This is a genomic window from Echinimonas agarilytica, from assembly GCF_023703465.1.
Classification (GTDB): domain Bacteria; phylum Pseudomonadota; class Gammaproteobacteria; order Enterobacterales; family Neiellaceae; genus Echinimonas; species Echinimonas agarilytica.
This window is the reverse complement of the sequence record NZ_JAMQGP010000008.1, coordinates 56,075-249,856: the sequence shown is the minus strand read 5'-3', so window position 1 is coordinate 249,856 and position 193,782 is coordinate 56,075. Positions and strand designations below refer to the sequence as shown.

At 46.0% G+C, this 193,782-nt stretch carries 176 protein-coding genes, 1 rRNA gene, 1 pseudogene and 1 riboswitch (1 of these 179 running past the window's edge); of the genes and pseudogenes, 84 read left to right on the top strand and 94 right to left on the bottom strand.

Going from position 1 to position 193,782, the window contains the following annotated elements:
• Together rrf and NAF29_RS15750 are read left to right on the top strand one after the other, a co-directional pair.
• Nucleotides 1-91 (top strand): 5S ribosomal RNA (rrf, locus tag NAF29_RS15755); the annotation flags it as partial.
• Nucleotides 92-416: 325 nt separating this feature from the next.
• Nucleotides 417-893, top strand: coding sequence for a chorismate--pyruvate lyase family protein (locus NAF29_RS15750; protein WP_251262578.1), 477 nt, complete (start codon nt 417-419; stop codon nt 891-893).
• Between the two features lie 2 nt (nt 894-895).
• On the opposite strand, the gene NAF29_RS15745 is transcribed toward NAF29_RS15750, so the two are convergent.
• The 4 genes from NAF29_RS15745 to NAF29_RS15730 all read right to left on the bottom strand — a co-directional run bounded on the left by NAF29_RS15745 (nt 896) and on the right by NAF29_RS15730 (nt 4,441).
• Complete coding sequence (locus NAF29_RS15745; protein WP_251262577.1) at nt 896-2,671, bottom strand: alkaline phosphatase D family protein; 1,776 nt, start codon at nt 2,669-2,671, stop codon at nt 896-898.
• 155 nt (nt 2,672-2,826) lie between these two features.
• Nucleotides 2,827-3,021 (bottom strand): (2Fe-2S)-binding protein, encoded by a 195-nt coding sequence (locus tag NAF29_RS15740; RefSeq protein WP_251262576.1) that lies wholly within the window; start codon nt 3,019-3,021, stop codon nt 2,827-2,829.
• Nucleotides 3,022-3,125: 104 nt separating this feature from the next.
• Nucleotides 3,126-3,572 (bottom strand): GNAT family N-acetyltransferase, encoded by a 447-nt coding sequence (locus NAF29_RS15735; RefSeq protein ID WP_251262575.1) that lies wholly within the window; start codon nt 3,570-3,572, stop codon nt 3,126-3,128.
• A complete protein-coding gene (locus tag NAF29_RS15730; RefSeq protein ID WP_251262574.1) occupies nt 3,569-4,441 on the bottom strand; it encodes an MBL fold metallo-hydrolase in 873 nt (290 codons plus the stop codon). Before NAF29_RS15730 ends, NAF29_RS15735 begins: the two co-directional genes overlap by 4 nt.
• A gap of 181 nt (nt 4,442-4,622) precedes the next feature.
• Between NAF29_RS15730 and putP the strand changes: the two genes are divergently transcribed.
• Together putP and NAF29_RS15720 are read left to right on the top strand one after the other, a co-directional pair.
• Nucleotides 4,623-6,104, top strand: a complete 1,482-nt coding sequence (gene putP, locus NAF29_RS15725) for a sodium/proline symporter PutP (protein WP_251262573.1) — start codon at nt 4,623-4,625, stop codon at nt 6,102-6,104.
• Between the two features lie 145 nt (nt 6,105-6,249).
• Entirely contained in the window at nt 6,250-6,981 is a 732-nt protein-coding gene (locus tag NAF29_RS15720; RefSeq protein WP_349665591.1) for a sulfite exporter TauE/SafE family protein, read from the top strand.
• On the opposite strand, the gene NAF29_RS15715 is transcribed toward NAF29_RS15720, so the two are convergent.
• From NAF29_RS15715 to NAF29_RS15690, 6 genes are read right to left on the bottom strand one after another with little or no spacing between them, the layout of a single operon-like run.
• The gene (locus NAF29_RS15715) at nt 6,969-8,405 is read right to left on the bottom strand and encodes an AMP-binding protein (RefSeq protein ID WP_251262572.1); all 1,437 of its coding nucleotides are present in this window, start codon (nt 8,403-8,405) and stop codon (nt 6,969-6,971) included. The two genes, NAF29_RS15720 and NAF29_RS15715, sit on opposite strands and share 13 nt — an antisense overlap.
• Entirely contained in the window at nt 8,393-9,358 is a 966-nt protein-coding gene (gene menC, locus NAF29_RS15710) for an o-succinylbenzoate synthase (protein ID WP_251262571.1), read from the bottom strand. Before menC ends, NAF29_RS15715 begins: the two co-directional genes overlap by 13 nt.
• Before the next feature lie 10 nt (nt 9,359-9,368).
• A complete protein-coding gene (menB, locus tag NAF29_RS15705) occupies nt 9,369-10,220 on the bottom strand; it encodes a 1,4-dihydroxy-2-naphthoyl-CoA synthase (RefSeq protein ID WP_251262570.1) in 852 nt (283 codons plus the stop codon).
• On the bottom strand, nt 10,213-11,022 hold the full coding sequence (gene menH / locus NAF29_RS15700) for a 2-succinyl-6-hydroxy-2,4-cyclohexadiene-1-carboxylate synthase (protein ID WP_251262569.1): 810 nt from the start codon (nt 11,020-11,022) through the stop codon (nt 10,213-10,215). The genes menB and menH overlap by 8 nt, the downstream gene beginning before the upstream one ends.
• Nucleotides 11,000-12,697, bottom strand: coding sequence for a 2-succinyl-5-enolpyruvyl-6-hydroxy-3-cyclohexene-1-carboxylic-acid synthase (gene menD, locus NAF29_RS15695; RefSeq protein WP_251262568.1), 1,698 nt, complete (start codon nt 12,695-12,697; stop codon nt 11,000-11,002). Before menD ends, menH begins: the two co-directional genes overlap by 23 nt.
• A complete protein-coding gene (locus NAF29_RS15690) occupies nt 12,694-14,055 on the bottom strand; it encodes an isochorismate synthase (RefSeq protein ID WP_251262567.1) in 1,362 nt (453 codons plus the stop codon). The genes menD and NAF29_RS15690 overlap by 4 nt, the downstream gene beginning before the upstream one ends.
• 226 nt (nt 14,056-14,281) lie before the next feature.
• On the opposite strand from NAF29_RS15690, the gene NAF29_RS15685 reads away from it, so the two are divergent.
• Nucleotides 14,282-14,896 (top strand): hypothetical protein, encoded by a 615-nt coding sequence (locus NAF29_RS15685; RefSeq protein WP_251262566.1) that lies wholly within the window; start codon nt 14,282-14,284, stop codon nt 14,894-14,896.
• Nucleotides 14,897-15,121: 225 nt separating this feature from the next.
• Here NAF29_RS15685 and NAF29_RS15680 read toward each other — a convergent pair whose 3' ends face one another.
• Nucleotides 15,122-16,027, bottom strand: coding sequence for a LamG domain-containing protein (locus NAF29_RS15680; protein WP_251262565.1), 906 nt, complete (start codon nt 16,025-16,027; stop codon nt 15,122-15,124).
• Nucleotides 16,028-16,286: 259 nt separating this feature from the next.
• Between NAF29_RS15680 and imuA the strand changes: the two genes are divergently transcribed.
• The 4 genes from imuA to NAF29_RS15660 all read left to right on the top strand — a co-directional run bounded on the left by imuA (nt 16,287) and on the right by NAF29_RS15660 (nt 22,265).
• Entirely contained in the window at nt 16,287-17,027 is a 741-nt protein-coding gene (imuA, locus tag NAF29_RS15675; protein ID WP_251262564.1) for a translesion DNA synthesis-associated protein ImuA, read from the top strand.
• Nucleotides 17,015-18,448, top strand: a complete 1,434-nt coding sequence (locus NAF29_RS15670; protein WP_251262563.1) for a Y-family DNA polymerase — start codon at nt 17,015-17,017, stop codon at nt 18,446-18,448. Before imuA ends, NAF29_RS15670 begins: the two co-directional genes overlap by 13 nt.
• Before the next feature lie 6 nt (nt 18,449-18,454).
• Nucleotides 18,455-21,556, top strand: coding sequence for an error-prone DNA polymerase (locus NAF29_RS15665; protein ID WP_251262562.1), 3,102 nt, complete (start codon nt 18,455-18,457; stop codon nt 21,554-21,556).
• A 130-nt stretch (nt 21,557-21,686) separates the two neighbouring features.
• Nucleotides 21,687-22,265, top strand: coding sequence for a DUF4202 domain-containing protein (locus NAF29_RS15660; RefSeq protein ID WP_251262561.1), 579 nt, complete (start codon nt 21,687-21,689; stop codon nt 22,263-22,265).
• A 39-nt stretch (nt 22,266-22,304) separates the two neighbouring features.
• On the opposite strand, the gene NAF29_RS15655 is transcribed toward NAF29_RS15660, so the two are convergent.
• From NAF29_RS15655 to NAF29_RS15640, 4 genes are all read right to left on the bottom strand, one after another.
• Entirely contained in the window at nt 22,305-22,853 is a 549-nt protein-coding gene (locus tag NAF29_RS15655) for a hypothetical protein (protein WP_251262560.1), read from the bottom strand.
• Between the two features lie 65 nt (nt 22,854-22,918).
• Complete coding sequence (locus NAF29_RS15650) at nt 22,919-23,452, bottom strand: methylated-DNA--[protein]-cysteine S-methyltransferase (protein ID WP_251262559.1); 534 nt, start codon at nt 23,450-23,452, stop codon at nt 22,919-22,921.
• Nucleotides 23,449-24,864, bottom strand: a complete 1,416-nt coding sequence (locus NAF29_RS15645) for a DNA-3-methyladenine glycosylase 2 family protein (RefSeq protein ID WP_251262558.1) — start codon at nt 24,862-24,864, stop codon at nt 23,449-23,451. The genes NAF29_RS15650 and NAF29_RS15645 overlap by 4 nt, the downstream gene beginning before the upstream one ends.
• A gap of 133 nt (nt 24,865-24,997) precedes the next feature.
• On the bottom strand, nt 24,998-26,269 hold the full coding sequence (locus NAF29_RS15640; RefSeq protein WP_251262557.1) for a hypothetical protein: 1,272 nt from the start codon (nt 26,267-26,269) through the stop codon (nt 24,998-25,000).
• Between the two features lie 438 nt (nt 26,270-26,707).
• Between NAF29_RS15640 and NAF29_RS15635 the strand changes: the two genes are divergently transcribed.
• The 9 genes from NAF29_RS15635 to NAF29_RS15595 all read left to right on the top strand — a co-directional run bounded on the left by NAF29_RS15635 (nt 26,708) and on the right by NAF29_RS15595 (nt 36,978).
• Nucleotides 26,708-27,340, top strand: coding sequence for a hypothetical protein (locus NAF29_RS15635; protein ID WP_251262556.1), 633 nt, complete (start codon nt 26,708-26,710; stop codon nt 27,338-27,340).
• Nucleotides 27,341-27,372: 32 nt separating this feature from the next.
• Nucleotides 27,373-28,650 carry a tyrosinase family protein gene (locus NAF29_RS15630; protein ID WP_251262555.1) on the top strand — a complete coding sequence of 426 codons (1,278 nt, stop codon included), beginning with the start codon at nt 27,373-27,375 and terminating at the stop codon, nt 28,648-28,650.
• Nucleotides 28,651-28,943: 293 nt separating this feature from the next.
• A riboswitch (TPP riboswitch) is annotated at nt 28,944-29,043 on the top strand.
• 143 nt (nt 29,044-29,186) lie between these two features.
• Nucleotides 29,187-31,151: a phosphomethylpyrimidine synthase ThiC gene (gene thiC / locus NAF29_RS15625; protein ID WP_251262554.1), complete on the top strand. Its 1,965-nt coding sequence runs from the start codon at nt 29,187-29,189 to the stop codon at nt 31,149-31,151.
• Nucleotides 31,152-31,212: 61 nt separating this feature from the next.
• Nucleotides 31,213-32,811 (top strand): thiamine phosphate synthase, encoded by a 1,599-nt coding sequence (gene thiE / locus NAF29_RS15620; protein ID WP_251262553.1) that lies wholly within the window; start codon nt 31,213-31,215, stop codon nt 32,809-32,811.
• A gap of 10 nt (nt 32,812-32,821) precedes the next feature.
• Nucleotides 32,822-33,022 (top strand): sulfur carrier protein ThiS, encoded by a 201-nt coding sequence (gene thiS, locus NAF29_RS15615; protein ID WP_251262552.1) that lies wholly within the window; start codon nt 32,822-32,824, stop codon nt 33,020-33,022.
• Nucleotides 33,022-33,810 (top strand): thiazole synthase, encoded by a 789-nt coding sequence (locus NAF29_RS15610; protein ID WP_285817807.1) that lies wholly within the window; start codon nt 33,022-33,024, stop codon nt 33,808-33,810. Before thiS ends, NAF29_RS15610 begins: the two co-directional genes overlap by 1 nt.
• 14 nt (nt 33,811-33,824) lie before the next feature.
• Nucleotides 33,825-34,976: a 2-iminoacetate synthase ThiH gene (thiH, locus tag NAF29_RS15605; protein WP_251262551.1), complete on the top strand. Its 1,152-nt coding sequence runs from the start codon at nt 33,825-33,827 to the stop codon at nt 34,974-34,976.
• A 29-nt stretch (nt 34,977-35,005) separates the two neighbouring features.
• Nucleotides 35,006-35,752: a HesA/MoeB/ThiF family protein gene (locus tag NAF29_RS15600; RefSeq protein ID WP_251262550.1), complete on the top strand. Its 747-nt coding sequence runs from the start codon at nt 35,006-35,008 to the stop codon at nt 35,750-35,752.
• Between the two features lie 137 nt (nt 35,753-35,889).
• The gene (locus NAF29_RS15595; RefSeq protein ID WP_251262549.1) at nt 35,890-36,978 is read left to right on the top strand and encodes a GGDEF domain-containing protein; all 1,089 of its coding nucleotides are present in this window, start codon (nt 35,890-35,892) and stop codon (nt 36,976-36,978) included.
• 13 nt (nt 36,979-36,991) lie between these two features.
• Here NAF29_RS15595 and NAF29_RS15590 read toward each other — a convergent pair whose 3' ends face one another.
• Nucleotides 36,992-37,615 (bottom strand): LysE family translocator, encoded by a 624-nt coding sequence (locus NAF29_RS15590; RefSeq protein ID WP_251262548.1) that lies wholly within the window; start codon nt 37,613-37,615, stop codon nt 36,992-36,994.
• A gap of 196 nt (nt 37,616-37,811) precedes the next feature.
• Between NAF29_RS15590 and NAF29_RS15585 the strand changes: the two genes are divergently transcribed.
• The 3 genes from NAF29_RS15585 (at nt 37,812) to NAF29_RS15575 (ending at nt 41,498) form a co-directional block, all read left to right on the top strand.
• Nucleotides 37,812-39,560: an ABC transporter transmembrane domain-containing protein gene (locus NAF29_RS15585; RefSeq protein WP_251262547.1), complete on the top strand. Its 1,749-nt coding sequence runs from the start codon at nt 37,812-37,814 to the stop codon at nt 39,558-39,560.
• Nucleotides 39,561-39,626: 66 nt separating this feature from the next.
• Nucleotides 39,627-40,109 carry a glutathione peroxidase gene (locus tag NAF29_RS15580; RefSeq protein WP_432763242.1) on the top strand — a complete coding sequence of 161 codons (483 nt, stop codon included), beginning with the start codon at nt 39,627-39,629 and terminating at the stop codon, nt 40,107-40,109.
• A 75-nt stretch (nt 40,110-40,184) separates the two neighbouring features.
• Nucleotides 40,185-41,498 (top strand): MipA/OmpV family protein, encoded by a 1,314-nt coding sequence (locus tag NAF29_RS15575; RefSeq protein WP_251262546.1) that lies wholly within the window; start codon nt 40,185-40,187, stop codon nt 41,496-41,498.
• A 60-nt stretch (nt 41,499-41,558) separates the two neighbouring features.
• Here the strand turns inward: NAF29_RS15575 and msrA are convergent, their stop codons facing one another.
• Entirely contained in the window at nt 41,559-42,101 is a 543-nt protein-coding gene (msrA, locus tag NAF29_RS15570; RefSeq protein WP_251262545.1) for a peptide-methionine (S)-S-oxide reductase MsrA, read from the bottom strand.
• A 69-nt stretch (nt 42,102-42,170) separates the two neighbouring features.
• Complete coding sequence (locus tag NAF29_RS15565) at nt 42,171-42,335, bottom strand: hypothetical protein (protein WP_251262544.1); 165 nt, start codon at nt 42,333-42,335, stop codon at nt 42,171-42,173.
• A gap of 138 nt (nt 42,336-42,473) precedes the next feature.
• On the opposite strand from NAF29_RS15565, the gene NAF29_RS15560 reads away from it, so the two are divergent.
• Nucleotides 42,474-43,217 carry a potassium channel family protein gene (locus NAF29_RS15560; RefSeq protein ID WP_285817804.1) on the top strand — a complete coding sequence of 248 codons (744 nt, stop codon included), beginning with the start codon at nt 42,474-42,476 and terminating at the stop codon, nt 43,215-43,217.
• On the opposite strand, the gene NAF29_RS15555 is transcribed toward NAF29_RS15560, so the two are convergent.
• Entirely contained in the window at nt 43,214-43,408 is a 195-nt protein-coding gene (locus NAF29_RS15555; RefSeq protein ID WP_251262543.1) for a DUF4250 domain-containing protein, read from the bottom strand. The genes NAF29_RS15560 and NAF29_RS15555 overlap by 4 nt on opposite strands.
• Before the next feature lie 136 nt (nt 43,409-43,544).
• Between NAF29_RS15555 and NAF29_RS15550 the strand changes: the two genes are divergently transcribed.
• The gene (locus NAF29_RS15550; protein WP_251262542.1) at nt 43,545-44,441 is read left to right on the top strand and encodes a hypothetical protein; all 897 of its coding nucleotides are present in this window, start codon (nt 43,545-43,547) and stop codon (nt 44,439-44,441) included.
• Nucleotides 44,442-44,480: 39 nt separating this feature from the next.
• Here NAF29_RS15550 and NAF29_RS15545 read toward each other — a convergent pair whose 3' ends face one another.
• The 3 genes from NAF29_RS15545 to gorA all read right to left on the bottom strand — a co-directional run bounded on the left by NAF29_RS15545 (nt 44,481) and on the right by gorA (nt 48,326).
• Nucleotides 44,481-46,328 carry a hypothetical protein gene (locus NAF29_RS15545; RefSeq protein WP_251262541.1) on the bottom strand — a complete coding sequence of 616 codons (1,848 nt, stop codon included), beginning with the start codon at nt 46,326-46,328 and terminating at the stop codon, nt 44,481-44,483.
• Nucleotides 46,329-46,537: 209 nt separating this feature from the next.
• Complete coding sequence (locus NAF29_RS15540) at nt 46,538-46,906, bottom strand: putative quinol monooxygenase (protein WP_251262540.1); 369 nt, start codon at nt 46,904-46,906, stop codon at nt 46,538-46,540.
• A gap of 70 nt (nt 46,907-46,976) precedes the next feature.
• Nucleotides 46,977-48,326 carry a glutathione-disulfide reductase gene (gene gorA / locus NAF29_RS15535; RefSeq protein ID WP_251262539.1) on the bottom strand — a complete coding sequence of 450 codons (1,350 nt, stop codon included), beginning with the start codon at nt 48,324-48,326 and terminating at the stop codon, nt 46,977-46,979.
• Between the two features lie 156 nt (nt 48,327-48,482).
• On the opposite strand from gorA, the gene prlC reads away from it, so the two are divergent.
• The gene (gene prlC / locus NAF29_RS15530) at nt 48,483-50,516 is read left to right on the top strand and encodes an oligopeptidase A (protein ID WP_251262538.1); all 2,034 of its coding nucleotides are present in this window, start codon (nt 48,483-48,485) and stop codon (nt 50,514-50,516) included.
• 12 nt (nt 50,517-50,528) lie between these two features.
• Here prlC and NAF29_RS15525 read toward each other — a convergent pair whose 3' ends face one another.
• Nucleotides 50,529-54,032 (bottom strand): ATP-binding protein, encoded by a 3,504-nt coding sequence (locus NAF29_RS15525; RefSeq protein ID WP_251262537.1) that lies wholly within the window; start codon nt 54,030-54,032, stop codon nt 50,529-50,531.
• A gap of 170 nt (nt 54,033-54,202) precedes the next feature.
• On the opposite strand from NAF29_RS15525, the gene NAF29_RS15520 reads away from it, so the two are divergent.
• The 7 genes from NAF29_RS15520 (at nt 54,203) to NAF29_RS15490 (ending at nt 62,956) form a co-directional block, all read left to right on the top strand.
• Nucleotides 54,203-54,964, top strand: coding sequence for a class I SAM-dependent methyltransferase (locus NAF29_RS15520; protein ID WP_251262536.1), 762 nt, complete (start codon nt 54,203-54,205; stop codon nt 54,962-54,964).
• 298 nt (nt 54,965-55,262) lie between these two features.
• Entirely contained in the window at nt 55,263-57,239 is a 1,977-nt protein-coding gene (locus tag NAF29_RS15515; protein WP_251262535.1) for a methyl-accepting chemotaxis protein, read from the top strand.
• A gap of 62 nt (nt 57,240-57,301) precedes the next feature.
• The gene (locus NAF29_RS15510) at nt 57,302-58,477 is read left to right on the top strand and encodes a multidrug effflux MFS transporter (protein WP_285817803.1); all 1,176 of its coding nucleotides are present in this window, start codon (nt 57,302-57,304) and stop codon (nt 58,475-58,477) included.
• Nucleotides 58,478-58,569: 92 nt separating this feature from the next.
• Nucleotides 58,570-59,757, top strand: a complete 1,188-nt coding sequence (fabV, locus tag NAF29_RS15505) for an enoyl-ACP reductase FabV (protein ID WP_251262533.1) — start codon at nt 58,570-58,572, stop codon at nt 59,755-59,757.
• Nucleotides 59,758-60,048: 291 nt separating this feature from the next.
• A complete protein-coding gene (locus NAF29_RS15500; protein ID WP_251262532.1) occupies nt 60,049-61,737 on the top strand; it encodes a dipeptidyl-peptidase 3 family protein in 1,689 nt (562 codons plus the stop codon).
• 62 nt (nt 61,738-61,799) lie between these two features.
• Nucleotides 61,800-62,057: a hypothetical protein gene (locus tag NAF29_RS15495; RefSeq protein ID WP_251262531.1), complete on the top strand. Its 258-nt coding sequence runs from the start codon at nt 61,800-61,802 to the stop codon at nt 62,055-62,057.
• An 86-nt stretch (nt 62,058-62,143) separates the two neighbouring features.
• Nucleotides 62,144-62,956 (top strand): alpha/beta fold hydrolase, encoded by an 813-nt coding sequence (locus tag NAF29_RS15490; RefSeq protein ID WP_251262530.1) that lies wholly within the window; start codon nt 62,144-62,146, stop codon nt 62,954-62,956.
• Between the two features lie 21 nt (nt 62,957-62,977).
• On the opposite strand, the gene NAF29_RS15485 is transcribed toward NAF29_RS15490, so the two are convergent.
• From NAF29_RS15485 to NAF29_RS15465, 5 genes are all read right to left on the bottom strand, one after another.
• Complete coding sequence (locus NAF29_RS15485) at nt 62,978-63,970, bottom strand: alpha/beta fold hydrolase (protein WP_251262529.1); 993 nt, start codon at nt 63,968-63,970, stop codon at nt 62,978-62,980.
• Nucleotides 63,967-64,398, bottom strand: a complete 432-nt coding sequence (locus NAF29_RS15480; RefSeq protein WP_251262528.1) for a hypothetical protein — start codon at nt 64,396-64,398, stop codon at nt 63,967-63,969. Before NAF29_RS15480 ends, NAF29_RS15485 begins: the two co-directional genes overlap by 4 nt.
• 172 nt (nt 64,399-64,570) lie before the next feature.
• Complete coding sequence (gene luxS, locus NAF29_RS15475; RefSeq protein ID WP_251262527.1) at nt 64,571-65,080, bottom strand: S-ribosylhomocysteine lyase; 510 nt, start codon at nt 65,078-65,080, stop codon at nt 64,571-64,573.
• 48 nt (nt 65,081-65,128) lie between these two features.
• On the bottom strand, nt 65,129-66,037 hold the full coding sequence (locus tag NAF29_RS15470; protein ID WP_251262526.1) for a cation diffusion facilitator family transporter: 909 nt from the start codon (nt 66,035-66,037) through the stop codon (nt 65,129-65,131).
• Nucleotides 66,038-66,101: 64 nt separating this feature from the next.
• The gene (locus NAF29_RS15465; protein ID WP_251262525.1) at nt 66,102-66,560 is read right to left on the bottom strand and encodes a Spy/CpxP family protein refolding chaperone; all 459 of its coding nucleotides are present in this window, start codon (nt 66,558-66,560) and stop codon (nt 66,102-66,104) included.
• Between the two features lie 217 nt (nt 66,561-66,777).
• On the opposite strand from NAF29_RS15465, the gene NAF29_RS15460 reads away from it, so the two are divergent.
• The 4 genes from NAF29_RS15460 (at nt 66,778) to NAF29_RS15445 (ending at nt 72,740) form a co-directional block, all read left to right on the top strand.
• Complete coding sequence (locus tag NAF29_RS15460) at nt 66,778-67,470, top strand: response regulator (RefSeq protein ID WP_251262524.1); 693 nt, start codon at nt 66,778-66,780, stop codon at nt 67,468-67,470.
• Complete coding sequence (locus NAF29_RS15455; protein WP_251262523.1) at nt 67,471-68,835, top strand: ATP-binding protein; 1,365 nt, start codon at nt 67,471-67,473, stop codon at nt 68,833-68,835.
• 81 nt (nt 68,836-68,916) lie between these two features.
• Entirely contained in the window at nt 68,917-69,378 is a 462-nt protein-coding gene (locus NAF29_RS15450) for a tRNA (cytidine(34)-2'-O)-methyltransferase (RefSeq protein WP_251262522.1), read from the top strand.
• Between the two features lie 167 nt (nt 69,379-69,545).
• Complete coding sequence (locus NAF29_RS15445) at nt 69,546-72,740, top strand: tetratricopeptide repeat-containing diguanylate cyclase (protein WP_251262521.1); 3,195 nt, start codon at nt 69,546-69,548, stop codon at nt 72,738-72,740.
• A 20-nt stretch (nt 72,741-72,760) separates the two neighbouring features.
• Here the strand turns inward: NAF29_RS15445 and gpsA are convergent, their stop codons facing one another.
• The 3 genes from gpsA to NAF29_RS15430 all read right to left on the bottom strand — a co-directional run bounded on the left by gpsA (nt 72,761) and on the right by NAF29_RS15430 (nt 74,785).
• Nucleotides 72,761-73,774, bottom strand: coding sequence for an NAD(P)H-dependent glycerol-3-phosphate dehydrogenase (gpsA, locus tag NAF29_RS15440; RefSeq protein WP_251262520.1), 1,014 nt, complete (start codon nt 73,772-73,774; stop codon nt 72,761-72,763).
• Between the two features lie 4 nt (nt 73,775-73,778).
• On the bottom strand, nt 73,779-74,288 hold the full coding sequence (secB, locus tag NAF29_RS15435) for a protein-export chaperone SecB (RefSeq protein WP_251262589.1): 510 nt from the start codon (nt 74,286-74,288) through the stop codon (nt 73,779-73,781).
• A 68-nt stretch (nt 74,289-74,356) separates the two neighbouring features.
• Nucleotides 74,357-74,785: a rhodanese-like domain-containing protein gene (locus NAF29_RS15430; RefSeq protein ID WP_251262519.1), complete on the bottom strand. Its 429-nt coding sequence runs from the start codon at nt 74,783-74,785 to the stop codon at nt 74,357-74,359.
• Nucleotides 74,786-75,002: 217 nt separating this feature from the next.
• On the opposite strand from NAF29_RS15430, the gene gpmM reads away from it, so the two are divergent.
• The 3 genes from gpmM (at nt 75,003) to NAF29_RS15415 (ending at nt 78,013) form a co-directional block, all read left to right on the top strand.
• Complete coding sequence (gene gpmM, locus NAF29_RS15425) at nt 75,003-76,547, top strand: 2,3-bisphosphoglycerate-independent phosphoglycerate mutase (protein ID WP_251262518.1); 1,545 nt, start codon at nt 75,003-75,005, stop codon at nt 76,545-76,547.
• A 1-nt stretch (nt 76,548) separates the two neighbouring features.
• On the top strand, nt 76,549-77,691 hold the full coding sequence (locus NAF29_RS18445) for a murein hydrolase activator EnvC family protein (RefSeq protein WP_251262517.1): 1,143 nt from the start codon (nt 76,549-76,551) through the stop codon (nt 77,689-77,691).
• Nucleotides 77,692-77,860: 169 nt separating this feature from the next.
• Nucleotides 77,861-78,013 (top strand): hypothetical protein, encoded by a 153-nt coding sequence (locus NAF29_RS15415; RefSeq protein ID WP_251262516.1) that lies wholly within the window; start codon nt 77,861-77,863, stop codon nt 78,011-78,013.
• Between the two features lie 61 nt (nt 78,014-78,074).
• On the opposite strand, the gene NAF29_RS15410 is transcribed toward NAF29_RS15415, so the two are convergent.
• Nucleotides 78,075-78,464 carry a hypothetical protein gene (locus NAF29_RS15410; RefSeq protein ID WP_251262515.1) on the bottom strand — a complete coding sequence of 130 codons (390 nt, stop codon included), beginning with the start codon at nt 78,462-78,464 and terminating at the stop codon, nt 78,075-78,077.
• Between the two features lie 95 nt (nt 78,465-78,559).
• Entirely contained in the window at nt 78,560-78,832 is a 273-nt protein-coding gene (locus NAF29_RS15405; protein ID WP_251262514.1) for a YkgJ family cysteine cluster protein, read from the bottom strand.
• 18 nt (nt 78,833-78,850) lie between these two features.
• On the opposite strand from NAF29_RS15405, the gene NAF29_RS15400 reads away from it, so the two are divergent.
• On the top strand, nt 78,851-79,255 hold the full coding sequence (locus NAF29_RS15400) for an acetyl-CoA sensor PanZ family protein (protein WP_251262513.1): 405 nt from the start codon (nt 78,851-78,853) through the stop codon (nt 79,253-79,255).
• Between the two features lie 54 nt (nt 79,256-79,309).
• Here NAF29_RS15400 and rpoH read toward each other — a convergent pair whose 3' ends face one another.
• The 4 genes from rpoH to ftsY form a co-directional block, all read right to left on the bottom strand.
• Complete coding sequence (gene rpoH / locus NAF29_RS15395; RefSeq protein ID WP_285817802.1) at nt 79,310-80,170, bottom strand: RNA polymerase sigma factor RpoH; 861 nt, start codon at nt 80,168-80,170, stop codon at nt 79,310-79,312.
• A gap of 198 nt (nt 80,171-80,368) precedes the next feature.
• The gene (ftsX, locus tag NAF29_RS15390) at nt 80,369-81,349 is read right to left on the bottom strand and encodes a permease-like cell division protein FtsX (RefSeq protein ID WP_251262512.1); all 981 of its coding nucleotides are present in this window, start codon (nt 81,347-81,349) and stop codon (nt 80,369-80,371) included.
• Nucleotides 81,346-82,026, bottom strand: a complete 681-nt coding sequence (gene ftsE, locus NAF29_RS15385) for a cell division ATP-binding protein FtsE (RefSeq protein ID WP_251262511.1) — start codon at nt 82,024-82,026, stop codon at nt 81,346-81,348. Before ftsE ends, ftsX begins: the two co-directional genes overlap by 4 nt.
• Nucleotides 82,023-83,303: a signal recognition particle-docking protein FtsY gene (gene ftsY / locus NAF29_RS15380; RefSeq protein ID WP_251262510.1), complete on the bottom strand. Its 1,281-nt coding sequence runs from the start codon at nt 83,301-83,303 to the stop codon at nt 82,023-82,025. The genes ftsE and ftsY overlap by 4 nt, the downstream gene beginning before the upstream one ends.
• Before the next feature lie 123 nt (nt 83,304-83,426).
• Here ftsY and rsmD point away from each other — a divergent pair, with 123 nt between their 5' ends.
• Entirely contained in the window at nt 83,427-83,993 is a 567-nt protein-coding gene (rsmD, locus tag NAF29_RS15375; RefSeq protein ID WP_251262509.1) for a 16S rRNA (guanine(966)-N(2))-methyltransferase RsmD, read from the top strand.
• Here the strand turns inward: rsmD and NAF29_RS15370 are convergent.
• From NAF29_RS15370 to NAF29_RS15335, 8 genes are all read right to left on the bottom strand, one after another.
• The gene (locus NAF29_RS15370) at nt 83,990-87,118 is read right to left on the bottom strand and encodes an efflux RND transporter permease subunit (protein WP_251262508.1); all 3,129 of its coding nucleotides are present in this window, start codon (nt 87,116-87,118) and stop codon (nt 83,990-83,992) included. The genes rsmD and NAF29_RS15370 overlap by 4 nt on opposite strands.
• The gene (locus NAF29_RS15365) at nt 87,115-88,173 is read right to left on the bottom strand and encodes an efflux RND transporter periplasmic adaptor subunit (protein WP_251262507.1); all 1,059 of its coding nucleotides are present in this window, start codon (nt 88,171-88,173) and stop codon (nt 87,115-87,117) included. Before NAF29_RS15365 ends, NAF29_RS15370 begins: the two co-directional genes overlap by 4 nt.
• 59 nt (nt 88,174-88,232) lie before the next feature.
• Complete coding sequence (locus NAF29_RS15360) at nt 88,233-88,799, bottom strand: YjaG family protein (protein WP_251262506.1); 567 nt, start codon at nt 88,797-88,799, stop codon at nt 88,233-88,235.
• Between the two features lie 2 nt (nt 88,800-88,801).
• Nucleotides 88,802-89,119 (bottom strand): putative signal transducing protein, encoded by a 318-nt coding sequence (locus NAF29_RS15355; protein WP_251262505.1) that lies wholly within the window; start codon nt 89,117-89,119, stop codon nt 88,802-88,804.
• Complete coding sequence (locus tag NAF29_RS15350) at nt 89,119-89,715, bottom strand: YhgN family NAAT transporter (RefSeq protein WP_251262504.1); 597 nt, start codon at nt 89,713-89,715, stop codon at nt 89,119-89,121. Before NAF29_RS15350 ends, NAF29_RS15355 begins: the two co-directional genes overlap by 1 nt.
• Before the next feature lie 194 nt (nt 89,716-89,909).
• Nucleotides 89,910-90,812 carry a pseudouridine synthase gene (locus tag NAF29_RS15345; RefSeq protein ID WP_251262503.1) on the bottom strand — a complete coding sequence of 301 codons (903 nt, stop codon included), beginning with the start codon at nt 90,810-90,812 and terminating at the stop codon, nt 89,910-89,912.
• Nucleotides 90,813-90,901: 89 nt separating this feature from the next.
• Nucleotides 90,902-92,038, bottom strand: coding sequence for a methyl-accepting chemotaxis protein (locus tag NAF29_RS15340; RefSeq protein WP_251262502.1), 1,137 nt, complete (start codon nt 92,036-92,038; stop codon nt 90,902-90,904).
• 159 nt (nt 92,039-92,197) lie between these two features.
• The gene (locus NAF29_RS15335) at nt 92,198-93,688 is read right to left on the bottom strand and encodes a phospholipase D-like domain-containing protein (RefSeq protein WP_251262501.1); all 1,491 of its coding nucleotides are present in this window, start codon (nt 93,686-93,688) and stop codon (nt 92,198-92,200) included.
• A gap of 58 nt (nt 93,689-93,746) precedes the next feature.
• Here NAF29_RS15335 and NAF29_RS15330 point away from each other — a divergent pair, with 58 nt between their 5' ends.
• The 3 genes from NAF29_RS15330 (at nt 93,747) to glgX (ending at nt 98,242) form a co-directional block, all read left to right on the top strand.
• Complete coding sequence (locus tag NAF29_RS15330) at nt 93,747-94,580, top strand: endonuclease/exonuclease/phosphatase family protein (protein ID WP_251262500.1); 834 nt, start codon at nt 93,747-93,749, stop codon at nt 94,578-94,580.
• A 291-nt stretch (nt 94,581-94,871) separates the two neighbouring features.
• A complete protein-coding gene (gene glgC, locus NAF29_RS15325) occupies nt 94,872-96,107 on the top strand; it encodes a glucose-1-phosphate adenylyltransferase (RefSeq protein WP_251262499.1) in 1,236 nt (411 codons plus the stop codon).
• A 62-nt stretch (nt 96,108-96,169) separates the two neighbouring features.
• The gene (gene glgX / locus NAF29_RS15320; RefSeq protein ID WP_251262498.1) at nt 96,170-98,242 is read left to right on the top strand and encodes a glycogen debranching protein GlgX; all 2,073 of its coding nucleotides are present in this window, start codon (nt 96,170-96,172) and stop codon (nt 98,240-98,242) included.
• Nucleotides 98,243-98,296: 54 nt separating this feature from the next.
• On the opposite strand, the gene glnG is transcribed toward glgX, so the two are convergent.
• The 4 genes from glnG to glnA all read right to left on the bottom strand — a co-directional run bounded on the left by glnG (nt 98,297) and on the right by glnA (nt 103,079).
• Nucleotides 98,297-99,748 (bottom strand): nitrogen regulation protein NR(I), encoded by a 1,452-nt coding sequence (gene glnG, locus NAF29_RS15315; RefSeq protein WP_251262497.1) that lies wholly within the window; start codon nt 99,746-99,748, stop codon nt 98,297-98,299.
• A gap of 7 nt (nt 99,749-99,755) precedes the next feature.
• Entirely contained in the window at nt 99,756-100,832 is a 1,077-nt protein-coding gene (gene glnL, locus NAF29_RS15310) for a nitrogen regulation protein NR(II) (RefSeq protein ID WP_251262496.1), read from the bottom strand.
• Between the two features lie 190 nt (nt 100,833-101,022).
• Entirely contained in the window at nt 101,023-101,571 is a 549-nt protein-coding gene (locus NAF29_RS15305) for a DUF4124 domain-containing protein (RefSeq protein WP_251262495.1), read from the bottom strand.
• Between the two features lie 95 nt (nt 101,572-101,666).
• On the bottom strand, nt 101,667-103,079 hold the full coding sequence (gene glnA / locus NAF29_RS15300; protein ID WP_251262494.1) for a glutamate--ammonia ligase: 1,413 nt from the start codon (nt 103,077-103,079) through the stop codon (nt 101,667-101,669).
• A gap of 365 nt (nt 103,080-103,444) precedes the next feature.
• On the opposite strand from glnA, the gene typA reads away from it, so the two are divergent.
• The 3 genes from typA (at nt 103,445) to NAF29_RS15285 (ending at nt 106,555) form a co-directional block, all read left to right on the top strand.
• Nucleotides 103,445-105,265, top strand: a complete 1,821-nt coding sequence (gene typA, locus NAF29_RS15295) for a translational GTPase TypA (RefSeq protein ID WP_251262493.1) — start codon at nt 103,445-103,447, stop codon at nt 105,263-105,265.
• Nucleotides 105,266-105,431: 166 nt separating this feature from the next.
• Nucleotides 105,432-105,974, top strand: coding sequence for a YfaZ family outer membrane protein (locus tag NAF29_RS15290; RefSeq protein ID WP_251262492.1), 543 nt, complete (start codon nt 105,432-105,434; stop codon nt 105,972-105,974).
• A gap of 38 nt (nt 105,975-106,012) precedes the next feature.
• Nucleotides 106,013-106,555, top strand: a complete 543-nt coding sequence (locus NAF29_RS15285) for a 2Fe-2S iron-sulfur cluster-binding protein (protein WP_251262491.1) — start codon at nt 106,013-106,015, stop codon at nt 106,553-106,555.
• A 69-nt stretch (nt 106,556-106,624) separates the two neighbouring features.
• Here the strand turns inward: NAF29_RS15285 and NAF29_RS15280 are convergent, their stop codons facing one another.
• Together NAF29_RS15280 and NAF29_RS15275 are read right to left on the bottom strand one after the other, a co-directional pair.
• The gene (locus NAF29_RS15280; RefSeq protein WP_251262490.1) at nt 106,625-107,269 is read right to left on the bottom strand and encodes a DUF2959 domain-containing protein; all 645 of its coding nucleotides are present in this window, start codon (nt 107,267-107,269) and stop codon (nt 106,625-106,627) included.
• A complete protein-coding gene (locus NAF29_RS15275; RefSeq protein ID WP_251262489.1) occupies nt 107,269-107,499 on the bottom strand; it encodes a hypothetical protein in 231 nt (76 codons plus the stop codon). The genes NAF29_RS15280 and NAF29_RS15275 overlap by 1 nt, the downstream gene beginning before the upstream one ends.
• Nucleotides 107,500-107,628: 129 nt before the next feature.
• Here NAF29_RS15275 and NAF29_RS15270 point away from each other — a divergent pair, with 129 nt between their 5' ends.
• Entirely contained in the window at nt 107,629-108,498 is an 870-nt protein-coding gene (locus NAF29_RS15270) for a virulence factor BrkB family protein (RefSeq protein ID WP_251262488.1), read from the top strand.
• Nucleotides 108,495-108,929 carry a D-aminoacyl-tRNA deacylase gene (gene dtd, locus NAF29_RS15265; RefSeq protein WP_251262487.1) on the top strand — a complete coding sequence of 145 codons (435 nt, stop codon included), beginning with the start codon at nt 108,495-108,497 and terminating at the stop codon, nt 108,927-108,929. Before NAF29_RS15270 ends, dtd begins: the two co-directional genes overlap by 4 nt.
• A 67-nt stretch (nt 108,930-108,996) precedes the next feature.
• Here the strand turns inward: dtd and NAF29_RS15260 are convergent, their stop codons facing one another.
• Nucleotides 108,997-110,886, bottom strand: coding sequence for a hypothetical protein (locus tag NAF29_RS15260; protein ID WP_251262486.1), 1,890 nt, complete (start codon nt 110,884-110,886; stop codon nt 108,997-108,999).
• A 101-nt stretch (nt 110,887-110,987) separates the two neighbouring features.
• Nucleotides 110,988-111,665: a class I SAM-dependent methyltransferase gene (locus NAF29_RS15255; protein WP_251262485.1), complete on the bottom strand. Its 678-nt coding sequence runs from the start codon at nt 111,663-111,665 to the stop codon at nt 110,988-110,990.
• 50 nt (nt 111,666-111,715) lie between these two features.
• Here NAF29_RS15255 and NAF29_RS15250 point away from each other — a divergent pair, with 50 nt between their 5' ends.
• Together NAF29_RS15250 and NAF29_RS15245 are read left to right on the top strand one after the other, a co-directional pair.
• Complete coding sequence (locus NAF29_RS15250) at nt 111,716-112,672, top strand: bifunctional GNAT family N-acetyltransferase/hotdog fold thioesterase (RefSeq protein WP_251262484.1); 957 nt, start codon at nt 111,716-111,718, stop codon at nt 112,670-112,672.
• A gap of 204 nt (nt 112,673-112,876) precedes the next feature.
• Nucleotides 112,877-113,479 carry a hypothetical protein gene (locus NAF29_RS15245; protein ID WP_251262483.1) on the top strand — a complete coding sequence of 201 codons (603 nt, stop codon included), beginning with the start codon at nt 112,877-112,879 and terminating at the stop codon, nt 113,477-113,479.
• Nucleotides 113,480-114,587: 1,108 nt separating this feature from the next.
• Here NAF29_RS15245 and recG read toward each other — a convergent pair.
• From recG to gmk, 6 genes are all read right to left on the bottom strand, one after another.
• Complete coding sequence (gene recG, locus NAF29_RS15240; protein WP_251262482.1) at nt 114,588-116,672, bottom strand: ATP-dependent DNA helicase RecG; 2,085 nt, start codon at nt 116,670-116,672, stop codon at nt 114,588-114,590.
• Between the two features lie 86 nt (nt 116,673-116,758).
• Nucleotides 116,759-117,439, bottom strand: a complete 681-nt coding sequence (gene trmH, locus NAF29_RS15235; protein WP_251262481.1) for a tRNA (guanosine(18)-2'-O)-methyltransferase TrmH — start codon at nt 117,437-117,439, stop codon at nt 116,759-116,761.
• A gap of 94 nt (nt 117,440-117,533) precedes the next feature.
• On the bottom strand, nt 117,534-117,914 hold the full coding sequence (locus tag NAF29_RS15230) for a RidA family protein (protein ID WP_251262480.1): 381 nt from the start codon (nt 117,912-117,914) through the stop codon (nt 117,534-117,536).
• 20 nt (nt 117,915-117,934) lie between these two features.
• On the bottom strand, nt 117,935-120,043 hold the full coding sequence (spoT, locus tag NAF29_RS15225; protein WP_251262479.1) for a bifunctional GTP diphosphokinase/guanosine-3',5'-bis pyrophosphate 3'-pyrophosphohydrolase: 2,109 nt from the start codon (nt 120,041-120,043) through the stop codon (nt 117,935-117,937).
• 26 nt (nt 120,044-120,069) lie between these two features.
• Nucleotides 120,070-120,345, bottom strand: coding sequence for a DNA-directed RNA polymerase subunit omega (gene rpoZ, locus NAF29_RS15220; RefSeq protein ID WP_251262478.1), 276 nt, complete (start codon nt 120,343-120,345; stop codon nt 120,070-120,072).
• A gap of 44 nt (nt 120,346-120,389) precedes the next feature.
• Nucleotides 120,390-121,025, bottom strand: coding sequence for a guanylate kinase (gene gmk / locus NAF29_RS15215; protein WP_251262477.1), 636 nt, complete (start codon nt 121,023-121,025; stop codon nt 120,390-120,392).
• A 191-nt stretch (nt 121,026-121,216) separates the two neighbouring features.
• Here gmk and NAF29_RS15210 point away from each other — a divergent pair, with 191 nt between their 5' ends.
• Nucleotides 121,217-121,426, top strand: a complete 210-nt coding sequence (locus NAF29_RS15210) for a hypothetical protein (protein ID WP_251262476.1) — start codon at nt 121,217-121,219, stop codon at nt 121,424-121,426.
• A gap of 93 nt (nt 121,427-121,519) precedes the next feature.
• Here the strand turns inward: NAF29_RS15210 and nagE are convergent, their stop codons facing one another.
• Nucleotides 121,520-123,205, bottom strand: a complete 1,686-nt coding sequence (nagE, locus tag NAF29_RS15200; protein ID WP_349665589.1) for an N-acetylglucosamine-specific PTS transporter subunit IIBC — start codon at nt 123,203-123,205, stop codon at nt 121,520-121,522.
• Between the two features lie 257 nt (nt 123,206-123,462).
• Here nagE and nagB point away from each other — a divergent pair, with 257 nt between their 5' ends.
• Together nagB and nagA are read left to right on the top strand one after the other, a co-directional pair.
• Complete coding sequence (nagB, locus tag NAF29_RS15195) at nt 123,463-124,281, top strand: glucosamine-6-phosphate deaminase (RefSeq protein ID WP_251262475.1); 819 nt, start codon at nt 123,463-123,465, stop codon at nt 124,279-124,281.
• A gap of 4 nt (nt 124,282-124,285) precedes the next feature.
• Nucleotides 124,286-125,440, top strand: coding sequence for an N-acetylglucosamine-6-phosphate deacetylase (nagA, locus tag NAF29_RS15190; protein ID WP_251262474.1), 1,155 nt, complete (start codon nt 124,286-124,288; stop codon nt 125,438-125,440).
• Nucleotides 125,441-125,502: 62 nt separating this feature from the next.
• On the opposite strand, the gene NAF29_RS15185 is transcribed toward nagA, so the two are convergent.
• The 8 genes from NAF29_RS15185 to NAF29_RS15150 all read right to left on the bottom strand — a co-directional run bounded on the left by NAF29_RS15185 (nt 125,503) and on the right by NAF29_RS15150 (nt 132,132).
• Nucleotides 125,503-127,038: a tetratricopeptide repeat-containing diguanylate cyclase gene (locus tag NAF29_RS15185; protein ID WP_251262473.1), complete on the bottom strand. Its 1,536-nt coding sequence runs from the start codon at nt 127,036-127,038 to the stop codon at nt 125,503-125,505.
• A gap of 88 nt (nt 127,039-127,126) precedes the next feature.
• On the bottom strand, nt 127,127-127,336 hold the full coding sequence (locus NAF29_RS15180) for a hypothetical protein (RefSeq protein ID WP_251262472.1): 210 nt from the start codon (nt 127,334-127,336) through the stop codon (nt 127,127-127,129).
• On the bottom strand, nt 127,329-127,577 hold the full coding sequence (locus NAF29_RS15175; protein ID WP_251262471.1) for a hypothetical protein: 249 nt from the start codon (nt 127,575-127,577) through the stop codon (nt 127,329-127,331). Before NAF29_RS15175 ends, NAF29_RS15180 begins: the two co-directional genes overlap by 8 nt.
• 79 nt (nt 127,578-127,656) lie before the next feature.
• Nucleotides 127,657-128,448: an SAM-dependent methyltransferase gene (locus NAF29_RS15170; protein ID WP_251262470.1), complete on the bottom strand. Its 792-nt coding sequence runs from the start codon at nt 128,446-128,448 to the stop codon at nt 127,657-127,659.
• Nucleotides 128,449-128,591: 143 nt separating this feature from the next.
• The gene (locus NAF29_RS15165) at nt 128,592-129,101 is read right to left on the bottom strand and encodes a GNAT family N-acetyltransferase (RefSeq protein ID WP_251262469.1); all 510 of its coding nucleotides are present in this window, start codon (nt 129,099-129,101) and stop codon (nt 128,592-128,594) included.
• A gap of 93 nt (nt 129,102-129,194) precedes the next feature.
• The gene (locus tag NAF29_RS15160; protein WP_251262468.1) at nt 129,195-130,193 is read right to left on the bottom strand and encodes a cytochrome d ubiquinol oxidase subunit II; all 999 of its coding nucleotides are present in this window, start codon (nt 130,191-130,193) and stop codon (nt 129,195-129,197) included.
• Nucleotides 130,190-131,557 carry a cytochrome ubiquinol oxidase subunit I gene (locus NAF29_RS15155; protein ID WP_251262467.1) on the bottom strand — a complete coding sequence of 456 codons (1,368 nt, stop codon included), beginning with the start codon at nt 131,555-131,557 and terminating at the stop codon, nt 130,190-130,192. Before NAF29_RS15155 ends, NAF29_RS15160 begins: the two co-directional genes overlap by 4 nt.
• 23 nt (nt 131,558-131,580) lie before the next feature.
• Nucleotides 131,581-132,132, bottom strand: coding sequence for a GbsR/MarR family transcriptional regulator (locus tag NAF29_RS15150; RefSeq protein ID WP_251262466.1), 552 nt, complete (start codon nt 132,130-132,132; stop codon nt 131,581-131,583).
• A 499-nt stretch (nt 132,133-132,631) separates the two neighbouring features.
• Between NAF29_RS15150 and NAF29_RS15145 the strand changes: the two genes are divergently transcribed.
• Together NAF29_RS15145 and NAF29_RS15140 are read left to right on the top strand one after the other, a co-directional pair.
• On the top strand, nt 132,632-133,069 hold the full coding sequence (locus tag NAF29_RS15145) for a GNAT family N-acetyltransferase (protein ID WP_251262465.1): 438 nt from the start codon (nt 132,632-132,634) through the stop codon (nt 133,067-133,069).
• A 182-nt stretch (nt 133,070-133,251) separates the two neighbouring features.
• Entirely contained in the window at nt 133,252-134,469 is a 1,218-nt protein-coding gene (locus tag NAF29_RS15140) for a glycosyltransferase family 4 protein (RefSeq protein ID WP_251262464.1), read from the top strand.
• Nucleotides 134,470-134,507: 38 nt separating this feature from the next.
• Here NAF29_RS15140 and NAF29_RS15135 read toward each other — a convergent pair whose 3' ends face one another.
• The 6 genes from NAF29_RS15135 to NAF29_RS15110 all read right to left on the bottom strand — a co-directional run bounded on the left by NAF29_RS15135 (nt 134,508) and on the right by NAF29_RS15110 (nt 141,167).
• Nucleotides 134,508-136,061 (bottom strand): cryptochrome/photolyase family protein, encoded by a 1,554-nt coding sequence (locus NAF29_RS15135; RefSeq protein WP_251262463.1) that lies wholly within the window; start codon nt 136,059-136,061, stop codon nt 134,508-134,510.
• An 18-nt stretch (nt 136,062-136,079) separates the two neighbouring features.
• The gene (locus NAF29_RS15130; protein ID WP_251262462.1) at nt 136,080-136,244 is read right to left on the bottom strand and encodes a DUF2256 domain-containing protein; all 165 of its coding nucleotides are present in this window, start codon (nt 136,242-136,244) and stop codon (nt 136,080-136,082) included.
• Nucleotides 136,241-137,716 carry an FAD-binding domain-containing protein gene (locus NAF29_RS15125; protein ID WP_251262461.1) on the bottom strand — a complete coding sequence of 492 codons (1,476 nt, stop codon included), beginning with the start codon at nt 137,714-137,716 and terminating at the stop codon, nt 136,241-136,243. Before NAF29_RS15125 ends, NAF29_RS15130 begins: the two co-directional genes overlap by 4 nt.
• A 1-nt stretch (nt 137,717) precedes the next feature.
• A complete protein-coding gene (locus NAF29_RS15120) occupies nt 137,718-139,034 on the bottom strand; it encodes a DASH family cryptochrome (RefSeq protein ID WP_285817801.1) in 1,317 nt (438 codons plus the stop codon).
• Nucleotides 139,035-139,230: 196 nt separating this feature from the next.
• Entirely contained in the window at nt 139,231-139,791 is a 561-nt protein-coding gene (locus NAF29_RS15115) for an LbetaH domain-containing protein (RefSeq protein ID WP_251262459.1), read from the bottom strand.
• Nucleotides 139,792-139,838: 47 nt separating this feature from the next.
• Nucleotides 139,839-141,167, bottom strand: a complete 1,329-nt coding sequence (locus tag NAF29_RS15110) for a dihydroorotase (protein WP_251262458.1) — start codon at nt 141,165-141,167, stop codon at nt 139,839-139,841.
• Between the two features lie 945 nt (nt 141,168-142,112).
• Between NAF29_RS15110 and NAF29_RS15105 the strand changes: the two genes are divergently transcribed.
• From NAF29_RS15105 to NAF29_RS15070, 8 genes and pseudogenes are all read left to right on the top strand, one after another.
• Nucleotides 142,113-142,403: a helix-turn-helix domain-containing protein gene (locus tag NAF29_RS15105; RefSeq protein ID WP_251262457.1), complete on the top strand. Its 291-nt coding sequence runs from the start codon at nt 142,113-142,115 to the stop codon at nt 142,401-142,403.
• On the top strand, nt 142,393-143,718 hold the full coding sequence (locus NAF29_RS15100) for a type II toxin-antitoxin system HipA family toxin (protein ID WP_251262456.1): 1,326 nt from the start codon (nt 142,393-142,395) through the stop codon (nt 143,716-143,718). The genes NAF29_RS15105 and NAF29_RS15100 overlap by 11 nt, the downstream gene beginning before the upstream one ends.
• 65 nt (nt 143,719-143,783) lie before the next feature.
• Complete coding sequence (locus NAF29_RS15095; RefSeq protein ID WP_251262455.1) at nt 143,784-143,975, top strand: helix-turn-helix transcriptional regulator; 192 nt, start codon at nt 143,784-143,786, stop codon at nt 143,973-143,975.
• A gap of 119 nt (nt 143,976-144,094) precedes the next feature.
• On the top strand, nt 144,095-144,430 hold the full coding sequence (locus tag NAF29_RS18440; RefSeq protein ID WP_251262454.1) for an HVO_A0114 family putative DNA-binding protein: 336 nt from the start codon (nt 144,095-144,097) through the stop codon (nt 144,428-144,430).
• Entirely contained in the window at nt 144,420-145,637 is a 1,218-nt protein-coding gene (dcm, locus tag NAF29_RS15085; RefSeq protein WP_251262453.1) for a DNA (cytosine-5-)-methyltransferase, read from the top strand. The genes NAF29_RS18440 and dcm overlap by 11 nt, the downstream gene beginning before the upstream one ends.
• Nucleotides 145,634-147,667, top strand: a complete 2,034-nt coding sequence (locus tag NAF29_RS15080) for an McrB family protein (protein WP_251262452.1) — start codon at nt 145,634-145,636, stop codon at nt 147,665-147,667. Before dcm ends, NAF29_RS15080 begins: the two co-directional genes overlap by 4 nt.
• 84 nt (nt 147,668-147,751) lie before the next feature.
• Nucleotides 147,752-148,884 (top strand): annotated as a pseudogene (locus tag NAF29_RS18500) (DUF2357 domain-containing protein); the annotation flags it as partial.
• Between the two features lie 111 nt (nt 148,885-148,995).
• Entirely contained in the window at nt 148,996-150,402 is a 1,407-nt protein-coding gene (locus NAF29_RS15070) for a nuclease domain-containing protein (RefSeq protein ID WP_432763241.1), read from the top strand.
• A gap of 135 nt (nt 150,403-150,537) precedes the next feature.
• Here the strand turns inward: NAF29_RS15070 and NAF29_RS15065 are convergent, their stop codons facing one another.
• The 7 genes from NAF29_RS15065 to NAF29_RS15045 all read right to left on the bottom strand — a co-directional run bounded on the left by NAF29_RS15065 (nt 150,538) and on the right by NAF29_RS15045 (nt 154,654).
• Nucleotides 150,538-151,605 carry a HipA domain-containing protein gene (locus NAF29_RS15065; RefSeq protein ID WP_251262449.1) on the bottom strand — a complete coding sequence of 356 codons (1,068 nt, stop codon included), beginning with the start codon at nt 151,603-151,605 and terminating at the stop codon, nt 150,538-150,540.
• Entirely contained in the window at nt 151,589-151,894 is a 306-nt protein-coding gene (locus tag NAF29_RS15060) for a helix-turn-helix domain-containing protein (RefSeq protein ID WP_251262448.1), read from the bottom strand. The genes NAF29_RS15065 and NAF29_RS15060 overlap by 17 nt, the downstream gene beginning before the upstream one ends.
• Before the next feature lie 335 nt (nt 151,895-152,229).
• Complete coding sequence (locus tag NAF29_RS18330) at nt 152,230-152,361, bottom strand: hypothetical protein (RefSeq protein WP_285817800.1); 132 nt, start codon at nt 152,359-152,361, stop codon at nt 152,230-152,232.
• 503 nt (nt 152,362-152,864) lie between these two features.
• The gene (gene hepT / locus NAF29_RS18325; protein WP_349665588.1) at nt 152,865-153,137 is read right to left on the bottom strand and encodes a type VII toxin-antitoxin system HepT family RNase toxin; all 273 of its coding nucleotides are present in this window, start codon (nt 153,135-153,137) and stop codon (nt 152,865-152,867) included.
• Nucleotides 153,121-153,273, bottom strand: a complete 153-nt coding sequence (locus tag NAF29_RS18320; RefSeq protein ID WP_285817799.1) for a ribonuclease HepT family protein — start codon at nt 153,271-153,273, stop codon at nt 153,121-153,123. The genes hepT and NAF29_RS18320 overlap by 17 nt, the downstream gene beginning before the upstream one ends.
• On the bottom strand, nt 153,270-153,647 hold the full coding sequence (mntA, locus tag NAF29_RS15050; protein WP_251262447.1) for a type VII toxin-antitoxin system MntA family adenylyltransferase antitoxin: 378 nt from the start codon (nt 153,645-153,647) through the stop codon (nt 153,270-153,272). Before mntA ends, NAF29_RS18320 begins: the two co-directional genes overlap by 4 nt.
• 65 nt (nt 153,648-153,712) lie before the next feature.
• The gene (locus NAF29_RS15045) at nt 153,713-154,654 is read right to left on the bottom strand and encodes a hypothetical protein (protein WP_251262446.1); all 942 of its coding nucleotides are present in this window, start codon (nt 154,652-154,654) and stop codon (nt 153,713-153,715) included.
• A 678-nt stretch (nt 154,655-155,332) separates the two neighbouring features.
• Between NAF29_RS15045 and NAF29_RS15040 the strand changes: the two genes are divergently transcribed.
• Nucleotides 155,333-155,995, top strand: a complete 663-nt coding sequence (locus NAF29_RS15040; protein WP_251262445.1) for an inovirus Gp2 family protein — start codon at nt 155,333-155,335, stop codon at nt 155,993-155,995.
• A 150-nt stretch (nt 155,996-156,145) separates the two neighbouring features.
• On the opposite strand, the gene NAF29_RS15035 is transcribed toward NAF29_RS15040, so the two are convergent.
• From NAF29_RS15035 to radC (NAF29_RS15025), 3 genes are all read right to left on the bottom strand, one after another.
• Entirely contained in the window at nt 156,146-156,706 is a 561-nt protein-coding gene (locus NAF29_RS15035; protein WP_251262444.1) for a tyrosine-type recombinase/integrase, read from the bottom strand.
• Nucleotides 156,707-156,827: 121 nt separating this feature from the next.
• A complete protein-coding gene (locus NAF29_RS15030) occupies nt 156,828-157,238 on the bottom strand; it encodes a DUF2787 family protein (RefSeq protein ID WP_285817798.1) in 411 nt (136 codons plus the stop codon).
• Complete coding sequence (gene radC / locus NAF29_RS15025; RefSeq protein ID WP_251262442.1) at nt 157,235-157,711, bottom strand: RadC family protein; 477 nt, start codon at nt 157,709-157,711, stop codon at nt 157,235-157,237. The genes NAF29_RS15030 and radC (NAF29_RS15025) overlap by 4 nt, the downstream gene beginning before the upstream one ends.
• A gap of 438 nt (nt 157,712-158,149) precedes the next feature.
• On the opposite strand from radC (NAF29_RS15025), the gene NAF29_RS15020 reads away from it, so the two are divergent.
• The 13 genes from NAF29_RS15020 (at nt 158,150) to NAF29_RS14960 (ending at nt 175,176) form a co-directional block, all read left to right on the top strand.
• Entirely contained in the window at nt 158,150-158,332 is a 183-nt protein-coding gene (locus NAF29_RS15020; protein ID WP_251262441.1) for an AlpA family phage regulatory protein, read from the top strand.
• 178 nt (nt 158,333-158,510) lie between these two features.
• Complete coding sequence (locus NAF29_RS15015; RefSeq protein WP_251262440.1) at nt 158,511-158,750, top strand: HTH-like domain-containing protein; 240 nt, start codon at nt 158,511-158,513, stop codon at nt 158,748-158,750.
• Between the two features lie 179 nt (nt 158,751-158,929).
• Nucleotides 158,930-160,354 (top strand): DUF262 domain-containing protein, encoded by a 1,425-nt coding sequence (locus NAF29_RS15010; RefSeq protein ID WP_251262439.1) that lies wholly within the window; start codon nt 158,930-158,932, stop codon nt 160,352-160,354.
• The gene (locus NAF29_RS15005) at nt 160,344-162,329 is read left to right on the top strand and encodes a DUF262 domain-containing protein (protein WP_251262438.1); all 1,986 of its coding nucleotides are present in this window, start codon (nt 160,344-160,346) and stop codon (nt 162,327-162,329) included. The genes NAF29_RS15010 and NAF29_RS15005 overlap by 11 nt, the downstream gene beginning before the upstream one ends.
• Before the next feature lie 39 nt (nt 162,330-162,368).
• Nucleotides 162,369-163,838 (top strand): ATP-binding protein, encoded by a 1,470-nt coding sequence (locus NAF29_RS15000; protein ID WP_251262437.1) that lies wholly within the window; start codon nt 162,369-162,371, stop codon nt 163,836-163,838.
• Between the two features lie 302 nt (nt 163,839-164,140).
• Nucleotides 164,141-164,317 (top strand): methylation-associated defense system helix-turn-helix domain-containing protein MAD1, encoded by a 177-nt coding sequence (mads1, locus tag NAF29_RS14995; RefSeq protein ID WP_016788473.1) that lies wholly within the window; start codon nt 164,141-164,143, stop codon nt 164,315-164,317.
• Nucleotides 164,314-165,243, top strand: a complete 930-nt coding sequence (locus NAF29_RS14990) for a restriction endonuclease (RefSeq protein ID WP_251262436.1) — start codon at nt 164,314-164,316, stop codon at nt 165,241-165,243. Before mads1 ends, NAF29_RS14990 begins: the two co-directional genes overlap by 4 nt.
• 43 nt (nt 165,244-165,286) lie before the next feature.
• Nucleotides 165,287-167,401: an N-6 DNA methylase gene (locus NAF29_RS14985; RefSeq protein ID WP_251262435.1), complete on the top strand. Its 2,115-nt coding sequence runs from the start codon at nt 165,287-165,289 to the stop codon at nt 167,399-167,401.
• Nucleotides 167,398-168,705, top strand: a complete 1,308-nt coding sequence (locus tag NAF29_RS14980; protein ID WP_251262434.1) for a restriction endonuclease subunit S — start codon at nt 167,398-167,400, stop codon at nt 168,703-168,705. The genes NAF29_RS14985 and NAF29_RS14980 overlap by 4 nt, the downstream gene beginning before the upstream one ends.
• 18 nt (nt 168,706-168,723) lie before the next feature.
• A complete protein-coding gene (locus tag NAF29_RS14975) occupies nt 168,724-171,954 on the top strand; it encodes a type I restriction endonuclease subunit R (protein ID WP_251262433.1) in 3,231 nt (1,076 codons plus the stop codon).
• 53 nt (nt 171,955-172,007) lie between these two features.
• A complete protein-coding gene (locus tag NAF29_RS14970) occupies nt 172,008-173,087 on the top strand; it encodes a DUF262 domain-containing protein (protein WP_251262432.1) in 1,080 nt (359 codons plus the stop codon).
• Complete coding sequence (locus tag NAF29_RS14965) at nt 173,084-174,223, top strand: AAA family ATPase (RefSeq protein ID WP_251262431.1); 1,140 nt, start codon at nt 173,084-173,086, stop codon at nt 174,221-174,223. The genes NAF29_RS14970 and NAF29_RS14965 overlap by 4 nt, the downstream gene beginning before the upstream one ends.
• Complete coding sequence (locus tag NAF29_RS14960) at nt 174,223-175,176, top strand: hypothetical protein (RefSeq protein WP_251262430.1); 954 nt, start codon at nt 174,223-174,225, stop codon at nt 175,174-175,176. Before NAF29_RS14965 ends, NAF29_RS14960 begins: the two co-directional genes overlap by 1 nt.
• 61 nt (nt 175,177-175,237) lie before the next feature.
• Here the strand turns inward: NAF29_RS14960 and NAF29_RS14955 are convergent, their stop codons facing one another.
• From NAF29_RS14955 to NAF29_RS14945, 3 genes are all read right to left on the bottom strand, one after another.
• The gene (locus tag NAF29_RS14955; RefSeq protein ID WP_251262429.1) at nt 175,238-176,458 is read right to left on the bottom strand and encodes a tyrosine-type recombinase/integrase; all 1,221 of its coding nucleotides are present in this window, start codon (nt 176,456-176,458) and stop codon (nt 175,238-175,240) included.
• A 201-nt stretch (nt 176,459-176,659) separates the two neighbouring features.
• Complete coding sequence (locus NAF29_RS14950) at nt 176,660-177,529, bottom strand: YicC/YloC family endoribonuclease (RefSeq protein WP_251262428.1); 870 nt, start codon at nt 177,527-177,529, stop codon at nt 176,660-176,662.
• 95 nt (nt 177,530-177,624) lie between these two features.
• Nucleotides 177,625-179,235, bottom strand: coding sequence for a mechanosensitive ion channel family protein (locus NAF29_RS14945; RefSeq protein ID WP_251262427.1), 1,611 nt, complete (start codon nt 179,233-179,235; stop codon nt 177,625-177,627).
• A 127-nt stretch (nt 179,236-179,362) separates the two neighbouring features.
• Here NAF29_RS14945 and rph point away from each other — a divergent pair, with 127 nt between their 5' ends.
• Together rph and pyrE are read left to right on the top strand one after the other, a co-directional pair.
• Nucleotides 179,363-180,079: a ribonuclease PH gene (gene rph / locus NAF29_RS14940; protein WP_251262426.1), complete on the top strand. Its 717-nt coding sequence runs from the start codon at nt 179,363-179,365 to the stop codon at nt 180,077-180,079.
• A 2-nt stretch (nt 180,080-180,081) separates the two neighbouring features.
• On the top strand, nt 180,082-180,723 hold the full coding sequence (gene pyrE, locus NAF29_RS14935; RefSeq protein ID WP_251262425.1) for an orotate phosphoribosyltransferase: 642 nt from the start codon (nt 180,082-180,084) through the stop codon (nt 180,721-180,723).
• A 58-nt stretch (nt 180,724-180,781) separates the two neighbouring features.
• On the opposite strand, the gene glgC (NAF29_RS14930) is transcribed toward pyrE, so the two are convergent.
• The 3 genes from glgC (NAF29_RS14930) to NAF29_RS14920 all read right to left on the bottom strand — a co-directional run bounded on the left by glgC (NAF29_RS14930) (nt 180,782) and on the right by NAF29_RS14920 (nt 185,706).
• Nucleotides 180,782-182,035, bottom strand: coding sequence for a glucose-1-phosphate adenylyltransferase (gene glgC / locus NAF29_RS14930; protein ID WP_251262424.1), 1,254 nt, complete (start codon nt 182,033-182,035; stop codon nt 180,782-180,784).
• Between the two features lie 171 nt (nt 182,036-182,206).
• The gene (locus tag NAF29_RS14925; protein ID WP_432763240.1) at nt 182,207-183,613 is read right to left on the bottom strand and encodes a sulfatase-like hydrolase/transferase; all 1,407 of its coding nucleotides are present in this window, start codon (nt 183,611-183,613) and stop codon (nt 182,207-182,209) included.
• A 149-nt stretch (nt 183,614-183,762) separates the two neighbouring features.
• Nucleotides 183,763-185,706, bottom strand: a complete 1,944-nt coding sequence (locus NAF29_RS14920) for a winged helix-turn-helix domain-containing protein (protein WP_251262422.1) — start codon at nt 185,704-185,706, stop codon at nt 183,763-183,765.
• Between the two features lie 472 nt (nt 185,707-186,178).
• Between NAF29_RS14920 and NAF29_RS14915 the strand changes: the two genes are divergently transcribed.
• Both NAF29_RS14915 and NAF29_RS18435 read left to right on the top strand, forming a co-directional pair.
• Nucleotides 186,179-187,654, top strand: coding sequence for a methyl-accepting chemotaxis protein (locus NAF29_RS14915; RefSeq protein ID WP_251262421.1), 1,476 nt, complete (start codon nt 186,179-186,181; stop codon nt 187,652-187,654).
• Nucleotides 187,655-187,819: 165 nt separating this feature from the next.
• A complete protein-coding gene (locus NAF29_RS18435; protein WP_251262420.1) occupies nt 187,820-189,742 on the top strand; it encodes an alpha/beta hydrolase family protein in 1,923 nt (640 codons plus the stop codon).
• An 81-nt stretch (nt 189,743-189,823) separates the two neighbouring features.
• Here the strand turns inward: NAF29_RS18435 and slmA are convergent, their stop codons facing one another.
• The 4 genes from slmA to NAF29_RS14890 are packed head-to-tail and all read right to left on the bottom strand — an operon-like array spanning nt 189,824 to nt 192,474.
• On the bottom strand, nt 189,824-190,414 hold the full coding sequence (gene slmA / locus NAF29_RS14905; RefSeq protein ID WP_251262419.1) for a nucleoid occlusion factor SlmA: 591 nt from the start codon (nt 190,412-190,414) through the stop codon (nt 189,824-189,826).
• A 25-nt stretch (nt 190,415-190,439) separates the two neighbouring features.
• Nucleotides 190,440-190,895, bottom strand: a complete 456-nt coding sequence (gene dut, locus NAF29_RS14900; RefSeq protein ID WP_285817797.1) for a dUTP diphosphatase — start codon at nt 190,893-190,895, stop codon at nt 190,440-190,442.
• On the bottom strand, nt 190,892-192,097 hold the full coding sequence (coaBC, locus tag NAF29_RS14895; protein ID WP_251262585.1) for a bifunctional phosphopantothenoylcysteine decarboxylase/phosphopantothenate--cysteine ligase CoaBC: 1,206 nt from the start codon (nt 192,095-192,097) through the stop codon (nt 190,892-190,894). The genes dut and coaBC overlap by 4 nt, the downstream gene beginning before the upstream one ends.
• Nucleotides 192,098-192,144: 47 nt before the next feature.
• On the bottom strand, nt 192,145-192,474 hold the full coding sequence (locus tag NAF29_RS14890) for a hypothetical protein (RefSeq protein ID WP_251262418.1): 330 nt from the start codon (nt 192,472-192,474) through the stop codon (nt 192,145-192,147).
• A gap of 100 nt (nt 192,475-192,574) precedes the next feature.
• Between NAF29_RS14890 and radC (NAF29_RS14885) the strand changes: the two genes are divergently transcribed.
• The 3 genes from radC (NAF29_RS14885) to rpmG form a co-directional block, all read left to right on the top strand.
• Complete coding sequence (gene radC, locus NAF29_RS14885) at nt 192,575-193,249, top strand: RadC family protein (RefSeq protein WP_251262417.1); 675 nt, start codon at nt 192,575-192,577, stop codon at nt 193,247-193,249.
• A gap of 159 nt (nt 193,250-193,408) precedes the next feature.
• The gene (gene rpmB / locus NAF29_RS14880; protein ID WP_251262416.1) at nt 193,409-193,645 is read left to right on the top strand and encodes a 50S ribosomal protein L28; all 237 of its coding nucleotides are present in this window, start codon (nt 193,409-193,411) and stop codon (nt 193,643-193,645) included.
• Between the two features lie 11 nt (nt 193,646-193,656).
• On the top strand, nt 193,657-193,782 hold the 5' portion of the coding sequence (gene rpmG / locus NAF29_RS14875) for a 50S ribosomal protein L33 (protein WP_087507669.1). It continues 45 nt past the right edge of the window; the window shows 126 of its 171 coding nt (coding positions 1-126); it begins with the start codon at nt 193,657-193,659; its stop codon lies off the right edge, out of view.

Sequence of the window (193,782 nt, the reverse complement as noted above, 5' to 3'; positions counted from 1 at the left end):
CACCTGATCCCATTCCGAACTCAGTAGTGAAACGCAATCGCGCCGATGGTAGTGTGGGGTTTCCCCATGCGAGAGTAGGTCACCGCCAGGCACCTTTTCAGAGAAAGCCCGATTCGTAAGAGTCGGGATTTTTTGCGTTTACGGATTTCGTTATATGCACAGACGTCCTTGTCTTGGCGGCATACACGTTATCTGTGGCGCTAACCGTCAGGCACCTTTTCAGACTAGAAAGCCCCTCACTGATGTGAGGTTCTTTTAGCTCAATGACCATCACAACAATCATAGCGCTAGGCGTTAGCGTGGGTTATTCATTCCGTTTTCCTCAAACCTCGTACGTATCAACCCGTTGCATTGAAAGCAGGTTAAGCGGTTGGTAAACTGCTACAGCACACTTTTTATGAACTGGACACCTTATTTTGACTTGCTACGCTCACCTGCCCTCGTTCTTAAAGGTACTCATCACATCAGACGGCACGGTGACCAATATGCTTGAAGCTTGGTTCGCTGAGGCAATTCATGTTGAAGTTGAGCAGGAGTCAACCACAGTACCAGAGCATGATCTTGTTTTGTTGAATGCGGCACCCGGTGATCATGCCTTGTGTCGTACAACACAAGTGAAGGGTAAAACATCTGGAGTGTGTTACCTCAATGCCACAGCGGTCGTGTTGCCCAATAGAGTTCCTCAGGCGACATTAGATTGTATTGGTTCGCACGAAGCTGGGATCGGCAAAGCTTTGCGCCAAACAAGAAGCGAGACGTTACGCGAGGTGCTGGACTGGGGGGTTGATGACGATGAACAGATTGCTTGGCGATGTTATCGCATTGTCATGTCGGGGCAACCCGTCATGCTCATTACTGAGCGTTTCCCGATTGCCCCATATCTGACTCGCTAAACTTAGCCGAGTTGGTTATTACCCACCGATACCGAAAGTGAATGTTCTCGTCCAGTGATGCGACTATAGCTTGCTGACTGAATATCACTGACATAACGCCATTCAGAGATAGCGCTTTGGGGCGTGAATGAAACCACCATATAACCACGGTTGTTAATATTCATATACTGCAGATCATCGACTAAGCCCACAATACCAGCTTCGGTGGCCGTGACTTCAGATTCAGGAATTGCGAGATAATTTTCGAGTCCCGGTGAGCTTACAGATGAGGTGGCGAACTCAACGCCAACAGCATACCCATCTGCATCGATTAAATTACTGGCCCATGCGTTGTGAGTGTCTCCCGCCAGAACCACCAAATTAGACTGACTGGTTCGCGCTGCCCCGAAGACACGCTCGCGCTCATAAGCATATCCATCCCAAGCATCCAAGTTGTAGGGAATAGACGGCAATTGAAGTAATGCTACCACTTGGGGAGTAAGGCGCTGGGCGTTGGCCTGCAAGTAAGCAAGTTCGTCAGCGGTAAGGGTTGCGTCGCCTGCTTGTGCGCGTTGCGCAAGGACGGCAAGCGCACCTAATTCAGCATACTGAGGAATACTCATTTGAGAAGTAGCGATGGCAGCTGGCAAGTTCATGCGCCCCATGAGAACTTGTTGGCCTAACACTTGCCATGTTTTAGTCGATTGGGTGAGCTGACCTTCAAGCCAACTGAGCTGGGTAGCTCCGAGTAAGGTACGGTTAGCATCTGATATGTCAGCAGCAAAGCTATTCGCGTCAAATGCGCCAGTGCCAGGATCAGTGTATGTGGCGAAACTCAACTGTTCGTCACGGCCAATCACGCGCGTATCCATCATGTGCAGATCGACTAATTCACCAAATTCAAAACTACGATAAATCGTGTCTTCGAAATCGTCATTACCGGCAGGACGAATCGGTAACCATTCAAAAAATGCTTGGAGCGCTGCTAATTTTCGCGCGTCGAAGTCACCTTCTGATTCGTCATGATTTTCAGCGCCATTACGCCATGTGTCGTTCGTAATCTCGTGATCATCCCAAACATTGATGAAGGTATGGGCTGCGTGGGCGGCTTGGAGATCTTGGTCGCCTCGATACTGGCTGTAACGAGTACGATAGTCCGCTAAAGACACCATTTCGTGTTCCGGTAATACTTCACGCCCCAACTCTGCGGCTGTGTCAGATCCGTATCCTCCGCGGCCATACTCGTAGAGATAGTCGCCTAAATGAATCACTGCGTCTAGATCGCTTTGTTGTGCAATATCTTGATACACATGGAAGTAGCCGGCTGGGAAATTTGCGCAACTCACTACGGCAAGTTTGACATCGTTCACTGCGCCCATGGGCAATGTTTTACATTTGCCCACAGCAGAAGTGGTGTCAGCACTTTTAAAACGATAAAAATATTGTTGTCCCGAGACTAGACCTGCAGCGTCAACTTTAACGGTGAAGTCGCGATCAACACTGGTTTTCATGCTGCCGTCAGTCACCATTTGGTTGAAGTCTTGGTCTTCCGCAACCTGCCAACTGACTTCAACTTCTTTGCTAAGATCGGTCGCGAGTTCAGGTGAAACTCGGGTCCATATAATCACGCTGCTATGAGTGGGGTCGCCGCTTGCTACGCCGTGGTGAAAGGCGACGCGAATACTCTCTTTATTCGAATTGCTGTCGCTACAACCGGTGAGTCCCATTGAGAGTACAGCGCTGCCTGCACCAATCGCAGACATGGCCAAGAATTGACGTCTAGTCCATTGTTTTGTCATTATTTTGCCTAATTATATTGTCGGTAAGACGAAACAATTTGCCAGATGGGTATTGCAGGAGTTTTGCAAACTGGTCTGCCAGAAACGGTCGCTGGCTACGCGAAGTGGAACCGTACTGAGGCTTTAAGTGAGAACGAAGTGTTGACGTTTATTGCTTATGCGGCGTTGTAGAAAGGGGTATCTGTTTTAACGAGCTCTTCACGAACAATGGCGGCGACTTGCATGGCGCAGCTACCACACTGAGTAGAGGCTAACGTGTCACGTTTGATATCAGCCATGGTTGAAGCTCCGTCAGCAACAGCTTGGCGGATGGCTTTATCAGTGATTCCATGACAGTGGCAAACATACATAGTGCTAAGTGCTCAACAATAGTAATAAACGTGACTAATTGATGCATATGTTAATGGTAATGCGAATAATTATCAAGAATATTAGTTGTAGTAATTGTAAGCACTTAGGATAACGACCGAATCATTTGCACGTGTTGACCTACATCAACAATGTCAAACGGTTCACTGGATTGTGTAAATCCTATTTTTAGATAAAACGAAATAGCGTTTATGCGAGAATTACACCAGACCAATTCTGCGTCGAATTCTCGTAGATAAGTGGGCATGTATTGTAGTAACGCGGTGCCTGCACCGCGCCTTTGCCATTCAGTTGCGGTTGCCATTCCTCGTAGTTGGTAATGTGCGCCTAGCGTTGGAAAGCCCGGACATTGAGCTTTCATGAAACTAGCAACACAGGCGAGTTCATCACCGCTGTATGCGCCTAAATGTAAACTGTCAGTTGAGTCGTCTCCATCAAAGTACGCCGTTGAAACATGGCGATGAGGCCGAAGTATTTGGTGCCGTAGCAGAATTGTTTGTGCTGCGGTGATGGGTTTAACCTTAAAGTTCATTCGATTCCTTCATAGAGGGTTGTGACCCAGCGCTCAGTCGGTATGAAATTCCAGCTCCATTGCGCGAACCAGTCTGGCTTGTCTCCCGATTGAATCTGCTCAAGACTCAATTTCTTCGACTTTTGATGCTCCATCCAGCTAATACTTTGGTCGATCATGTTGGCAAATTTTTCAAGATCTTTACGTGTGGCTTGAGGGCCATGCCCTGGGATGATCTTAGTATCAATATCTACGCGTTCAATTAAACTATGAACATTGGCACTGTAACCTCGCACATCACCTCCGCTAGATAGATCGATGTAAGGAAACATACCGTTGAAAAACAAGTCACCCGTATGGAGTATGTCTGTGCGTTCGAAGTAGACGATGCTGTCACCATCGGTATGGCCCGCGCTGAGGTGACGAACGTGAATAATTTCATTGTTAAGGTGCAACGACACGCCATCTTTGTATGTCACGACAGGCAGCGCTTCAGGTGAGGTTTTGTCGTCATTTTGAAGCCGAATCATCACATTATTATGGGCAAATACTGTGGCGTTTCGAGTGGTCGAAAAATGCGCATTCCCACCGGTGTGATCGGCGTGATAATGGGTGTTCACCACGTAGAAACGTTTGCCATTGGATAATGGTTTCAGTGCCGCTTCAATCGGGGCGGCCATGTCGGCAAACTGGTCATCAATTAGAATAAAGCCGTCTTCACCTGCAGAAATACCGATATTTCCGCCTTTACCCTCTAACATATGGACGGAACCCGCAAGGTGCGTCACTGTGACTGGTTGGTCGGCATTTGCAAATGTAGATGCCATAATGGATAGCGAAATAATTAACGCTAAATGCTGAATGGTTCTGAAAAGACGGGGCTTTACCATGTGTTCGATCCTTGTTTATTGCGGTTTATCAGGCTTAAGCCTTTGTATTGTGGCCTCATTACACTATTTCAGGTAGCCTCTGATTGCACAGGTTATTTACAGTTGTGCTGTTTAATTTAGTTGAGTGAGGGAAACTTGCGAATTAAACATCAAAACAAAACCACCACCCCTAGGAGATTTTATGTTTGAGGTGAACGCCTCTGTGATCACAACATTTGCCGCATATTTAGTCATTATGTTTGCGATTGGTTTGTGGGCTTTTCGCCAGACTCACGGTGTTTCTGACTATTTTCTTGGTGGCCGAAACCTTGGCCCGTTACCTGCAGCACTGAGTGCTGGTGCATCTGATATGAGTGGTTGGTTGTTACTAGGCTTGCCCGGTTATGCTTATCTTGCGGGTTTTGAGGCTATTTGGTTAGCTATTGGTTTAATGCTGGGCTTTTGGTTGAATTGGCTGCTGATGGCGAATCGATTGCGTCGCTATACCATTCAATGTGATGACGCGCTAACGGTGCCTGAATATCTATCGCGTCGCTTTGATGACAAAAGCGGTGCGCTACAAATGATTGCGGCCGTTGTAATTCTCGTATTCTTCCTATTTTACACCGGCTCAGGTTTAGTGGCGGGCGGAAAGCTATTCGCCACTGTATTTGGGCTGGACTATCACCTTGCGGTTACAATTGGCGCGGTTTGCGTGGTGTCGTACACCTTATTTGGTGGCTTTTTAGCGGTGACTTGGACGGACGTGGTGCAAGGTTTATTGATGATGGCTGCGTTGCTGGTTGTTCCGGTGGTTATATTGTCGGAAGTAAATGGCGATTTGGTGCCGTCATTGAATGCGATTAACCCGCACCTCACAGACGTGATGCGCGATGTCAGCGGCACACCATTGTCATGGATTGCCATTGTGTCGCTAGTGGCTTGGGGGTTAGGTTACTTCGGTCAGCCGCATATATTGGCGCGCTTTGCAGCAACTCGTAGCGATGATGCGATCAATACTGCCCGTAAAATCTCTGTGACTTGGAATTTCTTATGTCAAATTGGCGCATTGCTCGTGGGCATGACGGGTTTAGTGTATTTGGCTCAGCATGGTTTAGGGCCGCTTGATGATTCCGAAACCGTCTTCATCCATATGGTCAACATGTTGTTTCATCCGTGGATTGCAGGCGTGCTGCTAGCGGCTATTCTTGCTGCGGTCATGAGTACTGCAGACTCCCAACTATTGGTGTCGTCATCTGCCTTTACTGAAGATTTATATCGTCGCTGGCTTAGGCCTGATGCGAGCCAAGAAGAGTTAGTATGGGCTGGGCGAATCGCAGTGATGGCGGTGTGCTTGATGGCAACAGTCTTAGCATGGAATCCAGATGCATCGGTATTGGAGCTAGTCGGATATGCGTGGGCTGGGTTTGGAGCTGCATTTGGGCCGGTATTATTACTGTCGCTCTATTGGCGTGGAATGAACCGAGCTGGTGCGTTGTCGGGTATGTTGGTCGGGGGGGCGACTGTGGTGATTTGGCGTCAGCTCTCCGGCGGAATCTTCGACCTTTACGAAATATTACCGGGCGTTGTGTTTGCGCTGATCGCCATTTTCATTGGCTCTAAACTTGGCGCACCTGCTACGCAAAAGTCACTTGATGATTTTGATGCGATAAAAAACACTTAGTCGCTTTTTAAAAGCTTAGTGTTCAGACGCGAGGCGCAATGCCTCGTGTCTGATTTGATAGTGACATACCGATTGATTTCACGCCGCTCAAACTCCATACAAATCAGGCTATACTGCGCTTTTCCTGATAAAAGCATTGGCACTTGTGATCGAATTTACTAGTCCAGCTATGTTGTGGCTCGCTGCATTGTTCATGATCATGCTGGGTTCTTTTGTGCAGTCGGCGATTGGGTTTGGCTTGGCGATTGTTGCTGCGCCCGTGTTGTATCTCATCGACGTGAACTATGTTCCTGCCCCCATCACTATTGTGGCGTTAGTGTTGTCGCTCTTTAATGCCTACCAGCATCGTCAAAGTTTAAGTTTGGGGCCTCTAACGTATGCCATTGTTGGCCGAGTGCCGGGTAGTTTAGCGGGTGGTGCTTTGCTGATGGTTGTGGATGCTCGGCAGCTGGCATTAGTGATTGGTTGCTCGGTGCTGATTGCCGTGGTTATCAGTCTTATGCCGATACGCCTCGCCCCCACAAGAAGCCGAATGGCGATTGCTGGATTTTTCTCAGGACTTTTTGGCACCAGCACCAGCATAGGGGGCCCACCAATGGCAATCATCTTACAACATTCGGCAGCAGGCGTGATTCGAGCCAACTTGTCGGCATTTTTTGTGGTGAGTTCGTTGTTGTCGTTAGTCGTACAAGCAAGTACCGGTTATTTGCGCTGGAGCCACTTGTGGCTCACACTGCCTTTAATTCCGGCCAGCTTAATGGGGTATTGGCTGGCTCGCCGCTATGCTGGGGAGCTGAGTCATCAACACATGCGCTGGGCGTCATTAACTCTATGTTCAATCGCTGGCGGTGCGGCCTTGTGGAGCTACCTTGCATAAGACGAACGATTTAGCGCAACTAGTTGCTGCTCGGCCAATTCGGCCCAAAGCTTGCGTGGCGGTTTTTGGTCTTGTGCCAGTGCAGGCCATTCGAACCAATGGCTTGGAAACATAAAACGAGGAAGTGTTTTTGACAGGGCTGCTTTGAGTTGCTCAATGGCAACAGGGGATTCCTTCCAAAGGATATATGCAGCGGGGCGAGCGCCAAACTCCGAGTCGGCAACGGGCACAACTACGGCATTCTGAATGCTAGGATGAAGCAGTAAAGCGCGCTCGATTAACTCTGGTTGAATATTTTCCCCACCTGAGATGAACTGATTGTCTTTTCGCCCCACAATAAACAAGTGATCATCAATGACCTCTCCGGTGTCGCCTGTGGCAAACCAACCTTGAGCATCGGTGAGGGTAATATGCTCAGACCAAGTGAGGTAGCTTTGTGCGATCTGAGAGCCACGGAGCCATATCTCATCATCGTGAAGTTTTAAATTCCGATTGTTGCTGACGTCAATACCGGCATGAGTCTTTACTTCAGACAAAGCGATGGCGGCAGCTGTTTCTGTCATGCCGTAACTTAAATAGACCTTGAACCCGCGTTCTGTTGCGGTCAGAACCAGCTCGTCCGATACCGGACCTCCTCCGACCATAATATGCCTGAGGGTTAAGTGAGCGCTATTGAAGTGGCGCAGTTCTAACAGCCTTTTGAGCTGCGTTGTGACTAAAGAAGCATGGGTGACCGAATGAAGCTCAAAATCCTCAATGGTTAAACTGCGCTGTTGTTGCAAAGCAATGGTTGCACCAGCAGCTAAGCAACGCATAAAGATGGAATAGCCTGCGGCATGATAAATGGGCAATGACATTAACCAACAGCTGCGCTTTGAAAGATTCAAAATAGGATTGCAAAATTGGGCGGCTGCAAGGTGTTGTTCAAACGAGTGCTCAACGGCTTTTGGTGTTCCCGTGCTACCTGAAGTAAGCAAGGTGGTACAGGACACATGCTGTGCTTGTGGCGCTATAGTGTGCGATTGCGCGACTAACTCTTCGATATTGATATCAACGTGCAATATGTGGTCTGACGGCATGAATGCCTTTGACGGCCAGCAAGCAGTGCTTTGCATGGAGCGCATTAGGCTGCCACGCTGATCGATAGGCCAGCGCGGGCTAATGGGTTGAAAGGTCATACCGGCTTTTAGGCAAGCGGTAGCCATCAGTATTAACTGATAAGGATTATCGCTACACACCGCAATACGGCCATTAAACCGCCGATGCTGGGTATCCATAGTAAGTAAAGTTTGGGCTATGGATGTTGCAGCAGCAGACCATTGTCTACCGCTGATAGCCGGGCCACCTAAAGGCGCTTCCACGCCCAATAACCGAGGCTTTGAGTCGTGTTCCAATTCACTCAGAATACGGCTTAGAGCTGCCATACAAGTGCCATGTGACTGGTGGGTACTACAGGGAGGTTCGAGGTACTTGAGCGCGGGAAAACGGCATCGCTTGCCAATGCTTTGAGAGTGTCTAGTCCGTGGCGGGTATTCGGTTGCCAAAGCTGAGCCAGTTGCTGCAAATATTGATGCCCTATATTACTCTCAAATGAACTGCTCACAACAAAATCTAGATCATGATGTTGCGTAAATGCATGGAGTTTTTTACAAGTCTGCAAGGTGCCAATTAATGTCGGTTTGCAGACCAGTGCGACTAACCCCTCAAATAATTCAGGCTCATAATCTGGCTGCTGAAGATGCTCATCTAGTGCAATAGGCACTGGTAGTGACCGAGCAAAGGCTTGAGTCATGGCCAACTGTTTACAGGGCTCTTCAAACCATTCAACTCTTGATAAATTGATACCTTGAGCAAATTGTTGAGCCTGTTCCAGTTGCCATGCTTGGTTCACGTCGAGTCTAAATCGAGCGTTGGGATACTGCTCAGCGAATTGTCGAAACTGTTGAATATCACCTGCAATTGTCTGATGGCCTAGTTTCAGCTTAATGGTGTATTCATTCGGATTGAGAGCAGTCTTTGTCATGCCAGCGGTGACCAGTTGTGCGCTCTGTATTACACCGGTCTGCGTTGTTGTCGGTGCACTGAGCATACTCAGTGCAAATTGAAGGCTTGCCGACGAAAGCCCGATAGAGTCCCTGTTGCAGCTATTAATCCACTGTAAGAATTCAGCTTCCACATCAGCTAAAGTTTCACGGCTAAAGCCGGGTAATGGAGCGGCTTCGCCCCAAATAATCGTTTGGCGAAGTTGGCATTGTGCCGCAATGAGTAGCCCTTGCCGATGTGTGTGCACGCCATGCGCTAAAGTTAAAGGTTTCACAAATGGCAGGCGGTAACGATAAGCCGCAATGATGTGCGGCTGCTCTGTACTCGACGCCAATGAATGAGCCTTATGGATTACGCGGGAACTTATCAAAATCTGGGGCGCGTTTTTCGTTAAATGCATTGCGTCCTTCTTGACCTTCTTCGGTCATATAGAACAGCATGGTGGCATTGCCAGCTAACTCCTGTAAGCCTGCTTGGCCATCGCAATCTGCGTTTAATGCCGCTTTTAGGCAGCGCAATGCCATTGGTGAATTCTGAAGCATTTCACGACACCAACGAACCGTTTCTTTTTCGAGTGAGCCTACCGGTACAACGGTATTCACCAAACCCATGTCGAGCGCTTGTTCGGCGTTGTATTGGCGGCATAAAAACCAGATTTCACGTGCCTTCTTTTGACCCACGATACGCGCCATGTAGCTCGCACCAAAGCCGCCATCAAAGGAGCCTACTTTAGGACCCGTTTGCCCAAAGCGAGCATTGTCCGCGGCAATGGTTAAATCACACATCAGATGCAGTACGTGCCCACCGCCAATGGCGTAACCCGCTACTGCTGCAACAACGGGTTTTGGGCATGTTCGTATTTGACGTTGAAAATCCAACACATTCAGATGATGAGTGCCTTCATCATCTTTGTATCCGCCATAATCGCCGCGTACTTTTTGATCGCCTCCGGAGCAAAATGCGAGATCGCCTTGACCGGTCAAAATAATCACACCAATAGCTGAGTCATAGCGCGCATCGGCCAGTGCATCAATCATTTCGTTAACGGTTTGAGGGCGAAATGCATTCCGCACTTGTGGGCGATTAATGGTGATTTTAGCGATGCCTTCTGCTTTCTGATAAAGGATGTCACTGTATGTTTTACTGTCGACCGGTTGCCAATCGATGCCAGCATAAAGAGTTTGCTCGTCAAGCATGGGTAAATCCTAATTTTAGCCATTGTTCAAAATGATGCTGCCACGCGTGGGGGGCAGTAAAATGAATGTTGTGACCCGCATTTCTCACGATTGTAATCTTTGCGGTTGGGCTGCTGCGAAGCATCTTGCGCGCCAACGTCGCATATCTTGGATCATTTGCACCTACAATATAGTGCACCCTAAGGTCTGTCTGTTGGCCAATTTGCCATAGATTAGGCTGTTTACGCAAAGATAGTGAGCCGAGCGCTCTTGCCCATTGCGTTTTATTTGGATTCAGCAGCTTACGTTGTATTTGTTGTTGGCGTTGAACTCGCGTTAAGCTGGCAAATACGGCCTGCTGATACCATTTATTCAGTGTCACTTCGGTTGATTGCTGTAATAAACGTTGCTGCCATTGTTTTTCCCAAGCATCTCGCTTGAGTTTAATGCGTACGGAGGCAACGCCAGGGTGACACGACTCCAACAATAAGGACTCAAGTCCGCAGGGTTGTTGCAAGGCATGGTACATTGCCAGCCGCCCTCCTAGCGAGTAGCCAAGAAGTTGGTATCGGCCAACGTTTAGCTGTTGTAATGTATTCACTAACGACTGATGTGCGTGCTCAAAACCATTGTCTGTGTTGTACTCTACGCGGCTTAAACCGTGGCCGGGAAGATCAACCAAGATAAAGCGATATTGGTGCTGCCAAGGCTGAATAACCTGCAACCAGTCTCGATGCTGACCTAAAAAACCATGCAGCATCACGATGTCGGGACGGTGTGGCTGGTATTGGCCAACAACTTTACAGTGTAATGTGTTGGGCATTGGCAATGCTTTGTTTGAGTTGCGTCATCGCTTCACCGGCAGGCGTCACAATTTCAATTAAATGCGCGCCACCTTTGATCAATGCGTGTTGTAAAGATGTTTCTAGGTCTTCTAAACAGGTCGGGGCAAAATAATTTAAGCCGAACTGAGCTGCAGAATCCTTGAATTGATAACCGTGTCGTAGCCTATAATAGTCATCCAATGTCTCCACGTCGGGCACAGGTAATGCGTCGAAGATATTGCCACCATCGTTATTCAATACAATCACACAAATAGGCGCACTGACTTTGCTCAGTAGCGCCAAAGAATTCAAATCATGCAATAAAGATAGATCGCCTAGCACTAATGTGGTGAGTCGCGATTTTTCTTGGGTATATGCCAACCCCGCAGCGGTCGCAACAAGGCCATCGATTCCGCTCGCTCCTCGGCTACTCACAATTTGTTGCGGCCCTTGATGGGCATGCTCAAACAGACGAATTGAAAGGCTGTTGCCGAGCATTAACATACTATCTTGCGGTACCAATTTCTTTAAGTGATAGGCTACACCGAGCTCAGACAGTGGTGCCGTCTGAGATGTTTGGAGCTGGTGACTTATGGCTTTGTTAACAGTTGTCGCAAATTCAGGTTGCGAAGTAGCGGGGTCTGAATGATGCAACACAGCTTGGTTAACTCGGCACTTCACACGTCGCATAATCACTAGACCTGCATCGAACGGCCCAGGATGCGCGCTAATTTGGCAACTGTGTTGCCAATGTTTATTGGCAAGCCACTGCATGAGCGGCTTAGATGTTAGCCGTCCGCCCAACATTAAAAATTGCTGACAGTGTTGTAAGTGTTCGGCGAGATCAGGCACGGCTAACGCCAATTCAGGAAAGCACAATACATGATCATGCTGCCTTAAGTTCGATTGCACATCTGCGAGCAACAGCCAACCGAGTTGCTGTTGCAGCTTGAGTGCTGCATCTTGCTCGTCAGGAAATAGAGCACCGGCAATGATCACGCCCGGTAAGTTGGGTAGATCAAAATCAACTAAGGTCGATTGTTCAGAACTCTGATGATAGCTTTGATGGCTGTTGAGCCAAGGTTTTATCGGGGCGAGGAGTTCGGCGTAGCTCTGTTTAGGTTGTGACGGGTAGAGTGGCTCTGCATAGGGACAATTGACATGAATTGGCCCTTGGATGGGTTGATGCACGGCAATATTGAGGTGCGCCAACATATCACTCAAACTCGGATGAGTGTCCGGTGCGTCTAAATTCAGCGATGCTCTCACAAAATGGCTAAAAATCCCGGGTTGTTCAATGGCTTGGTTTGCGCCGCAATCAACTAACTCCTCGGGGCGGTCTGCGGTGAGCAAAATGATTGGGTGCTGTGTTTGATAGGCTTCCACAACAGCCGGATATAGGTTTGCAACAGCGCTGCCAGAGGTCACGATCACCGCTACGGGCGCTTGTGTTGACTTGCAAATTCCCAGTGCGAAAAAGCCCAATCCCCGTTCATCAAAATGAGTTGGGGTTTGAATGTGAGGATGCGCAATTGCGGCCAGCGTTAATGGCGTACTTCGCGAGCCCGGAGCGATACAAATATGCTGAACCCCCAGACGCGAGAGTTCCTCGATTAAGACGTGAGCGTAAAGTTCGTTACAATGGCTGAATTGGGTAGGAAAGAAATTTGTCATTCGTGATACGCAGGCTGTACAACGGCCATAGCGCTGGCAAGTTTGCTATTCAATTCATGCCACTCCGAACATGGCTCAGAGCCTTCTACAATGCCTGCTCCAGTATATAAACTGAGTTCTCTATTGTGTTGTTGAATGCTTCTAATGGTCACACAATACTCACTACTCTCATCGCCGACCATGCCAAAAACGCCGGCATACCAACCCCGCTTCACCGGCTCATGTTTGATTAAATACTGTTGTGCGGACTGGCGTGGTAGCCCACCAACGGCTGCGGTGGGGTGCAATGCTTGAAGTAGGTCTTGGTCACTCACATTGGCTTTTAATTGCGCATGAATATCGCGACATAAATGACTTACTTGAGTGAGTTCTACTAAATGTGCAGGAGACTCAATCGACAAGTGTTCGGTCAGCGGTGTGAGCTGTTGCTGAATGTCGTCGGCCACAAGTCTATTTTCTAGGATATTTTTTTGATCTTGCATTAACTGATCTGCCATGCGAGCGGTTTGAGCGGCATCTTGGTGGCGAGAGCAGGTGCCTGCAAGTGCTTCGGTTTGCAAATGCTGTTGTTGGCGGTGAAACAAGCGTTCCGGTGAACAACCAAAGAATGAACTGTGCTCATTGGTTTGAATACCAAAGTGATAGCAGTGGGGCTGTTGGCGTTGCCACGTTTGTAATAGCTGCCAGCAATTCGGTGAATGCTCAGTGGTCAATTTGGTTTCGCGGCAGAGCACAACTTTAGGTATTTCAAGCTGTTGTTGCGCCTGAGTGAGATTTTCAACCAATTGTTCCCAGCCCGAGTAGTCTGGTTGATGTTCTTGTTGCGACACCGACAGCGTTGGGGCTCTAAGCGGCGCAGGAGCTTTGAGGTTGTTGAGCTCCGCTTGTGCTTTACGTATTTGAGCGCGCCATTGACTTGGCTCTATTGCTACGTAAAACAGTAACCAGTGTTGGTCACCCTGTCGCCTAAATTCATGCTTGGGCAAATAGAGGCGATTTCCGCCCATTTCTGTCACCCGAGGATCGCCCAGCGTAAAACCGTGCCCGCCGTAATAACGCCAGTCTAATTGTTCGGAATGAGTTTGGTGACGACGCCATGTCGCTTTGTTTGCGCATGCTTGATCCAGCCACCAAGTGTCAACGCTGCCTGAAATTGCCGCTTCTGTTTGATGATCGCGCGATTGCCAATAAAGCTTGGGGAATTCAACTTGCTCGTTAAGCCAAGGCAAAGCCTGCGTCGTTGAAAGTTTAACCTGAAGCTGCACCAAGGTTGGATGCTCCGGAATGCTAAGGCATTCCAGCTGCTGAGATAGCCTTTTGATGGCGTCTTCGAGCGGCGTTAAAGCAACTGTTTGCACGTATGGGTACCAGGTCCTTGTCTTGTTAAAACATCATACTATGTAAATTGTTTTGAATGATGATCTAACACATGAGTTATTTGAGTGTCTTACACCACAGAATGTAAGACATTTAATACGGATAGTCATGTTCCATGATCGCCAAGGATGGTTTTTATTTGCGTTCACCTCGTTATTGCTGCATTTACTTTTAGTAGTATTAATACAGTCACTTGGTAGTAAGCGCGTGCAGTTAATAACGCATAAAAAACCAATTCAAGCGCAGCTCATCACTCACCAACGTGTGGTGCAATCCCCGCCAGAGCCGGTGATTGTTGAGCCTTTGCGCTCAGAGTTAGATGAAGCCGGTTCAAATGAGCCAACAGCTGTGGCGATCGAACGAGAGTTTTCAAGCGAAAACATGCAGGAACCAGAGGCTCGAAAACGTTTGATGGAACAACCCCTACAAACTAACCCTCAGGAAAACAAGCCAACACCTCTGCCCGCGTGGCGCCGTTGGCGTACTGAAGGGATTCACACCTCAAATGCCTCGGCGAATGTTTTATTGCAGTCTGACCCCTCCGATAAAAAACCATCACCCGCTAATTTACAATCTCGACTTCAACCTTGGTTGCAACACTTTCCGGTTGAGTCGGCTTACGACACGGGCGGTGGCGCACAAGTGATTGAAGTGAACGGCCGTTGTTATTTCGTACAAGATAAATCGGTGCTCGATGCTCAACAGTCTGGGCACATTTGGTCGCCCGCCACCGGTTGTGGAAAACGGCCTGATAGCTTGGCATGGCAAGCGTTTCAGCAACGCCTTAAAAAGCGTCATCAAGCTGCATTGGAAGATCAGTAAAAATCCCACTGCCCGTAGGCCACCAACGTATGCACAAGATTGATGTCGTAATCACCATCAATTCCATCTCGCAAAGGTGAATGTGAGGTAATTGACGTTGATGTTAGTCGTATTGTGGGCCAATTGAGGCCTCGCCATTGGAATGCTTTGATTTGAATGAAATTCGGTAGCGTTAAAGTGGGGGACAGCCGACAGCAGACCGTCGGCTCTTATGACTTAGCTGATTTATTGTGCTGTTAGCTTCCAGGTTCTCACCCAGTCGACTTTCATGGTGTTCCTGGAGTCATCTAATAGGTCTGACTTGGCCGGTAGTCCGCCCACCCATGATGAATCTTGAGTCCACAAGTCCCAAATCAGGTGCTGTTCTAAGGTAAAAGGCAATTCAGTAGTGATTTGGCCTGCGGGTTCACCATTGAGATAAAATTGCACATGATGTTCGTCTTTCCACCACGCACCGACCACATGATAAGCCTCGTTCCATTTGACGCCTTTTAGTGTGTTGCCGTCAGACAGTTTACGGTTGTCATAATTGCCTTTAGCACGCTCAGTGGTGCCATCTTTGACCACAAAATACTGCGAACTCATTTGCCAAGGGTAATCTGGGTTATCGTAGTCGCTTGATGGGTTTGAATTATTTTCAATGATATCAATTTCATCGCGGTTATTGATGTCACCGTTGTTGAGCCAAAAGGTGTTATAGGCAGAAATATGAGCCGTTTTAATTCGGCTTTCGGTGTACATGGGAAATTTGATCTTAGCCTTGGAACGTACACGAGATGTTTCAAACCACTGCTCGTCACTTTCTGCGTTTAAAGTGGCTTTAATCCACAAATTTCCATCGGCAACGCCAGAGTTCTTATTCAACATATTGACCGGTGTATCGCCGTAGTTCCAGTTGGTTTTGAGCCATTTGTTGGCATCCCATTGGTCAAATTCGTCAGATAGAGCTTCAACTTTTTGCCAAACCATGCCCTTAGGCGTGGTGTCATGAAATGAAACGAAGCTGGGCTGATTAGGGTTCGCTTTGTTGACGTCAATCAGCGCTGATTGTTCATTCGCTGCATAGCTACCAGGTATGGCCATGAACAAACATGCAAGTAGAAGTAAGGAACTTTCTTTTTTGTTAAACATAATCAGTTAACCGTTAATTATAAGTGTTTCTTACCATACGTGCTCAAGGTTTATTTTCAACTGAAAAATACCGGTTTCAAAGCCAAATATGAATGTTCATTCCGTTTTATAAAAACGCAGAGCTGACGATTTATTCTTGAAGATCAACACCAAGCGGCTCTTTCATCGCTTGCGGAAAAGCGCTTAGAACAATCGCATATTTACAGCGCCCTGAACCTTTTTTATACTGTATAAGTGTACAGTTATTTGCGAGTGTTTTATGGCATTGCTTCAGCCTCTATTTCATAGCGGAAAAATATGGCGTGGTAAGGCTGTTCAGCCGCGAACGCATGGGGTTATGTCTTCAGGCATAGAAGCCATGGATCAACTTCTATTAGGGGGGTGGCCTCGTGGGCATGTGTCTGAATTGCTTCACCAAGGGCAAGGTATTGGTGAGCTACGATTATTATTGCCAATACTTGCACGCCTTTCTGAACAAGCTACGGCTAATGCTCAGTGGTTGGTATTCGTAGCGCCTCCCTTTATTCCATATGCACCAGCGCTGCAGTCTGCGGGCATTGATATTTCGCGTATTCTCTGGCTCCAACCGGAGCAACCTAAACAAGGTTTATGGGCCACAGAGCAATGCTTAAAAAGTGGCAGTTGTGTTGGTGTCTTAAGTTGGCTTGAATCGTCTATTTATCCAAAATTTAAGCTCAAAGGGCCCGACATTCGACGCTTGCAATTAGCCGCCGATCAAGGCCAAAGTTTTTCATGGTTGATACGGCCAGAGCGCTATAGAACTGAAGCATCGCCAGCGACTTGTAGGTTGGTGTTATCGGCCACTTCAGCGCAGCAGATGTTGTCTGTTGAATGCCTAAAGCGCAGAGGGGCGTGGCCGCTGAGCGCCGTTCGTATCACCTTACCTGGTGAGCCGCTGCATGATTATGTGGATGAGACCGAAATAGCGCCACAACTGGTTCGTGGGCCTTGGCAGCAGAGCGGTTTATGTCTCGAATAGTCGCGTGGTTGTTTGTCGACTTTGCTCACCTTCAAGCCGATGCGCTTGCCGCTCAGCATGAAGCAATGAGTGTCATTGTACTTGATGCGCGAAAGCGGGTCATGCAATGCTCTGAATTCGCGTCTGCAGCGGGAATTCACTGTGGGATGAGCGTTGCAAAGGCGCTAGCGCTAGCGCCAGATACAGCTGTGCGAATGGACGACAATGCTTATCAACAGCAATTGCTCTCTCAAATCTCCGAATCTTGTTATGACGTATGTGCGCAATTAGCCATCCAATTTAACCGTGGCATTTTATTTGAAACTCGCAGCATGTGGCGTTTATTTGGAGGGCGTCAGAGTTATTGGCAAGTGCTAGAACAGCGGCTGCATCAAGCGGGTTTTCGCTATTACGCGGCGGCAGGAGTCACTCCTATGGCCGCTTACACGCTGGCACAGGCAAAGCAACATTTACCGATGGGAAGTGAGCGGGAACTGGATCTTGCTGTGGCGGATTTAACGGTGACTCAACTGCCATTAGAACCCCCAGGCCAATCTGCTTTAACTGGGGTTGGGATGAAAACTTTACGCGACTTGCTGCACATCCCTATGGCCGATTGGAAGATACGCTTTGGCGGAGAGATTGCTGCATGGCTTGCGGCTTTCAAAGGTGAAAAGGAGCCTCATCAAAAATATACAGAACCCGCGTGGTTTAAACCTTTGCCACATTTTGAGTATCGTTGGAATTGCCTCCATGAAATTAGCTATGCCGATGGGTTGTTGTTCCCGTTACAGCGTATTTTGAAATTATTAGGGCGTTATCTACAGCGTCGGCAATTCGCTGCTCAAAGTGTGTGCATGACATTAGAGCATCGTGAACAACCGGATACCGAGCTTATATTTCGAATGGCTGAACCTGAGCATCGAGCCGATGAATTTATGCAAATTGCGCAACTTAGAATTCACCAAATGCCATTGTCCGAGCCAGTGCAAAGTCTGGTGATTAAAGTTGAAAACCTAGTGCTGCAACAAGCGCCTGCTTCAGATCTGTTTATTCAAAATACAGGGCTGGGGCTATCCGACCATCAGCTGTTAAGTCGTTTGCAAAGTCGCTTAACTTCGAGCGCGGTAATGAGAATTAAAAGTGCCCCTGATCCTCGCCCGGAACGCTCATGGGCTTGTGTGAAGCCTGCTGCAAAAGCTGCCTTTGAACCTGAATTTACGGTGCGACAGCGACGACCCAATTGGTTACTGCCGCAACCTCAGCCTTTGATACGGAAGTCATTTGAACTTCAAACAGCACCAGAGCGAATCGTAAGCGGCTGGTGGGACAACCAACCTGTGCAGCGCGATTATTTCATTGCCCGAGATGCAGATGATCAGCTGTGTTGGATTTTTAGAGATGCGCAAGGCCAATGGTTTACCCATGGTTGGTTTGGATGAGTGGCGATGAACTCACTTCCGTATGCCGAGTTATTTTGTCGATCCAATTTTTCCTTCTTGCGTGCAGCTTCTCACCCAGAAGAACTTGTTGAACAGGCGCTAGAACTGGGATACAGCGCTTTGGCGATTACTGATGAATGCACCTTAGCCGGCATTGTTAGGGCTCATGTTGCGGCGAAAGCAGCGAACATTCCGCTGGTGGTTGGTTCCTATTTTCGACTTGAATGTGGGACCTGTTTAGTTATTTGGGCGCCCACGCGTCAAGCCTATGCAGAGCTTAGTGCTTTGATCACGCAAGCGCGAATGCGCAGCCCTAAGGGGCATTATCAGATGACACGGAGTGATATTAAGCACCATATTCAGCATTGTTTTGTGGGGTGGCTACCCTCAGATTCTAAATCAACCTGGGATGACACCACGCAGTGGCTCATAGAATGCAGCGGAAAACGCGGGCGAATACTGGTTGAGCGCCCGTTGTCGGGGCTAGATAAGCGGCACTACTTGAGCGTTACCCGTTGGGCAGAGCAGCATGACATAGAGGCTATTGCTTGTGGCGGTGTGCTTATGCACTGCAAACAGCGACAACCATTGCAAGATGCCTTAACAGCTATTCGCCTGAATCAAACAATTCACTCAGTCACTCAACACATAGAGCCCAATGGAGAGCGTCATTTACGCCCTTTAACGAGCTTAGCGAAGCTATTTCAGCGGCGTCATTTAGAAGCAGCGGCCGAACTTGCCAGCCAATGCCAGTTTAGCCTTGATGAATTGAAGTATGAATATCCAGCAGAACTTGTGCCTGAAGGGCACTCTGCCATGAGTTATTTACGGCAACTAGTGGACCAAGGACAACGCATTCGCTTTCCTCGTGGAGTGCCATTAGATATTCAAGCCATTATTGCCAAAGAGCTGTCATTAATCGGTGAGATGCAATATGCCTATTTCTTTTTAACTATTTACGACATTGTTCGCTTTGCTCGCCGCCAACACATTCTGCACCAAGGCCGAGGCTCTGCGGCCAATTCTGTGGTGTGTTATTGCTTACAAATTACCGAGGTCGACCCACGTAAAATCAACGTACTATTCGAGCGTTTCATTTCTAAAGAAAGAGGTGAGCCGCCTGATATTGATGTCGACTTTGAGCACGAACGCCGTGAAGAAGTCATTCAATACATTTATCAAAAATACGGTCGACATCGCGCAGCGCTTGCCGCCACCGTGATTTCCTATCGGTTCAAAAGTGCCGTGAAAGATGTGGGTAAAGCATTAGGCTTTGATGAATCGCTGCTGGAGCAATTCATGGCAGGCATTGACCGCAGAGACAGGCAAGATAACTGGCGTCAACAACTTGTCCAGTTAGGCCCGTTAGATCACCCCAAGGTGCGTTGGTTTGAGACCTTGGTAAACCAAATTATGGGTTTTCCACGGCACTTATCGCAGCATGTTGGAGGGTTTGTGATTTCTGCGGGGCCACTGTCTGAGTTAGTGCCGACGGAAAATGCAGCCATGGCCGAACGCTCTGTGATTCAGTGGGACAAGGATGATTTAGAAGCACTTGGCTTGTTAAAGGTCGATGTGCTGGCGCTTGGCATGTTAACCGCCATTCGCCGATGTTTTGATCTGATCAGAGACGTTCGTCAGGAGCACGCCACAAGCGCAGACGCACCCATGACTATGGCTAATGTGCAATGGGAGCAGCCAGAGGTGTACGACATGCTGTGTAATGCCGACAGCATTGGCGTGTTTCAAATTGAATCGCGAGCACAAACCAATATGTTGCCGCGTTTACGTCCGCGTTGTTACTACGATTTGGTGGTGCAAATTGCCATTGTTCGTCCCGGCCCCATTCAAGGTGATATGGTTCATCCCTACTTGAAACGTCGCCATGGATTGGAACCTATAAGTTATCCCAATCAGGCTGTGCGGCAGGTGCTAGAGCGAACCATGGGGGTACCTATTTTCCAAGAGCAGGTGATTAAGTTAGCCATGGTGGCGGCCGGTTTTAGTGCCGGAGAAGCAGACCAGTTACGTCGTGCAATGGCGGCTTGGAAGCGCAATGGAAAGCTGGCTCAGTTTGAACATAAACTGCGTCATGGGATGGCCCAAAATGGCTATTCGGATGACTTCGCAGATCGAATTTTTCGTCAAATTCTAGGGTTTGGCGAGTATGGTTTTCCAGAATCTCATTCGGCAAGTTTCGCTCTATTGGCGTATGTTTCTGCATGGTTGAAATTACATTACCCTGCGGCTTTTTGTTGCGCCTTACTGAATAGTCAGCCAATGGGCTTTTACTCACCGTCGCAATTGATTCAGGATGCTCAGCGTCATGGCGTCAACGTAGTGCCAGTCGATGTGAATGAGAGCTGTTGGGAGCACCGCTTAGTGGTCTGCCAAAACCGTGAACCGGTGTTGCAACTCGGCCTGAGAATCATCAAAGGTTTGTCGAAAAAAGCGGGCATGGCGATTGAGACTAAACGTCCGGTCAATGGGTATGAAAATGTCGCCACGTTACTTCAGCTTACCCAATTGGCATCAGACCAACGCCAAGCCTTGGCCGCAGCCGGTGCCTTGAATGGTCTTTCCGGAGATCGTTTCCAAGCCCGCTGGCAGTTAGCAACCCCAACGAATAACTTACCCTTACTTGAAGTTAGCGAAGCGCCTCAAGTCTCTAATTATTTGAAAGAGCCCACAGAAATGGACAACATGCTCGAAGATTATCGCCATTTAGGTTTGAGCTTAGAGCGCCATCCGTTGGCTATACTTAGAGAAATGGGACTTTTTAAAAAATCGATATCAGCCCAGGCGTTATCAAGCAAACAGTCTGGCGAGCTTGTGACTGTGGTTGGTCTTGTAGTGGGGCGCCAACGTCCAAGCACAGCCAGCGGTGTTACTTTTGTAACGCTTGAAGATGAAACCGGAAATATCAATGTTGTGGTGTGGTTGAATACCGCTAGAGCACAGCGTCAAGCATTTTTGCAATCCAAGTTGCTCGAAGTACATGGTATTTTGGAACGTGAAGGGCTGGTCATTCATATTGTGGCGGGGCGTCTTGAGAATTGTAATCACCAATTAGAGCAACTGACCCTACATTCTCGCGATTTTCATTAATTTGCACATAAATGCAGGCATTGAAGGATTGAAGAAAAAGTATTCTTGACCGACAATAGATCCACTTTTATTAAGGGCTTACCATGAATATAAGTCTCTTAACATTCCAAAATATAAGGTAGATGCCCAAATGGAACGATTAGCCCAAGTCTTTGATGCCATCGACGCAGTCAATAAAGCTGATCCCAATTTGGAGCTGGTGGAAGATATTCAAGTACCCGCCTCGCTTCTCTACGGTACCCGAATGAGCAGTATGCTCGAGCAATTTGCACCTGAAACTGACGAGATTGTTCAGATCGCATGTCGTGCTCAACACATTAAACGCTGGGCCATTCCGCGAGCCGATTTTCCAATGGGTAAAAAAGGCTACTACGACTGGCGGCAAACGTTAGGGCGTAAACACGGTGAGTGGACCGGTGAGATTTTGGCCGCGCATGGATATGACCAAGCGATCATCGACCGAGTAAGCGCTGTGCTGCGTAAAGAACGTATTAAAGCAGACCCACAGTGTCAGCAATTTGAAGACGTGATCTGCTTGGTGTTTTTAGCGCACTACGCTGAAGACTTTGCGAGCAAGCATGAAGAAGCCAAGGTGATCGATATCTTGCAGAAAACATGGCGTAAAATGTCGGAAAAAGGTCATGATTTTGCGCTTAAACAACAGTATCCGGCAGGCGTTCAAGCACTGATTGAAAAAGCCTTGGCGTAAAAACTGATCGATTGCATTCGCGGCTTTGGTCGCCGCGTTTTAAGACTTTTCTTGCAACTCGATAATCTTCTTTTCAATATCCATCAACAAATCCAATAAATCTGCCACACCCATAAAATGACCAAAGCACTGTTGACCGAATAACGGATTGTGTTGGCCTTTCTGGCGATGATCGATTGTGGCGCCGCGCCATTTTGCAGGGTGAGCGGGTTCTCGCTGGTTAAATTGGAAGGTATTCAAATGTGATGATGCATTGCGAATATGCCGAAAGAATTCAAACAATTCAGAGCCATCGTTGTAATCCTTGACCGACTCATACGCAGTGTTTGCCAGCATAATGCAGCACGACGCAATATGGCTGGATTTGCTGGTAGCGTTAGATTCAGCAACAGCTCGTAAACGGTGAGGTGACATGTGTTTGGGTGAAGTAAACTTACCAGGAAAACTAATGCTCTGATTAGGCTCCAAAAATAGCGGAATGCGAGCGTCAAATATGATGGGACAACCGCACAGAGACACCGAAAAACACGACACCAAATCAAAAAAATACAGATCTCGTCGAAATTCGTAATATTCAATCTTGTCCATTATGGGTTCCAAACATACGTTAATGTTTGATTATGCGCAGCATTGGGCGCAGGTTCAACTTGAGTTTAAGTGCGCTGGACCGCCGTTTTGATGCCGTTAAACTCGTGATGCAGCAACCATGATTTACGGTCGATGCCGCCAGCATAACCGGATAGCTTTCGACTTTTACTTATGACGCGATGGCAAGGAACAACAATCGACAGCGGATTTTTGGCATTGGCTGTGCCAACTGCACGAACAGCAGTAGGGCAATCCATTTGTGAGGCTTGCTGAGTATAGCTATAAATTGCGCCATAGCGAATACGCTGTAGAGCCCTCCAAGTCTGTTGTTGGAATTCGGTTCCAATGAACTGCAAAGGCAGCGAAAATGAAGTGCGTTGACCGCCAAAGTATTCGTGCAGTTGGTGTTGGCAACGAATAAGTAGCGGGTGTCTTTTGGTTGGCGTCGCGGTTTGACTCCATGCATAGCCACCGGTTTGCGAGTTGTGATCGGTGAACGCTAAGCGGAGCAAAGCGGAATCAGTGCACCACAGCCCCATGTGACCAATCGGGCTGAGGTACTCACCATAGTAAAGCGAAAATGTGGGCTGTTGATTCATGATTGATTCCAAATTTGGAAAGTGGCGTAGCTCCCCCACGGTGACAATTGTGCTCGGCAAAGCGCTATTTGTAACTTGGTGAGCGTGTTTCTCACGCCGAGATCGGAGTCTAAATAAATGTCTGAATTTTCTGTACCGCGCAGCTTTACATAATTAACCGTCCATGGACCAATGCCAGAGATCTGTAACCAGTCGTCGATTGAGTGGTTGGGGTGATCAAGGTAGTAAGTTGCGAGCGCTCGCAGAGTGTGACGTCTTTTGTGGGGCATTTTCAGAAATAGAAGTTCTGAGTTAGCGATGTTTGTAGGAGTCGGAAACAAACGCATGGACCCGTTGGGTGTATCAATAGTCTGCCCGAGTTCATCCACCACTTGTTCAACCAATTGACGTGCTGCGCTCACGGAAATCTGTTGACCTAAAATAGCCCTCACTCCGCCTTCAAATGAATCCCACAGCCCGGGAATACGAATGCCAGAGCAGATGAATGGAGCAAGTGGTGTGTGGGATAAATGAGATTCGATGACCGTTAAGTCGGAGTCGAGATCAAATACCCGCCTAATATGACGCACCACAGATGGCAGTATCTCAATCGTGCTGAGGTCGAGTTGTACTTCGAGTTGTGTGTTATTGGGATTGGGTCTGATCGACAACCAGCCTGTGGCATCTTGCCATCTAAATACGCGTTGATAAGTGTGCTCTGTCACCTGCTCTAAGCCTTGTATGGCGCGTGATTGATAAAACTTAAGCATGTGTTGCCAATCAAATGGAGGCCGATATGCGAGCGTCAATGTTAGCTTAGATTGACTTGGTTTTTGTCGGCGTATTTGAGTTGGCGTGAGCCGGAGCGTTTTTTTAAAAGCGTCATTAAAGCGCCTGACGCTGCCAAAACCGCACGCAAGCGCGATGTCCTGAATAGGCAACTGAGAATCATGCAAAAGTTTCTTGGCGAACATTAATTGTTTCATCAGAGCATAGCGTTTGGGCGGGAGCCCTACATAGCGTTGAAACAATCGTCGTAAGTACCGTTCAGATATCCCTAAACGCTGCGCCAAATGAACCAATGAATGTTGCTGCAATACGCCTCCGTCGATTAAATGAATGGCACGCGCTAATGTGGTTTCAGTACCTTTCCATGCCCATGAATGAGGCGCACTGTCGGGCCTACACCTTAAACAAGGCCGATAGCCTGCGGCCAGCGCAGCGGGTGCGTGATGGTAGTATTCAACATTGCATTCTTTGGGCGCAACCGCAGGACAAATAGGGCGGCAAAAGATGCCAGTGGTCTTCACTGCGACGAAGAATTTTCCGTCGTAACGGTGATCTCGAGCTAAACGTGCGATGCGACACTGTTCGGGTGAAAGCGATGGTATCGCATGCTGTTGTTCAAGATGATGCATATCACGGTCAGTCATGTTTCAGTGCATAAGATGGCACCATGATAGCTAACATGAATACAGAAGTTAGCCATATTCGGAACTGGATGATGGTTAAAAAGCCCACTTGCAAGCAAGTGAGCACAAGAATCGCACATCAACGCGGTATGACTTATTGACCGTGAATTTTGCTAAAAATATGGCTCACTTTGGCATTGGTAGAAGGGCCGTCGTAACCGTGGCAATCAAAACAATGAGCGGCAGGCTTAAGATTATCCGGAGATACATAAATTTCAGCACCGAAGCCTTCTTGCACATTGGTTTCCATCGTGACATTGGCTAATTGTATGGAGCCTCTGAGATTACTCTCATCGCTTGAAGGTTGACTCACATCGTTTTCCCAAATCGCCCCAACAACTTGATAATTCTGGAGCACAGATAAGGTATTTTTAGCCGGCAGTTTTGCAAACATAGCGCCGAGTTGTTGATTGATAGAGCTAATGTTTCCTAGGTTTTTAGCGGCTTGGTTGTCACCGGGTTTTGTGCCGTATTGGTACACTTGACAGATTTCTGTAGGAGGGCCTGTCAACGGGCTATCATCAGGTTTTGCAGGTTGTTCAGCATCGTTAAATTGGCAGCCAGATCCCTCATTCACACGGGGTAGTTCTGCGGCACACGTGGCGCTGGTGAATGACCAGCGGTTGGTATCTTCAGGGATTGGTATGTCTTGGCAGTTGGGGGCGTTATTCCTGTGCTCAAACGTAGCCCAAATAAACTCAGGGTGTGTGGGAGTGCTTTTCACCAAATGAAACCCCACCATACCAAATAACTCATTGTTATCGAACTTGCCATTGTCATTGGTATCTGACTGAATCCAAATGTAATCCGCCTTTTCCGATTCTGTAATCGTGCGCCAAGATGCTTTTATTTCAGTGGTGCCTGCGGGCAATGTTTTAGAGTCTTTAGGTAGATCACACATGGCCTTACTGAATAGCGCTTCATACAGCACGATATTATGGTTTTGGTCATAAATCACTGAGTTTCCGAATGCCTGATTCATTTCGTTCGGGCGCGTAAAATCTGCGGCGGTTGTCATTGGATCTTTTAGTGCGCGCACGAATAACAGTGGTTGAGTGGCGTCAGATGCACAGGAGTTTTTTCCTGTTCCCTGAAACGATGAAAACATATTCGAGTTTCGATATTCGCGAACGCCAGAATCATTGGTATTCATTAACGCAATAAACGACTGCCACGAATATTGATAAAACTGGCATAAATTCTTACCACCACCGGGTATTTCAGCGGGAAGGGTAGGGTTGTAAATCCAGTCGGCATTAGCCGCACAGTCGAATTCAGTTGGGGCAGCTTGCGCTGTTGATGCCATCATTGTGGCCATCAATGATGAGGCGGCAATGAATGTTGATGTTGAGTTCAAATATTTCATGTTATCTCCTTGAGCTGACGGATAAGCGGAAATAACTGCTATCGATAAATATCCCGTTCATCGCTTTTAGAGATTTAAATATATAAACACAGTCGATTGGGGAACATTACACAGCCTTACACGAATTGGGCATAAGTTATAACTATGTAAATATTGATGTTTTTATTTTATATAATTAAGTGGTTGTTTAAAAAGGTCTTTAAGTTGTTTTCGAGTTTCTGTAAAAAAACACAAAAATATAGAGTTAATATTTTAATTATTACGGATTATTACATTGGAAGGGGTGTGAGAAACGCCTTTGCTTGGTAAGTTGTTGTTTAATATTGCTTTTGTTTTTTGGGCTTCTCTTTTATGATATTTTTGGATATATCTCAAGTTTTTGCTAGTTTAATAAGCTATATCGAACAAGTTATAGCGAGAATGTTATTAGGAGGCACCATGGATAAGGGCCTGGTTTGTCATAGAGATAAAGAAATGATTACGTTTTATATTTTGGTGGCGTTCGTGATTATTCAGTTTTTATGTCTATTTAAAATGGATTTTCCAACAGGCGATGAAATGCTCATCTTTCTGGTGTCATTAGTGGCGGCGGCCTTTAGTTTATTCATGCTTAAAAAACAGTGGTATAGCCAACCTCTCATGCATGTATGGGCGAATTGGGGAGCCGGCGGATTGGGTATGATGTTGGGCACAATTTTAAGCACCGAAATCGCCACAGATGTAATGGCGCATAGTCAGCATATGCATCATCACCAACACCATCATTCAATGTCTTATTCAACCATGCTGTTGTCGTTATTGCCCATGTTAGCTTTGTGTCTTCCAGCGTGCATATATGTGTGCAGGACTGAGGCTGCGCAACGCAGGTCACGAGACATGGTTTGTATCCACTTCTTATCCTCCGTCGCTATGGTTGCAGGGATGTTTATTGCCATGGCGTGTGTCACCGACTGGTTGCCGGGTGCATCAATGTTTCAACATCATCAATTTATGGTGTTGGGCATGGTGGTTATGGGAACCGGAAGTTACGTTTTTATCAATAAAGTTTGGAAGCGTGAACAAGCGGTATAACGCGCCAGATCTCAACAAAAGGAATGAATATCATGGCAGAAGTTACATCGACAAATACCCGAGTCGCGTCCTCCGGCGTGCGAGTAAGAAAGAACATACGACACCTTTCCGAGCGAGAGCTTAATGACCTACGAAATGCCTATGAAGGCCTATACAAGGTTTCAGCCGACGGTGGCAACGATGATGAGCGAGGCTATCAGTGGATTGCAGGTGTTCATGGCTTACCGACTCCTTTTTATTGTCAGCACGGAAATCTCAACTTTCCGACATGGCACAGAGCCTACATTTACGAATTTGAATTGCGGCTGCAAGAGCAAGTCGCCGGTGTGATGTTGCCTTATTGGGACTGGACTTCAGAGCAGTCTTTGAATATTGGAATGCCGGCTGCGGTAACAGATCTAACCTATCAAGATTTAAATACCGGTGAAACCAAGCCCAATCCATTATTAACAGCCTTTTCGCAGGCGACGGGAACCGATACCACGCGATCGCCAAGCCCTATATCAGGCTTGCAACGACTTAAAACTCAGGTTGATTTAGCGCAACGCCAAACGACTTATGACCGGTATTCTCCGGCCTTAGAAAACCCTCATGGTGGCTTGCATGTATGGGTAGGCGGCGATATGGGCTCGGTCCCTAGAGCTGCATTTGATCCGATCTTTTGGTTGCATCACTGTAATGTGGACCGGTTGTGGTTTGAATGGCAACGAGCGCATGGTGATAGTACTGTGCCACAAGCGCAACTGGACTTCGTGTGTGCGCCGTTTACCTACACGGGTGGCCAAACACTCGATACCAAGTTTTTTGATTACACCTATGTCGACGGTGAAGGCTTTACCGAAGTTGACAACGATGCGGCACAAAACCAAGGGGGCGATAATGAAATCCAAATTGATGTTCCTATCGACAACACCGAATACAAGCATGCATTTTTAGAGATATTAGGTCTGTCGAAAACCATTGGCTCATATAAGCTCAATATTTACCTAGGTGAAGGTGATGATCGCGATGACGCCAACAATGAAAATATTGAATCTGGCTTTGCAGAAAGTATATTCCTGCTGGGGCATGGCGAATGTGCCGGTGGCGTTGGGCACTGCACTCTGAAACCCAAACCAGCGTTCGATAAGCGTCCGCCACATCATTTGCAGCCGTTCAACACCTATGTTGATATCACTCAATCACTGCGACGTTACAATCCACAAAATGGCATTGTGCCGGTCACGATTAAGGTCTTTGATGACAATGATAACCCGGCATCTAATCATGAAATAAAAATGAAAGGGATTTCTTTGGTCACTCACCAGTAACCAAACCGACCTCTGTATCCCCCTTGGATACTCGTGCATTTCATGGGGGATACGCCTTATTCTAAAGCGACTTTTCCTGCTTCATCTGCACCTGTCACAGCAGCCCTTATCAAGGCAATCTCTTATGAGGTTGCGTTACTTTACGGTCTCGAAAGACCAGATCTCTGCGCGCAGAGTGGAGCTTATTGTTTAAACTCTCACACTGAACAAAAGTATCTTGCGGTTATGTATGAGTTTGATGGCCAGAGGCAAGTTGGAGCTTGAATTGGCTGATGAAAAGCTTTACCGTAATACTTGCTTTGTCGGAGTGCCTTTGGGCTGAGACCGCGTTGATGCGGAATCCGAGAACCTGATCAGGGTAACACCTGCGGAGGAAACAAGGCCGGTTTCGCCCTAAGATCAGTGATCTGCAAGCGTTGTAACCACCCTGACTCTACCTTTCGGTTCTCCAGCCTTTTTGCGCTTTGATGTTGCCATTACGAATCCAATAAAGATTTGCTTAATCGCTCAAACATCGGCCATACATGGAGAGCCACATGTCTACCAGACGCGAACAACGCCAGCAGGCGCAAGACTTCCTTAATAATCTCAGCGGTCAGCCGTTCCCTAATTCCACTCGCGTTTATGTGCAAGGTCAGAACGAAAACGTTCGCGTTGCAATGCGTGAGATTGCGCTTAGCCAAACACTTGTTGGCGGCTCTGAAGATAATCCAGCATTTGAAGACAACGCCCCGGTTCGCGTCTATGACACCTCGGGTCATTACGGGGAGCCAGATGCAAATATTGACGTTCGTGTAGGTTTACCGCGTTTGCGTCAACAGTGGATCGCTGAGCGCTCTGACACAGAGCAATTGAATTCTGTGACGTCTCAATATGCGCAACAACGTTTGGCCGACGATGGTTTAGACCATATTCGTTTTGAGCATTTGCCCAAGCCGCTGGTGGCACAAAAAGGCAAATGTGTGACACAAATGCACTACGCACGCAAAGGCATCATCACGCCTGAAATGGAATACATTGCGATTCGTGAAAACATGGCGCGGGCTGAACATAACGACAACATTCAGCATCCGGGAGAATCATTCGGAGCGAACGTGATGGCTGAAATTACGCCTGAATTTGTACGCAAAGAGGTGGCTGAAGGTCGGGCGATTATCCCAGCGAACATCAACCACCCCGAAACTGAGCCAATGATCATTGGGCGTAACTTCTTAGTGAAAGTGAACGCCAACATCGGTAACTCTGCGGTTAGCTCTTCCATTGAAGAAGAAGTTGAAAAACTGGTGTGGTCAACACGTTGGGGGGCTGACACCGTGATGGATTTATCCACGGGGCGCTATATTCACGAAACACGCGAATGGATTGTGCGTAATTCGCCAGTTCCAATCGGTACCGTACCTATTTACCAGGCTCTGGAAAAAGTGAATGGTGTGGCTGAAAACCTCACGTGGGAAGTGTTCCGAGATACATTGATTGAACAATGCGAGCAAGGTGTGGATTACTTCACCATCCATGCGGGCGTATTGCTGGCCTATGTACCAATGACGGCGAAGCGCGTCACCGGCATTGTATCGCGTGGCGGTTCTATCATGGCGAAGTGGTGTTTATCGCACCATGAAGAAAGCTTTCTTTACACAAACTTCCGTGAAATTTGTGAAATTTGTGCTGCATACGATATTTCATTGAGCTTAGGCGATGGTCTGCGCCCGGGGTCTATCGCAGATGCCAATGACGAAGCGCAATTCAGCGAACTCTATACCCTAGGTGAATTGACCAAAATTGCATGGGAATACGATGTTCAAGTCATGATCGAAGGCCCAGGCCACGTGCCAATGCAGCTGATCAAAGAGAATATGGAGAAGCAGTTAGAAGCCTGCCACGAAGCGCCGTTCTACACCTTAGGCCCACTGACAACAGACATTGCACCGGGTTATGACCACATCACATCTGGCATCGGAGCTGCCCAAATCGGCTGGTATGGTTGTGCTATGTTGTGTTACGTCACGCCCAAAGAGCATTTAGGCTTACCCAATAAAGACGATGTGAAAGAAGGCTTAATTACCTACAAAATCGCGGCCCATGCAGCCGATTTGGCGAAAGGCCATCCGGGTGCGCAAGTGCGCGACAACGCTTTGTCGAAAGCTCGTTTTGAATTCCGTTGGGAGGACCAATTTAACTTGGCGCTTGACCCGATTACGGCGCGTGCATATCACGACGAAACGATTCCTCAGCAGTCGGGTAAAGTGGCTCACTTTTGCTCAATGTGTGGACCTAAGTTCTGCTCCATGAAAATCACTCAAGAAGTGCGTGATTTTGCTGCGAAATTAGAGCGTGGCGAAGAAACCATTGAAGTGAAACTCGTAGATATGGATGGCAACCCTGAAGCGGCCTATGTCAACGCTGAGCAGGGCATGAAAGAAATGGCCGAGACTTTTAATGAACAAGGGCGTCAGCTGTATTCTTTGGATCATTCAAAGAAAGAATCTGAGCCAACAACCTAAGTGCTTTTGTATGTCGCATGTCGTATATGAAAGTACCGTTGGATTAAGGTAGCCCCAAAACATGAGTTGGATTCCACATACGGTGATACAGCCGTATCAAGTGTTGTCGCAGCGTACATCAATTGTCTGGACCATTGGCGGTTCAGACAGTGGTGCAGGTGCAGGTATTCAAGCCGATATACAAGCCATTAATGGTTTGCGAGCAAGAGATGCAGCGCCCGGCTCAACGTTGGCGGTAGCGCAAGCGTGCAGCATTATCACTACGGTCACCGCACAAAATTCAGAGTCGACTTCTGATGTACTCGCGGTGCCGCTTGATATGCTTGAACAGCAATGGATGCAGTTGTTGGCAGACATGCCGCCAGCAGTGATTAAAATATCTTTGTTGGCGAGTCCTTCACAAGTGGAATGGTTGGCCGATCAGCTTGATAGTTGGCCTGCTGGGTTGCCGCGTCCGTTGGTGATTTACGATCCGGTTGCCATTGCTAGTTCAGGTGATGTGCTCACTGCTGAGCCTATTTTAGAGTCGGTGAAGCAAGAGTTGTTGCGGCACATAGATGTGCTCACACCGAACAGCCATGAAGTGTTGGCGATGACAGGTATTGCGCTATTGTTTAGCGGTGATATGCAACGAGCGTACGATAAATTCAGAGAATATGGGGTGAAGTCTGTTCTGTTCAAAGGCGGCCATATCGGTCAGTTGATGGACGTTGAATTAACCGAGACTCACGTCATGGATGCATGGAGCAATGGTGATTGCTGGCGTTATTGCTTAAGTGCAAAGGTAGAGACTAAACACGGTCATGGCACTGGATGTAGTTTTGCTGCGGCCTTGGCCAGCGGTTTAGCGCAAGGTTATGCATTGGAAGATGCTTTTGCAATTGCCCATGCCTATGTGCAGCAAGGGCTTAAAGCAGCAGTCGCTCAAGGTAAAGGACCGGGGCCTGTGCTGCATTTGGGTTGGCCAACCCATTGGCAAGATTTTCCAAGAACGGCAAATGACCTTTGCGAATTAGATTTACCCACACAAGGTTTTGCGCCATGTCCGTCGGACTTGGGCCTGTATCCAGTGGTGAATTCGCCAGAATGGTTGGAGCGTTTACTGCAATTGGGAGTGAAAACAATTCAACTTCGTGCAAAAGACCTGTCGGATGGCGCAGCTGAGCCACTGGTCATTCGCGCCATTGAGTTAGGCCGAAAGTATCAAGCCCGAGTGTTCATCAATGATTACTGGAGGTTGGCGATTAAACACCAAGCTTACGGTGTGCATTTAGGGCAAGAAGATCTCGATGATGCAAACATCGAAGAAATAGCTTCAGCAGGCATTCGTATTGGGCTGTCTACTCATGGTTATTTTGAAATGTTGCGCGCAGCAGCTCTCAAACCAAGCTATTTAGCGGTGGGGCATATCTACCCGACCACGACCAAAAATATGCCGTCTACCCCTCAAGGTTTAACCAAGCTTCAACAGCAAGTGAGCTTACTCAAATCGGTGTTGCCCACCGTAGCGATTGGTGGAATCGATTGGCCTAGAGCCAAGCAGGTGCGCGCAACGGGTGTCGCAAGCATTGCTGTGGTTCGCGCATTAACGCAAGCCGAAGATGTGGAAGTCGCCACCGCTCAATGGCTTGGGCTCGTTGGCGCAGGAGCCCTCCAATAAGAGAAGATGCATGAATATTTTTGTGAATAGTGAAGCGGTGACCGTGCCCGATGGCGCCAGTGCAACCGATGTATTGACGCAACTTGAGTCCCTCCAAACAGGGGTTGCCATTGCGATTAATCAAACGATTATTCCTCAAAATGAATGGCCAACAAAGTCACTCAGCGAGGGTGATCATGTGGCGCTATTTCGTGCCATAGCAGGAGGTTAATGGTGTTTACCATTGCAGACAAAACATTTTCCAGCCGCTTGTTTAGCGGCACCGGCAAGTTTGCCGATCCGTCCTTAATGACGGACGCTATTTTGGCCAGCGGCACAGAGCTTGTGACCATGGCGATGAAACGTGTTGATCTGAATAAGTCGGACGACGATATTTTAAGCCCGCTGGTTAAAGCGGGTGTTCATTTGCTACCGAATACATCGGGGGCTTGTACCGCCGAAGAAGCCGTATTTGCTGCGCGTTTGGCACGAGAAGCACTGGGTACGCACTGGGTGAAACTTGAGATTCATCCTGATCCTAAGTATCTAATGCCTGACCCAATAGAAACTCTCAAAGCCGCCGAGCAATTGGTGAAAGAGGGTTTTGTGGTACTGCCGTATGTGCATGCTGACCCTGTTTTGTGCAAACGTTTAGAGTTGGTCGGGTGTCAGGCGGTTATGCCTCTAGGTGCGCCAATTGGCTCCAATAAAGGGCTTAAAACACGCGACTTCCTTGAAATAATCATAGAGCAGGCGAACGTGCCTGTGATAGTAGATGCAGGGATCGGAGCCCCTTCCCATGCGGCAGAAGCCATGGAGCTTGGCGCTGATGCTGTGCTGGTGAACACCGCTATTGCAGTGTCTGCGCAACCAGTGGTGATGGCCAAAGCATTCAAGCAAGCGGTTGAAGCGGGACGCATGGCCTATGAAGCGGGCCTTGCGGCAACCAGTGTGCATGCCAATGCATCGAGTCCACTCACGGCATTTTTAGACGAAATTGAATCGGTTTCTGTCGATTAATTGGGAGAATGATCATGACAGGCTCTGAAGCTTCATTTGCACAGCACTTGAGTGGCTATCATTGGGATGACATAAAGTTATCATTTGGCGCTAAAACGGCGGCAGATGTCGAACGTGCATTGAGTCGCTCGGCCAATCAGACACGGCTCGATTTGAATGATTTTATGGCGCTGATTTCTCCTGCAGCTGAACCATATTTGGAGCAAATGGCGCAGCGTTCATTGCAACTCACGCAACAGCGTTTTGGCAAAACCATTCAGCTTTATGTGCCTCTGTATTTGTCGAATTTATGCTCCAATATCTGCACTTATTGCGGCTTTTCCATGCACAATGCCATTCGTCGAAAAACACTCGATATGGTGGAGTTAGACGCAGAAATTGCCGCCATCAAACAACTTGGATTCGATCATATATTATTGGTGACCGGAGAATCTGAGCGCAAAGTTGGTATGGAGTATTTTCGTCAGGCCGTGCCGAAAATTCGGGAAAATTTTTCGCATGTCAGCATGGAAGTACAACCGCTCAGCACGCAAGAATATCAAGAGCTCAAAGACATGGGCGTTGATTCCATTTTGGTGTACCAAGAAACTTACTCTCGTCAAACCTACGCAGAGCACCACCTCAAAGGTAAAAAAAATGACTTTGACTGGCGTTTAGCAACACCCGAACGTTTAGGGCAGGTGGGTATGAATAAAGTCGGGATCGGCGCACTCATTGGTTTAGACGACTGGCGTGTAGACTGCTTTATGGTGGCAGCGCATTTACAGTATTTGGAAAAACGATTCTGGCAAACTCGGTATTCAATTTCGTTTCCGCGTTTACGTCCGTGTACCGGTGGTTTGGAACCCAAATCAGTGATGACCGATCGTCAGTTAGTGCAATTAATTTGCGCCTACCGGATGTTTAATCCAGAGTTAGAACTGTCATTATCGACTCGTGAATCAGCGGCATTTCGCGATCATGCCTTGCCACTTGGAATTACCAGTATGAGTGCGTATTCTCGAACGCAGCCCGGTGGTTATGCTGAAGCCGAACCTGCGTTAGAGCAGTTTTCGATTAGCGATGAGCGCCACCCGAAGTATGTTGCGCAAGCCATTGTCGAACGCGGCTACCAACCGGTTTGGACGGATTGGCAACCGGCATACGGACGAAGTGCAATCGAGTAACCATTGAATCAAAAAGTTGGAGTGTGTTTGTGTTAAATGATCGCCAAATGATGCGTTACAGTCGCCACTTACTATTAGAGAAAGTGGGTGAAAAAGGCCAGCTGGCCTTACAGAGCGCAAAGGTTTTGGTGATCGGTGTTGGCGGACTCGGTAGCCCCGTGGCTTTGTATTTGGCAGCAGCAGGGGTGGGAGAACTGCACCTTGCAGATGGAGATTCGGTTGAGCTCAGCAACCTGCAACGACAAATCATATTTAGCGAACATGATGTAGACGAATTGAAAGTTGACGCTGCAGAGCGCCGTTTGCAAGAGCTCAATGATGACATTGAAATACGTGTGCATCCGCAACACATTGACGTTCAAAATTGCGTAGATTTAATTGCCGATATGGATGTCGTGCTGGACTGTACCGACAATTTTAAAACGCGACATATGATCAACGCTGCTTGCCGTGAACAGGAGGTGCCTTTAGTGTCGGGGGCAGCTATTCGCTTGGAAGGGCAGCTCGCAGTGTTTGATTTTCGCCAGCCCGAATCGCCATGTTATGGCTGTCTTTATCCCGCGGGGAGTAAAGAGCCACAGCTCAATTGCGCCAACTCGGGCGTGTTAGGGCCGGTGTTGGGCGTCATTGCCAGTCTTCAGGCGTTGTCAGCATTGAAACTATTAATGGGATTGCCGGTTGAGACAGCCAAAATAAAGCTGTTTGATGGGCTATCTGGTGACTGGCAAACATTCGGCATAGCCAAATCTTCTGCTTGCGATTGTGCTTCCGGCTAGCTTTTCTCTGTATATTTAGTGTATTTTCTATCCAACTATGTTGTGGCACGTCACTTGAAGCAAAAAGAAGCCCAAGCGGTTCTGGTTGCTTTATCTGCGGTGGTTCCCATCAAACTTTGTTAGGTAGTCTAAGCACCATGTTTTTTGAACGCATTCTTTCTCTGGGAACCGTGAATCAAGAGTTCTCATCGGCCACCAAAACTCGATTAATGAATACCATCGCGCTCATTACAACGGGAGTGTCGATGCTGTACACCTTGATGTATGTGTTCGTGTTGGATCAAAGTACTGTCGCACTGATTAATCTGAGTTTTACACTGGCCTATTGTTGTACGCTTGGGCTCAATGCACTGCACTCCACTAAGGCGAGCAAAGTTTGGTTTTTTAGTGTGTTGATGGTGCATTTAATGGTGTGCACCAATGTGTATGTCACCAATGCAACCGGCTTTCATCTGTATTTTTTCTTAGTCCCAACGGGCGCTTTCTTACTCTTTGAACTGAAAGATAAACTCGAAAAAATTAGTTTAAGCCTCGTGTCTGTTGTGTTGTTTTTGTATTGTGAAAACACCATGAATGAAGCGCCGCTCATTGAGCTGACTGAATCCATCGAGGCTATGATTTATCAGTCAGTTTTTTTAGTGAATATGATAGAAGTGATTGTAGTACTTACTATTTTTGCCAATCAATTAGAACGTAACCAGACCAAACTGACACGGCAGGCTACGAAAGATTCGCTGACTCAAACATCGAATCGGCATGAATTTTTTGAAAAAGGCGAGAGCCTGTTACTGCAATCTCAGCAACGCCAAGAAGCATTTAGCTTGGTGCTATTAGATTTTGATTACTTCAAATCGATTAATGACCAATATGGTCACGCTGCCGGTGATACGTGCTTGATTATGGTGAGTAAAATCATCCAGGCTGAGCTGAATTCTAAGCAAATTTTGGCGCGCATTGGCGGTGAAGAGTTCGCTATTATATTACCAAGCATGGCGCAGGCATCTGCAGTAAATTTGGCTGAACGTATACGCTGTAAAATTGAACAGCACGCCATACCTATCATTGGCGAATCTCATTTTAACTGCACCGTCAGTCTAGGAGTGACGTGTAAAAGCAACGCTCAAGATACGCTTAAAACCCTGTTGGTGCATGCCGATAACGCGCTCTATTTAGCAAAAAATAACGGTCGAAACCGAGTTGAAACCTTTGCTCAAATAAATGCATGATTTGGCTTCAAACCTAACCCACAAACAGCCAGCCCCCCACTCCAATCATAAGCGTGCCCGCGACTCGATTCATTGTTCGCACATTGGACGGCTTTAAAAGCAAATGACGTAATGTTTTTCCTCCGCTGGCATACAGCAACATACACACTGTTTCAAACAACAACATCAATCCCACCAAAATTGCCAGTTGTGGTGCGAGAGGTATTGACTCGTTGATGAATGGCGGCAGTAACGCAATATCGAACGCCCAACCTTTGGGGTTGGCAATGGCTGTGATAAAGCCTTGAGTGATGAGCGTTTTTGCACTGATCGATTGCTTCATTTCAAGGGATTCAGGAATGGCCAATTTACCGCGAGATCGCCACATTTGAATACCAACCCAAGCAAGATATAGTGCGCCTAACGTTTTCATCACGATAAATGCTTGTGGGTATTTAAGTACAATTGCAGCAATACCAATTACGGCACTAACGGCTACAACGGTTACGCCTACCAATTCACCTAACATCATCCAAAGTGTGCGCTTAACGCCAATTGTCATACCCAGTGTGAGCGCAAGCGTCATGCACATCCCAGGTGTGAGAGACACGAAAAAGAAGGTTGGAATAAAAATGAACAGTGCGCTGGTATCAAGCATTTTTTAACCGTTTGACACATTTTCAAACAAATATTTATTGGAGCTTACCACCGCTAGGTCTCATGCTTAAGGTCGATGCCACGCAAGATTGAAGATCGCGACTCGCTTGCCTGTAAACTAATCGCGTTCGTTATAGGTTTTAAATGAGAATGTTTATCATTATAATCTGTGCCGTTACTCACCAGATAGGCCTTCCATGAAACCTACAAAAATATCCGCAGTGTTACCTTGGCTTTGGGGAATGCTCAAGCCGTATCGCAAGCAAGTTGTGCTGGCCATGTTTGCCTTGCTCGTAGGGTCCATGACATGGCTCGCTTTAGGGCAGGGTGTAAAACTCATTGTAGACGAAGGCTTTGTGGATAAAAGCGCCGAGCGGATTAACCACATCATGATAGGAGTTCTGCTGATCACCTTGCTGGGTGGTTTTGCATCCTTTTTCCGGTTTTATTGGATGACTTGGCTCGGTGAACGAGTGACGGCAGACATTCGGCGTAAAGTATATCGGCACCTATTGACCCTTTCTCCTGAGTTTTATGAAACAACGCGAACGGGCGAAGTCATTTCTCGTTTTACCAGCGATACCACGGTATTGCAAAGTGTGGTGGGTTCAAGCCTTTCAATGGCACTTCGCTCTGGAGTGAGTTTTTTAGGCGGGTTGGTGATGATGCTCGTCACAAGCCCTGCGTTAACTTTATATGTGCTGGTTGCCGTTCCTGTCGTGTTGGTTCCTATTCGCGTGTTAGGGGCTAAAGTTCGTCGATTTTCAAGGGTCAGCCAAGATCGAGTTGCTGATATTAGTACCTATGTAGACGAGTCACTTCATGAAATTCATACCGTGCAGTCTTACACTCACGAAGCTGTGGATGAACAACGATTCAATGGTCATGTTGAAGCGGTGATAGCAGCAGCTTCGCAACGTATAAAATACCGTGCTTTTTTGCTCGCCTCTGTCATGTTTTTGAGCATTGGTGCCATTACAGTGGTGGCATGGCTTGGCGCAAGAGGTGTACTCACCGGAGATATCTCTGCCGGTGAACTGACCGCGTTTATGTTTTATGCCGTGCTGGTGGGCGGTTCGGTTGCTACTATTAGTGAAGTTATTGGTGAAATCAATAAAGCCGCCGGTGCCAGCGAGCGCATTATTGAATTGCTGAATACGCAATCTAGCCTAGAAGTCGCGGCAAAACCTTTGCCGCTTGTGTCGCCTGTTGAAGGTGAAATCAAATTAGTCGATGTAGACTTCTCCTACCCAAGCGCAATGGATGTTGCTACGCTTCATGCATTGAATTTGAGCATTCATCCGGGCGAACGCATTGCTCTGGTGGGACCCTCTGGTGCCGGTAAATCAACTATATTTCAGCTGCTTCAGCAGTTTTACAGGCCCACATCAGGTGTCATGACATTGGATGGAGTAAACCTTTCGCAAGTCGAACCTAAAGCCCTTCGTCAGCAATTCGCCTTGGTGCCTCAAGACTCCGTGATTTTTGCTTCTAGCGCACTTGAAAACATTCGTTATGGTCGTCCTGAAGCCAGTTCAGAGGAAGTGATTGCCGCCGCTAAAGCAGCTCGCGCTGACGAATTTATTGCGGCATTACCTGAAGGATATGAGACGGATTTAGGTGAGCGCGGGGTTCGACTTTCCGGTGGTCAAAAGCAGCGCATTGCGATCGCCAGAGCGCTGCTCGCAGATCGTCCCATTTTGTTGTTGGATGAGGCGACCAGTGCGCTAGATGCGACCAGCGAGCATCATGTGAAACTGGCATTGGAAGAGCTCATGAAAGGCAAAACTACATTAATCATTGCTCACCGGTTGGCCACGGTTATGAATGCTGACCGTATTGTAGTGATGGAACAGGGGCATGTGATGGCCATTGGAACTCATAATGAATTGGTTAAAACCAATGATTTGTATCGAGAATTAGCTGAGCTCCAATTTGTAAATTAGCTGACGTTATCATCTATTTCACGAATGTTGGCGTACAATGAATACATTATTCTAAAAAGGAAGCCGATTGTGTCGAAGCTATATTCTTATCAAGTAACCCGTAATTCCGGTGAAACTATGTTAATGGATGCCTACCAAGGCAAAGTGCTGTTGATTGTGAATACCGCAAGCGCGTGTGGTTTTACGCCTCAATATGAAGGCTTGCAGAAGCTTTACGACGCATACAAAGAGCAAGGCTTGGTTGTGATGGCGTTTCCATGCAATCAATTTGGCAAGCAAGAAAAAGGCAGTGATGACGATATTCGCCAATTCTGCGACTTAACCTTCAACGTCGATTTTCCTCTGTTTGCCAAAATTGATGTCAATGGCAGTCAAGCTCACCCTTTGTTTAAGCACCTCACAGAACATGCAAAAGGCCTGTTAGGGAGTAAAGCTATTAAATGGAACTTCACAAAGTTCTTGGTCAGTAAAAATGGTGACGTAGTCAAACGGTATGCGCCTACGACGAAACCTGAAGATCTTAAAGCTGATATTGAAGCACTGCTATAATCTGAAATGAGATTGTTACGAGTGGATTAATGACTGTGTTAGCCTACTCCCAGAGACTGTTGAATTTTTACTTCCATGAAACGCCATCCATTACTGATCATTGTTAGCTTATTCATGAGCTGTTTGAAGCTTTCGTTCGCCGCCGACGTCGTGCCAAATGTCGCATCTACCGAACAGGGAGACAATTGGGGGATCGCCATTGGTATGCGCTATACCAGCATTCCCTTTGCCACCGAAAAAGACACGGTGACAGACGTGATTCCTTTATTCTTCTATCGCGGAGAGCACTTTTACCTTGATGGTCTAGAAGGAGGTGCTACATACAACTTCAATGATGATTGGAAAGGCGCACTGTTCACTCGTTATCGTTTTTTTGATGCCCCCAGAGAGTATCAAAATGAAATTAGCGGCGGTAAATGGGACTTAGGTGTTCGGCTAAGCCACGAAGTGATGCCGAACTGGATGATGGATTTAGAGGCGTTATCAGACAACGATGGGCGCGAGCATGCGATTGCCCGCCTGAAAAGCCGTTGGCAGTGGGATCGTCTCTATTTTGAACCCATGTTTGAAGCAAGATTCAAAACTTCGGGTTTCAACAATCGTTACTACGGCCTTGATATTGACGATATTGGAGCCGGAGTAGATTGGTATGGAGGTGTGCAAGGGCGCGTACATGTGTGGCGCGAACTGAACATCATAGGAAAGATTGGAACTCGATATTTAGACGGTGATGTGCGAGGTTCGCACCTTATCGATACCAACTGGGACTGGGAAACCTATCTTGGCATTGCGTTTATTCCAGACCCAGAAAAAGGAAAAGAACTGACGTTGCCTGAAAAGAGCTACGTTCGTCTCGCTCATGGCTGGGCAACTCCTTCAAATATTGGCGATATCCTTGCCGGCGATACTGAAAAAGATGAATATAACAATCAGCTCACTTCCTTGTTTTATGGCCACCCCTTAGCTTCTGAGTTATTTGGGCTACCGCTCGATATTTATTTAACGCCCGGTTTTGTCTACCACCATAGTTCAGACGTACAAGACGTCACTAGCGAATACGTTGTGGCATTCAAGGCATATTACACTGTGAATTGGCCAACGAAATGGCGTTTTGGTGTGGCAGAGGGTTTGTCGTATCAAAGCCGAGTAACGTGGATTGAGCAAGATGAAATGGATGAGAAGGGGTATCGAGCCAGTAAGTTGCTGAACTTCCTTGATTTTACCCTTGATGTGAATTTGGGAGACTTGTTTAATTCAGAGAAGTTTCGTCCATGGTGGTTGGGATACAGTCTGCATCATCGCTCAGGTATATTTGAAACTGGGTCTCAGTTTGGTCGCATTAAAGGCGGTAGTAACTACAACTCTGTTTATCTACAATACGACTTCTAAATACATTAAACGTGCATGTAAAAGCCAGCCTCGTGCTGGCTTTTTAATGAGCGTTATTAGCTAAGCGTCTTTCAACAAGTGCAGCCATTTTTGGCGCAGCTTGGCCAGTTTAGGTGGGATTACTGCATTGCAATACCCTTGCTGAGGATTGCGAGCATAGTAATCTTGGTGATAATTTTCGGCACTGTGGTAGTTGTTGATGGGCGTTATCGCCGTCACGATAGGTGCATCAAAATCGGGTTCATGAGCTTTGATATAAGCCTCACTGGCGAGTTTTTGAGCGTCATTATGGTAAAACACTTCCGAACGGTATTGCGTGCCGACATCGTTGCCTTGACGGTTTAATGTGGTGGGATCATGGCTTGTGAAAAATACATTGAGTAAGTCTTCGAATTGAATTTCACTGGCGTTGAATTCAATGTGAATGACTTCGGCATGGCCTGTTTGTCCGCTGCATACTTGTTCGTATGTGGGATTCTCGACCGTGCCACCGGCATAGCCAGATTCCACTTTAATCACGCCCTTTAAGCGAGTAAATACAGCTTCAACACACCAGAAGCAGCCGCCAGCAAATGTGGCCACTTGAACAGAGGGAGATGACATAAAATAATTCCGTTAAACAAACCAATATCAGTTTAACGGAACGAGAGAGCAAACCAAAGGGATCTGCAGCTAGACTTTATGAATGTCGCCGGTTAAATCTTGCAGCATGCGTAAATGGTCAACAAGTTGTTGATGAACAGGGTCGGATGTATCTGTTTCTGCGAGCATTTGCTCTGCTTGTTGACACAGCCCGTGTAACTTTTGGCTCATCGCTTTTAATTCTGTGATGCTCACCGGAATGCTCCACTCTCGTTGGATTTCGGCTAACATATAAACAATAATTTCACATATGCGTCAATACTGTAATCAATTTTATCCATACTTTAATCACAACTAAGATTAGAGTAGATCAACGTTTGAAAAGATAGACCGATGGAAAAAAAAGAAGCTGTATCCTTGTATGATTACTCTCTGATCGCACTTTCATGTGTTTCAATTGCATTAGCTTTTGCTTTGCTTTTATTAGAGTTAGAGCCCGGTGTTAAACGTTTACTGCAATTGTTTGATATAAGTGTTTGCGGCGTGTTCTTTCTGAGTTTTTTCGCTGGTTTTTTTAGAGCTGACCACAAATTCCAATATTTTAAAGGTCATTGGTATGATTTAGCAGCATCGATTCCATTCGTAGAATGGGCGCGATTTTTTAGAATTTTTCAGCTTATTCGCGTTTACAAAGTATTCCAAAAATCGAATCGCGTGATTGATACCAACCTCGTTTCGCGTTTGAGTAACACGCTTGCTGGAGTCTTGGTATTAGAGTTGCTGTTGATTTTCATCGCAGCATTTACCGTGTATTACGCGGAATCACCATTACAGAACGCACCTATATCAGAACCTGAAGAGGCGCTTTGGTGGGCTTTGGTGACGGTTTCTACGGTAGGTTACGGTGACTTTTATCCGGTGACAGACTTAGGCCGAATACTGGGGGCTTTGCTGATTATTACTGGGGTCGGGTTGTACGCCGCCACGTCAGGCTATTGCGCACAGCAATTCCTCGGCAGCAAAGATGACAAAGCTGCCAAGGAAGATATGCGGATCGCACTGCATGAAATACGCCAGTTACGCGCAGAAATGCAACGGCTGCGAATCGAAATGGGCATCAAAAAAGCAGATGATTAGACTGCAGTAAATTGATTGTGAATTGCATCGTAGTGATAACCGATTTGCGACAGTTTACTTTGTAGCTGACCGGAGTCGAGCTCATAACATACGGCAAGGTCATCCACACTTGAGCATTCATGGCGTAGCTTCATGTTAATAATGCCAAGAAGCATACTGGGATCCATCGAATGGTAGTTTGATAGGTCCATATGCACCTCCTATGGTTAGGGCACCTATTAAGCGTAGACTAAGCTGATTTAGTTTAGAACGATTATTATTTAGTCAGAGCGACTTAAGATGTGAATTGGCATCAGCTCTGTTTTGAAAGGCGTGATAATTCCGGTTATGAGTTACCTAAACACCAAAGCAAACCGTCGAAAGTTAGCAGTGAATCGATACCGCAATGCGCGTTATGTGTTGTTTGAACGTTGTGGTGGTGAAGTGGCGCGATTTGCCCGTGCTATCCAAAAAAGTCACAGCTTTACATCGGCTTACATTGGCGAGTCGCCCACAAAACGTATCGGTGATAAAGTCGCGCAAACCATTGCCTTGAGTTTTTCTTTAGGGGCTGCTTGGCTCGATGACGATCATAGCCAAAGCTGGGATAGGCGATTGCGAGAGGCAATTGGTGGCAGTGTGCACCCGCTGGATGAGCATGATACTGACATTGAGCCCAGTCACGATCTAGAACGATGGCTCGCTTCGCTTACTGTGATGCCGGGAACTGGGCCCGATTTACTTCGATTAGGACGCCAAAGCCAGCAATATTTGTCAGAAGTTCAGGTTCAGCTCAAAGTGCTCGAAGAGCAGCGCCGAGATTTGTTGACTCGCTCAGCTCGCATGTATGAACAAGATCTTGAAAGCCGCTTGCTCAGTCAAGGGTATGTGGTGCAATCGCCATCGTACAATCAAGGCCCATTGTTTCGGGTGTGGCACAGCGACTCCGCCATCAAAACCTGCCTATTGATTCGAGTGCAACTCAACTTTGAACCTGTGCTGCAACTGACTCCTATTCCGCCAGCAGGACGGGAAGTTGTCGCGGTGCCATTTATCAGTGATGGTAAAGATCATATCCAATACCTATTTTTGGCCATCGACGAGCGTAGTGCTGCATTTGATGCCACTCGCTTAACATGGGTCGATGGCGCACTTTGGCTGGTGGGAGACGATGGCGCAAAGCAACGCGATCTCACTGCTCGATTAAGTTTAGAGCCACTGTTTAGTAGCCTGTTAACTCGTTAGTTTGCGGCAGCCCTCCAAGGGGCGAGCTGCCGTCTTTCTTTATTTAAAGATAAAATCGGTTGCGACTTGGCCGTTAGGTGTTTTCATATCCGAGCGGTACAAAATATCGGGTCGCTCGGTTTCATCATCAGCCAGCGCCAACCCGTCTTGCATGATATTCGCCTGACTTAGGTCCACAGGGTAAAACCCTTCTTTGGACGACTGGTTACCAATCTCGGTGGCTGAAAGTTGTGATAAAGCCAATACCGGAGCGGTTGGAAAGATCAGATACCAACGTTCTCCCGATACGTTGTGCTCTAAGTCGTTTCTCGAAATAGTGGTTAAGCTTTTTTGGGTTTGGGCTGCTAGGTGTTCGCGATTTGATTGACTCAAGAAGTAAGTGGCAAGATTTCCGACTTCTGCAACAGGTCTATCGAAGATGGTTTGGCGCAAAACAATATCGCCTTTGATTTCTAAATTATTAATGCGGCCCCGTGTTAAGTCTCTACATTTTAAATGACAGGCGAAAGAGCCCTTTCCGATCAATAGTGCTGTGCCGCTATCAATAGCTTCGATGTTTTCTACGCTAATATCTTTCATGATTTTGCTGTGCGGTTTGAGCCAAACGCCAGTAAAACCTTGTGTCACCGTCACATTCGAAATCTTGATTTTATTCATAGACGAATAATAAGGGCCGGAACGATTGAAGTTGTCAGTATCGGTGCCGTTACCTGCTTCAACGCGAACACCAATGCCGTTAAATGCGTCGATATTATCAATTTCGATCCAATCTCCGCCATACACTTGTACAGCGCCGTAACCGGTGTGGGCGTTGATGGCACGAATGTTCTTAATCGAACCTTTAACGGGTGTGCGTCCGTAAGTGGGGTTTCTTCTTATGGCAAAAATATCAGAAATCACATTGCCACTTTCATCTATGAATTCGTTGTTGGCGTTAGTCGTTAAGGGGATATTGGCCTCGTTCATGGGGATATTAAGGTTGGCTGAGCCGCTTGGGTTCTTTACATATCTATGATTTAAAAAAACAGGAGTCGAGCCAAAGCGATAAGCATATGCGCCATCTTGATAGTCGGCGTCGGCAAACATTTGTACTGACACTGACTCTGTATGATTGTCTTCAATGGTGACGTTTGAAGTCGCGAAATTTTCAACGTAAAAGAACCCAAAAGGAATGGCGCGGGTTAAATTCACTTGGCCACCGCCATTGCCTCCAGACATCAAACCATAAGAAATAGGCATGTTTGTGCGGGCATCTACGGTAAAATTCCGTGTCGGATCGGTGGATGTAATTTCAACATTCACCACTCGTTGTTCCAGTAAATTTTTTGGGCCGTTGCTGCGCCCGAAAGAGAATAAAAATTGTCGATTAGGCCTGTTGGTCGCCGAGCCGGTGGGGAATTCAAGTTCCTTGATGCCGCGCATTTCTAAGACAACATCAGGATCAACCTCGAGCCTGATATTGGAAGGAACAGCCACATGGGCCAAGCTAAACCGTGTATTGGCTCCGTTTGCAGCAGGTTTCAGTCTCACCACGCCACCATCATCTTCCTCGCTGGCGCGGTTGAGTGCTTGCTTGAGACGCGAAGTATCGTTCGTCGTGCGAGTAAAGTTCTCAACCGCATATAAAATCTCAGGCTCGTCATCCAACACGCGATTTTCAAAGAAACCAATGTCGGGACCCGAATAGCCATTTAAGTCGGTATCGGTAAGCGTGACGGGAGAATCTTCAGGTGAGGGCTCTATAGGCGCTGGGAGGTGGGGTGGAATGACGTCAGTGGCAACGTTCGAACTTGTCGCATTTGAACTTCCGCCAGAGCAGGCCGTGAGGCTTAACAAGGGGATTAGTAACGCCAAGGTGACGAGACGAGGGGGCGCTGTTTTTTTCATGGACTATAACCGACTCATAAAATGGATTTTATTGATGATTCGGGAAGTTACCACAAATGGGCGAACAAATGTCCAATGTTTATTTTTATGTGATCAAGTTAAACATATTATGTTTAACTTGATGCAGGCGGATGTACTTACCAACTGAATCAGCAACTTTTTCTGTTCGGTTGTTGGGAGAGCGCAGCGTGATTTGCGCTATTAGCGCATTAAACTTCGGAACTCATTGGCAGTTTAGGCGCTTCGTATCCATTAGGTTCGTCGCTGTAAATTGATACATGCCACTGTTCCGCAGCGCCGGTTTCTGCTACACATTGTTGTTCAAAAAATGCCTGTACCGGAGAACGCTGACAATGTGCTTCAAATGCGTCTATGTCGGCCCATATTTCATTGAACACGATGGGGAAATCGGATTCGTCGGTGGCAAAGTCACTCTTGATTTGTTGCGTGACGATGTATTGTAGGCAACCATCTTCTCGGAGTACGTCGGATTCAAGGTTTTGAAGAATTTGAAAGAGTTCGTCGTGTCGCCCTTGTTTAGCTCTGAATTGGGCAAGGCAGTAGACTTTCTTCGACATGATATTTCCTAAATGTAGAATTCAAAAAGGCGGCTCAAATTAGCCGCCATTGTTCAGATGAATAATGCAACTAACGCAACGTAACAAACTCTTCTGCTGACGTAGGGTGAATGGCCACACAGGCGTCAAAATCAGCTTTGGTTGCGCCCATCTTCATGGCCACGCCAAACCCTTGAAGAATTTCATCCATGCCCAAGCCTATGCCGTGAAGGCCTACCACTTTTTGGTCGGGGCCGGCACAAATTAACTTCATGCGCGTAATTTGACGATGCTGCGTTACTGCCGTGTACATTGCGCCAAAAGTGGAGTTGTAGACTTTAACGCTGTCTTTTCCAAACTCTTCCATAGCTTGTGGTTCTGTTAAACCAATGGTGCCGATGGTGGGATGGCTGAACACAACTGTCGGGATTAAGGTGTAATCCATTTTAGCGTCGTGCTGACCGTTAAATAATCGCTCTGATAAGAAGCGACCTGCTTTCACTGCCACAGGCGTTAATTCAACATAACCAATGTTATCACCAACGGCATACACACCTTCTGCCGTGGTGTTTTGGTATTCATCAACAATGATGTAACCGCGTTCGTTTAATTGAACGTCTGTTTTGTCGAGGTTGATTTTATCGGTTGCCGGTGCGCGACCAATCGCCCAAATGAGGCATTCAACGGTCAGTGAAGTGCCATTTTCAAAAGTAATTTTGATTGTATCATCGGCATTTTTAGTGACCTGAGAAGGAACGCTGTGAGTATGCAGCGTAGGGCCATCTTCAGCCATGAGTTCCATGAGGGTTTCACTCAGCATGGGATCGAATTCGCGCAAAGGTGCGTGCTTACGAACGGCTAAGTGAGTTTCACTTCCCAGTGAATGCAATACGCCTGCAAGCTCAACCGCAATATAACCTGCGCCGATCACGGCTACGCTTTTGGGTTGTTCTGTGAGCGCGAAGAAACCATCTGAATCGATACCGTGCTCTGCCCCAGGTACGTTAGGAAGCGTTGGCGCACCGCCGGTGGCAATGGTGATGTGAGGCGCGGTGTAGAGTTCGCCATTTACTTCGATGGTGTGGTTGTCTACAAACTTGGCAAAACCGTTGATGACTTCAACGCCATTGTTTTTAAACACTCGCTCGTATGAGCCATGAATTCGCTCAATGTAAGCTTCGCGACTGTCGACCAATGTCTTCCAGTCGAAGTTATTTAAAGTGACATCAAAACCGTAATCTGGCGCATATTTATGAATGGCTTCAGCAACCTGAGCGCCAAACCACATTGCTTTTTTAGGAACACAACCTACGTTAACGCAAGTTCCGCCAATATGGCGCGCTTCTATCAATGCCACTTTTTGGCCGTGCATGGCTGCGCGGTTTGCTGATGCAATGCCACCGCTGCCGCCACCAATACAGATATAATCGAATGCTTTCATTGTGTTTCTCTTTTTCTGGACTGAATGCAGTTTGCCAGATGGATTGCTTGCTGGCAAAGCACAGTATAGGGGGGTGGTTGAAAATCAACATGAATGCCCCCATTGTAGCTTTAATCAGGTTCTTTAGAGCCACTTACGGACAGAATGAGAGATTCCATGACGCAACCTAATCCTCTGCTTGAATCCCAAGTATTGCCGCCTTTTTCAGCCATTCAGCCTGAACACATTCAGCCGGCAGTTGAACAAGCCATTGCGCACTGTAAAAGCGTGATAGAACAAACCTTGGCGAGCACGTCCGAGCACACATGGGAATCACTCGTTGAACCCCTCGAAAATGCCGATGATGCGCTAAGTCAATTGTGGTCTCCAGTGAGCCACATGAATAGTGTGGTGAACTCTCCTGAATTGCGAGAGGCGCACGATGCGTGTTTACCCTTGCGGTCTGAATACGGAACATTTGTAGGCCAGCATCAAGGTCTATTTAGCGCTTATGATGCATTTTCAAAAAGCGACACATACGGCACTTTAAGTCAGGCGCAAAAACAGGTGATCGACAATAGTTTGAGAGACTTCCGCTTGTCGGGCATTGATTTAGAGCCCAAGCAGCAAGCCCGCTATGCAGAAGTGAAAGCTCGCCTTTCCGAATTATCATCAACTTTTAGCAATAACTTGCTCGATGCCACCAATGCATGGCAAAAGCATGTGACTGATGTCAATGAACTGGCGGGATTACCTGAGTCTGCCATTGCTGCTGCTGAACAAGCCGCCCAATTAAAAGAGTTGGATGGTTACCTACTGACGCTTGAATTCCCAAGTTATATTGCTGTGATGACATATGCTGACAGTGCTGAATTGCGCCGCGAAATTTACACCGCATTTTGTACTCGCGCTTCGGATCAGGGGCCGAATGCTGAACAGTGGAACAACTCCGCCATCATGAAAGAGCAAGTCGCACTGCGTCAGGAGTTGGCTGCCTTACTTGGTTTTGACAACTACGCTGAGTTATCTCTGAGTACCAAGATGGCTGAATCGCCGGAGCAAGTATTGCGGTTTCTAAATGATTTAGCCCGTCGCAGCAAGCCTCAAGCTGAGCAAGAAATTGCCGAGCTTACCGCGTTTGCCACGCAAACCCATGGCGTTACTGAGTTGAACGTGTGGGACCTCACTTATTACGCAGAAAAGCTCAAACAAGCTCGATATGCTATCAATGACGAGCAATTGCGCCCGTACTTTCCTGAGCAACGTGTACTGAGCGGCATGTTTGAAGTGGTGAGTCGTTTATTTGGCATTCGCATTGAAGAGCAGCAAGACTTTGACCGTTGGCATAATGATGTGCGTTTCTTCACCATTTATGATGCCGATAACCAACAACGCGGCAGCTTCTATCTCGATTTATATGCGCGCGAGCATAAGCGCGGTGGGGCCTGGATGGATGAATGCCGAGTACGTCGTACAACCCCTGCGGGCCTGCAATTACCGGTGGCTTATTTAACCTGTAACTTTAATAAGCCTGTAGGAGATAAGCCTGCACTGTTCACCCACGATGAAGTTGTGACGATGTTTCATGAGTTTGGCCATGGTTTGCACCACATGTTGACGCAAATCGACGTGGCTGGGGTTTCAGGGATTAACGGAGTGGCATGGGACGCGGTTGAATTGCCCAGTCAATTCTTGGAAAACTGGTGCTGGCAACCTGAAGCGTTGGCGTTCATTTCCGGTCACTACGACACCAATGAGCCCTTGCCGCAAGATATGTTGCAACGCCTTCTAGACGGGCGTAACTTCCAGTCTGCATTAGGCATGATGCGCCAACTAGAATTTAGCTTGTTTGATTTTGAGTTACACCAATCTGGCGGTGATATTGCCGAAGTGTTGGCGTCGGTACGTGAGCGTGTTGCCGTGATTGAACCTGCGCCGTTTAACCGTTTTCAGAACTCGTTTGGTCATATTTTTGCGGGTGGATATTCCGCCGGTTACTACAGCTACAAGTGGGCCGAAGTGTTGTCTGCAGATGCCTTCGACAAGTTTGAGTCCGATGGTATTTTCAATGCTCAAACCGGACGGGCGTTTTTAACCTGCGTGTTAGAAAAAGGTGGCTCTGAAGCGCCAATGGATTTGTTCAAAGCCTTCCGAGGTCGCGAACCTGACATTCAGCCGTTATTGCGCCACAGTGGCATTCAAGCCGCATAAATTCGACGCTATTTATGCTTGCTCTGCTAGAAGCTTATCGAGTTCAGATAGGTTTTTAGCAGAACATTGGTCATCACTCAGCTCATGTCGAATAGAGACTAATAACGCCCTCACAGCTTGTAGTTCTTGAGCATGGCAGGCCGCTAATGCTTTTCCGACTAAATCCTTTGCATCTTGCCACGCGCCCACTTCTGCCAACGTGCCTAAGTGCCCACTAAGGTGACTGTATTTTTGATAAAATACTGCAATGTCGCCAGCATTAGGTTGTGGGTCAGGCTGAGAGCTAACATCTGCCGATTCGACCGGCGCTGTGATCAAAGCCTCCGAGTCGGTTTCAGTGGTTTCGTAATCGAGGTAGCGCGCTAGAATGCGCGTAAGCTCATTCATATTGATTGGCTTGCCAATATGGTCTTGCATGCCAGCTTGTAGGCAGCGCTTTTTATCCGCGAGGGTTGCATGTGCGGTCAGTGCAATCACGGGTAAATCATTGAAGCGATTGATGGTACGAATGACTTCTGTGGTTTGAATGCCGTCCATGTCGGGCATTTGTAAATCCATTAGCACTAAGTCGAAGCCTTGTTCGCCTTTGAGGGTCGCCAATGCTTGTTCGCCACTGCTGGCGCAGGAAGCTTTCAAGCCCAGTCGGCCAAGCATGAGTTGAACAATTTGAGAGTTCACCTCGTTGTCTTCCACTACTAAGATATGTTGCTGCTTAAACAAAATATTGGGCGGTGCAGTGTCGGACGAAGGGCCCTGCAATAGGCTTTGATCAGGCGCGGCAACGGGCATTTGAATATCAAACCAAAATTTACTGCCTCGGTCTGTAATGCTGCTGACTTGCAGTTGACCTTCCATTAATTTCACCAAGCGTTGACAGATAGCGAGGCCCAAACCTGTGCCTCCGTATTGTCGCGTGGTAGCAGAATCGGCTTGAGTGAAAGGATTGAATAAACTCGATAATTTATCTTGTGGAATACCAATACCTGTGTCCGACACTTCAAAGCGTAAGTGGGCTTTGTCTTCGTCACAGTCGGGCAGCGCCGTAATGCTTACTTTAATGCTACCGCGTTGAGTAAACTTAATGGCATTAGACACCAAGTTCATCATGATTTGGCTCAGTCGTAATGGATCCCCAATGACACCAATAGGCACTTCGTCCATAACATGGCATTCAAGTTCTAAATCTTTTTGCTCTGCACGGGATGACATCAACAATCGTAAGTTATCGAGTAATGCGCTGATATCAAACGCTTGTTGGTCTAACTCCAAATGACCGGCTTCAATTTTAGAATAATCCAGAATGTCATTCACAATGGCTTGCAGTAAATCTGCGCCATGAGCCATGCGACGAAGGTACTGGCGTTGAGGTTGAGAGAGGTTGTCGTAGCCAAACAGTTGAATCAGCCCAATAATGGCATTCAACGGTGTTCGAATTTCATGGCTCATATTCGCCACAAAATCTGATTTCGCGCGAGCGGCTTGCTCTGCACTGCGACGGGCTTGATCTACGTTCCGTTGTATTTCTTTGCGACTAGTGACGTTACGCAACATGACTACGGCACCCACATTTCCGTCTTCTAGCAGTGTGGGGGCGGCATTAAACTCCAGCTCTAGCAGCGACTCACCTAGCTTTAACAAACCCTCTCCTTGGGCGATTCGTCGGGTAAATCGTGCTTCATGAACACATTGCTCTAGAGTCATTGAGCCGCTGACTGGACGCAGCAAATTGTCGATGGATTGCCCCACAAGGTGACGTGCACTTTGCCCGAGCCAGCCCGCGAGAGTTTGGTTGGCAAAGTTAACTTGCCCACCTGAGCCTACTTCCAAAATGCCGTCCGAGGAGGCTTGTAACACTCGGCTAAGGCGGTCGTTGAGTACCTGTAATTCATGAGTTCGAGCATTAACCTGTTGTTCCAGCGAGTTGTAGTACGTTGCCAGCGCTTTTGATTTTCGAGCCAGCGTGGAAAAAAGCTGTTGTTGTTCCACGTAATGAAAATGCGGGGCCACAGGGCTAGTGTTCGCTTGTTGCGGGTTTTCATAATTGGACAGTGATAATAACTCTTCAAGCGGGCGAGTAAATAAGTTCGCAATGAGCTGACCTAAGGCCACTGATACCAATGATGCGAGTACAATAAACAGAGCCCAATTGAGGTAATGCCGTTGCAATGTACTTAAGGTTTCAGAGGTTCTCGACAGAACAATAAGCTTCCAGCCGGAATCTAACGTTGTTTCATGATAAAAATAGTCGCGTTCCCCGTCGGGTAAGTTGAGTGTAATTGCCTCAACAGGCAAAGGCAGTGTGGCCATTTCTTGCGGGCTATAAACCACCTTTTTCAATGGTGGAAAGGCAATGTCTCTGCTGGAAAACAACGCGGCACCGGAAGAGTCCAATACTAAGTAATCGACCTCATCATCAATAAATAGCTGCTGATGTCGGGTCTCAATGGTTTTAAGGTCGATTAGGCCCTGCAAAACGCCTTGCGCATGGAATTGATCAGTTTCATATAGCGGGGCGCTGACGGAGATAAGTGGATAGAGACTCACTGAAGGTTTGAGCATCACTTTTGATAACGTTACTTCATGTTTTTTCACCGCTTCGAGAGCTGACTCATTCGAGAAAGCAATCATGTTGCTTGAGCTCATTAGCGGCCGATTAAATGAGGTTCGGCGTGCTGAATAAATGGGTTCTGCGGACTTATCAAGAAGCTGTATTGCGGCTAATTCAGGGTTGGCCTTGAGCATGGCTTCGAGTGTAGGCTGAGGGTTTGTAAGAGGAGATACTTCGAGCAAAGTTGCGTACGTAGCGAAGCTGTGCTTGAGCTCATCTAAACTATTGTCAAGGTTATCGGAAAGTTGTTGAGATGAATAACTCAAGCTACGCTTCACATCTTCTTCTACGCTGATGGTGTAATTGCGCTCGGTCATTAATCCATAGGCAAGCAAACAGACGGTACTGATCATTCCAAATGCTTGGGTTAAATAGACTTTAAGTGATGGTAGAGAGAGCTCGTCGGCATTCAATTGACGCCGGACAAACGGCAACATGGCAAAAAACGAAGCTATCAGAGTATACAAATAACCATTCAACACTTGTTTGGTTAAAATTGTCGCTAGCATGGGTGGTGAGAGGTTGTTAATACTCACCAGTACGAAATAAACAATAGGAATGCCAATCAGCAGCCAGTAAATCAGATCAGCCACTAAGGCGTGAACTCTGTGCCTGACCATCCAATTGACAAAAATGGCTTCCAACGGAAACCAAATAAAGCCCCAACCATGCTGCCAATTGATAAGTAGACCCATTACCCCAATTAGGGTGGCAAGCAAGGCATATTGCGGACGCATTAAAATAGCCGCCAGCATAGTAAACACCCCGCCCAGCACCAGGCTGGTATTCGCGAGCATTGGAATCGTAAATAGATTGGTAAAAGCAGCGAGCAAGCCAAGGATCACTGCAACCACGAGTGGCCGTTGCGGGCTGACTGAAGATAATTGAAGTAGCCTAGCTTGGTTCATATGACGATTCGGTGCCTTTCCATAGGACTTTGAGGTTAGCAATTTCTTTCTGAAATGCGATGTTTATAACCGATAAACTACCACGATTTTTAACGCAAACCCATCAAGTGTTGGGGGAATGACCCGTGAAGTATTACACTGTTAACCCAAGTTAGAGAAAACTCAGATATATGCCTGAATCGATTAACATCTTATGTGAACTCACCAGTCAGTTAGCCCATGCAAAAGCGGTGGCCGAACAATGCGATCTTGAGGTGTTTGAATTCACTAAACAGGCCGAAGCCATGTGGTTGGTGATGACCGAACGAGGGTTGGTTTTACGTGATGGACGCCAACCTAAATTGGGTGATGTCACCGTGGATTGGGTTGAGGGGGCCGTTGCTCATCGTCGCAATTTTGGCGGTGGCCGAGGGCAGGCGATCGCCAAAGCATGTGGTTTAAAGTCTGGGCAGACGCCTTCAATCATAGATGCTACCGCAGGCCTTGGCCGAGATGCGATGGTATTAGCTTCTTTAGGTTGCCGTGTCTCGCTTATTGAACGCAGCCCTGTGGTTGCGGCCTTGCTGTTTGATGGCTACCGCAGAGCATTAGAAAATGAAGATATTGGCGATTGGGTGAGCGCGCGCGTAGCGCTGTATCACGGTCATGCATTGGACGTGCTAAAGCGTTTGGAATGTCATGATGTCGTGTATTTAGACCCCATGTATCCGCATCGTCAGAAATCGGCTCAGGTCAAAAAAGAAATGCGAGTTTTTCAAGGCGTAGTAGGCTCTGATGCTGATGCCGATGCGCTGCTTGATGTTGCTTTATCCAAAGCGACCAAGCGTGTGGTGGTCAAGCGCCCAGATTATGCAGAGCCGCTTGCGGGGAAACCACCGCACCATCAAATCAAAACCAAAAAAAATCGTTTTGATGTGTATATGCTGACTTAGCGAGCTTTGAAACGGTGGAGATTGCCATTGCTGGCTTGGCGTTTGCAACAAAGACGTCATATGAGGTGTTGGGTTAATTCTGCTGTAATTGTGTAATAAATTGCTGATTTTATTTCATATTAAATACATTTAATGTGTGTGAGTGACGCTCAGTGAAAACGCAAGCTTGAGTCACTTTGAGTGATATTTGTCCGGCATATGTCAGCTTTTTAAACACTTACTTATAAAATGTAATAAAAGTGTCATTTATTGGCTGTATGTTTCGGCTCACTAATTGCCTGTGCTGTACAGTTTCCTTATGCGTGTTTCCCATTATGCTCGATTTTCAGCCGTGGCGTTGTTCTCCGTTAGTGTTGCGTTTGTTGGCTTGCTGTTCTGGGTGCAACAACAACTCGACCTTTCTGATAAACAACGTGGCCAATACGAACTGATCAAAGAAACAGCCAGCATGGGCGTCGTTGCTGCTTTACAAAAATATCTTGCTCAAGGGGACGCCGTTGTTTTGATTGAGGTGGAAGAGCGACTGCATCAGTTAGACGAAGAGCTTGTGAACCTGCCTGGCGCTGCCGCGGCTCCTATCCGCGAGCAAGTGCAGCTCCTACTTGACAAAACCAAGTCAGATTACCGTGCTATTGGCAAGCTAAGTGGTGATCCCATGGCGTTGCTTAAAATCTCCGAGCGAGAAATGCTATCTAGCGCTAAATCACTCATACGATATGCCTCAGAAGGGCATGCCAACAACCCATTTGTCGCACGCAATTATGCCGACTTAAGTACTGACAGCATTCTGCTTGTACATGAGCTCAGCCAGGCGCGTATCGATCTATTGTCGGGACATGCATCAGGCGACGATCATTTAACCTCTTTATTAAATGATCTAGCGTCAACAGCCAGTGAAGTGGTTGGCTTACCTTTATTGGAGGTTTACCACGAAGCAGAAGTGGACGAGTTTGCCTTGGGTGATGATGATTCAGAGCTTGAAGAAAAAGGAGAGCTTGCGCGAGATGAGTTGATGAGCTTGGCGCGACGCTATCCAAGCGAACTTGAGCGAACGCGTAAAATTGCCACTCAGCGTCAACATAGTTTTCGTCAGCTCGAACAGGATCTTAACGGGTTTAAAACCGCCATTGCTTATGGTGAAACCATGGTCAGTGCTGAACGCCAGCGGATTGTCGATGGCATTAAATTGGCGGCAGGGATCATGGTGGCAGTATTACTGTTCATTACGGTCTCAAACTACATGCTGCAATTTACCTACGTGCTTAAACCGCTCCGTCAGTTACGACAAGCATTCCACCATTTGGTGGAGAGCAACGAACTGACGACGATTGATGTGCGAAACAAAAAATCAGAACTGGGCGAAATTGCACAGTATTTCAATCAGCTTATTCAGCATGAACAGAACGAGCTTGCTCGCCGTCAGCAGCAGCTAAAAGTGGTATCTGAAGCCTTGCAGACTATTAGTGAGCAAGTGAATCATATTTGTCATTCTAATAGTCAAACTGAGCAGCATTTACTTGATTCACGCCAAACCACCGCGGTGTTGTCGGATATCACGCAGGAACTTTCAAAAATTTCAGATGCAGTAGAAAGCAATGCCCGAGAGACCGAATCGTCAATGGAACTGAGCTTGACGGGCGTGGCAGAAGTATTGGCCGCGAGTGAACAAACGTCTGAAGCGGCAACTTTGGGTTTCAATGAATTATCGAGCTTGTCTGCATCAGTTGAAGATGTAAGTGCAATTCTGGATGTAATCCGCAACATTGCTGATCAAACCAATTTATTGGCGCTCAATGCTGCCATTGAGTCTGCGCGAGCGGGTGTACACGGTCGCGGGTTCTCTGTGGTGGCTGATGAAGTGCGCCAGCTGGCCTTTAAAACACAGAATTCACTGACTGAAATTACCGACATTTTAAGTACTTTAACCGAGTCGTCACAGCGACTTGGTGGCAGCATCACGCAAGTGAAAGAAGCGTCCGGCCATCAGCGCACCATTGCTGAGCAATTGATGCAAACTTCCGAGAAGGTCAAGGAACAATCACATCAAGCCGTGAATGCAGCTCACCAAGCATCGGAGTTTGTGCGCGATCAGGCCGAACACGTTGAGTTGTTTAATCAAGCCATGGACTCGGTTCAGCAACAAGTTGAAGGTGCTCGCGGGTTGGCAGGCAATATCCGCGACGATGTGACCGGTCAAGCATCGCACATCACGAGTACATTACTGCAAACTGACCGTAACACCGAATTACCTAAACAAACGGTTAATTTTCGCTAACAGTGCACACCTATCCGTTATACTGAACACCTTCTTCACGCGTTTTCCGAGCGGGGTGCCAGTTGGGCGCAACCTTAATTCTTCTCACAATGGTTGTGGCTATGACGCCACTTGCCATTGATATGTACCTTCCTGCCATGCCAGCAATTGCTGGTGATTTAAGTGTGCCATTGGCCACTATTCAGCGCTCACTCAGTACATTCTTGTTGGGATTTGCCATAGGGCAACTGATTCATGGCCCGTTGTCAGACGGCCTTGGCCGCAGACCCGTAATGCTGACGGGTTTAATTCTGTTCTCTATTTCTAGCTTTGGTGCCGCGTTGGCTAACGACGCGGAACACTTCTTGGGATGGCGCATCGTGCAAGCCTTTGGGGGCGCTGCCGGTTCAGTGGTCATTAACGCAATTATTACCGACAAGTTCCAAGGCGCTAAGGCAATTAAAATCCGCTCAACCATCTTAACGGTGATGCTCATCGCACCACTGATTGCACCAACATTGGGTGGTTTTTTACTCATGCATGGTGGCTGGCGAAGTATTTATCATGCGCTGGGGGTTTATGCCGTCATAACATTGGTGTGGATTTGGTATTCGCTTGATGTGGTAGAACAACCTAAAAGCTCGGTCCGAGTTGGCGCAATCTTGAAGCGTTATCGAGCCGTGCTGGGAGACTCCAAAGGTTGGGCTTGGATTGTTGGATTATCGTTTAATTCGGCCACTATGTTCGCATTTTTAGGCGGCTCTCCATACTTATATATCGAGCACTTTCAAGTCACGCCTCAAGTGTATGGTTTCTTATTTGCTGCCAATGTTGTAGTCATGGCCACCGGTGCCATGCTAAATGGCCGTTTGGCCGGAAAAATACCGCCGTTGGTTCTATTGCGCCGTGCTCAATGGGCGCAATTAACATGCTTAATGAGTATGGTGGGCGCGTTGCTCACGGGCATGGCAACATTGCCTGTGCTGGTGGTGCTAATCGCTGGTGCGATTGGTTTGAATAGCTTTGTGTTTCCCAATGCAACGCAGTCGGTGATGGAGCTATTTCGAACCAATGCAGGAACGGCGTCTGCGGTACTGGGCGCCAGTCAATTCGGTATGGGCGCAATCGCCAGTAGTATTGTAGCTATGGGCAACGGCCACGGCGCTGCCGCGCTGGTAGTCGTGATGGCAACGACGGGTTCAATTGCATTTATTTTGGTGGGCATTGCGTGCCGCCATTATGTGCCCGTCAAACGATAAATAAGTGGTCGAGTTTGTCCAAACCTTGAGACATGGATAATAGTCGGCCACAATGACTCGGAAAATTCCGGTGCAAAGAGGACAACACCGTCATGATTATCAAACCGCGTGTACGTGGATTTATTTGTATCAATGCTCATCCAGCAGGATGCGCCGAGAGCGTGAAACAGCAAATTGAGTACGTTCGTCAGCAACCTGCAATTGAGGATGGTCCAAAACGTGTGTTGGTGATTGGTTCATCAACCGGTTATGGCTTGGCATCTCGCATTACCTCAACATTTGGTGGCAACGCTAAAACTGTTGGCGTATTTTTTGAAAAGCCTGCAAGTGAGAAGAAAACCGGTTCAGCAGGCTGGTACAATACAGCTGCATTTCATGCAGAAGCTGAAGCGGCTGGTCATTATGCCAAAAGCGTTAATGGCGATGCGTTTTCTGATGAAATTAAACAGAAAACCATCGACCTGATTAAACAAGATTTGGGTCAAGTGGACTTAGTCGTGTATTCGCTCGCATCACCGCGCCGCACAGATCCAGTCGACGGCCTAGTCTACGGCTCTGTATTAAAGCCTATCAACAATAGCTACACCGCGCGTACACTCGACACGTCAAAAGAAGTGGTACATGAAATGTCACTTGAGCCCGCGTCTGAGCAAGAGATTGCAGACACGGTTAAAGTGATGGGTGGTGAAGATTGGGAACGTTGGATCGACCAAATGGCGGAAGCAGGTGTATTGGCGCAAGGTGCACGCACTGTGGCATATAGCTATATCGGTAAAGAATTAACGTGGCCAATATACGGCAAAGCGACCATCGGCCGTGCGAAAGAAGATTTAGACCGCGCAGTACGCGACATGACGGCAAAACATGCTGATCTGAACCTCACCTCAAACGTAGGTGTGCTCAAAGCATTGGTCACTCAAGCATCGTCGGCGATTCCAATTATGCCGTTGTACATTTCGTTGTTGTACAAAGTGATGAAAGAGCTAGGTACCCACGAAGGCTGTATCGAGCAAATTCGTGGTTTGTTCGACCAAATGTATATCAGTGGACCGATTCTAGATGAAGACAACCGCTTGCGTGTTGACGGTAAAGAGTTGACCGACGAGGTTCAGAACACTGTAGCGGAACTTTGGGACAAGGTCGAAACAAACAACATCTATGAACTCACCGATTATGCAGGCTACAAGCATGAATTCTTGAAACTGTTTGGTTTTGAGTTTGATGGTGTGGATTATGAAGCGGACATTAGCCCGCTGGTGGATTTACCCCTCGAAGATTAATTTCAGCGGTAAAGACCATAAAAAAGCGAGCCAAGGGCTCGCTTTTTTATGGGGAACAGTTTGTATGTCCGGCCCTGCGCCTATACGTGTGACTCATGATCACGCCATGCAGCTTAAACTCCTTGCGTGGCGTGCTTTTAGGCTGCATATTCGTATCTTTTGCGCTACCGCAAAGCATTCGTGACGGGCTTGGCTAAGCTATCATGTTCAACTCCACCTACATCGCTTGGCAAAGAGTGAATCCGCCAATTACACTCAGGCCAACCGTATTGATTGCTAGGACCCATTTTAATGAAAGCCTTCGCTCTATCCACGTTACTCGCCAGTATGGCTTTAGTCGCTTGTCAGCCACAAAACGCTGAAGCGCCCACTGAAGTCGCGCAAAAAAATACCACGACTGAAGTGGCACAGTACGCCATTGCAGAGGGTTTTGACCGCTCGCGTTTTGATATTTATACCAGTGTTCCACTGACGGCCGATTTAAGCCATTTAAGTGCCAATCAAAAGCAGATGATTGCGTTGCTGATTGAAGCGTCTGAAATTATGGATGACCTGTTCTGGCAGCAAGCATTTAATCAGAATAAAGACGATTTCTTAGCGGCTATTGCCGATGCAGATGTACGCCGATTTGCCGAAATCAATTATGGCCCATGGGATCGCCTCAACGCAGATATGCCCTTTATTGAAGGCTTTGGGAAAAAGCCTTTAGGTGCGTCTTTCTATCCAGCAGACATGGAAAAAGCTGAATTTGAAGCATTCAACGCACCTCATAAAGATGGCTTGTATAGCATTGTTGAACGCGATGCTAACCAGCTACTTCAGCTAAAAGCTTATTCAGACTATTACCCTGCTGAGCTGACTGAAGCGGCGGAGTTACTCATCAAAGCTTCTGAGTTGGCTGATGATCCTGAATTTTCCAACTACTTAAAGCTTCGTGCTGACGCACTGCTCAGCAATGACTATTACCCGTCTGATGTGGCGTGGATGAAAATGAAGAACAACCCCATCGACGTCGTGATCGGGCCGATCGAAAACTATGAAGATTTGTTGTTTGGGTATCGAGCAGCATTTGAATCTTACGTATTAGTGAAAGACTTGGCGTGGAGCGAACGCCTCAGTAAATACGCAGCGTTTTTACCATGGCTACAACAAGAGTTGCCGGTTGGTGAAGCCTACAAAGCTGAAACACCGGGCTCCGATGCCGATCTTAATGCATATGATGTGATCTATTATGCGGGCCACAGCAATGCGGGCAGCAAGACTATTGCCATTAACTTGCCGAACGACGAACGAGTACAGCTCGCTCAAGGCACGCGTCGCTTGCAGCTAAAAAATGCTATGCGCGCCAAGTTCGACAAGATTTTAATGCCAATTTCCGAGCAGTTGATTGTGCCTGAACAACGAAAATACATTACCTTCGATGCGTTTTTTGCCAACACTATGTTCCACGAAGTGGCGCATGGCTTAGGGATTAAGAACACGCTTGATGGTCAGGGCACGGTTCGACAGGCGCTAAAAGAGCATGCTTCTGCGCTTGAAGAAGGTAAGGCCGATGTTCTTGGCTTATACATGGTGCGTAAGCTGTATGAAAAAGGTGAAATTGCTGAAGGGCAATTAGAAGACTACTACACCACGTTCTTGGCGGGTATTTTCCGTTCAGTACGTTTTGGCGCTTCTAGCGCTCATGGCGTGGCGAATATGCTGCGTTTCAATTACTTTGCCGAACAAGGTGCATTTACTAAAACTGACGATGGTTTGTATCGCGTCAACTTCGAGCAATTTGAACGTGCGATGGATAAATTATCAGCCAAAATTATTACCTATCAAGGCAATGGTGATTATGATGGAGTGGCGTTATGGGTTGAAAACGCGGGTGAAATTGGTCCAGAGCTGGCGCAAGATCTCGCTAAATTAGATGAAGCTAACATTCCTGTTGACATTGTGTTTGAACAAGGCAAGGATATGCTTGCGCTTGACTAATAATTGACGGGTGCCATTTTTATGGCGCCCGCTCAACATAATAAACACAGAGAATATTAAAGATGTTATTCGGTGACAGGGCTTCAGGCTTTAGTCTCAGTGAACGTCGAAAGGGCAATACCCCTCTCGAACAGCACTATAAAACGCTAAAGCAATTCCAAATCGATCGCGTTTCAGATCTTATTGAGATGGGTGCGAACCTCATGTTCGTGCGCAACTCTGGGCGTCATCCGCTGGCTATTCTAAAGCACGGGCAGCAATTGTTAACTGTGGATCAGCATGGTTTGATTCAAAGCGATCCGGATTTACAAGTACGCTAGTCTGTGGGTGTTTTTATCCGTACATCCTTGCCTTATTTTCACTGCCACGCTACTTTGAGGTCTGACCAGATACAGGGTGGCGTATTATGATCCCTCTCATTCAATATTCTCAACATGGCAATCCCTTGGTTTTGTCTCCGGCAAATGGGTTTCCTCCGCGAGTTTATGAGCCGCTGCTTCGTCAACTTGCACCTCACCATCAGGTTTGGCTCGCCGAACATCGCCCCTTATGGCCTGGTCAACATCCTCCTAAAAACTGGCTAGATTGGAACCATTTAGCGAACGACTTGGTTCAGCAGATTGAACAGCAATCGCTGCCTCCAGTGACATTGGTTGGGCACTCGCTTGGAGCAGTGCTGGGGGTGCTGGCTGCCAATAAAGCGCCTCATTTGTTTCGTCAATTGATATTGATGGAGCCTGTGGCCTTTCCTTCGTTTCAGAGTCATATGCTGCGATTTATGCCTTGGTTCGTGAAACGTAAATTGACCATGGTTCAAAAGACACTCATGCGACCTGTGTTATTTAAAGATCATGACATTGCGTTCAAGTTTCATCGTCGCGCACGTTCACTGCGTAACCTATCGGATGAGGCTTTGAATTTGTATATAGAGCACGGCTTTGAGCAGTCGCCAGAAGGCTTGAAGTTGCGTTTTGATAAACACTGGGAAGCAATTATTTACGGTAGTTTGCCAAACGTTTGGCCTATTTTAAGAACCCTAAAAGTACCTTTGGTGGGGCTGAAAGCTGAGTTTGCCAGTACTGTGCAAGATAAAGAATGGCGGCGCTGGCAAAAACTGCGACCCGATCATCGGTTTGAAGAGTTAAAAGGGAGCGAGCATTTGCTGGCGCTGACAGAACCTGACCGGGTGGCTAAGTTGCTGCTCGATTGCATCGACTGAGTGATTGAGTGCTCTAGTAGTTTAGCGGTCAGAGTAGCGCGAAAAGTGCTCTAGAATGGCTGCAATGAGTGGCGTGCGAATATCATCGTTTTCTTGCAGCATTTCATGCTTAGAAAATGTACTTTGATACCAATTTACTGCCATACCGCGTTCTGAAAGCGTGCGACGCAAACGTTCCGTTCCACTATGTGTAACCACTGTGTCGTTTCCTGCGGTGGCAATCAGTAGTGGGGTTTCGATCCGATCTGAATTTTCTTGTATCCGTTGCATCATCACAATCGCCTGTTCGATCCAGCCATGGGTTGGCCCGCCGAGCTGCAGGTTGTGTTGGCGTTCGTAAAGCTCTCTGAACCATTGGTAGCGTAGTTGGCTATGCGTCAATGGGTTATCGATAAATGGGCTGGCTACGTAGTGTTGACGTGATGTAGTGGCATATCGTGGTGTGCGTTTGTGCTGACGCCACTGCGATAAATCTCGCCAGCTTTTCCAACCGAGCCAGAACTTTAATATGCTGCTGGGCAGCGGTAAATTTAACGACAGCATCGGAGCGGTCATGGCTGCTGCGGCAAAGCAGTCGGGTTGTATTTGAAGCGCCCGCAAGACAATGCTTGCGCCCATCGAATGAGCCAAAACAAACACGGGAAGCCCTGTTGGATTGCAGCGTTTGGTGAGCGTTAATAGGTCGATGGCAGCGTTGTCAAAGTCATCCATATGGCCTAATTGTGGGTGGTCGAAGAAACGTTGTGAGAGCCCTTGACCACGGTGATCGATGGCCACCACATGATAACCCTGATGCCAAAAATCCATGGCCTGTTCACGATGCTTGAACGCTGCCTCTAAACGGCCAGGAGAAATAATGAGGAGGGGACGCCCTGGCTGCTCGTATTCTACGTAGTGGATTCGTCGCCCTGCGACACCTGTCATCACGTAACAACGTTCATGGAGCTGGCAAAATGCGGTCAGCTGTTGTTCGCGCGCCTGATTGGATTCAGGCAGACAAGGAGAAAATATCACGGAAGCACTGCCACCGGTTTTTTCTTATTCATTTGTTGCTGATGAATAATGCCTAAGCACACTTGAGCCAGGGCGGTGGGATCGCTGCTCTGCCAAATGCGTTGTATATTACTGTTGTGCTTTTTAATGACCGCGGTGATGTCTTCGGCGGCTGGATCCTCTGCTGTGAGGATTTGTTTGAGCACGTCTCGGTGATTCTGACCCGATTCAGATTGAGAAATAATAACTGCAGGAACTTTTTCGAGTAATGTTCGGATGACTTGGTCCACACGCTTTTCTGATGTGGGCTCACCTTTATTGTACAAATGAGTTAGCTGGCGCTGAATTTGTTGAGCTTGAGAGGTGATTGAGGTACGAAAGGTTTGCATTTGTGCGGTGAGTTGGCGCACCTTTTTATCTGCAATGGTATTGGATTTCATTAATGCCATTCGCTCGACGAACAAAAAGATATTCAGTAAAACGCTAGCAACGAGGACTACAACAACGTACATCATAATAATTTAGAACGCGAAATATTAATAAAGATGAGCCTATATTCGCTATTGGCGATCAAGATGTAAAGCGACGGTTGAGCTAAATGCCTAACCATCGCTACGTTTTTTAAAGTTGCTCTAGCAAACTTTTTGGTAATGCCAGCGATTCGTTGCTATTGACGCTGACGCCTCGCTCAATAATATCTTTTGCGATGGCTTGTGCTTCTTCCAAGGAATGCATGGAATAGGTACCGCACTGATATTCGTTCAGCTCTGGAATGTCGCTTTGTTGTGTTACACCAAGCACGTCTTTCATTGCGGCTAACCAACATTCTCCAACTTCCGTTTCAGAAGGTGTGCCAATTAAGCTCATGTAAAAACCGGTGCGACAACCCATGGGCGAAAGGTCAATAATTTCCACCGAATCTGAATTTAAATGGTCACGCATAAAGCCAGCAAATAAGTGTTCAAGCGTATGAATTCCGCGCTCGGACAAGATCTCGGCATTCGGCACGCAAAAGCGTAAATCGAATACAGTAATTGTATCTTTGTGCGGTGTTTGCATGGTTTTAGCAACACGGACGGCAGGGGCCGCCATTTTCGTGTGATCAACGGTAAAGCTATCCAATAAAGGCATGTTACAAATCTCTGATTAGCACTAATGTTTGGCATAAGTTTAGCAAGTTCATCGTCGGATTTCTTGCGCGTTAGCGTTACGTGCAACAACCGAGCGTGGGTCTTGGTGAATGATAACATCTACGGTATCGAACAGGGCTTGGATCTGAGCTTCAATGTCGTCACTGATGGCATGAGATTCTGCCAGAGTTAGATCGTCATCTAACTCGAGATGAAGTTGAATAAATCGGGTGCCTGCGGATTTACGTGTACGGAGTTGATGTAAGCCGAATGTTTGAGGGTGATTATTCACGATATTGATGACGTGCTGGCGTTCGTCATCCGACAGTTCTTTGTCCATTAAGTTGTCAAGTGCGTGGCGAATAATCGACACCACGCTAAACATCATGTAAGCCGCAATCGCTAAAGCAAATATGCCGTCAGCGGCATGCCATCCGTACCAAGTCAGTGCGAGTGAACATAGGATGGCAAGATTCATCATTACGTCGGATTGATAATGTAAACGGTCGGCTCGAATCGCGGTCGAATCGGTTTGTTTGATCACCCAACTTTGGTAAATCACCAAGCCAATGGTCACCAAAGTTGCGATCGCCATGCTTCCCATACCGAGAGCCAGGTGTTGAACAATGGTGGGGTGAAGTAGCCGATCAATGCCATGCATGGCAAGCAGCAAAGCGGAACCAGCAATAAAACCACCTTGTAATAATGCGGCTAATGCTTCGGCTTTGCCATGACCAAAACGATGATCGTCGTCGGCAGGTTTCGTTGCCCAGCGTAACGCAAAGAAGTTGACGGCTGAAGCCGCTGCATCCACAAAAGAATCAATTAACGAAGCCAATAAAGAAGCGGATCCTGTCATTAACCATGCTACGGTTTTAATAGCGATGAGGATAACGGCAACAATGATGGCAGTGAGGCTAGCCGACTTTACGAGTCGAGCGTAATCAGGTTTAGACATGGGCCAGCATGACGAAAGGTTGGGGTAACGTCATGCTGCCGCATTGAGAAGGTTTGCTCAAGCTTTAAGCTTGATTTTTGTTTTTATTTTTGCCGCCTTTGCGTGTTTTATCTTTGCGTTTTTCCATTTCAGCAATGAATTGCTCTTGCTGTTCAGGCGTTAATACTTGCATCATCGCGTGATGCATTTTCATGCGAGTTAACGCTTTTTGTTGATGCTTTTCTGCTCTCTGTTCAATGATCTGTTGCGCTTGTACTTCGTCAAACGATGATTGTTGCATCAGCTGCTTCATTTCAGCTTTGTGCGTTTCGCGTTGAGATTGACGTTCTTCTTGACCTTTTTCAGGTCGCTCTGCTTTAAACGTTTCTTTGACCTTTTGTAGCTCGGTCTTCTGAGCATCTGTTAGGTCAAGCGATTTAAAAACTTGACGCATTTGACGTTGGTCATTGGGTTTAGCGATCGCATAGTTCGCTAGTAAACTTAACGTGCATGCTAAAGTTACGAATAACATTTTAGTGTTCATGATGATGTCCTTCATGTTCAGTCATTTAAATGCGTGCTAACTTCCAATCAACGCAGCGCATAATTGAGGTTTGTTCCAAATCTGTATGTCGACGAAATCTAGCTTAGTATTTGCAACGAAAAGCAACGTCAGAGCTGTGTAAAGAATGGTAAATCAATGAATTTGGTGGCGGGCATGTATGGCATGCTTGGACCAAGTTAAACCACAGGAGATCATCATGATTGATGTACTGCTAATTGATGATGATGCCGAATTAGCGCAACTACTCACCGAGTTATTAAACTATGAAGGGTTTCGCGTTACGGCTGTAAACGACGGCGCTGAAGGCCTTGCGATGGCGCAACGCGAACAACATGCATTGGTGCTGCTTGATGTCATGCTACCGAGCCTAAATGGCTTTCAGGTACTTAAACAGTTGCGCCAAAAATCTGCAGTTCCTGTGATTATGTTGACTGCTCGAGGAGAGCCGGCTGATCGTGTTTTGGGGCTAGAACATGGTGCAGATGACTACCTTCCCAAACCGTTTACCGAAGCTGAGTTAATTGCGCGTATGAAGGCCGTCATGCGACGCTTCCAAGTTCAAAGCTCGTCAACGTCTGAAACCCTCAATTCAGAAGGGGTGCAGTTATCGGTTAGCAAGCAAACGGCTAAATTTAATGGTCATGATTTGGAGCTGACAGCGGCAGAATTGGCTATTTTGGCAGAACTACTGCAAGACGCGGGTCAGGTCGTAGACAAAGAGCACTTGAGCTTACAAGCCTTGGGTCGCAAGCTCATGCCGTTTGATCGCAGCGTGGATATGCATGTGAGCCATTTGCGTAAAAAGCTCTCTAAACACGATGAATCGGTGCCCATCAAAACGATACGCGGTAAGGGTTATATTTGGACCGCTGAAGTGCAGCGGAGTTAAATGATGTCGTTACAACTGCGAATATTTATTTGGTTGTGGATCACATTATTATCGGTCGCTGCTACCATGCTGATTTGGCCGTTCTTTGTAAATCAAGGGCCGCAGAAGCTCGATCAGCAACAGAAAAAATATGTATCCGAACAAGTCGAACGCATGCATAAGTTTTGGAATAAGCGCCCCAATATTAATATTTTATATAAACGGCAAATGCGTCCAGATGGCGGTGCATTGTGGTTTTATAGCCCCGAAGAAGGGCGCTTTATGTCGAACAAAGTCCCACCTGAGCTGAAGGCCGTTGCGTTGGAGTTAAGCTCCAGCGATACGCCGGTGATCACGCGAGCATTTCCACATTGGATTGCAGGGCCGGTGAATATGGACTTTGATGGTATATCGTTGCAAATGTATGTGAATTTCCCGCCACATTTAGGCCGCGGGCGCATGTTCAGCCAAATGCTCAAAACCACGCCTTTTGTGCTTGCTGGCTTAATTGCATTATTAGCACTCATGGCATACTTGGTGGCACGGCAGATTGCGCGACCCCTTGAGAGTTTACGACATACTTCTCAGCGCCTAGCTGACGGTGATTTCAAAGCTCGAGTTGATTCAGCGTTGCTGGAGCGGACCGATGAAATTGGTAGTTTGGCGCGTACAACCTGCCAAATGGGTCAGGCTGCGGATGAGTCATTGGCTGCGCATAAGCGCTTGCTCAGTGATGTATCGCATGAACTTCGATCCCCTCTGACTCGACTGGCTTTAGCCAATTCCATATTGAAAAAACGTTTAGGTGTTCACCCAGAGACCGATCGTATCGAGCATGAAGTCGAAGTGTTGAACGGTATGATCGAACAGTTATTAAGTTTGTCTCGAATGCAATTGGTGCAAAACACTGAGCTTAAACCTGTGGCGTTTCTCGGTGTGTTGGAAAAGTGCGTGTCGGATGCCCTGTACAGCTACCCCAAGCTGAACATTCATGTGGTCGACTCGCCTGAAATAAAGCTAAACATCATGATACAAGGTGACGAAGACCTACTCGTTCGAGCGATCCAAAATGTGCTGAATAATGCGTCTCGCTATGCCTCTTCCGAGATTGCGTTAAACGTTATGAGTGTGACCGACAATGGCACTGCATTTTGGTGTTTACGCATTGAAGACGACGGAGTTGGTGTGCCAGAGACTGAGTTGAATAAATTGTTCACGCCATTCTATCGTCCAGAGTTTTCACGCCAGCGTGACAAAGGAGGGTCGGGTTTGGGATTGGCGATTGTGGAGCAGGCCGTGAAGTATCATAAGGGTCACGTTGAAGCTCAGCTCTCTGACAAAGGTGGCCTGGCGATTCAAATGCTGTTTCCCCAACAGCCGCAATGATTTGATAGCAAAGTCCATAGCGTTTCAGCCGCATAGCTTTTAAACTATGCGGCCAGTTAGAATCGTCATATAGAGTCAGCCATGTTTCACATCGCATTGTTCGAGCCGCAGATTGCGCCCAACACCGGTAATATTATCCGCCTTGCCGCGAATAACGGCTGCCAACTTCACTTGATTGAGCCTTTGGGGTTCGACTTTGAGGAAAAGAAATTGCGCCGCGCCGGTCTTGATTACCATGACTTGGCAAATGTGACTCGCCACGCAGACTACGAGAGTTTTGTGTCGCACATGGGCGATTGCCGAATTTTTGCGTTAACCACTAAAGGTAGCCGTCCGCACGACGAACCGAGCTATCAAGCCGGTGACGTGTTGTTGTTTGGCTCTGAAACCAGCGGTTTGCCTGATGATATCCGCAACAACATTGATGCCGATTTTAGAATTAGAATTCCGATGAAGGCCGATGCGCGCAGCCTTAATTTGTCGAACGCGGTTGCTATTGTGTCTTACGAAGCGTGGCGCCAAGTTGGATTTGAAGGCATTTAGTGCAGCCCTAAGCCGAAAAGTGACGCAAATATTCCGAAAATAAACACGATATAACGACCTATATCAGATCTTTGGGTATTGTAAGATTTACACCTTTGCGGCAATCAGCACATAATAGCCTTTCACTTAATCATGGATGACGGGTTCATTTTCGAGATGTTGAATCAATGTCAGCGCTAACGCCAAGCGTCTCTTTAGGCCATCAGAAATTAGAGCAAGCATGGAAGCATTGCCAGCAAGGTAATGCCGTTGGCTGCTTTGTGGTGGCTGATGCGGCAGAGAATGGCCGGCAGTTTGTCGATTATTTTATGAGCCATCAGGGCGTCACCGGTTTCCGATGGAAGCTGAATGAGCGAGATTCAAACCTTCCATTTAGCACGTTAGTTCCGGTTCTTACGCAAATACTGCAACAACGCAAACTTGCCATTGACGATGTGTTACACACATTGAATGTGCAGGGACAATATCGCGATATCTTGAGTGCTGCGTTTAGCGGTAAACCGATGCGCAGGCGAGAGCTACCACTTCCCGATGACTTACTGTATGAACAAAATCATGTGGTTGATTTGTTCATCGACATCATCCAATGGTTGGCCACAAAACAGCCTTTGTGTATCAGTTTAGGTGATTTGCATCATGCCGGCCCCAGCGCGCTGGTGCTGATTCGACGTTTACTTGATAGCGACGATCCATTCTTTCCCTTGATGCTAATTTGCACCTTAGAACCTGACTACATGCATTCAGAAGAGCGCATGCAAGACAGTTGGCATCAATTCATCGACTGGATGGACAATACGCAAGGGCGTATCCAAGTGCAGCCGTCAGATAACTTAGCGGCATCACACAAATGGTCGGAAACGCCTAGCGTCGTGAATTCCGACCCTCGTGCCATGATTCGTGAATGTGAAGACTTACTATCACTCATGAATCTTCCCGAATGCGCTTATGTCAGTGAGCGGGTGGAACGTTCATTTGTGCAGAAAGGCCTAGGCCATGACTCAAATTCTCGACTACACCTCAAAGCACTCCGAGGACACTGCCTACTTTATTTGGGTGAGATGGATGATGCATTTGAAGCGTTAGAAGGTATTTTAGAGCAGGCTCAATTGGGTTCTGACAAACGAGCGCTTGCGCGTGCTTATCGTCATTTATGCTGGGCTTATATTTATAAATCCGACTTAACTCAAGCGATGAACTGCGGCCGACAGGCAATCAATTACAGTAGTGAGTTAAGCGATGAAAAAGAACGGGCACAATGCTTGTTCTACTACTTTGTCGCATGCGCCAAAGCCAACGTTGGTTTTGGCGTAGAACGCTTTGCTGAAATGCTTCACTTGCTGCAAGACCAGCAATGTGAAAATGCGGTTATTTATGCGTGCCGCAATGTCTATGGTCAATTGGAGCACAGTGAAACACTCACACCCAAGCAGGTGTTAGCAGCCTGTATGGAAGCCATTCGATTAGCGCGTCAAACCAATCAACACGCAGGCTTAGCCGCTTCGTTTCATTCCCGAGCCGTGATTTTGCATCGCATGGGAAAACCACATCAGGCGAAACGTTGTTATAAGGTGGCTGAACGTTTGCTGAAATGCATGAATGATCCCCTCGACATGGCGCGATTACGCAACGGATTCGGTTTCTTTTACTGCCATCAGGAGCAGTTTTTGAGTGCCTACGATTACTTCAATGGTGCGCTCAAGCAGGTCATGAAAGTTGGTCATGTGAATGAAACCGTGGCTACCCTATATAACTTAGCGTGGCTGTACTTAGTGGTGCGTCATTACCGCCATAGTGCATCAGTACTGGAACAATTACGCCGGCTTATGGTGGGACAACACGCAAATTACTTTGCCTATCGTAACTTGCACGATGTGCATTTGTTGCAAGGTTTAGTGCATGCATTTAATCAAGAGTGGTTGCGGGCTGTGCAATGCTTAGAGCGCAGCAAACGTTTGTCGATTCCGTTGTCAAAATCGGCGCGTGTTATTCGCCCCATGCTTGAATACTTGTTAACAGCCACAGAGCATTTAGCCGATGCAGAAGATGACTACGTTGCTTTAGTAGAACAGCGGCTGTTGACTTCGGGGCGCTTGCATAGTCAATTTAAGCTGCTGTGGCTTGAAACGCGAGTGCGGTATCACCTGCTATTAGGCAACTCCGATGCAGCGCGCGACATGGTGATTGATGCAACCAGCGAGCAAGAGCAACAGCCGTTAGGTTGGAATGCTATTCGACAGTTATTGTTAGGTAAACACAAGCCGCTGGTTAATTTACCTTTGCCCAGCATGGCGCTGGATCATTTATTTGTTTTAGCTCAGCAAGAAGCTCGCTTGAATCAGCTTTGGAAACGAATGCGAGAAGTGCGGTTAATTAGTGCATTGCAAGCCATAGGAAGTGATGCGACAAGCGAGGTTAAGATTGCGCGAGAGACAGTCCGGCTGTTGTGCGGCCATTATGATTTTCAATTGGCAATGGTGGTAAATTGCCAGAGCGAAAAAACCGAAGTGATGGCAGTGCATGTTGACGGCCAAGTCAAAGCTTTCCCAATTGAAGAATTAGCCGATGATGTGAAGGATTTCCGTAACCAGCAGCTTTTACTGAATCGCAGCTGGTTGCTGAGTTCAGGCTCAAGAAGGCTCAGTGCGGTGTGCGTGCTGCCACTTCGAGATGGGAACTTACGTTGTTGTCAGTTAGTGCTGGTGAATCTTGATTTACCCTATGTTCCGGGCAAGCATGATCAAGAAGTACTGACGCTTATTTCCAACCAAATGGCGTCGCAAATGGCGGCGGTTCGACAACAGAATAAATTAATTGAATTGAGCTCTGTGGATACTTTAACCGGCTTGTCGAACCGGCAGTCGTTGCAAACCACCATGCAAGACGAGATCAACCGGGTACGTCGCTATGCGGGGGCGACTGGATTTATGTCTCTGGCTTTTATCGATCTCGACAACTTCAAGTATTATAACGACACATTCGGACATGATGCTGGCGACCTGTTGCTCCAATGGTTTTCAGATCTACTGCTAGAACAGCTCCGAGACGTGGATGTGGCGGGCCGTTGGGGAGGAGATGAGTTTATTGTGTTTTTGCCTGAAACATCCGGTATGAAAGCCGAGATGGTGGGCGAACGAATTCTTCAAGCTTTGGTCACGAAGCGCGGCTTTGCTGAACAATTGAGTCATGCCTTAAAGCGTGCGGTGAATATTCCGGAGCATAAGTGGTTGAGCTGCTCGGTCGGGGTGAGTGAAACCAACTATCAGAAAACGGTGCCAGAGGCAGCAACAATGTTGTCAGAGGCAGATAAAGCGCTTTATCAAGCGAAAGAGACGGGGAAAGGGAAAGTTATCCGGTTTCGATAACCGGACAACTTTAAGCTAAATTAACCGGCTGATTCGCTGGTTTGTTCTCGGCTGAGCAGGTTTATGGCGGCTTCTTTCGAAGACTGCCCCTGATACAGCACCTGATACAGCTGATCTGTAATCGGCATTTCGATGCCAAGGCGCTGAGACAAATGATACACCTCAGCAGTATTACGATACCCTTCGACCACTTGCCCAATGTTCGCTTCAGCGTCTTTGACGCTTTCTCCACGGCCTAAAGCAAGACCAAAACGACGATTACGAGATTGGTCATCGGTACATGTAAGGACTAAGTCTCCTAAGCCCGACATCCCCATAAAGGTGGCTGGATCAGCATTGAGCGCAACACCCAAGCGAGTTAATTCGGCCAAGCCTCGTGTAATTAACGCGGTTCGCGCGTTCGCACCAAAACCCATGCCGTCGGACAAGCCTGCGGCAATTGCCACCACGTTCTTCACGGCGCCACCCAGTTGCAATCCGATAAAATCTGGGTTGCGGTACACTCTGAAACGCTTTGGGCAATGGAGCAAGGTTGCAAGGTCGGCATCGAATTGATCGTCTTCTCCTGCAACGGCAATCGCGGTAGGCAAGCCTAAAGCAATTTCGCGGGCAAACGTTGGCCCAGACAATACGGCCAATGCTGTATTTGGGTTGAGTTGCTCTTTGGCGACGTCACCCAGTAATCGACCCGTTTCAGGTTCAAGACCTTTAGTGGCCCAAGCCACCCGAGCATCAGTTTGCAAGTGCGACGCAATTTTTGCCAATACTTCGCCAAAGGCAAAGCTCGGAACCACCACCAGAATATCTCGACACGCACTGGCGGCGAGTGTGAGGTCATCTGTTATTTGTAGTGTGTCTGGAAACTTTGCGTCGGGGAGGAATTGGCAATTTTCGCGATCATTGTTGAGGCGTTTCACATGCTCAGGATCATGGCCCCAAAGCAGTGTTTGATGGCCATTTCGAGCAAGTTGCAGAGCAAGAGCGGTGCCGTAAGAGCCCGCTCCCAAAACGCTAATCACCGGAGAGGTGGTCATTTAATTAAGAATCGCTTGCGGCTTCAGAAGCTGCTGCTTGAGCATCTTGCTGACGTTTTTGAACGTAAGAAGCAAACAAAGCGTCAAAGTTAACTGGCGCAAGATTCAATTGTGGGAATGTACCACGAGTGACCATGTTCGTTACGGCTTCACGCGCGTATGGGAACAAGATGTTTGGACAGAAAGAACCGAGCATGTGTGCAAGGTGCGCTTCGTTTTCAGTTCCAATACCGAAAATACCGGCTTGTTGAACTTCACATAAGAATGCAGTTTCGTCTTCGACAGTTGTTGTCACTGTTAACGACAGAATCACTTCAAATGTGTCATCGGCTAACTTACGGCTTTTGGTGTCTAAATCGAGCTTAACTTCAGGCTTCCATTCTTTTTGAAAGATGTCAGGTGTATTTGGCGATTCAAAAGAAATATCTTTGATATACAAACGTTGAATCGCAAATTGAGGAGCTTGTGCTTCAGATGCCGCTGCTGCGCCATTTGCATTTATTTCTTCTGCCATGATGTAGGTACCTTCAGTCCAGAGCGGCATCTTGCCGCTTCAATAATAGTTAAAATTTGTGCAAGTCGTTACTTGCTCGCCGTTGGCAAATTTGCCTGGCGCCATTCGGCCATGCCACCGCGCAGGCTGAAAATGGATTCAAAACCCATGGCCTTCAAAGCTGCGCATGATTTGCCAGCAGTCATTCCTGTCTCGCATACAACTATAATGGGGTGGCCTGAGAGCTTTTCAAGCTCTGGCTTGTTGTTTTCTGTGATCTTGGACTCAACGATGTTTTTTGCTCCAGCAATATGACCCTTACGAAAGGTATCTGTTGGGCGAATATCAACCACTGTTGCGTCTTCTCGATTCACCATCATAGTCAATTCTTGAGACGTAATTGACGTGTATCCACGCATTTTTGCGCCAATGAAGCTGTAGATCAGCATAATGAATAAACCGACCCACGCAGCGCTAAGCAGTGGGTTGGCTGAGACAAACTCGATGAACTGGTCCATTCAAAGGGTTCCATAGTTATAAACATAAGGCGTGGATTATACATACAAAGGCCAACTCATCGCATCAGTTTATCGAGCGGATATTTGTTCTCGTTGCCTCTGATCAAATTGTGTCATAATGAAAGGGTACATAATCAGCCTAATTTTTAGTCGTTGCTGTAGACTTGTTTTAGCAGCGATTCAGCTTTAATCAATTGAAGGTACGAGAGAAATAGTCATGACTGAGCAAAAAAAGCCACTGGCTTTAATCATCCTAGATGGTTGGGGTTATCGTGAAGATGACAGTAGCAATGCCATTAACCATGCCAACACCCCAAATTTAGATAAATTGAGCGCGCATTATGCGAGTGGTTTGATTTCAGGCTCTGGGTTAGACGTAGGTTTACCCGATGGTCAAATGGGGAACTCAGAGGTAGGCCATATCAATATTGGTTCTGGTCGCGTGGTGTATCAAGAGCTAACGCGCATTGCCAAAGCAATTGAAGAGCGTACTTTTTTCGAAAATGAAGCCTTGTGTGCCGCTGTTGATAAAGCTGTAACTGCAAACAAAGCTGTTCATATTATGGGGCTATTGTCGCCAGGAGGTGTACATAGCCATGAAAATCATATGTTGGCCATGGTTGAATTAGCTGCTGAGCGCGGTGCTGAAAAAATCTACTTGCACGCATTTCTTGACGGTCGCGATACGCCACCGCGAAGCGCGCAAGCATCTATTGAGCGCTTTGATGCTAAATTTGCAGAGCTGGGTAAAGGCCGTGTTGCTTCATTGTGTGGTCGTTACTTTGCAATGGACCGCGATAAGCGTTGGGATCGCGTTGAATCGTGCTACGACCTGTTGACTCAAAGCAAAACTGAATACGTGTATGACTCTGCCGTAGAAGGCCTGTTGGCCGCATACGCGCGTGATGAAAACGATGAGTTTGTTGCACCAAGCGTGATTAAAGCGGCGGGTCAAGACGATGCGACCATGGCTGATGGCGATGCCTTGATCTTTATGAACTTCCGTGCGGACCGCGCGCGCGAAATTACGCGTGCCTTTGTTGACCAAGATTTTGATGGTTTTGAGCGTAAGGTTAAACCAGCATTGTCTGACTTTGTCATGTTGACCGAGTATGCGGCTGATATTAAAACATCAATTGCCTATCCTGCAGAAAAGCTGACAAATGTTTTAGGCCAGTGGTTGGCCGACAATGGTCGTACTCAACTTCGTATTTCTGAAACTGAAAAATACGCCCACGTGACTTTCTTCTTCAATGGCGGCAAAGAAGAGCCGTTTGAAGGTGAAGAGCGCATTTTGATTCCTTCTCCTAAGGTAGCAACGTACGACTTACAGCCAGAAATGAATTCTGAAATGCTAACTGACCAGCTTGTTGGCGCTATTAAAGGCGGCAAGTTTGATGTGATCATATGTAACTATCCAAATGGCGACATGGTCGGGCATACGGGTAATTTCGATGCCGCCGTGAAAGCTTGTGAAGCGGTTGACCATTGTATTGGTCGCGTGGTGGATGCACTGGATGAAGTGGGTGGCGAATGTTTGATTACCGCTGACCATGGGAATGCAGAAAAAATGGCCGACGAAGCAACTGGCCAAGCGCATACCGCGCATACCAGTGAACCTGTGCCACTCATTTATTTTGGTCGCGAAGGTAGCATTGCTGCTGATGGTAAGCTAAGTGATTTAGCGCCTACTATGCTGAACTTGATGGGCATGGAAGTACCGCCAGAAATGACGGGCAAGGTTTTAGTAGACCTTAAATAAAGTGCCAACGCAGTTTAACTGTCATGCCATTGTGAAGGCCAGCAGCATTGCTGGCCTTTCGTTGTGGATGTGTTTCGCGGTCAGTGCTGCGAATCCCGACAATGACGCCACCAAACGGCTGCAAGAAGTACAACAAGAAATAAAAAAACGACAGGCCAATTTAAAAGAACGACAAGCCCAGCAGAAAAGGGCGCAGGCAGAGCTTCGTTCCACGGAGTTAAACCTTGCTAAGCAGGCAAAAGAACTTCACACCACTCGCCTCAGTATTGAAAAGAATCAGCAAGAGCAGCTAGGCCTAAAAGCACGCAGAGATGATTTAGAATCCACTCGTAAGGCACAGCAAGCGGTGCTAGCTGCGCAATTGGAGAGCCATTTCCTTGCGGGTAGCTCTGACTACCTCGCTATGATCTTCAATCAACAAGATCCCGCTTCAATTGAACGTACCTTGGTCTATTTTCAATATTTGAGTGAGGCCAGAATCGAAGCATTAGATGTGTTGAAAGTGACGGAGGCTCAGCTTCAGCAAGTCGAGGGTGAGCTGCTGGCCAAGCACCATCAACTCGAAGAATTACTCGGACAGCAGTCAGCAGAGCGGCAGATGCTCAAGACTGAACAAATGAATCATCAGCAGCTCATTTCCTCAATCAATCGACACCTAAAAACTGAACAAGAAAGCATCGGGCTACTGGAAGACAGCGAAAATCAATTAAAGAGTTTGCTGGATAAGGTCGCGGTTGTGCACTCATCTGTGCAATTAAAGGGCATTAAAAAAGGAAGTTTGAAGTGGCCGACTCAAGGCAAGCTCCGCCACAAGTATAATTCCGTTCGACAGGGCCAAATTCGTTGGAAAGGCGTGTTGATGGCGGGGAGTTCTGGTGACGATGTGCGATCAATTGCCGATGGCAAAGTACTTTTTGCCGATTGGGTTAAAGGAATGGGTTTAGTTATGGTGCTAGATCATGGTAAAGGCTATATGAGCCTGTATGGTCATGCACAAACCTTATTGCGTCAGCCGGGTGACGAAGTTCGTCGCGGAGACACAATTGCTTTGGTTGGGCAAAGTGGTGGTCAGGTCAGACCAGGTTTATATTTTGAGATGCGCCACGAAGGAGTGCCAGTCAATCCAAGTCATTGGTGCAAGTAATTGATATATATTTAGTATTTTGTTTTTGTAAGTGGTTTCGTTAATTTTCAGAATCACTTACCAATGATTATTTTTAGCTCGTAATGTATTTAAAAACGTGAGTTAATTCACACCCTGCTAAACAACAGGTGTTTAGCAGTTAGCTGTACGTGATCCTTAAGGGGGAAGCATGTTGGAACAGCGGGACGTGGTTGAGGAACAACCTCAAGCGACCACATTAGGTAATATGCTTAATATGATTGCTGAACACGACCAAGGCGCGATGCCTTCAAAAAGTGACTTAGCAACTACCGATGAAAATCAGCAAGTAGCAGTCGCTTAACAAACGCAAAAAAGCCGCTATAGAGCGGCTTTTTTGCGTTTGTTAACTGCCTAAATTAGATCTATTCATTCGCAGCAGGAGCAATCGCTTCAAACTCACAGACAATACCTGCGTCTTCTAACTTGTTTTGCCAATCAGTTAATAGCTCAGCCATGTGTTCGTTGATAATGCCAATCTCTTCTTTACTGAGATCGTTATTCTTCCACTGCCCAAGCTTGCAGCAACTACCACTGAGCAACTCATTTTGAACTAAGTTCTCGTCTTCTTCTGGCATTGAATATACAGCGTGCCATCCGAAGTAAACTCGATCGATCGGTTCTTCTTCGGGGTTGCGACATCCTAACATCGCCTCAAGTGTAATTGTGCGTTTGATTTCATCAGTTGCCATCAGAAAACAAGCAAATTCCTTTGCAGCCAGTTTGACCACTTTGCGCCAGTGGATTCTCGACATAATTCGCCTTTCCGTAACTCTTTTTGTGCTATTCGAGTGTTAACCATGTTAACAATGCGTTGCCGCTCATACAATGAGCAATATCTTATATTTGCTCATTGGGTATCGCTTTCCAGCCGGTCAAGAATAGCAAAAGCATGCTCGTGTTGCGTACCGCATGTGTCTATATCGGCATAAAAACGTAAGCATACTGCAGGCCGTTCAGGTAAACCAAAAAGTTTGCACATATTTTGTTCGTTCAGTTGTATGCAGCGGGTGCCTGCGGGTTTGCCCTCAGGCATTCCTGGGATCGCAGAGCTAATAGAAGGTACAATGCAGCAAGCACCGCAGCCAGCTCGGCATTGAAATGGTTGTTCTTTAGTTTTCATGATGATTTGGACTTACTTATGCGTTTGACGATTTCGCCACTCACACAGCTTACACCAGAGGTGTTTTCAGATCTGAATAAGTTGTCGTTTGCCACAGATGAAGCTACGTCGCTCACTTGGTTGGAGCAAGCATTAGCGCAAGATTCGGCACAGTTATGGATCGCGACCTTTAATGATAAATGCATCGGTTTAGTCTTACTTGAGCAAGATGGTCAAGAATACTGGCTCAATTACATTGAAGTGCGCGAAGCTACGCGCCAGCGAGGCGTAGGAACCTTTCTATTGCAGCAGGCGCTTTTGCAGTTACCGAAAGGCAGCGTAGTGAAGGCGGAATGCCCTGAAACATCGTCCATCGCGAAATTTTTAAAGCACATGGTGTGGACGCAATATAATCCGGGCTCTTGGTCATTTCAGCTGGACTAATTTTCAGGCAATAAAAAAGGCGCTTCAAGCGCCTTTTTTAACAACCACAGGTGTTTATCCTGCCATCGCTATTTTGAGCTTTTTCATTGCGTTCTTTTCTAGCTGACGCACTCGCTCTGCAGAAACGCCGTATTTACCGGCAAGCTCTTGCAACGTGGTTTTATTGTCTTCGTCTAACCAACGAGAGCGAACGATATCTTGGCTACGTTCGTCTAACTCACTCAGTGCGTTTGAAAGCTTACCGTAGGCATGCTTTTCCCAGTTGCTGTTTTCAACAATATCCGCCACATCAGAGGATTTATCTTCTAGATAAAGCACCGGAGCAAAGTTTGTTGAGCCGTTGTCGTCGTCATCACTGCCGAGATCGAATGCTTGATCTTGAGAGCTCATGCGTGATTCCATTTCAACCACTTCGCGGGTTGAAACACCGAGCGCTTCGGCGACGGTTTGAATCTCATCTTGGCTAAACCAACCCAAACGTTTTTTATTCTTGCGAAGGTTGAAGAACAATTTACGTTGTGCCTTGGTAGTTGCGACCTTCACGATACGCCAGTTGCGCAATACAAACTCGTGAATTTCAGCTTTGATCCAATGCACGGCAAAACTAACCAAGCGGACTCCAACAGTCGGATCAAATCGTTTTACAGCCTTCATGAGGCCAACAGTACCTTCTTGAATAAGGTCTGCTTGCGGTAAGCCATAGCCTGAGTATCCACGTGCAACATGGACTACAAAACGAAGATGAGACATTACTAGCTGACGTGCAGCTTCTAATGAACCCGTCTCTTGTAACTCTTCAGCCAAGCCGCGTTCCTCTTCAACGGTCAGCATAGGCATCCCGTTCACTGCTGAGACATAACCGTCAAGGCCGCCCTGTGGAATCGTCGTTAATGACATGTTTGAAGAAATACTCATTGTAAATTTACCTCTAAACTCGGTCTTACTAAAAGTTTAGCACTCATATGCGAAGAGTGCTAAAACGATCTATACCGTAACTCTGACCCTAATTGCAATGCCGAGTTCAAATAATGCCGAGTGCGCTGCGTGGCGTTCAGCTTCCGTTTAGTCTTGTTAAAGCGGATTCATGTATGAGCTGCGGGTGTGAGCTATCGCTTAAACGGGCTCAATTGCGCGGATATGCTGCCGCACAGAGAGCCAAGAACCCATTAAGCCCATGCTTGCTGCGATCACAATAAGTAACAAGCTTTCTGAGAGTGTTAGACCGGATAGTTGGATGGGATAGTCGTACAGGCGGGTAAGTTCATTCACCGCACTTTCGAGCCACCATAACAGTAATGCGATGACGATCCACGACAAAAACGCACCGAATACACCATACCAAACACCAGCGTATAGGAACGGACGTTGAATGAATGGGTCTGTAGCGCCTACCAGTTTCATTACTTCAATTTCGGTTCTGCGACTTAAGATCGACAATCGAATGGTGTTCCCAATGATTAAAATAACCGACAAACACAACAGTGTTGCTAAGCCCGAAAAGGTGTTTTCTAGTAAACCGACCATTGCGTTGAGTCGTTCTAACCACTGAATATCGAGCTTAGCCATCGCCACCGCGGGTAAGCTTGTCAATTCATTGAGTAATGCCTCTGCATGCTCCGTGCCTTGCTCTGATGAAATGGGTGAAATCACCAATACATCCGGCAGCGGGTTTTCATCTAAATAGTTGAGTGCGTTACCAAAGCCTGAGGTTTCTTTAAATTCCATCAGTGCATCATCTTTGCTGAGCCACTCGACTTTTTTAACTTCGGTCCATGTGGCCAAATCATTCACGAGTCGCTGAATGTCGTCGGTGCTTTGATTTTTCTTAAGGAAAACGGATATCTGAGCTGGATTTTCCCACTGAGCAGCCACACGTTGACCATTCTTATTCACAATATAAAGCGAAGCAGGCAGTGAAAGACTGAATCCCAACACCAGAATTGTCATCAATGAAGGGGCTGGGGTGCGCCATAAGTCACCGAGGCTGGAGGTGGCTTGTCGTAGGTGACTTATCCACCAAGAGATGAGCTTTTGAACCCTCGAGATTTTACGCTCGGTTGCACCTTCGCCGCGTCGTTCAAATAGCAAACTCATAATGCCGACTCCGACGATAGCCCGTCATTGGTTAAATACCCGCCTTTAATCGTCAGGGTGCGATAGCGCATACGCGCAATTAACCCAAGGTCGTGGGTGGCAACCAATACAGCCACATCCACGCGATTAAATTCCTCAAACAATTTGAGAATTTCTACCGATAGGTGCGGGTCGAGATTACCTGTTGGCTCATCCGCTAAAATAATAGGGGGTTTATTCACCACAGCACGGGCAATACCCACACGTTGTTGTTCGCCGCCCGATAACATGGTTGGAAACAAACGCTCTTTGCCCAGCAAGCCGACCTTATCGAGTGCAGCTGCTACGCGACGGCGCGTTTCCAAGTGAGGGTAGCCTTCAATCACAAGCGGTAGCGCAACGTTGTCAAAAACGGTGCGCTCCATGAGCAAACGATGATCCTGAAAGATAATGCCAATGTCGCGCCTTACAAAGGGCACCTGCTTACGGTTGACCGTATTTAGGCTGTGGCCATTAATAAACACATTGCCGCGTGTTGGGCGTTCCAACAGTGCAATCAATTTAAGCAATGTGCTTTTACCGGCGCCCGAGTGTCCGGTTAAAAACGCCATTTCACCTTTCTTTAAGTGAAAGCTAACATTGTTTAGTGCTTGATGGCCCGAAGCATAGACCTTGTCGACATTATCGAAGCGAATCATTCCGTGGTTTCGTTATCGTCTTTGTTAAACAGTGCAGAAACAAAATCATTTGCGTCGAACTGACGCAAATCATCAATGCCCTCGCCAACACCAATGTAGCGAATGGGGATCTTAAACTTGTCGGCGATGGCAAAGATAACGCCACCTTTTGCTGTGCCGTCGAGTTTACTTAATGTTAAACCTGTCAGGCCAATGGCGTCGTTAAATAGCTGAGTTTGCGATAGTGCATTTTGCCCTGTACCTGCATCTAGCGTGAGCATGACTTCATGCGGGGCATTGGCATCAATTTTTTTCATCACACGTACAATCTTAATGAGCTCTTCCATTAAGTGAGCTTTGTTTTGCAAGCGACCTGCAGTGTCGGCAATCAGCACATCTGCGCCACGAGATTTAGCGGCTTGATAGGCATCAAAGATAACCGAGGCACTGTCGGCACCGGTATGTTGGGCAATGACAGGTACGTTGTTGCGTTGCCCCCAAACTTGCAACTGTTCAACAGCTGCGGCGCGGAAGGTGTCACCCGCGGCCAACATCACTTGTTTGCCTTGATTTTGAAATTGCTTGGCCAGCTTACCAATGGTGGTGGTTTTACCCACGCCATTGACGCCCACCATTAAAATCACAAATGGGCCGTCGGTTTGGTTCATATCAATCGGTTGATTCACTTCTTGCAGCAATTCACTGAGCTGACTTTTGAGGACCTCGTACAAGGCTTCACCGTCAGTCATTTCTTTGCGCTTGGCTTGTTGAGTGAGGTTGTCGATCAATTTAGTGGTGGTATCGACGCCTACATCTGCCATAAGCAATTGTGTTTCTAATTCTTCATAAAGATCGTCGTCGATCTTCTTGCCCGCAAATAGGCTAAAGAAACCGCTACCAATATTGGAACGAGTTTTACTTAGCCCTTGACGTAGGCGAGCGAAAAAACCAGGCTTTTTGCTTGGCTCTGGCTCTGGCTCTGGCTCTGGCTCTGGCTCTGGCTCTGGCTCTGGCTCTGGCTCTGGCTCTGGCTCTGGCTCTGGCTCTGGCTCTGGCTCTGGCTCTGGCTCTGGCTCTGGCTCTGGCTCTGAGAGCTGAGTCGGTTCAGGCTGTTTCTCTAAAGTTTCAGTATGTGTTTCCACAACAGGTTCAGAGGTTGAAGATGACTCTGTTTCAACAGTCTCAATGGTGTCCGTTGACTCAATTGTTTCTTCCACTTCTGGAGTGTTTTGTACTTGCTCTGTTTGTTTGCTTTTGCCAAACCAGGAGAACAATCCTTTTTTGCGCGATTTTGCCATCTCGTTCAAACCCGAATGCGATGTGGTGTGGGGCCATTAAAAAAGGCTGTTAGAATAGTCGCAGATGTTACCCGCTTCGCGGGAAATTTTCACCAATCACAGCTTCAGTAGTGGATTTAATTAATGGCGAAGAGTAGCGGACAAATTCGAATTATTGCAGGTCAATGGCGCGGACGGCGTTTACCGGTGCGCGATGTAGCCGGATTGCGCCCAACCACGGACCGCCAAAAAGAAACACTTTTTAATTGGCTGCAGGGATCCCTTGATGGTGCTCATATACTTGATTTGTATGCGGGGGCAGGTGGTTTAGGCTTTGAAGCCATGTCACGTTATGGTGCTTCACTTGTTGCTGTTGAGCGAGACAAGCAGGTGGTGCAGCAACTTAAAGCGAACGCGGGATTGCTGAAGTCGGATGCAATTGAAGTTGTTTGCGCAGACGTATTGGACTTTTTAAAGGGCGCATCGCGACGTTTTGATGTGGTGTTTATCGATCCGCCGTTTCGCAAAGCGTTAGTTGCGCCTACTTTGGCATTGCTAAAGCCTTGGTTAGCTGATGATGCGTGGATATACATGGAAGCGGAGGCGGAGTTGCCGATGCCTCTATTACCTGCCGATTTTGAGCTGTATCGAGATAAAGTAGCCGGCCAATCGCACGGCTACTTGTATCAATTTGAGCGAACTGCCAATTAAGGCGCTCGATCTGATGGTGTGTTGGCCATTTTGTTTTGGTTTAACTGATGTTCCAATTCATTGCTGACGTCATCTGGCGAACCTGTATGGCGTGCAAGTAAGGCATAAATCGATGGCACAATGAGCAAGGTGAAGAGGGTGGCCACGATAATGCCGGTTAATACTACAACACCAATCACAATTCGTGTTTCACTGCCCGCACCTGAGCTTAGTACTAATGGCAACGCGCCAAGTGCAGTGGTGACACCGGTCATCAAAATAGGCCGAAGTCGCTGGCCCGCCGCTTCGACAATAGCCCGCTCGAAGGGACGACCCTGATCTCTTAATTGGTTGGTAAACTCAACAATTAAAATACCATTCTTGGCGGCCAACCCGATGAGCATGATGATGCCGATTTGGCTGTAAATATTAAGGGACTGCCCAAATAAATACAGACCCAAAAGAGCACCAAATATCGCTAACGGTACGGTGAGCATGATCACAAGTGGGTGCACATAGCTTTCAAATTGAGCGGCTAACACCAGGAACACCACCACCAGAGCGAGAGCGAATACAAAGTAAATAGACCCCCCAGACTCTTCGTAGTCCTGTGATTGCCCTTTGTAACTAATCACCGCATCGGCAGGTAAGTAGCGTTCAGCTAGTTCATTCAAAGAATCAATGGCTTCACCTAAGGTATAACCGTCGGCTAAGTTGGCTTCAAGCGTGACGGCCCTCATGCGATTGTAGCGATTGAGTGACGATGCGTCGGCAAACTCTTCAATTGTGACCAAGTTTGAGAGCGGTACTAGGGCTTTGGTGCGATCACTTCGGACATAAATATTGCTGATATCAGACGGACTGCTCTGAACGGCGCGATCGCCTTCTAGAATAACATCGTACTCCTCACCACGTTGCTGGAATGTGGTGACAACGCGCGAACCCTGCATGGTTTCCAGAGTGCGGCCTATGTCTGCAATGGTCACACCTAAATCGCCTGCACGTTGAGTGTCGACCACCACACGGAGCTGAGGTTTGGTTTCTTTGTAATCGTGGTCAAGCCCGATTAATCCGGGGTTCTTGCGTGCTTCAGCCAGCATGATATCGCGCCAGCGTGCTAGCTCATCATAGTCACCGCCGCCAATCACGAATTGAACCGGCTTGCCGACTCCTCCGCCTAATGCTTGTCGCATAATGGGGAATGCACGCACGCCTGCCAGATCGCCAATGCGTTGTTGGACTTCACCCATAAGTTTCCATGCGCTTGGGCGGTTGTCCCAGTCGTTCAACACTAAAATGGCGAAACCGCCTGAAAAATCAGAGGACGAGCCGAATGAGCGCGGCGCGCGAATGAGTAATCTTCGAATGTCACCTCGCTCAACCATTGGCATGAGTCGAGTTTCGATTTCATCCATATAGGCTTTGCTGTAGGTGAAGGTTGCGCCTTCGTGGGAATTTACTACCAGAAAGAATGCGCCCCGATCTTCTTTGGGCGTGAACTCTCCGGGTATCAAATTAAACAAACTTGCCACGGCAACTAAGGCGATGACGATGGTGACGACTGTGATGATAGGCTGTCGAATACGGCGCTCAAGTGTGGCTTGATAGCTCAAGCGCAGCTTCTCCATGAAGCCATCCATTTTACGTGTAAGCCAACTGGGTTTATCGTTGGCTTTGAGCAATTTCGAACACATCATGGGCGACAACGTCAGCGCAACAATGCTTGAAAACGCAACCGCTGCGGACATTGCCACGGCAAATTCGGTGAATAGCTTGCCCAAATCGCCATCTAAAAATGTAATGGGCAAGAATACTGCAATCAGTACTAAGGTGGTTGCAACCACCGCAAACGACACTTGTCGGGCGCCTAAGAACGCAGCCACTAGAGGCGTTTCGCCTTCCTCAATGCGTCGATGAATATTCTCAAGCATGACGATCGCGTCATCAACGACCATCCCAATGGCTAAAATCATTGCCAGCAGGGTAAGCAAGTTAATGGTGAAGCCCAGCATATATAAAATGATGAAGGTACCCATCAACGACACTGGAACAGTTAATGCGGGGATGAGTGTAGCTCGGACATTCCCCAAAAACAGAAGAATGACGAGGATCACCAGCCCCATTGCGATAAATAAGGTTTGATACACCTCATCGATGGAGCGCTCAATAAAGACGCTTGAATCGTAACTAGCGATGAGCTCCATGCCTTCGGGCAACGTTTTATTGATATCAGCAGTGAGTTCGCGTGTGGCAATGGCAACTTCTAGTGTATTCGCGGTGGATTGCTTAGTAATGCCAAGGCCAATCATGGGCGAACCATTGCCCCGAAACGATATTCGATTTTCTTCCGGTCCAATTTCTACTTTGGCAACATCGCGTAAACGCACGAGGTAATCATTGTCACCCTGATCGACCACTAGGTTCGAGAACTGCTCAGCGGTTTCATAAGCGCGCTTGATACGCACGGTAAACATCATATTTTGAGATTCGATATTCCCAGCAGGCAATTCAACGTTTTCGCGGCGCAGTGCGTCTTCAATATCGTTAACGGTCAGATCTCGAGCAGCAAGTGCGGTGCGATCTAGCCATATTCGTAATGAATAGTTCAGACCGCCGCCCACTCGAACACGCCCAACACCGTTGATCACACTGAACCTGTCTACCAAATACCGCTCGGCGTAATCGGTCAGCTCAAGAGTGTCCATTCGGTCACTGGTCAGGTTGAGCCACATGATGGTGTCATCATCGGCTCCGGCCTTAGACACTTCAGGTGGATCGGCTTCATCGGGTAAGTTATTTAAAATACGAGATACGCGTTCTCGGATGTCGTTGGCTGCGGCATCAATGTCGCGTTCAATATCAAACTCAATGGTGATTTGAGAACGACCGTCTTGAGAGCTTGAAATAATGTTTTTAATGCCCTCCACACCGCTAATTCGATCTTCGATGCGCTTGGTGATTCGTGATTCCACAACTGAAGCAGATGCGCCGCGATAATTGGTGGAGACTGACACGACCGGCGCATCAATATCGGGGTATTCGCGCAATGGTAATTTGTCGAAAGAAACCAAGCCAAAGGCCAATAGCAATAAGCTCAGCACCGAGGCAAAAACAGGTCGTTTTACCGATATATCTGTTAGGATCATGGGGTGACTCCGCGCCAAGTTTCCTCTTGCAGGGTCACTTTACCGCCGTTGCGAACTTTGAGTCGTCCTTCAGTGATCACTGAGTCAGACGCCTCTAACCCTTGAATAACTTCAACCAGCCCATTTTGTCGCATGCCGGTGCTCACGTCTTTTTGAAGAGCATTTCCATCGGCATCAACCACAAATACAAATTGCTTGTTTTGCAGCATCACAATGGCCTGCTCCGGTATTGCGAGAACAGATTTTCGGGCACGAATCACTTCGACTTTCATGAGCATTCCGGGGCGCAATAAGCCGTCGGTGTTTTCAAGTCGAGCACGCACGCTTAATGAGCGCGTCACGGGATCAATTCGTGATGACAGGGTGGTGACGGTGCCTTTGAATTCTCGGCCTAAGTACGCATCAGATATGGCCGATATCTCGGTGCCTGCTTGAATGGTGGATAAGAAATGTTCTGGGATTTGGAAGTCTAGCTTCAACACGCTGATGTCATCGAGCGTGGTGATCACCGTACCTGGAGTGATCAAGGCTCCATTACTGATTTGGCGAAAGCCTAACTGACCGCTAAATGGTGCCCGGATGATGCGGTCATTTAGGTTCGCTTGAGCCTCGTCGATGCGTGCCTTTGCAGTATCAATAGAGCTCTGCAAACGGTCGAGCTCGGAACTGGCAACAGTCCGTTTGCGGACTAAGTCTTCAATTCGTCGATATTCACGCTCTTGCTCTGCAAGGTTAACCCGAGCAGCTTGCAATTGAGCAAATTGCTCTGCGCTTTGTAATTCCACTAATACATCGCCTTTTTGCACAGACTGCCCATCAACAAAAGACACGGCGACGACTTTCTCTGTGGTATTGGCTGTCACTTCGATATTATTGTTGGCCAACAACGTGCCAAGCGCCTCAAATTTGTCGGCCATTTCAATGCTGACAGGCAGTTGAGCAACCACAGAGGGAATGCCGCGAGCGCGTTCTTGAGTTGCTTTATTTTGGTCGTAGCGCCAATACACAGCGGCGGCTACGGCAAGAATCAGTAATGCGATAATAAGCCGCTTCATTGCGTCTCCTTTAAAACTTTTTTACGATAGATATTGATTGATAAGGGCGTCAGTGGCCACTATCGTTCAATACCAATGCTGCTCACTTCTTGTTCTTTTATCATTTGACGCAAGGCCTTCATGTCGTTGGGTGACGACTCGTGTGCTTGAACAAAGGCAAGAATTTCGTTTTGGCATTCGTGCTCGTATTGCATGAGCGGTTGCTCTGATAAACGTCCTTCGGCTGTTTCTGGTTCAGTGACTTCTAAAAATCGCGCGACACTTGCCCGTGACAAACGACTAATACTGACAACTTGTTCATCGTCGGCTTGCAGTAGCAACTGCAGGCAATGATCAACTGCAAGTGACGTATCGAGCGCCAGATAACTGCCAAGACTTTCATCGCCAACAGTGTCGGGGACTAGCTCCTGCAGTTTTTCGGCCTGCTTGGCAAAGTCTATGCGGCTGCCTCGAATCGTTAGGTGTTCCCAAACGGTGTCTAAAATAGCGCGTACTTTGAGGTGAGCATCATCATCCGTGCGTGAAGAAAACAGTTGGTAGTTGGGTAGCATCCGCTCTGCGATTGCTGCAGCGAAAGCAAGTTGTTGTTTAGGCGATAAATCGCGCAAATTATGATTGAACGACATAATTAAGTGTTCCTTTGAGATTCGGTACCGCAGCTCCAGCAAGTATCAAAACTTGTTGGATTTTCTTCGCTGCAATGGCGACAAAACCATAGTGAAGAAGAAGGTTCAGATTGCCATGACTTCAATAAGATTTGTGCTTTGTCTAAGTGTTCGATGTCAGTCCACAACTGGGGTTGAAGTACTTCGGTGGGTAGTTCTCCTACCGCGCCACCCAGCACTTCACCGCGGATCTGCACCGCAATTCCTTGTTGTTCAAACCAACCTTTGAGCAAGTAAGCTTGCAAGGTGTTGTCGGCATGACTGAGAAATTCCAATGCCACTAGTGCAAACTCGCTGAAAGGTAGTCGGCAATACCATCTAGAAACATTTGCACACTGAGCATCACGAGGATCATGCCCATTAAACGCTCCATGGCGACTAAGCCTCGCTCACCGAGCCAACGGTGGAAGCTTTGTGAAAATAGTAAAATGACCGTTGTGGGTAACCAAGCAGTGAATAGAGCAATGGTCCAATCAACCATGCGTGTCGGTTCTTGATTTGCTAATAGCAGTAGTGCCGCCAAAATAGATGGCCCAGCCACGAGCGGGATGGCCATTGGAACAATGAGTGGCTCTTCGCCGGGCTCTAAGCCAATGACGCCTCCTGGCTGCGGAAAAATCATACGAATCGCAATTAAGAATAAAATAATGCCACCAGCGATGCTTACGGCTTCTTGTTTGAGGTGCAGAAACGATAAAATGCTTGAGCCGGTATAGAGAAATACCAACATAATGCCCAACGCAATGAGTAATTCTCGAATCAAAACCTTGCGTCGACGTTTAGGATCGACTTGTTTCATGATTGACATGAATACAGGCAAATTCCCGAGCGGATCCATAATCAAAAACAGCATGACCGCTGCTGATAATGTTTCCATGAAAAACCTCTAAAATCATATGGGTTGGCGAGTCGAACTCATCGAGTCTATCACAGCACTTTGCAAGTCCAGCTACGGTGTGAAGACATTCTTCTTAAAGATCTGTAAACAAATGTAATCATAGCTAAGGTTCGGCAGAACGGTATTGTTGAATAGGGCGAAGAGCTTTGAACGATTGCCTCGGCTTGACCTGTTTATGACGATATCTTCGCGAGTGAAATGGAGTGTGCTGCAGGCAATTTAATATGGCGAGGAATGCCGGTTATAGGGCATATGAAGGCAAGCTCAACAGCGCACAATTGTAGGTTGTTTTGATATTGTAATTGGCGATGAAGGGGCGAGATGGCTTGATGTTCTGAAGTCTGCGCTTCAATACCGTGTAGTCGATCGCCAATAACTGGAAAACCAGCAAACGCGGCATGTTTTCTAATTTGATGCTTGCGGCCAGTATCAATATCTACGCACACCAATGACGAATCGAGCTGGGCATCATACTCGACAAAGCTAAGTGTACTTTTGGCAGGTTTATTATCAATTTCTTGTGTGACGATGAGAGAGTCTAGTGCGCGGGCATTGCCAAATACTGCGATACTATAGCGTTTTAATAAGTCGTGCTGCTCGAATAGCTTACCAAAGGCTCGCGTGGCGTTTTTGCTATGCGCAATAATAATGAGGCCGGATGCAGCTCGGTCTAATCGGTGCACAATAAAGCAACTACGCTGGTGGTCAAAATACTGCTCTACAAAACGATGAATAGTGCAATGATCGCTCCATTTACTGCCTTGTGAGAGCACGCCGTAGGGTTTGTACCAAAGGCTGTACTCTTTAAAGTCTTCAATGAGTACTGCTGGCGTAACAGTTTGGGCGAGTACGTCGCTATTGTAATAAAAGTGCAGAGTGTCTTGAGCCCGCAAGACCGGCTTCATGCGCCTTAGCCGTTTAACACGACCTGTACGTTCTAACCAAAGTGCGCCTTTACTCACGGCTTGTTTGATGTCAGCGTTGGAGAGTTCGCAATGGTGTGCGAGAAGCTGAACCACGGAAGATTGCTGATTATTTGGGCTTTCAATAGGAAGGTGGAGTTCAACAATTGCCATGGGTCATGATCACAGTCAGCGAGAGAGGCGCGAGTGTACCGTATTTGTTAGGCCACTGACGAAACTTAGTCAGTGGCACTGAGATGGAATTAAGGCTGTAAATCGTTGACGTGAGCTTTGAGAGCTGCACTTTCGGTTGCCAATTGCTGGCTGTTTTCGCTCACAACTTCAACGTTTCGGGCCACTGTTTCCGACAATCCTTGCATTGAATTCACAAGGCCTGTGGCTTCGGCGGCTATGTTTTGTTGCGATGATGATTGTTCTGCAACTTGATGGTTCATCTCGCTAATGGTGGTGATGTTAGCGCGAATATGCTCCAAAGCATCACTGACTTTCGCGGATGTCTCAATGGTTTGCTGCGCGGCTGATTGGCTTTCATGCATCGCTGAGTTGGCTTCACCTGCGGCACGCTGCAGTTCGGCAATGATGGATTCAATTTCTTCGGTGGACTGTTGCGTTTTCTGTGCCAAAGAACGAACTTCGTCGGCAACCACGGCAAATCCTCGGCCTTGTTCACCGGCGCGCGCGGCTTCAATTGCAGCATTCAACGCGAGTAAGTTTGTTTGTTCTGCAATGGAGCGAATCACAGTGAGTACTGAACTAATGTTTTCGCTGTTGTCGCGCAGGACTTGAACTTTTTCAGCTGTGGTATCAATTTGTTCGGTTAGACGATTCACCGTGTCCATTGAGCTAATAACGATGGTCGCGCCTTGATCGGCAAACTCGCGGGTATGTTGTGTTCGTTCACTCGTGTCTGATGCTGTTTCGGCTACTTTTTCTGCCGTTGAGTTCAGTTGCTCAATGGTGTCAGATAATTGGAGCAATTCACGTTGTTGTTGATTACTCACGGTAATGGTGTTGTCGTTTGCAGCAGCCATCGACTCTGCATTCATCTCAACGGTATTGCTCAATGACTGCAATTGCTGGCTGAATTGAGTCATTTTTTCTTCATTGCTCTGAGATATTTGGCTGAGTTGTTGAATCGGGTCGCCTTGATACGTTTTTTTGCTTAAGCGCTTCAGAGCTTGGCTCAGAGGTTCGGTCACAAATTGACTCACACTCCAGCTGACCGCCGCCCACAACAATAAGCTTAGAATGACAATAGACGTGACCGTTGCCATTAAGCCATCAAAAGCAAAGGCTTGTGTAATAAATGAACTGATCACAGATGCAATAATTGCAGCTGCTAGCACAGAAAGAAACAAGCGTGACCCGATTGAAGTCATTTGGTTTTTATCCTTAATACTTGAGTATGATCACGCCACCATTACGACAGGTTGGCGTCGTTAACATTTTATCGGCAACTTTTTATTAACCTGAAGCTTTTGATTGTCCAACTTACTCTATTTGTGAAATAAGTCATTCAAATTCATTATTAAAGTGATCTAAAGTTGTTTATGAATGGGAAGCCACCCGCACATTTTGGCTAACCAGCGTCGTCTCCAGTGAGTTTCTGGTTCGTGTCGTTTTAGTTGCGTGCGCCCTTTGTGCTGCCTGCGCCAAAATATTGCACCAAATCGAATAAATACACGCCAACTGTTGCCTTGAGTCGTGTGTTCATCAAATACCTGTAGCACCTGAACTGACAAAGCGATGCTATCGACCAGTATGCCCATTTCAGTGTTCAAGTGAATTGAGCGAGGATCGGCGTTGTGCGTGCCAATAAATACTGCCTTGCCATCTAGCACCAAGGTTTTTGCATGCAAACTGTATGGCGCAATGCTGGGCGGATTGAACCGAGCTGATGGCGACAATTCATATAGCTTAACACCACATTGAAGCAGCTGCTTTCGATAATGTGCATAACCGCCATGAGCCATGACCACATCATTACTGGCCAACGAATTAGTGAGAATGCTGACCTTCACGCCTTTTAATTTATAGGTCGCGAGCAAAGCGAGCATACCTGGCGTGGGGATCAGGTAGGGAGTAATGACGTGAATGCTTTGATTCACCTGCTCAAGCGCATCGAGCAATAGATTGAATTGGTGCACGCGCGACGGCTTCTTACCCTGGCTATTGCGAACCTTACTGGGCTTGTCATAAATGATATGAGCCGGAGCCCAGATTAAATTTTCGGTGAAGTTAGAGATTTGGTGATTGGCCAGCTCTTGTAACTTGGCGCCTTTGCCATACTGCCTTGAGCGCTTAAAGCGACGCAGCATGGCTTGGAATCGTTGACGTTGGCGCTCGGGTAGACTGACCTTTACCAATAGCGATACAGGGACGGCCCAGCGGCTATTCCAAAAACTGTCGAATGCGTCCGACATTTCTTGAATGACTTCGCCAATGACGACTAAATCTAAATCTCTAAAAGTAATGCGCTCTGATAATCCAAAATAAGAATCAGAAATATTGCGGCCGCCACATAGCGCCACTAAGTTGTCAGCGACAATGAGCTTATTGTGCATACGATGATTGACGCGATCATTCCTGAGCCATTCCAAAGGCCGAGTTAGGGGCGTCATGCGGCGAGATTCAAAGGGGTTAAAAAGACGAATCTCAATGTTAGGATGAGCATCCAAGGCTTGAGCGTTCACGTCTGAATCGAAATGAATATCGTCGATCAGTAAACGAACTCGCACCCCGCGATCGGCAGCGGCAATTACATGCGACAAAATCAGTGAGCCACCGTTGTCGTCCAGCCATTTGTAATATTGCATGTCTAAGCTTCGGTCGGCTTGGTCGATTAATTGCAAACGAATGGCAATGGCATCATCTTCGCGCGAAACTAGGCGCATGCCAGCCCCTGGCTTTTCGTGAAGATTACAACAAGTGATTTGTTGGCCGATTCGGGTATTCTGATCCGCAGACAGCGCATCAGAGTGCTGACTTTTCCATTGACGAGGAATGCGGATAATACTCGATGACTTCATGCGCTAAACCTTTTGTTCATAACTTTGTCGTAATTAGACTTAAACGAGTATAAGCGATATGACGATTGCATTGTCTTTGTTCGCCATTGGAACTTTGAGTTTACCTTGGCAAATACCTGAACATAAACAAGTTGTAGATCGCCAAGAGCAATTTGTGGCGGGCGAATGCCTAGACGGTGTGGAGGTGGTTGCTGCAAGCGCACATAATGTACTTGAGTCTGAATTCTCAGTGTTGAGCTGGAATGTGTACAAGCAACAGCGAAATAATGTGATTGCTGAGTTGAACCAATATGCGACCACCACCGATTTGTTATTGCTGCAAGAGGTTGTGAGTCAGTCAACACTTTTTTCTACCCTCCCGGTCGACCAATGGCACTGGGTTCAAGCACGCGCCTTTACGGTGTCTCAATCTGTGATTGGAGTCGCCAGTTTAAGCCGATATGAAGCTATCGGAACGTGCGGTTTTTGGCGCACAGAGCCTTGGATTCTATTCCCTAAGACAGCGCTATTAACAATATATGCATTACCCGAAGGTGAATCTCTATGGGTGATTAATATTCATGCGATTAACTTCGCTTTAGGCTTGGAAGATTACAATGCACAACTGAATGATATTGTGCGCGTAGCATCTACCCATCATGGACCGATGATTTGGGCGGGTGATTTTAATACTTGGCGAGAAGGACGCCAACAGGCACTTGATGAAGCTCTGAGCCAATTAAACCTGCAACCAATAGCGTTCAGACCCGATGTTCGTAGTGAAATTTTTGGCTATGCATTGGATCATGTTTTCTATCGAAAGCTGAATATTGTTGAAGCCAAAAGCACCGCATCAGATGCGTCTGATCACAATCCAATATGGGTTAATTTTACAAGCCAAAAGAACCCTTGAGAAATGTGATCGATGTCTGGTAATACCAGAAATTCAAGTTCACTGACTACTATTAATTGTGATAGTTTGAAGACATCCTGTTTAAAAGAAAGTCCCGATTTTTAAGGACTCTACGACTGTATACGGCACATTGATGTGTCTCGTCCGCATGACCTTCCGCAAACCTATACATTTTGTAAGGTTAAATCGCGTGAAGTTAATCCGAATGTCATTTTACAGGTATAAGATTTATTATTTTGTGGGACCGGTTTCATGGTGCCGCGTGCGTTTTAGTAATTGAAAGGAGAAGTCATGTCCGGAATCTTATCAATGATTTTGGCCGGTGGAGAGGGGACGCGCTTATCGCCTCTAACGGGTATCCGAGCAAAACCAGCAGTGCCGTTTGGGGGAAACTACCGAATTATTGATTTCGTTCTCAATAATTTCGTCAACTCAGATTTACTACAAATATTTGTACTGACTCAGTTCAAATCACATTCGCTGATGAAGCATCTATCGCGTGCATGGCAAGTTTCGGGATTAACTAATCGCTTTATCGATCCTATCCCGGCGCAAATGCAAACGGGTAAGCATTGGTATATCGGCACTGCTGATGCCGTCTATCAAAACATTCACCTGATTCGCGGTGTAGACCCAGAAACAGTGTGTATCTTCGGCGGTGACCACATCTACAAAATGGATGTGCGCCAAATGATTAATTTTCATGATGACAAAGAAGCCGTATTAACGGTTGCAGCTATTCCTGTGCATATCAGCGAAGCGGACCAATTTGGCATTATTGAAGTGGACGAAGAAGGACGCATGATTGGTTTTGCAGAAAAACCAAATCGTGAAGACGCCAAAACTATTCCTGGTCAGCCAGAGATGTGCTTAGCATCAATGGGGAACTATGTGTTTGAAGCCACAACACTGATGAATAGTCTTGAAGAAGATGCAGCGATTGAAGATTCAAAACACGATTTCGGTCATGACATCATTCCAAAACTTTACCCTGAAGGAAAAGTTTTCGTTTACGACTTTTCGACTAACATTATACGTGGTGAACCTGAATATAGCCGTGGTTACTGGCGTGATGTGGGTACGATAGACTCGTATTTTGAAGCGAACATGGATTTGATCAAAATCCAACCGCCTATCAATTTATACAATCGCCATTGGCCGCTGCGTAGTTACCATCCAGCTGTACCTCCTGCAAAGTTTGTTCATGATGAAACGAACCGCACAGGGCAAGCGATTTCATCAATGGTTGCAGCGGGCTCGATTATTAGTGGTGCGATTATTTACAACAGCGTCATTGGCCATAATGTTCATATTCATAGTCATTCTTATATTGAGAATTGCGTGATTATGGGGAACAACGATATTGGTGAAGGTTGTCGTATTCGCAGAGCGATTATTGATAAAGATGTCAAAATTGCTCCCGGTACAGTGATTGGAGAAAGTCCTGAGGCCGACCGTAAGCGATTCCATGTGTCACCCGGAGGAATTACTGTGATTCCGAAAGGGTCCGAAATCGGATTCGACTAATAAGAACCCGGGCATTGCCCGGGTTTTTTTATCCCTAAATTTATTAACGCTGGAAGTTACGCATGACGCAACGTTTAAATGTTGGACAAAGTTACCCCATTGGCGCCCATCAGCTCGATGGAGGCGTAAATTTCAGTCTATATAGCCAGCATGCAACGGCAGTTGAATTACTACTGTTTGAACATGTGGATGACAGTAATCCACATATCGTCATGCTCGACCCGGGCCGAAATCGAAGTGGCAATTATTGGCATGTATGGCTCAGAGATATTCAGCCCGGCCAGCTCTATGGTTATCGAGTCTATGGTTATCACCAGCCTGAAAATGGACGCTGGTTTGACCCCAGCAAAGTGTTGCTCGATCCGTATGCTCAGTGTGTGGCTAGGAGTACTCATTATGACCGAGCGTTGGCCTGTGAATACGGGGCCGACAATGTGGGTAAAAGCTTTTTAGGTGTTGTTGTTGATCACCGCGGGTTTGATTGGGGGGAAACCCAGCGTATTGGGAGACCTTTAGCTGAAACCATTATTTATGAAATGCATGTCAAAGGGTTTACCGCACACCCTAATTCAGGGGTGAGTGAGGAGCGCCGAGGCACTTACCTCGGCGTTATCGATAAAATTCCATACCTCAAAGATCTAGGGGTCACAGCGGTCGAACTGATGCCGGTGCAGCAATTTGATCCGCAAGATGTACCGCCTAATTCACCCAATAATTACTGGGGCTATAGTCCGATTAATTTCTTTGCCCCCCATTCTGATTATGCCGTCGATAAATCGCCGCTGGGAGCTATCAATGAATTTCGCCAAATGGTAAAGGCGCTGCATGAAGCTGATATTGAAGTGTATTTGGATGTGGTGTTTAACCACACGGCTGAAGGGGGCGATGGGGGTCCTAACTTAAGCTTTAAGGGCATAGATACTGACACCTATTACATTTTAAGTGAGCACAACGAGTTCACTAATTACAGCGGATGCGGTAATACCTTTAATGCCAACCACTCAATTGCACGACGCGTGATCCGGCATGCATTGCGGTATTGGGTGCAACAGATGCATGTAGACGGATTCCGGTTTGATTTGGCATCTGTGTTGGCCAGAGATGAGAATGGCCAACCGATGGCAAGCCCTCCTATCTTATGGTCGATTGATACTGACCCTGTACTCGCCAAAACTAAAATTATTGCGGAAGCTTGGGATGCGGCGGGCTTGTATCAAGTGGGCAGTTTCATTGGCGATCGCTGGCAAGAGTGGAATGGTAAATATCGAGATGATGTACGCGCTTTTTGGAAAGGTGACCGAGAGCGTGTGAGCGATTTTGCTAACCGCATGATTGGCAGCCCAGATATTTACATGAAGCGCAATTCAGTGCCGCATCGAAGCATTAACTTTATCACTGCTCATGATGGTTTCACGCTCAATGATTTAGTGAGTTATAACGACAAACATAATGAAGCCAATGGCGAATCGAATCGCGATGGTGACAACCACAACTTGAGTTGGAATTGCGGTGCAGAAGGGCCGACTGATGACCTATACATCAATCGACTTCGTATGCGGCAAATGAAGAACTTTATGGCCACTTTGATGTGTTCATTGGGCACTCCAATGTTGAGCATGGGCGATGAAGTGGGTCGTACGCAGGGTGGCAACAATAATGCCTATTGCCAAGATAATGAGATCAGTTGGTTTGACTGGTCGAAGGTGGAAGAAAATGCGGATTTACTGCGCTTTACGCAGCATTTAATTTTGATGCGACGCACCAATGCAGGCCTCAGCCGGCAGCTCAACCAATCGTTGGCTGACATGTTAGATCAATCTAATATTGAATGGCATGGTACGCGGTGCAATCAGCCAGATTGGTCGGGTTCATCGCATACCATTGCCTGCAAAATTAAGGCTCCACATTCACAAGAAACGTTGTATTTTGCGGTGAATGCTTATCATGAACCGCTTGACTTTGAGCTCCCAGAATTAGAAGAAGCTCATTGGTATCGAATGGTGGACACAGGACTCGAATCGCCCGATGATTTTTCTGATTTGGGGTTAGCTCCAGCGTTAACGGTGAACCGTTATCAACTGGCAGAGCGGAGTATGATTCTACTGTGGGCGCGCCATGGTTCTGAGAGGCGTTAACACAGGAGAAAACACATGCTCTGGCGTAGGACACGACGTCAGAGCATGAAGGGCTTACATGTCTAATTCTTTCAATTTACGTGTGAGCGTATTTCGCCCCCAACCGAGTCGACGCGCAGCTTCTTGCTTATGGCCACCGGTATGATTCAGAGCACAGCGAAGCATGACGCGTTCAAATTCAGCAGTGGCTTCTTCCAGAATATTGCTGTGTCCTGCGGAAAGTTGAGAATCTGCCCAATTTTGTAGTAATTGTTTCCAACTTTGTTGTGCGTGCTCCCCAGTGGGCCCAGAAATGATCTGGCCGTCTTCATCGGTTGAGGATGAAAGGGGCTCATTCAACAATTCAGGTGGTAAATCGGATACTAATACTTCCTGTGAGCTTGCCATCACAGTGAGCCAACGACATGTGTTTTCCAATTGGCGAACATTGCCAGGCCAAGGGAGTTGCGACATATAACGTTCTGTGTCGGCATGCAATGTTTTCGCTTCTACCCCCAAATCAATAGCGGCACGTTGCAAAAAGTGTTGCGCCAATCGAGCAATATCAATGCGGCGCTCTGCTAATGAAGGCAAGTGAACACGAATCACATTGAGGCGATGGAATAGATCCTCACGGAACTGGTTCTTTTGCACTAAATGTTCAAGATTTTGGTGGGTAGCCGCGATAATTCGAACATCCACTGAAATGGGAGAATGTCCGCCTACTCTATAAAATTGGCCGTCCGATAAGACACGCAGCAATCGAGTCTGAACTTCCATTGGCATGTCGCCAATTTCGTCTAAGAAAAGAGTTCCGCCGTCGGCTTGTTCAAAGCGTCCTTGGCGAGGTCCGCCAGCACCGGTGAACGCGCCTTTTTCGTGGCCGAACAATTCTGATTCGATGAGATCTTTTGGAATCGCTGCCATGTTCAAGGCAATAAATGACTTACTCGCGCGTGGGCTGTGTTTATGCAGTGCATTTGCAACCAATTCTTTACCTGTGCCCGACCCCCCATTAATTAACACGCTAATGGAAGAGCGCGACAGGCGGCCAATGGCGCGAAACACCTCTTGCATTGCAGGCGCTTCACCAATAATTTCGGGTGTTTCGATGTTCTGGTCTAGCGCATTAGAGCCCGTTTTGAGTCGGCGTTGCTCATTGGAATGAGTCAGTGCACGGTTGACCAAAGTTACGGCGTCGTCAATATCAAATGGTTTAGGCAGATACTCGAATGCACCACTTTGAAAAGCAGTGACGGCACTGTCTAAGTCTGAATGCGCAGTCATGATGATGACTGGAATATCATCATATCGATCTTTCACTTGCTTGAGCATTGCAAGGCCGTCCATGCCGCCCATGCGTACGTCTGAAATCATTACTTGCGGTTGCGACTGATTCAGTGCCGTAAGCACATCTTCAGCACTACCAAAACTTTGACAACTAATATTAGCGGCACCTAAGGCTCGCTCCAGTACCCAACGTATCGAGCTATCGTCATCTATTATCCAAACTGAAGCGTTCTTCATACTGCGATCAATCCTTGCGTATTGGGAGTGTCATTTTGAACTCGGTATGTCCAGGCCAACTGCTGCAATCAATCCGGCCACTGTGTTGCGCCGCTAATGTTTGTGCAATGGATAGCCCTAGTCCGGTACCGTGTGGTTTGCCTGACACCATGGGATAAAAAAGTGTGTCTTGTAATTCAATTGGAATACCGGGGCCGTTATCAATAATAGATAACTCTACGGCGAGTCGATATTGCACACCTTTTAACGTCACTCTGTTTGCTATTCGGGTGCGAAAGGTAATTCTTCCTTTCCCGCTTAACGCTTCTGATGCATTCTTAACAATGTTCAGAATCGCTTGTTGCATTTGTTCAGGATCCATAGGGAATTCAGGAATACTGGGGTCATAATCTGGCACAATGGCTAAGTCTTCAGACTTTTCCATACTGACCAGCTGGCGGACGGTTTCCAGCACCTTATGGATGTTGTGTTCAGCTCGTTGGCCGGGTTGTTGTGGACCCAGCAAGCGATCAACTAGATTTCTGAGTCGGTCGGCTTGTTCGATAATTATTTGGGTGAATTCACCTAAGTTCGGATCCACTAACTCTTTTTGCAGTAATTGCGCGGCTCCTCGAAGCCCCCCAAGTGGGTTCTTGATCTCGTGAGCCAAGCTGCGAACTAAATCACGAGCAGCGGTTTGTTGGGCGCTTTGAATGATTTCTTGGCTAATCCGGCGTTGTTGATCGATGCGGCGAAGTTCAAGCAATGCATAGCTTTGCCCACCTACACTCATAGGCGCCGCAGCAATGTCGGCCAAAAGAGGCTCGGCTTCTGTGGGGACTAAAGAAACTTCACCATCACTAAAGCCTTGTCCTTCAGAAAACAACCGTAATAGTAAATCTGGTTCTAGTGAACAGTGCTCAAAAAGAGTGGTGAATTTCTCACCCAGCAAGCGTTGTGCACTTTGGGAAAGTATTTGCTCTCCGGCTGCGTTGATATAACGAATTTGCAGGCGTTGATCGATGAGAATCACTGCCGTAGAAAGGTTTTCTAATAGCGGTTGTGATATGCCGGTTATCGGTAAATGTGCAGAAGCACTGCTCATCGTTTCATTCTCATTCTTGTTGCACCAAATAATAACATTCAATCAAACACTCATTTCAGCTTATCATAGCTCCGCACTGATTTGGTGCGATAAATGACGTAATAAAGTCGAGAACTCTCTAAATTCCCACAGTTAATAAGGACTATGCAAAAAGTCTGCCTATTTATGTCTGAATTGACTCTATCAGTGCTTAGTTTGTGGGCGTTGGTGTAGCGATTGGTTTACGTTGTGCTGAAGGACGGTGCATGTAAAAAGTGACAGTGCTGGATTCAGATAATAATGACCCCTGATTGTTCACTAATTTAAGCTGAAGCTGGTGTTCGCCTCGTTCAATGCCGGTGAGCTTAAAGTTTGTACCAGATTGGGGCTCTGAAACAGAAACGCCGTCTAAAAACAGTTCTAATCGTTGTGTTACGCCTACTGGTAAAGTGGTTGAAGCGGTAACGATCAATTCTCCAGTTGCATTTCTGATAGTAGCTTTGTGATTGGGTGACTCAATTTTGAGCATTGCTATTTCTTTTTGAACTTCTTTTTGCGCACTTATAGCATTGGTCGAAGGCTTGGTGGACTCGACTATATTGATTGCTTTAGTGCTTAAATCAACCGATGTTGCACCTGTAATGGGTTGATCTGAAAAGACTTCAACGCCATCTTCATTGACCCACCGATATACATCTGATTGGGCGTAAGTAACCGAGCTGATTAAGAGAAGAACCGAGAAACAACTAAAGCGAACCATTCCATAGCCTGCGGGAATTCTAAATACTTTTCTGAGTATGAAAAAAAAGCCCGTGCATTGCACGGGCTTTCATCACAGAAGTTTTCTAACGTTGATTAAACGCTGTAGTACATTTCAAACTCAACAGGGTGAGTTGTCATGTTCAAACGTTCAACTTCAGCTGATTTCAGTTCGATGTAAGCATCGATCATGTCATCAGAGAATACGCCGCCGGCTTTCAAGAACTCACGGTCGTTGCTCAGTGCAGACAATGCTTCTTCCAAAGAAGATGCAACTTGTGGAATTGCAGCAGCTTCTTCAGCTGGCAAGTCGTACAAGTCTTTGTCCATTGCTTCACCTGGGTGAATCTTGTTTTTGATACCGTCAAGGCCAGCCATCAACATAGACGCGAATGCCAAGTATGGGTTACCTGTTGGATCAGGGAAGCGAACTTCAATGCGAACCGCTTTCGGAGATGGTACGAAAGGAATACGGATAGAAGCTGAACGGTTACGTGCAGAGTAAGCAAGCATTACTGGTGCTTCAAAACCTGGAACTAAACGCTTGTACGAGTTAGTTGCAGCATTTGCGAATGCGTTGATTGCTTTAGCATGCTTGATGATACCGCCGATGTAGTAAAGCGCAGTTTCAGACAACCCGCCATACTTGTCGCCAGAGAATGTGTTGTCGCCATCTTTAAAGATAGACTGGTGACAATGCATACCAGAACCGTTGTCGCCAACTAATGGCTTAGGCATGAAGGTTGCAGTTTTGCCATACGCGTGAGCAACGTTGTGAACAACGTATTTCAATACTTGTACTTCATCAGCTTTCTTAACCAAGCTGTTGAACATAGTCGCGATTTCGTTTTGACCTGCAGTTGCAACTTCGTGGTGATGTGCTTCAACAGTTTGGCCCATTTCTTCCAAAAGCATGCACATTGCATGACGGATGTTGTAGCCTGAATCAACGGGTGGTACTGGGAAGTAACCGCCTTTAACACCTGGACGGTGACCCAAATTTCCTTCCGGGTATTCTTTGTCGCTGTTCCAACCAGCTTCTTCTGAGTCAACGCTGTAGCTTGCGCCAGACATGCCGGTTGTGAAGCGAACGTCGTCAAACATGAAGAATTCAGGTTCTGGACCGAAGTATGAAGTGTCACCGATACCGGTAGACTTCAAATACTCTTCAGCGCGCTTGGCAACAGAACGTGGATCGCGGTCGTAGCCTTGCATTGTTGAAGGCTCGAGAATGTCACAGCGGACGATTAATGTAGTTTCGTCTGAGAACGGGTCTAACAACGCTGTAGTTGCGTCAGGCATCAGAACCATGTCTGATTCGTTAATACCTTTCCAACCTGCGATAGAAGAACCATCGAACATTTTACCATCTTCGAAGAAATCTTCGTCGATTTGATGAGCAGGGATAGTTACGTGCTGCTCTTTACCTTTAGTATCGGTAAAACGCAGGTCAACAAATTTTACTTCTTCAGTTTTTAACTGATTCAGAACACTTTCGATTGGTGACATTCTTTAAATTCCTCCGAATCGCAAAAATTAATTTCTGCGGAATTCATTTCGTTTGTTTTTGAGCTGCTCAATTCTAGCTATTTTTGTGCCAAAACTGACATGTTTAATTAAAACAATTACTTGGGGCGAAAAATGCCCTAATAGTGTGATTTTCGCTGAGTTTTAATGGATCTTGTTGGTGCAATGTGCACCGAAATGATCCGTGATTAGTCTCCGTTCCATAGAGGTGCAACGGAGTTTACTTTGTACAGGAATCAAAATATTTGGTCGTGATCAGGTTCGCACTATTGTAATGACACAGATCAATGTAGAATGTCGGCCAATTTTGCAGCAATGCTCTTTTTTATGTAACTGGATAAACCCAAATGAGTGCTCAGGCCAAACAAATTAGAAATATCGCGATCATCGCGCACGTCGACCACGGTAAAACAACCTTGGTTGATAAGCTTTTACAACAGTCTGGGACTCTAGATGTGCGAGCCGACTCAGGCGAACGTGTCATGGATTCTAACGATCTTGAAAAAGAGCGTGGCATTACGATTCTTGCTAAGAACACGGCAATTGAATGGAACGGCTACCACATTAATATCGTAGACACCCCTGGTCACGCCGATTTTGGCGGTGAAGTAGAGCGTGTTATGTCGATGGTGGATTGTGTTTTGCTCTTGGTTGATGCGGTTGATGGTCCAATGCCACAAACTCGCTTCGTCACGCAAAAAGCCTTTGCACAAGGTTTAAAGCCAATTTTGGTGGTGAACAAGATTGATAAGCCTGGAGCTCGCCCTGACTGGGTCATGGACCAAGTTTTCGATTTGTTCGACAACTTAGATGCAACTGACGAGCAATTAGATTTCACAACGATCTATGCTTCAGCGATTAACGGCTGGGCAACACTAGACGTTGATGAGCCTTCCGATTCAATGGAGCCATTGTTCGAAGCGATTGTTGAAAACGTTGAAGCGCCATCTGCAGATACTGAGGGTGGCTTGCAAATGCAAATTTCTCAGCTTGATTACAACTCCTATGTTGGTGTTATCGGTATTGGCCGAATCACTCGTGGTAGTGCGCGAGTGAATCAACAAGTCACTATTGTGGGGGCGGACGGTAAAACTCGTAACGGTAAAGTTGGCCAAGTATTAGGTTACCTCGGCCTCGATCGTCATCAAGTACCTGAAGCCCATGCAGGCGATATTATTGCGATTACGGGCTTGGGCGAACTCAAAATTTCAGACACTATTTGTGATGTGACCAATGTCGAAGCATTGCCACCGTTGAGCGTTGATGAACCCACTGTGACCATGACGTTCCAAGTCAACACGTCTCCTTTCGCTGGTAAAGAAGGTAAGTACGTCACTTCACGTAATATCCTTGAGCGTTTAGAGCAAGAGCTGGTGCATAACGTTGCATTGCGTGTGGAAGAAACGGATCACCCAGATAAGTTCCGCGTATCGGGCCGTGGTGAACTTCACTTGGGTATCTTAATTGAGAACATGCGCCGCGAAGGTTTTGAGCTTGCTGTTTCTCGTCCAGAAGTGATTATCAAAGAAGAAGATGGCCAAACGCTTGAACCATACGAAACTCTCACGGTTGATATCGAAGAAGATAATCAAGGTCCTGTGATGGAGCAATTAGGTTTGCGTAAAGCCGAAATGACGAATATGTCACCGGATGGCAAAGGCCGCTTACGTTTAGATTTCATGATTCCAAGCCGCGGTTTAATTGGCTTCCAAACGGAATTCATGACCATGACTTCAGGCTCTGGTTTGCTGTATCACACGTTCGACCATTATGGCCCTCACAAAGGCGGTATTATTGGCCAGCGTGCCAATGGCGTATTGATTTCAAACGCAACAGGTAAAGCGTTGACGTATGCATTGTTCAATCTTCAAGAGCGCGGTAAGTTATTTACCCGACATGCTGATGAAGTCTATGAAGGCCAAATTATTGGTATTCACAGCCGCGCCAATGACTTAACAGTGAACTGTTTGAAAGGTAAACAGCTCACGAACGTCCGTGCATCAGGAACTGATGAAGCACAAGTGTTGACACCACCGGTGGTTTACACATTGGAGCAAGCATTAGAGTTCATTAATGATGACGAACTTGTTGAAGTGACGCCTGAGAATATCCGTATTCGTAAGAAATTACTGACTGAAAGCGATCGTAAGCGTAACGGCCGCGTTTGATTCATTCATCCTGAGTGATGTAAAAGGGAGCTTTGGCTCCCTTTTTTACGCCTGAAATGTGTTTCATATTTGTTTAGGCTAGATCAATCCCTTTAGATACAAATGGATAGGTATGTTAATGCTCCGTCCATTTTGGTTTACCTTCCCATTTTATGTTTGAGGAATTATGCTAAAAACCTGTTTGCTGACCGCTAGCTCTCTAGCGATAGTTTTGCCGTCAGTTCATGCTTCTGAGCTGAATCTAGAACTCAATAACGACACAGTTACCATCGGCTTTGATAGCAAAATTGCCCCGGCCGCTGAGTTTTTCACCGAATACAGTTACTCCACTGACCATGGAAATTTGCTCGAAGGCGGTGTTCGAGCCGTTAATGTTGGAGATATTCATAACTTTTCTGTGGGAGCTAAAGCGGTAGGACTGTTTGCTGACAAAGGCTTTGATGATGGTTACGTATTTGCCGTTGGTGGAGAATATGGCATTGAAATCGCACCCCAAGTTTCTTTAAGCGCAAGCGCTTATTATTCACCCAACGTACTCACCAGCAGCAAGCTCGATGGTTATTATGATTGGGATGCAAAAGTGTCTTATCAACTAATGCCAAACCTTGATGTGTCGTTGGGTTATAGCGTGGTGCGGTTTGATTATAAACGGGATCACCATATGAAGTTCGACAACAGCATTTATGTGGGCGCGAATTACCAATTTTAATCGTGCGAAGCTTTTTAAAAATGGAAGTTTAGAACTAAATGGCACGCGTTACATTTGAACAAACTAGCTTTGATTTCAAAAGCGGCAAGTCGTTGCTGCAACAGCTTGAACAGCAGGGACATTGTATTCCGAATCGTTGCCGAAAGGGCAACTGCCATAGCTGCCTTTTGGAAGTGCAGAGCGGTTGTGTGTCTGAAGAATGTCAAAGTGGCTTGAGTTCAGCGCAGATATTGGCAAAGCGGTTCCTCGCCTGCCGATGCTTTAATGTCATGCAAGATCTTGTGGTTAGGATGCCTAGCGGTGTGCTCCATCGCGGTGAAGTCATGGAAAAATATCGTCAGTCTGATGGACAAATTTTTGTAAAGTTGGTGACAGATGTGGACGATTGGCAAGGCGAAGCATACATATCGCTTGTGGTGAATGAGCAGGTCTACGATGTGACGATTTGTAATGCTCCGATGATGGGAATTATTGACCTAAAAATCCCGCAAGATTTAGAGTCGCTTCAGAGATGGTTAACAGACCATTGCCGTATTGGTCGCGCGTTAGATTTTACTGGCCCGCATTTACGACCCGGATAACAAGGTTGCAATAAAAAAGCCGATCGAATGATCGGCTTTTTATAGACAAGTGTTGAATGCTGAGGGCTGTTAGGTACCGCGCAAGCTTTCAATAAACTCATTGGACGTGGCAATCGACGCGTTCATTTCAGAAATCAATACATCAATATCGCTTTTAATCACACGGTATTCTTGTTCAAGAGAACCGATGGCCGCTGCGTTTAGGTTATGTTTGAGGTACAACATATTGTCTTTGAGCGCGACTAAGACAGGCTCCATTTTCGCTTCTGCTTTGCGCATTGAACGAATGAGGTCTTGATAGTTGCGTTGTGTGGCTTTGAGTTTGTTGCGGCTGTCTCGCTTGAGACGATCGCTGCTGATTTGGTCAATCTCATCTTCCCATTCATCAAACAGTGCACCCGCTACATCTTCAACAGCATCGATTCGTTGAGTTACATCTTGCGCAGATTCAGCGCTCGATTCATAAGAATCGGAAGTTGCTTCGTACATACGCTGTAAATCGCCCCCGTCAAAATTCGTTAGCGCTTGAAACTGCTCTAACGCTGATTTGAATTGTTCCTGTGCATCTTCTTGCGCATCACGAGCTTCTTCGACGCGATCGACCATGATGTCGCGTTTGTGTACTCCCACCTTTTCCATGGCAGCGTAGTAGGTGCTTTCGCATCCCAGCAGCGAGAATATAAGGGTTGAACAAAGGGCAATAGAACGTAGCATTAACTGGATCCTGAAGCTTTAAATTTGGCGGCATCGATAATGCACCAAAGGTGAATAAACAAACCGATTATACCGGGTATAATAATCACCCAGCCTATGTAACATAAGGCGATCACAATAAAGAATAAAATAGCTGGCAAGATTCGACCTTGCACTAATTGCCCTAAACCTGGAATAAAGAAGCTACACAAAGCGGCAACAACATTACCACCTGAACCTTGGCCCGACATAAATAACACCTTTTGTAAATTTTTCGATATGTAGCTTAGCTTATCGTGTTTTTATCTGACGCCAAAGCGTAGAAATTGTTAGTATTTTTGTATTGCGCGCAAACGCACTATTTTAAAGGAGCTCTATCCATGGCCGGAATGGATGTAAATTGGCAGACAACGATAGAAAAATCTAAACAAAAAACACTTCAGGCTTATGATGTTGTGCGCCATTTTTTGCAGCGCTGCAATGAAGATGAAGTGACTATGACGGCCGGCCACTTAGCTTATGTCACCTTGTTGTCGCTGGTACCCATGATTGCGGTTTCGTTCGCAATGTTTTCTGCTTTTCCTGTGTTTGGTGACTTACGCGGCGACATAGAAGCATTCGTATATTCAAATTTTGTCCCTACCGCCGGTGACACAGTCTCACAATATATGAATGATTTTGTGAGCAATGCATCCAAAACGACGTCGATTGGTATTTTGGCGTTAGTGTTCGTTGCATTTATGCTGATGTCTGCCATTGATAAAGCGCTCAATCGAATTTGGCGAATTAAGAAAAAGCGCCGATTGATGATGTCATTGTCAATTTACTGGATGATTTTGACGATGGGCCCAATTCTCGCGAGCGCCAGTATTGCGGCCACGTCTTATTTGGTCAGCTTGAATTTGATGGGCGATGTCAGCTTCATCAAAACACAGTCTTTAAAGTTATTCCCGTTCCTGTTGTCGACCTTGGTCTTTATGTTGATCTACCTGTTGGTGCCAAACAAAGACATCAAGATTAAGCATGGCTTTTTTGGGGCTTTGCTCGCGGCATTTTTGTTTGAAGTGGGTAAACGCGCGTTCGCGATTTATATTGCTAAGTTCACCGCTTATCAGGCTATTTATGGTGCTCTAGCGGCTGTACCAATCATCTTTGTATGGATTTACATTTCTTGGGTGATTGTTCTTTTAGGTGCTGAATTCACCGCCACTTTAGATGAACGTCAAGCAGAAGCAGAGAAGGCCAAATGATTGCTTTGATTCAACGCGTTACTCATGCATCCGTGGTGGTGGAAGGTGAAACTATAGGAGAGATAGAAGGCGGGTTGCTGGTATTGCTTGGTGTCGAAAAATCAGATGATTCAGCTAAAGCGGCGCGATTGGCGGAGCGGGTTTGTCATTATAGAGTGTTTGAAGATGATGCGGGAAAGATGAATTTAAATGTACAGCAAGCGGGTGGTCAGTTGCTTGTTGTGAGCCAATTTACGTTGCCAGCAGATACGAAAAAAGGCAATCGTCCTAGCTTTTCGTCATCGGCATCGGGCGATTTTGCTGAGCGACTCTATTGCGAATTTGCTTCGCAGTGTGAATCCAAGGTTCGTGTAGAACGAGGCTCGTTTGGCGCCGATATGAAGGTGTCGTTATTAAATGATGGCCCTGTCACTTTCTGGCTTCAAGTATAAAGAACTTACTTTGTACAATAAAAAAGCCGCCAAGTGGCGGCTTTTTTGTGGTGTCCAGAGAGTTCTGTTAGTTGTCATAATTGCGATAGAACTGCACGGCAACCAATGTGGTTGACGTTTGTTTTTGTGTGGCTCCACCCTGAGACCACCACAGGTTACCTAATTCACCATATTGTGCTGACATTTGCTCGCTATAAGTGACACCTGGGGTAGCGCTTAAGAAGATTAAGTCGGCTGGAATAAGAGCTTCAACAGTGGTACCCGCAAGTGCGGCCAATGTTTGAAGCAATGCGTCTTCATTTTCAATGTATTCATTAATGTCATCGGGCATCTCAAAGTTCGTCCAATTGCCGTTAAACGGACCTTGTTTGCGCATAGAGATACTATTTAGCAAGCCTGTAGGAGATGCTCCGCGAGCGGTATAAACAATGTTCTGAGCAATGTAAGACGTGGGTGTGAAGCCATTTATCACACTAATATCCATCCCATCCGTACCTTGGCTCAGTGACACTTGAAGATCTTCATCCATTTCGAATGCTTGATTCGGTTCTAAAGCAATCAAAGAGTTTAATGTTTCTGACGATTGGTACGCGTAAGTCGAGCTAGTCGCATTGTCTAAGACGCTTGCACTGCTAGGTAACGACAGAGTTACGGCTTGATATTCTCCTGTAGTAACATCAATAGATTGAGCGCCTACATATGTATTTGCTAAACGAAGCGAACGGCTATTGGATACAAGCGATGCTGTAAACCCCAGAGATTGAACGGCATTTGTGGTCACCGAAATAGCCGACGTGGAGCGGTTCAGCTCCATGGCCACACCATTGTTAATCGCAGTGCTCAGTGGCATAGACATTTTTGCAATTGAACTCGTGTGTGTATTGGAACCTGCTACATAAATCGAACCTGACGCTAAGAACTCATACTCTTCGCTGGTATCAGATGAACAAACATTGGTGGTGAAATCCACCGTTGCTTGCACGCCTGCAGCGTTGGGAGCGACAAAAGCACTTTCTATACTGTTGGTCAGTCTCACTTCTGAAAATGCATCATCAGTGGTGAGGTTTACATCGATATCATAACAACTACAGCCATTAGGAAGTGATGGAGCTCGCTGAGTATCGCCCGTTTCGCCATCGTCTAAAGGGGTAAGTAACGCGACCTCCATGACCGGAAAGTCTTCAAAACTCTCAATCAGAATAGTATTTCCGAAAGCCAAAGCAGGTTTTTCGTGAATAAAGCTGTAATTAACCGGATCGTTCGATGATAAAGACGCGGTATAAACGCCATTCATATCAGATTCGACTTCATCGATAATGGCACCATTATCGTCGTGAATCAGCAGTAGCCCTGTGGTATTCGGGGTGCCACATTGGTCATATGTAGCGGTCACTGACAATTCATATTGTGGAGTTGGGGTGCCGCCTGTATCACCGCCACTATCACCACCGGTATCTCCGCCCGTGTCACCGCCGGTATCACCGCCCGTGTCACCGCCCGTGTCACCGCCAGTAGTGCCGCCTGTGTCACCGCCAGTAGTGCCGCCTGTGTCACCGCCAGTAGTGCCGCCTGTGTCACCGCCAGTAGTGCCGCCAGTATCACCGCCAGTAGTGCCGCCAGTATCACCGCCAGTAGTGCCGCCCGTGTCACCGCCCGTGCCACCGCCCGTATCACCGCCCGTATCACCGCCAGTAGTGCCGCCCGTAGTGCCGCCTGTATCACCGCCAGTATCACCGCCAGTATCTCCGCCGGTATCACCGCCTGTGTCTCCGCCAGTAGTGCCGCCTGTGTCTCCGCCAGTAGTGCCGCCTGTGTCTCCGCCAGTAGTGCCGCCCGTGTCACCGCCTGTGCTGCTCCCTGTCGTACCACCTGTACTGGAGCCGCCACCGCCTCCTCCTCCGCATGCTACGAGCGTGAGAGAAATGAACAAACAAAACGCAATGCTAATCTTTTTCATTGAAAATCCTTAAAGGTACGGCATCCATACATGGAAAAGATGTCGCTAATCGATAGTGAGTGACGCACATCTCGTATTCATAAACGAAGGATAATGCACTGTTAGCTATCGTGTGTCGATACGACCAGTATGTTGAGGTGGCGTGGTATTTCAATCCAACCCAAATCAAGCGCTAACGTCTGACGCATTAAGTCCGTTACTTGCAGCCATTCCTTTTCGTGTTTAGGGATTAAATTAACCGCTAACGCTGCATCTGGTTCGAGAATACGATTAATTTCTAGCCAAAACTGTGGGGTGGCTAAAACTTCAGGAATGCCTTCATCTGTACATATGTCAACAATCAAAGCCCCTATAGATGAATTGTCTATAGATTCTACCGTGAGCTCTGCGCGGCCCAATAACTGACGATTCGTGCTATCATCGTCTAGCTGGAAATGCTCCCGATATAATTCAATTATCAGTGGGTTAAGTTCCACCGATGTGAGCTCCCAATGGGGTAGGTTGCGGGTGAAATAACGCTGCATTGCACCGCCTCCAAGACCTAATTCTAGTGCAATACCAGAACTTGACGCGTCTGGTAATACCTCTAGCATTGCTTGGTGAGGAGGAAGAACTGGCATACTGGGATCGTTGAGCTTCATGAGACTCTGCATAATACCGTCAATTTCGAGCCAACGGTATTGATCGTTCTCTTTAACCTTAATACATTGGCCGTCTTGGTGAATGAGACGAGTGATGTTGCCGTACCGAGTGGCGTGTTGCCATGAATTTTTTGCCACAGAAAGTGTCCTATTAGTGGTGTAAGAATTAAGAAAACTAGGATTTCTGAATGTATCAGGTCATTGAACCGGTTAGCGAAGAAGATTATGAACGCTACTACCAATTTCGTTGGGAGCAGCTTCGTTCGCCTTTTAATCTGCCTAAAGGTTCTGAAAAAGACGAATACGACCAGTATAGCGAACATCGGATGATTCTCGATAAGAGTAGTCAGCCAATCGCGGTGGGCCGATTGTACCAAATTAGCGCAGATGAGGCGCAAATTCGTTACATGGCAGTGTCTGATGCACACCGAGGTAAAGGCATTGGCTCTAGCATGATCGCTGCCTTAGAAGACTTAGCCCGTTCAAAAGAAGTAAAACGCATGATGATGAATGCGCGTATTCCTGCGGTCCCTTTTTACCTAAAAAATGGGTATCACCCAGTGGGCGAGGGGCCTACTCATTTTGGTAAAATTAAACATCAACAGATGCAAAAGGATATTACGCCTAAGTCAACTAATCGCAGCTATGGTGAATGGTGTGACTCGTTGGCGGCAATGTGGCGCGATCAAATCCCGTTGAGTGCGCAAATGGGAGTGACTGTTGATGATTACACGGGGGAATCTTTGAAGGTCACTGCGCCTGTGACTCCTAACGTAAATCTGCACGGCGGAATGTTTGCTGGCAGCCTCTATGCCATGGGATGTTTAACAGGGTGGGGGTTGCTCTACTTGATGCTCAAAGAGCGTAATATTACTGCACGTATTATGTTGGTAAATGGCGATATTCGTTACGTGAGTTCAGTGGTTGGACACGCGGTAGCAGAAGCCAGTCGTAAGGAAATTGAAGGCAGTATTTGGCCGCTGATTCGTGATAAGAAAGTGGTCATGAAAGTTCCTGTTAATTTATACTCCGGTGAGCAGTTGGCAGCACAATTTACTGGCAAATTCATCTTGTATCCGGCTTCTGACGAATCATTTACTGATCCAATGGAAAACTCCCAAGGCACATTGCCGTTTGAGCAATAACTGACGGATAAAGTCTGACATTCAATAATGGTTGCTCTAAACTCAAGCCAACATTTTGTGACGTGCTCAATTCATTATATGTACTTCTTGCTAAAGCAATTTCAATCTGCATTGTGGTTGCGCTATTTTTTCGCAACTTTAACTTTATGTCTATGCGTATGCTCCGCGCAGGCGAACACTCAAGACATCAGTCACAGCCTTAAAATGATTGATGAAGTCGAACTTGATCGTTGGCAATACACGCGGACTTTAACATCGAATGATTTGACGCGTGTATTGAGACATAACCCGCAGCAATCTGAATTTGCAGGGTGGAGCTTGGTTGAACTCAATGGTGAAGTGCCGAATATTGAAACGCAGTGGTCATTTTTACAAAAGTACATAGATTCGGGTCAGTACAAATCGCAAAGCCAGCTTACACGCCTAGTTCAGCCCAATAGTCTTAACTTATTACAGAACAACGAAAAAAAATCAGTCTATTCGTTTACTCCCAACATGCCTAATTTCATCGACCAGCAAGGTTTTGACGGCAAGCTTTGGTTTGATATTCAGCACCAATACGTCACTCGATTGCGCATATCTGCTAAAGAGCCTGTGATGAGCGCATCTGGCTTAAAGTTTTCCGCATTTGAATTAGAAATGAAGTTTGATCAAGTGAAAGGGTTTGTTGTGCCGCAAGAAATTGCAACGCGTTTAACCGCCCAGCTCAACGGCGTGAATGCTTTTAGCCAGAATAACATTCAAAAATACAGTGACTTCCGGCTCATTAACCCGCCACCAACGCTAGCAGAAATGCTAACAGACTAAGCCTTGAAGAGGGGGGTGATCTGAATCACCTTTATTGATGGTTTTGTGTAATTTAATTACAAAAAAAGTGTGACGAATGTCAAATTTTGTTTTATACTTATCACCAGAAAATAGAGAAAAGCAAATGGAGAATCAAATATGAATATTTTCGGTGTTAAAGGTAGTTACAGTTCTGGTTACGGTCGTCGTTCACGTCGTCGTCACACAGTTGTTGTTCAGCAAGAAGGTTAGCCCTTCGCTGTTCTAAGCCCCTTTTGATGGGGCTTTTTGTTGTCTGAAATTCATCATTGCCACATTCTTAAAACTTTCCCTCCGCTGCACATGCGCACAATATATTCGTTACTAGTGACTCATAATTTCACTCTAATTGTATTTTTGTGATCAGGTGAAGGCTCCCTTTTATTTTTGAGTTAAGGTGATATGGATCACGTTAAAAGCGTGGTTTTTGAAAATAAATCTCAAAAAAGTGTGACGCATGTCACTTTTGGGTATATACTTTGAGTCAGAAAGTAAACTTGCAGACGGGAGAGAAAATATGAATATTTTCGGTGTAAAAGGTAGTTACAGCTCTGGTTACGGTCGCCGTTCACGTCGTCGTCACACAGTAGTTGTTCAACAAGAATCTTAATTCTTGAAAACGCTGTACTAAGCCCCTTTAGATGGGGCTTTTTGTTGTCTGAAATTCGTGTTTTATTTCTTTCTCATAATTTCAATCGCATTAGGAGTCCTGTTCTGAGCCTATTTTCTATCAAATTATTGTCGTTTTTTTCGCCGTTTGGATTTGGAGCTTTCACTTCCATTATGCTTGAAGTTTAAGTGCTTCAGATCACATTAATTTTTGATTAAAGAAAAATAATTACAAAAAAGTGTGACGTAAGTCACTTTTGGGTATATAATTTGAGTCAGAAAGTAAACATGCAGACGGGAGAGAAAATATGAATATTTTCGGTGTAAAAGGTAGTTACAGCTCTGGTTACGGTCGCCGTTCACGTCGTCGTCACACAGTCGTTGTTCAACAAGAATCTTAATTCTTGAAAATGCTGTATTAAGCCCCTTCAGATGGGGCTTTTTGTTGTCTGTAAATTACAAAGACGGTGCGGATATCTAGTTAAGCATTGCCAAAGTGAACGCGTTCCCCCATCCAACGTTCTATTAATGGTTCAACGTGGCTAGGGTAGTTCTGTACTATATTCCCAGACAACTGCTGAACTAATGGTATCAGCGCTTGGTCGCGCACTAAATCTGCAATTTTCAATTCAGCTAAGCCTGTTTGGCGAGTCCCCAATATTTCTCCTGGACCTCTAATTTCTAAATCGCGCTCTGCGATCAAGAAACCATCGTTGGATTCGCGCAACACCGCAAGGCGCTTTGTCGCTGTTTTTGAAAGAGGAGCTTTATAGAGAAGCACACAATGGCTTGCGACTGAGCCGCGCCCTACACGACCACGAAGCTGATGGAGCTGCGCTAAACCAAGCCGCTCAGGGTTTTCAATCACCATTAAGCTGGCGTTGGGAATATCAACTCCAACCTCAATGACAGTCGTGGCCACCAGTAAATCTAACTCGCCAAGCTTGAACTTATCCATGATCGACTTTTTTTCTGCAGGCTTCATTCGGCCATGAACCAAGCCAATGCGTAGCGACGGTAAGGCTTCTTTAAGTTCGGCTGCGGCATCTTCTGCGGCTTGAGCTTCAAGTACGTCAGATTCTTCTATCAGGGTGCATACCCAATAAGCTTGGCGATTATCGACGGTGCAGGCCGAATGAATTCGCTCAATCACTAAATCGCGTCGGGTGTCGGGCAATGCAACGGTACCAACAGGTGTTCTACCAGGGGGAAGTTCATCTATGACCGAGGTATCTAGATCGGCATAGGCCGTCATGGCCAAGGTTCTTGGAATGGGCGTAGCTGTCATAATGAGTTGATGAGGGGCAATACCTTGTGCGATCCCTTTTTCACGAAGAGTTAGACGCTGATGGACGCCAAATCGATGCTGTTCGTCGATAATTACCAATGCCAAATTTTTAAATTCAACCTGATCTTGGAATAATGCATGTGTACCTACAACCATTTGGCCGCTACCCGAGGCAATGCTGTCGAGTGCCGCTTGGCGTTGTTTACCTTTGGTTTTCCCCGCCAGCCATACAAGCTCAATGGCCAATGGCTGAAGCCATTGTGCAAAATTCACTGCATGTTGTTCGGCTAGTAGTTCTGTTGGGGCCATTAAAGCCACTTGGTAACCTTGCTCAAGCGCACTAAGTGCCGCGAGTGCTGCTACCAGTGTTTTGCCCGAACCAACGTCCCCCTGCACTAACCGCATCATCGGATGGGGCCTCGCTAAATCGGTTTGGATTTCTCGAACTACGCGTTGCTGTGCCCCAGTTGGTCTAAATGATAATTGGGCTAAAAATTGGGGGGCTAACTGAGAGCTCTGAGGTAAAGAAACGGCTTGGGTAGTATCGCTTTGCAATCTTACTTTTTGAACACTCAAGTTATGTGCGAGTAGCTCTTCAATGATCAATCGCTGCTGGGCTGGGTGCTCTCCGTCTAACAGCGTCTGTTGCGACACCTCTGCGCTCGGTCGATGCAATAACATTACCGCTTCATTGAGGCTAATTTGGCTTTGATAGAGACCGTCGGGTAGTAATTCGGGTAGTGGATGCCGTCGTAGGCTTTCGAGCGCTTGGTCCGTTAACTTTCTTAAACTTGCCTGCCGTAATCCCTCCGTTGTGGGATACACAGGTGTGAAGCTGTCTTCAACGTCGATATCTGCAGTGCTGTCTTCGGTGACTTTATATTCAGGGTGAACCATTTCAATGCCCGAAGGGCCACGTTTGGCTTCGCCAAAGCAGCGAATTGAACGGCCAGCTACGAATGCCTGTTTCTGAGCAGCGCTGAATGTGAAGAAACGAAGTGTGATGGTGCCTGAACCATCACGCACTTGAACAATTAAAGTACGGCGGCGGCCAAAGCGTAAGTCGGCGTTTACTATTTCGCCAAAGATAGTACCTGTTTGGCCTGGTAAAAGGCTGTCAATTGCAAAAACTCGGGTTCGATCTTCATACCTGAGCGGTAGGTGAAACAACAAGTCCTGAACCGAGTTTAAATGCAACTTAGCCAGCTTTTCGGCGAGGCTTTTACCGACACCTTTGAGGTGTGTAAGCGGAAGCTTTGCTAACGTTTGGGTCGACAAACCATAGTTTTCCAAAGGCGAACATGTATGTCAGTCTACTGTATAAATTATCAGTATGAAAGAGAGCCCGTTATTTCACTATTCGACTAGCTGCGCATGCTGGCCCACCAGTCTTCACTGGCACAAACTTCCCCCTGGTCATCGATGACTGGGAATGGCAATCCTTTTTGTCGGCACCGTCGAAACAACGCTTCATGGCAGCCTTCAAACAACAATCGTTGGCGCTCTTCATATTCGATTTTTGGCGGTTGCTGATACATACCCGCAATGTCACGTTGGCGCTGTGCTTCGTACAAGATGAGCGCGCTTGCAACCGACACATTAAGTGACTGCACCATGCCCATCATTGGAATCACTATGTGCTGATCGGATAAATCCAGAGCTGTTTGAGATATTCCAAAACGTTCGGTGCCGAGTAAGATTGCGGTGGGTTTGGCGTAGTCGATATCGCGAAAATCCACCGAGTTATCCGACAAATGAGTGGCCAACACCTGCATGTTCTGTGCTTTTAATGTAGAAATAGCGGTTTCGATATCCACATGGCGATGGATTCGAGTCCAATTATTACTGCCTGAGCTGTAGAAGTTGGAACGCTTGAGCTCGGAATCTTCCCAGATTGCGTGTAAATCATGAACACCAACTGCATCGGCGGTGCGCACGACAGCCGACAAATTATGCGGTTTATTGACATGTTCCATGCACACGGTCAAATCCATTTGGCGGCGATCTAAAATGGAGTTCAGTCGATGAAAGCGGGGTGTAGCCATGGGAAATCTCGAACAAAAATGAATAATGAAACGGTGAAGGGAAGAACAAAAACGCAGCCGAAGCTGCGCTAAAAGATAACTGCGATTTGTATACTTAAACGGCTGCGATGCCGTCGATTTCAACCTGTGCACCACGCGGCAATTGACCAATGCCAATGGCTGCACGAGCAGGGTAAGGCTGAGCAAAGTAACGCGCCATGACTTCATTGACGGTGGCGAAATTGCTGAGATCTGTCAGATAGATATTAACTTTACACATGTCGTCTAAAGTACCGCCCGCTGCGGCCATAACCGCCTTGAGGTTTTCAAACACTTGCACTGTTTGCTGTTCGAAATCATCGCTGATGAGTTCCATTGTTTCAGCAACCAATGGGATCTGGCCTGATAAATACACAGTGCCGTTATGGTTAACGGCTTGAGAATAAGTACCAATGGCAGCGGGTGCTGCGTCGGTTGAAATAATGGTTTTGCTCATGATGCTTCCTGATCCTGAGGTTAGTTTCGATTACGGGTAATTCGTTGCACGTCGGGCATCACACGGATGCGGCGCATCACATTGGCAAGCTGAACACGATTTGAAGTGGTGAGCACCATATTGATGACGTAAATACGACCATCTTTTTCTTCACTGCTGATTGCTTGAATGTTCGATCCACTATTGGCAACAATGCTGGTGAGCGTAGCGAGTGCACCTTGGTGGTTCACCATATCTACGCGTAATTCGGTGATGAACTCATCGGTGCCGTCATATTCACTATCCCAATGGACCGGAATATATTTGTCAGGTTCCTTTTGATAACCGCGTACATTGCTGCATTGTTCGTGATGCACCACAAGGCCTTTGTCTTTGCTCATGTAGGCAATAATGGCATCGCCAGGGATAGGGCGACAACATTTAGCAAACGTGGTGAGCACACCTTCAGCGCCTAAAATAGGCAGGCGTTTGCGCTTGCTGCTGTTAACCTTAATGTCGCCATCCAATCGCTTGGCAACCATGAGACTCATGACTTTTCCTAGCCCAATGTCGGTTAACAGGTCGTCAATACTGCCGACTTTGTACTCCGCGAGAAGTTGCTCAACAGTCTCTTCAGGAAAATCATTCAGTGTTTTTTGTGAGCCCAAAGCATGTGTTAGCAAGCGCATACCGAGCTTACGTGCTTCTTTTGACTGCAAATTTTTAAGATATTGACGAATTTTCACTCGGGCGCGACTAGTCACCACAAAGTTAAGCCACGCGGCGTTTGGGCGCGCACTTTTCGCCGTTATAATCTCGATCGTTTGGCCTGTAGAAAGCGGCTGACTGATTGGGTAGGGCTGGCGATCTACTCGCGCGCCAACGCAGGTATTGCCCACATCGGTATGAACCGCATAGGCGAAGTCTACTGCTGTGGCACCTTCAGGTAACTCAAGAATACGGCCATCTGGGGTAAAGCAATATATTTCATCGGGGAACAAGTCCGACTTAACGCTTTCAACAAATTCAAAGGAGCTGCCGGCACTTTGCTGTAATTCGAGCAAACTCTGCATCCATCGGCGTGCGCGCACTTGAGCAGTGGTGCCGGTGGAGTCGCTATCTTTCTTGTAAAGCCAATGTGCAGCTACGCCTCTGTCGGCCATCTGGTCCATGTGCTCGGTACGAATTTGTACTTCAACGGGCACGCCATGTGGCCCCATAAGCGAGGTATGTAAACTTTGATAGCCATTGGCTTTTGGAATAGCAATGTAATCCTTAAAGCGTCCAGGTTTTGGTTTAAATAAGCTATGAATTAGCCCAAGCGCGCGATAGCAGGTATCAATGTCGTCTACGATGACTCGGAAAGCATAAATATCCATCACTTCAGTGAAAGGCAGCTCTTTGCTGCGCATCTTTTGATAGATGCTATAAAGATGCTTTTCTCGGCCTTTAACTTGTGCCGAGATTCCGGCTTCAGAAATTCGTCCGGAAATATCTTTTTCGATGCTTTTAGTCAGCTGTTTACGATTGCCGCGTTCGCGTTTTACCACTTCCCCTAATACGCGGTGGCGCATTGGATATTGGGCCTCGAAGCCTAAGTCTTCCAATTCATTCTTAATATTGTGAATACCGAGTCGGTTCGCAATGGGAGAGTAAATTTCGAGGGTTTCGCGGGCAATGCGTCGACGCTTATCAGGGCGCAACGCAAAAATGGTTCGCATGTTGTGGGTTCGGTCAGCCAACTTAATGAGAATGACTCGAATATCCACCACCATGGCCATGACCATTTTTTGGAAGTTTTCGGCTTGTGCTTCTTCGCGGGAATCGAATTGGATTTTGTCGAGTTTCGAGACACCTTCCACAAGCTCTGCGACAGTTGAATTAAACTGCTCTGCAAGATCTTCTTTGGTCAGAGTGGTGTCTTCGATCACGTCATGCAGCAGGGCTGCCATGAGCGCCTCGTGATCTAGCCGCATGTCGGCCAGAATACGAGTGACTGCTACGGGGTGTGTGACGTAAGGTTCGCCACTCGAACGAGTTTGACCTTGGTGAGCATCGCGACTTGCGATATAGGCTCTTTCTACCTGCGCAACTTGATCTGCGTCTAGGTATTCAGAAATCTGCTGTTTCAGACTCTCAAACAGGTACAAACGCCACCCCGCATCAATACTTTAAATTAGAAGCCGCCGTGATTAATAGCAGAAACAGATGCGATTTCAGCCGCTTCTTGTTCTTGCTGTTCACGAACGTGGTCTGCGTCCAAAGAGGCTGCTGTGATTAAGCCTTCTTCAATTTCACGCAGTGCTAAAACTGTAGGTTTATCATTGTCTGCATCAACAAGTGGTTCTTTACCACCGGTAGCAAGTTGGCGTGCACGACGTGCTGCAACTAGAACAAGATCAAAACGGTTGCCGATTTGATCGACTGCATCTTCAACGGTAACGCGAGCCATAGCGGCCTCCAAAAGATTAAAAAAGGGACGGAATTCTACCTAAATCAGACGCCTTCCGCCAGTAATTCATTGAGCATAACTTTGTGGCGCTGTAATTGTCCAGCCAGACGGAGTCTTGCACTGGCCACAACATTGCGCATATCGGCCAATGCATGCTCGAAATTGTCGTTGACGATGATGTAATCGTATTCGTTGAAATGTGACATTTCGGCCTGTGCTTTGGCCATGCGCCCCGCGATGATTTCGTCGCTGTCTTGGCCTCGGTTTCGCAATCGGCTTTCAAGCTCAGCGCTTGATGGGGGCAAAATGAACACGCTGACAGAATCGTTCACTTGCTTGCGAATTTGTTGAGCGCCTTGCCAATCAATGTCGAGCATCACATCAATGCCGTTATTAAGTTGTTGCTCAATGGCTTGGCAGCTGGTGCCATAGTAATGACCAAACACTTCGGCATATTCGAAGAATACACCTTGCTCAATGAGTGCGTGAAACTCTTGGTGTGACACAAAGTGATAGTGTTGCCCATCTATCTCGCCTGGGCGAGGGGCTCGGGTGGTATGAGACACCGACACTTGGACTCGATTGGTTCCTAATGCTTCAATAAGTGCAGAAATAAGACTAGATTTACCTGCGCCGCTCGGAGCAGAGACTATAATTAAAGACCCACGATTTGCCGTCATCACCTGTCTCCATGCTGGGACGTTTCTAACAAGCGCGTAAGGCTAGCATTCTACGTGATTATTGCCAATCGCTGGGCACTATTTGATCTCGATCAATCGTATATTTAATTCAGCTGTGAGCAAAATTCCATCGAGGTCATAAATACTGTCGACAAATTCACTTGTCATCCACCTTACGAGGAGATTTTGAAATGCAATCAAGTTGGCAAATCAATATATATTCTGCACATATGGCATGTATTCGTATCAGTGGTGATTGCCAAAGTTATCAGATGTTGATTCCAGACGAACGTCCTTACAAGTTATCCAAGGTGCGGCATCAAGGGCAATGGCACATGTCAGTTCCTTATTCAGGCAATAGCACTAAGTCAGCAGCGTCTTCCCAAGTTTTGGTGAGCTAGCACAATGACACACTACTGTGTTGAAATGAATAATCATAAGAAGCTTGCGTTGATGCAGGCTTTTTTGTGAGTCGATACCGAGCCTAAATTGAGTTAGGTCTCAAGTGCCTGCATTTCTGCTGCAATCACTTCCGCCAGTGGGCCTATAATCACCTGAATATTGTCATCTCCAATTCTAACGACACCCTGCGCGCCTATTTTTTTGAGTTCGTCGTCGCTAATAATCTGTGTATCGTAAACCTGCAACCTTAAACGGGTTATACAAGCCCCAATTTGCTTTATATTGGCGTGTCCACCAAGAGCAGCCAAATAGTCTGCGGCTTGGTTCGTCGATGATGAAGGTGGCGCTGACTGTGTTTGCGTTTCAATAGGAACACTCGTGTTGGGTTGCGCTGTTTCTATGTTTGTCCAATCAATGTTTGAGGGGAGGTGTTGCATGTCGTCAACAATCGCGGGAGCCCCTTTACCAATAACGAGCTGCACTGTGTTGTTAGAGTTGGTAATAATGCCTTTTACCCCGGCTTCACGCGCCACATTTTCATCAATCAAGCGCGGGTCCACTACTTGTGCTCGAATGCGCGTGATGCAACTTGTCAGTTGGTTAATGTTGTTGGGACCACCAAGGACTTTGGTAAAACGGATGGCATCAGACGCTGCGGTATGCACGGGTGATTCGCTCTCTCGTCCAGGTGTGCTGAAATTGAAACACTGAATGCCAAAGTAAAAGGTACAAAAATAAATCACACCGAATAAGGGGCCAACCACCAATAATATGCTCGGCTTGGTGGCGAGTCCCCAATTCAAAATAAAGTCGAACATACCCGCGGAAAAACCAAAACCATGAAGCACGCCCAAGCTATTGGTCACTACCATTGCTACGCCTGTCAGAATTGCATGAACGGCATAGAGGGCAGGTGCCAAGAATACAAACATAAATTCGAGCGGCTCGGTGACACCGGTAAGCATACTTGTTAAACCCAAGCTCAATAACATTCCGCCTACCGCAGGTCTGCGACTCACTGGAGCTGCTAAGTACATGGCCAAAGCTGCGGCAGGTAGGCCGAACATCATGACGGGGTAAAACCCAACCATAAAGCGACCAGCGCTTGGATCACCGGCAAAAAATCGAGGTAAGTCGCCTTTCACTAATTCGCCTGCTGCATTGGTAAAATCTCCTAAACCAAACCAAAAAATGGAATTCAACACATGGTGGAGGCCAATTGGGATCAATGCTCGGTTTAAAGTGCCATATATGAATTGCCCAATGGCACCTGAGTTTGCGATTTGGTGGCCAAAGGTATCGATACCTAATTGGATTGCAGGCCAAACATGTCCAGCGATCCATGCTAGAACGAGTGTGATTAGTCCCGTCATAATCGGAACGAGGCGTTTTCCAGCAAAGAATGCAAGATATTCGGGCAGTCGTTGTGAATGAAAGCGATTATAGGTGTGTCCAGCGGTTACACCAGCGACGATACCCCCGAAAAATGACATATTTATGGTGTCGTTAATGGTCGAAGCAGCAGCGGTCAATACAAAGTAACCTGCGGCTCCAGCCAGAGCTGCCGCTCCTGAACCATCTTTAGATAGGCCAATCGCAATACCGATGGCAAATAGAAGGGGTAATTGATCAAAAATAGAGCCACCGGCTTTCGCCATGAAAGCAATGTCCAACATATCGGGCTGCCCTAGACGGAGCAAAATAGCTGCGACAGGAAGCGTTGCGATCGGGAGCATTAACGCTTTACCTAACTTTTGTAAGTAACCAAATATATTCACTCTTGAGACTGCCTTATCGTCGTCGTACACGAGTTCTATGTATACGCTTTGTTGATGACTTGAATATACGTCATATTTTACAAGAAAAAATAAGGTGCCTATGAAAATAACTAAATTTTGTCATATCAGGGTTGTTTTTATGATCGAAGTCACCAAATAATCAATCATAATTCACGCGGTAAAATAATGTCTGTTAGACTGTTTTATACAGTAACAACACTGCGCATCATTTCATTGCGCGCCGACAGGACAACAGCATGCGATTGATTACTCTAAACGACAGTGACCAAATTGGTCGTTGGGCAGCGCGCCACATTGCCAATCGTATTCAGGCATTTAAACCCACTGTAGATCGCCCGTTTGTGATGGGGTTACCTACGGGAAGTACGCCGTTGGCTACCTATAAACACTTGATTAAACTTCATCAACAAGGGCTGTTGAGCTTTGCGCATGTCGTCACATTCAATATGGATGAGTATGTTGGAATGCCCGAGGGTCACCCTGAAAGTTATCGCGTATTTATGCATCAAAATTTATTTGATCATGTTGATATTAAAAAAGAAAATATTAATTTATTGAATGGTAATGCGGGCGATTTGGAAGCAGAATGCCAACGCTACGAAGATAAAATTTCTGCCGTTGGAGGCATCCATTTATTTTTAGGTGGTGTGGGCACTGACGGCCATTTGGCATTCAATGAGCCCGGCTCTAGTTTGTCGTCGCGCACGCGTATTAAAACTTTGACCGAAGACACCCGTATCGTCAATTCACGCTTTTTCGATGGTGACATGAGTTTGGTGCCAAAACTTGCTCTGACGGTAGGCGTGGGAACAGTGATGGATGCACAAGAAGTGGTAATTTTGGCGAATGGCCACCAAAAAGCATTAGCCGTGCATGCTGCGGTTGAAGGCTCTGTTAATCACATGTGGACGATTTCTGCGCTGCAAACCCATCGACGTGGCATCATGGTTTGTGATGCCGCTGCAACCCAAGAGTTAAAAGTGAAAACAGTGAATTACTTTCAACAACTTGAGCAGCAAAATATTGCAGATTGGCTTGCCGTTGAACAGGAATAAATGAATGAGACTTTTGACTAATTTCTGCATTCCAGGCCAATCACCAAGTTTCAGTGAAGGGTTAGCAGTATTGATTGAGCATCAATGGATTAGCAAGATTGCGCCATTGGAGTCTTTCCCCGCATATTTGCAAACCAGCAGTGTGATTGTTGATCTGAACGGCGAGTATTTGGCAGCCGGCTATATCGATCTTCAATTGAACGGTTGCGGCGGGGTAATGTTCAATGACGACCCTACCATCAACACGTTGCGAACCATGCATCAAACAAATATTCGATTCGGCTGCACTAGTTTTCTGCCCACTTTAATTACAAGTAGTGACGCTACGATTGAGCAAGCAATTGCAGCGACCAAACAAGCCATGATCGAAATGCCTGAAAGTGTATTGGGGTTGCACCTCGAAGGCCCATGGTTGAATCCTGGCCGCAAAGGTATTCATGACATTGATTATGTTCGTCCGCCTTCGATGGATCTATTGCGCTATATTTGTGCTCATGCTGATGTGGTTAAGAAGGTCACTTTAGCCCCGGAAATAGCAGGATTGGAGGTGATTCAACAGCTGACCGAAGCAGGCATTTTAGTGTCTTTGGGGCATAGCCTTGCTAGCGCACAGCAGGCAAAACAGGGTTTTGATGCCGGAGCGGGTTTTGTCACGCATTTATACAATGCAATGCCTCCCATCACTGGACGTGAGCCGGGGTTAGCAGGACAGAGTTTGATCACAGACGACATATTCTGCGGCATTATTGCAGACGGCCATCATGTAGCGTTTAGTAATGTGGCAATGGCCTATCATATGCTTGGAGAGCGATTGGTTTTAGTGACCGATGCAACGGCAGCTGCGGGAGCTAACATAGACAGCTTTACCTTTGTGAATACCAAGGTTTGGGTACGCGACGGAAAATGTGTGGATGGGCAAGGCACCATTGGCGGCTCGGCCTTGACCATGGACGAAGCGGTTAAAGGAGCGGTGAATGGAGCACAGATTAGACTTGAAAGTGCACTGCGTATGGCCAGTTTGTCGGCTGCCAGAAGCCTCCATATGTCGGATAAATTCGGTAGCGTATTGGCTGGGCACATTGCAAATCTAGTTGTGCTTGATGAAACACTTAATATTTCTCAAACCTGGGTGGCAGGCGAGCAAGTGTTCAGCTGCTGATGGCTAAAGTGACGAAAAGGGATTACATGGCATACATGCAATCCCTTTTTTATTTACTGTAGTTAAGAAGAGCTGGAGGGGATGGCTTCGTTGCTCTCGTTTCGGTCTGCCTCGTGGACTATTCCCGCATGAAATAGTTGTGCACGGTTTCTGCCATCTCGCTTGGCTTGGTACATCGCCTTGTCGGCATCATCAATAAGCATTTTGACTTGAGCACCTGAAATTTTGTTCGAGGTGATGCCGATCGATGCCGTCACATCAAATTCATAACCGCTACGCTGGGTGTTCAAAGCTCTGAGCGCTTCAAGACAGTTACTTGCAATGCGTTCGGCACTGAATATGCGGCAATGCGGCATTAATATCACAAACTCTTCACCGCCCAAGCGCCCTTTAATATCAGTAGAGCGAAATGTACGTTCAATGATTTTACTTACCTCGGACAATACCCAATCACCAGTCGCATGACCGAACTGATCGTTCACTTGTTTGAAATGATCGAGGTCCATCACAACCACGCAAAGCTCATCATTGGTTTTGGTACACTGCTGAACAGCTTGGTCAGCAAGAGTTTCAAATAAATCGCGTTGCGCCATGCCGGTGAGAATGTCGTATTTTGAATGTCGTAACTTCTCTTGATGACGTGCCCGCATCACCACAATGTAAAAAACAACGCATAAAAATAGCGCAAAAATGATGCTCATCAAGAGCTTAAAAGCCCAGCTGTTAGGGTTTAATAAGTTATTTTCAATGGAAAGTTTGAGGTTTTCGATACTTAGGTTTTGAATGAGCTGATTCTTTTGATCAAGGTGCTGCTGCGCCATATTAAATGCCAGAATACTATTGCGCTGTACATTTAAATTAGCGGTATTGGCGTCGGAATATTGTTTGTAGTATTTAATGGCTTTTTGATAATCATTTTGTGAATTAGCAATGTCGTATAGCGTGGCATAGGCAGTGGCTTCAATTTCATTGAATGACCCCTCTGGCAGATAATCCAAGCCTCTTAAAATCAGATCTTCGGCTTCGGTATAGTGCTCTTCAAACGCTTTCGTTTGAGCTAAGTGGATGTAATAAGTAGCACTGAGTAGGGGGTAGTTGCCCGGCAAATCACTGGGCTGGGTAAGAAGCAATTGTTCTTTAGCGTAGATCCAAGCGCCGTTTTTGATCAGAGTTTTGACGTAATATTGCTGAATCGTAAAGGTTACCAAAGGCTCTTGCGCGTCATCGCATGACTGATGAGCGGTTGAATGTAATGTTGAAACTTCATTGAGGTCGGCATGCTCGGCACGAGAAATACTTTTCAAGCGAAGTTGGTAGCCCAAGCATTGCCAGCGCGAAGGAACATCGACTTGAGTGAGTTGTTCAATATGTTCGTTGGCAATATTCTCAATCGCGACGCTCAGATATAAGAAGCCATTGATGTAGTTATTCATATATTGAAGTTCAGGGTCGGTTGCTTTGTGCAGAAACGAAGTGGCTAACCGAAGATACTGAAGTGCTTCAGGGTAATTGCGATATAACGAGTAGTGATTGGCGATAGTGAGCGCCGAGCGGGTTTTGATATCAGTGTTGTTAGATTCTTCATGAAGCGTCTTCAAGATGACAATGCCATCCTCGTAGGTCCCTTCCACGAGGTTTAAATAACCGTCTAAATATCGGAGTCTATCTTGTTGTGATGTGTTGAGTTTAGGACCATTGATTTGCAAAAAAATCAATGTTTTGGCGAGCTTTGCTTGGATCTTTCAAACGAATGTTTTCAGTGGCCGTGAGTAACTGTTCGACACTGTATTGATGCAGGCCCACCCCTGCCTCTGTCGCACTCGTTGTGAGCGAACAGAAAAACACCAGCATCGCTAAGATGCTGGGTGTGATTGAAGAGAAATATTGATTAAGCATTTGCAGCTTTTTTAGTCTCGTCTTCTTCTTGCTCTTCGTCTTCATCCGGCTCGGGTTGAACGATACAGCAAACAATTTTGGGTTGAGTTCCCAATAGGTCAGAGATTGCATTGATATCGCCAGAGCGGACAACGGCTTGTTCTGCTTCTGTTAGGTCAGAGTTTTCAATTGCAGCGAAAAATTCCTCGCGGCTGAGCCCTGCTTCGCTTGTTTCGATCATAAAACTAAGTAGATTAGACATATCTTTTCCTTAGGTCGTTGCTAGATGCTACTGGTATTCATAGCACTCGGGTTAAAAATTTAGGGTGACGGATCAATTTCTAATCGAATGCTTCCGCTATCTTACCTAATCGCTCAAGTATTTCAGTATTGGATTTAAGCTTTACTGATGGCGGCACCATCAATGTTGTATGAAGATGCATTTGTGCCTTAGGTAAAGCATCTAGCGTCACCCATTCCATCCGAGTTTCATATATGGGTAAGGTTGCGGCCTCATATAACATGACTTGATGTTCGCTCGGGTAATGCGCTCTGAGCAGTTCAACTAAAACAGCTAAATAGTCTTGGTGCGTGCTAAATCGCGCTAATGACTTGTCTCCGGTGACGCCCACTTGCCACAAAATTAAATAGGCTGAGGGATCAATGATCCGCTGATAAAACATGAATTGACTGGCTTCATAACTTTGGCAACCATATTTTCCGGGATCGATACCTGCATCAGCATACAAGCAGTCTTCAGCAGAGATTCCAGGCTCCATATGGGCTTCAAAACCTTCATTTCGACAAATTTGAATGGCTTTGTGTGAAGGGTAAGTGAAGACTCCTGCATGTCCATAAAAGGCACCCACAACGCGGTGACCATCGCGCACAGCTGAAACCATGGCGTCGACCATTTGTTGATAGGTGACTTTTCGTGATTTGCCTTCTTGGTAGTACTGTTGAAGGCTAATGACATTGGGGTGAAGCTCTTGTAACCAAAGTTCAGTAACGCCATCAGATATAGCACTGAAAACAACATCTGCTTTTTCGAGATGGCTTTTAGACACAGGGCTGATATGCCCTGCTAATCGCATTCCTAAGCTAATGCATACTAATGAACCTTGCCGAGGCATGGACAACTCACAGTTAACAGTTTGTAACTTTATGTTTGAATCATACCGTTTCAGAAACAGGGAGCCAACCCAATAAACCTAAAAGCTACATCGGGAGGCGTTGTTTTTTTAAAAGTTATGATGAACGCACAGAGTGCTTACTTTTAAAGCTGGGCTCTTGTCAAAGCCCAATTACAATCAGACTGTGAAATATGAAGTGGGTGGCTCAATGGCTGATAACCGACACGTCGAGCGAGTGCCACCGAGGCTCGATTTTCTGGATTAATGACTACGCCAATGATTTTAAAACCAATTGTGTCAAATGCGTGTAAAGCGACTTGTTGTGTGACGATTCGTGCTGTGCCGTTACCATGCGCTTCGCGCTTGAGCATAATGCCGTATTCGGCTGCGTTAGGGTCATGTTTGCATTGATACAAAGTCGCCAATCCAACGGCGTGGCTAGTTGCACATTGCTCAACGGCAAAGTGATGACGTGTAACGGGAATTTGTTGGGAAGCCAAGATCAGTGTTTGAAATGCGCGTTGTGAGGTTGACGAACTAGATACTTTGCCAATATGAGCCATGGTTTGGGTATCTGTATATAGGTCAACGTACATACGCTGGTGGCGCAACGCCAAAGGTACAATTCGGATAGAGTCATCTTGATAAATCATATGAACAATCGATGTGAGGGCAACAGCCAGCTCATTCTGTTAATGAAACGAAGACGTGCAGCCATGTTGTAGAGGCTGCACTTAATTCAAAGTTTAATAATATTTTAAGCCCGTGGCTTTTCCCCAAAATACCCGATAAGAAAATGCGGTGTACATGAGGATGACAGGCACCACGATAACAGCCCCATATAAAATAAACATTAGAGATTCTGGCGCACTAGCAGCTTGCCATATGTCCATTTTGCCCGGAACAATGTACGGATAGAAGCTAAATGCCAGCCCCTGAAAGCACAAAATAAAAATTAACACGGCTCCCACAAATGGCAGCCAGCAGCCAAAATCTTCAGGCAGTGGTACGCGAGCCAAAATTCGATCGACAATGGCGAACATGGCCAGACATGTCACGGGGATCATCATCATGTTCAGCATGTAAGGGAAGGTAAACCACTTATCAAATACCGCTGGATTCACAACGGGATTGACCGCACATACAGCTAGCACACCAGCCAAACAACACCAACCGCTGCGTCGGCCCCACTTTGCCGCTCTGATTTGCAGTTCGCCTTCGGTTTTCATCACCAACCATGCTGCGCCAATGTAGGCATAGGCAGCCGTCACTCCAATGGCGCTGAGAGCCGCAAAGCCGAAGGCCGAAGACGAATCTTCAAAACCCACCACATACAACCCCAGCATATACCCCTGAGACAGGCTGGTGACGAGCGAACCGATTCGGAACACGTGGTCCCATGTGCGCTTGTGATCCAATGCCACTTTGGCGCGAAAATCAAAGGCCACCCCGCGCAATATCAAACCGCTGAGCATGACTGCGATTGGCAGATACAATTCCAACATGATCTCGCTGTGAGCTGCGGGAAAAGCAATGAGCAATAGCCCAATAGCTAACACTAGCCAGGTTTCATTGGCATCCCAAAAAGGCCCAATGGACGCGATCATACGGTCGCGTTGTGCCTCATTGTCGTTAGGTAATAGTAGGCCAACGCCCAAATCGTAACCGTCTAAAATGGCATAGAGTAAAACGGCAAGCCCCATGAGGCCCACAAACACAATGGGTAACCATTCTGCTTCGCTCATGATTTCACCTCCTGAATGTCAATGGGAGTCGCCTCTGCGGTCGCAGTAGGCATAGTGTAATCTTCCAACTCAACAGCTCGGTTAGACATCACTAGCAATGTGCGTAAATACGCCACAATCAGCACCGTATAAAGTGACAGGTATAGCGCAAGAGATATAGCTATATTCGAAGGCGGCGTTGTTGTCACAGCATCTGCGGTTTTAAGTACGCCTTGTACCAGCCAAGGCTGTCGACCAATTTCGGTGACGTACCAGCCCGCTAGGGTGGCCACCCACCCAGCGAATGTCATACCGACTAAAATGCGAGAAAACCAACTCGGAATCGAGTTCTTACGCCACACAAACCAGCAGCCAAGCCAAGCGGTTGCGAGCATGAGCATGCCCATAGCGACCATGATCCTAAATCCGAAAAATAGTGGCTTTACCGGCGGATGAGCGCCTTCAAATTCATTCAGCCCTTTGAGTTCGCCATCCCACTCATGGGTAAGGATAAGGCTTGCAACTTTAGGTATCTCAATAGCGTAGTCCGTTTGGCGAGTCTCTTCATTCGGAATACCGAACAACACCAATGGCGCGCCTTTTTCGGTATGCCATACCGCTTCTATCGCTGCAATTTTCTGTGGCTGATGTTTGAGTGTGTTTAAGCCGTGCAAATCACCCACATAGGCTTGCAGTGGCGCTAATATTGCGGCCACTGTAAGCGCCGTTTTAAGTGCGACTTTGGGTGCTTTTTTGGCATCTCCTTTGAGTATTCGATAAGCGCTTAAACCGGCAATAAAAAAAGAAGCGGTCAAGCCTGAAGCAATCAGCATGTGGCTCAAACGATAGGGCAGAGAAGGGTTAAAAATAATCTCGAACCAATCTGTGGGGAATGCGACGCCATCTCGCATCTCAAAGCCAACGGGAGTTTGCATCCATGAGTTGAGGGCCAAAATCCAAAAAGCCGATAAGCTTGTGCCCACCGCAACTAACACAGTCGATACCGTGTGTAGCCAATTTGGCACTCGATTCATGCCAAATAACATGACACCCAAAAAGGTGGCTTCAAGGAAAAATGCGGTGAGTACTTCATACCCGAGTAAGGGACCGGCAATATTTCCCACCGTTTCCATAAATCCGGGCCAGTTGGTGCCAAATTGAAATGACATGGTGATGCCAGACACCACACCGAGTGCGAATGTGAGAGCAAAAACCTTGACCCAGAATCGATAGGCGCGCATCCATACCGGATGGCCTGAGAGGTCGAATCGTATTTTGAAATAGCACAGAAACCAACACATCGCGATGGTGATGGTTGGAAATAGAATATGAAAGCTAATATTGGCGGCAAACTGAATTCGCGACAACATAAAAGCGTCAAGCATAGCAACCTCCAGCATGGAGCGGGTTAAGAGTTTTTAGAATTTAAAAGTCTGTCCTTCATGTCCACCACCTTGCTAAAACCAGAGCCAAGTTTCATCAATTTGTGGAGTGTTTCCGGTGACATACTATGAAGCTCCGTGGACCACTGAGTGAGGCCTTCGAGCAAGTCATGAATTTCTCGCATCCGTTCTTGAGCGTACTTTTCTTCTTGGTTGGCCGCAGTGTCGAGCAGTTGGTCGCGGAGCAAGCTTAAAGTAGGGTCGATTTCGCGTTTGCGTCGCTCTTCGAACACGGTTTTTGCCATATCCCAAATTTGACCCGCGGTGCTGTAGTAGTCCTTACGATCCCCCGGCTGGTGGCTCACGTGAACTAAGCGCCAAGATTGCAATTCTTTAAGTCCCATACTGACATTGCCGCGGCTAATGCTCAGGGCTGTGGCGATATCATTTGCGGTTAAAGGCTCTTCGTGAATGACCAGTAATGCGTAAATTTGCCCCACGGTACGATTAAATCCCCAACGGCTACCCATCTCACCGAAGTGCATAACGAATGATTCAATTTTTGGCGACATAGTCATGATGTGTAATCTTTTTGAACTTTCAGAAATTATTGAAACTTTATCCGATAAATTGATTTAGATCAAATAACGCGCTGATTAAATACAACCGCACTCAGAGAAAAACGAATGCTGATTCTTCTTAAAAAAGTCGATTATGTTGAGCGCTATGCTCGAGGGGGTATGCGTATCGGTTGGGTTTCGACCAGCTTTTAAAGTGCCTTATACTGACTGGCAAACATCAACGCGCCTTCACATACAAACGTTCAGTCTCATGTGTTGCATGCGAGGTGCTTCACCAAGCTTCTGCATTGTCGGGCTTTAAACATGGACTATTCGCGACAATGAAAAGGATTTTTAGGCTTATTTATATCTTCTAGGGGGGCATTTCTTGTACCCCTTACATCATGTGCTATTTTTACCGCTCAGCAATAAAAACAAGAACGGTCACGTTCAGCTATTTTTGTATACCAACTAAGCCATACGGAAGTGCTTAGTTGCATCTAGGGTCAAGGAAGTCATGTCTATTAAATACCGCGTCAATGCCTCAATTACAGTGGATCAGTTTATCGATCTGCTCAAGAAATCAGGTCTTGCAGAGCGTCGCCCTGTGCGTGATCGTCAATGCATTCAAGGGATGATCGACAATAGCAATTTAACCGCGACCGCATGGAATGGCGCGCAGTTAGTGGGAATAGCGCGTGCTATGACTGACTTTCACTATGCATGTTATCTGTCGGATCTTGCCGTAGATGCAGAGTTTCAAGGTGTTGGCATCGGCACCACTCTTCAAGTTTTAGTTCAGCAACAACTTGGAGAAAACTGCAAATTGCTATTACTCGCAGCGCCAACAGCAAATGAATATTACGCCAAGCTAGGGTTTGAATCTCACGAACATTGTTGGACTCTCCCCCGCCATAAACGCTTACTTAGCCCTAAGGTGCCTGTTTCAAGTTAAGTCTCATATCGTTGAGTTCAAGCCTCGGTTGTTAGAGCACTCGTGAGATACTTCTAACGAATCTGTCTCAAGATATGTGACCTGTCTATCTGCTTGTTTATTTTACATTCGTGTTGTCTCTAATAATTGTTAAGATGTTCGGGCAAAGCACGTAATTTGATGACAATTGACAGGGAATGGCTATGAAGTGGTTGTACTTTCATCAACATTTTTCAACACCTGCGGGTGCCACAGGCATTCGTTCGTATGAGTTTGCCAGAGCATTAATTGCCGCTGGGCATGAAGTCACCATGGTTTGTGGTTCATACAACGTCGCCAATACTGGACTCACCGCGCCATTCATTAACGGCATGCGCCGAGGCGATGTTGATGGTATTGATGTCATTGAATTCGAATTAACTTACGCCAACAATCACAACTTTTTTCAGCGCTCTGCCACTTTTGCCAAATTTGCACTTCGCAGCATTAAGGTTGTTTTTCGTGAAGAGTATGATGCGGTGTTTTGTACCAGCACACCGCTCACAGCGGCATTGCCCGGCTTGTTTGCAAAATGGTTTCGTCGTAAGCCTTTTGTATTCGAGGTGCGTGATTTGTGGCCTGAACTTCCCAAAGCGATGGGCGTCATCACTAATCCCGTTATCCTCAAAGGTATGGATGTTCTTGAAACATTGGCGTACCGCAATGCTGATCGTTTAGTGGGACTTTCGCCTGGAATGGTAGAGGGCATCACACGCAAACTCACCAAGAATACGCCTGTTGCGATGATCCCTAATGGTTGCGATCGCGAGTTGTCAGACGTGGAGCCAGTGCCGGCAGATCAAAGTTGCTTCGATGCGAACACCTTCAATGCCGTGTTTGCAGGCGCACATGGCCGAGCCAATGGTTTGGATGCCGTGTTAGACACTGCAGATGTGTTGCAACAGCGAGGCGACAACCGTGTGGCGATATATCTCATAGGTGCAGGACGTGAAAAACAAGCGCTGCAAGAGCAGGCTCAGAAGCGTGCTTTGAAGAACGTACATTTCGTAGACCCTTTGCCTAAGAAAGCACTCTTCGCGCAGTTACGCCATGCTGATGTAGGGCTAATGACACTGCAAAACATTAAAGAATTTTACTTTGGTACATCGCCCAATAAGTTCTTTGATTATCTCGCACTTGGCTTGCCGGTGGTGTGCAATTATCCGGGCTGGGTGAGCGAACTGATAAAAGAGCGTGATTGTGGTTTGCCAGTGACGCCAGAGGACGCCAATGCATTTGCTGACGCTCTGATCGACCTATCAAAACGCAGCTCACTGCACGTACAGTCGCAAAACTGCAAAGACTTGGCGAAAGATTCGTTTGACCGAAATGATCTCGCTCAGCAATTCGTAGAATTTATTGATGGCGCCGTTGCTTCGTAGTGTCAGCAACAGACTTTGAGTGAATCGCATTGGGGCTGTTATAAAGAGTCTAAGTCAGACAGCAGCTCGGTTGCTTTTTGCAGCAAGGCTTGGCGCTGTTTGTCACTTTGTTTATGCCAGCTTCGGTACGTAAATGCCATCCTCGGATTTCGTTCAAATCGTGACGCATGCTTGTCGAAAAAATGCCAATACAGCGCATTAAAAGGGCAAGCATCGTGTTCCGTTTTTAACTTCACCTTGTAGTGACAAGTCTTGCAATAGTCACTCATTTTATGAATGTAGTTGCCACTGGCTGCATAAGGTTTAGTGGCAATGAGGCCGCCATCGGCAAATAGCGCCATGCCACGGGTATTGGGCTGTTCAACCCACTCAATTGCGTCAATATAAATACCTAAGTACCAGGCATCGACCTGATCGGGGTTTAAGCCTGTGAGCAAGGCAAAATTGCCCGTGATCATGAGCCGCTGAATATGATGTGCATAGCTGTAATCCAACGATTGGCGAATGGTTTGATGCATGCAATTCATTTTGGTGTTGGCAGTCCAAAACCAATGCGGTAAATCGGCCGAAGCGTTCAGCGTGTTTAACGTGGCGTATTGTTCACCATTGGCCCAATACATGCCTCGCACATACTCGCGCCAACCTAATATTTGTCGCACAAAACCTTCAATTTGTGCCAGGTTAATCAGTCCATCGGACTGTTCATAAGCGCTAATTGCGCTCTCAATCACTTGCATTGGGTGCAACATTTTACTGTTTAAAGCAAAACTAAGTCGCGAATGGTACAGGCTCCATTGATGTGGGCTGTTTGCCGTCATAGCATCCTGAAAACGGCCAAAGTTCGGTAAACAATACCGGCAAAAATGGTCAAGCAATGCCAATGATTGCTTGCGGTTGGTGGGCCATAACAACTGGGTATGCGCATTGCCAATGGTTTTCACACCATGACGTGCCAGTCGATTTAAAATCTCACTGACGTCAGTGGCAAAGCACAGAGGCTCAGGAATATTGGGTAAGTCTTTTACTTTAAGCGCTTGGCGATTATCTTGGTCAAAGTTCCACTGCTCTCCAACCGGCTGTTCGCCTTGCATTAGCACATTGAAACGCTTGCGCATTTTTCGATAAAAAGCTTCCAATCGGTGATGTTTTTGCGGCGCAAAGTAACGCTCTATTTCGTCAAACGGCAGCAGAAAGTGCTCAGTGTCAACGCATGACACTAACGCTCCGCAAGGCACTGACAAACAAGCCAATTGAGTGGCTAATCGCAGTTCATCAGGTTGTTGATACTCAATATGTTGAATTTGATACTGTTCACTGAGTGACGTCAGTAGCGCTGATAAATCGGTAAATTTCCCTGTGTCGTCCAAGGTTAGGTGCAGCACCTGATGCCCCGCTTGCTTCAATGCAATTGCAAACTGTGCCATGGCACTAAAAAACGCCGAGACTTTCTGCACATGATGCGGCGCATAATCTGTTTCTTGTCGCAATTCAGCAATTACATACAGGGTGTCGGCTTGCGCTTGTTGGTACCACGAATGGTGAGCGTTGAGTTGATCGCCAAGTATGAGTCGTAATCGTCGATATGCTTTCATGAATGTTCCTTGCGAAAGTTATTTATTTTGTGGCGGGACAGCGCTGTGAATGCTGCTACGGTTTCGCCGACACCTTTGTGAGCAATATTTCACTTCGCTCCAAACGCGCTTCCATTTTTTACGCCAGTTAAAAGGCCGCTGGCAAACGCAGCAAACTTTGCTGGGTAAGTTTGATTTATTCATACCGAACGGTTCTTTGATGCGCCAGGACGCACGTGTTTAGACAGAATGCGGCGTTTTTCTTGTTTGACCTGGGGACGCTTTTTAAAAGCCCACAGCATTTCACGCGCATGTTGGCCTGTTTGCTCGATATTAATGATAGGTGCTGGGTAATCTTGAGGGATGTAGGTTTGGTACATCATTTGTTCCATCGCAGTTAATTGCCAAGGTTGATGACACAGCCCAGCGGGCACTTGGTCGAGTTCGGGGAGCCATTTTTTGATAAATAACGCATCAGGATCATGCTCTTGTGATTGTTTGACGGGGTTATAAATCCGAATGGTATTGGTGCCCGTTACACCCGCCTGCATTTGAAACTGCGGATAATGGATGCCGGGTTCAAAATCGAGAAATAGATGGGCCAGATAAGCTACGCCTAAACGCCAATCGATCATCAAATGGTGACATAGAAAGCTGACCAACATGGCTCGCATCCTAAAGTTAATATAGCCGGTATGCTTTAAGCAGCGCATGCAGGCATCTACCAGTGGATAGCCAGTTTGGCCTTGTTGCCAAGCGATTAGGTGCGCATGTACCTGCTTATCTTGCCGGTACTCAAAATCTTGATATCCGCGATTGATGGGCTCAAATTCCATTGCCGACTCACTTTCAAATTTTTGTATAAAGTGGCAGTGCCAATGCAACCGAGATGAAAAAGCGACCAGTGCACGCTGCCAGCCCGGTGTTTTCCAACGGCCTAATAAATACTGATAGCACTGTTTTAAGCTGATGTTGCCCCAAGCAAGATAGGGCGATAGACGGCTGCAACTTTTGCGGCTCGACAGGGGCTTTGAGATGAATATGTGATAGGTGCGCCCGCGCTCAGCATAAAACGATGCCATTGTTTTCATCGCCCAAGCTTCGCCACCTTGCTGCATATGGGGGTTAATTTGTTGCCATTCGGCGGGTATGGGAAGGCTGGAGGTTTCAGCATTGACAGTGGAGAGTGCAGATAGATTCGGTGTGTCGAGCGGTGCTCTCATCACCTTTTGCCAATGCTTATCCCAATCGACCCTATTACGTGCTGCGCGAATGACCCCACCGCAAGGGGATTGCTGCCAGGCAATGTGTTGCTGTTTGCACCAAGCTTGTATGGCCTTATCGCGCTCAAAAGTTTGCCACAAACCAACTTCTTGATGACTGTAAAGGGTCTTGATTTGGTATTGTTCCGATAAGTCGTTAAAGACTTGTTCAGCGTGTTGATATACAAGGGTTAACGAATTCGTTTGGCCCAGCTGATTTTGCAGATCTGCGAGCGATTGCCAAACAAAACGCCAATGACGCACGTCGTAATGTGGATCAGAGACTTGCAGTGGCTCAAAAATATACAACAAAATAATCGGCAGATTGGCTTCAATTGCCCGTTGTAATGGTTGGTGATCGCTCAAACGTAAGTCACGTTTTAACCACACAATATTGATGCAGAGCTTGTCCATATTAGGAGGTGATTGGCCAATCAACCATATCGCGTTGATCGAGTGTGTTGTGTGATGCGGTGCCACCCCACCATGCGATGTAATCGCCGTTCGGATCGTATAACTGGGTTTGTTTAGTTAAGTTAAAATGGCGTCCGCCACGTGGATCGACGCCTACGCCTGCAATGTATTGCCAGTTGCCCCAATTTACGGCGACATCGTAATCAAGCAAATGATGCTGAAACCAAGCCGCACCATAACGCCAGTCTACTTGAAGTTCATTGACTAAACAGCTGGCGACAATTTGCCGTGCCCGGTTTGAAATATAGCCGGTTGCAGATAGCTCTTTCATGGCAGCATTCACGATGGGGTAAGGCGTTGTTCCGGTGCACCAAGCTTTAAACCGCTCTGGATAAAAAGTGGTGAGTGGCGCATTTTTAGCTTGGCCCTGAAAGTTATAAAGCTGTTTACCAATGTTCAATGCATGCCACTGAAAAAACTCTCGCCACAACAATTCAACCAGTAACCACTGGTTGTCGTCATTCCGGCCATGCTTGTGCTGATATGCGTGTAAAATATGCGCAACACGTTTCACTGATAAGCAACCCAAACTCAGATAGACCGAAAGCTTTGATGAGTTACCCCAACCTGTCAGAGCGTTGCGAGTTTGTTTGTAGGTGTTTGGAAGTTCACTGCCAAAATAATCGCCAAGGTGCGCCATCGCTGCGCGTTCGCCCCCTTTAAATTGTGCTTGTTTTGCATCGGGTATTGGCATCCAATCCGGCAGTTCTGTGTGCTCTGGTGGAGCAAGTGCTGGCTGAGGCAACTGAGTCACCTCCGCTTGGCATGGAGCAATATTAAGCGCCTCAGCTTTGTGTCTAAAAGGACTGAATTGTTTGGGTAGTTCAGTCTCAAGCCATGGCAAATCATGAGAGTTGAACAGTGTGTAGTTGTCGGACTCAATCAAGTTGACGTGGGGCAATACAGATGCAATATGCTGTATTTGCGCTCGCTCGTAATTGCCAAATTGTCGACTCACGATGAAAGTGTCGATATGCGCTTGGGTCGTCAACTCAACGATTTGGGCGACTAAATCACCGAACACCACATGCACATGCTGTCCCATGGTACTGAGTTGTTGCGATAGATCGCGCAGGGCAACGAGCGTTAGCGCCAAGCGTTTTGAACCCATTCCCGTTACCTGGTATCGCCGGTCATTGACGATGTTTGGATCAAAGCAATAGACGCATACTAAACGATCGAACTGTTGAGCGTAGGTAAGTGACTGATTGTCATGCATTCGCAAATCGTGGGTCAATAAATAAAGAGCTGTTTTCATGCGTGTTAGAAACGTCGTCAGAATGATTAGCTTTACGCAAAGAACGAGGTTTTCGATCAATGCAGAAGGGGATGACGACAAAGGGGAGTGTCCAAGTATGGCAGTCCATTGCCAAACAAGAATGTCGTTTTGGAAACGTGTAGTGATCCCGAAAGAACGGGATCAGATTTGTGGTATTGCTTTCGCTACATTCGACTCAAAGCGAATTGGCGATTCGTCGATAACCTTTGACCAGCGTATGGTTCGCCGATACAACAGATTCTGAAAAAGCGGAATATTCAGGCGGTACTTTAGAAATACAATTAAGGTCGAAACCTGCTCCAACATTAGTCATTGGCGGTACGTGAAAGCTCTGAGGTAAATCAAGCCCATCCACCACGCAATTGTGGCGAATGACACAGCCTTCACCAACGACCGCATTAAAGACAACGGAATTAAACCCAATGAACACATCGTCTTTCACTTCGCAAGGACCATGAATAATAGACCGGTGAGCAATAGAAGTACGTTCGCCAATCGTCACTGAGGCACCAGCTTTCGAATGGATTACAACACCATCTTGAATGTTGGTATCGCGTTTAATCACGATGGCTTCCATCTGCCCTTGTTCATTGACTTCATCTGCGCGAATAACCGCATATGGGCCGATAAATACATTATCTTCGATGATGACTTTACCGCAGATAATGGCCGTTGGGTCAATAAATGCCGACTCCGATACTTGTGGCATGTGACCCGTTGGGTTCTTTCTCAACATCCTAATTTACCTGTTTGACTGACGATTAATGTGAACAACAAAAACGGCTATACAAATTCAAGCCGCATGGCTGATGGAGGGTTGTGACTTACATGTTGATTTGCGAACACTAAGTTTCCATTCACCCATGTATTTTTGATTTGTGAACTGAATTCATGCCCAGCAAACGGTGACCATCCGCAGTGATATAAACAATTGTCATGACGCACCAACGAGGGTGCTTTCATATCAACCAGAACTAGGTCTGCAAAGTAGCCTTCTCGGATAAATCCTCGCTCTTGAATGTGGTAGCGAATAGCTGGGTTGTGTGACGTTTTTTCAACCACTTGAGTCAAGCTCATGCGCCCAGATTTTACGTGGTCGAATAAGCTCAATAGCGCATGTTGTACCAAAGGTAATCCCGCAGGGGCTTGGTCATATGCAACCTGCTTTTCCTCCCATGTATGGGGCGCATGATCGGTGGCAATAATATCGATTTGCCCGGTATGTAACGCTTGCATAATGGCATCGCGGTCACGTTGATATTTAATTGCAGGATTACACTTAATGAGGTTGCCCAACCTTGTGTAATCTTGCTGATGAAACCAGAGATGATGAACGCATGCCTCTGCAGTAATGGACTTGTGTTGAATTGAACCGGGCTCAAATAATTCGAGTTCTTTTGCTGTGGTGATATGCAGCACATGAAGTTGCGCTTGATGTTTTTGGGCGAGGCCAACTGCATAAGAAGATGAAGCAAAGCAGGCTTCTTCATCGCGTAGTAAAGGATGATCATCAATGGTAAGTATGCGATGTTTCTGCAGAAGCCTTTGTTTGTTTTGCTCGATGATCGCGCCATTTTCACAGTGTGTGACAATCAATGCTGGCGAATCGCGGAAAATAGCGTCTAAAGCTTGCGGGTGTTCAACCAACAAGTCTCCGGTAGATGCCCCCATAAAAACCTTGACGCCACAGTGTCGTTTGCGGTCTAACCGTTGGATCTGCTCCAAATTGTCTTCTGTTGCGCCCAAATAGAACGAATAATTTGCCGCAGATTTCTGTGCAGCGAGTGCAAATTTCTGCTCCAGCGCCTCAATGGTCGTGGTGGATGGGGTCACGTTGGGCATTTCCATATAGCTTGTAATGCCACCGGCTACCGCCGCGCGAGATTCCGTTGCAATAGAACCTTTATGCGTTAAACCCGGCTCCCGAAAATGAACCTGATCATCGATCATGCCGGGAATGAGGTGGCAGCCGTTGGCATCGATAATTTTGTCGTTAGGCCTCGCCTCAATACCCCCAGAAATTTGCTCAATTCGTTGGCCGGAAATGCGTATGTCCGCCTCAAACACATTCCCATCGTTCACTACCGTGGCGTTTTTAATCAGTGTTGGCATTCGCTTTTAAAGGCTCCTATTAAATTCAAACCGGACATGAACTCCGCTCAATGGCTAGAGCTGACTCAAGGTAGCCGGTAGCTAGCCCCAAGTTCTGTTCGCCAATACGATAAATGTGTTCTTCATTCACATTGAACTGTGTCTAACTCACTTTAACGATATGTTATATCATATCATTAAGGTGTTCTAGCGAAGGTTAATCGAAAGTAATTTTTGGAACAACTTCTTGCGCCTCTAGCTTAACGCACTATCAAAATAGTGGTTAAACACAAAACAAACGAAACGATCAAGTCTATAAGAAACCCCAATGTCGAGGCTTCCTAAACATATATAGATCTATCTTTTATGCGGAACTGGCTACTACTCCATAACCTTCATATTCTCGCAGGTTTAGACAAAGCCGCTAAACAACTGAGCCAACCTTTTCTATCTGTTCTGAGAGAGCTCTGCGGGCGGCAGGGTGGCATTACGGTAGAGGCTCAGAACATATCAACTTTTAGCTTGGTAAAAGGTCGTTGCGCTTTGCCACCACTAACTGGTGGTTAGTGGTGTATTAACGAATACCGAGGTGGAAAATATCTTCAGGTAAGTTTTTGTATTTTAGTTGCTTGAATGCAGTCAAATACAGTTTTAACTATTATTCAATATTCTTGATATGAATGTAGAGTAAAATAATAAAGCCATTAAATATCAATTGATTGCGTTTCTATGCGTCTTTATTTTTCATTATGAACCACCAATTAACCATCAGTGGTTCACTATTTTAGATACAAGCCTATTAGATGATGAATTACTTTAACTTACCCCTTGCCTGACGCAAAGTATCAGCTTTGAGTATCCCTCTCCAGTTATGTGATAGTTATTCATGTTGCTATGGGTATAACTGTATCCATAAATTAAAAATTGACGCTATAATGGATGCTACTGTGTCCATTTAGGTTGCGCATGAACTTTTCACTTTTAGATGATACCGATGTAAGCCAAGCTTTTGCTACTCATCTGCGAAGCTTGCGTAAACAAGCGAAGCTATCGCGAGAGGCACTGGCCCAGCGTAGTTGTGTACCTGCTTCAACGATAAAAAAGTTTGAGCTCACCGGGCAAATATCATTTCGTCAGCTGTTGCTCTTATGGCAATCACTGGATTCACTAGACAGGCTTTATCAACTGACACAAACAACCACTGACCGTAGCGCTTTACCGACCAGTATAGAAGAGGTGCTTAAAGATGAGCTTTAAATCCATCCAAAAGCTGAATGTAGGGCGCACTCTCACAACGGGCGAAACGGTATCGGTGGGTATATTAGCGCAAAACCGCCAAGGCGTTTTCTTTCAGTACGATGAAAATTATCTAAGCACGTTTGGTAATTTATCCCCTTTTACGCTTCAAGGAGATGTGCGATTACAGCAAGCACCGAAAGAGCCACACCAAGGCATTCACGGCGTTTTTGGCGATAGTCTTCCCGATGGGTGGGGTTTGTTGTTGCAAGATCGTGTGTTTCGCCAACAAGGTATTTTACCAGCACAAGTAACAGCAATGGATAGACTGGCGTTTGTTGGCCAGCAAGGAATGGGGGCATTGTCTTTTTCCCCTGTATCTGAGCTCTCATTCGATCAGCGATCAGATATTGATTTGGAAACACTTGGCCTTGAAGCCCAAACCTTGTTCGACCAGTCCGTGCTTGATTATAAAGAGACGGATGAGCTAGACGGTAGCACTGCGCAAGTGTTAGCAACTTTGGTAGCAGTCGGCAGCTCCGGCGGTGCTCGACCTAAAGCGCAAATTTATATGCCTGCTGGCGACGCGACGCAATGCCGCACCTATGCACAATCTGGCGATGAAGCATGGTTAGTTAAGTTTACTTCGAAGAACTTAGCATTGGGCCACGAAGAAGGTTTGTGTGAAGCGGTTTATTTACAAATGGCTGAACAGGCAAAGTGTCAGACACCGATTTGGCAGTTAATTGAAGCACCTGTAAATAGCGGTGCTAAAGCATGGCTTGCGTTAAAGCGTTTCGATTATTTACCCGCGCAGGAGAAGGCTGGACGCTTACATATGCACAGTGCCTGCGGCTTATTGGACGCAGACTTTCGAAGCCCAAGCTTAGATTACAGCGATCTGATTAAGGCTAGCCGTCAGCTCTGTAAGTCACCCGCTGCTGGGCAACTTCAATTTCGTCGTGCAATGTTTAACTTATTTGCCGCGAACCAAGATGATCACAGTAAAAACTGGGGCTTTTTACAAGCCGATGATGGCAGTTGGCAACTCGCACCATTTTACGATGTAACGTTTAGTCCTCACCCCTTTAATGAGCATGCAACCGCGTTTGCGGGGTACGGAAAAGCGCCACCACTCAAAGTGATGCAAAAGCTGGCTGCTAGTGCAGGCTTTGCTAATTGGAAGGAAGCACAGCAATGCATTCAAGAGGTAGTGGATGCCATTAGTCAGTTTAGGCAGCTTGCTGAGCAACACGGGGTGAGTAAGACCACTGTGTTAGCGATAGAAAAAACACTCGCAGAGCGTAAGCAAGAAAATGCGGCGCTACTTATCTAGCCAGTAAACTAAATAAACACAGATATATTTCATTTTCCTAGTTCAACTCATAATCAGGAAAAACTATGGAAATCATGCAATACCAAAATGAACGCTTTCTTCGTTTGAATGAAGTAATCAGCATAACAAGCCTGTGTAAAAGCAGTATCTATAATCTTATAAAATCGGGTAACTTCCCGAATAACATAACTGTTATGGGTAAGCGTAAGGCCTGGGTAGAAAGTGGAGGCTGTCATAAAGAACGAAAATTGGAGTGAAATTGTGGTACGTGCCAATGAAGCAGGTCAAAGACAAAAAAAAAGCACTTGCCCTATTATCATCTGGTGATAATATTTCATTCGATGTGTATATTCATACAGTGTAGGTTTGAAAAGTTGTGCTAGAAGAGATAATACAAAAACGCTGCGTGATAGGAATTCGTGGTCAGCAATTAGATCCAGATTATACCGTAGATATTTGGTTCGACTCTCTGAAGTCGGTGGCCAATGTGCTGTCGAAAGAAAACCAGCAATTGTTAAAAGTGATCGCCGAGCAACAGCCGCAATCGGTTACCGAGCTAGCCATGCTTACAGATCGAGCAGTCAGCAATGTGTCGAGAACATTGAAAACATTGGGCAAGTACAACTTGGTTGAAATGCAAAGTACAAAAACCATGCTTCGCCCTACAGTCATTCATCAAGAATTTTTAGTAGTAGTTAATAATGAACAATAAAACCAACGTCCTTCTACAAGCAGAAGAAATGATTAAACCCTTAGCGTTTGAGCATGTGCCACAAGACAGTGACGTTGAAGCGGTAATTGACCAATGGTTGCATGCCATTGCGACTGATAGCCAGTTTTACTGTAATCCAGAAATCATCAAGCCAGAACAACTCAAAGAATGTGTAATTAGTCTGCTACAGAAAAATGGTTTATACACAACACGTAACGCGTTCTTTAATGATGTTTTTGGTGCTTTAAAGCTAAAGCCTGATTTTGATGTTAAGTTTCGTTTTATCGACTTGTTTGCAGGAATCGGTGGGGTTCGACTAGGTTTTCAACAAAATGGCGGTGTTTGTGTATTTTCTTCCGAATACGATAAGGCAGCTCAAAAAACATATAAAGAAAATCACGGAGAATTTCCTTTCGGTGATATAACTAAAATACCTGAAAATGAGATACCTGAACATGATGTTTTGTTGGCTGGCTTCCCTTGTCAACCATTCTCAAATGCTGGAGTGTCAGCAAGAAATTCAGTTGGTAAGGAGCATGGGTTTCTTTGTGAAACTCAAGGCACACTTTTCTTTGATGTAATGCGTATAGTTGACGAGCGAAGGCCTAAAGTTGTTTTTCTTGAAAATGTTAGGAATTTAGAAAGACATGATAAAGGTCGTACTTTTCAGACTATAAAAGATACCATAGAAAAAAGTGGTTATAGTTTTTATTACAAAGTAATTGATTCTAGCTCAGTAGTTCCTCAGCGAAGAGTTCGTTGTTATATGGTCGCTATTCGTTCTGATATACCTAAGGATTTTTGTTTTCCAGAGTTTGTTGGTGATCCAAAGCCTCTTAGGTCAATACTTGAAGACTCTGTAGATGAGAAATATACCATTTCAGATAAATTATGGCTTGGCCACATAAATAGAACAAAAAGGAATTTAGAGAGAGGAACTGGTTTTACAGCTCATACAGCAAATCTAGATAAACCCTCAAATACAATTGTTGCTCGTTATGGCAAGGATGGAAAAGAATGTCTCATTCCCCAGGAAGGCAAAAATCCTCGACTTCTTACACCGAAAGAGTGTGCCAGACTGCAAGGATTTCCTGATGAATTCATTACTCCCATTGCTCGTACACCGGCTTACAGGCAATTTGGTAATTCAGTCGTTGTTCCAATTATTCAGGAAATAGCTAAAAAAATTAGAAGGGATATCCTATGAGCTTCCAAACATACTGTGATTTGATTAGTGATGATCAGAAAGTAAAAGCAGAGAAAACATTATTATTAACATATACAAACTCTAAGGGTGAGGCTTTCAGTATATCACCTGAGAGTATCAAACTTTTTCTTTCTTTTTTGCTAGATAATTATGATGTGGTTCATTCTGCATGGGATAAGGTGCCAACTAGAAAAGATTATATTTATCAATATGAAGAAAAATCATATCGAGAAATATATAAAACAGCATCCGATGAAGAGTTGAAAATCATATCTTCCACTGGAAGGAGTCAAACTAAGGCACTAACAAAGCTAATTGCGAAATTGATTGGATTTCTAACTGAATCAACATATGAGTCACCGGAAGTAAATACTTTTTTCGAAGAGAGTCGCCTACGATTGGCTCTTGAAAAGTGGACTGATTTTGTAGGAATGGACTCATCGAATAAAAAAAATCTATCGAATTTGATTATAAAAGAGCAGTTCAAGTCATGGATGATAAATAAAGGCTTGTCTGAAAGAACTGCATCATCTTATTCAGGGGCAGGTATCAATTATTGTGATAAGTACATAAATAAAGTTGGCGTAAATGTAAACAGTTTTTATCAATTAAACTCTGAACAAGTGTTGGATGCATTAAAGGAACTTGGGCGAGTAGGTGAATGGTTGCAAGCAGATAAAAGTGGTAATTCTATGTATAGTGCTGCTTGCAAAAAACTAGCTGAGTTTTTGACTGAAAAGTATTCCATTTCATATACGAGTTTATCCAAACCCTTCCTCCTTCTCGCAGGCATCTCGGGCACAGGTAAAACGCGTTTTGTGCGTGAACAAGCAAAAACATCAAAGCAGTTTGCTGAAACCTATTGTTTAACCTCGGTGCGGCCCGACTGGCATGAGCCGAGTGATTTGCTTGGTTATATTTCTCGCCTCGCAAAAGACGGAAAAGCCGAATACATCACTACCGATGTATTGCAGTTTATTGCCAAAGCTTGGCGTGCTATTGCTGATAGCGGTTTAACCGTTGAAGTGCAAGAGAGTGAAGACCTAGGTAAACGCTTAGTCGTAGCAGGTGAACGTGATGAATTAGATAAGGTGCTGCCTTATTGGCTGTGTTTGGATGAAATGAACCTTGCCCCTGTTGAGCAGTATTTTGCCGATTACTTGTCTGTGCTAGAAACTCGCGAATGGCGTTGGACAGGTGATAGCTTTACCTACAGCAGTGATGCGCTATTAAAACCCGTCACCATTAAAGAAGTCGCTGATATAGACAAACTGCGTGAAGCGCTGGGCTTTGGTAGCGCTGATGATGGTAAGTATAACGAACTTTGGGAACTCATTTGCCAATATGGTTTAGGCATTCCGTTTAACCTGCTGGTTGCAGGCACGGTGAATATGGATGAAACCACCCATGGTTTTTCACGCAAAGTGATTGACCGAGCGCTAAGCTTTGATTTTGGTGCGTTTTTCCCTAATGACTATTACGACTTTTTCACCCCAACTAGCCGCAATAAACGCCTTAGTTACCCCTTTTGGTCAAATGCCAGCAAAGCGGATTTGGCCAATACCTTTGATGCAGATGGTGCTAAAACTCTAGCGTTTTTATCGGCCGTTAATGCAGTGCTAAAAAATACGCCGTTTGAATTAGCGTTTCGTGCTTTAAATGAACTTCTTCTTGCTGTTGCCAGCATCCAACCCAAAGATGATCTGGCCCTAAAAGCCGTATGGGACGACTTTATGATGTGTAAGGTTCTGCCGCGTATAGAAGGCGATACCGATAAACTGACGACCTCAGATGGTAAGGCCTTGTTGTTAGAGCTGAACACTGTACTAGCTAATCAGCTAGCTCCCATTTGGTTGGCGTCTGAAACGGATGAAGCTAATCAACGCCCTGACTTGTATCGCGAAAAAATCGTGGCCGATGATGCTACTGATGAGGAGAAAATACTTCGTATACCTTGTCGTGCAAAAGCGAAGTTGGAGTGGATGAGCGAGCGATTAGCCAGCGCCACCTTTACCAGTTTCTGGCCTTAATGGTTTGGTGTTGTCTGATGCCTTCTCAATGAATGCAACCCATAAGCAAAACCCGTACAGCGATGGTGCAAGGAGTGGTAGGGAATGCCGGAGTTAATACGATTACAAACCCCCGACTTTGAGTTTTCGGTTTGGGCGAATGATATTAGACAGCGGTTGAGCGTGTATCAGAATACAATGGCGCACAGGGCGAACGCTAATCATGCGCAACCTAGCTACGAATTGCGCTTTGCGCCTGTGGCGCAGCTGAGCAATGCTATTGAACCGCAAGGGCTAGTTGCAGATGGCTTATACAAAAGTGCTTTAGATGAAAGTGACTTAGCCGAAACCGGACTAGTTGCCAATGGCTTAGCGAAAAATGCTGAGCTGACATTAAATTCACCGCTGTTTTTTGAAAATACTCAGTACCAGTTTGAGTGGGTCTTTTTTAGTGAAGTAACTAATGCGCGGTTAACCCATCGCAGCCAAAGCGTGAATGAGGCATTTCGTTTTGCTCCCGAAGTAAAAACCGCAAGGGGCGTAGTGCCTGCACGTTTAACTGGCACCATCAATACCGGCAATGATGTGGGCTGGTTACGTTTGCCACTTACCTTTGAACACAATGGTAAAACACAGACTCAGCATATTGCCTTTGAAGTGCTGCCAACCAAAATGGCACTGCACCAAGACTTGCCAGCCATGTACCAAGCCATCGACAAAGTTTACCCCCTTTGGCGCTTAGCTTGGTAGAAAAAACAGAACAAGATGCCGCGACTAGCCAGCAACGTGGGCACTTTCCACTGATGTGGTTGGCTAATTTTGCCGCATTAAGGGAGCGCTTTGAGCAAGGCTTAAAAGTGATTTGTGCAGCTCCGCATAGCCGTTTGCAACCTACAGTAGCCAATATCAAAGCGGCCAAATTAAAAGGCCGTTTGCCGCATAAGTTAGCCGAGCAAGTCAAGCAAGACTTTGCGAATGGCCAGTACGATAAACGCTATGCGGTTGAAAAAAAGCAACTGAGTGTGGAGACCCCAGAAAATCGCTTTATCAAAATGGCGGTGAGTAAAAGCAAGCGACAATTAGCGGAGTTTGAACAAAAGCTTAGACAAAGTAACCAGGCGCCAGAACGGCAGCGGTTGTCGGATTCCTTTCTAAATGAGCTACATAGTTGGCAACAACCGCTGCAAAAAGTGTTAGGTCAAAGTTTTTTAAAAGAGGTTGGCGTATACACAGGGTTAAACCGCGAGTCGTTAGTGCTACAGCAAAAAACCGGTTACAGCGCGGTGTATCGCATTTGGCAAGAGCTGAGATTTTATTTAGATGTGTTTGGCAATCAATCGAGCATTTCAATGAAATCAGTGGCTGAGATTTACGAAGTGTGGTGTTTTTTGTGTTTGAAACAGATTTTAGAGCAGGATCTCGGCTTTGAACTGGTTGAAAACAGTGCGAAGAAGCTCGCCCAAAACGACTTTTTTGAGTACCAACTTAAAGATGGTATGCGTGGAGCATTTCGTTTTAAGCGTGCTGATGGGGTAACGGCAAGACTCGCTCATGAACCGACTTTCAATAAAGCAAGCCAGATACGTTCGTATCTAGTGAACCAAAAGCCGGATATTGTGTTGGAAGTGACACTGCCTAAAACCGCCAACTCAGGCTCAGATTCTTCAGAAAAAAAGCAGTTTATTTGGTTGTTTGATGCAAAATATAGAATTGAGGATATCAAAACTAATCTAAAAAATGAATTTATAGGTAAGCCAACTGAGAAAGACTTAAAATACTGGGAAAGTAAGACTGATATCGAGAAAGAATCATTAGACTTTACCATAGTAGATGGCGTACCAGACGATGCCATTAACCAAATGCACCGTTATCGGGATGCCTTGATTCGTTTATCAGAACCTCACGATTCTAAATCACCATCAAGTGGAAACGCTGGCCAATCTCCTAAAAAAAGCCGCCCAGTTTTTGGTGCGTTTGCTTTATATCCAGGTTTTTTTGATCAAGCCACAACATCCAACCCCTACACAGCCGCGATAGAAGAAGTGGGTATTGGCGCATTCGCCCTGTTGCCTAGCCAAAACGAACTTAGTCAAACTGATCCAACCCAGACTAAAAGCAGTTATTCTGGTCACCAGTGGTTGCTAGATTTCTTGCAAGCCCAAATTGGCACAGCGCCGAATGCACAAACAGGGCAAGGCAATGAAACCATGTATCCTGTGGCTGGCATGGCAGAAAGGCTCTACGTACAAGAAGCAGCACGCATACCTTATTACGGCATGCGCCAAGTGCTATACCCTGATTTGACGATGACAGTGGCATTAGGTGGGCAACGCGGCCGTGATAATGGCTACTTTGAACAATTTGAGCAAGGCACAGCGCTGTGGTATCACCTTCCACAAAGCACGTTTTTGCAGAAATTTAAGCAGCATATTGCCGAGGAAATTCGCTATTTAGCGTTGGCGTCTACCTCAGGCACTCAAAGTTCAACCAAGCAAATTGACAAACTTTGGCCGGTTAAACGAGTAACAGTGTTACCACGCTACGCCATTACCGAAGATCAAGCGGGTAAGAAGTCAGGCTCTGCTGATTTGTATTATTTATTTGAGTTAGGCAAACCACTGTCACTGCAAACGCCAGTGACCAACGTGCCACATCGCCCAATTAAAAACTCCATGAAACTCACAACCTTAACTCGCCTAGAGGATGTAACTAAATTTACTGAAATCGAAAAAGTGTACGAAGAGGCAATGGTATGAGTCTGTCTAACTTTTTCGATTACGCAGAAGTGGACTTCCCAGCTTTCACTAGACAGTCTGTTGTTCCAACAAATACGCTTCTTTGAATTGAGCTGGAGATACGACGCCATATTAGAATGACGGGCTTCCTTATTGTCATATTTCTATATTCGGTATGTTTGGCGCTTGTGATTTTAGGTGTAGTGTTTTTGCCAAGATATGCGCTTTCACCTGGGTCATGTATTTGCGGTCATCTTCGGTAAAATGCGGTTCGTGAGTGATTGTCTCGATAAACTGCTTCTGCGTCAGCGTGTCGATGACTTTATCTGCTAAACCGGTTAACTGGCGAGACAAGAGCTTTTTATTCACCCCGCAGGTTTCTGCGAAATCAGCCAATTGGTAGGCGTTAATGCTCGCGGGTTCAAATTCATCACCCATTGCCATCGCAAGTACATGTTTGAACTTTGGAAACATAGCAACATTCACTAAGTCGTAGGCAGGTGTGAATCGACTATAGCGCTTATCAAAAAACACCGAGACATTTTTGCCATGACTGTCATAGTTGCTGATCATCAGATTGAACAGTTGCCAATTGATAAGCCATTGAAGACTCTCAACAGGCGACGCCATGGTTGTTGCTAGCTCAAATAATCGAGGCAAGCTTGCACCATCTCGAATATGCTGCACATCCCGCCCGTCCCCCAAATTGCGTTCGTATTTATAGTCGCGTGGTAGATTCAACGCTTGGCAACCATCAATGACATGCCTGCGAAAAACTTTGAGCTGATCAGGTGCATATTTGCGATCAAACCTTTCAACAATCAGTGCGGGGTATTGCGCGAACCGAGTGAACCGTACTTCTGCGGTAGGCAGCCCCACTGCCTTGGAAAGCTTCATACAGAAGTATTCGTTTAGCACAAGGTTGGGACAGTTGTGCTTTTCAAACTTGAGAATATGCGTTGAGCACAAAGCGCCATCGCCAAACCCTATCTGCTCTTGCTCGCTAATGAACATGTTGAGTTTGTCTTGTACGCCAGCCACACTCAGTCGTGGTTTGTCGTCCCACGTTAACAGGCCGATGTCTTCCTTAACATCTAGTCGCTTGGCAAGTTCGTCAGGTTCGATGACTCTAATTTGTCTAAGGTCAGGGTGCCAATACGACGATCCGCAAAATAGATATACAAGGAATATTCTGCTGGCATAGTCATCATACCCATTCGTCATCACAGACGCTTGAGCCGTCCCGCTTTTCAAGAGAAGTCGGTGAAAGTGATGGAGAAGACAACTTGATCCCTAATCCGTGCAGTACCGCAAAGGCGGTGGCAAGAGTGCAATTATCATTGCCATTTTCAATGCGCGATAAGGTATTGATCCCAACATTGCAAAGCGCAGCACAATCGGCGAGCTTCATGCCCGTTGCCGTGCGTTTCGCCTTAATCAGTTGTCCTAATACATTCGCGTTCTCAATAAACTGCGTTTGAGGCATTTGTGAGGTCGTTACTTTCTTGGCCATCGTTCTACACCAATATTCATTAGTACCAGTGATTATAGGTCGATACTAATGAATAACAATTTTATTCACCGTTAGCGGTGATTTTATAAGAATATGACAATTCCAACCTAATAAATCACCGATTGTGATGAATTATTGGGTGCTTATGCTATGGGCCTCAGTACATTCAGTGCCGCAGCAATACAATCATCGCTAGCAGAGTAGGGGTTTAACGGGAAACAATCAGGGGTTAAATCCATTTCTTTGGTAAACCTGGCCTGATGGCACTCTAGAATTAATTCAGCCACATCCTTGATTGCAAACACCATGTGGTCACTGCTCTTATTTGGAAGGGGTCACAGGTCATCGAAGGTCAGCAGGTTAGGCTGTTTTTGATGTTTAATGTCTAGTTTTGGATTGATGCCATTATTGAGCTTTTGTTGGCAGTCGATGGTGAGATTAATAGCGTCCTCAAAATCAAGTAGCACTTCATGATCCTTGCCATACCCGCCGACTTTATATTGACGGCGTTTACCAAATAGCTGGTAACGAATGATTCAACTGGCGGAGCCTTTGCATTTTACATCAAGGTACAGACTGGGGTAGACGCTTTCGAAAGTGGGGTGGCCGGATTGCTCCAGCGCTTCAATATGTTTTGTAGTTTGCGAGATGTTCATCAATTTCCCTCATTATTCGGAACAAAAATTGCGAATAATGAGGAGAAAAGTGGACCAAAAGTCATTACTTGGGGCCTAAATTAACTTATTTCTTTATTGGCTAGGATAAATGGTGACTAAACCTTAAAATGTCACGTTAAATTGCCAATTTAAGCCTGAAGTATACTAGAAAATTTGTCATTCAATATTCTGGATCTGAATATTTTACATTTTTAAAAATATTTAAATTATTCAAACTATTCAGTTTGTTGCGATACTTGTGATGGCTTGGAGTGGAGGTTTACCCACCAATGTACCCACCATTTGGTTTGGAGTTATTCAGAACCGATGGATTTCATAACATTACAAAAATCTTCAAAGTCATTCAGCCTGTTTTCTACAACATGTTTAACAATGGCTAGGTTCAGGGTTTGGTAGTCATGAACAGCGACATTCCTTAGGCCAACCATTTTCTGGAGATTTTGAGAAAGCTCGACAGGTAGTAGATTGGCTTTGCTGAGTAATTCAAAGCTGTCTCGGCTGCTTTGAGGGATTCCAGTCTTGCGTTGTTTGTTGATGATATTGGCTAAGTCACGCTTCACTGGCACGTTGTAGATTCAAAATCACGGAGTCTTGTCGTGTGTAGTCAGTATCGAACCCTGCGCCTGCTTCTTGGTAGACGTCTTGAATGCGTTTAAGGCAGTGCTCTAAGGTTGCAATTTTATTGATGATAACGTCATTCATGATTGATATTGCTTCAGGATCTCTGAGCGTTCCTCATTCAGGTGTTGGTACATAGAGAGTACCTGCATTTCAAATTTAGCTTGGTCATCTTCAACGCCCCATAGGAGCTTACCTGATTGAACCACTTGATGCTGAAGAACGGTTGAGGCTGATAGCAAGTCAACTAAATCGACATCTTGCCTGAACTGTCTAGCCAGTTTTTCTTGAAGGTCAAAGCGCTCAACTGGGTCAAGCTTTCGGGGTAAAAGAATTGCTAGGTCAACATCACTCTGAGATGTTGCTGTTTCATTTGCTTGCGAACCAAAGAGGTAGATTAGCTTTGAGCTAGGTAAAAAGCTGGTAATCGCCTCGGTAATTGCGCTAGTTGATATCACTATCAGTACCTTCGAGTCTTAACGTTTTTCTCAGCGGTTGCTCAATCATACCACTCTTATTGTCATTATGAGGCCTCACGGGAGCTTGATAACTCCTCGTGAGTTTTCTTAATCATTCTTTCTATTTCTAAGTAGATTTTGCTTTCTTTCATTTCAACGATCTCATCAAGCATATCTTTCGTATCTGGAGATAAGGGAATACTGTAGATTTTTTTGTCACCTAGAGCTTTCTTATGCTTTTTTTGGTTCCAAGAGTTCTTCATCTGTTTGATGAATAGCGTACGATCAGAGCTGTCGGTCCACAGATCAAAAAGAAGAACGAGTCCCCAATATTTAGCTTTTGGCTCAAAGAGGTCGATGAACCTGAGACAATTATAAGAGCCTTTGTACTTATCTGAGTGTTTATTGTAATACTCAATTACCCACTCTAGCTGCTCTTCATCTTTAGGCTTTAACCATTTATCAAGTTTTCTCTTAGAAGAGAGTTCGCCCCAAGCCCTTCTATAAAGAGCATTAATTTCTCTTTTTTGATCAATACTGTACCGAGAGCGGTGAACTCTATCGAAGAAAGCAAAAATGCTCTTAACTCTTTCACTGTATAGGCTTGGGATAGGCTTTCGATTGAGCAATGAATGGCGAAGCCTTACTTGGTTAAGCTCGATCTCACCAGCGAATAAATCCTCATAGTCTGCTGGAGCCAGTTTTTCCAAATAGGTTGATAACCAATTGCACTGTCTTGGATTTTCTATATCAATCCATTCAAGCTCGTCATCTGACAAAAGCCCACTCACAGCCTTATTGTGGGCCTCCGCTACATCTTGTGAACGAGGAGCTTTCTGATCCTCTCTAATCCAGCTAAAGCCTCCAGATGCATCATTGATAGCCTTACAAATTACCTTAGTACTCTCCGTGTCTTCGCAACAAATATCGAAGCCCTTATCCCTGAGATAAGAAAGGCAAAATTGACACACTCTTAAACTATTACTTGAGAACTGGTACTGACTCATACAAGAGACCCTTTCAAAAACATGGTAACTATCAAGAAATAATTCAATAACAATACAGTAACAAAAGCCTAACTAAAAGGTAATAGATTGCTAATCTTTGCATGATAACCTTACCTGGTAAGAGTTTTTTGTTTGCCTATTTATCAGTAGGTTATGATTTTTGCTGGGGACGGTTATTCAAATCCTGGGGTGAATAGCGAATCTAAGTGATTTTTTCAACCCTACAATGGGTCCTAACAGTAAAAAATGCGAAATTTGAGAGCGAGGCTTGAAGAGCTCTTACTCCTTTGTTGCGAAGAATCAGGTGGGGTAGTTATTGGTCAGAGGTAAGGTTAGTCATCGAGCATAGAAGAGAGGACTTGCTCTAAAGACTTAGTTTTCTCCCTCGCTATCTCTTTGTGACTCTGCTTAGTGTCATAAGCCTCATCAGCGTAAGATGAGCTTTGTACTTTGCCTAGGTCATGAACAAGTGGTTGCAGAGGACTTTTAGTGCTTGTGAGTAACTTAATTGGAGAGTAACTGGAGTAAACATTCCTGACGATTGGCGCTATTGAGCCAAGCAAGGCTATAAGGTTCTGGTGTTGGTATAACTAATATACCTAGCTCTATTTGTTCTAGAGCAGTTAAAAAATAATGGAGTTCCTATTCCTATGGATTAATACAACCTTAGGAATAATCATGAACAAACGTCTTAAAGGCACTCCTTCACTAAAGCTTCACTATGGACCTTACTACCAAGGCCTGAAAGTAATAACCAGTTATGGTCCTCTCATAGAAAACTACCTTGCAGCAGGCAAAATAGTTATCGACAGGTACTTGTCTCAATACTCTAGAGTATGTGCTATTCGTGTGGACCTTCATGTACCCGAAGAGTTAGAGCTGAAAAGTAACCGTCACATAACTAGGTTTATGGGGTCACTCGATGCTCAGATTGAAGCTGATCGAAATAGAAAGCATAAAGCAGGCTCTAGGAGCTACAGGTGTCGCCCTAACTACATTTGGTGCTCAGAGAGAGAAAATGCACGAGCGAACCACTTTCACGTAATCATTTTGCTAAACAAAGACGCATACCACACTCTAGGTAACTACGAAGCGACAGGTAACAATATGGCTTCAAGAATTGTAAAGGCATGGGCAAGTGCATTGGGTCTTGATTTTGATGATGTGGGTGGGCTCGTGCATTTCCCAAAAAATCCAATTCACTATGTAAACATTCACAGTAAGCGCCTTGCGGAGGAGTACAACGAATTGTTCTTCAGGTTTAGTTACTTTGCTAAACCTAAATCTAAGCATTATGGTGATCGGCGAAGGTCGTTTGATTGTAGTAGAACAACCCGTTAGATTTTGATTGTCTAATGCGAAAAAATAAAGGAGGGCATTACCCTCCTATTAATATGTACGATGTTGCAGGTGGCTAGAAATCCACTCCTGCACATATTGTACAACCCATCTAGCACTTCACTCTCCTACAAGTACTTGTTAGGTTGGGTATCATAGCTCCAACTCCTTAAAGTCTTTATCGACTTCTTCTTGTGTGAGCCCGATGTAACGAAGGGTGACACCTTCAGAGCTATGCCTGAGCATCTTCATGACTCGGGCAATGTCTTTGGTTGATTTGTACAGGTGATAGCCTCGGGTCTTGCGCATTGAGTGAGTGCCAAGTGGTAACTTAATCTCCTCACCTATTGTTCCAAGAGCTTTGCTTACAGCTCGACGTGTTAATGGTCTAGGAGACCGGTTGATGGCTTGTTTGTTTCGGTAGGATTGAAACAGGTAGATATGGCTTGGATGTTCCTCCTTAATCCTATGGATGATTTGTAAGGCTTTGGGGTTCAGTTGAATGTTGGCATGTTTGCCAGTCTTTTGTTCTCGGAGAACCAGTCGGTCCTCCTCAATATCACTAAACTTAATCGATAGCAGATCTGAGATCCGTAACGCTAGGTTTAGACCAATGTTCCAGATATCAGCCATCTGCTGGCTATGATGCCTTGTAAGTAGGTGACTCACTAAACGAATGGTGTCAGGCTCTTTAACCGCTTGGACTTCTGCCATGGCTAGGTTCCTTTTTCCGTTTGAAATGGTAGTTTGAGGAAGCTCAGAGGGTAGGTTTGAAGCAAAGCCTTATAGAACAAGGCCTGCAAAGTTCCCAAAAGACCAAAATGGGAACTTGAACTTAATCTGTACTGAGTTCCAGCTTGTAAACACCCATATCACAGTAGGCGATGAAGTTTTCAATGAAGGTACGGACGAACGGCTTTACCCGTCCCAGTGGCATCATTCCCGTTAGGCGACTGTAGAAGAGCTCGCTGATAAAGCAGACATCTATATCCTTCTCCAACTCTGCTGCAAGACCAGCATAAGCAAAGTCTGTGACATAACAGAGGATCCACTTGTCCCCTTCCTTGTCGAGACGAATTTCAACGGGGTGATAACCTCCATGCTCAGCACTATAGTTTTCATCCCGAAAGTTCAGAGTGATGCCGCCAGTTTGAATGCCTGGGTTCTTAGCCAAAATGGATTCCAGCTTTCTATAGAAGCGAGCAGGCAATCTTAGGCCTCGGTGTCGAATAATCGAGTGGCTCATATCAGACCTCTTTCAGCAAATGACATTGATTCCTTGCCCACAATGATGTGGTCGAGAACGTCTATATCCACCAGCGACAAAGCCTGCTGAATACGCTGGGTGATATTTCTATCAGCCTGAGAAGGCTCTGGCTCTCCTGATGGATGGTTGTGCGCCAGAATGACGGCTGCCGCATTGTTCTTAAGCGCCGCCTTCACAATCTCTCTGGGATAGACCGTAGTCATGTTCACCGTGCCAAAGAACAGCTCCTCAAAATCAATCAAGGCGTGTTGGCTGGTCAGGAACATGACGCCAAAGACCTCACGCTCGTATGGGACCAATTTAAATTTTAAATACTCCTTTACTTTGTCAGCACTGCTGTAAACATCGGAAGAGATAAAACGCTCCGCAACAATATTGGCTGCTGCATCCAACACCTCCCCAACACTCAAAGGGCCGATTAGGGCTTCTCTCTTACTTTTTAACTCGCTCATAAATCATTCTCCGCAGCCTGTATTAAGCATGGCCATGCACTTTTCTAATTCAGAAACAAAGAAGGGATGCCTATTGGCATCCCTTCTTGAGGTATCGCTTTGTGTTGACTTAAAACTCAATCAACGCTTTTGGCCCAGGCATACCCTGCAGAGACTCCTGCAATAAACACTTGAGCAATTGGGGTAGGAGCTAACCAGAGCATTCGCTATCTCCTTTGGCATAGTGATACAGGCTAACTCCAGTCATGAAGCCAGCGATAAAGACATAAGGCATATCAATCTCCTGTGTATGAATAACGTAAAGCAACGGCTTGGGGGCTATTGCACCTATATGACATATGCCTGAAATACTTTTGAATCGGGCCTTAGAGGGTAATTTCAGTTAAAAAATAATACGCCAGCCCATGTTGTGAGATGAACACACATGAGAAACCCAACATGAGATTTTTAAAGTTACAACAAGTTATGGACAAAACAACACTGTGCCGCAGTAGCATCTATATCCTGATTAAAGCAGGTGAGTTTCCTGGAAACTATACCGTTATGGGCAAGCGCAAAGCCTGGCTTGAAAGCGAGGTTGATGACTGGTTGATGAGCAAGCTAGAGCAAGCTGAGTTGTAACGCTCTGAGGGTCGGAGCTTTTGTGTTAGATATCTTGAGAAAAATTCACAGCGCATTATTCTCTGTTGTTTGATGGGCAATTCTATAAGGAATAGTGCTTGTCTTAGATACCCTGCTTAGCTAATTTATATAAATTAGCTAAAGATACGTAAATGTATGCATACCTAAGGCGCAAAACATGACTGAGCAAGCCATCTTCGACAGCATTAAACAAGCCTTAAATGATGCTCCTCGCAATCAATACACAGCAGAAATGCATCTGCAAATGATCAAGTATGCGGATGAGCTTAAAAGCATCACAGCTAAAGAGTTCTGTGAAGGCGTAGGCTTAAAAAGCAGCTTCGGGACTGAATTTTCTAAAATGCGCAATCTCACTACGCGCTTAAAAGCTGCTGGTTTAAATACAGAACAATTATAGCAGCCCGATTTCTATTTAAGGCTTCACAAACATGGCGATTAAACAAACAGAGCTCAATTCATCCCTTTGGCAAGCTGTGACGAACTTGCGGCGAAAAGCGACTCTTATGGCATGATGCAAGAGCGCCCATGGGGAAAACTCGCATACCGTTTGAAAAGATAAAGAGGTAACAGGCAAGTATGGATACTTTGGATAAACATCTCGATAAAAAAATAACCTCAGTTAGAGCCTTATTGGCTATCTCTACGTTGGCTATTCCCGCCTATCAGCGGCCTTATAAATGGACGCAGGTAAACTTAGCGGATTTATTGAATGATCTAAAAGTATACCGAGACAAATCTGCCTATCGTCTGGGGGCTGTGGTTTTTCATCGCTATAATGACAGCGGTAATAATCAACTGGATATTGTTGATGGTCAGCAGCGCACCTTAACCTTAATGCTGTTGGTAAAAGCGCTAATTGATGTACGTTTGAAAGGGTTAAAACGCCAAGATGTAAAGAGCACACTTGATACTCTTGTTGCACCTGTTAGTGTGTTTTTAAATCGTCAACGCTTTAGTAGCGATATATCACACCGCAACCTGCACCAAAATTTTATGGCGGCTAAACGGGCCGTTGCTCGTCCCGACTTTACCGAATCCGACATCGATTTTTTACTTAACCGCTGCCAAGTTGTCACCTTTGTACTTGATGACGTATCTGAAGCATTCCAGTTTTTTGACTCACAAAACGCCAGAGGCCGAGACTTAGCCCCACACGATCTATTAAAAGCGTTTCACCTGCGTGAGTTTGCGGAGTCGGAAGTGGCGCTTAAAGCACAGTCGGTTAGTCATTGGGAAAGCCTAGAAAGCAAACAGCTTGAACAGTTGTTTGCCAATTACCTGTATCGTATTCGCAACTGGGCACATGGCAACTCGGCGCAATACTTTGGTAAGTCGAAGGTGGGCTTATTTAAAGGGGTAAACCTAGAACAAGTGGCGCTGTACCCTTATGTTGAACCACTTCGTATCTCTCACCATTTTGTGGATGAATACAATCATCAGTATCAGCGGAAAATCGATCATCAGTCTATGGGTTTTCCCTTTCATCTAGATCAAATGGTGATAAACGGTCGCCGTTTTTTTGAGATGACCAGCCATTATCAGCAGCAAATTACCGCAATCGTGGCAACAGAGCATAAAGGCAATCAGGAAAAACCGTTTAAGGTGTTGGGACATGAACTTGATGAACTAGCGTGTAAGATATTACGCACCCTAAATAGTTATGGCTCCCGAACTCGCACAGGCGATAGCTACATTAGAACCCTATTTGATTGTGCTGTTATTTTTTACTTAGATAAATTTGGTGCGCATCAGCTATCGCAGGCGATTGAAAAATTATTTGTATGGGCCTACAGCTGCCGTCTGAAAATGCAGGTAGTTCAACTGGCTACCATGGATAACCATGCATTGAACCACAATATATTTGAGCGTATAAAGCAAGCCGTGCAACCCAGTGATGTATTAAATTGGCCGCTGGCCACGATTAAGGCTTCAGAGTGTAAGGGCACCAAGCTAGACGAGCTTACCGTCCTATTTAAAGAGATGAACTACTATGAGCAATGATATTACTAGCTTCAGTGTTAAAGCATTGCTTATGGACAGTCATCGCTACTTGGTGCCCATGTATCAACGTAACTATGCATGGGGCGAAGGCGAGATTAACCAGTTAGTACAGGATGTTTTAGACTACCAATTAAAATCCCAACACACTGATAATAAGCCAAAGTATTACATTGGAACCTTGGTGGTGTATGAGCGTAAAGATGGCAGTTTTGAGGTCATCGACGGCCAACAACGTTTCACCACATTAACGCTATTGGCGTTTGTCCTTAAACGCATGGCTCAACATGGTAATAGTGTGGATATGACGTGGTATAACAAGGCCAATTTGAGCTTTGAAAGCCGAGTAAAATCATCCATAACCTTCGCTTGCCTTATGCAAGGCATAGCAATAAATGATCTTAAAACCGATGACTATAACCAAGATGTGATCAATGGCTTTGAGCTTTTAGAAAAGGCACTAGGTGGTCTAGGTAACAAGTTAACTGATTTTTGTACTTACCTATTTGAGCAGGTTCAGATAACCAGAGTATCGGTGCCTAAAGACACAGATTTAAATCACTACTTTGAAGTGATGAATAATCGTGGTGAGCAGCTAGAAAAACACGAAGTGGTGAAAGCCCGTTTAATGGCGGTATTAAATGAAGATGATACTGCAGATAAAGAGCAAAGCATTACACTGTTAAACAAGGTGTGGGATGCAACTGCCAATATGGAACGTTATGTTCAGTATGGCTTTACTCCTGATGAGCGCCACAGCATTTTTGGGCGAGATGATTGGGGAAAGTTCACGCCATCAAGTTTTGATGACTTACTGAAACTCTTACAATTTAAAATAGATGTCGCAAGCGGTAAAACTCAAACGCTTCAGTTGAATGTTTCGCTTTCACTTAACGATATTCTACAGCATGCTCCTCAGTCGATTTCTAGCACTGACGCCACACTGACGCCAGAGCGCTTTAATAGCGTTATCAATTTTTCTAACTTCTTACTGCATGTTTTAAGGGTACTAACCAAAGAAGACGTCCCCTTGGATGATAAACAGCTGCTTGACCAGTTCCAAAAACATGTTAATTCGGTTGATACTGTAAAAGCGTTTATTTTTGCTCTGTTAAAGTGTAAGTATCTGTTTGATCAGTTCATTATTAAGCGTGAATTTTCCCAAGGGGAAGATAAGTGGAGCTTAAAGCGCCTGCACTTTTACAGTGCCACAAGTCAAAGTTACATCAATACATTTGATAAAGAGAGTGAAGATGGCTTTGAGGGAGACAACCGCCGTATTCTGATGTTGTTAGCAGCGCTGCATGTATCTACGCCTACACTGGTTTATAAACACTGGCTTAATGCAGCTCTATTTAGCTTGTATAGCATGGATGATGTGAGCCCTAGACAATACTTGGGTAAACTTGAGCATGTGGCTCGGCAATTTGTGTTTGGCCGCTTTTTAAGTGTTACGGGTGCCGATTATTTTGATCTGGTGTATCGAGGTGTGGGTTATGAACCTCTAGCGATTGATAAGCCGGAGGTGCAAGCTCGACTTTGTTATGGCGCAATAGAAAACAACCTTGTATTTAACTATTTAGACTACCTAATTTGGTGTGAGGCAACGACCAATAGCAGTCGTGATGAGGTGTTGAAACAGTTTGAATTTTCATTCAGAAGCTCGGTAGAGCATTTCTATCCGCAACATCCGCTTGATGGACACAAAAGCCTAGAAACAGAGTCGTTACATCGTTTCGGCAACTTGTGTTTAATTAGTCATAGTAAAAATTCAAAGTTAAGTAACGTGCAACCTGCGGCAAAGCGTGATCATTTCAAAGCTGCGATTAACGGGAAAAAAATCGACACCTTAAAGCTGTATAAGATGATTTCTCTTTTAGCTGAAGGTGGCGAGTGGGAAGCGGCACAAATCAAACTTCATGAAAACAGTATGATTAAATTATTGGTAGAAGACTCTAAACGGGGGGCAAAGGTATGATCACCATTAAACAGAAGTACATACAAGTAGGAGATCATAATGCCCACTGAGCAAAGCCTAGCGCAGTTGCAAGCCTTATTGCGAGAGCTGTGCCTCCTACCAAACGAAACTGAATGGGTGGAGTTTAAACATAACAATGCCGATGCGCTGATGGTGGGTGAGTATATCTCTGCTTTGGCCAATTCGGCAGCCTTGCTCGGTAAGCAGTCTGCTTACATTGTGTGGGGAGTGGATGATAAGACTCAAGAAGTTATTGGTACTGACTTTAAGCCTGCTAGCGCTCGCCATAAGCAGCAAGAATTAGAAAGCTGGCTACTACAAAAAACCGCCCCTAAAATCCATTTTCAGTTTTATACGTTTGAAAGTGCTAATGAAAAACCAGTGGTAATTTTAGAAGTACAAGCGGCCAGCCATACCCCAGTGCAGTTTGATGGCACTGAGTACATTCGCGTGGGTTCGTACAAAAAGAAACTGCGAGAGTTTGCTGAGAAAGAGCGAGGACTATGGCGGGTGTTTGAGAAAGTTCCATTTGAGCAACAAGCCGCAACGGAAAACAGCAGTGCTGAAGAGGTACTACAACTACTCGATTACCCTGCATATTTTGAGTTGACAGGGCAACCATTGCCTGAAGGGCGCGATGGTATTTTAACGGCTTTACAAGCGGATAGACTGATCAGTAAAACAGACAGTGGGCATTGGAGTATTGCTAACGTAGGGGCTATTTTGTTTGCTAAAAAGCTGCAAAGCTTTCAGCACCTTGGTCGTAAAGCCGTTCGCCTGATTCATTATCGTGGTAACAGCCGTGTTGAAACCATACGAGAACTTGAGGGCAATAAAGGTTATGCCGCAGGCTTTGAGGGGCTGATTGACTACATCAAAACCCTACTCCCCGCTAACGAAGAGATAGGCAAAGCATTTCGTAAAGAAGTGCCAATGTACCCTGAATTGGCCATTCGTGAGCTGGTGGCCAATGCCATTATTCACCAAGACTTCTCCCTAACAGGCACAGGTCCAATGATAGAGCTATTTGATACCCGTATGGAGATCACCAATCCGGGTATACCGCTAGTGGATACAGATCGCTTTATTGATTCACCACCTCAAAGCCGTAATGAAATGCTGGCATCATTTATGCGCCGCATCAATATATGTGAAGAGCGTGGCACAGGTATTGATAAGGTGGTATTTCAAACCGAGTTGTATCAATTGCCAGCCCCCATTTTTGAAGTGACTGACAGGCATACACGTACTGTGTTATTTGGTCATAAGCTGTTTGCAGAGATGGATAAAGAAGACCGCATTCGTGCCTGTTACCAACATTGCTGTTTACGCTACGTAAGCCGTGAGCACATGAACAACGCCTCTTTAAGAGAGCGTTTTGGCATAGAAGCAAAAAACAGCGCTACGGTGAGTCGAGTGATTAAAGATGCCGTAAGTAGTAGCTTGGTTAAGCCTTATGATCCTGAAGCTGGTGCAAAAGCGATGCGGTATGTACCGCATTGGAGTTAATTTGCTTGATCGTTGCTTGATGGAAGAGCTCTAAAAGTACTTTAAGAGCCTCTAAGTGTATCTAATATATTGATTTTATGGGTTTTAATTTGCTTGATCGTTGCTTGATAGCTCTTTGTGGTTTTGTTTAGCAAGGGATTGGATTATGGAGAAGATGCAAGCATCTGAGCTAGATTAATATTCAAATCTGAACATATAAAACAAGAGTCACATAAACACACGCCAACGTATTGTCACTTCCTCAATTTTCCCATATTCTCTCTATTAAGTATTAAAATGACATTCCTGAGAGTACAAACCAGATGGTTGACCAAATTCTAACTCTTAAAGAAGTAGCGGCTTATCTAAAGCTGGCAGAGAAAACCGCGTATCGACTTGCCAGTGAAGGCAAGCTACCAGGCTTTAAGGTTGGTGGTTCATGGCGCTTTAAGCGTGAAGATTTAGAAGCTTGGATAGAAAAGCAAAAGGACAATGGATGATCCCCAATTATCAAGAGTTTATGCGCCCATTTCTTGAAGTGGCAAAGTCAGCCAATGGGAAAGAAGTAAAGCTTAGGGATGTGATTAATCTGCTAGCACAACGGTTTAACTTGTCAGAAGAAGAGATAGAAGAGCGACTGCCTAGTGGTAAACAAACCATTCTAGACAACCGTATTGGCTGGGCTCGCACATACCTCACTAAAGCAGGTTTGCTTGAGGCGACTAAGCGAGCGCATTTCATTATTACAGATAGAGGCATTCAAGCGCTGCAAGATAAAAATGCAGTTATTAATAATCAGTACTTAAAGCAGTTTGATGAATTTGTTGCGTTCAAAGAACAGAAGAATGACTCCTCAAGTTCGCAAACAGCCTCTACTGAATTAATTGAAGATTCAGTGGATGAAACCACTCCTGATGAAGTGCTTAGAGCCGCTTATAAACAAATCAATGATGCTCTAGCCTCAGATATCTTATCTCGAACCCGTAAAGTGTCCCCAGCTTTCTTTGAGCAACTACTTATCGATCTGCTATTAGCTATGAGTTACGGCGGAAGTGATGAAGGTATGGCTCATACTCTTGGAAAAAGTGGTGATAACGGTGTTGATGGCGTGATTAACCAAGACCCACTAGGTGTTGATCAGGTTTACATACAGGCGAAACGTTATGCGGATGGCAATAACGTTGGCGCTGGTGAAATCCGAGACTTCTTTGGTGCACTCAATCTGAAGAAAGCGCAGAAAGGCATTTTCATCACCACATCAGAGTTTACCTCATCAGCAACTCAGACAGCGAAAGACCTAGGTATGCGCATAGTGCTTATCAATGGCAAGGAGTTAGCAAGATTGATGCTTCGTTACAACATTGGTAGTCGTGATGAGCAAGTACTAAGCCTGAAGAAAATAGACGAAGAATTTTTTGAGAGTTAGTGAATGACACTAACCTCGATACAATATAGAAGTATTAGAAATTATGAATCAACAAGAAATTAAGCAATTAGAAACTGAACTATGGGACAGTGCAAACTCACTGCGTGCTAACTCAAAGCTCACCGCAGCAGAGTACAAAGATCCTGTACTGGGCTTAATTTTGCTGCGCTATGCACAAAACCGTTACGATCAAGCAAAAATAAAAATTGAAGCGAGCATTCCTGAAGGGCCGAGAGGAAAGCGCGCGGCAACTAAAGAAGATTTCTTAGCTGCTGGTGCAATGATGTTACCAGAGCTTTCTCAATTTGATTACCTTGCTGATTTACCAGAGCAAGAACCGCTTGATGAAGCCATCAACGAGGCAATGAAGCTGATAGAAGAAGCCTACCCTGACTTAGCAGGTGTGCTTCCGCGTAACTATCAAGAGTTGGATACCGACTTATTGCGTGAGCTTATCCGTGTCTTCAATAAAGACTCAGTTAAGAACATCAGTGGTGATGTGTTTGGTCGTATCTACGAATTTTTCTTGATGAAATTTTCAATGGATGGCGCAGGTGCGCAAGAAGGCGGAGAGTTTTTCACACCACCATCATTGGTTCAATTGATTGTAAATATGATCAAACCTGACCACGGTGTGATACATGATCCCGCTTGTGGCTCTGCAGGTATGTTTGTACAAACAGGTCACTTCATTGAAGAGCAAGACAAAAACGCTTCCATCAACCAAAAAGTCACTTGCTACGGCTCGGAGCTGAAGTCAAACAACACCCGCCTAGCAAAAATGAACTTAGCTATTCATGGTATTGAAGGCAAAATCATTGAGAGCAATAGCTTCTATTCTGATCCTCATTCGCTGGCGGGCAAGTGTGATTTTGTCATGGCGAACCCTCCGTTTAACGTGAAAAAAGTCGATAAGAAAAAAGACTATGTGAAAACGGATGTACGTTTATTTAAAGATATCGGTATTCCTAAAGCTGACAATGGTAACTATCTATGGATTCAGTACTTCTACCATTACCTGAATGAGCAAGGTCGTGCTGGTTTCGTTATGGCAAGTTCAGCAACCGATGCTGGTAATACTGAAAAAGACATTCGCCAAAAGCTTGTCGAAACAGGTGCGGTTGACTGTATCGTTGCGGTTGGAAACAACTTCTTCTATACCCGTTCACTACCTTGTCATGTGTGGTTTTTAGATAAAGGGAAGTCTGAAGCTAATAAAGATAAGATCTTGATGATTGATGCACGTAACACATTCCGTGTCGTGACCAGTACCATCAATGATTACTCGCCAGGTCAGTTAACTAACTTTAATGCGATTATGGAATCGTACCGTGGTGATGAGTCTGCGATAGCGAGTGCTCAAGCAATACATAACACCGCTGCCATTGAGCTTGCAAAAGAGATTGCACAAGAGATTAATACACTACGTAACGAGTGTAAGTCGATTCTTAAAGTGCCTTTTACACCTGCTCATGATAGCAAGTGCAAAGTATGCAATGAAAAAGCAAATCAAGATGATTTTGCTTTGTGCGATAAGTGCCAAAAAGCCTTTGAAAAGCAAGTCAAACCAAGCATCGATTTTGGTTCAATTAGTACTGAGCTAGATGAGGTCATAACGGTTGATGACGCTAGTGATTTTGAAGCTTGTCAGAAATGGGATGAGAGTTTTAATCAGCCTGTAGAGAATTTATTTATCTTGGTTGAACAGTATCAAGCAGAATCTGATAAAGCACTAAAAGCGTTTAAAGAACTTGATAAAGATGAAAAAGCGACCATTGAGAACAAGCAGCTTAAAAAACAGTTGGACGCAAACAGTAAGCTGTTGAAGCAGCTTGTAACGGCACTGTCTGAACATAAAGAACTATTGAAGCAAGAGCTAGCTGATTACAAGCAGTTAATCAAAGATTGGCGTTCACTGCGTGAAAACTTCCCTGAAAACAAATATCAGGATGTCGAAGGACTCTGCAAAGTCGTTGATAGGGCTGAAGTGACTGAAAACGACTACAGCTTAACTCCTGGGCGTTATGTAGGTTATACCGTGCAAGTTGATGATGATTTCGATTATGCGTTTCGTTTGAAAGAAATCCAAGCGAAACTTACGGCTTTGAATAATGAATCAAATGAGTTAATGAACCCTATTCAGGGTGTTCAGTTATGAGTAGATTTGAACCTACAAATCTTGGTGAGTTTTGTACCGTTAATTCAGGTTTTGCGTTTAAGAGTGAGCAATTTTCAGAAGATAGTAATGATACGTTCTTAGTCAAGGGAAGTAATCTAGGTCATAGAGTTATTCGTTGGGATGAAGGGCCATGGTGGGATAATTCTGATTATGAAAAGTTACAACGCTATCAGTTAATTGTTGATGATGTTGTTTTAGCCATGGATCGCCCAATTGTAGGCGGTCAACTAAAGTTTGCTTGGATTAAAAGTTCTGATCCAAAATCGCTTTTAGTTCAACGAGTCGCTTGCTTAAGAGCGAAAGATGTTGGTGACCAGGTATTTCTACGTTATGTCATTGCTTCACCTGCATTTCTACAATACATAGATACCATTACTACAGGTGTTAATGTTCCGCACATTAGTGGTCCAGATATTCGTAAGTATATTTTTAACTTACCTATACCAGAAGATCGCCAAAAGATTGCAGTCGTTCTCTCCGCTTACGATGACCTCATCGACAATAACTTAGAGCGAATCAAACTTCTAGAAGAGATGGCACAAATCACTTACGAGGAGTGGTTTGTCCGCATGAAATTTCCTGGTCATGAAGAGATTGGAATTGACTCTGAATCTGGGTTGCCGATAGGCTGGAAATCTCAAACATTACGGGAGGTAACTTCTTATATTAACCGTGGTGTCGCTCCTAAGTATGTTGAAAGCGATGGTTTTCCTGTGATCAACCAAAAGTGCATCAGAAAGCATTTGGTTAACTTTGCTGAAAGCAGGCTGACAGCTAGTGAGCACAAGGTACCTAAAGATAAGCTGCTTCAACCGCTTGATATACTGGTTAACTCAACAGGCACAGGGACTTTAGGTCGTGTAGCTCAATTTTTTGATTGTTCGGATAGAGCAACTGTTGATACGCACGTAACTATTGTCAGGCCAAGCGACGAAGTATCAGCTTATTGGTTAGGGCGCTCTTTAGAAGCTATTGAGCCGTTCATTGTCAATTTAGGTAAAGGAGCGACCAACCAACAAGAACTTGGTCGAAATGATTTAGCCGACGTTGTTAAGCTAAATACCCCAACAGTAGAATTAATGACTCAGTTTGATGATTTTGCACATCCTATATTTGAAACGATCACGAATCTCTTAAATCAAAACGGCTTGTTAAAAGAGGCGCGAGATCTCCTGCTACCTCGACTGATGACTGGCATGATAGATATCGACAATGTAGAACTACCAGAAGCGCTTTTAGAACGTATTAACAAACAAAATCATAACGAAACCAATATTGGCTAGGTAAGGGAGTATCGCTGTATGAGCTATGAGTATTCTGAAGATGGATTGGTCGAGCAAGCAAGCCAAGAGGTGTTAGAGCAGCTTGAATGGGAAGTGAAAACCGCTTGGCACAAAGAGTCGTTTTCGGTCAAAGAGGATCGTAGTGATGGTCTGCTTGGTCGAGCCAACAAATCAGAAGTTATCTTACAGCGATACTTAAAAAAAGCTCTAGTTGAGCTAAATCCCGGCTTACCTAACACTGCGTATCAAAACGCGATTGATCTCATCATTCAAACCGAAGCGGATAAAAGCCTAGGTGCGCTTAACAAGCAAAAGCATGAACTACTCACAAAAGGCGTTCAAGTTAGCTACCAAGATGATAAAGGTAAGCTGCAAAAGAAACGCTTAAAAGTGTTCAACTTTAACCAACCGACAAAGAATCATTTTCTAGCGGTACGCCAGTTTGAAGTGGTGGGTAAGCTCTATAATCGCCGTCCTGATATTGTTGGTTTCGTTAATGGTGTTCCATTGGTGTTCTTTGAGCTTAAGGCTCACCACACCGATTTGCGAAATGCGTTTGAAGACAACCTTACTGATTACAAAGACACTATCCCCGAAGCGCTGCATAGCAATGCATTCATTATTTTGAGCAACGGAACAGATTCACGAGTCGGCACTGTAACTAGCCCATATAAGTTTTTCCTTGAATGGAAACGTATTGAAGAAAATGAACAAGGTGAAGTGAGCCTCGATACCATGTTACGTGGTACATGCGAAAAAGGCCGACTGCTTGACCTGTTTGAGAACTTTCTGTTGTTCGATGGTAAAGGTGATGATGTTGTAAAAATTATGGCGAAGAACCATCAGTTTATTGGTGTAAACAAGGTAGTTGAACAAGCAAAAAATATTGAAGACTTGAAAGGTAAGCTCGGTGTTTTCTGGCATACCCAAGGCTCAGGTAAATCCTATTCAATGGTGTTTATCTGCCAAAAGATACTTCGTAAGTTTGGCAAGAGTTATACCTTCCTTATTGTGGTGGATCGTACTGAACTTGAGAACCAGCTTTACGATACGTTTTCGGGCTGTAATGCGATTCCAACCAAGCTGCCTAAAGATGGTATTAGAGCAAAAAGCCGCAGACACCTTCGAGAACTTCTCGGTGAGAATCACCGTTATGTGTTTACGCTCATCCACAAGTTCGCCATCGATAAGAAGAAAGAAACCGAATACCCACTAATTACTGAGCGTGACAATATCATTGTAATTTCTGATGAGGCTCACCGTACACAAGGTGGAACATACGCTCAGAATATGCGTTTTAAAGCCATCCCTAATGCCTCTTTCCTCGGCTGTACTGGTACGCCACTTATTGATAATGAAGTCGAGCTAACCAAGAAAATATTTGGTGGCTATGTATCGGTTTATGACTTTAAGCGAGCGATGGATGATGGCGCGACACTGCCATTACGTTATCTAAACCGTGGTGAAAAGCTTGATATCGAGAACCCTGACCTTGATCACCGCATGGCTGAAATCATCAATGATGAAGATTTAGATACCGATCAGGTTGCGAAGTTAAGGCGAGAATTTGCTCGTGACTACCCAATAATGACCTCTGATGAGCGCCTAGAAAAAATAGCAAGAGATCTCGTGTGGCATTTTAATGATCGAGGCTATCAGGGTAAGGCGATGTTTGTTGCGCTTGATAAGCCAACAGCAGTACGCATTTATGACTTAGTGATGCTGTACTGGCCTCAGTATGTTGAAGAGCTGAAACAGCGCGTAGAATCTGCGACAGACCAACAGGAAGAGCTTACACTGAAGAAGCACTTACATCGGGTAGAAGAAACCGAGGTTTGCGTTGTAGTAAGTAGTGAGCAAAATGAAGTTAAGAAGTTTAAAGCGTTAGAGCTTGATATCGAGCCTCACCGTAAAAAAATGGTTGAGCGCGATTTAGAAACTGAGTTTAAGGATGAAGAGAACCCATTCCGTTTGGCGATTGTGTGTGCCATGTGGATCACGGGTTTTGATGCGCCTTGTGTCTCAACGGTGTACCTTGATAAGCCAATTCAGGGTCACACTTTGATGCAAACTATCGCGCGTGCAAACCGTGTGTACGATGACGAGAAAGAAAACGGTCTGATTGTTGATTATGGCAATGTTTATACTCAGCTAGAAAAAGCCTATTCAGTATATGGCGGGACTGGAAAGCCAACACCTCCAGGAGGTAAAGGAGGCACATGTGGAGATCCTGAACCAGGCAACCCAGTTGAGAAGCTGGAAGAGATGGCTAATGAACTAGCTGCGGCGATTTTAGCGGTAAGTAACTTTTTGTTTGAGGTCCATTTTAATCTCAACGATCTTGTTAACGCCGAGTCTGCAATGGCGAGGCTATCTGCGCTAGGTAAAGCTGCCAATGCGGTATGTTTAAATGAAACGACACGCACTCAGTTTGAGGTTGCGGCTCGTGACGTATTTAGAAAGTACAAAGCTCTCTATCCTGAAGAGATAGTGAAGCCATTTCTCTCTGAGTTTAATGCAATAGAAGCTATCTACAACCAACTGAATCAGAAGGTGAAATCTGCTGATATTTCAGCTGTGATGCGGAAGCTCCAACAAGAAGTGAGTATGAGTGTGAGCACTCGTGCTAATGAAGTTCGTGAAGATGATTATGTTGACTTGAGCAATTTGGATTTTGATCGTTTAAAGCAAGCATTCGCTAAATCAAATCAAAAGAATGCTGTGGTATTTGACTTGCAAGAGGCGATCGAGAAACAGCTTGAGCGTATGGTGCGCGAAAACCCTATTCGTTTGGAGTTTTACGAGAAGTACAAAACCATTATCGCAGAATACAATGCGGGAAAGGATATCCAGGCTGTACAGAAAGCGTTTGATGATTTGAATGATTTTATGCAAAACGAACTCAACCCAGAGCAAGAACGAGCTATGCGTGAAGGGTTAGATGAAGAATCGTTAGCAATATTTGACTTACTGAAAAAATCTACACTTACTGCTGATGAAGAAAAAACGGTGAAGAAAGTTGCAGTTGAAACATTGGAAAAGTTGAAAGTAGAAAAGTTGAAAGTTGATCGTTGGCGAGAGAGTACGCAAGTTAAGTCTCAAGTTCGAACTATGATCACTGACAGTTTGCAGCATTTGCCGCCGAAGTCTTATCTAGATGAAGAGCTACCGGATATTGAGCTACTAGTATATCAACACGTTTACTCAAACTATCAAGGTGCAGGGCGTAGCTCCTATGGACAGTTTTAAGCACCTGCTGGTAACACAAACTAGATAGCTAAAATAAATGTAATGAGTTGAATATGATTGAAAAATACAATGAAGAGATTGAAGGGTTAGAGTTTGATGAGGATGACTCTCTCGGTGAGTACCCTATTGATACGGTTCTGATTCGAAATGAAAATCGCACTGTATTTGATGTAGTTCGCCGGATAGGTAAAGGTGGGTATGTCATGGACCCAGATTTTCAACGTGACTTCATTTGGGATGAAGAGAAGCAAAGTAAGCTTATTGAATCAGTATTGATGCGAATCCCATTACCTGTATTTTATTTAGCTGAGAATAGAGAAGGGCACATGATTGTTGTTGATGGGCTTCAACGTTTATCGACATTTCAACGTTTTTGTAATGATGAGCTGAAGCTAAAGCTGCCTAACCAGGAGCTACTCCACGGTAAGCGATTCAGTGATCTTTCTCCAAAACTTCAAAATCGAGTTGAAGATTGCAATCTAATTCTATATTTGATCGATCCCAAAGTACCGACACAAGCACTGCTTGACATTTTTGATCGAGTGAACAGCGGTGAGCCGTTGTCTCGCCAGCAAATGCGGAATTGTTTGTTTATGGGAGCATCAACCAAGCTTCTGAGACAAAAAGCTTCGACAAAGATCTTTAAGAAAGCAACAGGTAAGAGTCTGAAACCTGAGAAGATGCGAGATAGGGAGCTTATCAACAGATTCTTTGCCTTCAAGTGCCTTGGCGTATCGGAATACAAGGGAGGAATGGATGACTTTCTGGAGCGAAGTCTAGAGGCCATCAATAAGATGTGGGAATCAGATATAGTCGAACTTGCTGATAGTTTTGATCTCGCTATGGCTAATAACTTGGAAGTTTTTGGGAAGCACGCTTTTAGAAAGCACACAAACCCTAACCACGCTCGTAGTGTGATCAATGCGTCTTTGTGGGATGTCATGTCGGTAAGCTTATCAAATCATTCAGAAAGTGAAGTTAAAAATAATGCAGGATCAATTCAGCAGGGCTTCTACGAGTTAATGAATAATTACAGGTTTCATGATGCTATTACACTCGGAACAAACCAAGTTGGTCGGGTTAAGGATCGTTTCCATCTTGTACAAGAAATGCTTGAGAGGGTAATGGAATGATCGAACGTCTAGATCTTATGCATTTTAAATGTTTTGAAGAGCTGAAATTACCTTTATCTCAATTAACTTTACTTTCGGGCTCGAATGCTGCAGGTAAATCATCAGTTATTCAATCACTTAATCTACTGCATCAAACCGTCGCCAGTCATGAGTGGTCTAATCGATTGCTCCTAAATGGCAACATTGTTAACGCAGGAACCGTGCAAGATGTTGTCGACAAAGTTAATGGAAGAAGAGGTTTTCAAGTTGGCCTAGTTACAGAGGAGCACTCGTTTAAGTGGGCATTCTCAGGAGAAAGAGAGGATATGTCCGTCTCTGTTGACTCTGTGACCGTTGATGGACAGGTGCTAAACACGCCTGAAAAACTTCACTTTTTATTGCCTGATGATAGTTCCACCGTTACTAGAGACATGGCTAAGCGCTTATATTCAATGACGTATATTTCAGCAGAGAGGATTGGACCTAGAGATTACTACCTCCTTGATGATTTGCAGAATGTACCTGTAGTTGGTAGTACAGGTGAAAATACAGTTAGCTTGTTGTATAGCAGGCAGGATGATGAAGTGCTTCTGGAAATGGTTGAACCATCAATTTCTTCCAAGTTGTTTCAGCAGGTACAATTCAGGATGCAACAGTTCTTCCCTGGATGTGAATTAGTTGTCGAGAGGGTTTCCGCTATTAATGCAGTGACTTTGGGTATTAGGACTTCAGAAGCTACTGGATTTCATCGGCCAATGCATGTGGGATTTGGGTTAACGCAAATATTGCCTATTGTGGTCGCAGCACTAGCAGCGAAGAAAGATGACTTGCTAATTATAGAGAATCCAGAGGTTCATTTACATCCGGCTGGTCAGTCAATGATGGGACAGTTTTTGAGTCTAGTCGCGAATGCAGGTGTTCAAGTCGTAGTTGAGACACATAGCGATCACTTGTTGAATGGCATTAGACGCTCAGTTAAATCAGGAGGCTTAAGTCCTAATAAAGTAGACATTCACTATTTTCAACCCCGAGAACTTGAAGGTTCTCAAGTTTCGTCCCCTCAGATTGACTCAGAAGGCAATATTTCATATTGGCCAAAAGGCTTTTTCGATCAATACGAGATGGATATGAACTACTTTGCGGGTTGGGGGGAGTAGTGCAACTTTTAGCGAACGAACTTTCCTTTGATGGAGAATTTGAAAGTTTTGAGTCATATTTAGAAAGTTTAAATGGTCTAATGAAAATGAGGTTAGAAGCGAAAAAGCACGGCTTTGATGTCCATTGCACTAAGGCTATTCTAAATACGGATATTACAAGGGATATAAACTTTCAGCAGTCTCTCCAAAGGCTGACAAAAGAACAGTGCCACGCATTAGTTCAGTGGATTACGCAATCAGGACCATTTTGGGATGATGATAAAAGTCATTCATCAGAGGAGTACTATGAATTAGAAGGGGGGAATGTTGTTACTGATACCTGTTTAGCCGAAGCTGCTTTTCATAATGTTGATAGAACACCCTCAAGTGTTATCAGTCTCTCACAGCCTCATTGGAGCTCAGCTTCGTTGCCAGTTATTTGGCACAAAGATAATGGTAACTTGCGAGTTGAAGTGATTAATCAAACCCGGCTTGACGTGCTCCTGGAGAGATTAGTAGACGAACCTAAACCTATTACATCGTGGGAACAGCTTGAAGTAAGGTGTAAAGAAAGGTGCCCATCATTAACGTTTTCAGATACCAGCTTCGCTGGATTAAAGGGCGTACCTTTTGTTTTTGGTGCTTCTTCTAGGATTTGGGATCTAATGATAGTTTTAGAAACAATGAAGAACTCCTTTAACGAAGCTGGCGAAAGAAACGAAGAAGGGCACCGCATTTATCAGGAACATTTTACAGGCAATAAAGCTTGGTTTTCGGACTCTTCTGATACTGAAAAGCGTGAATTTTCAGAGGAACTAACCTTTAAGCACCCTGAAAATGAGGGAAAAACCATTTTTTGTACTTGGCACGGGAAAGTGAAAACACCTCAAATGAGAATACATCATTCTTGGCCTATATCTAAGGATACACCTTTGTACGTGACATATGTTGGACCTAAAATTACTAAAAGATAGTTTAGTTTTTGATTAGGACATAGCTGTGCTGAGGGGAATTGTGATTGATATCATTTGTATTTTAATTCAAAGTCTTAAGCGTATCTTTCGCTAGCAAATTTAAAGCTTCTCTCCGCTCTTCCAAATAATCATACTGATCATATATCCCCTCAACACCCTTCAACTTATGATTCAAGCACCTCTCGGCCACATGGCCGGGGGTGCCTTGTTTTGCCAGTAGCGTACGACAAGTACGGCGTAGGTCATGTACAGTGAAATGCGGCATATCACCCATTAAATTCGGTGGTTGCTTCTTCTTTCCTGCTTCATGGCCGAATAGCTTGGTAATAGCTCTGTTAAGGGTGTCTGGCCCCATGTGAGGGCGCTTAGCTGATCTGCGGTTAGGGAATACATAATCAGAGCCAAAGCCCCTTATTTTCAATTCTTCAAGCCACTGCAATACTTCTGGTGCTAATGGGATCGTAAAGCCTACATTGGTTTTACTGCGTGCCTTTGGTAAGTGCCACAAGCCTTCCTCTAAATCAAATTCGTCCCATCTCGCTTCACACAATTCAGATTTACGTACCCCTAAACAAACCAATAATGCACAGGCCAGATAGTTGTCACGGCTGAAGCTAGTGCTGTTCTCTCTAGCGATGCGAAAAAACTTCGTTAACTCTTCTTCGCTTAATGCCCTGTCTTTGCTTTGCTCAATGCCACCAGCGTCTCTTACAGTGAACGCAGAGGCTGGATTGCCTTGCAGAAGATCCAACTTCATTCCGTGGTTAAAAAGCTGCTTACAGTGGCCTAGAGCGTCATTGGCTATGGTTGGGCGACCTGAATCATTAATCGCTGTGATTGCTGTGCGAATATCACGGGCGGTAATTCTATCGAGTGGGATGTCGCCGATGTGTGGGGCGATATCTTTGGTGTAAACACGTTTTGGGATATTAGGGTGTTTAAGGCGCTTAATTAAGGTTGGGTACCAATCTTCAAATAAGTCATTAACGGTTTTAATGCTTTCTTGTTCGGCACGTTTGCGCTGCAAGAGGGGATCAAAGCCTTCACGGACTTGCTTCATTTTGGTCGCGGCTTCGAGGCGAGCGTTAGATAGGGAAAGGTCATTGACCTTGCCAAGCGTCATTTCACGACGTTTTTTATTAGAGGTAAAGCGTAGCATCCAGCTCGCGGTACCTGAAGCAGGCACTACTAAATATAAGCCCTCACCATCAGCATGGCGTTGTGTTTTTTCACCACCAGCCTTAATGAGCGCTTCTACTTTCTTAACTGACAACTTAGCCATAACCCACCTCTAATTGTGCATGATCTTGGTGGATATTGTTTTACCCACCACTTACCTATATGGTAAGTCTATCATACCCACCATATTAACCACCAGTTGGTGGTGGTTAATGGCGTATCAAAGAATACGGTGGTGGAAAGTAGTTTAAGATAAGTCTTTGTATTTTAATTGTTTGAGTGCAATGAAATACAATCTTAACTATTATTCTATATTCTGGATCTGCTCACGCATTTGCTCAATCAGTACTTTTAATTCCACTGATGCTTGAGTGATTTCTGCGGTAATGGACTTGGAGCCGAGGGTGTTCGCTTCGCGATTGAACTCTTGCATCATGAAGTCGAGGCGGCGGCCGCATGCGCCGCCTTTCTTGGTAATTTTTTTGCACTCTGCAATGTGTGTGTCGAGGCGGTCGAGCTCTTCGGCTACGTCTGATTTTTGTGCCAGCATGGCCATTTCTTGCTCAAGGCGGCCGGGGTCGAGGTCTACTTTGGCTTCTGCTAAACGGTTCATGATGCGGTCGCGTTGCCATTGCGCAGCGGCGGGCAGGTTGTTGCGAACGATCGTCACTTGCTCTGCAACACCACTTAAGCGAGTGTCGATAAGGCCTTTTAGTGCTTCACCTTCGCTTGCGCGAGCGTCTAGGAATTGTGCCAGCGCTTCATTGAAACCTGCTAGTACGTCTTGGTTAATAATGTCTAGATCTTGTTCTGGGGCATTCATCACGCCGGGCCAGTTTAATACATCCAGCGGGTTAACGTGCATGGAACCGCCTACGTGGTCGGTGATCCAACGTGCTTTGTGAATCACTTCTTTAGCGAGATCTTCGTTGAGTACCATTTGACCTGCGTCTGACTTGTTGAAGTCGTAGCGCAAACCGCATTCGATTTTGCCGCGTTGCATGGCTTTACGAAAGCGCTCGCGCAATACCGGCTCTAGGCCTCGGAATTGTTCAGGTAAGCGAAGGAATGTCTCTAAGTAACGTTGGTTTACGGAGCGAATTTCCCAGACTGCGCTGCCCCATTCAGCCTTAACTTCATGGCGGGCGTAGGCGGTCATGCTGTGAATACTCATGATAAATTCCTTGCTAGTGGCATGCGGTGACGGCGCTGGTGCGCCAAAGGCCCGCTGTTAGGCGAGCGCTTTGTTGAGTGGTTGTATTATAGAGCTTAGAGTGGCGCGTTCACCACCCTATACTGAGTTAGATCTGCGGGCGCGACCTGATTTTCCTCAAGAATTTTTAGAATTTGTAAGTTCAATTCTTCTGCGGCTTCTAAATACTCGTCGAACACGATGGTATTGAGATAACACAGAACGTTGACTTCAAGCGCGTGAGTGCCGAAATCTTTGAGCCGTACGCGTAATGGTGCTTCGTCAACCAATGGGTGACTGATAAGTGCCGATTTGATTTGGCTGAGTACCGTTTGAACTTGATCTGAACGGCTATCTAAACGCAATTTAATGGCAGGGCTATAACGAATCTTTTCCCGCTCTGAGTAGTTTTCTAAATGCAGATCGACGAACGTGGCGTTTGGAATATTGATGACGGTACGGTCGATGGTTCGGACGCGAGTAAAGCGCAATCCAATTTCCTCCACCACGCCTGTTTGACTGCCGAATTTACAAAAATCTCCAGCTTTGACCGGCGTTGATACGTATAAAGTGATTGCGCCGATAAGGTTTTCTACCGACTTTTGGGCTGCAAGTGCGATAGCCAAACCACCAATACCTAATCCGGCCAGCATGGTGGACGCTTTGAACCCTAAGTTCTCCAACCAAATCAGCAGCGCTATGAGCATGACTAGAATTTTAAGTACGTTGAATAAAGGGCGAAGCAATAGTGCACCCTGTTCTCGCTCGCGGCTAATGAGTTTTTGATGGAGGCGTTTTCGGGTGAGTTCTAAGCCCGCAACAATCACCCAAGCAATGGCGATAATGAATAACGTTTGGCCTTCGGCAACGGCTCTGGCTTCGAGGGAAGGCCGAAGGAGTTCAAATTGACTCCGAACAACCAATACGATGGTGAGCAGCCTTAACGGCCCTGAAATGAAGCGGGGCAGCGCGTCTGATTCTGGATCGCGGCGTTGACCGAATCGAATCAATAGCCAGAAAATTGGCCACAAAAATATATAGGCACCTAAAAATAATAAAATCATCATGACGAATTGCCATGACTCTAACCCCAGCACTTCAATGTCTGGCAGATAAAGTGACAAGTATTCGCCGAGGGGGCCGTCACCGTGTTGTTGATACATGGCTGGAACTTGCGCGATGGTGGCGTTGGAAATTTTCCAAATGCGTTCGCCGTCTTTGCGCGGAACGCGTTGCAAATAGACGTGTACCATACGATCGCCCACCGGAATTTTACCCACTGAGTCGCGGTAGCTAGGGAGGCCATCAGCGGAAAGCCCTAAGTTGCTGTTACTGAGTGCATGCAGATCGACCCATAACATGCGGTCGAGTACGATTTTGAGTTGGCGTACTAACTCTTCAGGCGCTACATCTTTGAGCTTTGCTGGAAGGTTTCTTAAGTCTAAATAATGACTTGCACGTTCATAGTCGGCTTGGTTGGCGGCCATTAAAAAGCCTTCCATGGAAGCTCGAGGCGAACCGCGATCGTATTCGTCAATCAGCAGTGTTTCGGTTGATGTTGTTTTGTCGAGTTCGAGTTGCTCTTCGGCACTGAGCATGTTCTTGAGCGTGGGTGGCTCAGCGTAAGCAATATTATTGAGTACCCATACCAGTGTGAGTAAAAGGGTACTAAAAAGTGTTTTAAACATTGCGATATCCCTGCTGCTTCACAACTTGTTCCTTCTCTTGTTATAGCAGACTCGATCTTTTAAAGAAAACCTTGCCGCGTATCGTTATACTAGTGGCGTTTTATTTTCATTCACTTTAGGAGTCGGCATGCGTCCAAATGATCGCACCCCGCAACAAACCCGTCCTATCAAGTTCACTCGCAATTTTACATGTCATGCCGAAGGATCGGTTCTCGTTGAGTTTGGTGATACTAAAGTCATTTGTACAGCATCGGTTGAAGAGTCTGTGCCGCGCTTTTTAAAAGGCAAAGGCCAAGGCTGGGTCACCGCTGAATACAGTATGTTACCGCGTGCAACGCATACCCGAGGAGGTCGCGAAGCGGCACGAGGAAAACAAGGCGGGCGCACGCTCGAAATTCAACGCCTTATTGCGCGGGCCTTACGTGCATGTGTTGATTTAAATGCCATGCCAGATATTTCAATTACGCTCGACTGCGATGTAATTCAAGCCGACGGCGGTACACGTACGGCTTCTATTTCTGGTGCATGCGTAGCACTGGCCGACGCGATCAACGGCTTGGTGGCGCAAGGGAAACTGAAAAAGAATCCCATGAAATTTATGATTGCAGCCGTATCTGTGGGTATTGTGGGTGAGGATCCGCTGTGTGATCTTGAATATGTTGAAGATTCTGCTGCTGAAACCGACATGAATGTCGTGTTGACCGAACATGGCGATATTATTGAAGTGCAGGGTACCGCCGAAGGTGAACCCTTTAGCTTTGCTCAATTAGACCAATTACTAGAATTGGCGAAAGGTGGCATTGATGCCATTGTTGTAGAACAGAAGAAAGCGTTAGAGGATTAGTGATGAAGCCGTATCAACAAGCTTTTATTGAATTTGCACTTGAAAAAGAAGTGCTTAAATTTGGCGAGTTTACGCTTAAATCGGGCCGTAAGAGCCCCTATTTCTTTAATGCTGGGTTGTTTAATAAGGGACGTGATCTGGCGAAATTGGGTCGCTTCTATGCCGCTGCATTAATGGAAGACGGGACTGACTTTGATGTTCTGTTTGGCCCGGCTTACAAAGGCATTCCTATTGCGACCACCACGGCCGTTGCTTTGGCCGACCATCACAACATGGATGTGCCTTATTGCTTTAATCGCAAAGAAGCGAAAACGCATGGCGAAGGCGGCAGCTTGGTCGGCTCTGACTTGGCTGGCAAAATTATGCTGGTGGACGATGTAATCACTGCCGGTACTGCGATTCGCGAGTCGATGGCTATTATTGAAGCGTGCAAAGCCGAATTGGCTGGCGTGTTGATTGCTTTAGATCGTCAAGAGCGCGGAACGGGTGAGTTATCGGCCATTCAAGAAGTGGAGCGTGACTATCAATGTCGTGTCACTTCGATTGTGAGTTTGTCGGACTTGGTGAGTTACCTGGAAGGCCAAGACGATATGACTGATGCGCTTGAAAGCGTTCGCGCTTATCGCAAAGAATATGGCATCTAGCCCGGTTTCATTTGAAAAAGCCCCGGTCATTTTTTGGCTGGGGCTTTTTTGTGTGTGGCTACAAGTTTTCGAGTGTTTCTCGAGTCACCAGCACCACGCCATTTTCAGTAATTGAAAATCGGTTTGAGTCGTCTTCTGCATCTTCGCCAATGACAATCCCATCTGGAATTTCACAGCCTTCATCGATAATTGCATGATGAATTACACAATTTTTCCCAACGTGAACATTGGGCAATAAAATAGACTGATGTACTTCTGAGCCAGCATCGATTCGGACGTTGTAGCAGCACAGCGAGCGCGATATTCGGCTACCAACAAAAACACTGCCCGCTGAAATGAGAGAATCTCTAGCTGATGCATGCTGCCCTTCAGAATCATGCGTCAATTTTACCGGAGGCAGTTGCTCTTGATAGGTCCAAACGGGCCACTGATTGTCATATAAATTAAGCCGAGGAACTGGGGCTACAAGTTCCATGCTTGCATCGTAGTAGGCCTCGATGGTGCCCACGTCACGCCAATACCCGATATCGCCATTTTCATCACGAAAGCGAAACGTCGATAATTTATGCGTGTGCAATGCTTTGGGCAGAATGTCATTGCCGAAATCGTGCGACGAATGTTCATTCTGATGATCTTCTTCGAGCATCTCGATGAGCGCTTTTCGACTGAACACATAAATACCCATTGACGCGAGTACATTGCCGTCTTCTTGCACATAAGGACTGGGATCTTTAGGTTTTTCAACAAACTGGGTGATCGTGCCTTCGTGGTTTGTTTGTACCACTCCAAACTGGTCGGCATATTTCGCTGGCGTTTCAATACAAGCAATCGTGACGTCCGATTGGCTTTTAGCATGAGCTTCAATCATTGGCAGATAATTCATTGAATACACATGGTCACCGGCGAGTATCACCACGTATTCGGCGGAATTGTGTTCGAGCAGTGTGAGATTTTGATAGATGGCATCTGCGGTGCCGGTATACCAGTTGTTGGATGTGCCCAAGTGAGCAGGAAGTAGCGATACGAATTCGCCTCGCTCCGACACTAAATGGCCCCATGTGCGTTGCAAATGGCTAATGAGGCCGAGTGCATTGTATTGAGTCATGACACCAACTCGGCGAATACCTGAGTTAATACAATTAGACATGGTAAAGTCGATAATTCGGTATTTTCCACCAAAAGGCGTGGCTGGTTTCGCTCTTACCCTTGTAAGGCTACCCAGACGGGTTCCTCTACCACCGGCTAAAACGAATGCAATAGACTCTCGTGCATATTCATTAATGTAATGAGCAGGCTTATTTAAGTGACGCATTGTTCGAATTTGTCCTAGAAAATACCAATCCCGTTAGTATAGTTCCGCTACGGTTTTATGGTTTTGATCTTGGGTAAAAAATACCGGCTCGATAGCAAGTTATCCCGAGCAAGAGCGATTTGAGATGGCCAATGCTCAGGACAAACAACCAAATTTCGAGGCCTATGCACGTTAAAATTTGGAAAGGTCCAGTGGTGCAGGCAAATCACTTGCTTTGTATTGCCGTTTGAGCCGGAAACCTTGTTGGCGGAATGATGGCTTTTCTCCCCATTTTTTGCCTTCCAGTGCCAGTTGCGCCTTCATTCGAACCAACTCTTGTTGATGAGCCTTACTGTTGCTTAAGTCGTTTAGCTCTCTTGGATCGTTTTGTAAGTCATAGAGCTCATAAGCATCGATATCAGGGAAGAAAATGATCTTCCATCGAGCATTGCGCAGGGCTCGCTGTTGCATGTTCTTTTCGCCATAGCTTGTATAAACAAACTCGCGAACATCGCTTTTTTCACCATTTATCACAGGGACTAAGCTGGTACCTTGCAAGCTGGCAGGTTTGTCGATGCCAGTTAGATCCGACAGTGTAGGGAACATGTCGAGCAGGTATGTGAGCGTTTGGCTTCGGCCTTGCGCAATACCCGGACCAGCAAACACCATATAGACATGCATGCCACCAAATTCCATAAGATTAGACTTCCCTTTCAAGCCGTGGCTGCCGATGGAGAGACCGTTGTCGGATGCCACCACAATAATGGTATTGTCGTATAAATCTTTTTGTTTCAGATACGTTTCTAAATCGCCTAACAGTGTGTCCATATAAGTAATCGACGCGTAATACTGCGTGAGTTCTTTTTTGGCTTCACTTTCAGTTGTGAGCTTGGAATGAAAAGGTGGCTTTTTAGGTTTTGCATCGGTGTAGAGTTGCAGTAGACGTTCGTGTTTGATCAAAGCATCTTCGGGCAATGTAATGTCTTTCCCTTGATATTGTTGCTCCGATGTTTTGTCGCGGGGGTAAGGGTGATGAGGGGTACCCACAGCCAAATACATAAAGAATGGCGATTCTCCATCCCACCTCACTGCCTTTTCACCTAAACCGGTTAAGGTTTTTTGTTCAATGAAATCTTTTGCGTCCTGAAAATACGCTTTGTTGCCTTTAGCACTGCCGCGATTGGCACGCTCAATATTGACATCAAACTCTTGGTTGATGCCGTATGGCACATTGTTAGCTTTACCGGTGCGCATGGTTTGATAACCGGCCAGTTTGAATGCGGTGGGTAAATGCATGTCTTGGCGGTCAATACTTGGACGGTCGAGGTTTTGCCGGTAAATGGATTGGCCGCTTAGAATTTGTGTTCTTGATGGATAGCACACGGAACCTTGAGCGGCACCAAACACATAGGAGTTGTCGAACAGAAAGCCGCGCTGTGCCAGTTTATCGATATTGGGCGTGATGATGTCGGGATTGCCAGCGCCGTTCAAATTTAATGTACCAGCTCTTTGGTCATCGGCAAAGATGAAGATGACATTAGGCTTTTGTGTGTCGGCAATAGCAGGTGTAGCCACTAGACCAAACAGTAGTGGAAGCATACCTAAGTAAGGCTTTTTCATGGGGTGATCCTTTGCTGTTTTGATATGTAAGCCACCGTTACAAAAACCTTAAAACCAAGCAATAGCTCCCCTGCTAAAGAGATGCCAAGGATAGATTATGGAAATCTTATGTTGTTTAACTGATTGTTTTATTTTGGTTTGTTATATTTTCTGAGCGCTGTGCCTGTTGCTGTTTTTTGCTCGACTACAAAGTTTTCATTGCTGGCAATGGCAGCAAAAACACCTGAGTAATCCGAGCGTTTTATCAATTGGGTGTGCGTTTTGTGGTTCAGGTCGTATCGCCAAATGGTATTGCGTTGATTAATCAGCGCTACAAAATAATAAATAGCGTTGTCACTCCCCGCGAGTAGTTTAATTGGGGTTGGAAAGTCACTATCTATCAATTGCCACTGATCTCCGTTTAATTGGTATAGGGCGGACTCTTGTTGAGAAACGGCAAAGAGCCGGTCGGCACTACAAATATATTCTGCACTGGCGATATGCTGGATCACTTGAGGGGGGCTGGAGGTCGAAATTTCACCATGCTTCAGTGTTGTAAAAAAACCACTTTCATCCAAAAAATAAAACCCTTTTCCGCCACTAAGAATACACACAGGGTGCGTGTATAGATTGGGTTCCATTAACAGATGGAGTTGTTGTGAGGCCATGTCATAACCATAACTTGACGGGCCTGAACTGAATATTAACCAGTCGTCCTGTGCCGACCAGCTCACATTAGAAATGGGCTTGGTCTCGCTAAATTGGGTCACGGGATGTGAATTGATAGTGTCTGAGAACCAAAGTTGTGAAATGGCATCTTCACTCGCAACATAGGCCAGCTGTTGACCTGTGTGCGACAGCGTAACCTGTTCAGGTGTATGGCCTGATAGCGACAGTTTTCGGCGCAAGTTTTCTTGTGAGCTGTGAAGCCAGCGCTGCTTTTGGATACGCTGGGTGAGGACATAAATTTCTTGGTGCTGTGTATCGTATTGCAGCGTTAAGCCTTTTTGATCTCCTGGCCACGGTATGATTGCGGTTGTGCCTGCGAGATCGTTAAAGTGAAGCCCTTCTCGGCTTGAGTACACGAGGCCTTGTGCGTTTGGCATGAGTAAAATATCGTCAATGAAGTCGGTTTGCACATGGCTAAAAATTAATGTTTGTTGGTTGCTAGCGAGTAACTTTATGCGTTTGTGCTTGCCGTCTTTAATGACCACTGCAACCTGTTCGGCCGTTGCCGAAGCTGTATGAATCTTAGTGTTGGGTAACCATACCGAGCTCAAATTCGAATGCAGGTCATATTGAACAAGGCGGGGATCAACCTGATGTAGCGGGTTTCGAATCAACAACAGGTGTTGGTCACCCCAGAAACTTAGCTTGGTATAACTAAATTGTGTATCGGAGAAGCGATAAGAAAGCTGTTGTTGGCGAATATTGTAGGTCGCAAGTACAGACTTTTCCTGTTCTTGCCATAGTAAAGCAATATTGTCGTCGTTTGGCGACCATGCAATTAGTGGCGATGTAGCACCCTCGGGTAACACCATGAGCTTTGTATGCTGAGGTGCTAACCAAACTTCAAGCGAGTCGTGATCTTGTTTTATATACGCCAACTCCTCGGTTAGTGGGGAAAGCGCGTATCCTTTTAAAGTGTTTACATGTTGCAGTGGATGACCAAAAGTCTGAGAGTCGGCAAACAACCCGTACATAGCGGCGGCCACTAAACTCAGAACCAGTAATGTCAAAGCTGCGATTTTGGGAACGTTTGAAGTATGCCTTGGTTTGGGCGAAATCAGTAATTGATAGCCTCGCTTAGGGTGTGTCTTGATGTAGTGTTCAGCATCTTCTGGGTCAAGCGCGTGACGCAGCACTGCAATACTGCGTCTGACAGAACGAGGTGTTACCACAACACCTTCCCAAACCTTTTCTATAAGCTCTTCGTGGCTGAGTACCTGATAGGGGTGCTGCACAAGATAGAGCAATACTGCCATGACTTTGGGCTCTATTTGAGAAGAGATCCCACGGCGAATGATCTCACCGCTATCAGGTTTAATTTCAACCTGCTCTAAGAAAAATGAAGCGTTGGGATCAAATTGCATAATTCGCTTGAGAAAAATTAACCAATTTTCTGTTATAGCAAATGTTCTAATCTAAACTCTATAGCCAACAAGGCTGAGTTTCGGAATTGATAACAAAATCGAGCATTGACGGTCCGTTTAATGACCAATTCACACTTCTATGTATGAACCATGAATAACGTTTTCAAAGTTTGCCGATTAATTTCTAAAGTTACGTGATCCACGTGCCGATACGACTACTACTGTGAATGTTATATTTAATTTACAATGCCTGCTCATTTATGTGTTCGTTAACGTAAGTTGAGTTAGCGATAACAAATTTTGCTGATAAATAGCTTGAGGCTTTCGATCAATGGGTGTTTCAATACCAAGCCAGATGATTGATTCATTTTGTGAGTCAGCACTGCGCAAAATTGTTGGCATCAGATTATTTTACACACGTTAAAAAGTTTCGCAGCGTCGCTCAAAATTCTGCAATTACGGAGTACAAAGAATGAAGATGAATTTAAACAACAAACTCGTCATTGTATTAGTTGGGTTTGGTTTGTTGGGGCTCATAGTGGGAGGAGCGTTTGCTTTTTTCGGCCTTCAATCTAGTTTAAATGACCGTTTTGAAACTGAAAAAACAGTTTTGATGGAAATGGCAAATGCTTCTTTGGTTGAGCCAGTTTTCACCTACGATTTTGAGCAAGCAGAATCGATTGCAACGGCTGTTTTAGATTCCCTTATTGTTGATGGTATTGATGTGACAGACCATCGAGGGAAAGCCATTACTAAGGTAGGTACACTCGACCCGAGCGCGATCGAAGTGCGTGACGTGACTCGCGAAGGCAAGCAAATTGGTAAGTTTCAAATTTCATTCAATCGCGATGTAATGTTGACGGAACTCCGCTCTCAAATGATGTTTACCATCACAATTATTGCTCTCATTCTTGCCATAGTGGTGATTGCTGCCTTTATTGCATTGCGCAAAATGGTGGTGGAGCCCATTAATGGCGTGGCCGAGTCCCTGTATGAAATTGCATCAGGTGATGGTGATTTGTCCAAGCGTTTGAATGACCAACGTTCTGATGAGATTGGTACCTTATCTACCAACTTTAATCTACTCATGGATAACTTGGTAAACCTCATGTCCAACGTGTCTTCGGTTTCTTCGAAGGTGACTTTGGTGTCTGATCAATTAGGCCGCGGAGCCGATGAAACAGAACAAAATACTCATGAGCAACGGAGCCAAATTGAGCAGGTTGCAACGGCATTGCAAGAGATGAGTGCAAGTGCGATGGAAGTGGCTAAAAATGCTGAGGACACGTCAAGCCGTACTCAAGAAGCTATGCGTAAAGTGGATGATGGTGTGAATCAAGTTCAGGCCAATGCCGACACGATTCATAGCCTTTCTGAACAAATCACTGCGACAGCGGAGCGAATCACCACACTCAGAAGTGCAAGTACTGCCATTGGTTCTGTGGTGGAAGTGATTCGTAGTATTGCTGAACAAACTAATCTGTTGGCCCTAAATGCCGCCATTGAGGCTGCACGAGCAGGAGAGCAGGGGCGGGGATTTGCCGTGGTTGCTGATGAAGTTCGCTCTTTGGCTCAGAAAACCCAAGAATCAACTCAAGAGATTGAGTCAATTGTGAATGAAGTTCAACAAAGCGCTGAAGCGGCAAATACATCCATGTCCGATAGCCTGAGTTCAAGTGGTGAAGTGAACGATGCTGCATCGCGCATTAGTCAGATGCTGCAAGAGATCATGGAACACATTGTGACCATCAATGATATGAATAGTCATGTTGCGACCGCAGCTCAACAGCAAAGCCATGTTGCCACTGACATTAGCCAGCATGTCACGGCAGTGAATGATTTGTCTCAGTCTGTATCGGAAAATGCACAAGCTGTTTCAACGCAAGTGCACGAGCTCGAACAATACAACTCTGAGCTGGTGAGCAACGTTAGTCGGTTCAAATTGTAACCTTCTTTTTATTCGTACAGAAGCCGACTCTTTGAGTCGGCTTTTTTGTATCTAAAGTATGTGACCTAGCCGAGTCGAATTGAAATGAATAGATGTACACACATATCTCAATTTGGTTAACATTCAACCATGTGGCAGGTTGAAAGTTTTCAAGGATGACCTGAAGTGAACAAATTTATATACTTATGTGTGATGGTGTTGATGTGTTTCAATGCCGCAGCAGCAAAACCCACCGTAAAAGACTACGCTCTAGATGCCAATATCTCTCGCATGAAAATATCGCCAAATGGCGAACTCATTGCGTACACCAAGTCTATTGACCAACGTCGATTGGTATATATCCATCATCTTCAAAAAGGCGTTCTAAGAGTGGTTGACGCCACCCAAGACAAACTTAGAGGCTACCAATTCTACGACAATGAACATTTGGTGCTATTTAACTCAATTACCACTCGCTTTAAAGGCTACAAGGGCGAGTACGAGTATTATGCTTCGTACGCTGTGCCAATTAATGGCGGAGATATACGGCCATTAATGATGAAGAATAAAAAACTGCTATGGCCGCAAACTAATTTCACGCGCATTGTGGGTCCTTCCAATGAGGAAGGCTATGTGTTAATGGAGCTTTTCACGGGCCAACAACAAGCTAGCGCGACTTTGGATTTATACAAGGTGAGTTTAGCGACTGGCAGAGGCCGATTATTCGATCGGGGAAAAAATTCAACTATCGACTGGTTTGTTGATGAGAAAGGCACCGTGCGAGCCCGTGAAGATTATCGAAATCACACCAACAAGCATACGGTGCTGTCGTTGAGTGAAGATGATGACTGGCGTGAAATATTCGAAAAAGAAAGTGACATACCCGAGTCGGGTTTTACTGGCTTGGCCGAAGATAATACATCGTTAGGTTTTATCGAATCTAATGGGAAAGGTTACTTAGCTTACTACCATATGGAGTTGTCCAGCGGAGCGGTGAGTGAAGCGATTTTCGAAAAAGCAGATCGCCCCGTTGAAGCTGCTATGACCAATCGGTTTGGTAAAGTGATTGGTGTGAGGTATTCAGGCTTGCAACCAAGCTATGACTTTTACGATCCGAGTTTGAACAAAGACGTAAACTGGATCGTGAGTAATTTTCCTCAGGATTCTGTGCACATCGTGAGTTTTAGCGACGACTTTAGTCAAGTATTGCTGTTGCTAGAAGGCAGCTCTAGTGCAGGCATTTACTCTATTTTAGATCGCAATAAAAAAACGTTAGAGCATGTTGCTGACGCTCGATCTCAAATCTCAGACGGTTATGTTGGCGCTATAACCGCGCATCAAATTACCACACGAGATGGGATGGCGATCAATGCATTGCTCACCCTACCGCCTCAAATACCTGCTAAAGATCTACCCGCTGTGGTAATGCCGCATGGGGGGCCTGAATCCTATGACCAGATTAGTTTTGATTTCATGGCGCAATACTTTGCAAGCCAAGGGTATGCTGTGATTCAACCAAATTTCAGAGGCAGTACGGGCTTTGGCACTGCCTATAAATTAGCGGGGCGCGGCGAATGGGGCCGTAAAATGCAAGATGATGTCACCGACTCACTCAAGCATTTTGCAACCCAAGGTGTTGTTGACGCAGACCGAGTTTGCATTGTTGGAGCGAGTTACGGGGGGTATTCGGCACTTGCCGGTGGAGCATTTACGCCGGAACTTTATAAGTGTGTAGTGGCTATTGCGCCAGTGGCTGATTTGCCATTAATGATGAAAGACACCCAGCGCTACACATCGAAGTACAGTTGGGTGCGTACATACTGGGATCGCGTGATACAAGACGGCAATGCCGACGATGACATGCTAGAAGCGATTTCACCGATCAATCATGTCAACAAGTTCAAAGCACCGGTATTGCTCATTCATGGCAATGACGACACCGTTGTGCCGATGAAGCAAAGTTTGGCAATGGAAGATGCATTAGAAGACGCAGATAAGACAGTCACGTTTATTGAATTGCACAAAGAAGACCATTATTTGTCCAACCCACGGACTCGGCTTGAAGCGCTCGAAGCGACGGGTTCATTTGTGAACAAATATCTAAATTAGGCGCGATGATTGGCCTATTTTACAAGGCCATTATCGGAGAGGGAATAACAATCAGGGAGCTTGAGGCTCCTTGATTTGATGTTAGCTTTGCAGTAACTGCTGTCGCATGAACGACCATTGCTCATTAAAGTCTTGGGTCGGCAGTTTCTTAAAATCAGACCGCACGAATTGAGCAATTCGACCTTCAGCAAATGCCATTAACAAGTTTGCAAGCATGCCTTCGTCGAGTCGAAAGCCAATACCTTCACGAATCGCTTTTTCACGCAAGGCTTGCTTGATATGCGTTTGAATCTTATCAAATAAGCTATTCACCCGAACACGCAAACGTTCGTTCTCTCCCATCAATGCATCACCATTGAGCAGGCGAGTGATCCCCGGATTTCGTTCGGCAAAGGTCAACAGTAATTGCAAAATCAGTTGGCACCGTTGAATGGTGTCTTTTTGCTCCGCTAAGATGAGATTAATGCGGCTGAGTACTGATTCTTCAATGAATTCGATCAGGCCTTCATACATGCGGGCTTTGGATGGAAAATGTCGGTATAGAGCTGCTTCAGACACGCCCACTTCGGCTGCGAGTTTAGCAGTAGTAATACGCTGGCCGGGCGCGGTTTCTAACATGTGCGCAAGGCACTGTAAGATATGGTCTCGACGGCTAAGTTTAACTTCAGGCATATAACCCCTTACTACGAAGTAATTATTATTGTTTTCCAGAGTGGCCGAAACCACCTTCACCGCGTTGAGATTCTTCAAAGGAATCTACGATATTAAATTCTGCTTGTACCACAGGAACGAATACCAGCTGGGCTATGCGGTCGCCCGGCTCAACGGTAAATACGGTTGAACCTCTGTTCCAGCAAGACACCATCAGTGGGCCTTGATAGTCGGAGTCGATCAAGCCCACTAAATTGCCCAGTACAATGCCGTGCTTATGGCCTAAGCCAGAGCGTGGCAAGATCACAGCAGCGAGCGACGGATCGGCAACATGGATGGATATACCGGTTTTAATCAACTGAGTTTCGCCTGGCGAAATCACCAAGGGGCCATCTACGCAGGCGCGTAAATCAAGTCCTGCGGAGCCTGGAGTGGCATAGGCTGGCAACGGAAATTCGCTACCAATACGGGGATCCAAAATTTTTACATCAATTGCTTTCATAATTTTTCAGATAAACGTTGTTGAATTAAATACAGTAGCTCACGAGCCACCTTGAACTTACTGGCGGTGGCAATTTGTTGCTGACCACCAGGCCAAAATACGGACAGTGCATTGTGTTCGGCATTGAAACCAATACTGGCGTCACTCACATCATTTGCAGCGATGATATCTAAGCCTTTATTTTCCAACTTGCCCAATGCGTATTGCTCTACGTTTTGAGTTTCAGCGGCAAATCCGACCACCAATTTTGCGTTATTTTTTTGCGCAATGGTGGCGATAATGTCTGGATTTTTCACTAACTTCAGAGAAATCTCATCGCCTTGTTTTTTGATTTTTTGATCCGCGACATCCGCAGCTCGGTAATCTGCAACCGCAGCACAGCCAATAAATACATCTTGTTCACCGGGCACATTGAGCGCAGCGCCCAGCATGTCTTGGGCGGATGAAACATTGATGCGGGCACAACCGGTTGGGGTGGGTAACGACACCGGTCCGCTAATCAAAGTGACGAGTGCGCCCATTCGAGCGGCTTCAGCTGCCAACGCAAAGCCCATTTTTCCAGAGCTGTGGTTGCTAATGTATCGCACAGGGTCGAGCGCTTCACGCGTTGGCCCGGCAGTAATCGTGATGCGTTTGCCTTCAAGCGCATTTGAAATGCTGAAATGGTCGATGGTATGAATCAAGATTTCATCGGGTTCTATCATTCGCCCAGGACCCACCTCGCCACAGGCCTGAGAACCACTGCCTGGACCCCAAGTAGGAACATGGCGTTGTGCAAGTGTTTCTATGTTTGCCTGTGTTGCGGTGGCTTGCCACATTTGTTGATTCATAGCGGGTACGATCACCACAGGTGATGTGCTGGCCAAACATAGCGTAGACAGCAAATCATTCGCCATACCTGCACAGTAACGTGCGATAAAGTCGGCACTGGCGGGAGCTATGATGATGAGGTCTGCCCAACGAGCAAGTTCAATATGCCCCATGGAGGCTTCTGCTGTGGGGTCCAATAAGTCATCGGCTACGGGGTGACCAGATACAGCTTGTAACGTTAAAGGAGTAATAAAAGATTTGGCAGCGGGGGTCATGACCACTCGCACTTCAGCGCCTTGATCTTTTAAGCGTCGGACTAACTCAGGAATTTTATAGGCAGCGATGCCACCAGTAATGCCAACAAGAATACGTTTATTTACTAACACGCGGATCTCACGGGAACCATGTAAGTTGGCGATACCTTACCATACAGCAACCACTATTCGTAGAGTTTGCGTACCTCACTCAGAGTGATCGGCTTCTCATACTGACGTTCGCAGGCAATTTTTAGCGTGTCTAATTGACCCATTACGGATTGCAGTTGATGATCGTCTAGCTCTGCATCTCGCATTAAGTTATGCGCTAATGCTAACAGGTAGCTAATGCGTTCGGCAGCCGGAGCAGAGTCGTGCTGGAGCAAGTGATGATCGAATTGAAAATCAATTTTTCTGGCGTCGCTTAATGACTGGCTGAGCGTTTGATTGCTCTTGAGTAGCTCTTGATAGAGCTTTCTTAAATCTTCAGACTTCATCGTGATCCAATACATCATAACTTGGGATCGTGTTGTGCTTAGGCTATACCTAATGGCGATAGGATTGCAATGAATGCAATTCATATGTGATGAGCTGAACATGTGCAAGGAGGCACTTATGCAAATTACTCAGTGGCCCGAGGCCGAAAGACCGCGCGAGAAATTGTTACAACGAGGCCCGGAAGCATTGTCGGATGCAGAGCTTCTGGCAATCTTTCTACGTACGGGCATTAAAGGCTGTAATGCCGTAGATTTATCGCGTTTATTAATTGCAGAGTTTGGTTCGCTGAGCCTTTTATTGGCAGCTGGAAAACGCGAATTCTGCCAAGGTAAAGGCTTGGGCACTGCCAAATATGTGCAATTGCAAGCCGTGATGGAAATGTCTCGTCGTACCCTCGCAGAGCAATTACAACGAGAGTCGACGATGGATTCAGCCCGCGCAGCGAGTGACTATGTGTCGAGCCAATTGGCGGATGAACGCAATGAGGTTTTTGCGGTTATGATGCTAGATAGCCAACATCGATTGATTGATTTTAAACGTTTATTTCAAGGCACAATTAATCAAGCGTCGGTATATCCCCGGGTCATTGTGCAAGAAGCGATGACGGCGAATGCTGCCGCAGTCATCTTATGCCATAATCACCCGTCTGGTGTGTCGGAACCGAGTCGTTCAGATATTCGAATCACGGAGCGAATTCAAAAAGCGTTGGCATTAGTTGACGTGACAGTGCTCGATCATTTAGTTGTGGCAAAAGGTGATGTAACATCGCTTGCAGAACGTGGATTGATGTAAAAATGACCATAAAACACGATATTTTTCATTTTACGGCGCATTTATATTGATCTTTATCCCTCAAAACTGTATAAAATGCGCCCTCCTGTGTCCTGGGCGACGGCCAATACAGGATACAAGTACGCTCGAGCAGTAGTAAAAATTTCGGAGACAAGCGACATGTCTAAAGTATGCCAAGTTACTGGTAAGCGTCCGGTTGTAGGTAACAACCGCTCGCATGCAAAGAACGCGACCAAGCGTCGTTTCTTGCCAAACCTGCAAAGCCACCGTTTTTGGGTGGAAGCAGAAAAACGTTTTGTGAAGCTGCGTATCTCAACAAAAGGTATGCGCATCATCGATAAGAAGGGCATTGATTCAGTTTTGGCTGAAATGCGTGCCCGCGGTGAAAAGGTTTAAGGAGATAACCCATGGCTGCTAAAGGTGGACGCGAAAAGATTCGCTTGAACTCATCAGCTGGTACAGGTCACTTCTATACCACTGATAAAAACAAGCGCAACATGCCTGGCAAATTTGAAATCAAAAAATTTGATCCA

Coding starts and splice junctions, on each gene's coding strand:
- NAF29_RS15745 (WP_251262577.1), bottom strand. CDS start 2,671: ATGACAAAACAATGGACTAGACGTCAATTCTTGGCCATGTCTGCGATT.
- NAF29_RS15740 (WP_251262576.1), bottom strand. CDS start 3,021: ATGTATGTTTGCCACTGTCATGGAATCACTGATAAAGCCATCCGCCAA.
- NAF29_RS15735 (WP_251262575.1), bottom strand. CDS start 3,572: ATGAACTTTAAGGTTAAACCCATCACCGCAGCACAAACAATTCTGCTA.
- NAF29_RS15730 (WP_251262574.1), bottom strand. CDS start 4,441: ATGGTAAAGCCCCGTCTTTTCAGAACCATTCAGCATTTAGCGTTAATT.
- putP (WP_251262573.1), top strand. CDS start 4,623: ATGTTTGAGGTGAACGCCTCTGTGATCACAACATTTGCCGCATATTTA.
- NAF29_RS15715 (WP_251262572.1), bottom strand. CDS start 8,405: ATGGCAGCTCTAAGCCGTATTCTGAGTGAATTGGAACACGACTCAAAG.
- menB (WP_251262570.1), bottom strand. CDS start 10,220: ATGCTTGACGAGCAAACTCTTTATGCTGGCATCGATTGGCAACCGGTC.
- menH (WP_251262569.1), bottom strand. CDS start 11,022: ATGCCCAACACATTACACTGTAAAGTTGTTGGCCAATACCAGCCACAC.
- menD (WP_251262568.1), bottom strand. CDS start 12,697: ATGACAAATTTCTTTCCTACCCAATTCAGCCATTGTAACGAACTTTAC.
- NAF29_RS15680 (WP_251262565.1), bottom strand. CDS start 16,027: ATGTTTAACAAAAAAGAAAGTTCCTTACTTCTACTTGCATGTTTGTTC.
- imuA (WP_251262564.1), top strand. CDS start 16,287: ATGGCATTGCTTCAGCCTCTATTTCATAGCGGAAAAATATGGCGTGGT.
- NAF29_RS15670 (WP_251262563.1), top strand. CDS start 17,015: ATGTCTCGAATAGTCGCGTGGTTGTTTGTCGACTTTGCTCACCTTCAA.
- NAF29_RS15665 (WP_251262562.1), top strand. CDS start 18,455: ATGAACTCACTTCCGTATGCCGAGTTATTTTGTCGATCCAATTTTTCC.
- NAF29_RS15660 (WP_251262561.1), top strand. CDS start 21,687: ATGGAACGATTAGCCCAAGTCTTTGATGCCATCGACGCAGTCAATAAA.
- NAF29_RS15655 (WP_251262560.1), bottom strand. CDS start 22,853: ATGGACAAGATTGAATATTACGAATTTCGACGAGATCTGTATTTTTTT.
- NAF29_RS15650 (WP_251262559.1), bottom strand. CDS start 23,452: ATGAATCAACAGCCCACATTTTCGCTTTACTATGGTGAGTACCTCAGC.
- NAF29_RS15645 (WP_251262558.1), bottom strand. CDS start 24,864: ATGACTGACCGTGATATGCATCATCTTGAACAACAGCATGCGATACCA.
- NAF29_RS15640 (WP_251262557.1), bottom strand. CDS start 26,269: ATGAAATATTTGAACTCAACATCAACATTCATTGCCGCCTCATCATTG.
- NAF29_RS15635 (WP_251262556.1), top strand. CDS start 26,708: ATGGATAAGGGCCTGGTTTGTCATAGAGATAAAGAAATGATTACGTTT.
- NAF29_RS15630 (WP_251262555.1), top strand. CDS start 27,373: ATGGCAGAAGTTACATCGACAAATACCCGAGTCGCGTCCTCCGGCGTG.
- thiC (WP_251262554.1), top strand. CDS start 29,187: ATGTCTACCAGACGCGAACAACGCCAGCAGGCGCAAGACTTCCTTAAT.
- thiE (WP_251262553.1), top strand. CDS start 31,213: ATGAGTTGGATTCCACATACGGTGATACAGCCGTATCAAGTGTTGTCG.
- thiS (WP_251262552.1), top strand. CDS start 32,822: ATGAATATTTTTGTGAATAGTGAAGCGGTGACCGTGCCCGATGGCGCC.
- NAF29_RS15610 (WP_285817807.1), top strand. CDS start 33,022: ATGGTGTTTACCATTGCAGACAAAACATTTTCCAGCCGCTTGTTTAGC.
- thiH (WP_251262551.1), top strand. CDS start 33,825: ATGACAGGCTCTGAAGCTTCATTTGCACAGCACTTGAGTGGCTATCAT.
- NAF29_RS15595 (WP_251262549.1), top strand. CDS start 35,890: ATGTTTTTTGAACGCATTCTTTCTCTGGGAACCGTGAATCAAGAGTTC.
- NAF29_RS15590 (WP_251262548.1), bottom strand. CDS start 37,615: ATGCTTGATACCAGCGCACTGTTCATTTTTATTCCAACCTTCTTTTTC.
- NAF29_RS15585 (WP_251262547.1), top strand. CDS start 37,812: ATGAAACCTACAAAAATATCCGCAGTGTTACCTTGGCTTTGGGGAATG.
- NAF29_RS15575 (WP_251262546.1), top strand. CDS start 40,185: ATGAAACGCCATCCATTACTGATCATTGTTAGCTTATTCATGAGCTGT.
- msrA (WP_251262545.1), bottom strand. CDS start 42,101: ATGTCATCTCCCTCTGTTCAAGTGGCCACATTTGCTGGCGGCTGCTTC.
- NAF29_RS15560 (WP_285817804.1), top strand. CDS start 42,474: ATGGAAAAAAAAGAAGCTGTATCCTTGTATGATTACTCTCTGATCGCA.
- NAF29_RS15555 (WP_251262543.1), bottom strand. CDS start 43,408: ATGGACCTATCAAACTACCATTCGATGGATCCCAGTATGCTTCTTGGC.
- NAF29_RS15550 (WP_251262542.1), top strand. CDS start 43,545: ATGAGTTACCTAAACACCAAAGCAAACCGTCGAAAGTTAGCAGTGAAT.
- NAF29_RS15545 (WP_251262541.1), bottom strand. CDS start 46,328: ATGAAAAAAACAGCGCCCCCTCGTCTCGTCACCTTGGCGTTACTAATC.
- NAF29_RS15540 (WP_251262540.1), bottom strand. CDS start 46,906: ATGTCGAAGAAAGTCTACTGCCTTGCCCAATTCAGAGCTAAACAAGGG.
- gorA (WP_251262539.1), bottom strand. CDS start 48,326: ATGAAAGCATTCGATTATATCTGTATTGGTGGCGGCAGCGGTGGCATT.
- prlC (WP_251262538.1), top strand. CDS start 48,483: ATGACGCAACCTAATCCTCTGCTTGAATCCCAAGTATTGCCGCCTTTT.
- NAF29_RS15525 (WP_251262537.1), bottom strand. CDS start 54,032: ATGAACCAAGCTAGGCTACTTCAATTATCTTCAGTCAGCCCGCAACGG.
- NAF29_RS15520 (WP_251262536.1), top strand. CDS start 54,203: ATGCCTGAATCGATTAACATCTTATGTGAACTCACCAGTCAGTTAGCC.
- NAF29_RS15515 (WP_251262535.1), top strand. CDS start 55,263: ATGCGTGTTTCCCATTATGCTCGATTTTCAGCCGTGGCGTTGTTCTCC.
- fabV (WP_251262533.1), top strand. CDS start 58,570: ATGATTATCAAACCGCGTGTACGTGGATTTATTTGTATCAATGCTCAT.
- NAF29_RS15500 (WP_251262532.1), top strand. CDS start 60,049: ATGAAAGCCTTCGCTCTATCCACGTTACTCGCCAGTATGGCTTTAGTC.
- NAF29_RS15495 (WP_251262531.1), top strand. CDS start 61,800: ATGTTATTCGGTGACAGGGCTTCAGGCTTTAGTCTCAGTGAACGTCGA.
- NAF29_RS15490 (WP_251262530.1), top strand. CDS start 62,144: ATGATCCCTCTCATTCAATATTCTCAACATGGCAATCCCTTGGTTTTG.
- NAF29_RS15480 (WP_251262528.1), bottom strand. CDS start 64,398: ATGGCATTAATGAAATCCAATACCATTGCAGATAAAAAGGTGCGCCAA.
- luxS (WP_251262527.1), bottom strand. CDS start 65,080: ATGCCTTTATTGGATAGCTTTACCGTTGATCACACGAAAATGGCGGCC.
- NAF29_RS15470 (WP_251262526.1), bottom strand. CDS start 66,037: ATGTCTAAACCTGATTACGCTCGACTCGTAAAGTCGGCTAGCCTCACT.
- NAF29_RS15465 (WP_251262525.1), bottom strand. CDS start 66,560: ATGAACACTAAAATGTTATTCGTAACTTTAGCATGCACGTTAAGTTTA.
- NAF29_RS15460 (WP_251262524.1), top strand. CDS start 66,778: ATGATTGATGTACTGCTAATTGATGATGATGCCGAATTAGCGCAACTA.
- NAF29_RS15455 (WP_251262523.1), top strand. CDS start 67,471: ATGATGTCGTTACAACTGCGAATATTTATTTGGTTGTGGATCACATTA.
- NAF29_RS15450 (WP_251262522.1), top strand. CDS start 68,917: ATGTTTCACATCGCATTGTTCGAGCCGCAGATTGCGCCCAACACCGGT.
- NAF29_RS15445 (WP_251262521.1), top strand. CDS start 69,546: ATGTCAGCGCTAACGCCAAGCGTCTCTTTAGGCCATCAGAAATTAGAG.
- gpsA (WP_251262520.1), bottom strand. CDS start 73,774: ATGACCACCTCTCCGGTGATTAGCGTTTTGGGAGCGGGCTCTTACGGC.
- secB (WP_251262589.1), bottom strand. CDS start 74,288: ATGGCAGAAGAAATAAATGCAAATGGCGCAGCAGCGGCATCTGAAGCA.
- NAF29_RS15430 (WP_251262519.1), bottom strand. CDS start 74,785: ATGGACCAGTTCATCGAGTTTGTCTCAGCCAACCCACTGCTTAGCGCT.
- gpmM (WP_251262518.1), top strand. CDS start 75,003: ATGACTGAGCAAAAAAAGCCACTGGCTTTAATCATCCTAGATGGTTGG.
- NAF29_RS15415 (WP_251262516.1), top strand. CDS start 77,861: ATGTTGGAACAGCGGGACGTGGTTGAGGAACAACCTCAAGCGACCACA.
- NAF29_RS15410 (WP_251262515.1), bottom strand. CDS start 78,464: ATGTCGAGAATCCACTGGCGCAAAGTGGTCAAACTGGCTGCAAAGGAA.
- NAF29_RS15405 (WP_251262514.1), bottom strand. CDS start 78,832: ATGAAAACTAAAGAACAACCATTTCAATGCCGAGCTGGCTGCGGTGCT.
- NAF29_RS15400 (WP_251262513.1), top strand. CDS start 78,851: ATGCGTTTGACGATTTCGCCACTCACACAGCTTACACCAGAGGTGTTT.
- rpoH (WP_285817802.1), bottom strand. CDS start 80,170: ATGAGTATTTCTTCAAACATGTCATTAACGACGATTCCACAGGGCGGC.
- ftsX (WP_251262512.1), bottom strand. CDS start 81,349: ATGAGTTTGCTATTTGAACGACGCGGCGAAGGTGCAACCGAGCGTAAA.
- ftsE (WP_251262511.1), bottom strand. CDS start 82,026: ATGATTCGCTTCGATAATGTCGACAAGGTCTATGCTTCGGGCCATCAA.
- ftsY (WP_251262510.1), bottom strand. CDS start 83,303: ATGGCAAAATCGCGCAAAAAAGGATTGTTCTCCTGGTTTGGCAAAAGC.
- rsmD (WP_251262509.1), top strand. CDS start 83,427: ATGGCGAAGAGTAGCGGACAAATTCGAATTATTGCAGGTCAATGGCGC.
- NAF29_RS15370 (WP_251262508.1), bottom strand. CDS start 87,118: ATGATCCTAACAGATATATCGGTAAAACGACCTGTTTTTGCCTCGGTG.
- NAF29_RS15365 (WP_251262507.1), bottom strand. CDS start 88,173: ATGAAGCGGCTTATTATCGCATTACTGATTCTTGCCGTAGCCGCCGCT.
- NAF29_RS15360 (WP_251262506.1), bottom strand. CDS start 88,799: ATGTCGTTCAATCATAATTTGCGCGATTTATCGCCTAAACAACAACTT.
- NAF29_RS15350 (WP_251262504.1), bottom strand. CDS start 89,715: ATGGAAACATTATCAGCAGCGGTCATGCTGTTTTTGATTATGGATCCG.
- NAF29_RS15345 (WP_251262503.1), bottom strand. CDS start 90,812: ATGGCAATTGTTGAACTCCACCTTCCTATTGAAAGCCCAAATAATCAG.
- NAF29_RS15340 (WP_251262502.1), bottom strand. CDS start 92,038: ATGACTTCAATCGGGTCACGCTTGTTTCTTTCTGTGCTAGCAGCTGCA.
- NAF29_RS15335 (WP_251262501.1), bottom strand. CDS start 93,688: ATGAAGTCATCGAGTATTATCCGCATTCCTCGTCAATGGAAAAGTCAG.
- NAF29_RS15330 (WP_251262500.1), top strand. CDS start 93,747: ATGACGATTGCATTGTCTTTGTTCGCCATTGGAACTTTGAGTTTACCT.
- glgC (WP_251262499.1), top strand. CDS start 94,872: ATGTCCGGAATCTTATCAATGATTTTGGCCGGTGGAGAGGGGACGCGC.
- glgX (WP_251262498.1), top strand. CDS start 96,170: ATGACGCAACGTTTAAATGTTGGACAAAGTTACCCCATTGGCGCCCAT.
- glnG (WP_251262497.1), bottom strand. CDS start 99,748: ATGAAGAACGCTTCAGTTTGGATAATAGATGACGATAGCTCGATACGT.
- glnL (WP_251262496.1), bottom strand. CDS start 100,832: ATGAGCAGTGCTTCTGCACATTTACCGATAACCGGCATATCACAACCG.
- NAF29_RS15305 (WP_251262495.1), bottom strand. CDS start 101,571: ATGGTTCGCTTTAGTTGTTTCTCGGTTCTTCTCTTAATCAGCTCGGTT.
- glnA (WP_251262494.1), bottom strand. CDS start 103,079: ATGTCACCAATCGAAAGTGTTCTGAATCAGTTAAAAACTGAAGAAGTA.
- typA (WP_251262493.1), top strand. CDS start 103,445: ATGAGTGCTCAGGCCAAACAAATTAGAAATATCGCGATCATCGCGCAC.
- NAF29_RS15290 (WP_251262492.1), top strand. CDS start 105,432: ATGCTAAAAACCTGTTTGCTGACCGCTAGCTCTCTAGCGATAGTTTTG.
- NAF29_RS15285 (WP_251262491.1), top strand. CDS start 106,013: ATGGCACGCGTTACATTTGAACAAACTAGCTTTGATTTCAAAAGCGGC.
- NAF29_RS15280 (WP_251262490.1), bottom strand. CDS start 107,269: ATGCTACGTTCTATTGCCCTTTGTTCAACCCTTATATTCTCGCTGCTG.
- NAF29_RS15275 (WP_251262489.1), bottom strand. CDS start 107,499: ATGTCGGGCCAAGGTTCAGGTGGTAATGTTGTTGCCGCTTTGTGTAGC.
- NAF29_RS15270 (WP_251262488.1), top strand. CDS start 107,629: ATGGCCGGAATGGATGTAAATTGGCAGACAACGATAGAAAAATCTAAA.
- dtd (WP_251262487.1), top strand. CDS start 108,495: ATGATTGCTTTGATTCAACGCGTTACTCATGCATCCGTGGTGGTGGAA.
- NAF29_RS15260 (WP_251262486.1), bottom strand. CDS start 110,886: ATGAAAAAGATTAGCATTGCGTTTTGTTTGTTCATTTCTCTCACGCTC.
- NAF29_RS15250 (WP_251262484.1), top strand. CDS start 111,716: ATGTATCAGGTCATTGAACCGGTTAGCGAAGAAGATTATGAACGCTAC.
- NAF29_RS15245 (WP_251262483.1), top strand. CDS start 112,877: ATGATTGATGAAGTCGAACTTGATCGTTGGCAATACACGCGGACTTTA.
- trmH (WP_251262481.1), bottom strand. CDS start 117,439: ATGGCTACACCCCGCTTTCATCGACTGAACTCCATTTTAGATCGCCGC.
- NAF29_RS15230 (WP_251262480.1), bottom strand. CDS start 117,914: ATGAGCAAAACCATTATTTCAACCGACGCAGCACCCGCTGCCATTGGT.
- rpoZ (WP_251262478.1), bottom strand. CDS start 120,345: ATGGCTCGCGTTACCGTTGAAGATGCAGTCGATCAAATCGGCAACCGT.
- gmk (WP_251262477.1), bottom strand. CDS start 121,025: ATGACGGCAAATCGTGGGTCTTTAATTATAGTCTCTGCTCCGAGCGGC.
- NAF29_RS15210 (WP_251262476.1), top strand. CDS start 121,217: ATGCAATCAAGTTGGCAAATCAATATATATTCTGCACATATGGCATGT.
- nagB (WP_251262475.1), top strand. CDS start 123,463: ATGCGATTGATTACTCTAAACGACAGTGACCAAATTGGTCGTTGGGCA.
- nagA (WP_251262474.1), top strand. CDS start 124,286: ATGAGACTTTTGACTAATTTCTGCATTCCAGGCCAATCACCAAGTTTC.
- NAF29_RS15180 (WP_251262472.1), bottom strand. CDS start 127,336: ATGCTTAATCAATATTTCTCTTCAATCACACCCAGCATCTTAGCGATG.
- NAF29_RS15175 (WP_251262471.1), bottom strand. CDS start 127,577: ATGTCTAATCTACTTAGTTTTATGATCGAAACAAGCGAAGCAGGGCTC.
- NAF29_RS15170 (WP_251262470.1), bottom strand. CDS start 128,448: ATGCCTCGGCAAGGTTCATTAGTATGCATTAGCTTAGGAATGCGATTA.
- NAF29_RS15165 (WP_251262469.1), bottom strand. CDS start 129,101: ATGATTTATCAAGATGACTCTATCCGAATTGTACCTTTGGCGTTGCGC.
- NAF29_RS15160 (WP_251262468.1), bottom strand. CDS start 130,193: ATGAGCGAAGCAGAATGGTTACCCATTGTGTTTGTGGGCCTCATGGGG.
- NAF29_RS15155 (WP_251262467.1), bottom strand. CDS start 131,557: ATGCTTGACGCTTTTATGTTGTCGCGAATTCAGTTTGCCGCCAATATT.
- NAF29_RS15150 (WP_251262466.1), bottom strand. CDS start 132,132: ATGACTATGTCGCCAAAAATTGAATCATTCGTTATGCACTTCGGTGAG.
- NAF29_RS15145 (WP_251262465.1), top strand. CDS start 132,632: ATGTCTATTAAATACCGCGTCAATGCCTCAATTACAGTGGATCAGTTT.
- NAF29_RS15140 (WP_251262464.1), top strand. CDS start 133,252: ATGAAGTGGTTGTACTTTCATCAACATTTTTCAACACCTGCGGGTGCC.
- NAF29_RS15135 (WP_251262463.1), bottom strand. CDS start 136,061: ATGAAAGCATATCGACGATTACGACTCATACTTGGCGATCAACTCAAC.
- NAF29_RS15130 (WP_251262462.1), bottom strand. CDS start 136,244: ATGAATAAATCAAACTTACCCAGCAAAGTTTGCTGCGTTTGCCAGCGG.
- NAF29_RS15125 (WP_251262461.1), bottom strand. CDS start 137,716: ATGGACAAGCTCTGCATCAATATTGTGTGGTTAAAACGTGACTTACGT.
- NAF29_RS15120 (WP_285817801.1), bottom strand. CDS start 139,034: ATGAAAACAGCTCTTTATTTATTGACCCACGATTTGCGAATGCATGAC.
- NAF29_RS15115 (WP_251262459.1), bottom strand. CDS start 139,791: ATGTTGAGAAAGAACCCAACGGGTCACATGCCACAAGTATCGGAGTCG.
- NAF29_RS15110 (WP_251262458.1), bottom strand. CDS start 141,167: ATGCCAACACTGATTAAAAACGCCACGGTAGTGAACGATGGGAATGTG.
- NAF29_RS15105 (WP_251262457.1), top strand. CDS start 142,113: ATGAACTTTTCACTTTTAGATGATACCGATGTAAGCCAAGCTTTTGCT.
- NAF29_RS15100 (WP_251262456.1), top strand. CDS start 142,393: ATGAGCTTTAAATCCATCCAAAAGCTGAATGTAGGGCGCACTCTCACA.
- NAF29_RS15095 (WP_251262455.1), top strand. CDS start 143,784: ATGGAAATCATGCAATACCAAAATGAACGCTTTCTTCGTTTGAATGAA.
- dcm (WP_251262453.1), top strand. CDS start 144,420: ATGAACAATAAAACCAACGTCCTTCTACAAGCAGAAGAAATGATTAAA.
- NAF29_RS15080 (WP_251262452.1), top strand. CDS start 145,634: ATGAGCTTCCAAACATACTGTGATTTGATTAGTGATGATCAGAAAGTA.
- NAF29_RS15070 (WP_432763241.1), top strand. CDS start 148,996: ATGAAATCAGTGGCTGAGATTTACGAAGTGTGGTGTTTTTTGTGTTTG.
- NAF29_RS15065 (WP_251262449.1), bottom strand. CDS start 151,605: ATGACGAATGGGTATGATGACTATGCCAGCAGAATATTCCTTGTATAT.
- NAF29_RS15060 (WP_251262448.1), bottom strand. CDS start 151,894: ATGGCCAAGAAAGTAACGACCTCACAAATGCCTCAAACGCAGTTTATT.
- NAF29_RS18320 (WP_285817799.1), bottom strand. CDS start 153,273: ATGAATGACGTTATCATCAATAAAATTGCAACCTTAGAGCACTGCCTT.
- NAF29_RS15045 (WP_251262446.1), bottom strand. CDS start 154,654: ATGAGTCAGTACCAGTTCTCAAGTAATAGTTTAAGAGTGTGTCAATTT.
- NAF29_RS15040 (WP_251262445.1), top strand. CDS start 155,333: ATGAACAAACGTCTTAAAGGCACTCCTTCACTAAAGCTTCACTATGGA.
- NAF29_RS15035 (WP_251262444.1), bottom strand. CDS start 156,706: ATGGCAGAAGTCCAAGCGGTTAAAGAGCCTGACACCATTCGTTTAGTG.
- NAF29_RS15030 (WP_285817798.1), bottom strand. CDS start 157,238: ATGAGCCACTCGATTATTCGACACCGAGGCCTAAGATTGCCTGCTCGC.
- radC (WP_251262442.1), bottom strand. CDS start 157,711: ATGAGCGAGTTAAAAAGTAAGAGAGAAGCCCTAATCGGCCCTTTGAGT.
- NAF29_RS15020 (WP_251262441.1), top strand. CDS start 158,150: ATGAGATTTTTAAAGTTACAACAAGTTATGGACAAAACAACACTGTGC.
- NAF29_RS15015 (WP_251262440.1), top strand. CDS start 158,511: ATGACTGAGCAAGCCATCTTCGACAGCATTAAACAAGCCTTAAATGAT.
- NAF29_RS15010 (WP_251262439.1), top strand. CDS start 158,930: ATGGATACTTTGGATAAACATCTCGATAAAAAAATAACCTCAGTTAGA.
- NAF29_RS15005 (WP_251262438.1), top strand. CDS start 160,344: ATGAGCAATGATATTACTAGCTTCAGTGTTAAAGCATTGCTTATGGAC.
- NAF29_RS15000 (WP_251262437.1), top strand. CDS start 162,369: ATGCCCACTGAGCAAAGCCTAGCGCAGTTGCAAGCCTTATTGCGAGAG.
- mads1 (WP_016788473.1), top strand. CDS start 164,141: ATGGTTGACCAAATTCTAACTCTTAAAGAAGTAGCGGCTTATCTAAAG.
- NAF29_RS14990 (WP_251262436.1), top strand. CDS start 164,314: ATGATCCCCAATTATCAAGAGTTTATGCGCCCATTTCTTGAAGTGGCA.
- NAF29_RS14985 (WP_251262435.1), top strand. CDS start 165,287: ATGAATCAACAAGAAATTAAGCAATTAGAAACTGAACTATGGGACAGT.
- NAF29_RS14980 (WP_251262434.1), top strand. CDS start 167,398: ATGAGTAGATTTGAACCTACAAATCTTGGTGAGTTTTGTACCGTTAAT.
- NAF29_RS14975 (WP_251262433.1), top strand. CDS start 168,724: ATGAGCTATGAGTATTCTGAAGATGGATTGGTCGAGCAAGCAAGCCAA.
- NAF29_RS14970 (WP_251262432.1), top strand. CDS start 172,008: ATGATTGAAAAATACAATGAAGAGATTGAAGGGTTAGAGTTTGATGAG.
- NAF29_RS14965 (WP_251262431.1), top strand. CDS start 173,084: ATGATCGAACGTCTAGATCTTATGCATTTTAAATGTTTTGAAGAGCTG.
- NAF29_RS14955 (WP_251262429.1), bottom strand. CDS start 176,458: ATGGCTAAGTTGTCAGTTAAGAAAGTAGAAGCGCTCATTAAGGCTGGT.
- NAF29_RS14950 (WP_251262428.1), bottom strand. CDS start 177,529: ATGAGTATTCACAGCATGACCGCCTACGCCCGCCATGAAGTTAAGGCT.
- NAF29_RS14945 (WP_251262427.1), bottom strand. CDS start 179,235: ATGTTTAAAACACTTTTTAGTACCCTTTTACTCACACTGGTATGGGTA.
- rph (WP_251262426.1), top strand. CDS start 179,363: ATGCGTCCAAATGATCGCACCCCGCAACAAACCCGTCCTATCAAGTTC.
- pyrE (WP_251262425.1), top strand. CDS start 180,082: ATGAAGCCGTATCAACAAGCTTTTATTGAATTTGCACTTGAAAAAGAA.
- glgC (WP_251262424.1), bottom strand. CDS start 182,035: ATGCGTCACTTAAATAAGCCTGCTCATTACATTAATGAATATGCACGA.
- NAF29_RS14925 (WP_432763240.1), bottom strand. CDS start 183,613: ATGCTTCCACTACTGTTTGGTCTAGTGGCTACACCTGCTATTGCCGAC.
- NAF29_RS14920 (WP_251262422.1), bottom strand. CDS start 185,706: ATGCAATTTGATCCCAACGCTTCATTTTTCTTAGAGCAGGTTGAAATT.
- NAF29_RS14915 (WP_251262421.1), top strand. CDS start 186,179: ATGAAGATGAATTTAAACAACAAACTCGTCATTGTATTAGTTGGGTTT.
- slmA (WP_251262419.1), bottom strand. CDS start 190,414: ATGCCTGAAGTTAAACTTAGCCGTCGAGACCATATCTTACAGTGCCTT.
- dut (WP_285817797.1), bottom strand. CDS start 190,895: ATGAAAGCAATTGATGTAAAAATTTTGGATCCCCGTATTGGTAGCGAA.
- NAF29_RS14890 (WP_251262418.1), bottom strand. CDS start 192,474: ATGATGTATTGGATCACGATGAAGTCTGAAGATTTAAGAAAGCTCTAT.
- radC (WP_251262417.1), top strand. CDS start 192,575: ATGCAAATTACTCAGTGGCCCGAGGCCGAAAGACCGCGCGAGAAATTG.
- rpmB (WP_251262416.1), top strand. CDS start 193,409: ATGTCTAAAGTATGCCAAGTTACTGGTAAGCGTCCGGTTGTAGGTAAC.